This is a genomic window from Paraburkholderia sediminicola, assembly GCF_046026855.1.
Taxonomy (GTDB): domain Bacteria; phylum Pseudomonadota; class Gammaproteobacteria; order Burkholderiales; family Burkholderiaceae; genus Paraburkholderia; species Paraburkholderia sediminicola_A.
In genome coordinates, this window is record NZ_JAQQET010000013.1 from 1 (window position 1) to 220,685 (window position 220,685).

The following is a 220,685-nucleotide window of genomic DNA, read 5'->3' on the forward strand; positions in this document are numbered from 1 at the left end:
GGTCGGCACGTCGTCAATCCCTCTTGTGCAATTATTTTCAAAAAGTTGAGAAGCACCGAAACAGCCTTTGCCCGGGCATCGCAAAAAATACTTAGTTATCCGAGTTAATCTTCACGCAATACCAGTGATTGCATCTTTTTGCAAGCGAGAGACGCTAACTCGATTGAATGATCACGCGCCACTGGAGACACTGGAGACACTGGAGACACTGGAGACACTGGAGACACTGGAGACACTGGAGACACTGGAGACACTGGAGACTCTCGGGACTCTCGGGACTCTCGGGACTCTCGGAGCACTCGGAGCACTCGGAGCACTCGGAGCACTCGGAGCACTCCGGACACGGGGATACGGGGATACGGGGACACTCAGACGCACGCCCCCAAGGGGACACAAGGACGAAGAGGAAGCAGCGGGAACGGGCGAATCGAGGACGCGCAATAGAAACTACGCGCAAGCTACGAAGACAAAACGAGGACAAACAAGAACAACCAGGAAGCAGGAACGCGGAGAGTGGTTTTGTGAAGTACGCTTCGGCGCGCGCAGCGCCGCCGGAAGTAAGACGCCCTTGTCACTCACGCCGAATGTGCGGGAGCACAGATTCCAGATGCACCACTACCCTCTCCAGGCTAGGGGACCCGCTTAAGAATTAGCGGGGTGAGCCGCTTTCTTTGCTTATCTTTCTTTGCGGCGGCAAAGAAAGTAAGTGCCTGCCCCGCACAGGGGCGAACGCTAATAGACCGCGAAGAAAACAAGGAAAGGCCAAAGTAGCCAGATCAAGGACAGCCCCACCCCTAGGGGCAAACAAAACCAGCAAAAAACAAAAAAACCAAAACAAACAAAAAAACCAAAAGCACTAAAGCCCCCATCCGGCGCAGCCGTAAACAAGTAATTCAGCCACACATTTATCCGCCGATCATGGAAAACCCAGTAGGGACCCAAGCAGAGCCCCAAGCGGACACCCAGGCAAACGCCCAAACAGACCCCCCATCACCCCACCTGCTTCTGGAAGCAGTCCCAACAGGCACGCCCCTCGACTGGCCAATCGCCGACTCCGACGGCACACTCCTCTTCGCCAGCGGCGCCATCCTGGCCACCACAGACGAGCGCAAATTCCTCTTCGACAACTTCCACCCGCACCGCGGCGACTTACTGAACGCGGCCACGCAACCAGAACCAGAACCCCAACCCGACCACTCCACCGGCAAACTCACAATAAAGGACATGCACCTGACGATAGGTGCATTAATAGGCGTGCGCTCCCAACTCGGTAGCGGCGCTCCGATGCATCCATGCCGCATCATCGGCTTCGCGCCCAACCACGCGCTCTTCGTGACACCGCCATTGCAAAATGGCCGCATCCTCCCACTACGTCTCGGCGAAAACATCGAGATCGTCGCCATAGCGAGCCACGCCGTGTTTCGTTTCGTCTGCACGGTCGAGTCAGTTTGCCGCGCCCCGTTCGACTACGTGGTGCTATCGAAACCCGGCGTGATCCGCCGCCTGCGCGAACGCAAGTCGATCCGCGTCCACGCGCACTTCGCGGTGCGCTTCGGCATCGGCGAAACTGGCGATTCATATGAAGGTCTGGGCGTGGCCAACAGCATCAGCACACTCGGCATGTCGCTGAGCGCCTCATGGACGCTCGGTGCAGTCGGCGAACGATTGCGCGTCGCCTTCTGCCTCAAATCGGCGGAACTGCAAACCATGATCGAAACCACGGCAATCATCCGCAACGTGCAGAAAGGCAGCGCGCCGGGCGAGCCGTCGATCCACGGTCTCGAACTCGATCAACTCGATGCAGCACAGCAGATGGCGATGAAAGTCTTCGTATTCGACCGCCAGGACGACGTGCAATACTGGTCTAACGGTTTGAAATAAGCGCACGAAAACGCGCGGCATGGCGCGCGTGCGGCTCAGGCAATCAGTTCTTCCGGTGTAAAAAGCGCCGCGCCCCATGCGTCGGCAAGCGTCCTGCAACGGCCCAGCCGAATCGCCTCCCGCTCAAAATCGACGAATATCACTTCGTCCGCGTGAAGCGGCCGCGCCGGCTGATGGCCGCTGCGGCCGTCGGTCAGGATCCACAGCCAGCGCTGCTGCGTGGGCTTGCGTCGGGCGCTGCGCACCAGCACCTGCGCGGCCTGACGCACGCCGGACGCGAGCGGCGTCCCGCCACCTCCACCCACCGGCCTTAGCCATCGCTCGTTCCACCAGCGCGGCACAGCGGGACCGAAACGTAGATCGGCGCCAGCACCGCCAAAACACACCAGCGCCGCCTCGGCGCGCGACGTACTGGCGCGATCGAACAACGCGCTCAGCAAACCCTTTGCGAGTGCGAGGCGCTGCCCGCCAAGCATGGAACCGGAACAATCGAGCACGAAGCAGTGCAGTACACCGCCCCGCGGCGCCTCACGCACGAAGCGCAGATGCTCGGCGCACAAGGCGTCCTGACGCATTGCGGTGAGCGTCGGCAGCCATGCGATGCGCTTGCCCGGCGTCCCTTGCAAACGGCTACGCGAACCTGCACCGGCACCTTGCCGCCATCGAAAACCGCTGCGCGAGTCAGCGGCGGCACCCTTCCGATGGCTCAGCGTTTTTTTGCGTTGAGCGGAATAACGCCTTTGACTTGCGCGACGCCCGCGGGCTGCGGTGGTAAATAACCCCAATCGCTATCGTCGGCAGCCGCGCCTGGCGCTGTATCGTGCGAAGACTGCGAAGACGCGGCATTCGCATCGTCAGTGGCCTGCCGCGGCGCGTCGTTCCCGCGTACGTCGCCCTCTGCCCGCGTCTCGCGATCGTGGCGCCGATGCATCAGCACCGCCTCGGCGACCCGCTCGACATGCTCAGTCGTGACCGCAACCGCCTGCTCCAAGGCAGCCAACGCCCGCGCCGCGCGCAACATCACCAGATCGGCACGCAAGCCGTCGACTGCCGCGTCGATGCACAGCGCACTAACGTGCGCATGCACGGCGTCGTCGAAATCGAGTTGCGGCAGCGCTTCACGCGCCGCACGAATCCGTTGAACATACGTTTCCTGTTGCTGCGCGAATCCAGCACGAAAACCGCGCGGATCGAGATCGAACGCGAGACGCGCCCTAACGATCTGCTGACGCACCTGCGGATCAAAACAGTTTTCCAACTCGACCATCAAACCGAAGCGGTCGATCAGTTGCGGCCGCAACTCGCCTTCTTCCGGATTCATCGTGCCGATCAGCACGAAGCTCGCATCGTGACTATGCGAAACACCATCGCGCTCGACAGTATTCACACCGCTGGCAGCTGCATCGAGTAGTGCATCGACGAGCGTATCAGGCAGCAGATTCACTTCATCGACATACAGCACGCCGCGATGCGCTTTCGCGAGCAAACCCGGCGAAAAACGCACCGAGCCATCGCGCAACACGGTTTCGATATCGAGCGTGCCGATCAGACGATCTTCACTCGCGCCGAGCGGCAAATTCACCAATTGCCCTTCCGGCAACAACTCAGCGAGTGCGCGCGCCGCGGTCGATTTCGCCGTGCCGCGCGGCCCACTCACCAGCACGCCGCCCAGACCCGGGTCGATTGCAGCGAGCAGGAGCGCCTGCTGCAATGGTGTCTGGCCGATCAGCGCGGCAAAGGGAAAAGCGGGCCGCTGGGTCGCTGCGTTCATGTTTGCATTCCTTCGATCTGCTGCTCGCTCGCGAGCAGATGTTGTTCGACTTGCGCGCGATAATCGCCGGGCGCTTGCCACAGACCGCGCTGCATCGCTTCGAGCAGACGCTCGCAGATCGAATGCATGGCGTGCGGATTGTGCCGCTGCAAGAACGCGCGCGTATCGGCATCGTTCAGATAGGCGTCGGTGACGAGCGCATATTGATGATCGGCGACCACCCGTGCGGTCGCGTCGTAACCGTAGAGATAATCGACCGTCGCTGCGATTTCAGCGGCACCCTTGTAGCCGTGGCGCTTCACGCCATCAAGCCATTTAGGATTGACCACGCGTGAGCGGACCACGCGCGCGATCTCTTCATGCAACGTGCGAACGCGTGGCGCGGCCGGGTTGCTGTGGTCCGCGTGATAGACCTGTGGCTGATTGCCCGCCAGATGCCGCACTGCCGCGACCATGCCGCCCTGAAACTGGTAGTAATCGTTCGAATCAAGCAGGTCGTGCTCGCGGTTGTCCTGATTCTGCAGCACCACATCCATCGCGGCGAGACATGCGCCGAATGCGTGGTGAGCCTCTTCGCCGGCGCTTTTCTGCGTGTAGGCGTAACCGCCCCACGCTTGATAGGCAGTCGCAAGGTCCGCGTCGGTTTGCCATTGCTGCGCGTCGATCATATCCTGCAAACCCGCACCATACGCGCCAGGCCGCGCGCTGAAGACACGCCAGCCGGCACGCTTGCGCGCCTCGGTGGCATCCATGCCGCGCGCAATCAGCGCGTCGCGTTCGCGCAGCACGCGCGTGCGAATCGGGTTCAGGTCTTCGGGTTCGTCGAGTTCGGCCACGGCCTGCACGGCGGCGTCGAACAGATGCATCACGTTCGCAAAGGCATCGCGGAAAAAACCGGACACGCGCAAAGTGACGTCGATACGCGGCCGGTCGAACACCTCGATCGGCATGATCTCGAAGTCAGTCACGCGATGACTGCCTGGCGCCCACTTCGGCCGCACACCGAGCAAAGCAAGCGCCTGAGCGATGTCGTCGCCACCGGTGCGCATGGTCGCGGTGCCCCACACCGAGAGGCCAATCGCACGCGGGTAATCGCCTTTTTCCTGCAGATGCCGTTCGATCAACTGCTGCGCGGATTTCAAACCAAGCGACCATGCCGCTTGAGTCGGCACTGCTCGCGTATCGACAGAATAGAAGTTGCGACCGGTGGGCAGCACATCGGGCCGTCCACGCGAAGGCGAACCGCTCGGCCCCGGCGGCACGAAACGCCCTTCAAGCCCGCGCTTCAGATGCCGCATTTCCTGCGGACCGCAGGCGTCGAGCCGCGGCAGTACATCGTTGCGCAGTCGCTCGATCACTCGTTCCGCTTGAGGCAAGGTGCCGCTCACGGACACAAAGTCGGACGCTCCATCACCACACACTTCACGCAACATCTCGGCCGCCAGCAGCTCCAGACGCTCGCGTGTATCGCCGCAGTGCCGCCACGGCGCGTCGCTCACCTGTTGCAACACGTCAGGACGTGGACCGTCCCACGCCGCCGACCAATCCACCGACAGCGGATCGAACAGATGATCCATCTGCAGATCGCGCGCCAATGCGTCGATCAAACCAGCCTTGCTGCCTTGACCATCACCGACCGGAAAGCGCCCTAAAGCCAACAATGTATCGCGCCGCTGCACCCCGCCAGGCGATTGCCCGAACGTATGCAAACCATCGCGAATCTGCGCCTCTTTCAACTCGCACAGCCATGCATCGACGCGCGTCAGCAGCGCGTCCTCGGCGTCCTGCCCGTTCGGCTCCGCGAGACTCAATTCGTCATGCAGCTTATGCTCGACGATGGTCGCGAGAATGGTGCGCCTCAACAGCTTCGAACGGCGCGGATCGACCATCAGCGCTTCATAGTATTCGTCGACCTGGCGTTCGAGGTCTTGCAACGGCCCGTAAGTTTCGGCGCGCGTAAGCGGTGGCATCAGGTGATCGATAATGACGGCCTGCGCACGACGCTTCGCCTGGCTGCCCTCGCCCGGATCATTGACGATGAACGGATACAGATGCGGCATCGGGCCGAGAATCAGATCGGGCCAGCATGAATCGCTCAACGCGACGCTCTTGCCGGGCAGCCATTCGAGATTGCCGTGCTTGCCGACATGCACGACGGCGTCGACGCCGAACTGATGACGCAGCCAGAAATAGAACGCCAGATACGCATGCGGCGGCACGAGTTCAGCGTCGTGATAGCTCGCGTAATCGCCCTGCTCACGCGAACGCGACGGCTGAATGCCGACGAACACCTGCCTGCAGCGCCAGCCCGCGATCATGAAACGGCCATGCCGCAACGTCGGATCCTGTTCGGGCGATCCCCAGCGCGCGTTCAGCGCATTGCGGGCTTCGGCGGGTAACGCATTGAAATTCACCAGATAGTCGTCGAGCGCGAGGCTTTGCAATGCGGGCCGCAAATCACGCACGACCGGATCGTTGGTCACGCCTTCGGTCAACGCCTTCAGCAAGGCGTCGCCGTCGGCGGGCAATGCTGCGAGGCGGTACCCCTCGTCGCGCAACATGGAGAGAATGCCGACCACCGAGGCCGGCGTATCGAGCCCCACGCCATTGCCGATACGCCCTTCGCTCATTGGATAATTGGCGAGAATCAGCGCGAGTTTCTTGTCCGCGTTATCGAGTGTGCGCAGACGGCACCAGCGGCGGCTCAGCTCGGCCAGAAAGCCGACGCGTTCGAGGTCCGGTTGATAGCGGACCACATCGACTTCGGTGTGCGGACAACGATAGGCGAGCCCCTTGAAACTGATCGCCCGCGTGATGATACGGCCGTCCACTTCCGGCAACGCGATATGCATGGCGATATCGCGCGAGTTGAGGCCTTGATTGTCCTTGACCCAATCCTCGCGGTTACCGCCGCTCAGAATCACCTGCATCACCGGAGCGTCGCCAGCGAGCGCAAGCGGTTCGGGGTCGTCGATAGCAGACGCGGCGAATGCCGTCGTATTCAGCACCAAGGCGACATCGTGTTGCGCACACAACCGCTGCACGACTTCGCGGCTCATCGCATCTTTCAGCGAAGTAATCGCGATCGGCAGCGGATTCAGGCCTTGTGCTTCGAGCGCGGCAATCAGCGCATCGAACACGGCCGTGTTGGCCGCCTGCAGATGCGCCTTGTAGAACAGAATCGCAGCGACCGGCGCGCCCTTAACCCAGCGCGCCTGCCAGTCGGCCATGGTCGGGGTATCGCGTTCGGGATAATAGAGCGTCGCGGCAGGCAAGGCGCGCGGCGGCGCAGGCTCGTGCCCCCAGCCAAGCGAGCGGTACGCGATAGCGCGCAGGAACGCCTCGGCATTCTGCGGCCCGCCTTCACGCAGATAGCGCCATAACTGATGACACAGATCGGCGCCGGCGGTGCTGCGCGCGAGCAGGTTCGGATCTTCCTGCAGATCGCCGGAGAACATCGCGAGCGTTTGCTGCTTGCGCTCGGCGAGCGCGACCACCTGTTCGATTCCGTACGGCCAGTACGCCTCACCGCCGAGGTGATCGACCACCACGACACGCGCATGCTGCAACACGTCTTCGACATAGAAATCGACTGAAGCCGGTTGCCGCAAATACGTGACGTTCGCGAGCCGCACGCTCGGGAAACCGTTGCCCAGACGAGGAACCACGCTTGCGAGCAGCGACAGCGTGGTATCGGCGGAGCTGAGCACCACGATATCGGCGGGCTGCTGATCGATACGGATCACGCCTTGCGTATCGTCGACAAAACCGCCCGGCGTAGTGCGCAGCAGATGCATGACCGGTTACGCCTGTTGCGGCTGGGCGCTCGCTACGGCGCCCAACGCGGCGTCGAATGCTTTTTGCAGCGCGGCCTGGTCGAGGTCTGCGCCGATCAGCACAAAGCGGCTTTGTTGTTCTGTGCCCGTTTCACCCGCTTGCCAGCGCCGGTCGAAGTAACTATCGAAACGACGGCCCACGCCCTGGATCACCAGACGCATCGCCGCGCCCGGCAACGCCGCGAACCCTTTCACGCGGTAAATCGTGTTCGTTTCGACAAGGCCCTGCAACGCGGCGATCACAGCTTCGCGCGACGAAACATTCGCGTGCACCACCACCGAATCGAACTCGTCGTGGTGGTGATCGGCGTCTTCGGCCGAACCGTGATGGTCGTGGCGCAGATGGATCGTTTCTTCCGACGCCGCTTCGAGACCCAGCAGCGTATGGATGTCGAGTTGACCCATCTGCGCGCGCACGATCTTCACTTGCGGGGGAATTTCTTCGCGAATGACGACCTCGACAGAAGCCTGCTGCGCTTCATCGAGCAAATCGGTTTTGTTCAGAATCACCAGATCGGCCGCCGATAATTGATCTTCGAACAATTCGTGCAATGGCGATTCATGATCGAGATTCGGATCGGCCTTGCGTTGCGCATCCACGGCGATCGGGTTGTCGGCGAACTGGCCGCTCGCTGCGGCCGGGCCGTCAACCACGGTGACGACCGCGTCGACGGTGAAGCTATTCTTGATCTGCGGCCAGTTGAACGCCTGCACCAGCGGCTTCGGCAAGGCGAGACCGGAGGTCTCGATCAGCACGTGATCAATCTGCTCGCGGCGCTCGACCAGCTTTTCCATCACCGGGAAAAACTCTTCCTGCACGGTGCAGCAGAGGCAGCCGTTCGCGAGTTCGTACAGTTGCCCTTCGGTCTCGACGCCGTTTTCATCGCAGCCGACGCCGCAACCCTTGAGGATTTCCCCGTCGATGCCGAGTTCGCCGAACTCGTTGACGATCACCGCGATGCGCTTGCCGCCCGCATGCTGAAGAATGTGCCGCAGCAGCGTGGTCTTGCCGCTGCCGAGAAAGCCCGTGACGATGGTGACGGGAATCTTGCGCATTTGAGTTTGCATCGTGAGGTCCATCCGTAGGAGCTGCTCGTGCACGCCGGGGCGTTTTGTCTTTATAGGTCATGCGAACGGGGTTCAAGCCCTGCCGGCAACAACAATAACAAAACACGGGGACGAACAACGGCGTTGCCGAGGCAACCGAAAATCAGAAAACGGGAATGAGGTCATGAACGCGCCACCGCATCCCCGCGATGGTCGTTCTTCGTAGTCTGGCCGGTATCCGGGCTGGCGAAAGCGCCGCTTCCCCTTCCCGGACGAGTGGTTTCTCGCCCAGTGGTTATATGCCGACGCGGCCTTGCGCGTGGACATCGAAGCCGGCTCCGCGGCGCTCTTGAGCGCACCGCTTTTCGCTTACCGTTGCGGGGGCAGCACAGGTTGACCCGGTCCATTGCAGGTGGGCACCCTGTTTCCCGTTTAACTGCATGCGCACGAGCGCGCACACGAGCACCAAAGTGCGTGCGAGTTTAGGCCGAGCGCCCCGTGCCGTCAAGGAAACGCGGGCTTCGGCAAGGCCTTTCCACAGTGCCGGCGCGGCCTGCCGTGTGCTATCGTATGCGCGCGTTTGGTGCCCGCATATGCGCTCGCATGTGCAGTTAAACGGGAAACAGGCCGCGCTCGCTGCGCTCAACCTGTGCTGTCCCCGCAACGGTAAGCGACCTGCGGTGCTTTCGCATCGCGCATGCGTTTTTGATGCCACTGTCCGACGAATCCGGACGGGAAGGCAAAACGCATGAGGCCGTCAGCCCGGATACCGGCCAGACGCGGAGGCAGTGAACGTCACGCTGCCGGCCGCTGGAATCCGCGAGGGACGGATGTGAAGGCGCTGAAGCACGACGTGGCGCGGCCGTTGGCGTTTTCCTGTGGGAAACGCGGCGAGCAGCGTTTTTTGTCGCGCGTACCCTGTCGCACCGCATGACCTCAATTTCCGCCGCCCCGGGCCTCTTCGCGTCTCATCCGTTCCCGCTTGTCTTGACATGGCGCACGCCATGCGCGCCGCGATGAGCCGCGCCTGGCTGATCGGCGCAGGCCCCGGTGACGTCGAACTGATGACGCTCAAGGCAACGCGCGCCCTGGCGCAAGCCGACGTGGTGCTGGTCGACGATCTGGTGAATCCCGACGTGCTGCAATTCGCGCGCGCCGACGCGCAGATCGTGTACGTCGGCAAACGTGGCGGGCATCCGTCGACACCGCAGGCCGGCATCGTCGCGCAGATGCTCGAACATGTGCAGGCCGGGCGCAGCGTCGCGCGTTTGAAAGGGGGCGATCCGTTCGTGTTCGGCCGCGGCGGCGAAGAACAGCAGGCGCTGCATGCCGCAGGCATCAGCGTGGACGTGATCAACGGCATCACCGCCGGGATTGCAGCGCCCGCGGCAATCGGTATTCCTGTGACGCATCGCGATTACGCGCAAGGCGTGGTGTTCGTCACCGGACACGGCGCCGGCAGTGGCGAGCCGGACTGGGCCGCGCTCGTCGCCACGCGGATGACGCTGGTGATTTACATGGGCATGCGTCGCCTGAACGATATTGCCGCCGCGTTGCTCGCGGCCGGCATGAGCGCCGATACGCCGTCCGCGGCGATCGAATCGGCGACGCGTCCTGAGCAACGGCACGTGCTCGCGCGGCTCGGCGAGTTCGCGGATACGGTCTCGCGTGCCGGACTCGGATCGCCGGCGATCGTGGTGATCGGCGGAGTGGCTTCGCTGGCTTTGGCGCGGGATGCTGTGAATGCCAGTACGGTGGGCGGGTTGGACGCGCAATGAAAACGCTCACTGTCGGCATCGGTTGCCGCCTGCACAGCCCGGCTGAGCAAATTGAAGCGGCCGTGCGCGCCACACTCGGCTCGCACACATTCGATGAAATCAGCACGGTTGCCTCGATCGACACCAAAGCCCACGAAGCCGGCTTGCTCGAATTCTGTGCACGTCATGCCCTGCCGCTGATGCTGTTCAGCCGCGAGCAGATTGCGCCGATAGCCATGGACGATCCGTCGGCGGCTGCACGCGAGCATCTGGGCATAGACGGCGTCTGCGAACCGTGCGCGTTGCTCGCCGCAGCGGCCGAATCTGAGGCGGCCAGCGCACCAGGCGCCGCCCATGCGTCGACATTTGCGTCAGTTGCATCGGCTGAATCGGCTGCCCCAATCGCCCCACCTGCGTCGATTACACCCAATGCCGCGAACGCACGGCTACTCGTGCGCAAAACCATTCACAACGGCGTCACGGTAGCGATAGCCTCAACCACCGCCCACGCCGCCGGCGAACCGACAAACAACGACACCCAAAAACAGGACCTTTCATGAAGACCGACCCCGAATCGCATCAACGCATGACCGAGCGCCGGCGCGAAGGCCACGAGAAAAAGCAGGCCAGCGCCACCGTCGAAAAAGGTCTGCTGATCGTCAACACCGGCACCGGCAAAGGCAAAACCACGGCAGCGTTTGGTATGGCCGTGCGCGTGCTTGGGCATGGCATGCGCCTCGGCGTCGTGCAATTCATCAAAGGCGCGTTGCATACCTCGGAGCGCGACTTCCTCGGTGCGATCGCCAATTGCGACTTCGTCACGATGGGCGACGGCTACACCTGGAACACGCAGAATCGCGACGCCGACATCGCCACCGCGCGCAAAGGCTGGGACGAAGCGCGCCGCATGATCGAGAGCGGCGACTATCACATGGTGATCCTCGACGAACTGAACACCGTGCTGAAGTACGAATACCTGCCGCTCGACGAAGTGCTGTCGGTCCTGAACGCCCGTGCTCACATGCTGCACGTGGTGGTGACCGGCCGCCACGCGCCGGACGCGTTGATCGAAGCCGCCGACCTCGTCACCGAAATGCGCATCGTCAAGCACCCGTATCGCGAGCAAGGCGTGAAAGCGCAGCGCGGCGTGGAGTTCTAAGCAATGTCCGCGTCCTCCAATCCCCCAAGGGGACTTCCTTCGGGGCGGGGGGCTTCGTTCGAAACGTCCTTCAAGGACACTTCCTTCGGTGCATGCCCCGCCCTGTTCATTAGCGCGCCCGCGTCGGGCCAAGGCAAGACCACGATTACCGCAGGTCTGGCGCGCTACCATCGACGGCTCGGACGACGCGTACGCGTCTTCAAGACGGGCCCTGACTTTCTCGATCCGATGATTCTGGCGCGTGCCAGCGGCGCGCCGGTACTGTCGCTCGATCTGTGGATGGTGGGCGAATCGGCCTGCCGAAACCTGCTCGCGCAAGCGGCGGCTGAAGTGGATCTGATCCTGATCGAAGGCGTGATGGGTCTGTTCGACGGCACGCCGAGCAGCGCCGATCTGGCAACCACGTTTGGCGTGCCGGTGCTCGCAGTGATTTCAGCAAAAGCGATGGCGCAGACCTTCGGCGCGGTCGCCTTCGGCCTTGCGCAATTCAGACCTCAAGTGCCGTTTTACGGCGTGCTCGCCAATCGCGTCGGCTCGCCAAGGCACGCGCAAATGCTCCAAGAGGCGTTACCGCCGAACCTGCGCTGGTGTGGGCACATCACCGGCAACGACGAAATCCAGTTGCCCGATCGCCACCTCGGGCTGCATCAAGCCGCAGAGATCGACGACCTGGAAGCGCGCCTGGATCGCGCCGCCGATGCACTCGCGCAAACCGCATTGGCTGAACTCCCGCCACCGGTCGAATTCGGGGCGCCCGCGCCGGAATCCCTGCCGCGCCTTCTGGAAGGTAAGCGGGTCGCGATAGCGCGCGATGCCGCGTTCTCGTTCATCTATCCGGCCAACGTCACGCTGCTGGAGACACTCGGCGCGCACATCGACTATTTCTCACCCCTCGCCGATGAAGCACTGCCGGAGCGCGCCGACGCCCTGTACCTCCCAGGCGGCTATCCCGAACTCCATGCGGCAGTGCTCGCAGGCAACACGCAAAGCGCCACGACGATTCGCGCGCACGCGGCCGCGGGCAAACCGGTCGTCGCCGAATGCGGCGGCATGCTCTATCTGCTTGAACAGCTGACCGACACGAGCGGCGCCACAACGCCGATGCTCGGCCTGCTGCCCGGCCACGCAACGATGCAAACGCGCTTCACCGCGCTCGGCATGCAACAGATCGACAGCCTGCATGGTCCAATGACCGGCCACACCTTCCACTACTCTAAACTGACGACATCGCTCACCCCGCTGCGTTCAGCCACCCGGCCGCACGGCGATGCGCCCGGCGAGAACGTGTTCCGCGCCGGATCGATTGTGGCAACCTATATGCACGCTTATTGGCCCTCCAACCCGGCCTTCACGGCCGCCCTGTTCCATGGCGAAGCCTTTTAACGATTCCGAGCGCGAAGCCGTCTACCGCGCGATTTACGAACGGCGCGACATGCGCCATTTCGTGCGCGAGCCGGTCGACCCTGCCGTGTTGCAACGCCTGCTCGACGCGGCGCATCACGCGCCGAGCGTCGGCTTCATGCAACCCTGGCGCATCGCGCGCATCACCGATCCGGCTTTGCGCACGGCGTTGCACGCGACGGTCGAAAGCGAACGCCTCGCCACCGCCGACGCCCTCGGCAAGCGGCGCGAAGAATTCATGAAGCTGAAAGTGGAAGGCATGCTGGACTGCGGCGAACTGCTGGTGATGGCGCTGATGGACGGCCGCGAGCGGCACATCTTCGGACGCCGCACCTTGCCGGAGATGGACCTTGCGTCAGTGGCGTGCGCGATCCAGAACATGTGGCTCGCCGCGCGCGCGGAAGGTTTGGGAATGGGCTGGGTGTCGTTATTCGACGTCGACACGGTCCGTACGCTGCTGCATATGCCCGAGGGCGCACGGCCGGTGGCGATCCTGTGTCTCGGCCACGTCGATCAGTTCTACAGCGAGCCGATGCTGGAAACCGAGCGCTGGGCAAGCCGCATGCCGCTCGCCGATTGCGTGTTCGAAAACCGCTGGCCGGAAGACGGCAAAACGCCGGAATAGCGCGGATGTTTTAAGGCTGCACCGGCTTAACCGAAACCACATTCGGCATGCCGCTCGCCTGATCGGTGCGCAGTTTCACGCGCCAGTCGGGCGGCGCATCGAAAGGGAATTTTGCCAGGGCGCTTTTCACGAGCGCCGGCATCGCATGCAGGGGATCAGCATCGCGATCGCTGCTGGCCGCGTTCACGCTGTAGACCTCCTGTCCGCTCGACTGCTCGAAAAACCGCAGCGTCAACGAATGCTGATAAGCGCGTCCGCCGAATAGCGCAAACGGCGGTTCGGGCGCGCGTTCGCATGCGCCTGGCGCGCAATCCTTCACGCTTACGCCAACCGTGGCCGGCCGCGTGTCATACGCAATCGACAGTAAATAATGCGCGGACTTGCCCGCCGTATCGATGAAACCGTTCTTCGCCAGCTCATCGCGCAGCATGGTTTCAAATTGCGGATGATCGGTACTGGCATCCTGCGACGGCATGCGCGAAATCGTATAGGTGCGCGCCCCCTGCAGCGCAGCCGAAGGATTCGCCGTGTGCACGTCGGCGCTCAAACCCGCGCATCCGGTCAGACTCGCCGCGGCCAGCGCGGCACAGATCAATATCGCTTTCACCAGCTTCTCGCTTCAATAAGGTGAGTGTTCATAAGTCATAAGTCGTCAGCGCGCGGCTGCGGCGGCATCGGACTGCGCCTCGTCGAGTGCCGGCAGGGAAATCGTGAACGCCGTTCCCTTGCCAGGCGCACTGACCACGTCGACGTCGCCGCCATGGCGCGTCACGACCGTCTTGACGAACGCCATGCCCAATCCCGCGCCGCCCACTTCCGGGCGCTCCGTCTCGTGAAAGCGCCGGAAGCGCTCGAACAGACCCGCCTGCTGCTCCATGGGAATACCGTAGCCTTCGTCGAGAATCGTGCACGACACGCGTTTTGCCGCGCCGGGCACGCCCGTCTGCGCAAGGCTGCCAATGCTCTTCAGGCTGCACGTGATCTGCGTGTCCGGCGGACTGTACTTGACCGCATTATTCAGAATGTTGACGAGCGCGCGCGTCATCAGCGAACGGTCCGCGCAGATCCAGTGGCCCTCCTCCCCGGCGTCGGCGTCGGCTTCGTCTTCCGTATTCGTTTGCAGCGTGATGCGTTTGGCGTGGGCCTGTGGCCAAACCTCGTCGCTGGCGTCGATCATCAGTTCGGTCATGCTCACCGGTTCGAGCATATAGGTTTGCGATTCAGCACGCGCGAGTTGCACGAAGTCGTCAGCAAGCGTCAGCGCACGTTGCGCATAACGCTCGATGCGCTCCAGCAGGCCACGCGCGAGCACCGGCTCGCTGCGCGCCCGCTCGATCTCCACCAGCGCCAGAATCGAAGCCTGCGGCGAACGCATATCGTGCGACAGCAGCCGCAACGCGTCTTCCCGTTGGCGCTCCGCCGCATGCAGGGCCGATACATCGACCAGGCCCGCGATCCAGCCCGTCGTCTCACCTTGCTCGTTCGTGCAATTCGCGTAGCGCAGCAGATGATCGCGCTCGTGGGCGTCGCGCACCTCCACGCCCTGCGCCATCAGCGCGGCGAACTCGCGGCGCGCGGGATCGAGCAGCGCGGGCCACTGAGCATGCGCGAGCAGATTGTTTTCGGCGTCCGACGGCGCGCCGCTGTCAATCGTCTTGACCAGCGTCAGGCCGCCCAGCACCGCCCGCATCGGCCGGCCTTCCGGCAGCGGCGCGCCAAGGCGCGCGAAATGCGCCTTGGCCGCATGGTTCGCGATCAGCACGATGCCTTCCACGTCGCTCACCAGGATCGGCTCGGGCATGCTGTCGAGGCTGTCCCACACGAAGCGCTTCATGTCCTGCACGCGCTGCGCGGCCTGCGCCATCAGCGCCATATGCTGCTCCAGCACGTCGCCGCCGAACTCGCGGCGGCGCTGCGGTGTTTCCGGCAGGAGGTGGGGCTCGTCGGCCAGCCGTTGCAGCTCTTCGCGCAGATAGGCCATCGTCATTTCGAGGCGCCGCCAGTTCCAGATCGGATACACCACGATCAAGCCGAAGATCGCCGGCACCGGCGACATCCAGAGCCGCGCGCCGTACAGCAAGGCCGCGCTGCCAGCCGTGGCGAGCACGCCCAACGCCACGGTCAGCAGCAACGAGCGGCGTGGCGACAGCACCAGAAAACCGGCGAGCAGCGCAGCAAGCGGCGCCAGCGACGCGATGAACAGCACCCATGGCTCCGCGGGTTCGAGTTCGCGACCGGTCAGCAGCGTATCGAGCACGTTCGCATGAATATAGACACCGGGCAGCGGCCCCAGCTCGCCGGACACCGGTGTAGCAAAGCGATCGTACAAGCCGGACGCAGTCACGCCAATCAGCACGATACGCCCGCGCAGTTTGTCCGCCGGGACATCACCCGCGAGCACACTGGCGAAACTCAGTTTCGTGTAGTTCTGCGCATTCAGGCCGAAGGGGATCAGGAAGCGGTCTTCGCCCTCATCATTGTCATTGGATTGCGTCACCGCGTCGCCGGAAGGCTGCCTGTGCGGCCGCCCGTTCAATTGCAGCGCGCCACGCTCGACGGCCTGGGCGACCGGCACCATCAATTGCGGCCAGCGCGAATCCGCGTCGCCTTCGAACCGCGCGACGCTGCGCACAATGCCGTCGCTGTCGACTTCGAGATTGATATGCCCAAGTCCGGCCGCGGCACGCGCGAGCGGCGCCACCGGTTCGACCGCGACGCGCTGACCGGCGCTGTCCGGCGGAGTCAGCAGCATCGGCAGATAGGTGGGACTCAGGGCGATCGCACGGGCGAGCTGGGCGTCTTCCGGATTGGCTTCGGTAAAGAGCACGTCGTAGATCACCGCGGCCGGCTTCGCCTTCGCAATCTGTTCGAGCAACCTGGCATGGACGCTGCGCGGCCACGGCCAGCGGCCGAGCTGCGCAACGCTGGCATTGTCGATTTCGAGCACCACGATGTCGTGCAGCAACGGCGGCGTGCGCAGGCTCAGAAAGCGGTCATAGACGAGGTGGTCGACGCTTGCGGTCATCCGGCCGAGCGAACTGAGCAGAATCACCACAATGCCGAGACAGCCGATCGCCACCCATTCGAGCAGGAAGCGGCGGCCCGCGCGCCGGCCGAGGCGGGCGCGCGGGTCGAGGCTCAGGCGCGTGTGTGTGGTCGGCAAGGCGTGGCGTGGTCGAGAGCTAAGGAGCGGGCCGCTTGGTGGCTCGGCACCGTGAATCTACCAGCGTCAGCGTGCAAGCGTAAACGAGCGGACCGCGCTGCTCTTCTCATAGAAACGGCCATTTTCGAACTGCTCGGCGACGATCGTCCAATAGTAGACCCCGCCCGGCAGGTCGCTCACCACGAGTTGGCCGCCCGTCAGATCGGTCCGATCGACAAGCGGATGGCTCAGGTCGGCGGTCGTGGCCAGCACGAAGCGAAAGCGCGTCTCGACCGTGGAGCGGCTGACGAACCAACGGAACTCGTAGTCGCGGCTGCCGGCGCGCGGCCCCGCCGACGCGGCCAGCCCAAGTTGGCGCCGCTCGAAACCGTACACCTGGGGCAGGCCTTCGAGCCCGTTCGCGTCGATCGCGGCGATGCGCACGAAATACGTGCCGTCGGCCAGATCGCCGAAGTCCGCATGCGGCGCGCTCACGCGCAGATCGCGGATCAGGTCGAGCTGATCGGCGTCGCGTGCAATCTGCACGCGATAGGCCACAGCGCGCTCGGCCGGCACGAGGTCGAAAGCGACGGTTTTGCCGTCCTGCACTTTTGCCGGTTCGGTGAGCGACGGCGCGGCCAGCAACTCCACCGGACTGCCGATCGCGCTGCCCGCCCGCGTAATACTGCCAAAGCTTGCCTTGATGAGTTGCGCCGAGGCCTGCAACGGCACGCCGGGTGGTGGCGCAGAGGCCTGGCCGCCGACCGCTGCCGGGTCGACGCCAACGGCGCCGTCCAGCACTTCCACCGCCGTGGTTCGCTCTTCGCCGTCGTAAGCAACCTTGAAGCGCGTACCGCGCACGCCCGCTACAACCGACGGAGAACGGATCTGGAAGCGGTCGTCCTTTTTTGTGGCGTGCGTGACCTGGCTCTCCACTTCGCCATGCTGCAGATCGAGTACGCGATCGCCCGCGCCGGTCAGCACGGTGCGCCGCAGCTTGCCGATGTCGAGCTGGCCGTCCTGCGACACCGTGACGTGCGAGCCGTCCGGCAACTCTAGTGTCACGAAGCCGTTATGGCCGGTGCGGATGCGGTCGCCCTCGCCGAGCGTCGTGCCCGCCGAGAGCGGCGTGTAAGGATTCGTGCCGAAAGCGTGCTCGGCCGGACCGCTCGTCGCGATCACATGCGCCGACTCAGCGTCCTGTCTGAGCCTGTCGGCCGGCAGACGCAGCGCGATTCCAGCCGGCATGCGGCGTGGCGCGGGCACATGATTCAGGCGGCTCAACATGGCCCAGTCGCCGGAGTCGCGCAGATAGCGGCCGGCGATTTCATACAACGTGTCGCCTTCGTGGGTCACGTAGGACACATAGACTGGCGCAGCCGTCCTGGCGCGTTGCTTCGGCGCGCGGGACGTTTGCGCATCCGCCGATACCGGCGCGAAGCACGTCATCGCGATCAGGCCGGCCATCGCCAGCACTGCGCCGGCGCGGCGGCCCGGTGAACCTGTGCAGCCGGGTGCGACCACAGCGAAAGAAACCGTCACGCGCCCCCCGCTTCGGGGCGGTTTTCGGCCGCCGCTGGCGGCGTATCGGATTCGATCCGCTCGAGCCGGTATCCATAGCCGTAGATCGGCGTCAGACGATAGCCCTTCTCCGGGCGCAAGCCGAGCTTGCTGCGCAGCATCGATACGTGGGTGTCCATCGTCCGCGACGGGATGTCCGTTGCCTGCTTCCAGATCACGTCCAGAATATGCGCACGCGACAGCGGCCGGCTCAGGTGCTGGAACAACAGCAGCGCGAGCTCGAACTCCTTCTGCGTCACGGCGACCGTCGCGCCGCGCACCACCACATGCTTCGCGCCCAGATCGAATTCGAAATCGCCGAAAACTTCCTTGGCCGCAGGCGGTTTCAGGTGATACGCCCGGCGCAGTAACGAGCCGACGCGCGCCAGCAGGACCGCCGCGGAGACCGGCTTGACGACGTAATCGTCCGCGCCCGTGTTGAGGATCGAGGTGATATCGGTTTCGCGGCCGCGGCTCGTCATGAACAGGACCGGCAAGCGCTCGGAAAGGCTTCCGCGCACCCAGTGCAGCACCTCTTCGCCCGACATGTCGGGTACGTTCCAGTCGAGCACGAGCAGGTCGAAGGTCTGGCGCCGCAGCTGCCGCACCAACTCGCGGCCCGCGCCATAAGCGTGACAGACGTGGCCGGCCGCCGAGAGCGTTTGGCAAACAAGGTCGGCCTGAGCCGAATCGTCATCCAGGACTGCAATTCTCATAAAACCCCGCAACGCGGCAACGTCCTTCGTAATTGATGGCCGGTGAGCCGGCAGATGGCCGGGATGACGGCGCTAGCACCGACGATCCAGCTTCCTGTTTTCGTATTCGGCTGCACTCTTTTTCGATTAAAGGTCCCTCGCCTCGCGCCCCGTTCCGCCGCCCCACTATCTCGAAATTGGCGCGTATTTTGGCATTAGCGCGCTGATTACCGAGGGGGCAGATCATCATAATCGAAAATGGCCCTTCTCTTTCCCGGATGCGATTATGCGGCTATCCGGCCCGGCTCGGCCACTGGGGGCCGTTCTATCGATTTTCTACAACGTCTCTCAGGCTCTGCCTGTTATTGAAATCGACCTCTACGGGTCGTTATCTGGATCGGTTGGTCTCGCACGCACGGTGATTGGCCCCGTCTACCTTTGTCATAGGTGGCCGTGCCCCGCTATCGGGTAACAGCGATTTGACAATTGCGACTCAGTATAGGAACAGTCTCAAAATAAATCGTTTAAATATTGTCAAACCGATTTGAGGATGCGATCGCAGATATACATCAAAACACACAGACACCAAAAAACAGCTTAAAAAAACAAAGACTTGGAACAACTATCGAATCAATCAACGTAGTAGCAACGTGCGCTATTGCGTTGCAAAACTTCGCGGCCAGCGTAACATTTAGCGTAGGTTTTTTTGCAACTGAAAGTAGTCCGAGAAACCGACATCAGACCGAAGATGAAATTCGACGCCAGACGGGCCAAGCTCCTCCAGCCGCAACAACATAGAGCGTTCGACGACTTCCCCGGCTTACGGCTTGAGGCTACGGCGACGCGACGCGACGCACTTGGACGTACCGATACCGATCGCCTCTCGACGGCAACATGCGACAAATCAAGCTCGGGGATTGGCCAGCAATGCCTCTCACTGCGGCAGTCGTTGAATGGGAAGCAAAACGAGGCATCCGCGATACTGGCGAAGATCCCGCCCTCGCGCGACGTCGAGCCAAGGCGCACGTGGCCGCACCGGACGCCGAACATGGTCCCGGTGCATATACCGTCCGGTGCCTCGTCGCCGATTATCTGGCTGGACACGTCGAGCACAACGCCGGCCCCGCGGTGCAGACAAATACTCGATACGCACACGGCAGTCCCATCGAACCGATCCTGGACAAGCTTCCTGAAACCGTCACTCGCAAGATAGCCTTTGATCTGCTGGAAAGGTTACGAGATCGCCCAACCTATGCGAACCGCATCAAGATGGAACTTAGCGCAGCGTGGGACTACGCGCTCGATGCCGGGCGGCTGCCCGAAAATACCCCGAACTGGTGGCGCCAGATCATGCGCGGGCGGCTACGCAGTAAGGGCCGCAGTCGCAACGGTGAGCGTGTCACGGACAAGCGTGTACTGACAGGCCCCGAGATCACAGTTCTCGTTCCGTGGGTGCAGATTCTGGAAGAGGATGTAGCGGATGTGGCGCAACTCTACCTGTGGACAGGACAACGTAGCAATGAGATTGTCGCCATGCAGGGCGTCGAGTTGAGTGAAGAGGTGGATGGTCTCTGGTGGACTATTCCGAAGGCCAAGACGAAAAACAGGCGCATAGAACGCGCGACCGCGCATCGCGTAGTGAGCAATCCCGCAAACGCAGCGCCTGCCAGACTCAAGCGGCCGTACCGGCAGACTTGATCGGGTAGCTCTACAGATTGCTTACGCCCACACCACAAACTGGCAAACGTGAGCTAGTCGACATATGGCGGGAACCCGTCAGACTGAAGCGACACGCCAGTGCGACCTGCAGTATTACACTGTGTAAATTCGCCCGGATGATCTCGGGAACTGCGAGCTCAAAGCCATCAGACTGCCACTGTCAATCCCTCGACCTCGGTAGATATAGTGATCCGAATCGGTTGGACACGCTAACAGACTGCTGGCACAGAACCAACGGAATCGCGCGGGTGACCTCTCAGACTCAGCAGATCAACGAGAATATGGCGAACTTTAATCGTGGCCGGCGGAATAGGCCGCCGTCTGCAGCGGAGTTGAGAGGCTGAGAAGTCTTCACCGTTCTGCCATTTTGGGATTTTGCATAAAAGAAATTGAGCGATCGTTCGTTTTTGTGTTTACCAGACCCACATCGACGCGACAGTCATCGTCAGCCAACGGTCGGTTACCGGGCCACAAAGTCGTTGACGGTCAGCCTCAGCGGTTCGTCGGGCCGTGCAAGTAACTTTCTTTGGGCGACCGCGACGATGCGGTTGCGACCGTTTTGAAATGTTTTGAGCATGCGCGTCGCGTCGGCGCTACGCGGTAGCCAGAAATGCTCTTCGAGTGCGTCACGCGCAATTGCGCCTTCAACCTCGCGGCCGCGGATCGACAGCATGAAAACCACGGCGCGTCCGTCCGGCGAGACGGCGGGCACGCGATCAAGAACTTCCATGACTTACCTCGACAATATCATTCGCGGTCTTTGTCTTTGTATTTGTACTGCGCCGCGTAGCGATAAATCTACCAGAAGTTGAAAGCAGCGCAATCGTCAATGACGCAACGGCCCAGCCTCACCAGGTCTCCGTTATCGATAATCGCCAAGCGACGTACGTGCTCGTTATTTTTCAGGCAGCCGTCGTGTTGTAGGCGGTTTTATTGTTTGCGCTATACGCAGTCGGTATAGGCGGTTACTTGCGCATTGGGAATCAACATTCCTCGGTATAGTGAGCTTTTCGGGAACAAGTGTGTGCCACCATCTGGCGAGTGTTCCGGCACTACAGCGTGAAAACACCAATAAGGCTGACTTTACCAGCGAGAACGCAATAGTCGTTTCTGAAGAGGCGTTCGTAGATCACGGCGCGTATCGGTGATGACGTGAATGTAAATCGTGTCGTCGCGCACCTCATATATAACCCGATTCTGGCCGCTCAACGCTTCCCGGAAATTCAGACCGCCGAAATCTGAAAGCTCCACCGGAATATAACCGCTCTGCGGGAACTGCCTGATATTGCCAAACGTGACGGCCAATTCCGCCGACGTTTGTTTCCACGTCTGAGCACCGAAGCTTTTGAGGATGTAGCGACGCAAATCCTTCGTATCCTCCTGCGCCTCGTCAAGAACCAGGAGCTTGAACTTCGTCTGCCCCATCAGCGGATTTGCTCTTTCCGATCAAGGTCGTCGAGTTCGGTGAGAAACTCGTCGGCATCCTTGAATTTCCCCTGTTCGATGCCCTTCCGGCCTAAGGCCAGAATTTTGAGTAGCGCCAGCGTTTGCTGGGTGTCCTCATAGCTTTGCACGTCCTGAACGACGAGCTTCGCTTCTCCATTCTGCGTGATAAGCAGCGGCTCGCCAGAAGCCGTCAAATCCTTGACGATCTGCGCTGCGTCGCTTTTCAGGTAGCTGATTGGCTTTACGTGGTCTGCCAGGCGCATGTCCGATCCCCTGTTTGCTGCCTCATTTAGACCGAATATAGACTAAATTCAGTTTTATGCAAAGTCCTGGATTCATTGGTCGCCATGAATGCGCCGCCCTATCCTGCTTCGTCCGCCCCACGGGCCACGCGCGATCCAGCGCGCTGGTCGGCCCTACTGGTCAAGTGGCGGACTACAGACAAGTGGGTTGCAGCCGACACGGGCAATTTGAACTAAAAAGTTCGCGGTGTTCCCGCCACCGCACGGGGCATCCTCAGCGCCCTCATCGATATTCAATTCGGCGCTGCACTTGAGGCCTGCCGGAAAAGCCACAAGATCGCCTCAAGCGTTGGTCTGAGGAACAACTTTCTGCAAAACCTCTTGAAGCAGACTTGTTCCCGACATGTCTGCCAGCCGCGATTCGACTGGCCGACGCAAGCAAACTTGAACCGAACTGCCAAGTAATCTTGGCCACTTCGCACCTGTTCTTCGACCTTTGGCTAACTTCGGACCGGTATTCGTCGCTAAAGTCCTGCGCTTCGTCCACGATTAACGTTCACCGTGTGCTGTCACTCTCTCTACGACTCGAATAGCCTGAAACGAACGCCTTGCCCGCCCCCGTATGTGGATCGAACACATGACGCGAGATACACCCGATATCTCCGCCGTAGACATGAACGCTAATCGAGACGCGGTCATCGTACAGGTTTGAGACGCGGTGAATATCACCGATTGTCGGAGAAACTTCGTCCACTTCGCCAGGGTGCAGCGTCTCTTCGCCGACATAGCGCATAGACTGTCCGTCTCCGCGGAACTCGAATCGCTCCGAGCGCTCGCCGCCGCGCAGCATTCCGATAAGGCCCCACACGGTATGGTTGTGCACTGGCGTATTCTGTCCGGGGCCCCAGACGAAGCTCACGACCGAAAATCGGCCTTGAGGATCGACATGCAGCGGGTATTGCTGGTAGTACTTTGCATCGGGCTGAGCGAAGGCATCCGGCAACCAGTCATCATGCGCGATCAGCGTCTCCAGCAGCCGATGTCCGTCGCGGCGCAGAGGCGCTTCATTGTCGCAGCCGTCTATCAGGCGCGTCAACGCCTCCACGAATTTTTCGAAGCGAATGGAGCCTTTCATCAATGCAACTCCTCCCGTACGTCTAATAAAAGGCGCTGACTCGCAAGATCGAGCGACATAACAGCCCTCAGACTTGAGTTCGCGATACGTCACGACGCGGCTCGTGAACCCGTGCGGAGATAGCTGCGAAGCCGCTCCTTGAGACCCGGACGGGCGGCAGATCGCACAAGGTTGGACAGATCAGTTTCGGACTGGCCCGAACTCAGTACTCGATAGAGGTCGTCGCGCGCCACATCGTCAAGCGCCTGAGTCTTTTCTCGGACGCTTGCCGTGATCCACTCCCACTCATCCGGAGAAGTTAGCTTGTGTGCGAGGTGCATCTCAAGGGCTTCCTCCGCGGTGAAGGCGTTCGTTTCCTCCAGAATCTGTCGAGCCTTCTCTGCGCCCACGACAGAGGCGAACCGGCGCGTGCCCAGTACAAGGCCAAACTTAAGGCCCGGCATGCGAAAGACGCTGCCGGGTGCGGCGATACGATGGCGACACACCGAGAAAAGGTCGACGCCAGCGCCGAATACCTTGCCATGGACGAGTGCCAACGTCGGCGCGGAGGACTTCGCGATCGCCTGGAGCAACATTTCGATGCGGATAAAGCGCAACACCAGATCGCCTTCGCTTTGAGCATCGATCTCACTCAGATCGAATCCCGCACAAAAGGACTTACCGGCTCCCCGAAACACGAGCAACCTGGCCTTTTGCGCGTTCGCCTGTTCAACGGCATTCAGCACGCGCTCCACAAGAGCCGCATTGAGTGCATTGAGCTTGTCGGGCCGATTGAGCGTGAATGTCCACGTTCCGTCCCGGGCTTCAACTTCGAGCGAGTCGATCACGGCTGTACCTGCTGAGTTTCGGCCGCACGAAGAGGCGCGAGAACCTCAGCGTTGTGCTCGCCCAAAGCCGGTGGGCGCATGCGGATCGGCAGACTTTGCGAGTCGATCCGTACAGGAGAGGCAAAAGTCAGTGTCTTGACTCCGTTCGGCAATTCCAGAGGCTGCACCCAACCCATGTGATTCACCTGCGGATCAGCCAGCACCTCGGAAAAGGTGTTGATCGGCGCGCAAGGCACGCCGGCCGCCCGAAATCGTTCGAGCCACTCTGCCGTATTGCCAGCGGCGAATTCCGACTCCAGAATCGACAGAAGTGCATCCTGGTGCTGTGCTCGCGTACTCGGAGTCGCGAAACGCTCGTCCGACATTAAATCGTGTCGGCCAAGGACGTCGCAAACCGAGCTCCACAACGCGTTGTTGCCGGCAGCCATGCCAAAGTAGCCGTCCTTGCTGCGAAACACCCGGTACGGTGCATTGCGGGGATGGGCAGACCCCAAGGGTTTAGGGTTTCGACCGCTACCAAAGTATTCGGACGTCTGCAGCGCTGCGATCCCCAAGGTGGCACCCAGCAACGGGATGTCCAGATGTGCGCCTTTTCCGCTCATCGCAGCCGAACGAAGGGCCGCAGAAATGGCGAATGCACCGTAAAGGCCAGCAGAGAAATCGGCCAACGGAACACCACACTTCACCGGCGCGCCGTCGGGCTCCCCCGTGATGCTCATGATGCCGCTCATTGCCTGAACGGTAAGGTCGAAACCACCTTCAGTAGAACGCGGCCCCGATTGTCCGTACGCTGAGATCGAGCAATACACCAGTTTCGGATTGAGCGTAGAGAGGGCTTCGTAGCCCACCCCGAGCCGATTCATCACCCCCGGCCGGTTGTTTTCGATCAGCGCATCCGCACTTTGCGCCAGATCGCGCAAGAGCTGCAGGCCGTCCGGTTTCTTGAGGTCAAGCGTGACCGAGCGTTTGTTCCGGTTGAGCGACGCAAAATTCTCACTGTAGCCATCCGAAATTGGCGGCCAACTGCGCAGTGTGTCGCCCCCGTCCGGGTTTTCGACCTTGATCACGTCGGCCCCCATGTCGGCCAGCAGCATCCCGCAGTACGGACCGGCGGCGACATTGCACACCTCGATCACTCTGATGCCTTCTAGCGGCAATTGACTCGTCATTGAAATTCCTTCTCCACAGGGGTCTTCCCTGTTATGTATGTTTCCGTCCGCCTTTTAGACGTGAGTCAGAAGCGATGACGGAGGCCGATCGTGAAGGCGATTTGATGTGAATTCGACGAAGGCGCATCGAGTGTCACTTGCGCGACATTCCCCTTACCTGAAGCGATCTCATACGCGAGCGCCACATAGATATCGGTTCGCTTGGACAGCAGATAGTCGTTTCCAACGCCAAACGTCCACCAGTGCATGGGTATCACGCCGGAGCCCGTATGCAGACTCGCGTCGGAATACTTTCCCATCGCGCCCACGATGTAGCTCGGCGTCACGTAAACGCTTGCGCTAACTTCGGCCGAGTCGATGTCGAAGCGTCCGTTGGCGGTGTTGAAGCCAGGCGTGCTGGCGCCGGAGATCGCCAGCTTGCCAATCAGCGTACGCGAAATGACCGAGCCAAACTCGAACTTGCCAATCTGGTAGAGACCACCAGCGGCGATAATCTGCTCGCTGCCAATGGCGAGCGCGGCATTTGACGTTTTCCCGGACAAGTTGGTGTCGACCCGTTTGAACCAGAGCGGAAATGCACCCGGATAATCGCCGTAAGTGGCTCCGTTCGTATTGGATGCTGCGTTCGGTCCATCGAGACGGGCGTAACCCACCGCCGCACGCAGGCCTCCGTGCAGATATTTGATGGCAGCACCGAACTCGCGGTTGTTGGCGAAGCCAAGGCCGCCAGGTGCGGCAGCCTGATTACTGAATGCATACTGCACGCTGTAGGTCAGCCCGCGATAATCGGGACTCTCGTAAGTGACTGCGTTGTTGAATCGTACCGATCCGCCGAGCATGTTCAGATCGAACGGGTCAGTCATCAACGACGTGCCGAAGCGGATTCCCGCCGACAGGTAGCCGACGTAGAGTTCAAATGGACTGTACTGACGGCCCAGCATGAGCTTGCCTAACGAGTCTTGCCCGACGCCAACATACGCCTGCCGGCCAAATAGACGGGATCCCTGCTGCTGCGCACCTGTATTGGCGGAAAAGCCGTTCTCCAGCACGAAAAACGCTTTGAACCCTCCGCCCAGATCTTCATTCCCTCTCAACCCAAAACGGCTCCCAGACAACTTACCCGTGGTCGTTTCGAAATTGTGATCCCCATTCTGATTGTTCACGTAAAGCAGTCCAGAATCGATGATCCCGTAGAGGGTGACCGAGTTCTCGGCGTGGGCAGCAACCGAAGTCAGCATGAATACCGCAATCGCGGCGGACGCCGTAAGGCGGTGCAGCTTTCGCATCAGGTGCAGATTCGTCATTTTCATTTTGAAATTTTATCTAATTAATTCGCAATACTTATCATATTGGATATGGTAGTTCTCACGATGCATTGCATGCCATGCGTTAGTTAGGCAAGTGGCCGTTTCCCGAAGATACTGGCGGGAATCAATCCAATCACAATGCAGGCCGCCATCGCGAGCAACGCCGCCACCAGAAACAGCGCGGCCGAAAAGCTGCCAGTCGCGAGCTTTATGTGACCGATGGCAATGGGTGCGAGAAAGCCGCCGATCTGCCCACAAGCGCTCACCAATGCCAGGCCACCTGCAGCGGCGGTGCCGGACAGGAATGCGGTCGGAATCGTGAAGAACAGCGCGGCAATACACAGGTAGCCGATATTCAGCACACACAGGGTAATCATCATGGCGACGAGGTTCTGGCCGACCATCGTGAGGGTCATCGCAGCGCACGCCGTCAGTGCTGCGCTGATCGCCCAATGCCAGCGCCTCTCGAGTTTTTTGTCCGAATGATGGCACACGATCAACATCCCGATTGCACCGGTGATCGAAGGGATTGCAAGCAACAGGCCGATATTCAGCACGTTTCCGCCCGTCAGATGCCGTATCAACGAAGGTGCCCAGTAGTTGAGCACGTTGCCAACCCAGGCAACAGGGAAGTAAGCGAGCGCTACGATATAGATCCGTGACGACCTGAACGCAGCAGAAAAGCGGCTCGTTTTTTCATCATGCCCTTTCGCGTTCAGTTCTGCCTGAATTGCTCCCGCCACGATTTCGCGCTCCTCCGAAGTCAACCATCGCGCGTGCCTGGGATCGTCGGTAAGCAGAAAATACATGAACACGCCAACAATAACGGGAAGGAGGCCTTCGATCAGGAAGATCCACTGCCAGTCCTTCAGATTTCCGACGCCGTTGAACGTTTGCATGATCCAGCCGGACAGCGGGCTTCCAATCATTCCGGCGAGAGGTACTGCAAGCGAAAACAGCGCGATCACGCGTGCCCGTTTCTGTGCCGGATACCAGTAGGTGAGAATGAGCATCGCGCCGGGAAAGAAACCGGCTTCGGCGACACCCAGCGCGAGGCGCGCGATATAGAACTGCGTGGGAGTTTGCACGAACATGGTCGCGGAGGATACGAGCCCCCACAGGATCATGATCCGCGAAATCGTCTTCTTTGCGCCGATGCGCGTCAGCAACAGATTGCTCGGCACTTCGAACAACGTGTAGCTGATAAAGAACAAACCCACGCCGATGCCGAATGCGGCCTCATCCAGCCCCACATCGGCCTTCATATGCAGATACGCAAAACCCACGTTGATACGATCGATAAACGCGAGCATGAAGCAAAGACCTAGCGGAATCAGGATCCGCAGATTCACCTTCGCATAGGCAGATTTCTCAGCAGATACCGCAACCGCGCTGATGTCGCGTGCAGTTGGCAACATTCCTTGTCTCCTCCTTTTCGATCTCGATTCCGCGCGCACCCCATTGTCGTGATACGCCCATTAAGGCTCGACTGGTGAGCGTCGCGAACGTCTCCTTCCTGCCAGCGCGTTGTAGTGTTCGTACGTTTAGCGCTGCCGGCGAGATCCAATGTAGTGCGGCGATCCCTAATATACAATCAAGGAATATCGCTCCATTATTATGGCTTAGGTTAACAGTGCAGCAATGCAAGGTAGCGAGCCATGAGCCTCACCAATCTCCGGCATCTACGGGTCTTCGAGGCAGTCGCCCGTCTGAACAGCTTTGTCGAGGCATCCAAGGCTCTGCACATGACGCCGGCTGCTGTCAGTCTCGCGATCCGAGATCTGGAAATGAGCCTCGAGTTCCGGGTATTCGATCGCACTACGCGCTACGTGCGTCTCACCGAGGCCGGAAAACAGTATTTTGAACGCGTCGTGCGCGTGCTGATCGAAGTGCGCGCGGCGGAAAGCTGTGCGGCATCGCTGCGAAAGGGCTCGTACGAAACCGTCCGTATCGCTACCACGCCGACGGTCATCACGTCACTGCTGGGCGTGGCCTTCGAACGGGCGCCCAAGCTGTGGCCCGACGTCAAGATTATTTGTGTCGAAGTGATGTCGCATCAGCTTCAGGAAGTCGTCGACGCTGGCATCGCGGATATTGCCATCGGCGTTCGCCTGCCCGATAACGAAAACAACGAAAGTCAGGTGCTTTTCGCTTCCCGATGGACGGCATTGATACCGCGCGATCACAAGCTCGCGCACAAAGATCCTCTTACCTGGCGGGATGTGGTGGACGAAACCGTGGTGGTGACGAACCAGTCTTCGCGCCTCGCGATCCAGAAGGCGTTACCCGAAGACCTGACGATCGATCTCGCACATGAGGTGAGCACCGCAATGTCCGCTATGGCGTACGCGGCAAGTGGTCAGGGCATCGCAGTCGTGCCAGGCTATATGCGGCTGCTTGCAAGAGCGCATAAGCTGCTTGCCGTACCCATTGTCGACCCGGAGGTCCTGCACGTTCTGGAAATCGGCGTCGCGCGTCGTCCCAGACCAGAGGCGCACATACTACAAATGCGCGATTTTCTGGTAAGCGAAGTGCCCACTGTTTATCGGCGTCTGATGTAAGCGCAACGGAAAGCAATCAGATGATCCCGGCAATCAGACTGGATTGATTGGCACCTTCAGATAGTGCATCCCGTTACTTTCTGCCGACGGCAAACGCCCGCCGCGCATATTGACCTGAACGGCGAAGAAGAGCAGACGTGGCATCGCCAGCGTGCGATCGCGGCTTTCACGCATGTGTACAAAGTCGTCTTCGCTGATTTCTTGCCGTACATGGATGTTCTCGCGCTTCTGCACACCGACGGTGGTTTCCCAGACATATTCGGTGCGTCCGGCAGGCAGATAGTCGTGGCAGAAATAGAGCCGCGTCGGATCGGGGAGCGAAAGCAATCGTCGAATAGAACGATAAAGCTGGCGTGCATCGCCACCCGGGAAATCGCAGCGAGCCGTGCCGTAGTCCGGCATGAAGAGGGTATCGCCCGGAAACACGACGTCGCCAATGACATAGGCAAGGCACGCGGCCGTATGCCCCGGCACGTGAAGCACAGTCGCTTCGAGGTTGCCAATGCGGAACGCGTCTCCGTCGACAAAGAGCCGGTCAAATGGAGGATTGTCCGCGTGTGGATCTGTCATTAAGTTCAGCATGTGCCCGAAATACCGCTGGGTATCGACCACATGCTCGCCAATCGCTGTCTTGCCGCCGCAACGCCGCTGCACGTAGGGTGCCGCGCAAAGATGGTCCGCGTGAACGTGAGTTTCCAACACCCATTTCACGTCGAGCTTTTCCTGTTCGATGAAGCGCACGAGCTCATGCGCCGTCGACGTTGACGCGCGGGCCGCCGCCGGATCGAAATCGAGTACGGAATCGATCACTGCACACGCCTGACTGCCGGGATCGCGGATCACGTAGCTAATCGTGCAGCTGACCGGCTCGAAGAAAGCATGAACGACCGGCTGCTGACGTGGGTCGGCAAATGCGCGCTCAACCTGGTCGCAGGCGCGCTGGAGTACGGGGTCGAGGGCAGAAGTCATGATGAAATCACCATGAAGTGAAGGAAAGGGCAACCACGCCACGGCCAGTCCACGGCGGGTTGCCCGGCACGATGATGACACTATTCAAGTTTGCTGAAAGGCCTTGTGTGCATCCATCGCTTTGAGCGAGTAAACATACGCTGCCCCGGCGTTCAAAGCAATTGCCGTTGACATTGCCTCGGCAAGTTCCGCCTCGGTGACGCCCGCGCTCCTCGCCGCCTGTGCGTGTGATGCGATGCAACCCTCGCAGCGTGTCGTGACAGCGACGGCCAGCGCGATCAACTCGCGTGTTTTCGCGTCGAGAGTTCCGGTGCCTCCCTGCGACTCGTTCAGACCACGAAATCCGGCGAGCAGCTTGGGGTGGTGTTCGAGCAGCGCACCGGATGCCGCGCGGTTTTTCTTCAGCATTTCAATCCAGTCATTCAACATCGCAATTCTCTCCGTAGAAAAAGCACAGATTTCGCGGTTAATTGCCGCAATTCATGAAGATGCCAGGTGAGTTTCAACAGGACGCAGCGGGTCGCTGCACCACTCGCTCCAGGACCCCGGATAAAGGCGCGCAGAACGCATACCGGCGATCTCCATTGCCATGAGGTTGTGACAGGCCGTGACGCCGGAGCCGCATTGCGCGATCACCTCGTCGCTGGGCCGTCCATTCAGCGTGTGCGCCCATTCACTCGCCAACGTTGCTGAAGATTTGAAGCGACCGCGTTCGTCGAGGTTGTCGGTGTAGGGACGATTGATCGCGCCGGGAATGTGGCCTGCACGCGGATCAATGGGTTCCGTTGCCCCCGTGTACCGGCTCGCACCCCGCGCGTCGACGATCAGAGCTTCACGACTAGTCAGATTGCGCATGACAAATGCGGTGTCCACGCCAAGTTCGTCTGCGACTTCGGGGGCCGCGTAAGACACCGCCGGTGCCGTCACCGTGCCCTCGTGCGCAGGAAGGCCCGCCTCGACCCACGCTTGCCAGCCCCCATCAAGTACGCGCACGTCACGATGACCGATCCATCGCAACAACCACCACAGTCGCGCGGCATAAGCGCCTCCAGAGCGGTCGTAGGCGACCACGGGCATCGTCGAATCAATACCTGATTGGCCGAGCCAGCGAATCAACGCATCGGGCGCGGGCAGCGGATGCCGCCCGTTCATCCCGGTTTTCTTACCCGACAGATCGCGATCGAGATGAGCGTGCACGGCGCCTGGAATGTGTCCGGCGCGATAGGCGTTGACGCCCGCCTCGGTGCGCTCCAGATCATGGCTGCAATCGACCACCCGTACAGATTGCAATTGGCTCGACAGCGTGTCCACGTCGATCAGAACATTCGACCCGGCCATCAGATGACTCCCGCAGCACGAAGTTCAGCGATCTGGGAAGACGACAAGCCGAGCACTTGTTCGAGCACGGGTAACGTATCCGCGCCGAGTTGCGGCGGTGCCTTCAATTCAACCGGCGTCCGGGAAAAGCGGAATGGACTTCGCAAGACGGGAATGACTCCGTGTGTCGGATGCTCCACTTCCGCGCGGAGTCCGCGGTGAATCACCTGCTCATGATTGAACGCTTCTTCGATCGTATTGACTGGACCACAAGGCACACCCACCGCATTGAGCGACGCAGCGAGACTGTGGCGCTCAAGCCGCGATGTCACGCCCGTGATCTCGGCATCCAGTTCTGCAACGTGTTCGAGGCGCGCGCCATTGCTCGCGAAACGCGGATCCTTCATCCATGCCTCACGGTCCAGCGCCTTGCACAACTTGGCCCACTGGCCGTCATTGCCGATCTGTATCAGAAGCGGACCATCGGCGCAGGAGTAGCAGTTCGACGGTGCGAACAGGCGGCTTCCGTTACCGATACGTGCCGCCACATGCCCGGTCGACAGAAAGGTCTGCGACATGTAGGTGGTCGCCGCTACCGCGACGTCCAGCAGCGCGACGTCGACGTACTGCCCTTCACCCGTTGCGCGTTGGTGATACAGCGCCGCCAGCACCGACGAGGTGGAAATCATGCCTGTCATTACGTCGACGAGCGGCACCATCGAACGAACCGGGCCTGCGCCAGGCTGACCGTCCGGGATACCACAGGTACTCATGATGCCGGAGACGGCCTGAAGCACGGGGTCATAGCCGGGAAAGCGCGACATCGGACCATCCTGGCCGTAGCCTGTCACCGAGCAATAGACGATCCGGGGATTGATGGCTCGAACGGCTTCGTAGTCGAGGCCATAACGCTTCAGATCCCCGACCTTGAAGTTTTCGATGAACACGTCGCACTGAGCGGCAAGATCCAGCACGATTTTCTGACCGGCTTCCTTGGTGAAGTCGATGGTCAGCGAACGCTTTCCCCGATTCACACTGAAATACGCGGGGGTATCGTTGGTGGCCTCGCCATCGAGATTCTTCAGGAACGGCGGGGACTGACGCATTTCATCGCCAACACCGGGACGCTCGATCTTGAATACCTGCGCGCCCATATCGGCCAGCGCCTGAGTACACCATGGACCTGCCAGCACGCGCGTCAGGTCGAGTACCTTGACGCCTGAGAGAATCATATCGTTCATAGTGAAGAACTTCCTGTCGTTCGATAGCCTGTAGTCGTCGGCACCAGGGCCGAGCGCCGGTCGCTGGCGTGCGACACGTTCCTTAGAAAATCTTGTCGGGATTGAGGATGCCGTTTGGGTCGAGCGCGATCTTGATGCGTTGCATGAGTTGCACGGCAGCGTCGCCGGCCTCCCGCCGCAAGAACGCTTTCTTGTGAAACCCAATTCCGTGCTCGCCCGTGCAGGTCCCACCCAGTGAGAGAGCGAGCTCGACGATCGATTCGTTGAGCCTCTCCGCCTCTTCGCGCTCGGCTTCACTGTCGGGATCGATCACCATAAGCACGTGAAAATTGCCGTCGCCGACATGGCCGAACGTCATGTGCGGAAAGCTTGCCTGCGCCATGATGCGCGTCGCGCCTTCGATAGATTCGGCCAGTCTGGAACGCGGAACGCAGGTGTCCGTCGCAATGATCATCGAGCCAACCCGCGAGAGCTGACAGCTAAAATAGGCATGATGACGCGCGTGCCACAACCGGCTGCGATCTTCCGGTCGATCGGCCCATTGAAAGTCTTCACCGTGATGCTGCGAAGCAATCTCTCGCAGCAATTCGGTCTGTTCCTGCAGCGAGCTGGGAGATCCGTGAAACTCCATGAAAAGCGTCGGCCGCTCGCGTAGCACGAGTTCACGCGAGTTCGCGTTGATCGCCTTGATCGAATTCGCACACAGGTACTCACTGCGAGCGATGGGCAAGCCCGCCTGTATCGCCTCGATGACGGTTGTCACCGCAGCGTCCGCATCCACGAATGTCACGACGGCGGCGGACATTGCTTCAGGAAACGGAAACAGCTTCAGCGTGACTTCAGTCACGACGCCGAGGGTACCCTCCGAACCAACGAACAGCCGCGTCAAATCGTAGCCAGCCGACGACTTCACCGCTCGCGTTCCGGTATGGACGACCGTGCCGTCGGCAGTCACCACCGTGAGCGCCAGCACGTTCTCGCGCATCGATCCATAGCGAACTGTGTTGGTGCCGGAGGCACGCGTCGCGACCATGCCGCCGAGCGTTGCATGTGCGCCGGGATCGACTGGGAAAAACAGGCCGTCGCCGCGCAGCGCTGCATTGAGCGCTTCCTTTGTCACACCGGCTTGAACCGTCGCGGTGAAATCACCCGGGTCCACGCTGATAATGCTGTCCATTCGCGACAGGTCGATACATACGCCGCCCTGTGTTGCAAGCAGATGACCTTCGAGCGACGAGCCCGCGCCAAACGCGATCGCAGGCACGCGATGCACATTGCATATTTTCAGAACCTCGCACACTTCTTCGGTGGATTCCACGAACACCACAGCATCTGGCGGCATGGCGCGGAACGGAGACTCGCCACGCCCGTGCTGTTCGCGCACTGCTGCCGCAGTGGACAGTCGTTCGCCAAAAGTCGCGCGCAGGGTCGTGAGCACGCTGTCGTCGATGCCTGACAACGACTTATCGCAAAAGGCGTTCATCTCAGATCCCCTTGAAGTTCGGTTGCCGCTTTTCGTGGAATGAGCGCACTCCTTCCCGAGCATCGTCACTTCTCGTCACGCGCTCGACGAGCGCACTGGTCCTGTACATCGTTTCGGCCGGACTCACAGGCAAGGTCGCATCCACTAGTGTCTTTAACTGCGCAAGTACGAGAGGCGCCGACGCGGCAAGCGCGCGTGCCATCTCCTGCGCTACCGCCAGTTGCTGGCCGGCTGGCGTGACGCGATTGACGAAGCCGACGTCAAACGCTCGCGCCGCAGAGATCGGGCCACCGAGTAGCATCATTTCCATCGCGAACTTGTGCGGTACGCGCGCGCCCAGAGCGGAAATCAGTCCTTTGGACAGGCCGATCTTTGCCTCCGGATAGATGAAGCGAGTGTCTTCCGATGCAACGCACAAATCGCAGAAGGCCATGATCGCCACTGCCATTCCGACCACGGGACCTTGCACCACGGCGATCAGCGGCTTGGTCAGCGTGACGCCGACGCCCGGCACGCAACGCCAGAAATGTTCGGGCGGCGAAGTGAGGTCAGCGCCCGCACAAAACGTCTCGCCTTCCGCGCACAGCAGGCCAACGCGCTCGTCACCCGATTCCAGACGCGCCAGCGCGTCTGCAAGCTGATCGCACATGGCGGCGCTCAGTGCGTTACGCTTCTCGGGCCGCGCGATGGTAATGATTGCAACCCCATCCTCTGCTCGATACGTGATGGCTCCCTCTTGCATTACCGTGTCTCCTTGTGGGTCGTGCTTCTACCGTATGGTGTTACTGTAGACAGGCACGGCACAGTGGAGAAGCAAGTTATTTCGAGGGTTTGTTAACGAAAACTGAATCAATCGCACCGGTGCGCGCAGTGCAGACGGCAGATTGGGTCACCACCCGGATCATGCCTACCCGCTAGTCTTCGAGGGCCACCGGAAAAGCGTGGCCGCTTCCCGCGTGTCGATCTGGCGTAACCGTAGTTCCTTCACGAGGCGGCCCTGCAGTGTCAGGTTCGCGCGTTCAACACGGCCCTTCGCCTGGCTTGAATTTGCGCACAACCCGTCAATGTTCAGCTCGAACATCGCCCGGCCAAAGTGCGTCACGCCTTTGCCTCCCGTGGTCGCCGTCTGCGTCGAGCGGAATACGCTCGCCTTGTCACTGTAGAACGCGACCGGCTTGCCGTGCAGTTCCAGATACGCCCGTGTCGCCTCGAAGTAGCTGAAGGTCGATTCGGTCGCCGTGAAGTGCAGCGCCATGATCCGGCTGGTTGCGTCGTCCACATAGACCAGCAGCGTGCACGCCGGCGCCCGCGCCTCAAACCAGCGATGATCGCTGCCATCGATCTGGATCAGCTCGCCCAGGCACGATCGCCGCGCCCGTGGCTGGTAGATCTTCGGTGGCCGCTGCCGGCGTGGAATCCACAGCCCGGCCCCCGTCATCAGGTGACGCACCGTTTCCTTCGACAGCACCAGGCCATGACATTCGCGCAGCTTCTCGCACGCCAGCGTTGGCCCAAAATCCGCATAACTGTCCCGGATCAGATTCAACGCGCGTTGCGCCGTGCCATCCGCCAGCTGGTAGTTGCTCGGGTGCCCCCGATGCCGTGACAGCAGTCCCGAGGCACCCTGGCTGCGATAGCGCACCGTCAGCCGCTCAACCTGACGCCGGCTCAGATGGAGCCGTTCTGCGGCCTGCCACGTCATCAGCATACCGTCGACCACCGACTGGATCGTCCTGAGCCGGTCTACCACGCGCATCGTCATGGTGATCGTTCCGGATGTCGTCATGCGAGCCTCCCATCAAAGGTCAGCCAGCATGGCATGCGACGTTTCAGCTTTGCCCAGGTACGACATTACAGCTTTGCTGTAACACAAGCTGTAGGGCTCTGTCGCAATATGATGGCCTGCTATGCTTCCGGCGACAAAACGAACGATGTGATCGATGAAGCAGACCATGAATCCAGCTGTAGCGCGCGCTTAAACGCTTGCATTACCCGCTCGATGTCATTCTGATGTGCATACGCTGGTACGTGGCGTATCCGCTGAGCCTGCGTCAGTTGGAGGAAATGATGGCTGAGCGTGGCATTGCGGTCGACCATTCGACCGTGCACCGCTGGGCAATCAAGCCGTTGCCGGTACTGGAGAAGTCGTTCCGCCACCACAAGCGACCCGTTGGAAAGAGCTGGAAAATGGACGAGACATACATCTGGGTCAAGGGTGAATGGAGGTATCTCTATCGCGCCGTCGATAAGGACGGCAACACCATTGATTTTCTGCTGCGCGCCAAGCGAGACAAGGTTGCAGCACGGCGCTTCTTTGAGAAATCGATCGATAAGAACGGCGTCCCCGAGACGGTAACCATCGACAAGAGCGGCGCCAATCTGGCCGCACTGCACGTGATAAACGCAGAGCGCGAAACGCCCATCAAGATCCGCCAATCGAAATATCTCAACAACCTCGTCGAGCAGGACCATCGGGCGATCAAGCGACGCACGCGCCCCATGCTGGGGTTCAAGAATTTCCGCTGCGCGCGCATCCTTCTGGGCGGCATTGAATGCATGCACATGATCGCTAAAGGGCAGATGAAGCGTGCTCGTGGAACCCATCAGTCCATTGCTGACTAACTCTACTCGTTGGCAACATAAGCAGTACTCTCTATATAGTTCTCGTGCGCTCCTCGATCCTTACCGCGACAAAACCTCTCAAGGTCCAATGCTGCTGATACCCGCAAGAGCAACGGCCAGTGAATCCCTCGTTTGCTCCGTGCACACAACTCAGATCCGACGGGCTTGCAAAGCGCGCGCCGCGATCCTTGCCTCCACAGCGGCGAAGCAGTCGCGAACGATCTCGAACGCCCGCTGTGCTACAGGCGCGAGCGTGCGGTCGGCGTGATGCACGATACCCAGCGTCATGTCCATCACCAATGGTGGGTTCACATCGAGCGCCACCACCTCACCGCTTTCTGCTTTCGCGATCATTGAAAGGTCGGTAGCGGGGACTACCGCATCACTGCCTTCCAGAATCGAGTGAACGGTACCGACGTCATCCGTCGTAAAGGCGAAATGGTCAATCACCGGTACCGCCAATCCGTAGAGTTCACCGAAACGGCGCGCAAGTGAGGGCTCGTAATATCCCGCCGCCAGCAGTGGATAGGGACGAATATCGTCAATTGTCACTTGCCGCTGACCAGCGAGCGGATGGCCACGCCGGACATACCACCCGAAGGTGCATGGATAGACCACCTCCGCACTCAGATCGGCATGGTCCTGGGCCACACGGATATCGCCGACAAAAAAATCCAGGCGCTCAGCAAGCAGGGCTGCCACCAGGCGCTCAGAGGTTTCGATCACGCTGCGCAACTGCACGCGCGGCGCATTCTGCATCAGGTCCAGCGCGAGCGGGCTGAGCAGCACCGGCGCTAGCGACGATCCCATCCCGAGCGCCAGCGATCCGGCCTCGCCCGATTGCATCAGCGCCAGCAAGCGCGCACCTTCTTTCTCGTCCAGCACCATCCGGCGTGCCCGCAGCTCGTAGGCGCGCGCATAAAGCGTTGGGCGCAGCCGGCGATCGTTTCTATCGAAGAGCGGCACCCCGAGCTCATCTTCCAATGAGCGAATGCTGCGCGACAGCGCCGGCTGGCTCAGGTGTACCACTTCAGCCGCAGCACTAAGCGAGCCGTTGTCGAGCATGGCGAGGAAGTGCCGAATCTGACGGATATTCATGTGGAGGCGTCCACTTGCAGGATGCGCATTATATCTAATCAATAAATGCAATTTACACAACTTATCGGTCTGCCTAGACTCTGTCGGCACCTCGCGATACGGCCGGGCGCAACCAGACCCGCGCAAAACTCAGACGAAACCGATACTTCATGCCTGTTTTTCAGACCAGATCACCGCGCCGTCCAGTTGTCGGCATCATTGCCGACTCCATCGAATTTCATGGGCATCGCGGCCATTCCGTACTCCACGGCTACGTGCGCGCTGTCAGCGAGATCGCACGGGCCATGCCGGTGATGCTTCCAGCCGCCGCCGAGGCACTCGATGGCGCTACGTTGCTCGGTACTTTGGACGGCATTGTGCTGACCGGCAGCCCCTCCAATGTCGCCGCCGAGCGCTACGGTGCTTCTCCGCTGCCTGCTTCCACGCGACAGGACACGTATCGTGACGCCGCTGTGCTCGGAATGCTACCCACGCTAATCCGGGGCGGTCTGCCCATACTCGGTATCTGCCGCGGCTTACAGGAACTCAACGTGATCCACAAGGGCACGCTCGAAGCCGCCGTCCACGAACAACCGGGGCGTCTCGATCATCGCGAAGGCGATCACGACAGACCGATCGAGCGCTGGTACGACAACAGTCACCCAATCCAGGTTATCCCTGGTGGCGTGCTGGAGGGTCTCGCTAGCGAGGCTGTCATTCAGGTGAACTCATTGCATCACCAAGGCATCGACCGGCTTGGCGATGGTTTGCGTCCGGAAGCCACGGCGCCCGACGGCCTTGTCGAGGCATTTTCGATTGCCGACGCGCCTCAATTCACCCTCGCGATCCAGTGGCATCCGGAAATGAGGATTGACGACTGCCGGCTATCTCGCGCGATTTTTACCGCCTTCGGCAATGCATGCCGTATGCGCAAGCGCGAACGCGAACAAGCCATCCGCCCATGATGCGCGGCCATCCGGCCGGCCAGCTAAAAGAATCCCATCACACCATGTTCATCAACGAAAGCCGCACTCTGTTCAGCCGCGACTATGCGGAAGCCCGTGAAAAGTTCTGTCGCGCCGCCACCCTGCGCGGGCTGGCGATCGATTCAACCATTTTGCCCCTCAGCGGTGCCTCTGGAGAAACGCTCGCGACGGACGTCGTGTTCGATGGTCCGCGTGACGCCACTCGCCTGGTTATCCTGATCAGTGGTGTGCACGGGGTCGAAGGATATTGCGGGTCCGCGATCCAGACCGGCGTGCTGGGTCTGGGTCCGGTCACCGCGCCCGATACCGCCGTATTGCATATCCACGCAATCAATCCGTATGGCTTCTCGCACTCGCGCCGTGCGACGCAGGAGAATATCGACCTGAACCGCAACTTCGTCGACTTCTCCGTACCGTTACCGGTTAATGACCGGTACGCCGACATCCACGACCTGCTGCTTCCTCCCGAGTGGCCGCCGACCGACGAAAACGAATCGACACTCGACATCCTGCGCCGGCAGTGGGGGATGCGTGGCTATCAACGAGCGGTCGGTCTTGGGCAGTACGCATTTGAGGATGGCATTCACTACGGTGGTCGTGAGCCAGCCTGGAGCAACCTCACGTTTCGCCAGATCCTGCGCAAATATGCTCAGCAGTGTAGGCGGATCGGCTCGATCGATGTGCATACCGGCCTTGGCCCGTATGCCTACGGCGAACGGATCTTCGCCTGTCCCGACGAGGCGCAGACGCTCGCACGCGCCAGGCGGTGGTGGGGTGACTGTGTCACGTCGGTCAATCTCGGTACGTCGACCAGCATCCCGATGACTGGGCCGATTCAGTTCGGTCAGTTCGAGGAATGTGGGCAGTCCGAGCAAACAAATATCTGCCTGGAGTTCGGCACACACCCGCTTTCAGTAGTGCTGCCCGCCATGCGCGCCGAGCACTGGCTGCATCGCCACGGCAGCGCGGACACGCGCCAGGCAGCCGCGATTCGCCAGACGTTCAAGGACGCGTTCTACCCGCAGGACGACAACTGGCAGTCCGCCATTTGGGAACAAGGCCGCGACGTTTTTCTGCAGACCGTGGACGGCTTGCAGGACGACACCACCCGGGCCCAGACCGTCTGAGCGGCTACGACAGAACAGCAGAACGATAAACACGGAGACACACGGAGACATTATGCGCACTACCATCATCGACGCATCCAATGCGGGGCCGGGCGCCTGTGACACAGGAGAGACCAACCCGGTCCGTGCCGCCCGCACGGCCATCAGCCGCAAAGCCGTGGCTGCCGCCGTCGCTGGAAACGCGCTCGAATTCTACGACTTCGTCATCTATGCCTACTTTGCGGTCTATATCGGGCGCGCTTTCTTCCCCGTTAGCGGCCAGTTCGGCAGCCTGCTGCTGTCGGCTGCGACGTTCGGCGTGGGGTTCTTCACCCGTCCTCTTGGCGCGGTACTGATTGGCGCTTTCGCGGATCGTGCAGGTCGCAAGCCCGCCATGATCCTGACGGTTGGACTGATCACGGTCGGTACGCTAGGTATGGCGGTGACACCGGCCTATGCCAGCATCGGCATCGCTGCTCCGGCCATCGTAGTGGCCTGTCGGCTAATACAGGGGCTGGCGCTAGGTGGTGAAGTCGGCCCTGCAACGGCGCTCCTGATCGAAGCCGCGCCGCCCAACCGGCGCGCGCTATACGCGAGCTGGCAACTGGCGAGCCAGGGCATCGCCGTAGCCGTGGGCGGAATGCTTGGTGTCGCGGTATCGATGTCACTGAGCGCCGACCAACTGGCTGCGTGGGGCTGGCGCATTCCATTCCTGGTAAGCCTTGCGCTCGTGCCGGTTGCCCTCTATATCCGCCGCAGCCTGCCTGAGACCCTGGAGGGTAACGACGCGCGGACCACTTCCGAAATCGTTGGTGGCGTAGTTCGAAAACACCGGCGCTACCTGGTGCTGGGGGTGTTGATCACGCTGTCGGGCGCGGTTTCGTCCCAGATTGGTAACTACATGACGACCTATGCGATCCATACGCTGAAACTGCCTCCGACGATCGCCCAGACAGCTCCTCTGGTCGGCGGCGTGCTGACATTCGCTTTTGCGTTGCTTGGCGGCTTGCTGTCCGACATGCGCGGTCGCAAGCTCGTGCTGGTTGTGCCGTGCGTGCTGCTGATGCTGTTGATCGTGCCGATGTTCCTTTGGCTGGACGCGGCGCCAGGCATAGGCCGTTTCTTGACGGTGATCGTCACACTGGCCGGACTGACTGCGATGAGCGCCACGGCTGCGATGGTGGTTATACCGGAACTCCTGCCTACCGCCTTCCGCAGCACTGGCGTATCCCTCGTCTATGCGATTGGCACCACGCTGTTCGGTGGCACCACGCAGTTTGCCGTCACCGCACTCATCGCCTGGACTGGAAGCCCGATGGCTCCGGCCTGGTACCTGGCTGCTGCCAGCGCGCTCAGCCTCGCCGCGATGGCGATGGTTCCAGAAACACGCGACGTAGACGTATTGAGATAGGTCCGGCCGTTGGCGCCGCGTGCGCCGCCGAATTCCCAATCTACGCTCCTTGCATGCCGCACATGCGCCCGGCAGGGACGCGTGCGTACAAAAACATCGACCAAAAACAGACGGAGAGAGACATGAAACCTTTGACCATCGCCGGCCTCGTGCTGGCCAGCCTGACTACCGCTGCGTACGCGCAGTCGAGTGTGACTATGTTCGGCAGCCTCGACGCCGGCGTCACATACGTGACGAACGTTCGCGGAAATTCGTCCGTCGCCATGGCCGACGGCATCAACAAGAACAACTCCTTAGGCTTTTCTGGCACTGAGGACCTTGGCGGCGGAATGCGCGCCATCTTCAAGCTCGAAAACGGCTACTCGGTGGACACCGGCATGGCGGGGCAAGGTGGACTGCTGTTCGGCAAGCAGGCTTATATCGGACTCAGCGACGCGACCATAGGGGATTTGACGCTCGGGCGCCAGTACGACTTCGGCATCACCATGCTCCGCTTCCTTCCGTGTTTGTCCTGTGGCATTTACAGCGTCGAGAACGCCGACCTCGACCGCGTTTCGGGTGAGCGCCTGAATAACACCGTGCAATTCATGACACGCAGCTTCGGCGGGCTGTCGGCGGGCATGCAGTACAGTTTCGCATCTAATACCGGTAACACCACGACCAACGCCGGTCGGGCGTTCAGTGCCACAGTGCAATATGCCAGAGAGGGCTTTTCCGCTGGCGCCTACTACACCGACATCAACAGCGCGCCCGTCTATGCCGGCTTAACGGGGGCGCCAGCCATGTTCGGGCGACCGATCGCTGCCTCCACCACTTTACTCGTTGATAACCAGCGTATCCTCGGCGCCGGTGCGGCGTACGCTTTTGGCTCGTGGCGCGCGTCAGCGCTCTATACCAATACCCGTCTTAAACTTGGGAACAACACTGCACAGGACCAGGTACTCCACGTCGGCGGTGAATACCGTCCATTGCCGGACCTCGTGCTTGCTACAAAGCTTAGCTATGACAAGCTCGACGCGTCGCGTTGGGTGACGTGGTCAGGCGGCATTGACTATCTGTTGTCCAGGAGCACAGACATTTACCTTGACCTTCAAGCGCAGCGCGCCTTTGGTACCGGCACTGTGGCGTCGATCGCGCTGGCGGGGACATCGTCATCCAACGAGCAATTCCTGTCCCGGGTCGGTATCAAGCACCTGTTCTAACAACTCGTAGGGGGCGGTGCGCCCACTGTCATCGACGCGACGCAGATCCGGTCTGCTGCGCCGATAGCTTGACCGCAGGCCCCCGTACCGCTCATGGGCCGTATGACAAACAGGCAAACTTCCGCGGCGGAATCCGGCATTGAGATACTGCGCGTCAGACCACCCCGCGCACCGGATATCGCCGCGAAGTCGGCGAATGGTGGTTGTCCGCAGTCGATGCCAGCCAAGGTATCAGTGCACTGCGCCAGCGCATGATCGACAACATGCGCATGCGCAAGCTCGCACCCGGAACCCGATCCGGTTATATCCGCGTGGTCCGTCAGTTCACTGCATTCCTCGGGCGCCCGCTCGACAGCGCCAACGTCGAGGACCTGCGGCGCTACCAGTTGCATCTGGTCGACCACGGCATCTCGCCCGTGTCGCTCAATGCCGCGATCACCGGACTGAAGTTCTTCTTCGAGGTCACGCTCAATCAGGCCGAACGGCTTTGTCAACTTGTCGAGCTGAGGAGGACAGACGGCAGGAAAGAGCATCCTCAGAAGACGTCGGACGGATTTTGGGCGACTGTGGTGATGTCGCACCACGACACGAATCGTGCCGCGAGTAGTTTGCGATAGAGTGAAGCGCACAGCAGATGCCGCTTGAGCGCGAAATGTTGCCGGATCGGTCCGAAGCAGCGGAGAAATGCCTAGGTGTGTTTCGGTTCGCGGAATCCACGCATGCGGCGCTCACGTTCGCGCGTGGGCTGGTGACTGTTTTCTGCCCGATTATTGACGCGCGCAGCGGCCTTGACGAACATGTGTTTGACGTTCATCAGATCGGGGATTTCGGCTTTTGCGGCGGATAGCTACGTAATTGATCGGTGACGATCTTGCGCGGTACAGCGCCGCATGAGGCCAGTACTCACTAGAAGAAGCGCTTGGCTGCCGTCTTGTCGCGGTGCTTCTGCAACAGGAGGTCGAGTTCGACACCATGCTCATCAACCGCACGCCATAGCAGGTAAGGCTCGCAGCGAAGCGTCACAAACATCTCGTCAAGATGCCATGTGGTGCCTGACCTCCGGCGATTCGCCTGGACGCGATGGGCGAAGCCCGCGCCAAACTTCTCGCACCAGCGGCGCACCGTCTCGTAGCTTACGACAACGCCACGTTCAAACAGCAGCTCTTCGATATCGCGCAGGCTCAACTGAAACCTGAAGTACCAGCGCGCGGCGCAACTGATGACGACTGCCGGAAAGCGATGCCCGTGGTAGAGCGATTTCGTCTTTTTCATCAACACATCTTACGCGCTCGGCCCACCAACGTGACAATGCCGCGACGGCATCTTTACGGCGGATGAATGTCGCGCGCGATCAGGGAGCCGTCCCGCACTGCCCTGCCCTACGCTCCGCGATGTTCAACATCGAGCAGACCACCAACTTTAGTGGCGGCGTAGTGTGCAACCGCAGCCTGGAATTCCGCACCATCCACTTGGTTAGATATCCTCTATAAAATAAAAATTTCGTCCCAGCCGCCTATTTGCACCACACAGTCCCCCTGCCAGACCGTGTTTGCAGTGAGCTCATCCTAGGGTAAATACTGATTTTACCGCTTGTGTATCGATATACTATATCGATACACAAAATAAACGTGCGCTACTCATGGCGCACCAGGAGACATACATGGTTTCTATTTCCAGGCGAAGGTTTCTCCAATCCGCCTCTGCTGCGTCCGTCGTCGCTCTCGCTACGTTTCCTGCCGCAGCGCACGCCCAGCAGCCGGTCACGCTGCGGCTTTCGTCGTCAATGCCGGTGAACAAAAACGCCTCGCTCCACGTGTGGTACGAACAGTTCGCGGCAAACCTGAAGGCTCGCGTTGGCGACAATATCCAGATCGCCTACTTTCCGAACAGCCAACTCGGTCAGGAACGGGACGTGGTCCAGCAGGTGAAAATTGGATCGGTCGACATGATGGTCTCCGGGTCGTCCATATGGGCAACGATTTTCCCGGAGATAGGCATGCTCGATCTGGGCTTTCTGTTCGACAGCTACGCGCATGCCGCTCGCACGCTGGACGGCCCCGTGGGCGCAAAACTGACTCAACTGTTACAGGAGCGTTCTGGCTGCCAGATCCTGACGTGGGCGTCTCAGTTTGGCGCACGCAACGTCTTCACGAGAAAGCCCCTTCAATCACTTGCTGAGTTTAAGGGGACCAAGCTCAGAGTATTGCCGACGCCGGTGTTCGTCGACACGTTCAAAGCGATGGGCGCGGTCCCCACACCCATCCCGTTCGGGGAGCTCTACATGGCTTTGCAGACCGGCGTCGTTGACGGTCTCGAACACGATGCCCCGACAGTGCTGTCCAGCAAGTTCAACGACGTTACCCATTCGTGCTGGCAAACCCGGCATGTATTCAGCCCGCTCGTCGTCGTGATGGGAAAGCGCACTCTGGACAAGATTCCGCTCAACCTGCGCCCCGCATTTCTTCAGGCAGTCAAGGAGACGAGTATCAAACAGAACACGATTGCGCTCGGCAAAGCCTCGGAAGCGGAACAGGCACTCGCGCAACGCGGGATGGCATTTTTCCCGATGGCGCAGGCCGAGCGTGATGCCATCCGGCGCCAGCTCCAGGATAATTTGTATCAGACCTTCGCGAAGCAATATCCGGTGACGGCGCCGCTTCTCTCCTCCATTACTGCCGCGAAAGGGTGAGCCGTGACTGCTCTGACAGCCTCTACATCGGAAGCACCAGCCGCCGTGCCGGAGTACGGTCGGAACACAGTCTTCGGTCGCTGGCTCAACCGCTTGCTCAGCTCCACCGAATGGCTCTCCGGGATCGTGCTAGCCGTGGATGTGTGTGTGGTCTTCGTATCGGTTATCTACCGGTACTTTCTCCACGACCCGGTTGACTGGGCGGAGGAAGCTGCAAGTGCCCTCATGGTCTTGCTGGTCTTCTTTGGCGCTGCATCGCTGCTTGGACGCAGCCAGCACCTGGGCGTCGACGTGTTACGGGGCCTCCTACCCAGGCGATGGCAGCCACTGCTGATTCACATGGGACACTGGATCGTCGCCAGTGTCTCCGCCAGCCTGTGCATCTCGTCCTTCCTGTTGCTTGCCGATTCCTACAGTCAAACAACACCAAGCGGTCTACCCGGGTGGATCAATGTGTACCCGATTGTGATCGGCAGCCTGTTCATGACGCTGTTTGCTATCGCAAACGCGTTGAACGGGGCGACTTGCCTGGTGGTGGGAAGTTTCCTGACAAGCGCCGCCATGGTTGCCGGGGGTTTCGCCTGGAACACATTCCTGCCGGAGTACAGCCTCACCCCTGGCCTTCTGCTCTGCGTTGGCTTCGTGGGCGGGCTAGCGCTCGGCATGCCGATCTGCTTTGTGTTAGCCCTGTCGTCACTGCTCTTCTTTCTCGCAGAGCCAAGCTTGCCAATGCTCGTCTACTCTCAGCAGGTCCTGGCGGGAACGGGGCACTTTGTCTTGCTGTCGATCCCGTTCTTTGTAGTGGCAGGCCTGTTGATGGAATCAAACGGCATGTCTTCACGTCTGATCGAACTGCTACTGCGCCTGTTTGGGCGTGTGCGTGGTGGCCTCGGACTCATCACGATTTTGGCAACCGCATTCTTTTCCGGGGTGTCAGGCTCGAAACTCGCTGACATTGCGGCGGTGGGTGGTGTCCTGATGCCAGCCGTGCGAAAAACCGGTGAAGACCCGAACGAGACGGCGGCGTTACTCGCCTGCAGCGCGGTGATGGCGGAGACGATTCCACCTTGCGTCAACATGATCATCATGGGGTTCGTGGCGAATATCTCGATCGCCGGACTCTTTCTCGCAGGGATCGTCCCGGCCATCGTACTGGCGCTATCGCTGGGTATCGTGGCCGTGATCTACGGCCGCAAGATCGATTCTGCTCGCGCCTTCGCGCAGCGCAGACGTTGGCTGCCGCTGCTGGGGGGCGCGCTCGTAGCGTTGATCATGGTCGGCATGATCGGCAAAGGCGTGACTTCCGGGGTCGCAACGTCAACTGAAGTATCGGCATTCGCTGTCGTCTATGCGCTCGTGGTCGGCTGGCTTGCATTCCGGGAGTTGACGGTGCGATCCGTCGCGCGGCTGTTCGTGCAGGCGGCGTCCATGTCGGGCGGCATCCTGTTCATCGTGGCGTGCGCTTCCAGCGTGTCCTACGCCTTGAGTCTTGAACAGATCCCGGACTTGCTATCGGGTACGATGCTGGCAATTGCGAATCACTATGGCGCCACGCTGTTCCTGCTGGTCTCCGTACTGATCATGACCGTATTTGGAGCGGTACTCGAAGGTGCGCCTGCCTTGATCATTTTTGGTCCGTTGCTGGTTCCTGTCGCGCAGCAACTCGGCATCAACCCGCTACACTTTGGCACAGTCATGGTAGTTGCAATGGGGTTAGGTCTGTTTGCGCCTCCGGTCGGCCTGGGTTTATTTGCCACATGCGCCATCACGGGTACGCAACTCCGGGAAGTCGCGCCTGCCATGCTGAAATATCTGCTGGTCCTGTGCATCGCACTCATCGTGCTTGTGCTGGTTCCATCTTTCTCCCTATGGTTACCAAACCATTACGGCTTGTAACTACTTTAAAGAGGATCCTGTGAGTACGATACAGGACGTGGCCCGTCAGGCCGCTGTCTCAGTGAGCACAGTGTCCAACGTGCTGAATGGCCGCACGGACAGAATGCGGCCCGAAACCCTGCTGCGCGTCGAGGCGGTAATCGCCGAGCTCCAGTTTCGCCCTAATTCGCTGGCGCGGCGGCTCAAAACCGGCCAGACCCCATTGCTCGGACTTCTGGTGCCTTCCATTGCCAATCCGATGTACGGCATGATCGCGCGAGCCGTCGAAACTTTCGCGCAGGAGCAATACGGTTATCGGGTCATCGTCGGCAATACCTACCGCGAGAGGGACAAAGAAGCCGCGTTCCTCGAGGACTTGCTGGCGCACGGCGTGCGACGTGTCGTTGTGATCTCATCGCTGGCTGACGAGCATCATCTGACGCAAGCGGTCGAGCGCGGCATGGTGGTGGTGAGCTTCGATCGTCGGGCGACGCCAGGGGAAGTGTCGGGCATCGATCACGTTACCCCCGATAACTTTGAGGCAGGCCGTCTCGCGACTCGGCATCTGATCGCCTACGGACACACACGACTTGCGTTCGCAACCGTTGCGGGACTGACCGTGGGCCGTAACGACAAGATCCGCGGCTTTCTTGCGGCAGCGGCGGAAGCCGGACTGCAACAGCATGCCCGCATTCTGGAGGGCGGCCCGATGAACGAGTACGGAGACGCGGCGATCGGTGAAGTGGGTCGCGAGCTTGCTAAATTGGCCGCCAGGGATCCTCATCGGCCCACTGGCGTGGTGGCCGTCAATGACATGATGGCACTGGGATTTATGGCCGGTTTGCGTGACGCGGGGCTGCTGGTGCCGCACGACATGTCGGTCGTTGGCATGGACGGCCTGTTTCTTGCCGAGATTGCCAATCCTGCGTTGACTACCTTGCAACTCCCCGTGACCGAGATGGCTCGCGCCATGGTCCAACGCGCCATGAGCCGCCAATCCCATCTGGAACCAGCGGCAGACGAGCAGGTTTTTCCGTTTAGCCGTTTGATCGAGCGCGAATCAGTGGGGCCACCTCCGGTGAGCGAAACGAAGGCGCCGATAACGCGACGGAAGACCCGGCAATAAGTGCTGCTTTCGCCGGCCACGCGTCGTGGCAGCATTTGAAAAATGAAACAGTCCCATCCGGCCTGCAAATTTCCGGAGGGCCGCTTGCGCCTCTTTACGTAAAAGAAGCACCAAGGTTAACCAATGAAGAACGTTTTCGTTTCTCATCCCCGCCATTTGCTGCAACAGTACTACGGCGACAAGGCGATCGTTGCATTGCAATCCGTCGCCAGCGTCACGTTTAATTGCGAGTGCCGCGAACTCACGATCAAAGAGCTTTCTGCCGCCGCTTGCGATTCAGACATCATCGTCGCGTATCGGCAAACCCCGGCGCCAGAGTCGCTGTTTAGCGCGTTGCCAAAGTTGTCCGCATTCGTGCGCTGCGCGGTCGATATCCGCACAATCGATGTCGATAGCGCGAGCCGGCATGGCGTACTCGTCACACACGCCAGTGCGGGTTTTATCCCGGCGGTCTCCGAATGGGTACTAGGGTGCATGATCGATATGGCCCGCAACATCAGCACGTACGCCGAGTCTTATCGCCGTGGCGAACCGCCTGCGTCTGTGATGGGCCGGGAGTTACGGGGCGCGACGGCGGGGATCATCGGCTATGGGCAAATATCCCGTTACCTGTGCGATCTGCTTGTGGCGCTCGGCATGCGGGTGCTTATCGCGGACCCACATGCCTACATCGAACATCCGTCACGGCAACAGGTTCCGTTGACCGAGCTTTTGGGCAATGCCGATTTCGTGATTTGCCTCGCTGCGCTCAATACGGAGACAGAGAACCTGCTTGACCGGAAAGCATTTGCTTCGATGAAACAAGGCGCATGGTTCATCAATGCGGCGCGCGGCGAACTGGCGGATGAAGTGGCGTTGCTCGACGCACTGGACTCCGGTCGTCTGGCCGGGTGCGCGCTCGATGTGGGCCTGGCGCCCGACCAGATGCCGTCACCGATTGTGGCCCGACATCCGCGGGTGATCGCGACACCGCACGTGGGCGGGCTGACTTCAGCGGGCATCGAGCACCAGGCGCTCGAAACCGTCGAGCAGGTTAAAGCCATTCTCCTGGGGCAGATTCCAATCGGGGCCGTCAACGCTACGCATGCGACCCGGATGAACACATTCAGGCAGCAGATAGCGCATCGCACGACAACGACGGCCATCTGACCAATCATCTTCCTACATTGAACAGCTATGGATGCTCACCCTTTTGACGGCGCGTGCGATTGCCATATCCACATCTACGAGGACAGTTACCCACTCGCCCCCAGCGCCACTTTTCGTCCCCCTCCCGCACCGGTCGCGTCGTACCGCCTGGTACAGGCATCGCTCGGTCTGAAACGGGTAATCGTCGTGCAACCTACGGGTTACGGTTTCGACAATCGATGCACGCTATCGGCGCTCGCGGAGTTTGGAAACACAGCGCGCGGTATCGTCGCTGTACCGCCCACCGTAACCGACGCGGAGCTTGAGCGGTTACATGAGGCCGGTGTGCGAGGTATCCGGTACATGATGATACCTGGTGGTGGTGGCCTCATGCAGTGGGATAGCATTGAGGAAATGGCCGCGCGTATCGCCCCATTGAACTGGACCATCAATCTGCAACTCGACGGACGTGATATCCCTCAGCACGAGGCTGCCCTTCGGCGATTGCCTGGCAGACTGGTAATCGACCATACCGGCAAGTTTCTCGAACCGGTACGAACCGACAGCGAGGCCTTCATGGCGTTGCGCCGCGTTCTGGAGCGCAATCAGTGCTGGATCAAACTTTCTGCGCCGTACGAAACATCGCGCTCCGGTCCGCCGTATTACGAAGACGTGTCGATCCTGGCGCGTGCCCTGACCCGCCACTATCCGGAGCGTTGCCTCTGGGCCAGCAACTGGCCACATCCCAATGCCAACCCGGCGCCGTCAAACACCCGTCTGCTCGATTGGCTCGCAGATTGCTCCGGCAGTGATTCCGTGAGACGAAAGATCCTGATCGACAACCCCGCCGCGTTATATGGGTTTTAAGGCAGTGGTGAAAATTGAGGGACGTTAGCTATACGCATGTCGGCCACCGTCTACCGTCGACACGCGCCGGACTATCGTGCGATCACGGTCGTGAGACGGCAAATGGATAGGGTTAGATATCTATGATCGGCCGAAGCAAAGCTTGTCCTTCATACAGATACCGCAGATACCGCTCACGGATATCCGTCGGCGTCATCGATGACACCTGCATCGTGATCGTCAGGCTCGCCCGCATCTCACCGTCCCGGTTAGTCAGCGGCACCCCGAGAATTCTCATGCCCACTTCGTATTCCTGATCCAATTCCACGTAGCCCTGTGCGCGGACTTTGGCGATGACGGTCTTGATGTCGTCGATCGACTTGAGAGTAAACGGCGTTAGCGGCTGCAGATCGACTCGACTCAGATACGCGTCGATCTCGTCGTCCGGCATCGACGCCAGCCATAGACGGCCGCTGCCGGTGCAGTACATGGGCAGCCGAAATCCCTGACGGATCGACAGCGACGATACGTTTGCGACGAGGCTACGGACGATATGCACAACCTCGTCGCCATCGCGCACTGCGACTGACACGTGTTCGCGTGTTTCGGCCGCCACCTTCTCCACAATCGGTCGGAGCATTCGCGGCAGCCGCGCGGAATCGACATACGCCTGTCCGAGGCGCAGCGTCCTGGCCGTCAACCAGTAATGCCGGCCATCGGTTTGCGCATACCCGTCGTGCACCAGCGTCAACAAGAAACGCCGCGCGGCGCTCTTTGTCACCCCCCCTAGCCGGGCCGCGTCGGGCACGCTGAGCCGGGGTGTTTCGTCGGTAAAAAGTTGAATCAACGCCAAGCCCTTCTGAAGGCCGACGATCAGATCGCGTTCATGGATCAGCGGGGCTTTCATCAATTTCGACCGTTAAACCATAAGAATGATGCGATTATCGCATTGAAGTTGCGATAATCGGGCTATCTGCCCGATTCCGGCGTTGCCCGGACTCGCTCCTGGTCGCATCATCGGCGCTCGCTTACAACGTTATCCGGTGCAATTCATGATCAGCGGCACGACCGAACTATTGGCCATCGTAGGGTCTCCTATCGCGCAGGTGAAATCGCCGCATAACTTCAATGTCTGGTTCGAACGGCATGGGAAGGACGCTTCGATGATTCCGATTGATCTCGAATGCGGGTCGCTGGATCAGTTCATCGAGGCGATGCGCGCATGGCGCAATCTGCGCGGCTGCGTTGTCACCGTGCCGTACAAGCAGGACATGGCCACGCGCATTGACCTGCTGAGTGATCGGGCCCATGCGCTCGGCTGCGTGAATGTTATTCGCCGCGAAGCTGACGGCACGCTGATTGGCGACATGGTCGATGGCGATGGCTTCATGAACGCCGCACACGGTCACGGCTTCGAGCCGAAAGGCACGCACGCGCTGGTGATCGGCGCCGGCGGCGCCGGCAGCGCGATCGCGTGGTCACTCTGCGAACATGGCGCCACGGCGATCACGTTGACGGACCTGAACGCCTCGCGCACGCAGCGGTTGCGCGCCTTATTGGCGACGCACTACCCGGGCGTCGCGACCGGCTCGGATTTCGAATCGCTGGCGTCATTCGATCTCGTCGTCAATGCCTCGCCTGTCGGCATGACCGGCAATGAAACATTGCCACTGCCGTCAGAACAGATGGCGACGCTGAGTGCCGGCATCCTTGTCGCGGACGTCGTCACCTCGCCCGATATCACGCGGTTTCTCGAGGTCGCGCGCGACGCAGGCTGCCGGATCCAGACCGGTGCCGAGATGGCGTTGGCGCAATTCGGCAACCTCGGCGCGTTCATGAACATGATGCCGCTGGAAGCCTGATCGTCGACGGCTCACTCACATCGCACGACGCATGCACGATTCGGCGCCAGGACCGAATGGCACTTCGCAATGCAGCGGCAACGCGCGGGAGGCCGCCACGGCGGTTCTGTTCGCCATAGCAGCACATCAAGACCAATCAGGAGACACAACGATGCCAACTCACAACGAAGCACAGAATCCGTCTGCACAGCAGACCCGGCGCGCAACTGCCAGCGGCTGGATCGGCTCGGCACTCGAGTACTACGATTTCTTCATCTACGCGCAGGCAGCGGCGATGGTTTTTCCGCAGCTGTTCTTCCCGGCTGGCAACCCGAAGCTGGCGATTGTCGCGTCTCTTGCGACCTATGGTGTCGGTTACGTCGCCCGGCCGATCGGCGGCTTCGTGCTTGGGCGACGCGGCGACACGCACGGGCGCAAGCATCTGCTATTGCTGTGTATGTTCCTGATGGGCGTCTCGACGTTCGTTGTCGGGCTATTGCCGACATACCATCAGGTCGGCGTTCTCGCACCGATCGCCCTCGTCGTGCTACGCCTGATCCAGGGCTTTGCGGTGGCCGGCGAAATCTCCGGTGCCAGCTCGATGATTCTCGAACAGGCGCCGTTCGGCCGGCGCGGGTTTTACGCCAGCTTTGCGTTGCAGGGCACGCAAGCCGGTCAAATCTTCGCCGCTGCGATTTTCATGCCACTCGCCTATTACATGCCGGCTGACCAGTTCGCGTCATGGGGCTGGCGTATTCCGTTCCTGCTTAGCGCGCTCGTGCTCGCTGCCGGCTTCGTGATTCGCCGCAAGGTGTCAGAATCGCCGGCATTCATCCAGGCGGATTCGAACGGCGGCGTGCCCGCATCGCCGATCGCAGTCGCGCTGCGCGAGAACTGGCGAGATATCGTGCGGATCGCAATCATGGCGCTTGCCGCGGTGATCGCGATGGTGGCAACGATCTTCGGTGCCGCGTACGCGGTGCAACCGTCGTACGGGATCGGCTTTCACGCGAACACGTATCTCGTGATTCCGCTCGTCGGCAACCTCGTTGCCGTGCTCGTGATTCCGTTTGTCGGCAAACTGTCCGACCGGATCGGACGGCGGATTCCAGTGATCGTCGGCTCGGTCGGCGCAGGGTTGCTGTCGTACGTGTATCTGTACGCAATCAGTGCGAGAAATGCACCGGTTGCGATTGTCACGTCGGTTCTGATGTGGGGTGTGATCTATCAAGGATTCAATGCGGTGTTTCCGAGTTTCATGCCCGAATTGTTCCCCACGCGTACACGAGTGTCGGCTATGTCGATCGGACAGAACATCGGGATGGCGTTAACGGCGCTGCTGCCCTCGCTGTTCGCCGCGATCGCTCCGCCCGGATCGAAAGATATCCCGCTTGTGATCGGTACCGCGACGCTCGCGATTACTGGCCTCGCGGCGCTCGCTGCCTGGACTGCGCGAGAGACGTATCGTACGCCACTGGATGAACTCGGTGCACCAGGGGTCTCCGCGAATACGCAGTCGACGAGTTCGGCGCTGCGCGGAAACTCCGGTCAGCACACGGCCGCTGTCAGCCGTCCACGCTGACGCCCGGAAAAGCTTCGAGTTTGTTGCGGACGATTTCGGACAGGTGATCAAAGTTGCGCCCTCTGAGAATCACGAAACTGTTCGACTGGCTGCTAATGGCACTGACCGGTCCGATCTCGTTCCGGGCGACAAGGTAGTTCGCACGAAGGACTCACCGTCACCCGGCGCCAATGTTAAAGGCGTCGTCCACGCGGAAGACTGAAGCCGCGCGTTGCAGACGGTTTTGTCGCGATAAGGTCGACGAGGCGAACAAATTCTGCAATGGTAAAGACTACTTATTCATCATGATTCGGCCCGATCCGACAGCACTTCGCGTTACCCAGACATCAGATGAACGTGGCATATCATCGTGCGGTACTCCAGGAACGCTTCGCCACATGGCATGGTTGGACTGTCACTGCCGAAGCCGAAAAAGTTATCTAATAAGGATCACTATTCTTGAGCCACACAGGCAGCCTACGCCCTTCAACTTGACAGAGCCCTGGATGCCTGTCTGCGCCGCCTCCGTCAATTGGTGATTCAGCCTCGCTCTGGCGTCCTGAGAATGTTCTTCGTGCCAGTGAATCGTGCGAGCGCATCGCGAGCCGCCTCGTAGCTGCCATCCGTCAGCAACAGCCGTATAAATTGGTCGTGATCACAAGCGCAATAGGCTTCGAGTAAGTATCAAGTAAGAGTCAAGGCCTAAGGTTAGTATGTCCCCGCTGCCACAGCACCGACAGCGCGTCATTTCATTGAATTCTCTCAACACACGAGACGAATGAGGCAGACATGACCTATCCGTCGACTCCAGGCCCTTTGCATACAATAGGCCCCGGCGGCCGCCGCGATATCTGGCTCCCCCCTGCGGAGTGGAAGAAACGCCCAATCGGCCCCACGGGCGTAGCGGTCACCATCGAACACTACATCGCCTGCGCGTCGGAGGTCACCGATCTGGAGACTACATGCGTCTCCCTCGCCATGTTTCTGCAGCCACCGAAGGCGCTCCAGGTTCGGCTGGATGGCACGGGATGGGTCTCGAAATCGCTACGGGGGCCGCTGTCGTACACCTCACCCGACTTCCTGTTCTCGATCAGATGGTCAGAGGACATCGAGTGGCTGACGATTTACTTCGACCCTTCGTGGCTCGATAAGTGTGGCCTGAAGGAAAGCCTCGCGGCCACATCGATTGCGCCGCGCTTCGGTATATGCGACGACCTGCTCATGCAGATCGTCAGAAGCATTCATCAGGACGCCGTCACGGGTACCCCTTTGGGACCGACATACGCAGAAGCGCTCGGCGCTGCCGCCGTTCACCGGATGCAGTTTCTCGAGTCGGGGCGCCAGCCTAGACAATATGTTCAGTCGACACTGATGGAAAAAGCGGTCGAGTATATTCAAGACAACTTCCGTGAACGGTTGACACTACAGACGCTCGTCGATGCGATCGACTACCCTGGCGATCTTTGCTCGTTCATCCGAAGCTTCAAGAAGTGCAAAGGACTATCGCCTCATCAGTACATTGTCGAGAAACGCTTGCACGTCGCGCGCGACCTTATCACGCAAGGTCGACGTGGCGTCACGGAGGTCGCGCTCGACTGCGGCTTTTCGAGTGTCAGTCATTTCTCGGCCGCCTTCCGCAAACGCTGGGACGTGTCACCTTCCGAACTGAAACCGCGTCCGGCAATCGCTACGCGAGAGGAAGAGACAATATCCATAGACCGCTGATCGTCAAACCGATTGTCAACACGAGCAACGGCAATTGATTGATCATCACGGTTCTTGCCAGGTCGCGGTTCCGCAGGGCGATCGCATGGGCAATGTATACACTCAGCAAATGGCCCAGCAGAATGAAGAACACCTGTGCGTGCCAGACGAGGCTCATGTTGACGGGCGGCTGTGTTCCCGGGTACGCAGCCGGCGGCACCTGAAACAGATGCCAGCCTCGCCCGAGCGGATCGGATGCCAGCAGGAGCACCTGCCGGCCCTGATTCAGAAAGAGCGTGAAGTAATGACAGACGTTATAGAAGAATGCGATCGGCAATAGCGCCAGACAAAACTGGCGCGCAAGCGATGCGCCATCGAGCGAGGTTCGCGAGACCGCTGCGCTGAGCCAGCAAAATCCCATAAACACCAGATAGTAAACCGCGCCCGTTACCACAAACATCGTCCATTGCCAGCCGAGGAAAAGATTCGCGGACAGCGCGTAATCCTTCGCGAGCGCCGGCCAGTGATCGACGATGTGCGTATAGATATGGCGCCAGAAAAATGCGCTCCACGGTGCCGTGTCGCGTAAGCCATCGAACGCCGTCGACGAAAGCATGAAGGAGAGAAAGACCACGACGCTCGCAGGACGGGTTGCGCCCGACGCGATTTCCGCGAGCGGTCTTCTGAATCGGATCCCAACCGTTCTATCCGATCGCGTGGTCCACGCCAAAGCCGAAAGCATCGCGCAAAGCCGGCACAACATACCGAGAGTATCAAAGTACTCGCTCCACACGGCTCGCCCGAAGCACAGCGATCCGATCAACGCGTATGCCAGGTAGGCGCCTAGAAAGAGACTGACATCGCTTGGGGTGCCAGAGCCGAATAACTCCAACGCAATCAGTACGACGTACCCGATGAGCGCGGGATAGTAGGCAACACGTAGGGGGTAGCGAAACCAGCCGGTATCAATGCTCGGGCAATATCGCGCGACGATCCGCAAAACCATCTCAAACGGATTGACGAACGCGTAGAAGTCCCCCAGTACCGCACTGAGGTAGAGAGAACCCAGATAGAACCAGATCCAGAACCCAGTCATGCCGATATTTTGAAACGGGTTTTGCGCCCCCGCGATACCGGAAATCGCAAGGAAAACGAGAAAGAGGCTGCACACGACCTGGATCGCGCTGAAAATCGCTATTGGTATGCGCCATTCTCGGTGAGGCCCCTCTACTCGCGAGGCTCGCAGAGAAAACGATTGCCCCGACGCCAGCGAGAGAATCGCAAACGAAAGGATCAGCGTGCCTGCGGACGCATAGGCATAGAGCCACAACGGAACTGGAAGGTAATACGGAATGTTCCAGGCGTGTGCGCCAGCCCCACCCGGCCAACACACGCCGGTCACCATGAACAGGGTGGTCCACGATTTTCTTGCACAATACATCCGGAATGAAACGCGGTGTGTGCGATCGCCCTGCGCGTGCGTCACGTATCCGGTAATTTTCGGGTTTTTCATGTTCCCGATCAGTAATCGGCCGACGAGATAAGCGCCGTAACTTTCCAGCCCGCTTCGTCGCGCTACTCGGCGACGATGCCAACTGTGTCGTACGGAGAGTCGAGTAATTTGACGAGTGCGATAGCACGCCTGTGTCCGTCCTTCGAGGTGGATAGCCGGAACACGATGAACGGCAGGATCGGAGACGGTTTGTCACCTTCCACGATAAGCGGCAGTACGGCATCGTTCAACGAACTGAATACCGCGAACGACTTGCGTTCATGAGAAGCCTTGAGCGCCTGTTTGATTGGCACTCCGCTATTCCTCTCGATAGACAGATACTCGCCGTGATCTCTCAACCGCCATCCAAGGAGCTGGCTGACGAGTGAATCGCGAGAATCAGCGCTTCCTCCTGCGGCAACCACCGATAGCCAGCACTTGTCGACGGGTGACGTCGTGAGCCAGTCGGTGAAGAAACGAGTGTAAAAATCGCTGAGGCCCCTGTCGATGCCTGACTGCATCGCCGGGCTGACAGGAGCCGGAATATCTCGTCGTCCTTTCCATCGGACGTCTTTCCACGCAGGACCGTTGGGCAGACTCGTTCCGTCAAGAAACGACGTATCGTCGATGCCATTCTCGGCAAACCAGCGCGACTTCTCACTCTTCGTACGAGCGCCGACGAAACCGGGCAGCGCCTGTTGCACCGCTTCCCAAGGTACTGCGTTCCTCGCCCGTCCGTTGATGCCCGGATAGCGTTGAAGCTGCGCATACGTCGACTTCGCCATATCTAAGGCATCGGCGGGCCACAGCGCGGTCAGTTCGGCATCGTGACTCGACGGTGTTGCTCGATCCACTGGCGCGGCCATTGCCAGCCTGGAATCGCATGCGATTCCGTAGCGGCTCCAGTCGGGAACCGAAGGAATACCGCGATGCGCCCACGAGTCTTGTAGCGAATGAAGCGACCGCCCGAACGCGCCGAGCATGAACGCCGCGTGGCTCCCGCCTGCCTGATGCAACGCGGCCTCGATCGCGGAAACTGCGGCTTCCCCCTCCGGAACAACCGGCCTGCTTCGTGCGTCGACGGGAACGCTGCCCGCGCTCGGATAATGCGCGACCTGGCTGTCTACGGCATCGGGTGGGAAGCGCGACAGACACGCAAACTGCAACGGTGAAGTCATGTATTCGATCGATCCTGCGTCCATCCGTTGATCTGCGAGCGCAATCGCTTCGGCCTCGCCGGGCTCGTAACCAGCTTCTTTCGCGAGCCAGAGCGTGAGCCCGAAGTGAACGTCGGATTCGTAACACATACCGGCGACCGGATGGGCCAAGCTGACCAGCAACACCCCCATCCCGAGGAATCGATTTCGACGCCTGTTGCTCTGCATATCCGTCCTGTTGATGGGCGACCCGTTGCGTGATGACGCGATCGATCCGGATCGCCCGCTTCTCAATTGCCGATTTCCGTCGCCTTCGTGCTTTCGGGAAACGGCCATGCACCGTTCTCGAACGACATGACTAGCAGACCATTGTCCTGGCAAGCCGTCGTCAACAGATGACGGTCGAAGTCGAAATCCAGGCGCGAGCTACACCAGTCGGGACCACCTGGCCGGTACTGGGCGAACATGAGATGCCCTGAGCCCGCACCCGGTGACTTCGCGGCGGGCGGATTGTAGTAGGCGATCTCCTTAGGCTTCGACGGGTCGCGAATGTCGAAAACACGCAGCCCGGAATTGAAGTAACTGCAGGCCAGCGCGGTCGCATTTTCCCTGTTGTCGACGCTGCAGTAATGGCTACCGTATGTGAAAGTCGAAAGACTCGTGATATCGGGGATCACCTTACTGCAGTTCGAAACCGCGTGCGTTTCGAGCCGCAACTCCGAGATAAGAGTAGGTGCAGCTTCATTGGAGATGTCGTAGATATGTGCCAGCGGAAATGGTGTCATCCCTGCACTGCAGGCGGCCTTCACGCCAGCTGCGCCTGGATCCTGCAAGCCGCCGGAGCCGCCTTCGTCTACTTCGACCACGTATGGCCTACCCTTCACGAGGAAAGGGATCGTATGCTGTGCCGCGCTACCGTTGCGGATCGGTACCGTCGAGATCGAACGCATCTGTGCATTTGGACGCCGCTCCTGTACCTCACTGGTATCGATCACGAAGAACCCGTTGTCTCCTGTCGAGTTCGCATTGTTCAGCGGTGGCGCAGTGGAACCCAGAGCCGTCCCAAAGTTTCCGGCAGCGACGAAGTACGCACGCGTTCCGTCTTTGCTCACCGACAGGCCATGAGGGCTGGTGCCGAATCCCAGTTCAGCCATGCTAATCGCGGAGATCACCTTCGGCCTTGTCGGCACGGTCAGGTCGACTGCATAGTAGGACCTTGAAGTCGGGCTGCCGATGTAATATGTAAAGCCGTCTGGAGAGAATCCACCTTCGTGACCTATCGGTTTATTCTCAGGGGTGATGCCGCCATCTGTGCCGGTGCCGACGGCCACGCTCGCCAGCAACTGGGGACGCGTGCAGTCCGTGGAAACGTCATACAGGTCAACCTCCGGCCCTCCTCCGGTCCCGACTCCGTTATCCGCCGCAAGGATACCTCGCGCGTCGTTCACACGAAGCGACTCCCAAGGGTCGATCATCGCGATGGACGTCAACGAACTGACCCGGACCGGCTTGGCGGGGTCGGTGATGTTGATCACCGGTACGCCTGGATTCACGCGAGGCGGCGCATCGGGATTATTGAAAATCTGGGTTGCGCCCATCGTAGAGTGATAGAAGCATGTCTGCCCCTGCCTGTCGGTGTAGGTTGCGGAGGACCACGATGCGCCCTCGCCCTGAAGCTGGCTCACGAGCTTCAGGTTGCAGTTAAAGCCACCGAATCCGGTCTGACGCAGTGCGGCAGGAACCTGGCCTTGCAGAGCCGTCTCTGGCGTATCGCCTGTACTGCAATTGGGAACCCGCGGGACAATGTAGTCCGACACGGAAACAGCTGGCGGGGTACTCGTCGACGTCTCGTCTACCCCGCCGCTGCAGCCGGAAAGGACGAGCGCGGCAAGCGACATGGCCGTCGCTACCAAAGCTGGCAATCGCATCTTCGTCTCCTGTTTATTTTTTAGTCCGTTCCGGCGAGTTCGCGTTGCGATCACGGTTCCGGATATATCTCGATCGTTGCAACTTTGACTTCCGCGCCGCTCAGGCGATGAAAATGAAGGGAAAAGCGTCCGGTGATACCGAGGGGAAAAATGTCCAACGACTGACGGGTACCAGAAGCGCATGCCGCCGCGGCGCCCGGTATCTCGTCAACCATGAGAATGCCGGCTTCTTTCGAGCGAACTTCGATATGCAGCGGCGTGCCTTCCCGGATTGCGATCACGGGGTGTTCACGATACGTATCTCCCGGGTCTACCTCGACAGAAAAATGACGTCGATCCAAGATATCTGAGGTTGCCGCTGCCCAGTGTTTCGCAAGACCGTACGCAAGCATCATCATCAAAATCGTTGCGCCCACTGAAACGCATCGACTCCAGCGTCGCGCCCCCCTCTCTTCCGTGATCGGGCTGTGAGCCATCGAGTCTCCAGTCGCACCATTCGATTCCGCAACCCGACCCGTTACCCGAGCCGGCACGAAGTGGATGCATACTAGCGACGTGTGCCGCGCCGAGATATCGGTTTCTTGCAGATTGTCGAAAAATTGTCTACGGAATAACCCGGTGTGTGGGAAAACCAGCTTGACCAGGCAGCTGGGCATGGTCAGGTTATTGGGCGGGCCGGGTAAGATGCCGCGATGAAGAACTCGAGATCGATGTATCACGGTCAACGTTTCCCGGCTGAAACTATCAGTTGAGCTTTCGCGTCCCGAAACGCACGCAGAAATTCCGCTCGTGCTTTGGGCCGATCCGGCAACATCTCGCGCTCAAGCGGCATCTGCCGCGCGCTTCACTCCAATGCCGGCTTGTCGTAGACACATACGGCATAGGGTGATCAGACATACGTCGCGCAAACCCAGGTAGGTGAGAAGGCTTAGCGTAAGAAGTAGGTAAGCGTATGCCCTTATCTTAAGTACCTGCGCACCGGTCACACGGCTGATCACTTTGCAGGGCTCTGTCAAGTTGACGGGCGTAGGCTGCCTGTGTGGCTCAAGCATAGTGATCCTTATTAGATAACTTTTTCGGCTTTGGCAGTGACAGTCCAACCATGCCATGTGGCGAAGCGTTCCTGGAGTACCGCACGATGATATGCCACGTTCATCTGACGTCTGGGCAACGCGAAATGCTGCCGGATCGGGCCGAAGCATGAGAGAAACGCCTGCGTGCGGCGGGCATCGCGAAAGCCTCACATCTGGCGTTCGCGCCTGCGGGTTGGCCGGTGATTATTCTCGGCGTGGTTGTTCACGCGAGCAGCCGCTTTGACGAAGACGTGCTTTACCTGAGCGAGTTCAGGAATATCGGCCTTCGCCGCCGGATAACTGCGCAACTGGTCGGTAACGATCTTACGTGGCACCGGATTGGATCGCAGCCTTGCGCGCCGCTGACCAGCCAGACGCCGCAAGCCGCCGGGCCTGCACCCTACATGCATAGCTCCGTTCTCTAATGCGCGGCGGCGATGTTTGCCTTGGCGCGCGTAGGTTCGCTTTTCGTTTCAGCAGGGGCCAGTCGCAACAAACCTCGTGGATTTGCCCCCGCACCGGATACGTGTCACGCTTTACCGTCGCTGTCTACCAGGATGTTGTCCAATGAAGAAACACTTCGCCATACTCGCCGGATTGTCAATTTCGGCCGCTGCGTACGCTGAACTCCCGATGCTTAACTATGTGTGTCCTGGAAATTTTGAGGTGCACGCTGATCGGGGTGGGCCGGTCTATATCAACGGCAAACAGGCCAGGCTCAAGAAATTCAGCGAATCATATTTTGAGGCCTGGCGCCCAGGAATTACCGTATCCCTGTTGGTCAACCCCGACAAATCGTTGAGTGTTAGCTATACCGGAACGAAACGGACTCACGGGATCTGTAGCGCTGCATCTTCCGGCCAGGTCACGGCCGCCCCAGTCGGGCCGGGCACGCACTTCGCGTCCGGCATAGTTGCCTAGAATTTTGGTCCTGAGTTTGTATCGACCTTGGTGCAGGCGCCGTCGAAATCCTCGAACCCACTAGCCAGGATCAGTTGCCCCGTCATTCGATCAATCCGGACTTTAGCCCTGTTGACCGTATTCAGTTTGAGCGTTCCGGTAATCTCCCTCTCCCCGACAAAGACATCATTGAGCGTGAACCATCCGTCACGCGCGCTGTTGATCCCCGGCATGATCTCGTGCGGCAACCGCATCCTCACGCTATTGCCTGCGATTTCGACGTTCACCGCACCATTGAAAGGCCGACGCCCCGTGGTTGAGCTATTCGTGCTCTTGTTATAGCTGTGCGTCTTGTTGTCGTATTCCATGCCGTTCGATACCTGCGATTCAAGCACCGATCCGGACCCTTGGCACAGCAGTGCTGTGGTGCTCTGGGCGTAGGCAACAGTGGCTCCGCCGAACACCAAAGCGATCACGACAGCAATCGATCGTACTACCGTCATCGGATTCTCCTGTAAGAGGTATTTCCACTATTCTGACTCAACGCCTGAATCGGATGGGTAACTTGCAAGATTACATGGTTTTGTAGATGGTTTCTGCCGACACAGCGGCAATAGGTGTGTAGCCGAAGGCAAACTGCGGGGAGCACACGCCATTTTTCAATATTTCGAGCGGCCGTTAGTCAAAGGTCCAGGGTCGTTCGGTTGCATTAGCCGGGTGTCCCTTGATGGGCTTTGTCAAGTTGACGGCTGTAGACTACCTGTTTGGCTCAAGCGTGGTTATCCTTATTAGATAACTTTCTGAGATTCGAAAGTGACAGTCCAACCATGCCATGTGGCGAAGCGTTCCCGGAGTACGGCACGATGACATGCTGCGTTCATCTGATGTCTGGGCAACGCAAAGTACTGCCGGATCGGGCCAAAACATGAGAGAAACGCTTGCGTGCGACGCGCGTCGCGAAAGCCACTCATCTGGCGTTCGCGCCTGCGGGTCGGCTGGTGGCTGTTCTCGGCACGGTTGTTCACACGTGCAGCCGCCTTGACGAAAACGTGCTTCACATGAGCGAGCTCAGGAATGTCAGCCTTCCCCGCCGGATAGCTGCGCAACTGGTCGGTCACGATCTTGCGCGGCACCGGGTTTGAACGCAGCACCTTTCGGAAGAAGCGCTTTGCCGCGGCCTTATCGCGCCGCTTTTGCACCAGCACATCGAGCTCAGCACCGTGCTCGTCGACCGCTCGCCACAACAGATACGGCCCGCCGCGCAACGTCACGAACATCTCGTCCAGATGCCATATGCTGCCCGGCCTGGGCATCGCCGCTTTGGCGCACCGGGCAAATTCAGCGCCGAACTTGTTGCACCAGCAACGGATCGTTTCGTACGTGACCACGACACCGCGCTCGAGCAACAATTCTTCGACGTCGCGCAGGCTCAGGCTGAACCGGAAATACCACCGAACCGCGCAGCTGATGACGACGGCAGGGAAGTGGTGACCGTGATAAAGCGATTTCGTTTTCTTCATCACTTCATTCTACCGCCGCCTCCCCATCAACCTGACAGTGCCCTCCTCATGCAAGCATCAAGGAGTATTCGCGGAAGGCGGGCCCTAGATTTTGGTTCTGCCCTGCGTCGGTTCTAGCGTAGCTTTCTCTCAACATCCTTACTGAAAAAGGCGCAACACAATCGTTTAAATACTGTCAAACCGATTTGAGGATGCGATCGCAGATAGACATCGAACCGATCCTGGACAAGCTTTCTGAAACTGTCACCCCGCAAGATGGCCTTCGATCTGCTGGAAAGCTTACGTGATCGCCCCACCTATGCGAACCGCATCAAGATGGACCTTAGGTCAGCGTGGGACTACGCGCTCGACGCCGCCCGGCTTCCCGAAAATACGCCAGGCTGGTGGCGCCAGATCATGCGTGGTCGGTTGCGCAGCAAGGGCCGCAGTCGCAACGGTGCGCGTGTCACGGACAAGCGTTTACTGACGGGCCCCGAGGTCGCTGCACTCGTTCATGAGTGCAGGTACTCGAGGAGGATGTAGCCCGCCATGACTCGTCACGCTAACTGGCTGTAGCGGCCACATTGGCCCGCGCCGTATGCAATTTTTTATAGCTGTCGATCAGGCGGTGGTGCCTATCGAGACCCTCCAGCTTCATACTCGTTGGCGTTAAGCCATAGAAGCGCACGCTGCCGTCTACCGATCCCATTACGGCGTCCATCCGGGCGTTGCCAAACATCCGACGGAAGTTGACCACGTAGTCGTCCAGTTCCAGGTCGTCATCGAGCAGCACCTCCAGCACCACATTCAAGGCCTGGTAAAACAATCCGCGCTCGACCGTGTTGTCGTTGTACTGCAGGAAGGCTCCCACCAGTTCTTGTGCCTCCTCAAATTGCTGCAAGGCGAGATGAATCAGCAGCTTCAACTCGAGAACTGTTAGCTGCCCCCAGTCCGTGTTCTCGTCAAATTCGATGCCGATCAAAGTGGCAATATCGGAGTGCTCGTCCAGCTCGCTGTTCTCCAACCGCTCAAGCAGTGCTGCCAAGGCGGCATCGTCCAGGCGATGCAAGTTCAAAATATCGGCGCGGAACAACAGTGCCTTGTTTGTGTTATCCCAGATCAAATCCTCTACCGGGTAAACTTCCGAATAACCTGGCACTAGAATCCGGCAAGCTACGGCACCCAGTTGGTCATACACCGCCGTGTAAACCTCTTTGCCCATGTCTTCGAGAATGCCGAACAAGCTTGCGGCTTCATCGGCATTGGAGTTTTCGCCATGGCCGGAAAAATCCCACTCAACAAACTCGAAATTCGCTTTGGCGCTGAAAAAGCGCCACGACACCACACCGCTGGAATCAATGAAGTGCTCAACAAAGTTATTCGGTTCAGTCACCGCGTTGCTGACAAAGGTAGGCTGAGGTAGATCATTCAGGCCTTCAAAACTGCGCCCCTGTAGCAATTCCGTCAGGCTCCGTTCCAACGCCACCTCGAAGCTCGGGTGTGCGCCGAACGAGGCAAAGACACCGCCTGTGCGCGGGTTCATCAATGTGACGCACATCACCGGGTAGGTCCCACCCAGCGACGCATCCTTTACCAGCACCGGGAAGCCCTGCTCTTCCAATCCCTGAATCCCGGCCAGAATGCCAGGGTATTTCGCCAGCACTTCGTGCGGCACATCGGGCAATGCGATTTCACCTTCCAGAATTTCGCGCTTTACCGCCCGTTCGAAAATCTCGGACAGACATTGCACCTGCGCTTCGACCAGCGTATTACCGGCACTCATGCCATTGCTGACGAACAGGTTTTCGATCAGGTTGGACGGAAAATACACCTCTTCGCCGTCCGACTGCCGCACAAATGGCAGCGAACAGATGCCGCGCTGCACATTGCCGGAGTTGGTGTCGTACAGATGCGAGCCATGCAACTCGCCATCGGGATTATAAATTTCCAGGCAGTACGCATCCAGAATTTCAGCCGGCAGCGCATCCTTGCGGCCAGGCTTGAACCAGCGCTCGTTCGGGTAATGTACGAACGCCGCATTGGCGATGTCTTCGCCCCAGAATGCGCCGCCATAGAAATGGTTGCAATTCAGGCGCTCGATAAACTCTCCCAACGCCGACGCCAACGCGCTTTCTTTGGTCGCTCCCTTGCCATTGGTAAAACACATCGGCGAGTGCGCATCGCGGATATGAAGCGACCACACATTTGGAACGATATTGCGCCACGAAGCGATCTCAATCTTCATGCCCAAGGCCGCCAGAACGCCCGACATATTGGCAATGGTTTGCTCCAACGGCAAATCTTTACCCACAATATAGGTGCTGGTATCAGAAGCCGGCTTCGACATCAGCAAGGACTGAGCATCGGCATCCAGGTTTTCGACCTCTTCAATGACAAACTCGGGTCCGGCTTGCACCACTTTTTTTACCGTACAACGGTCGATGGAGCGCAAAATACCCTGGCGGTCTTTGGCAGAGATATCCGGCGGCAACTCAACCTGAATCTTGAAAATCTGTTGGTAGCGGTTTTCCGGATCAACAATATTATTCTGCGACAGGCGGATATTTTCGGTAGGAATATTGCGAGTTACGCAGTACAACTTCACAAAGTAAGCTGCACACAAGGCCGATGAGGCCAGAAAATAATCGAAGGGACCAGGCGCCGAGCCATCGCCTTTATAACGGATAGGCTGGTCGGCCACTACCGTGAAGTCATCGAACCTGGCTTCAAGACGTAGTTTATCGAGAAAGTTGACTTTAATTTCCATGGGGAAATTCCAAAAATAGTGCTCAAAAAAAATATGAAGCCCTGTAAAAAAAACAGGGCTTTAATAGTCAGTCAACTAGCGAATGATGTTTCCTGGCGGGAATTCTACTCCCACCCGATCGTCAATCGCGGGGCCGGATCCTTGTGGCGACGGCGTTTTCGCCCCGCACAGCGTCTGAGGCGCAGTGCCCGCCTCAGACGTACATTGAGATTGAGAGGGTCCTTTCGAATCCGCGTTGCGCAACTGGCTTATCTGCCGCTCTCAATCTCGGGCATCGGAGCGAATAGCGCGTCGAGATCGTCGTCCGAGAACTTGGCGGCGCCGGCGGCGTCTTCGGAGAGAATGCTGTCGGCGAGACCCGCTTTCCGCTCCTGCAACTCCACGATCTTTTCCTCGATGCTGCCCGCGGCAATCAGTTTGTAGACGAACACCGGCTTGTCCTGCCCCAGCCGATGCGCGCGGTCGGTCGCCTGATTCTCGGCGGCGGGGTTCCACCACGGGTCGTAGTGAATCACGGTATCCGCCGCGGTCAGATTCAGGCCCACGCCGCCGGCCTTCAGACTGATCAGGAACAACGGCACTTCGCCCTGCTGGAAGCGCTCGACCGGCGTGACGCGGTCCGTCGTGTCGCCGGTCAGAATCACATAGGGGATCGCAGCTTCCTCGATCGCTTCGGCGATCAGCGACAACATGCCGGTGAACTGCGAGAACAACAGCACGCGCCGTCCTTCCTCGATCAATTCAGGCAGCATCGACAGGAGCAAATCGAGCTTGGCCGAACGCATGACGCGCGCGCCCTTTTCGGCTCGTTCCGTTTTTTCCGCTTTGTAGCGCTTCTCGCCCGGTTCACCCTGATTCTCGTCAACCTTGATTTTTCGCACGAGGCGCGGATCGCAGCAGACCTGTCGCAGTTTCAACAGGGCATCGAGCACGATAATGTGGCTGCGCGCGAGACCCTGCGCGCTGACCGCCGCGCGCACCCTCTCCTGCATCGCCGTACGCACGGTTTCGTATAGATCGCGCTGTGCACCTTCCAGATCGACTGAACATACGATCGTGGTCTTGGCCGGCAACTCCTTCGCGACCTCGTCCTTACGACGGCGCAGCATGAACGGCCGGATGCGGCGCGCCAGCAGCGCGCGGCGCACGCCGTCACCGTTTTTCTCGATTGGATTGCGCCAGCGTTTGGTGAAGTCTTTCTGACTGCCGAGAAAGCCCGGCAACAGAAAGTCGAACTGCGACCACAGCTCACCGAGGTGATTTTCCAGCGGTGTGCCCGTCAAACACAGCCGATGCCGCGCGCGCAATCCGCGAATCGCCTGCGCCGCTTTGGTAGAGGCATTCTTGACGTACTGCGCCTCGTCGAGGATCAGCAGATGATAGTCGTGCTCGGCGAGCACCTTCTGATCGCGCCACAGCAGCGCGTAAGTCGTGAGAATCAGTTCGTGCTGGCCGATCTGCTCGAAACGCTCCTTACGCTGCGGGCCGTTCAATATCAGCACCTTCAGTTCGGGGGCGAAGCGGCGCGCTTCCTCCCGCCAGTTGTGCACGAGCGTGGTCGGCACGACGATCAGCGCGGGACGGTCGAGCCGTCCGGCTTCTTTCTCCGCGAGGATGTGCGCGAGCGTCTGCACGGTCTTGCCGAGACCCATATCGTCGGCGAGCACGCCGGCCAGATCGTGTTCGCGCAGGAACTGCATCCAGTTCAGGCCTTGCTGCTGATACACGCGCAGTTCCGCCTTCAGGCCACGCGGCACCGGCACCTCGTGCAAGCCCGGGCCGGCCTGTAGACGCCGCGCCAACTGGCGAATCGAGTCGTCGCCCTGAAATTGCCAGCGGCCGGTGCTGTTCAATGCTTCGAGCCGGCCCGCATCGACGGACGGCACGCGCAGCGGCGCGCCGTCGGCTAGCGCACCGCCGAGTGCGTCGAACAGGTCGACCAGCACGCGCACTACCGGCTTCAACCGGTCGGCGCGCAGACGCAGACGCTTGTTTTCGTCGGTCTTCAGCTCGATCGGTTCGTCGTCGGCGATGGTTTCGAGCGCGCCGCCAAGCCAGCGCCGGTCGCGCCGGAACAGATCGGCGAGTAGCGGCTCGAGCCGCACATTGCGCTCGCCGATGCGGATGCCCATTTCCAGATCGAACCAGCCGTCGCCTGCCTGATGCGCGGTGCCGTCGATCGCGTCGATCTCGATGACGTTGTAGCGGAACGTCGGCGTCATCGTCACGCGCCAGCCTTTACTCACGAGATCAGGCACCGCGTCGTTGACGAAGGCGGACCAGGATTCGGCATCGGGCAGACCGAGCATCGTGTCGGGCAGAAGCCGCGATGCATACACGCGGCTGGTCGGGACTTTCTGCAATCCGGTCTTGCGCAGTTCGAGCAGGCGCTTCTTTTCGGCTTCGTAGCGCCGGCGGATATGAATGACGTCACCGCCCGGCATCGGCACGAGCGTGACGCTGCTGTCGACGTTGATGCTGACGCCGTCGTAATCGAAGCTGACGCCGGCCAGTTCAACGGCCTCTGACTTGCGCGGCCCCGTCTTACCGGCCGAAGGCAGCGCATGGCTGTTGAGCGTAAGCACCGGCACCGGATCGACGTCGATCACGCGGATCGAAGACGCATCTTGCGTGGGCGGCAGCGGCAGATCGGGCGCGATCTCGCGCAGCACCGCGGCGACGAGCGGCGCTTCGGCGAGCGAGATCGGCGGCATGGCGAGGTAATCGGGCAACTGCTGGAACGGCAACGACGACTCGACGATGCCCGCTTCATTCGCGACACCGTCTACATACCAGACCGGCTCGGTGGGCAACACCATGGTGGCGCGCGGCTCGGTGCACAGCACGGGCCGCAGGCGTTCGTCCGCCAGCGGTTCCCATTCGATCCGCCCGGGCCGCTCGGCGCCGCGCGACAGCGGAGTCGGCCCCTCGTGACCCGGCGCCGGTTTGAACTCGAAGAACAGGCGCCCCGTGGCAATCAGCTTTTGCAGCATCTCCGCACCGCTCGTACCGCGCAGAATGAACTGGCCGAAGTCCTCGCGCGAGCGCCCCAGCCACAGGCCGCGCAGAATCGACAGGTCTTCGTCGGAGACGAATCTGGGTTGCTTGAGCAGGGCCGCTTCCACATTGCCCCAGGGCTCGTCGATGTCGACAATCGTGCCGTCCGGTTTGCAGCGCGCCCGGTACAACACCACCTCATGGCGCATGTGGAACCTGGACCAGTTCAGGAGATAGGCCAGCGTTTGGGTGCGCGCTGCGTCCGCCTTCTGGGCGACCGCATCGGCGGCTTCGGCGCGCGCGCGAAAACGCTCGAGCCAGCTAACCAGCTCGGGGCGCACGCCGGACTGCGCCTGCACTGCCGTTCCGGACGGTGTCTGCGGGTAGCCGGCGGACGAGTGCTCGTCGGCGCCGATGTCGACGTTGGTGATGTGGTCCATCTCGTCGTGATACGCGAGCTCGGCGAGCAGCAGCGCGGCGACATGCTTGCAGTTGCGGCCGACCGGGCAGCTGCAGTCGCCCTGCGCCCACGGTGAACCGCCATCGGTACGAAATCGCACTCGCGTGCGGTAGGGTTGGCGTTGCGTGCCTTGTACATTGCCGCTGAGCGTGTCGCCGCGCCACTCCACCTTCGTGACTGCGCCGACTGAGCGTGCCTTGGCGACGGTGTGGTCACCCAGCCATTCTGTAATCCGTTCCCGATCGAAGAAAACTGACGACATCAGGGTCCATTCCTTTTCAAGCCGGCGAAGGCGACTATGCGCGGACGCAGAAGCGACGCGGCAGGCGATGAATGGCGACTGCCCGCGCAACTCGGTCCTGCATAGATTGCCCGTGGTAACCCGCCATTTTACGCGTTGGACGCAATTGGCTGTGGAGGCGGCGTTGAAGGCTGCATAAGACGCCGAAAACGCGGCCCGGGCTAGCGCGTAGCGGCAGCCGCCGGGTCGACGCGACTACCGTCTCCAGCATCTGACCCGGAGCCGCCTTGCGCAGGCGCCCCGACGCTGACTTCCAGACCCGTTGCAGCAAACACCTGAGCAAGTGCCGGAGCCGGCGCCTGGTCGGTGACCAGCAGATCGACCGCATCCGGGCCGAAGGCGTGGACGAGCGCGCTATGGCCGAATTTCATGTGATCCGCCGCGACCACACGCCGCTCGGCCTGCGCAAAGGCCGCGAGCGAAAACGCCACGTCGGCGGGCAGTGCGTCCATGAAACGGCCCTGCATGTCGATCGCGGTGACCGAAACGATCGCGTAGCGCACATGGAACTGCCGCAGGAAGGCAAGCACGCTGTCGCCAACGGCGGCGGAGTCGTCGGCGCGCAGTTCGCCCCCCGCGATGAACACCCGATTGCCGTTGCGCGGCGCCAGCACGCGGGCGACTTCGATCGAGTTGGTCACTACCGTGAGCCGCGAGCGCGCGGTCAGCGCCTGCGCGATGTGCAGGCAGGTCGTACCGCCTTCGAGGATCAACGAGTCACCATCCCGCACGAGCTCGCTGATGCGCGCGCCAATGGCCTGCTTGCCTGCGCGGCTTGCCACCATGCGCCGCTGGAACGGCGGCTCGTCGAGCCGCTCGGGCAGCATGATCCCGCCGTGGACCTTGATGAGCAGGCCATCGGCAATTAGCGGCTTGATATTGCGGCGGATGGTCTCGTCGGAAACCTCGAAGCGGCCGGCGAGATCAGTGATCGTGCACGTGCGCTGCTCGTGCACGAGTCGCAGAATTTCGGCTTGGCGTTGGGTGGAGAACATAGGGCTCGTGCGATAACTGATGGACAGAGTCTAGCAAAACACACACTTAAATGGAGGAGATACCCACACATTACCAAGCAAAACCATATCTAAAATTGACGCTAAGCGAATCTCGATCGAGGCGGTTGTGCACTGGAAGCGACCATTCGCACAGGCTAATAGCGTTTCACTATGGCTATCTTGTGACGCCAGCACTCACGCAACAATTCCAGACAGATGTTGCACTCCGTGTTTTTTTACGGCAATCTGTGCACAGTCATTCAACCAATTCCCACACATGTCCACATCCATTCCTGCCCACGCACGCGTCGTCATCATTGGTGGCGGCATCATCGGCTGCTCCGTCGCCTATCACCTCACGAAACTGGGTTGGACCGATGTGGTTCTGCTCGAACAGGGCCAACTGTCGTGCGGCACGACCTGGCACGCGGCTGGCCTCGTCGGTCAGTTGCGCGCGCAGGAAAGCATGACCAAATTGATCCGTTACTCGACCGCCCTCTACGCCGAACTCGAAGCCGACACCGGCCTCGCGACCGGCTGGAAACAATGCGGCTCGCTCTCGGTGGCCCGTACGGCCGAGCGGATGACGCAACTCAAGCGCACCGCCGCCGTCGCGCGTGCCTACGGCGTGGCGTGCGACGTGATCAGCCCGCAGGAAGCCGGCGATCTATGGCCGGTGATGCGCACCGACGACCTGCTCGGCGCCGTCTGGCTGCCGGGCGACGGCAAAGCGAATCCCACCGATCTGACTCAAGCCCTCGCCCGCGGCGCCCGCACACGCGGTGCGCGCATCGTCGAGAACACCCGTGTCACGGCAATTCACACGCGCACCGCGCTCGAAGACAGGACAAACGGCACGACAGGCGCACGCGAAGTCAGCGGCCTCGCCTGGCGCAACAAGGACGGCGAAGAAGGCACGATCGGCGCGGACATCGTCGTGAATTGCGCGGGCCAGTGGGCCAAGGCGGTTGGCCGTCTGTGCGACGTGACCGTGCCGCTGCACTCGGCCGAGCACTACTACATCGTCACCGAACGCATTGCCGGCGTGCATCCGGACCTGCCGGTGATGCGCGATCCGGACGGCTTCATCTACTTCAAGGAGGAAGTCGGCGGCCTCGTGATGGGCGGCTTCGAGCCGAACGCGAAACCGTGGGGCATGAACGGCATCCCGGACAATTTCGAATTCCAGTTGCTGCCGGACGATTGGGATCAGTTCGAAATCCTGATGGAAAATGCGCTTCAGCGTGTGCCCGCACTCGAAACAGCGCAAGTGAAGCAGTTCTACAACGGCCCGGAGTCGTTCACGCCGGACAACAACTTCATGCTCGGCGAAGCGCCAGAGTTGCGGCGCTTTTTTGTCGGCGCGGGCTTCAATTCGATGGGCATCGCGTCGGCCGGCGGCGCCGGCATGGCGCTCGCCGAATGGATCGTTGCCGGCACGCCGACCATGGACCTGTGGCCGGTCGACATTCGCCGCTTCGCGCGCTTTAACGGCAACGACACCTGGCTGCACGACCGTGTGAAGGAAACGCTTGGTCTGCACTACGCCATGCCCTGGCCGAACCGCGAACTCGATACCGCGCGACCGTTCCGCCGCTCGCCGCTCTACCCGATGTTGCGTGACCAGGGCGCGAGCTTTGGCAGCAAGATGGGCTGGGAACGTCCGAATTTCTTTGCGCCAAGCGTGGCTGAAGCGAAGATCGACTACGCCTTCGGCCAGCAGAACTGGCTGCCGTGGAGCGGCGCCGAGCATCGTGCCTGCCGCGAAGGCGTGGCGCTGTTCGACATGACCTCGTTTTCGAAATTTCTCGTGAAGGGGCGTGACGCGCAAAGCGTGCTGCAAGGCATCGTCACCAACGATGTTGCGGTGCCGGCCGGCACCACCGTCTACACCGGCATGCTCAACGAGCGCGGCACCTACGAGTCCGACTTCACGTTGACCCGTCTCGCCGACGATCAATACCTCATCGTCTCCGGCTCGGCGCAGACCACCCGCGATTTCGACTACATCGAGAAATCGATCCCGCACGACAAACACTGCACGCTGGTCGACGTCACTGGCCAATACGCGGTGCTGGCGGTGATGGGCCCGCGCTCGCGCGAGCTGCTGCAGAGCATCTCGAAGGCAGACTGGAGCAATGCGGCATTTCCTTTCGGCCAGAGCCGTGAAGTGGATATCGGCTATGCAACGGTGCGCGCCACGCGGCTCACCTACGTCGGCGAACTAGGCTGGGAACTGTACGTGCCGGTCGAGTTCGCGGCGGGCGTCTACGAGACGCTGCAAGCGGCGGGCCAACCGTTCGGCCTCGCCAATGCGGGCTATTACGCCATCGATTCGCTGCGCATCGAGAAAGGCTATCGCGCATGGGGCCGCGAGCTGACGCCGGACTCGAACCCGTTCGAAGCGGGTCTCTCGTTCGCCTGCAAGCTCAATAAAGACATTCCGTTCCGTGGCCGCGAGGCCTTGCTGAAACTGCGCGCGGAACCGCTGCGCCGACGCATGGTCGTGCTCACCGCCGACGGCGCGGCCGATCGCATGCTGTGGGGCGGCGAGGCGATCCTGCGCGACGGCAAGCCAGTCGGCTTCGTCAGCTCGGCGGCCTTCGGCCATACGTTCGGCTGCCCGGTGGCGATGGGCTACATCAACAATCCGGACGGTGTCGCGGACGCAGCGTATCTGAACAGCGGCCGCTACGAGTTCGACGTGGCCGGCGACCTTCTGCCTGCCACCGTGCATCTCAAAGCACCCTACGACCCGCGCTCAGAACGCGTCAAAAGCTGATCGAACCGGAACCGCTCATGCCACACCTTGATAACAGCTACATCCTGAAGCTGTCGTGTCCCGATCAGCCGGGTATCGTGCACGCGGTCTCGGCCGCCTTGCTCGAAAGCGGCGCGAATATCGTTGACTCCGCGCAATTCGGCGACCGCCGTACCGAGCGCTTTTTCATGCGCACGTATTTTCAGTTGCAAACCGGCGGCAGCGCTTGCTGCGACGACCTGCGCAAGCACTTCGAACCGCTCGCGCAACGCCTGAACATGCAATGGCAGATCGCCGATGCGTCTCACAAGCCACGCGTTCTGCTGATGGTATCGAAGATCGGGCATTGTCTGAACGATCTGCTGTTCCGCTATCGCACCGGACAACTGAACATCGAGATTCCTGCGATTGTGTCGAACCACAAGGATTTCTACCAGTTAGCCGCGAGCTATAACATTCCGTTCCATCACTTCCCGCTCCTGCAGTCGACACCTGCGGCGAAGGCTGCGCAGGAAGCGAAGATCTGGGAGGTGGTAGAGGACCATGCAATTGATCTGGTCGTACTCGCGCGCTATATGCAGGTACTGTCAGCGGACCTGTGCGAGAAGCTGGCCGGCCGCGCCATCAATATTCACCATTCGTTTTTGCCCAGCTTCAAGGGCGCTAAACCCTACTACCAGGCTTACGACCGCGGCGTGAAACTGATCGGCGCAACGGCGCATTACGTGACGACCGATCTCGACGAAGGACCGATCATCGAACAGGCGGTTGAACGTGTGGATCATGCGATGGATCCCGACGAGCTGACGATGATCGGACGCGACGTGGAATGTGTCGCACTGTCGCGGGCGGTTAAGTGGCATCTCGAGCATCGAGTGCTTCTCAACGGACATCGAACCGTGGTGTTCCGATAACGCCTGCCAGATTGATCAGCCGGCTCGCCCGCAGCCCTACGACACAGCGCGGCCCTCGCCTGAAAGACCTGGGCGGCGCTTCCCTCATGCCCGGCGCCCGCCGCGCGCCATACTCGAAAACACCCCATCGCGGCGGATCAAACCATGAAACAGCGCCGCCGCGAGATGCAACAGCACCGTGGCGAACAGAGCGAATGCGAACCATGTGTGCAGTGCACGCAGTACCGCGAACAGTTCGATGTTATGCGGTGCGATCGGCGGCAAATGCAGCGGGCCGTATAGCGTGAGCGGATATCCCGCTGCGGATAGCATCGCCCAACCGATCAAAGGCATCGCGGCCATCAGCGCATAGAGAACCAGATGCGAGGCTTTGGCCGCGATGCGCTGCGGCGCCGGCATGTCTGCCGGCAACGGCGGACTGCCGCGCCTGATACGCACGCTCGCACGCAATATCACCAGCAACAGCAACGCAATGCCGAGCGGCTTGTGAAGCGCGACCAGCGTGCCATGCGCATGCGACACCGTCGCGACCATTCCTACGCCAATGAACAGCATCGCGATGATCAGCGGCGCCATCGTCCAATGCAGGAGCCGCGCGAGCGGACTGAAATGTGCATGTGCCGGCTTCATGACCGACCTCCGTTTGTCTGCGTTTGATGAATCCCGGGATGCAGCGTTTCTTCACGCGTACGGCGCTTGTACGACAGCGCGTACGCCGCCGAGCGCGCGGCGAGCAAGGGATCGTCCGACGGTTTGATACCGTTCGGCAAAATGGTGGGATCGAAATTGACGTCGCGGCAGGCACCGTTTTCCTGCGATGTCGTGTGATCGATCACCAGCGTGCCCGCGTCGATCTGCTGACGATCGTCGGGCCATTGCATCGTTGCGTCGTCGGTGGCGTCGCCCGGCCGCGCGACCGTCAGGATCAGATGCCAGCGCAACGGTCCGCTTTGCAGGCGCTGGTCGAGATCGGCCGCGAGGAAATTCTTTTCGGCCTTTTGCGCATCGGTAATCGGCGCGTACGGCGTTTCAGGCACCATCGCCCAACGCACCGCGCGGCTATTGCCGGCGGTGTCAGTAAAACGGAATGCGTTGATGCTGTAGTACACGGCATTCGCCAGACTCGATGACGGCGGGTGCGCTTTCACCCAAGCCTGAAACGGTTTGGTTTCCGGATTCGCGGCGTAAAACGCTTTCAGCTTCGCAGGGTCCGGTTTACCGGTCGCGGCATCAGGTTTCGCCGCAACCAGTTGCTGATAAAACTGCTCGGGTGTATGTACGGCAAAAACGGGCGTCGAATTCATCCCCGTGCGCCACTGCTCGCCGTTCTGCAACTGGAACAGCAAGGCCATGCTGCGTACCGGAGAGCTGATATCGGGCGCCGACGGGTTGCCGCCCGGCACAGCAAAACGGCCCGTGACCGGTGTACGGCCAACAACCAACACTGCGGCGCGCGACAGCACGGCACCGTCGCCATTACTGTCGAAATAGCCCTCCACGCATAGGCCCTTTGCATGGTTGCGGCGGTAGCCGGGATGCGGCTGACCGGCCACCGCTTCGAACGTATTGATGAAACGCGGCGCTGTGAGCCGCCCCGGTGTCAGCCAGCCCGCCGTATAGGCAAAGCCGCCGGCAAGGACTGCAACGACCGCGCCGATCGCGGCGAGCCGGCATGGCACGCATATAGGCTCAGTATTGAGAACGGATGGTTTTGTCACGACGGCTCCTCGACTCTCGGATAGATGCACTCATCGGCTAACACCGCATTCGGCGATCTATTCCATCCGAGGTCCGGCGCGTCCGTTCACTATGCGCGCCGGATATCGATCGCTTCAATTGACGTCACCCGCCGACGCGCTGCCGCTCGCGACATGGCTTGCGGCGGCCGCCTGTGCGGCGAGCGCTTCCTTGTGCTGCTCGACTTGCCGTGCGAAAACGGGATTGACATCCGGATACGATGCGTCGGTCACGTAATCGAGGCCGTTCTGTTGAGCTTCAATCAATTCCTGGTACACCTGAGCACGTGTCTTACCTTCTGCAAAAGCGCTCGACGAAGCGGCGAAAGCGACAAAAGCGACGGCGGACAATGCGGCAAAAGTAATCTTCTTCATGATGAACTCCAGTGAGTTTTGTGCGGGCTTGCATGAGGGAGAACCACGAGTTCGTGGTTTTTATTCCTGCATTGGCGATTCGCAAAAAACAAACTTCGAACCCGGAATAAACTCACACTTGCGCGTGTTCGCCACTCGATAGCTGAAATCTGACAACCGCCAAAACCATGACCTCAACCGACGCCCCCTCCGACTCACCGCTTTCCGAAGCCGACATTCAGGCCTATGCCGATGGCACGCTGACGCCGGAACGCGCCGCGTTTCTGCAGGACTATCTCGGCAAGGATCCGGCGGAGGCGCGCCGAGTGGCGTTCTACGGCAGGCTGAACGCGCAGATGCAGCAGGCCTTCCAGACAACTGAAGAACCCGTTTCGAGCCGCGCCGAAGGATGGCGCCGCGCACTAGACCCGCTGAAGGCCGCGAAGCGTCCGGGCAAAGCGGTGAAGGCGTTCGGGGCGCTCGTGCTGACGCTGGCGGCCGCGAGCGGCTGGCTGGCCGCCACTCAGGTGTCCCGCCAGGCACTCGACAATGCCGCCGTGATGGCGCTGGCAGAAACCGCCGACACACAGTTTTCCGCCGCATCGCCCACGCGAACCGACGTGTCCGCGCCCAACCTCGCTGCAATCGGATTGCGACTGGTTGATCAAAGGGTCCTATCGCTCGGCCCATTCCAACGTGCCAGCGAGTTCATTTATCTGAACGGAGACAACCGTCCGGTGGTGCTGATTTCGACGCTGGCACTGCTGGCGCCGGCTCAGCCGCAGTGGGCCGCCCACCGCATCGGCGAGATCCGCCTGCTGACCTGGACAGCCCGGCGGCAGCGCTTCGTGGTCGCCGGCGACGCCCGCACCCACGGCCTGATGCGTGCCGCCGACGTGATGACCATGCGCTAAGCCCTGTCCGGATTTTCGCAACGCAGCCAAACACAACGGAATAAAATGCGCCCACGCGTGTTTGCACCTCGAATGCGCGTGGTGATTCAATCGACGGCCGCCCACCCGGCGCCCGCGAGAAGCCCCACGATTGGGATAAACAATGGATGTCCGTGACGAGTTGATGGAGCATGTGCCGCGCTTGCGGCGCTATGCGCGAGCGCTGATCAACAATCGCGATCTCGCCGACGATCTGGTGCAGGACACGCTCGAACGCGCGCTCGGCCGCACCGGCATGTTCCAGCCTGGCACCGATCTACGTGCGTGGCTGTTCACGATCATGCATAACGTGTTCGCCAACCAGGCGCGCAAAGCCTCGGCGCGCGCCGTCCACGTGGCGGTCGACGACGACAGCGTTCACGAAAGCGAATTTGCCGTACCGTCCGATCAGACCCGTTCGCTGGAAATGCGCGACCTCGACTACGCGTTGCAGCGTCTGCCCATGGAGCAGCGTGAAGTCGTGCTGCTGGTCGGTCTCGAGGAAATGAGCTACGCCGACGTGGCCCTTGCGCTGAACATTCCGATCGGCACGGTGATGTCGCGCCTTTCGCGCGGGCGCGAGCGGCTTCGGGCATTGATGGCGGGCACGCAGCCCGGTGCAAAATTACAGGTGGTGCGATGAGCGACCAAAACACGCCGATCGGCGAAGAAGACCTGCACGCGTACGTGGACGGCACGCTGTCCGACGAACGACGCGTCGAGGTAGAACGCGCGCTCGAACAGAATCCCGAGTTGGCCACGCGCGTCAGCGATTATTTTTCGCTGAACAACATGTTCCATGAACGCTATGACCGCGTGCTGAGCGAGCCCGTGCCGAAACGTCTGCAGGCGCCTGCACCGCGGCGCTGGCGCATTGCCGCCAACTGGCCGCAGTTCGCCGGGATGGCTGCGGCGCTGGTGATGGGCGTGGGCATCGGCGTGGGCACGCATATGGGGCAGGACGTGATTGCGCCGGTCGCCGGCCATTCCTCGGACACGCGGCCCGTTAGCGCGGATAGTTCCGAGGGTTTCGCACGGCAAGCCGCGGTGGCGCATGTGGTTTATATGCCCGCTGTCGACCGTCCGGCGGACATGAATGCCGATCACGAGCAGGATTTCGTACAGTGGCTGTCCAACCGGCTCGGCACCAACGTGCACCCGCCGATTCTTTCGAAGAGCGGTTTCAATTTGTCAGGCGGCCGCCTCTTGCCGGGTGCCGATGGGCCGACCGCGCAATTCATGTATCGCGGGCCAAACGGCGAACGCGTGACGCTGTGTATTTCGCATCGTCAGGTGAACGCGAATACCACCGCGTTCAAGCTGTATCAGGACGGACCGGTGAACGTGTTCTACTGGGTGGACGGCGACTTCGGCTACGCGGTGTCAGGCGGCATCGATCGCAAGGCGTTGTTGCAACTGTCGCATGACGTGTATTCGCAGTTGACCGGGGTCGCTCCGGGTTGAGGATGCCGCATCGCGGCACGATAGTGGGTTCAGTTTGCTGAACCGCTACCGCGGTCGAGCGACGCTGCACGCATTGCGTCGCTCGGATTGGTGAAGAACTGCTGGCGCAACTGCGTGATCTGCGCATCGCGTTGCTGAGGCGGCAAATCCTGCTTGTCGATCTGCGCGCGCTGGCTCGAATAGTCCGCGTAGCGGGCTTGCCAGGCATCTTCGGCCTGCTGCATCTGCACGACGCGTTGCGCCGCTTCAGGCCCAAGTGTCTGCGTAATCTGCGCACGCATCGTATCGAGCGAAGCGCCCTGCTTCTGCGCGTGGCCGATTGCGTCAAGTGCGGCCTGCTGCTGGCGTGCACGCTCGTGGGCCGCGCGGGTTTCCGGCGGCAGTGCCGCGTCTAGCGCGGCGAGACGCGCCGCTTTTTGCGCCGAGCTCAACGAGCCATCAGATGCGATACGCAAGCGCGCCAAATCCGTGTGTTGCTGCTGTGATTCAGCGCCGAAGAACGGTTCGTTCCACTCGCCCATCAGCCGGGCGCCTAACGCGTCGCGCTGGTCGAGTGAGAGTTGCAACGCGTCGAGGTCCGGCTTTGCGCCGCTCTGACTTTGGTTTTGGCTTTGAGTCGCGGAGTTTTGCGGCACTTGTGCGAGCGCCGTGAGATATGCGTTGTAGCGCTGCCAGACAGTCACCGCTTCATCGGCGACCGGTGTGCCGTCGAGTTGCGCGGCGATCTGGCGACGCACCAATGCATCGAGCGTCGCGGCGGAGATTTCGTTTTGCGTCGTCAGGAAGTAATCGAAGAAATCGCGGACCGCACGCGTGCGCGCGAGGTGGCCGTGGCCATCGGTTAGCAGATGCGGCGGAGACGAACCGTCGAGCGAAGCGGGCAATGCATCAGCCATCGACGCGCCGGTGGCCATGCCCTTGCTCGAAGCGAGCGCGGTTTGCACGGAACTCGCTGCATTCGCCGCCTGCGGCGCTGATGCATCACCCGCCGCCGGCGGGCGGTTCAGCCACAACGCAGCCCCGGCAGACACCACGCCCACCGCCACGAAAACCAGCCACTGGCTCCGCGCACTGCCCCGTTGCCGATCCAATCGCCGCATCCGCTCAAACGCCTTGTGTCTTCAGCCGGTTTGCCTGCGTACGAATCACTGCCACCGGGTCCGCCGCATTCGCGCCACGCACGCCGAGCAACTGGTTGATTTCGTCGAGATGGTTCCACTTGTAACTGGTGCCGAGCACTTTGCCATAGAGTGCGCTGCACACCGAGACAAGTCCGTCGTTCTGTCCCGACTGGCGGCTCAGCATGAGCGCACCGGTGCCGTACAGAACGAGTGTCGACGGATCGAGAACGTTCGCTGAATCGAGTAGCGCGACGCTGGTGTCGGTCGCGCCCGGAATGCCGAGTACCGAAGTCGGCTGGATCGCACTGCCCGCCCACGAGTACAACAGATGCGTGTTGCCGTTGACGGTTTCAGTCGCCGCACCGGTTTGACACGAACCCGGCGCACCAAGACCGGCGCTCGGATAGCGCAAATTGTATGCCGCGGCGTTCGCCGTGGTCAGCGTTTGCAGCGCGGCGACTGCATTCTGGTTGGTGTTGTGATTGCTACTCGTCAGGATGCCGAATATATTCGCAAAGGCGCCGATGATCGGTGTTGAAAGACCTGTCGGATCCTTTTGCAACGCACCCTCCACGAAGTCGGCGAACTCCGAGCCGCGATGCGGCGTGCCGATCGTGGTGACCGAAGCAACGAGTTCCGGCGCGACCGCCGCGACGTAGCGCGAGGTCAAACCGCCCTGGCTGTGGCCGATCAGGTTCACTTTCTGCGCGCCGGTTGCGGCCAGGACCTGCTTCACATAAGCGAGTAACTGTTCGCCGCGGCCGTTCGGACCATCGTCGCTTTGAAAGCCTGACAGGTTCGCCACGTACACGGTTGCGCCGTGCTGCTGGAGGTCAGACTGAATGCCGTACCAGTAGTCGAGCACACCGAGGTATTTGTCGGTCCCTGTGAGGCCATGTACGAGGATGATTGGATAGCGGGTTGCCGCGTAATCGTCGGTGCTGGTGTTCGACGTCGCGGCGACGGCGCGATCTATACCGGCTGGTGCTGCGAGCGTCAGAAGAACGGCAAGCGGAGCATTGGCGACAACAGCAGCGATCGCCCAGGCGACGATACGAGAACCCTTCGATTTCGACATGTGACGGCCTCCGGTTGCGAAGTCCGCGTATTTAGCTATACAAATCGAGTGAGGGCAATAGAGCGGGAACTCCAAACTGGCTATGGAACGGTGCGAGTTGAGGGTTTAGCGCCGTGTTGCGATGCGGTGAGCATCGAAGGTATCGAGTTCGATAATGCTGCCTGGATTCGGGCTTGACTTGACCAGCTCCCGCGGCGTAACCCCCAGCAACCGCCCCATCCAATGCGCCATATGACTCTGATGCGCGAAGCCCGTCTCCAGCGCAATCTGACTCGCGCTCAGCCTGCCTTGAAGCAACAGCGCTCTCGCCTGCTCCACTCGCCGCTGCACCACATACTGATGCACCGGCATACCGAGCGTCTCGCGAAACAGCACCTTGAAATGCGGCACACTCAACTCGGCGTGCGCAGCCAGTTCGCCAAGCGTGAGGCGCTGATCGAGATGCGCTTCGATAAACTCGATCACGCGAGCAGCGGTCTTCGGCGCCAGCGTACGGCGCTTGTTCTCGAGCTCGTCGAGCACCGGCGCGCTGCCAATCAGCCGCACAACCATGGCCGTACACAGACTCTCTGCATACAGCGGATCAGACGCATCGTCCGCTTCGAGTTCGGCACGTAACGCCCAGGCCAGATGCTGAAAACGCGGATCGCGCATCTGAAATTGCGGGCGAAGCTGCGCATCGCTCGTCTTCAATTCCAATTGTTCGACAGTCCTCTGCGCAAACTCTTCAGCGATCCAGACGCTGAAAATCGTGCACGCGGATTCATCGGTCCACTGCCCGTCGACGCCCGCCGGAATCACATCCGCATCGCCATGCGCCTGAATCCGCGAGTAGCGGCGCTCGTTGCACATGCAACGCGCCTTGACCGGCGCGCCGACATGCACGCCCACGCGATGATGCTTGAGTGCTGGAATCCGGTGCAATCCGGCTGACACGTTGACCAGCTCCGCGCCGAAGCCTCGCCAGCCGAGTGCCTTGCTTGAGCGCAATGCAATGCGGGAACCACTGTGCGGCTGCGGTATCGGTGTCACGGCATTCATTGCTTCCCCTCGTGGATGGCGGCCAACGTGTGTGCATTGTGCTGCGTTTTTCCTGGCTTTGCTTGACCCGCACCGCCTCAACCCGCATGTTGCGCCGCCACAAAACAAAACAATCATCCGAATCTGCGCACGACAATCCGCGCCCGCGCGTTTCTCTATCCCTACCTCCCTAAGATGACGACACACCGATACGGCAAGGAGCCCAACGTGTTCGTCATCTTTGGAGCAGCAGGCAATGTAGGCAGAGTGAGCGCCGCGGCATTGCGCCGGGCCGGCCGTGAGGTGCGCGCGGTCGTGCGTGACGGCAAGCAAGGTGAAGTGTTAGCAGAAATCGGCTGTGAAATCGCCCTTGCCGATCTGCTCGACCCGGCTTCGGTAGCGCGTGCTATCGAAGGCGCGTACGCGGTACAGATACTGTGCCCGGTGCCGCGTGCAGATGCCGACCCCGCGAACACGATGCGGCGCATGATCGACGTGAGCGCCGACGCATTACGCGCCAACCCGGCGCAACGCCTGCTTGCGCTCTCGGACTACGGCGCGGAACACGCGAGCGGCACCGGCATCACGACACTGTTTCACACCCTCGAAACGCAACTCGCGCCTATCGACTCACAGTTGACGTTTCTGCGCGCAGCGGAACACATGCACAACTGGGCTCGCGTATTACCCATCGCGCTCGCGAGGGGCGTGCTGCCGAGTCTGCATCATCCCTTGAGCAAGCTGTTTCCGACGGTTGCCGCCGAGGATGTCGGCCTACTGGCCGCCGAACTATTGCTCGACGACAGACCGGCCAGGCTATCGCCACGGGTGGTCAGTATCGAAGGTGAGGCGCGCGTCAGCGCGTTAGACGTCGCACGCACGCTCAGTGAATTGACACACCGTCCGATCGCGGCCCATGAAGTGCCACGTGGCGAATGGGCCACCATGCTCCAGGGCGCGGGACTCGGCGAGAACCACGCGCGACTCATCACGGATCTGTACGACGCGCACAACGCGGGCCGCATCGACGTCGAAACGGAGATCAGCGAACGGCGCTTCGGCGCGACCGCGCTAGCGGGCGTGTTTGCGTCGATCCTGGCGCGCGTCGCGGTAACGTCAACTGCAAGTGCAACTTCAGCAGCGCGCTAGACAGCACTCGCGATAGGAGAAACAGCATGCATACCTGCCCTTTGCTGCGCGCAACGGTGAAACCGCGGAAAATCGCCGCGCATCGAACGCCGCAAACGCGCGCGACCATGAACGCCCGCTACTGGACGGCAATCTCAGCAAGTCTTGCGGGACTGGCAGGCTGGCGAGCTCTTCGGGATGTACTCAACGCGATTCCCGACAGCAACGACGACTTTGGTTTGTTCTGATTCGCCGCGGCTCAACTCGACTTGACTTGACTCGATGCGTCATAGATTCGCCGTACATATCTACGGCGAATCTCACCAGCATAACAACGCAATAAGTTGACAAAATCGACGCTTCAACACAGGCCGCCGTTTGCAAAAGGCGGCCTGTACCCATGCGCTAGTTACTCGTTCTCGTCGAAGTAATGCCCGAACTTCACCTGCTTGGTGCGAATATAGCGCTCGTTTTCCTCGCGCATCGGAATCGCCAGCGCGACCCGCTCGCACACCGGAATGCCGTGCTTCGACAGCGTATCGAACTTCTCCGGATTGTTGCTCATCAGGCGCACCGAGGTGACCTTCAGCGTGCGCAAAATGCCCGCCGCCGAATCGTATTCGCGCGAGTCGTCAGGCAAGCCGAGATCGAGATTGGCCTCGACGGTGTCGCGGCCCTGCTCCTGCAGCGCATACGCGCGAATCTTGTTCGACAGGCCAATGCCGCGCCCTTCGTGGCCACGCAGATACAACAGCACGCCGCAGCCTTCGGCCGCGATATAGCGCAGCGCCAGATCGAGTTGCTCGCCGCAATCGCAGCGATATGAGCCGAGCACGTCGCCCGTCAGGCACTCGGAGTGCAGGCGCGTCAACACGGACGACTTGTTTGCGACATCGCCCATCACGAGCGCGAGATGCTCGGCGCCGCTTTCGGCCACGCGAAACACGTAAGAAGTGAACGTGCCGTAGCGCGTGGGGAGCGTGGCGGTAGCGTCGAGGACGACGCATTCGCCGTTGATTGCGCCGTCTGCTGCTTGCGACGGATCGTGAGACGTGAGCATGGCTTTAGACAATGGTGCTGACATGAACCCGATCAATCCGGGAATAAGGTACGGACTGGGAGTTTACCGCTAATCGGCGCGATGCACCCGGATGTCCATACGCCGCGCACGGAACCGCTGCGGCGGCGCCCGACATCCGGACTAAACGTGCCGCGCGCCACAGGTATTCCCGAGGTACCCCGGCCGCGCGTCGCGCCTATACTGGAACAGCCTGTCCCTCACGACAGCGCGCCGCATCGGCGTGCTGCACTGCGAAACGGAGCCGCTCCATGACAAGCGTTGCACAACTTCTTAAAACGAAACCGGACAACACCATCGTCTTCACGGTCGGGGCCGACGATTCTGTCTACGAGGCAATCAAGCTGATGGCCGAAAAGGGCATCGGCGCACTGGTCGTGACGGACGGCGACAGCATCGCCGGAATCATTACGGAGCGCGACTATGCGCGCAAGGTCGTCCTGATGGACCGTTCGTCGAAGGCGACACCGGTGCGCGACATCATGAGCAAAGCCGTGCGCTTCGTCCGTCCCGACCAGACCACGGACGACTGCATGGCCCTGATGACAGAACGGCGCATGCGCCACTTGCCGGTGATCGAAAACGACCGCCTGGTGGGCATGGTATCGATTGGCGACCTGGTGAAGAACATCATCGCCGAGCAGCAGTTCACGATTCAGCAACTGGAGTTCTATATTCACGGCGAACGACCCTGAGGTTCGCCGCCTTTCGCACGCCGCGCGGCACTTCGGGCGTCATACGCTGCGCAACACAGGGCGCAAAAAAAGCCCAATCCTTGAAAGAGGTTGGGCGAAGCTACCTTGCGGCAGCGGAGGTTCCTGAATTGTGAACCGCAACCAGACGCGGCACTGCGAATTCGTTTGACGGACGGTACAAGCTGCCGAAGCTGCCGAACGCCGCCATCGGCAAAACACAAAGTTCTTCAATGCGCGCCGCATAAGGCGCGCATTTCCGTGCTTCCATAAACTGCTGGATGATCGCGGGACGTGCGCCGGAATATTCCTCGCGCGCCCCGCTTCGATCAACGACCGGCAAAACGTGCCGGCCATCGTCGAAATCAGTTACCGAAATAAACCGACTTCGGGCCGGACATCTGCTGGACCACACCACCCGCCTGCGACGAACCGTTCACCGCGCCACCGTAACCACTGGTATTCGCGACCGGTTCCTGCGTCTGAGCGACGGCCGGGTTTTGCGCCTGTACACGGCTTTCGGCGGCTTGAACGTCAGCCGGATAATTCGGGTCGTTGCTCGTGCTCGGGTTGTAGCCGGCTTGCTCCAACTGGATCAATTGATTGCGGACGTCCGCGCGGGTCACGGGCTGGTCACTCGATTGAGCAAACGAAGCGACCGGGGCGGCGAGAATAGCTGCAATGGCGATTGCCTTGATAATCGATTTCATGATGACTTACCTCCAGACTTGGTTTTTTTGGTTCGCTAACCACACAACGTGAGAAGCGACTGGTTTCAGTCTAGTCACCCGATTGTCGAGGGAAAACCCTTGATTACGAGATACATAATTGTTGAAAACGCAAGAATGCGTCGGAAGTTGCTGTTTGCATATATTGAAGGGATAGCTTTACCGTAATAATTGTCGGGATCGTAACCCTTTGTGTCTGACGTTTCAAAAATGCGTGTCCACTAGGCGTTTTTTACCGTATTGCTTCGCGTTGCCTCGCGTTGCTTTACTACCGCTAGTTAAATTTGCGCGCCGCCAAAGCGCCAGCATGCGGCGGAAGCAGCAGTTTTCGCGGCCCGCTGACGAACGCACTACCCGGTTCAAAAAATCGCAACGGCTGATGCATCTCGCGCGACAAGCCAATGCGCGTCGTCACGCCTATCAGCACGTCCCCAGTCTCTATCGCGCCGATCCAAAGATCGCGCCCGGTGCAAAGATCGCGGCCGTCGAATGACTGGCCGATGCCTAAGGCCATGGTGAGCCGGCCCGGGCCGCGCGCGAGGTCGCGCAGCGGCACGCCAGGCCGCCGCGCCTCCATCAGGGGCAAGCCTTCCAGTGGCTCGATGGCGCGAAGCAGAATGCCGGCGCCAATTCCCTCCGCTTCGGCGGACATGTTCAGCATGTACGAAAGCCCGTACGTAAGCCGGACATAGGCATAGCCGGGGGCGAGAAACATCGCGCCGTTATAGGGGCGGCGGCCTAAAAACGCGTGGCTGGTCGAATCGCCGAGCGGATAGGCTTCGGTTTCGACAATCCGGCCGCTGATGCGGCCTTCGGGGAGATCGTGCACCAGGTATTTGCCGATCATGAAGCGCGCCAGCGCGACCGTATCGAGCGGCAATTCGTCACGAAGCAATGAGAGGATGGGCAGCGGCTGAGTCGGCATGCGGTTCGGACTGGATGTGAAGCGCAAAGCGCAGGGTTCGAGGGATGCGCCGCAGACGCATGAACAGGCATGCAGCCCGCACGGCAGCAAGCGACACGCGCCATCGGTCTGCATTCCTCGGCCCATTCGTTGTACCTGAACCTCATTTCCGAGCAGGGTCGCATTCACCATGGCACTAATTGGAGTATCGTGTGTTTCCGGCCTGCAGGACAGCCTTTGCCGGTATGGTGTTCAGGTCCGCCCCATCATCTTACAGACTGAAAGAAGTTGCACGACCCGCAGCAGTGTTCCATTCAGATTTGATCCCGAAGTACCCGCAGGTGCAGTACACCGGCCCATCCGGGGCCGTCGTATTCATGACAATAGGAGAGAGTTGAATGAAAGCATTCCAGGCAATCAAGATGGTCGGCGGCGCGCTGATCGTTCTGGCGTCCGTCAATGCGTATGCGCAAAGCAGCGATGCGGCAGCTCCGGCTGCGCCCATGGCAGCTTCGTCGGCACCTGGCGCGAAGTCGGTCAAGAAAGCCGACCGTGCATTGGGACGCAAAGTGCGCACCGCACTGGCGAAGACCAAGGGCCTGAGCGTGGCCAACATCACCGTACGCTCGCGTAGCGGCGCAGTGACGCTGGCCGGCACGGTGCCTGAGCAACCGCAAGTCGACCTGGCAACCCAGACCGCGCAAGGCGTGGCAGGCGTGACATCGGTCAAGAACGCCCTGACGATCCGTCCGGTCGGACAGTAAACGCGTCAGTCAGTTTTAGCGCTATATCCGGGCGCAACGCTTCGTCAGAAGGCCGCGCGTCCGGACCGGAACATCCTGTTTCTTTCATTTGATTTGTTAGCCCGGCAGTTCCGTACCACCGATGGGTGTTTCAACCATCGCAACCGCGCCGCGTTTTTCCGCGCAATCCTGCGTAGCTCACGCCTTCAGAACGCAGAACGGCAGCCGGTTACCTTACCGCCTTCGCCACTACGTCGACACACGCTGTCCCGCGGACTGACAAAACCTCGTTCGTTGAAAATTATCCTTTATAATTTAATGTGTTAGAACGCGTTGTTGACAGGATGGATTAGCATTCGCGCTCGCGGCCGGGTTTCACCGGCGCCCGTCTGCGCGCGTCGCGCCAGTCCCAAGCAAACAGAACAAGCACCGAAAGGAAGCCCTGAATGACTACGCCCGCGACCGTTTTGCCCCGCTGGACCATAGCCGCGCCCTTCATCGCCTGGATCGTGCTGGGTGTGGCGTATGCCCTGCCGGGCAACGGGCTGCTGCTCGCGTTAATCGGCGTAGCGCTGTGCGCAGCCGTGTTTACAGCGGTGCACCATGCGGAAGTGGTCGCGCATCGGGTCGGCGAGCCGTTCGGTACCCTGGTGCTGGCGGTGGCCGTGACGGTGATCGAGGTTGCGCTGATCGTTTCAGTGATGTTGACATCCGGTCCCGAGAAGGCCGGCCTCGCGCGCGACACCGTGTTCGCTGCGGTGATGATCGTCTGCAATGGGATCGTGGGCATCTGCCTGCTGGTGGGCGGCATCCGGCATCGCGAGCAGGACTTTCAGAGTCGGGGCGCCGCGGCGGCACTGGCGGTGCTCGCGTCGTTGTCAGTATTGACGCTGGTCATGCCGAACTACACGACGACCAGCGCCGGCCCGCTTTTGTCGTCGTCGCAACTGGCATTCGCCGGGGTGTCGTCGCTGGTGTTGTATGGGGTGTTCGTGTTTGTCCAGACCGTGCGGCATCGCGATTACTTTCTCGCCGACGTCCCCGACGAGGACGTTCATGCCGCTCCGCCGAGTATCGGCGTCGCGCTGACAAGCGGCAGCTTGCTGGTGGTGTGCCTGGTTGCCGTCGTGTTGCTGGCGAAGGTGCTCTCGCCGGTGGTCGAAACCGCGGTGAAGAACGCGGGCGCGCCGCCGGCGGTGGTCGGCATTATCATCGCCGCGCTGGTGCTGCTGCCCGAAGGACTCGCTGCTGTTCGCGCGGCGCGCGCCGATCGCTTGCAGAACAGCCTGAATCTCGCGCTCGGCTCGGCGCTGGCGAGTATCGGGCTGACCATTCCAACGGTTGCCGCGGTGTTTTTGTGGACTGCCCAGCCGCTCATACTCGGTATCGACGGCAAGGAAACCGTGCTGTTGATGCTCACGCTGGTCGTCGGCACCCTGACGCTCAGCAGCGGACGCACGACGATTCTGCAAGGCGCCGTGCATCTGTCGCTGTTCGCAGCGTATCTGTTTCTGTCCTTCGCGCCCTGACGACAGGCTGGGGCCCGCGCTCTACCGGAACAACGGGCTCCTTCTTACTCCTCCCAATGCTCCGCGATCCAGTCGCGAAACAGATTCAGCTTCTGCTGATGCGCGACTGAATCCGGATACACGAAGTAATAACGCCAGCCGGTCTTAAGCACCGTATCGAACGGCCGCACGAGGCGCTTGGCCGCGACGTCTTCATCGATCAAGGCAAGGTCGCTGATGGCGACACCGAAGCCCTGCAACGCGGCGTTGGTCGCCATGTCGAGCGTGTCGAAGCTCGGGCCGTGGCCGGCGTCGATACCGTGTGTATTGGCGGCATCGACCTCGCTCACCTTGGCGAGCCACATCTTCCAGTCACGATGATCGCGCGTGGGATGCAGCAACGTGTGGCGCGTCAGATCCGCCACCTCGTCCAGCGGTTTGTCTTTCAGCAGATCCGGCGCGCACACCGGCGTCAGACGCTCCTCGAATAACGGCACCGCCTGCACGTCCGCCCCAGGCGACGAGCCATAGATGATCGCCGCATCGAACGGCTCGAGCTGAAAGTCGACGTCGTGCTGCCAGGTCGTGGTGATCTGAACGTGCAACTCGGGGTACTCGGCCTGGAAGCGCATGATCTTCGGCAGCATCCAGCGCATTACGCAAGTTGGCACTTTCAGTGCGAGATCGGTGCGCTGACGCGTGAGGCGCAGCGATATCTCTTCGATACGCGCAAAGCTCTCCTTCACGGCCGGCAGCAGCAATTCGCCTTCGGCGGTCAGCGTCAGACCTTTTGCATGGCGTTTGAAGAGCGGAAACTTGTAGTAATCCTCGAGCGCGATGATCTGCCGGCTCACCGCGCCTTGTGTCAGGCATAGATGGTCAGCGGCGCGCGTGAAGCTGCGATGCCGCGCGACGGTTTCGAAAATCTGCAGCGCGTTGAGCGGCGGGAGACGTCGCATCTGGGTAGTCCGGTCCGGGATCAGAAAAAGTCATTGCTCGGATAGGCGGCGTTGCGCGCCGTCATACCCATTGAGCCCACAGGATACGCGATCAGATTGTCCCGTACGCGTTGCGCGCGGGCAAACGCGCATGCATTTGGCTCATGACGCGACCATCCGGTCCAGCCCAAGCGTACCCGCCCGCACCGATTCAGGGCAAATCCCACCTGACACCGCACCAGAACCGAGCTTTCCTCATACCTCCTCCACGTTCGTCCGCGCAAAAAAATCATGGACGTTAACCCCGATACGCCACTGTTCCGGCGTTCCAACGGATCACAGCAAAGCCGCCGCTAGCGTCGCGCAACAGCCAGCCCATGAGATTCTGTCATGCGCTCCATGCGCATATTTCGTTTGTTGGGGGATTTTGGCAAACCTAGAGTGCATCCACACGCAACGCATCCGGCATTGCGTGCGGTTGGGCTCCACAGGCAGCGCACATGGGCGATGCAGCGGCAGCGGTCAGAGCGAAACTCACCAGGCAACAGGCGTTCAACACAGGAGACCGCCATGCAAGAGATCAAACGGGGTAGAAGGCAGGCCATCAAGACGATCGGCGCAGCGCTCGCGGCATCCACCTTGCCGATGCCGTTCATCAATCTGCGAGCACAGGAGCACAACTTCTCCGGCAAAACGCTACGCTTGCTGACCTGGTCGGACGACACCGGCGCGGCCGCCTTGCGCAACATCGCCGCCACGTTCATGGCGAAGACCGGCGCGAAGGTCATCGCCGACCGCGCCGACGGGACCTCCGGCATGGTCGCCAAGGTCAAGGCCGCAGGCGATCGCCCCACTTACGACGTCATCACGCTAGCCGGCGTCGGCGCGGCGGGTCTCGGTGACGCGGGTCTGCTGATGAAGCCCGATCTCGACAAACTGCCGAACCTGAAGGACGTCGCGCCGCAATACCGCACGGGGGCGAATGGTTTCGGCGTCGGTTACCTGCTGTGGTCGGACGGCCTGATCTACAACACGTCGACGGTCAAGACTGCACCGACCACGTACGAAACATTGTGGGACCCGAAGTACGCCGGACGCCTGTTCCTGCCGCCGCCGGAATGGGCCGAAGCTGTGGACCTCGCGATCATCGCCGCGAAGATGAACGGCGGCTCGCAACAGAACATCGAGCCGGGTTTCAAGAAGCTCATGCAGTTGAAAGACCGCGTGATGACACTCGGCGAGAACCCGAATCAGGTGGCCGATCTGTTCCGCACCGGTTCGCTCGATATCGGCGGCATCTATTCGCCGGCTTTTTTCCCGGACCAGATCCGCAAGCCCGAGTACAAGATGGGCGTGACCTACGGCATGAAGGAAGGCTTCGCCACGCAGTTGATGTTCACGGTGATTCCAAAGTCGCACCCGGCCGACAGCGATCTGATCCACGCCTTCATCAACCATTCTCTCGACGCCGGCGTGCAAGGTCGCATGGCTGCCGACGTGCTGAATGGCCCGGTCAATTCGAAAGCCGTGATTTCCGCCGAAAGCCGCGCGTTCGTGCCGAGTCCGCAGCAGATCGCCGAGAAAGCGATCCTGCATGACGACAAGGCGCTCGCCGTCGTGCAGCCGGCGTGGATCAAGCGCTACACCGAAATTTTCTCGGCATGACCGCGATGCTCGCGCGCTTTTCGCGGCGGGTCTCATCGACGTCGGACGCTGCGGCGGGTGCGGCGGGTGCGGCTTCCGGCTCGCCCGGCGCCGCATCCGGCGCACCTGACGAGCAGGCGTCCACGGCACTCGCGAAAGCGCGCCCCTGGCTTCTGCTCACGCCGATCCTGCTATTTCTCGCCATACTCGGCGCGGCGGCGCTCGTCGTGCTGCGTATGAGTTTCGGCACCCAGGGCAGCGAATGGCACGGCTTCACGCTGCAGAACTACGCTGATCTCATCGACGGCTATTTCATGAAGTCGCTATGGCTCACGTTGAAGCTCGCGCTCCAAAGCATGATCTGCGCGGTGCTGCTGGCCATTCCCGTCGCGTTGGCAATGGCGCGCACCAAATCGCGGCTCGCGCGGCGGCTGTTGCTTGCGGGCGTGCTGCTGCCCCTGCTCGTCAATCTGCTGCTGCAAGGCTATGGCTGGTTGATCATTCTCGGCCCGGCCGGCCTGCTCAATCACGCGCTGCTTGGCAGCGGCCTTGTCGACCGCCCGGTGATGTGGCTGTATCGCGAACACGGCGTATTGCTCGGTTTGATTCAGACGGCGTTTCCTCTGGCCGTGCTGCCGTTGTCGAGTGCGATGCGCGCGGTATCGAGTTCGTATGAAGAAGCCGCGGCCACGCTTGGCGCGACGCGCTGGCAAACGCTGCGTCACGTGTTGCTGCCGCTCGCCATGCCGGGTCTCGTGTCCGGCGCCCTGCTCGTGTTCGCCTACAACGCCAGCGCATTTGCCGTGCCGCTGTTGCTCGGCGGACGCCGTGTGCCGATGCTCGCCGTGCTGGTCCACGACCAGGTCGCGCCCTTGCTGAACTGGCCCGCCGCGTCCGCATCGGGCGTCGTCTTGATGATCGCGACGCTTACGGTGATGGCGCTTTCGCAGCGCCTCGTGCGCCGTACGCAACATCTCGCCGAGGAGCCCCACGCATGAGCACGCCGGTTCACACTCCACGCCTGACGCGTCCACCGCGTTCACCGCGCCTGCCGCGTTTGCCGATGACCATGCCCGGCCAGCTCGGCAAGGCCACCGCACTGCTCGCTGCCGTCGTGCTGTTTCTCGCCGCGCTGCCCATCCTGACGATGATCACGATGTCGTTCAGCGCGGCCGACACGCTCGAATTCCCGCCGCACGCTTATGGTTTGCATTGGTACCGCGCGGCGTGGCAGAGCTTCGTCTCACCGGATGCGAGCGACGCGCTCTCGATGGGCGCCGCGCTCAGCACAAGCCTGATCGTCGCGCTCTCGACGATGGTCATCGCCACGCTCGTCTCGGTGCCCGCCGCCTACGCATTGAGCCGCTACCGTTTTCGCGGCAAACCCGCGGTCGAACAACTGGTGGCGTTGCCGCTCGTCTATCCGCTGGTGATGCTCGGCTTGTCGTTGCTGCTGGTGTTCAACGTGCTGCCGGTCGAACTTGGCGTGTTCCGGCTGATCATCGCGCATGTGATTCTGGCGCTGCCGTTCACCGTGAAAAATTGCGCGGCGTCGGTGGCCTCGATCGGCCCCGAATTCGAGGAAGCGGCCTGCGTGATGGGCGCGAGCCCGAGCCGCGCGCTGATCGACGTAATCCTGCCACTCATGCGCCCCGGTATTCTCGCCGGCATGCTGTTCGCGTTCATCATCTCGTTCAACGAATTCACGGTGACCTTCTTCCTGTACGGCATCGACACGATGACGCTGCCGGTGTGGCTTTACAGCCGCACGGTGTCGTCGCTCGATCCGACCGTGTTCTGTTTCGCCGTATTCATCGTCGCGATCGACTTCGCGCTGATCTGGCTGCTCGAAAAGCTGATCGGCGACGAAGGGGTGGCGCTTTGACCATCCTTTCGATTCGCGCGGTGCTGATGCCTTTTGCTGGAGCATTCGATGACCCATCTGACCTTGCAGGCCGTGACCAAGCGCTTCAACGCGGCCTATGCCGTCGACAGCGTCGATCTGAGCGTGCCCGACGGCAAGCTGGTGTGCTTCCTCGGGCCGTCCGGCTGCGGCAAGACCACCCTGTTGCGCATGATCGCCGGGCTGGAAACGCCGGGCTCGGGCAGCATCAATTTTGCCGGTCGTGACATCACGCGCCTGCCCGCCAACCAGCGCGACTTCGGCATGGTGTTTCAGTCGCTCGCACTGTTTCCGCATATGACGGTCGCGCAGAACGTCGCGTATCCGCTCAAGCTGCGCAAGACCTCGAAAGACGCGCAAACGCGCCGCGTCACCGAATTGCTGGAACTGATCCAGTTGCCGCATATGGCGAACCGGCCGGTCACGCAACTCTCCGGTGGCCAGCGGCAACGCGTAGCGATTGCCCGCGCAATCGCATCGCAACCGAAACTGCTTCTGCTCGACGAACCACTCTCCGCACTCGACGCCAAACTGCGTGAAGCGATGCAGGTCGAAATCCGCCTGCTGCAACAGCGTCTCGGCATCACAACGATCATGGTCACGCACGACCAGCGCGAAGCGATGACGATGGCCGACGAAATCGTGGTGATGGAGAAAGGCCGGATTGCGCAAGTCGGCAAACCGCTCGATATTTATCGCGACCCGGTCAGCGAATTCGTCGCTGACTTTATTGGGCTCGGCAACATCCTGCCGGTTACCTATGACGGCGCGGGCGGCGTCAGTCTGCCGGGCGGCAGGCGCATTGCCGTTGCGCAACCGGCGCGGGTGCCGGAGTCCAGCAGCGATATCCGTCTGCTGATCCGGCCGGAGGACGTGTGCGTCAAATCCGCGTCCGATGCTGCGGGACAGAACCGCCTCGCCGGCACGGTGACGTTTATCCGCGACGTGGGGGCGTCGCTCGAAGCGACGATCGATTGCGCGGGTTTCACCCTGACCGCCGCGACCACGCCACGCGAAACACCGGGGCTGACGCTCGGCATGCCGGTGTTCGCGGAATTGCCACCGCACGCGTGCAAACTGATCGCGGCCCGCGCGGCGCATTGAAACGCGTCACTCAAGAACGCCACTGAGGCATGGCACTGAAACACGCCACCGAGGCACGCCACTGAAGCGTTCACAGAAACCCATTCCAATACCGAGTTTTCGACAGAGGAAAGACCATGAATCAGCCCCAAGTTGCTCCATCGAATGCGCGCCGCGTCTTAGCCACCCTCGCCGCGACGCTCGCCTTCACTGGCCTCGGCGCACTGTGCGCGTTTTCGTCCGCCGCGCATGCCGACGCGCTCGACAGTATCGCCAAGTCCGGCACGGTACGAATCGGTGTATTCGAAGACTACCCGCCGTTCGGCTCGATCGGCCCGGACATGAAGCCGATGGGCTACGACATCGACGTCGCCAATCTGATCGGCAAGTCGCTCAACGCGAAGGTCGAGCTCGTGCAGGTGACCGGCGACAACCGCATGGCCTACCTCGCCGATCACAAGGCTGACATGCTGCTTTCAGTCGGTCAGACGCCGGAACGCGAAAAGGTGATCGACTTCTCGCAGCCTTACGCGCCCTACTACCTCGCCGTCTTCGGTCCGAAAACGCTACCGGTGAAGAACGCCGCCGACCTCGCCGGCAAGTCGATTTCGGTCGCGCGCGGCACGCTGGAAGACCTGAGCGTGACCAAGATCGCACCGCCCAGCGCGAACATCAAACGTTTCGACGATCCTAACGGCGCTATTTCGGCGTTTCTTTCTGGTCAGGTACAGTTGATGGTAGTCGGCAACGACGTCGGCGCAACCATTCTCGCGCGTCATCCGGCGAACGATCCGGAGCAGAAATTCGCGCTGTTCAGCTCGCCGGACCATGTCGGTTTGAACAAGAATGAGCCGCGTCTGAAGCAGAAAGTCGACGACACAATTGCCAAGGCCCGCAAGGACGGCACCATGAACGCGATTTCGCAGAAATGGCTGCGCACGCCGCTGCCGGCCGACCTCTGAACCTTTATTGCGCGGACCGGCCAGGCCGGCCCGCGCCGGAGTTTGACCTCACGATGAGCGCCAAGTCATGACCTATGCGTTCGATTTCAGCGGCTTCGGCCTGTATGCGGGGCTGCTCGCGCGCGGCGTCGCCGTCACGCTGGGGCTGACAGCCGTATCCACCGTGCTCGGCGGCGTTGTCGGCATTGGCGGCGCGAGCATCGCGGTGGCCGGGCCGAAGTGGGCGCGCTGGGTGGTCGCGACTTACGTCGAGTTGATCCGCAATACGCCGTTCATCGTGCAGTTGTTCTTCATCTTCTTCGGCTTGCCCAGCCTCGGTATTCATATCGACGAAGTGCAGGCCGCGATTCTGGCGATGACCGTCAATCTTGGCGCGTACGCGATCGAAATCGTGCGCGCCGGTATCGATTCGATTCCGCGCGGCCAGGTGCAGGCGGCGCAAGCGCTCGGCCTGCACGGGCGGCAAGTGTTTCGTTACGTCGTGTTGCCCCAGGCGGTCGCCAACGTGTTTCCCGCGCTGCTGAGCCAGGTGCTGATCGTGATGCTCGGTTCGGCGGTGGTCTCGCAGATCTCGGTGCCCGATCTGACCTATGCGGCCAACTTCATCCAGTCGCGCAACTTCCGCTCGTTCGAGAGCTACGTGATCATCACCGCGACGTATCTGGTGTTGTCGATCGTATTGCGGCAACTCATGAACCGGCTCGGCCGCAGCCTCTTCGCGGGCCGCGTGGCTCGCGGCGGCAGCAGCGACAGCGCGCCGCGTAACTGGCGCACCCGCCTCATGTGGCGCGGCGCCCGCACCCTGCCGACGGAGCGTTGATCATGGTCGAATTCACCCTCTGGGACATCGCCCGCAACCTGTTGCTCGCCGCCCGCTGGACGGTGTTGTTATCGCTGATCGCGTTTGTGGGCGGCGGCATTGTCGGGCTGATTCTGCTCGCGATGCGCGTATCGCCGTTGCCGTGGCTGCGGCGGATCGTCGTCGTGTATGTGGAAATATTTCAGGGCACGCCGTTGCTGATGCAGTTGTTTCTGGCGTTCTTTGGCCTGCCGCTGCTAGGTGTCGACGTGTCGCCGTGGGTTGCGGCAGCCGTCACGCTGACGCTTTATACCAGCGCGTATCTGGTCGATATCTGGCGCGGTTGCGTGGAAGCCGTGCCACGTGGCCAGTGGGCCGCCGGGGCGAGTCTCGGCATGACGTTCAGCCAGCAACTGCGCTACATCATCTGGCCGCAGGCGCTGAAGATCGCCGTGGCGCCGACCGTCGGCTTCCTGGTGCAGGTGGTGAAAAGCACCGCGCTCGCGTCGATCATCGGCTTCACGGAATTGACCAAGACCGGCACGATGATCACGAACGCGGCCTTCCGTCCGTTCCCAATCTACGGCATGGTCGCGATGATTTACTTCGCGATGTGTTTCCCGTTGACGTGGTATGCGCGCGTGCTGGAGAAGCGGCAGAAGATCGGACAGCACCGGTAACTTGCCGTGGGCTGTTCTTTGCTGCGCTCGATTAGCGCGTTGCCGCGCTGGACTGCCCTCGAAAAGCTCCGCCGTTCCCGCACGCATTCACGAAAAAAGCGGCAACCGTATTGCACGGTTGCCGCTTTTTTGTTGCCACAGCGATTTGACTACTTCGCCGCCTGCGTCGACTTCCGCAACTTCGCCACGTCACCTGGCGTGACTGCCGGGCCGCCGTTATTCCAACCGGCCCGCACGAAGGTCAGTACATCGGCGATCTGCTGATCGTTGAGCACCGGCGCGTACTTCGGCATCGGATACGGCGCGGGAATGCCGCCGATCACCAGATCTTCCGTGCCGTTCAGCGTCACGTTGATCAGCGACGACGGATCCTTCTCCAGCACGTTCGGATTGCCGGCCAGCGGCGCCAGCATCGGCGCAAAACCGCGCCCGTCGACGCCGTGGCAGTGCATGCAATACGCCGTATAAACGCGCGCACCGGCATCGTTCGCAGGACGGTTCAACGATACCTTCGTCGCCTGGCTGTCGTACGTATAGGGCGGCGCACCATTGCCGCCCGCCGGTGGTAGCGACTTCAGGTACGTGGACATCGCCGCGACGTCGGTGTCGTTCATGGCCTGCGTGCTGTTGTTGATCACGCTGGTCATCGAACCGAACGCCGATGCGTGGCGATTGGCGCCGGTCTTCAGGAACGCCTGCAGATCCTGATCGTTCCATCGACCCAGCCCGACGTTGTGTTCGCCGGTCAGATTCGCCGCAAACCAGCCGTCGAGCACACCGCCGGTCAGAAACGCGCTACCGCTTTCATCGAGCGCCTTCTCCTGGAACGCGACGCCACGCGGTGTATGACACGAGCCGCAGTGCCCCAGGCCCTGAATGAGGTACGCGCCACGATTCCACGCGATATCCTTGCCCGGCTTGTCCTGATAGACACCCTTCGCCAGGAACACCATGTTCCAGAACTTCAGCGGCCAGCGCATGTTCAACGGCCATTTGATGTCCGGCTCGCGATTCGCCTGCTGCACCGGCGCCACGCCGCTCATGAAGTACGCATACAGCGCTTTCATGTCGTCGTCGTTGACCTTCGCATACGACGGATACGGCATTGCCGGATACAGGTTGTGACCGTCTTTCGCGACGCCTTCACGCATCGCTTTCGCAAAGTCCTCCTCCGTGTAACTGCCAATGCCGGTTTGCTGATCCGGCGTGATGTTGGTGGTGTAGATCCGGCCCATTGGCGTGGTCATCGGCAGGCCGCCCGCGAACGGTTTGCCCTTCGGCCCCGTATGACAGGCGACGCAATCGCCGACCTTCGCCAGATAGGCGCCGCGCTGCACCAGCGCCTGATCGGCTGCTTGCGCCGTTTGCGTCAGGAACGGCAACGCCACGCACAGCGCCGCACCGAAACCCTTGAGTGTGTTTTTCATGTTGGGCTCCCGTCAGGCGGTTTGCAGTTGGCTACCGACCGGCAATTGCCGCAGCCGCTTGCCGGTGGCCGCGTAAATCGCGTTCGTCAAAGCGGGCGCGAGCGCCGCCGTGCCCGGTTCGCCAATGCCGCCCGGCGCCTCGCTGCTCTTCACGATATGCACCTCGATAGGCGGCGTTTGATCGATCCGCAGCATCCGGTAGTCGGTGAAGTTGTTCTGCTCGACGCGACCGTCCTTGATCGTGATCTCGCTGTAGAGCGCGGCCGTGATGCCGAAAATGATGCCGCCCTGCACCTGCGCTTCGATCGTGTTCGGATTCACGACCATCCCGCAATCGACCGCGCACACCACACGCTTGACGGCCACCTCGCCCTGATCGACCGCGACATCGACGACGATCGCGAAGAAGCTGCCGAACGCATGCATCACCGAGACACCGCGCCCCTGACCCTTCGGTACCGCGCTGCCCCAGTTCGCCGCCTGCGTGGCGGTATTGAGCACGTTCAGCGCACGCGGCGTTTTGCCGAGCAGATCCTGACGGTATTTGACCGGATCGACTTTCGCCTGGGCGGCGAGTTCGTCGATGAAACTCTCGACCACGAAGGTGCCGCGCGTCGGTCCCACGCCGCGCCAGAATGCGGTGGGAACAGCATGTGGTTCCTGGCGCACGTAGTCGATCAGTTGATTCGGCAGGTCGTACGGCAGGTCCGAGGCGACTTCCACCGCGTCCGGATCGAGACCGTTCTTGAACGCCGGCGGTGCGAAACGCGCCATCACCGACGAGCCGACAATCCGATGCTGCCACGCGATTGGCTTGCCGTTTGCGTCGAGTCCGGCGGAGATCTTATCGTAGTAGTACGGCCGGTACATGTCGTGCTGAATGTCCTCCTCGCGCGTCCACAGTACCTTCACCGGCGTCGACACCTGTTTGCCGATCTTGACCGCCTGCGTGACCATGTCGAACTCGAGCCGCCGGCCAAAGCCGCCACCGATCAGATGGTTGTGCACGACGATCTTGTCAGCGGGCAAACCGGTGACGGCAACCGCGGCGTCCACTACCCGCGTCGGCACTTGCGAGCCGAGCCAGACGTCGCAGCCGTCTGGCCGCACGTGCACCGTGCAGTTGATCGGTTCCATCGTGGCATGGGCGAGGAACGGCTGCTGATACACGGCGTCGACGCGTGTCCTGGCGTTTGAAAACGCGTTGTTCACGTCGCCGTCTTTGCGCGCTACCGCACCATTACGCTGCGACGCATTGGCGAGATCGTCGACGATCTGTTTCATGCCAATCTTCGCGCCCGCGCCTTCGTTCCATTCGATAACGAGCGCCTGCAAACCGCGTTTGGCGGCCCACGTGTGATCGCCGATCACGGCGACCGCATTGTCGAGCTTCACGACCTGGCGCACGCCGGGGATTTTCTTTGCGTTGGTATCGTCGACGCTCGCGAGCGTGCCGCCGAACACCGGGCAATTCGCGATGGCCGCGTAGACCATGTCGGGCACGCGCACGTCCAGTCCGAACAGCGCCGTGCCGTCCACCTTCTCAGGCGAATCGAGACGCTTGACCGGGGTACCGATCAGCTTGAAATCCTTCGGGTCTTTCAACGGCACGTTCTGCGGCGCGGGCAGTTTGGCCGCGGCGTTCACCAACTGTCCGTAACCGATGCTGCGGTTGCTGGCCGCATGAATCACCTGCCCGGCTTGCGCATGACAGCTTGCCGGATCGACTTGCCATTGCTGCGCGGCAGCGCTGATCAGTACGGTGCGTGCGGCCGCACCGGCACGGCGCATCGGTTCCCACGCAAAGCGGATCGACGTCGAACCGCCGGTGAGCTGGCCGCCGAGCAGTGGGTCCATGAAGAGCTTTTCGTTCGGCGGCGCGTGGTCGAGCGTGACCGAGTCGAGCGGCACTTCGAGCTCTTCGGCAATCAGCATCGGGATCGACGTGTAGACCCCTTGCCCCATTTCGACCTTCGGAATCACCAGGGTGACTTTGCCCGCCGTGTCGATCTGGATAAAGGCGTTCGGCGCGAACACGCCGGTTTGAGGCGCTTCATCCGCGTCGCCACCGATCACCGATTTGCCGGCCTTCTGGTCCTGACTCGCGGCCGGCATGCTGAAGCCGAGCAGCAAGCCGCCGCCCGTGGCCGCGCCTACCGTGACGCTGAACTTAAGGAACGTGCGGCGGGTGATACCACCGTTGCCACCCTTCGACGGCTGCGCGCCGTTTTGTGCATCGAGCAATCCCTGGGACATGTCAGGCTCCCTTCGCGGCTTGCTTGATCGCCGCACGGATGCGGTTGTACGTCCCACAGCGGCAGATGTTGCCGGCCATGGCGGCGTCGATATCCGCGTCGGTTGGATCGGGGTTGCTCGCGATCAGCGACGCCGCCGACATCACCTGCCCCGACTGACAGTAGCCGCACTGCACGACGTCAAGCTGACGCCACGCCTGCTGCACCTTCTGCCCGGCCGGCGTGCCGCCGACCGCTTCGATGGTGGTGATTTTCTTGTCGCCGACAGCCGCGGCCGGCAGCACGCACGAGCGCACCGCGACGCCATCGAGATGCACCGTGCACGCGCCGCATTGCGCAATGCCGCAACCGAACTTGGTGCCGGTCAAGCCGACGAGGTCGCGTAAGACCCACAGCAGGGGCATGTCGGGCGGTGCGTCGACGGTATGAGTCTGGCCGTTGATGTTGAACGTTGTCATGGGCGGCTCCGGGTGGGGTTTATTGTTTGTCAGGCTGTTTAGACAGAGACGTTGAACCAAAACGCAAAGACTTGCGGTGTTTATTCAGCAAGTCGTGCTAATACGCAACGCGGCTACCGTTCAATGAAGACAATAGATGATGCGCAGCGCGAGCGCGCTGGAAGCGGACCTGGAAATTGTAGTCGCGGATAAAGAAGTTCGCCGACAACGCGTGCATCTCCACGGCGTCCACGCCCCGAAAGAGAGGCGGCCGCAGTCCTTTCTGGAAGTGAAACCAGATTCAAATCAATGCGTTACCATTGCCACATTGGCTTGATCTGAGGCGCTTCGCGTACGCGCATCATTCTTATTGGTGCATCCTCGAGCGATTTTGTTAGCATGGATCTGGCTTGACCCGATCGCCCGGCCTGATCCGGCATGACTATCCGAAGGAGCGGCAAGATGAACGACCAGCAATGCACTCAATTCCTCTCGGAGATTCGCAGACCGCTACTGGCGCTGCATAAGTCGATTCTCGATCACGAGCGTGCATCGTACGAAAAGGAATTCGGCCCCGTGACACCGGCAGCGTTCCTGCAAGTGCTCATCAACGGCTCGGGGTTCCGCTGGCTCACGCCGCTCTCCACGGTGATCGCGAATGTCGACGAAATTCTCGACGACAAGGAAGCGGATGCTGCCGATCGGCTCGCCGCAGCCGAAGCAATCACCGGCCTCTTTTCTCCCGACCAGCCCGACAACGCGTTCCTGCCGCGCTACCTGCCGCTCCTGCAAGCCGACCCGGCGATCCTGCATCATCACGGACAGGTTTCGCAACTGCTGCGCGGCACTGAATCGAAGTAGCCGGCGGCGCGTTACTTCGTCGGGGGATTCGCTGGCATTAGCCCAAGCGTCGTCGCTGTGGTTGAGCGCGGCAGCACGACGTCTGGTGATGCTTGCACCTTTGGCTCCCGAATTCACTCACCATTGCCAGGCGTGCATTTCGGTCGATCACGCGTCGTCTTGTTGAATACAGGATCGACGCATTCGCGACGATTACCAGGCTTTCCGCATCCAGCCAGCACAACGCCCCCTTATTTCAAGGTGATTTATGCTCGATTCGTAATAGTGGGCCGTACCTGCGCCGCTCACCGCTCAATCCAGTGCAGCCGTCAATCACAATCTTTTGAATTTGCCTGGCTTTGCTGAATAAAACAAAGGTGAGCTTTTGCGGGATGCCTTCAGCGGACGCTACGAAATGCCTTTCAGCGCGCTTTGGAACACCCTGCTAAGGTAAGCAGGCTTTCTCACGACACTCACCGTTATGCAAAACTGGCCGCTTCCCGAACGCTATACGTTCCGCGATCAAACCGTGCGCTTTAACGTGGCCGGCAACGGTCCGCCGCTGGTGCTGGTTCATGGCACACCGTTCTCTTCGTATGTGTGGCATCGCATCGCTCCGCATCTCGCACACATTCGCACCGTCTATTACTACGATCTGCCTGGCTACGGCCAATCCGAACAGCGCGACGCTCAGGATGTCTCGCTCGGTGTGCAGAACGTGCTGCTGGCGGAATTGCTCGCACATTGGCAACTGAAGAGTCCGGACGTCATCGCGCACGATTTCGGTGGCGCAACTTCTTTGCGCGCACATCTCATTGAGGGATGCGACTACCGCAGCCTCACACTGATCGATCCGGTTGCCGTCGCGCCATGGGGTTCGCCGTTCGTGCGGCACGTGCGCGAACACGGCGCGGCGTTCGCCGGGCTGCCGCCCTATATTCATGAAGCGGTGGTGAAGGCATATGTGCGTGGCGCCATCGCTCGCGACATTCCGGACGAGGAACTCGCGCCTTATGTGACACCGTGGCTCGGCGCAACCGGACAAGCCGCGTTCTATCGCCAGATCGCCCAAATGGATCAGCGCTATACCGACGAGGTCGAAGCACGCTATTCGCAGATACGTTGCCCGACGCAAATCCTGTGGGGTGTGGAAGACCAGTGGATTCCGCTCGAACGCGGCCGGCACCTGGCGGCAGCCATACCGGAGGCACGCTTTCAGGCGGTGCCCAAGGCCGGGCATCTGATGCAGGAAGATGCGCCCGAAGCGATCGTCGCGGCGGCGCTGCGCTGGTTCGGTTGAAGACGTGGGCCGTTACCGGCGCGATTCAGTACCGGATACGGATGCGTGGATGTGGAAAAACAGCGGCCCCGGCAAATGATTTACCGGGATCGCTGCTTGTGCCGATGCGACGGAAACGCCCGCTGATATACCGCTAGCCGCGGCCTTGCGGCAAATACGGCATCGGATCGATCGGCTTGCCGTCGCGGCGCAACTCGAAGCCCACGGAAACGCGCGAGTTATTTTCATCGCCCATCTCGGCAATCTGCTGACCTTGCCGCACGACGTCACCGATTTTGACCAGCAGCTTGCGGTTATGCGAGTACGCGGTCAGAAAGTCCTTGTTGTGCTGGACGATGATCAGACTGCCGTAGCTATTCAGACCGGTGCCGGCGTACATCACCTTGCCGTCGGCCGCGGCCCTTACCGGATCGCCCGCCTTGCCGCCGATTTCGATGCCGCGCGTTTCACCCGGCTGGAAAGCTTCGACTACACGGCCACCCGCAGGCCATGCCAGCGACACGCCGTTCGCGTGCCGCGAAGTCTCTTGCGCGACTTCGCGCACCTCGGCGGCGCTAGGCGCGGATGCGGGTGTGGCGGACTGTGCCGCTGCCTGCGACGTGGTTGCCGCCGACGCCTGCTGCGCTGCAAGCGGAACAGCGGACGCCGCCGCAGCCGCTGCAGCGTTGGCCGCATTGACTGCCCGCACCGTTTCCGGCGAGGCGACGTGCAGCACCTGCCCCTGCTTCAACCGCGAGGAAGGCTTGAGATCATTCCACGCCTGCAACTGCCTGACACTGCAATGATGACGCTGCGCAACGCGCGCCAACGTGTCGCCACGCTTGACGCGATACACCAACGGCGGCGCCTTTTTTAGCGGCGTGCCGTCGTCCGCGGCTGGCAGAACCGACGTGCCTGCGACGACATTGGAAGCTGGCGCCGCAGCCGCCGCCGGCACAGCGGACGCGGCCGATGTACCCGATGCGCCCACTGCCGCGCCGGTCTGCGCGCCCTGCTGCCCCACATTCGCACAACCGCTGACCGCCAGCGCGACCCACGCGCCAGCCAGACTGGCCATCATTGTCCTGTCGAAACGCTTTCCCAACATGTTCGACTCCTGCTTTTTATTGGCGGGATGGGTGCCGCCCTGTCGCGTACGACGCGCGCATTCTGACGAAGCGCTGCCTTCTTTCGCGACACAGCGAGGCCGCCTCGTGCGACGCCCACCCATGCCCTGCCGTCCAACCCAACCCCTTTCGCCCTGCTGATGTCCGATGCCGATAAGAGGCGATCTTCCGCGAAAAGGGCCAGATTGCCGATTAAAATTCACGCGGAATTGTAAAGTGCGTTTTGCAAAAAACGTCCCGTCTCACACGTTTTGATACAAACCTTACGCACGGTGTTGCAGACACGGTTGCGCGTGCAACCAGTCCGGCGCGGCATGCTCTCGAGCAGCCGCTGCTCCGTGCAGGTCCGGTTACCACTGCCCTAGTGTTGTATTAGCCGGCGTTCCAGATCCGTTCGCGCCGCATGCATAGTGGTAGCTTGAAGCGCCCACACGCACCGTCGCAAAACCCGTAAACGGCTGCGCCGCCGGACGACCGGACGATAACGTTTGCTTTAACGGCAAAACGCCGCCAAAACTTGAATCGCCGGTCGCCGCAACGCTAAGCGTGGAGGGAAAAATGTGTTGGCGAGCACACGAGCCTCTGCCCATCCTGCTCGATAAGACAGCGGCCGACTAGCTGTAGGTTTGGCCTTGATACTTCACGTAGCCGACCGGATGATGCGTGAAGTGCAGCACCGGCAGAACAGGGTTGCTGTTATCGGCGGTGGGATAGGCGCTGGCTTCGGAAATGTATTCGCCTTGCACCTCGATCGGTTGCCCCACCTGCAAGCCGGGGATTTGCTGCGCGAGCCCCTCGCTGTCGCCGAAGCGCACGGCAACGAATACCTCCGTGCCGACAAGGTTCTGCGTGCCGCCCTCGAACTTCACGACCGTGTCGATCTTGATGACGAATTGCTGATGATCGGCGGCATGGTGAAACTCGGGGCTGAGGAACACTTTGCTGATCGTGGCTTGCACACAGGCGAGCGGCGCACCCAGCGAATTAGGGGAACTATGATGAGGAAGAGTCTGCGTCGCGAGATTATTCATGAAGTCTCCGTGAAGGGAACCCGATTGGTCTACGGCGAAACGTAGGCCGTGCCGCTGGGCGGTAGCGGCGCGATACCATTTGAGCAGACCCATGCGCGCGAGTTCATTACGCGCCATTCACAGGAGACACAATGACCTTGCCTTCACAAGCGCAAATCATCAGCGCCCATATCGCACGCGACTGGCGCGATGTCTACGCTTTCACTTCGCCACCGGAAGCGTTTCCGATCTGGGCATCGGGGCTTGGCAAACCGCTGAGCCACGAAGGTACGAAGTGGATATTCGAAGGCAGCGAAGGCCCGGTAACCGTGCGCTTCTCCGTCATCAACGACTACGGTGTGCTCGACCACTATGTGCTCTTGCCCGACGGCAACGAGATCTACATCCCGCTGCGGGTGATCGCCAATGGCAGCGGCAGCGACGTGCAGTTCACCCTGTTTCGCGTGCCTGGCATGACAGATGAGAAATTCGCCGCCGACGCGCAGTGGGTCGAGCGCGATCTCGCTAAACTGAAGGCGTTGCTGGAAGAGCAAGGTTGACGTGTTTGCCGGAAGCTGCTGCGTGTTGATATTGCGCATCGCAGCCCACGCATAAAAAAAGCCGGCGCCTTTAACGGCACCGGCTATTCCTTAAATCACGCTCGACGCCAGACTTGCAGCACCCAACGCGTGACACACTTTATCGCAGTGCTTTCACCGCATCGGCCGTCACGTCAGCAGGTTGGCCGCCATACGTCGCGCGCAGGTAATTCGCGAGCTGCGCGAGTTCCGTGTCGCTGAGTTGCGTAGCGAATCCCGGCATGTCCTGCATCCGTTCAAGGCCCGGAAAATCCTGCGCGCCAATGCCGTCCAGCATCGCCACAATCAGGTTATGTGCATCGCTTTGGCGCACGGTCGAGTTGGCATGCATCGGCACGGCGACGTGCGGCTTGCCCTCACCGCCAAGCCCGTGACAGCCGGCACACACCGCGAGATATACATTGCGCCCCGCCTCGAGTTGCGCGGCATCGGCGGAGACCGACTGCAACGGTTGCGGCGCCGGAGCCTGGTCGCCGAGCAGATACGTCGACATCGCGCGCAGATCGTCGTGCGTCATGTACTGAGTGCTCAAATGCACAACCGGATACATCTCGCCGAAAGCCGAGCCTTGCGGCGCGATACCGGTGGCGAAGAACGCCTGCAGGTCGGCGGCCGTCCAGCCACGCGCCGCCAAACCATGCGGCGTGATGTCCGGTGCGGCGATCCGGCCGAGCGCCGCGCCCGTCAGCGGCTTCGCGCCGTCGAGCTGGCCGAACTTGCCGCGCGGCGTATGGCATTCGGCGCAATGGCCAAGCGCGCTCGCCAGATAGCGCCCGCGATTCCAGTCCGCGGATGCTCCTGAGGAAGTCCCGGTGGGGGCTTGCCCTTTCGATGCGTCCGGCAATGTGTCCGTCAGGAAGACCCAGTCCCAGAAGCGCACGCCAAAACGCATGTTGAACGGGAACGACAGTTCGGGTTCGTGGTTTGGCACGGCTGCCGGCTTCTGCGCCATCAGATACGCGTAGATGGCATCGCTATCCGCACGCGACAGTTGACGGTAAGACGTATACGGCATGGCCGGATACAACTGCCCGGTCGGCGTAACGCCGTCGTGCAGCGCCTTGTACAGATCGTCCGCACTCCAGTTGCCGATACCGTGATCCTTGTCCGGCGTGATGTTGGTGCCGTAGAAGGTGCCGAACGGCGAGGCCAGCTTCACGCCGCCGGCGAAGGTCGCGCCATCTGCCGTGGTGTGGCAGGCGGCGCAGTCGGCGGCTTTGACGAGATAGCGGCCGCGCGCGAGCGGATCGGCGGCGGTGGATTGCGGCCCCAACGCGGCGGCTGCCTGCATCGCAGCAGCGGAGTCGTCGTGTTTGCCGCAAGCACTTAGCAAAGCAGCCGTGGCGAGCAACAGCAGCGCACGACGCAGATTCATCGAGGGGCTCATCATGCGGCGTCCTTTACGAGGCCGGGCGTGGTCATCACGACTTCCTTCACGGCTTCGTAGTAACGCACGTAGCCCGTGCACCGGCAGATGTGATCGTTCAGCCCTTCGGTGATGGTTTGCTCGACCTGGTCTTTGGTGATCGGCTGACGCTTCAGACGTTCGATCAGCACGGTCGCCGCATTGACGAAACCGGGCGTACAGTAGCCGCACTGAAAACTGAAGTGCTCGAGAAACTTCTGCTGGATCGGCGACAGTTCGATCACCTCGCCTGCTTCGTTGCGCTTCGCGTGGCCTTCGATCGTGCGGATGGTTTTGCCGTGGAAAAAGTTCGCGCCCGTGATGCAGGTGCGCACTTCTTCGCTGGTGCCGTCCGGCTTGTCGACGATCACGACGCACGCGTGGCAGATGCCCTGGCCGCAGCCGAGGCGCGAGCCGGTCAGGTGCAGATACTCGTGCAGAAAATCGATCATCATCAGACCGGCAGGCACGTCGGTCGGGCCGACAATCTCGCCGTTCACCTTGACCGACACCGGCAGCGTGCGGAAATGCGTCAACGGACGCTCGACCACGGTAGCGGCCGGTGCGCCTGTGGCAGCACCCGAGGCGCCGGCAGCGGTATTGGCGACAGCAATGCCCGAGCCAACGGAAAAACCTGAAGCAGCGGAAGCAGCGCCTGAAGCAGCAAGAGCACCGGCCGCGCTGGCGCCGCTTGCAGCATTCACGGGGGTTTGAGTGGGGGCCGTCATGCGAGCACCTCCTGAATACGTTGCGGGGTGACCGGCAGGTCGGTAAAGCGATGGCCGATCGCGTGCGCGATACCGTTTACGATGGCGCCGACCACCGGAATCATCACCACTTCGGCGATGCCCTTCGGTGGATCCGTTTCGGTGAGCGGCGGCAACACTTCACCGGTCTGGGCCCAGACGGCGACGTCAGTCGCGCGCGGCAAGTGATACCGGTTGAAGTTCCACGTGCCATTGCCCGGACCGTCTTCGTATAGCGGCAGGTACTCGTGCAATGCATGACCGATGCCCATGGCGAGACCGCCTTGCAGCTGGCCCGACACCAGTTGCGGCGAGAGCTGATTGCCGCATTCCATGATCGAGTGATGCGCGAGCAGGTCGACCTTGCCGCTCGCCTCATGCACTGACAGCTCGACCAGGGTGCCGACCGCGCTGTAGTACGTCACAGCCGCGTTGTTGCGCTGAACCGGTGGAATAAACACGCGCTGACGGTCGAGCACGCGGTAGTGGTTCGCGGTAGTTTGCAGTTTCTTTTTATCGGCAGAAGCGTTGTCGCCGTATCGAAGCGCGAGCCCGTCGAGCGGCAGACGCTCGACGCTGCCGTCGATCTCGAAGTCCGACTCGGTCCATTGCCAGCGATTGAACACGTGCACGGTCGCGCCGGTTACGAGACCCAACTCGTGTGCCTTCTTCGCGAGCTGTTCGAACGGCAGCGCCTCGAGCCCGGCCGCGGACAGCTTACCGTCAACCCAACGCGCGTCTTCGATGCGAACCATCAGCGGCGCGGCTTGACCACCGCCGCCGCCCTGACTCCAGATCGCCATCGCAGCCGGCCACAAGCCGTGCGCGAAAACGACGCGCGCCGCTTCGCGCGTGCTGTGCGTGAAATAGAACGCGGAGTTCGTCGCGCTCGAAGGCGACGCATAACCCGGCGACCAGCGCGGATTCGCGGCCAGCTTGTCCTGGTCCGCTTGCGACATCATGTACGGATCGCCGCTCGTGACGACCGGCAGGTCGGGCCAATCGGTGATCGCGACATGTACGTCGGTGGCCGGCTTGCCGAGCCACTTCGCGACGGCGATCGCCTGCGAGGTCGACACGCCCGTGCCGATTTCAGCAGCCGTGTGCTGCAGGCTGACCTTCCCGTCAGCGCTGAACTCGACCTTCGCGAACGAGGTTTCCGCGCCGGTGCCGAAGTCCTTCTGCACACATGCAAAGCCGACGCCATAACGCTTGCCCGGATGCGCGGCTTCGAATTCGGCTTTACGCTTCGCGCGATTCACCCACAGCGGATGGACCTTCGCCTTCTGCAACACATCGTCGACCCGAATCGCGCCGGCCGGCACCGCGCCCTGCGTGTTCTTCATGCCCGAACGCAGCCCGTTCTTCAGGCGGAAGTCGATCGGATCGACATTCAGTTGCGCGGCGATTTCGTCGACCATCATCTCGGTCGCGGCCATGCTTTGCAGCGTGCCGTAGCCGCGTGCGGAACCGGCGTCGATTGCGCGCGAGGCGACGGCAACCGCTGACAGATCGTTCTTCGGGAAGTAGTAGATCGACTGCGCAGCAGTCGCGCCGACCATCGCCACCGAGGGCGAAAAGTTACACCGCCCGCCGCCGTTTGCTTCCATCTCGGCCTTGAACGACTGCAACAGACCCGTGTTTTTATCGACCGCGATCCGGTAGTTCATCTTGAACGCATGGCGTTTCAACGACGTCTGGAACTGCTCGTAGCGATCGTTGGCAAGACGCACCGGGCGCCCATCCGCATACATCGCGCAGACGAGGCCGTAGAACGGCACGTTGAAGTGATCTTTCGAACCGTAGCCCACTGTGTAGCACGGGTGAACGAACAGGTTCTTCACTGGGAACGCGCACTTCGCAACCATGCCGACCGCACTGTCGACGACCTCGGACGGCGCCTGAGTCGGCACGACCATGTGCAGCGATTGCGTTGCCGCGTCGTACCAGCAGTTTGCGTTGTCGGGTTCGAGCGCGGCCGTGTCGATCGACTGCGTGTTGTACTCGCGCTCCATCACCAGCCAGTCCGCCGACGGATGATCCAGCTCCTGCTGGATCTGAGCGGCATGGAACATGCCCTGCTCGTCGAGCTTGCCGTGTTCGACGCCGTCCGGCCACACCGGCTGGTGCTTGCGCATCATGCTCGGGAACACCGGCGCGTCTTTCAGACTGGAGAAGATGTCGTCGTCATACGGCGTCTTGCCGCCGACGCGCACGAAGCGGAACATGCCCCACGGATCGCGTTCGAGCGGGCCGGTTTGCGCGCCGTAACGGATGACCTGATCCTGAAACTTCAGTTTGTCTTTTGCAAAGCGAAAGCGCGCGAAGTCGTGATAGATCAGGATCGCGACCGCCTGGCCGAGATACGCAGGCGTCTTGCCCGGCGGCAGCAACATGTCGTCGCCGTAGAAAGCCGGAAAGATCAGGCCGTCGCGCGTCAGATCGTCCGCCGTAACTACGCGATCGGGCTTCAGTTCGTCACCAAGCAACGACAGGTCGAAGCCTTCATAGCTGCGGTCGGCTTGCGTCGTGCGCAGGATGAACGCGTGCGACTGCTGCTGCGGCCAGTGCGGCATGTCGGTCGCGCGGATGTCGCGCGCGAACACTTTCGAGCCCGTCACTTTGGCGATACCGTCGATGCGGAATTTCGCCTGCCCGTTGGCGGCGTCCCACTGAACTGGTGTCAGAATTTTTTCTTCGAACAACGCAGCGAATGCGCGGCTGCCCATCGGCGCGATATACACCGACACACCCGCCAACACGCTGGCCTTCAGAAAACTACGACGTGAAAGGTCGAGTTTCCCCATGGACTTCTCCTTTAGTGAACACAGCGGCAACCCAATAGCAGGACAAACGCGGAACACAGGCCGGCGCGGCGCGGCCACATGCCAGCTTACACGCGGCGGACCTGCGCTGAACGGCTGTAAACCACGAGGGAGGTGTTCGAACCGCGGACGCTAGTGTGCGCCCGGGCGTACCGGCGACGTGCAGCAGCCATCACTTCGGCAATGCCGCAGTCGATCTGATTTACCTGGAGCTACCGTGAGTTGCCTTTTCCCTGCCCTACAGAGGGCAAGGGCCGGGATTATCTCGCTGTTTAGACGCACGGTGCGTCAATTTTTGTCAGCTATCTCGCAAATAACGGATTGAGTATGAACCGCTATAGCGTTCGGTTTACGACGTTTTTTGTATTGGTCTCGCAGCGGTCCCGGTCGCCCGGTTTTCGACTTGCAAGCATGCTTGACTAAGCCCGCAGGATCGTGATGCCCAATGCCTCGAACGGCGCGGTAAGCACCGCTGGCGTATTCCGCTCGACGACGATCGTACTGGCCGCCGTCACATCCGCAATCTTGTACGCCGACGCCGCATTGAGTTTTTCCGCCGACGCCAGCACCACCGTTTCCGCCGCATGTTCCGCGAGCGCACGCTTAACGTAGGCCTCCTCCATATCGCCGGTGCTCAGACCCGCTTGCGGATGCACACCGGTCGCGCCCATGAAATAGAGGTCGGCGCGAATGTGGCTGAGGGCTTCAATAGCGGCTGCGCCCACGTTGACCATTGAATGGCGGAACAGACGGCCGCCGATCATGAGGACTTCGAGTTCCGTATGCTCCGCCAGTTCGACCGCGATGCTCGGGCTGTGCGTGACGATCGTCGCGCGCAACTGGCGCGGCAAATGACGCGCCAGTTGCACGGCCGTCGTACCGCCGTCGATGAACGCGATCTGGCCGTGCCCGATCAGGCCCGCCGCCGCCCGGCCGATCGCCGCTTTCGACGCCGATTCAATGCGCTCGCGCCCGGCGAAATCCACCGCCGCCGGCGAGGCCGGCAACGCGCCGCCATGCACGCGCTGAAGCTGCCCCTCGGCGGCAAGTTCGCGCAAATCGCGCCGAATGGTGTCTTCGGAAACGTCGAATTCGACGCTCAACGTCTTGGCGATCACCTGACCGTCACGCTTGAGCGCTTCGAGGATCAACTGTTTTCTTTGCGATGTGAGCATGGCGGCCATCCTGGAAGCATTTTGGCAGATTGCACGAACTTTCTTGTTTTTGCATGAAATTGCACGATACCATGAATTGCATGCGGTGCAGACCGCGTTTCCCAGCAGGATTCCCACAGGACAGGATGCGAGTCATGAACGAAATCGCCGGGCGGGTACGAATTGTCGATGTGAAAGTGCTATCGGACGACTGGTACGTACTGAAAAAAACCACCTTTGATTACCAACGCGCGGACGGCAGCTGGCAACGCCAGAGCCGCGAAACCTATGATCGTGGCAACGGCGCGACGCTGCTGCTGTACGACGCGCGCCGCCGCATGGTGGTGTTGACACGGCAATTCCGCCTGCCGGCGTTCGTCAACGGCCATCACGGCATGCTGATCGAGACGCCGGCAGGTCTGCTGGAGGCGGCCTCGCCTGAAGAACGGATCCGCGCGGAAGTCGAAGAGGAAACCGGCTACCGGGTGCATGAGGTACGCAAGGTGTTCGAAGCCTTCATGAGCCCGGGTTCGGTAACGGAAAAGCTGCACTTTTTCGTCGCCGAATACAATGCGGTGGCAAAGGTCGGCGCAGGCGGCGGTATTGCCGACGAAGGCGAAGATATCGAGGTGTTGGAACTGCCGGTGGACGAAGCGCTGGCGATGGTCGAGCGTGGCGAGATTGTCGACGGAAAGACGATTATGTTGTTGCAGTATGCAAAGTTGAATCTGTTCGGCGTGTAAACGGCGACTTGCAGGCCGTGCCACCAAATCGCCTTGACGGGCATAGGCGCGTGGGCGGAGTGTGACGAGCACTCTGCCGCCGCTGCGGCTGTTCAGCCAGCAATCTGGCCGCGCGCCCAATTTTTCGGACTGATCTCACACAAGGTTGGGAAAGGGACGATATGTTGACGAACGTCAAAAAAATATCCTTACGGGTCCCTTTGGAGTCTGCCTGCCTCTCTGTCAGCGCGTTGCACGTCTTCAACCGGAAAGGCCATTTCCGTTAGTATATTTTTTACTTCGCCAGCTCGATAAAGCCGGCGAACGATTTGAGGTTTAAGTGGATTCTCTTAATTCAGCGAACAGATTCATGGGCGGCTTCTTTTTCGGCACCCTCGTCGCTGCAGTCGTGATGGTATTGCTATGCAACGCCGGTGATTTTTCGCCGTTTATAGCGAAGCTGCATGCTTTGGCACAGGTCATCCTGACCGCGCTCATTTCCCTCGTTATCGTCGATGCAAAACCATTGGCCTATAAAACCGTCTGGCGTGATCGCCGCTGCAGCTTCGTACTCGATGAAGATCTGACCGCGACCCTTCGCGGCAGAACCTTTGGCATTCCCGCCGGCGTGGTAATCGGGATTCTGATTCAGAATTACGTGATGAACTAATTTCCCGTCGCACGGGAAAGCGGCATTTATTGCACCTGGCGTTGCCGTCGTCATTCAATACACGACCGGCGCCCCTAGAACTTATGCCGTATCGCCGCGCGCACCACGACCTGCTTCGAAGTCGATGACGGCGATTGGGTGCCAGGCGTAAAGGCATCGTCCAGAATCGAATAGGTGGCGTCGCCGGTCACCTGCTGATACTCGCCCTGAATGTACACATCGGTACGCTTGGACAGGTTGTAGTCCGCCATCAAGCCGAACGAATGAATCTTCGGCTTCACGCCACCGCTCGAAGCGTCGTAGGTTTCCATCGTATAGACGTACTGCGCGCCGACGAACAGCATCGGCGAAATCTGATACTTGCCGTTCACCTCGAAGTTCTGATACTTCAACGAGTTCAACAGCACCCCCGGCGGCACAAGCGGCGTCACGCCGAGATAGCCGTTGCCGGTCGGGTCCAGGTAGTTCGAGTTGGTGTACACGAAGCCGGCCGTGGCCGGCCCGAAGGTGTAGGTGATGCCGCCGCCGAACACGCGCATGCGGGCGGCGATAAAACTGGCGTCGTTCGCAGTAATCGCACCGTTTGAACCGTTGCCGGGGTTGTCAGCCTGCAGATATGCCGCGGCAACCAGCAGTCCGCCGTAGGTGTACTGGCCGCCGAAACTGTACGCGCGGTTATTGGCGAAGCCGGTGTCGTTGCTGAAGCTGTAGACGCCGCCGAACTGGAAGCCCGAAATCGACGGGCTGGCATATTTGACGCTGTTGTCGAGACGGAATGAGTTGTCGGTGTTGTCGTTATCGTACGGGTGCGAGAACAACGCACCGGCCCAGTCGCCGTTGGCCGTGGTCTGCGCCAGATAGTCGACCACCGAGTCGTACTGACGGCCGAACGTCAATGTGCCGTAGGACTCCGAACTCAAGCCGACGAACGCCTGGCGGCCAAACATCCGGCCGCCCTGGTCAAGCTGCCCGGAGCTGACGTCGAAACCGTTTTCCAGCTGGAAGATCGCTTTCAGGCCGCCACCGAGTTCCTCGGCGCCTTTCAGGCCCCAGCGGCTGCCTTGCGCATCGCCGCTGGCGAGTTCATAGACATGGCCGCGGCCGACATTGTTGGTGTAGTTGATGCCCTCATCGAGCACGCCGTACAGCGTCACGCTCGTCTGGGCAAAAGCAGGCGCGGAGAAAATGGCTAACGAGGTGGCGGACAAAGCGGTGGAGACAGCCAGCGCGAACACTTGCTTGTTCATGAAGATCTCCCAGAACTCGAGTAATGGGACAACTCGATCCGACCGCTTTCTTTTGACGCTTCTTGAGGCGTTTATCGACCCCGACGCGCTTTCAGGAAATCCTCACACGCCGTTACGCCGCCGTCTATCAGGTGTCGCGTCCATATCTCAAAACGTTGCGAAATCTCCACTGCATCGGGCGCCCCTTTTTTCGCGGCGCTTATTCAGGTAAACGGCGCCGCGTTGTCCGGACTTAAGCCGGCTGTCGCATTGGACGCGGCAGCCCGGCACGTCCCGTAGCGTGTTTGTCATCGAAAGAAATATAATCGAAAGCTTTTTTGCGGCGGCGCAGCGGAACTCCGCGCCGTCAAACGGGTCATTTTTACTGGCCTCGACAACCGCACTTCGCGTGGCCGATTCAAGCGGTGACACGGATGGCCGCCCCGCAGGTCGGCTATCTGCGGGGCGGCTATCTGCGGGGCGGCCATCCGCCGCTGCACCCGATCCAATTTCAAAAAGCTTTGTGAGACGTCTGCCGCGCTGAACTAGCGCGCCGTCGCACGGGGCTGCTTCAGGCACCACACAATGCAAAAGTCGCAATCCCGTTTGATCGAGCTCGATTTTTTTCGCGGGCTGGTTCTCCTGATCATCGTCGTCGATCACATCGGCGGCAGCATTCTGTCGCGCGTCACGCTGCATGCCTATGCGTTGTGCGATGCCGCCGAGGTCTTCGTGTTCCTCGGCGGTTTCGCCACCGCTACGGCCTACGCCGCGCTCGCCGAACGGCGTAACGAGGCGACCGCGCGCAGCCGTTTCCTGCGGCGCTCGCTGGAAATCTATCGCGCCTTCCTCATCACGGCCGGCTTGATGCTGCTGGTCAGCGCGGTGCTGACCGCGTTCAGTATCGACGGCCCGAATCTCGCCACCACCGATCTCGACGATCTGATGGACGCCCCCGTGGCCGCCCTGCGCGACATCCTGCTATTCCGCCGTCAGCCGTATCTCGCTTCCGTGTTGCCGATGTACGCGTTGTTCGCGCTGCTGGTGCCGATGATCCTGCCGCTCGCGCGCAGCAAGCCGTGGTTGCTACTGGCCGGCAGCGTCGCGCTGTGGGCGGGCGCACCGGCTATCGACGCCTACCTGCCCGCCGCGCCGGACATGCACTGGGATTTCAACCCGTTTGCCTGGCAGTTGCTGTTCGTGCTCGGCGCGCTGGCACGTTGCCAGCCGGTTTATCAGCGGATCAGCGCGCACCGTCTGGGCTGGCTGGTCAGCTTACTGGCGTTCGCCGTGGTCGCTGCCGCGGCCTACTACAAGCTGTTTATCGAACGTGAGCCGCTCGACGGCAGCCTCAAGCAAAACCTCTCCTATCTGCGCGCGGTCAATTTCCTTGCGATTGCGTGGCTCGTCGCGAACCTGATCCAGCTCGGCTGGGCAAGAAAGCTCGCTCAATGGATGCCGTGGGTTGGCATGATCGGCCGCAAAGGGCTGCTGTGTTTTATCGCGGGCGCTGTGATTTCGCTGGTCGTCGATTCGGTGCTGTATGCCGCGACCGACGGCTATCTGAACTATCCGCTCGGGTTGGTAGCGGATGCCTTTGCGGTCGGCGCACTGTTCGCCGTCGCCAGGGCGTCGGAGCCGCTCAAGCGCATCACGGCGCGCCTCTGGAGCTTGCGCCTCAGAACGTCGCCCTGAATGAGCAGCGTGCGCATGCACGCGCGAGCGTTGGCTGGGTCGCCGCATGCCGGGTTGTCGCTTGCGTGCCCACCGGGTTTCCGGGTTCTCGCTCACTCCGCTTACCGCTTGCCGCTTGCCGATTTCCACTGCCGATACTGATAGCATGACGACCGCGCGCGACCTGCGCGGCCGCCTCTTACCCTGACATGCGTCTATTCCTACATTCCGCACTCTTCGCGCTGTGTGCTGCTGTCGGTGCGCCGGCAAGCGCCAGCACCGTCATCAGCCGAAGCTTCCATTCCGAAGCGCTCGGCCGCGATTGGGCCTACACGATCTATCTGCCCACCGGCTATCGCCACGACGCCGCACGCATTCCCGTGCTCTACCTCCTGCACGGCAATAACGGCGACGCCAACGACTGGCTCACGCAAGGCCACCTTCAAGCCACCGCCGATGCACTGATCGAGCGCAGGGAGACGCCGCCGGTTGTGATCGTCATGCCGCAAGGCGGTACGGACTGGTATGTCGATCGCAAGGAGAAGATGGAGACCGCATTCTTCAGCGATCTGCTGCCGGAGATCGAAACGCGCTACGCAGTCGCGACGCAGCGCGGCGGGCGGATGATCGGCGGCGTTTCGATGGGCGGTTTCGGCGCATTGCGCTACGCCATGACGCAACCGGAGCTCTTTTGCGGCGCGCTGCTACTAAGCCCCGCGATCTATGCCAATGAGCCGCCGCTCGCTTCAGCTGCGCGCCGCGTCGGCGTGTTCGGCGACCGGCAGTTCGATCCGCATGTCTGGCACGCGCTCAACTATCCGGCGCAATGGGAACGGTACATGAGCCAGCCTTATCGCCTGCCGATGTTCATCGCCGCCGGCGACGACGACCTCGCGATCCAGGCCGATGCGTCATTGCTTTACACCCATCTCCGGATGGCGGGAAATCCGGCGGCGCTGCGCATCATCGACGGCGGTCATACGTGGGATGTCTGGAGCGCGCTATTGCCCGCCGCGCTGAAATACACGCTGGGCTGCGTCAAACAGTCAGCGCGCGAGCAGGAAAAGTAACCCGGCGAATCAGCAGTCCTGATTGCGCCGGGACATTGCGTGCAACTATTGCACGAGATCGGTCCACAGCACCATCAGCACGGTCATGAGCGCGGGCCCAATGAAGAGGCCGAGCAAACCGAACGTCTCCGCCCCGCCGAGAATGCCGAATAGCACCAGCAGGAAAGGCAATCGCGTCGAGTTGCCGATCAGCACCGGCCGCACGAAATGCTCGGCGACAAACACCACGATCGAGCCGAACACCGCAAGCCCGATGGCCCCGGCAACCGAGCCTTGTGAAAACAGCCATAAGGCCGCAAGGCCGAACGTGATCGGCGCACAGAACGGCAGCATCGCGGCGATCGCCGTGATGAATGCGAGCAGCGCGACGTGCGGCAAGCCGGTCACGAAATAGGCAACGCCCATCAAGGCGCCCTCGCCGAGCCCGACCACCACCAGCCCCGACACCGTACCGCGCACTGCCGCGGCCATGCGCTCGAGCAACTGCGCGCCGTCATCGCCGAAGCCCCGCCGCACGCCTTTCATCAGCGAGCCAGACAGACGCGGCCCCGCCTGAAAGATCACGAACAGCGTGACCAGCATGAAAGCGAACACCATCAAGCCATGTGCCGCGCGCGCGCCGAAGTGGCGGCCGAGCGTCATCACCGTGGTGCTGTGCAGCCCCTTCATTGCCGCCGAGTCGCGCAGCGGCTGAGCGAGATTGGCCTGCCACCAGGCTGAAATCTGTTGCACGCCAAACGGCAAGCGCTCGAGGATGTCCGGCATCGGAATACCGTTTTCCTGCACCGTCTTGAACCACTCATTCATGTCGTGGGCTTCGCGCAGCGCCTGTGTAATGCCGATCCCGACCGGCAGCACCACGAGCAACGCGATAGCGAGTGTCAGCACGGCGGCGATCAACGTCGTGCGGCCGGTGAACCAGCGGCTGCCTTCCACCTTTTTCAAAAACGGCCACAGCGCGATTGCAATGACGCCGGCCCATGCCACCGCCGCAATGAAATCGCGCACGACCCACAGCGCCAGCAGCACGAGCGCGATATACAGGACGAGTAAAGCCGCTTTCTGCTTTTTCGGGCGATCAGGCGGTGTCGGCGATTCTGGCGGCGCTACTGGGGGGCGTGAAATCATGTGGGCTCTTAAAGTCTTGTGGACATGCGCGCGAGCCGACCGGAAAAATGCAAACCCGCTACACTTGCATCGCACGGTCGCTCAACAATAACGACATCTTAAAGGAAGCGCCGAAGCCCTTTGCAGCCGGCATTTTCGTCGCGCTGCGTACAACACTGCGTTGCAAAAATCCACGCTATCGCAAATTCACAACGCATATGGCCCGCAAAGCCCCGTCGTTTCGTGTAAGCGTGGATGTCAAGTTTCATTGTTGCTAATTCGAGAACAGTGTTTCAACGCCGGCACAATGGCTATCCAGGGCGCACGGGACTACATTCGGCACACCACAATACGGAGCCGACGATGATGACCTTAGAGTCCATCCCCCTTGACGGTACCAATGGCGTACGCATCGAAATTCTCGAGCGCTCCGACACCACGCTGGTGATCCGCTGGGTCGAACCGGGGCGCTGTCATTATGGCGAGCAGCGGTGGCGGCGGCGGTCGGCGCATACCTCAGGAACGTGCGCGGTAACGCGGCGCAAGATTCGCCGTGGCGATGCGGTGTTCAAACCGGCTGAGCGGCCGGCGCCTTCGAATGCTTCTGCAATGATTTGTGCTGAGGTGCTGGGCGAACTTGTTGAGGCCTGAGGTTTTTGCCTGGACGGCAATTTGCTGATCTGCGCTTAGGGCGTTTGCCGTCGTTGATCCCTCTCGTGATCTATTTGCGCTGATTCCCCTCGTGATCTATTTGCGTTGATCCCTCCCGTGATCTATTTGCGTTGATTCCCTGCGCGCCGACTCCTTCCCGGCCGCACTCACACACGCCTGGCGCCGCTTGTCAACTTTCTGCCTGAAAAGCCACGGCAAAAGGCCACTGCGGCTGCCGAACAGCCGATTGGTATCCCTGCCCCAAAAGCCTGATTGCGGCCCTTCGCCACGTGCGTTAAGGTGATCTCCGTTGCGCCAGGTCACCACACCTGCCAGACGCGCATCGTTAAATGAATGTCCTCCATCCCATTCGAACGCGCCGCAGCCCGTCTGGCGGCAAACGAGAGGCGACACCATGGCAGAAGACACCCCCGAAACCCGCGCCGCAGCGGTTCCTCCCGCCCAGCTAGTTGCACCGCAACAATTCTCGCTGGACGTCCTGCTCGAGAAATACGCGAAAGGCGGCGAGCAATCGGCCGACGACGTATTCCAGCGCGTCGCCCGCGGCGTCGCTCAGGCGGAGCCGGAAGCGTTGCGTGAATCGGTGGAAGCGCTTTTTGTCGACAATCTGCGGCACGGCGCACTCGGCGCCGGGCGCATCATGAGCGCGGCCGGCACGGGCATCGCCGCCACGCTCATTAATTGCTTCGTGCAGCCGGTCGGCGACGCGATTCAGGGTGTCGACGATCAAGGCCTTCCCGGCATCTACGTGGCGCTGCTGCAAGCCGCCGAAACGATGCGCCGCGGCGGTGGTGTCGGCTACAACTTCTCCGCGATCCGGCCCAAGGGTGCCCGCGTTCATACCACCAGCTCGTCGGCGTCCGGCCCGTGCAGTTATATGGACGTATTCGACGCCTCCTGCAGGACCGTCGAAAGCGCCGGCTCGCGGCGCGGCGCGCAAATGGCCGTGCTCGACTGCAATCACCCCGATCTGATCGAGTTCATCGAGGCGAAACATTCGAAAGGCCGCTGGAACAATTTCAACGTGTCGGTAGGCGTCACCGACGAATTCATGCGCGCCGTCGAAGACGATCAGCCCTGGCCGCTCGTGCACCGCGCCGAGCCGTCGCCGGCGATGCGCGCGGCAGGCGATGTGCGGCAACGCGAAGACGGCCTCTGGGTATACAGCGAACGACCCGCTCGCGAGATCTGGGATCGCATCATGCGCTCCACCTACGACGTCGCCGAACCCGGCATCGTGTTCATCTCGCGCATGAACGAGGACAACAATCTACGCGCGGTCGAAATTATCCGCGCCACCAATCCATGCGGCGAACAACCGCTGCCCGCTTACGGCTGCTGCAACCTCGGACCGTTGAACCTCACGCGTTTCGTGCTCGATCCGTTCGCGCAAATGAAAGGCCGCAAGCCTTCGTTCGACTGGGACGGTCTTGCCAAACGCACCCGCACCCAGGTGCGTTTTCTCGACGACGTGCTCGACGTCACGCTATGGCCGCTGCAGCAACAATACGACGAGTCGCGCGCCAAGCGGCGCATCGGCGTGGGCTTCACCGGCTTGGGCGATACGCTGGTGATGCTCGGCCTGCGCTACAACTCGCAGGAAGGCCGCGACTTCGCAGTCCGCATCGCCCGTCTGATGCGCGACGAAGCCTATCGGGCATCGGTGGAACTGGCGCGCGAGCGTGGCGCGTTCGAATTGTTCGACGCCGGGCGTTATCTGGAAGCGGGCACCTTCGCCTCACGCCTGCCCGACGACATCAAGGATGCGATACGTGAGGACGGCATCCGCAACAGTCACTTGCTGTCGATCGCGCCGACCGGCACCGTCAGTCTCGCGTTCGCCGATAACGCGTCAAACGGCATCGAGCCGGCCTTCTCGTGGACCTACACGCGCATGAAGGTGATGGCCGACGGCGGCCGCGAATCGTTCGACGTCGAAGACTACGCGTATCGCCTCTACCGCGAGCTCGGCGGCGATGTGAAAAACCTGCCCGATTACTTCGTCAGCGCACTCGAAATGTCGGCACGCGACCACCTCGACATGATGGCCGCCGTGCAACCTTTCGTAGACACGTCGATCTCGAAGACCGTGAACGTACCGGCGGACTATCCGTTCGAAGCGTTCGAGAGCCTCTACTTCGACGCGTGGAAAAATGGCCTCAAGGGTCTCGCCACGTACCGCCCGAATGAAACGCTCGGCGCGGTGCTGAGCGTGAGCCCGCCGCAAGCGGATGACACGCTGGCCGAAACCGATCAGGATCCGCTGCGGATCGCGATCGATCATCGCCCCAAGGGCGAGTTGCCGGCGATCATCGAAAAGGTCGAATACCTGACGCAAGCCGGCAAGAAGTCGCTTTACGTGGCGGTGTCGTTCATCGAAGTAACGGGACGCCTCGGTGGTGAAGATGTCACGATCGAGCGCCCCATCGAGTTCTTCATTCCGACCGGTCAGCGCGACGAATCGCAGCAATGGATCACGGCGACAATGCGTTCGCTGTCGCTCGCGGCACGCGGTGGATTTGTCGCGCGTAACTTGCAGGATATGCGCAAGGTGTCGTGGGATCGCGGGCAGGTGCGGCTCGGCGAGGTGCAACGTCTTGACGGTCATCGCACGCCACGCTGGCACGATTCCGAAGTGGCGGCGCTCGCTTTTGCGATCCAGCAGATTCTGCATCGGCGCGGTTTTCTCGACGCCGAGGGCAATCAGGTGCCGTCGCGTATGTTGGCGCGTCTACCGCGCGGGCAGATGAACGCTGAAACGGCGTTGCCCGCAGATTTCGGCATCCGTCCGCATCCCGGTGACGCTAACGACGAGTCGACGCTGGCGCAACCCGGTGGCGTGCAAGGGCTGCACACCATGCTCGGACGCAAGTGCGGCTCGTGCGGTGCGAACGCGGTAATCCGCAAGGACGGTTGCGATTTTTGCACCGCCTGTGGCGAGGTCGGCGCGTGTGGGTGAGTAGCATCACCCCACTCTCGCGTAATACAGGTTTTGCGGATGCTTTGCCTCGGCGAAGAAAAACCACCGCTCAGCCACCAAACCCGCGTATTGCACGAGACACGCGGCCGCCAGCAAGCTGAGCGAGACGCCAATCGAATGCAGGCTTGCGCCCAGCACCATCAACACGACAGGCGCAACAAACGCGGCCCCGAGGAATCCCCATTTGACCCCGCGCAGCGTCCCCGCCGATTTGCCGTGAAAGAACTCGCGCAGATTGAACGCACCGGCGGTAAAGCCGCGTGAGACCTGCACGAGTTTGGGGTTCCTGATGCCGGTTGCGCTCTGCACGGTGGACTTCGGCCGCAATCGCGCATTGCGCACGAGCGATGCCGAACGGCTCCCGCAGCCCGCCAGCGTCAGCACGCAGGCACAGATAGCCAGGCCCGCTGTCAGACCCGGCGCGAACCACGCGGTCATCGCCGTCGCCAACGTGAACCCGGACGCGCAACCTAGCAGCACGAAGTTGACCAGCGTCAGCGGCGTGGCCCATTCCTGCAGAAAACGCAGGCACGCGTAGATCATCGCCGAGCAGACGAACAACAGAGCGCTCGCCACCACGCCGAGCCAGCCTATCGCGAGCGACCACGGCGAGCCAAACCAGTGCGCGACACCATAGAAAAAAGCACAGGCGAGAAACGCCGGCAGGCACAGACATTCACGCGACAACCATGAAGTCCGCCACATCGCAACCGCACGCCATGCGCGCTCCGGATGCCCGAGATGGAAAAACGAGGCAATCAGTCCGAGGCCGCCCAACACGACCGACAAGCCCGCGGCGGTGACATAGAACGCATCCGCGGGCGCCGTGACGAGTCCCAGATGCGCGGCCGTCTCCACGCCGACGAGCGCGATCAGCAGACCTTGCGCCGCGCCGCTCAACGTAGTGAGAAAAACCACTGAAAAAGCCGGATTCATCGCGAAGTCCTTTAGATACGCGTCGCCATCGACGCAAGATGCAGTTCACCGCGCTCGAGCTGCGCATCGACCGATTCGGGCATCTTCAGCGCCGTATCCGCGTCTTTGCACGAGCAGGCACTGCTGCCGCAACCCGATGCCGACGTCGTGACGCGCGGCAAATAGTGGTTCGCCGGCCGCGTATTCCACTCGGGCATCAACTGATAGCCGCCGCGCTCCTCAATCGCCTTCGACACCACCGACTCCGGATCGTGGATATCGCCGAACAGTCGCGCGGAGGTCGGGCACGCGAGCACGCATGCCGGCTGGCGATCGCGCTCGGAGAGGTTTTCATCGTGAATACGATCGGCGCACAGGGTGCACTTGGTCATCTCCTTGCGCGCTTCATCGAGTTCGCGCGCGCCGTACGGACACGCCCACGCACAGTATTTGCAACCAATGCATTTGTCGAAATCGACCAGCACGAGGCCATCTTCCTTGCGCTTGTAGCTGGCGCCGGTTGGACACACCGGCACGCACGGCGGGTCCTCGCAGTGCAGGCACGACTTCGGGAAGTGGATCGTCTCAGCGTTCGGGTAGCTGCCGGCTTCAAAACTCTGCACGCGATTGAAGAACGTCCCGGACGGATCGGCGTCGTACGGATTCAGGTCGGCGAGACTGCCCGACTCGCCCGACGTATTCCACTCCTTGCAACTCGTGACGCAAGCCTGACATCCCACGCACACGTTCAGGTCGATCACCAACGCCATCTGAGTCATGAATCGCTCCTTGCTGCTTTCCTTGCGTGACTTACGCGCTACCTATATCCAATGCTGGTGGGCTACTTGCGCCCCGCCGCGCCACGCAACCGTGCCGCGAATTCGCCTCGTCCCGCGAAATAGGTCTGCACGATCCGTGATATCACCCCGTTCGACCCCGGCAATGCGGGCATCGCGTCGAACTGCGGCAGCGTATGACGCGCGTCCGCTTCCGCCGGATAGATGCGCACGCGTACGTCGTACCACGCGGCCTGCCCTGTCACCGGGTCCGAATTCGAGAGACGCGCGGCCGCTTCGTCACGACCGGGTAACTCGTCGGTGATGAGGTGGTTGAGCAGGAAGCCGCGCTGCGATTCGTTCGCACCCGCGCCGAGATTCCACGCGCCCGAGGCCTTGCCGATCGCGTTCCAGGTCCATACCGTGCCGGGTTCAACGGTCTCGCTAAAGCGCGCCATGCAGCGCACGCGGCCCCATTGCGATTCGGCATAGATCCAGCTACCGTCGGCGATACCGTTTTCGGCCGCCATCAACGGATTCATGTAGAGATAGTTCTCGCCATGAATCTGCCGCAGCCACGCGTTCTGCGAATCCCACGAGTGATACATCGCCATGGGCCGTTGCGTCACGGCGGCGAGCGGAAAACGCGCGAGATCGGTGGAGTCGCTTTCGAGCGGTGCATACCAGAAGGGCAGCGGATCGAAATACTTTTCGACCCGCGCCCGCAAGTGCTCCGGCGGTTGCCTGCCGCTTGTGCGTCCTTGTGCGGCGAGCCTGAACTTCTGCATGACGTCGGAGTACAGCTGGATCAGGATCGGCTCCTTGAATTTACGGAAGCCTTTTTCCACCGCCCAGTCGAGATACGGCCCGTTGCAGTTGCGCATGTACTGGAGCGTCTCCGGCAAGCGGTAATGGAACACGCAGTTGTTCTTTGCGTACTGTTCCCACTGTTGCGGATTCGGCTCGCCCACCAGCGCCTTGTCGCCGTCCTTGCCGCGCCAGCCGATCAGAAAACCCACGCCGGAATCAGGCGTCGTCGTGTGATTGACGATGAAGTCGGGATAGTCGCGAAAGCGGCGCGTGCCGTCGGCCGCCGTGAAAGCAGGAAATTTGAGGCGCGAAGCCAGCTCGATCAGCACCTCCTGAAACGGCTTGCACTCGCCCGTTGGCGGCACGACCGGCACACGCACGGAATCCACCGGACCGTCGAATTCGGAAATCGGCCGGTCGAGCATCGACATGGCATCGTGCCGCTCGAGATAAGTCGTGTCCGGCAGGATCAGATCGGCGAACGCCGTCATCTCCGACTGGAACGCATCGCACACAACGAGAAACGGAATCTTGTACTCGCCGTTCGCATGCTTGTCGACGAGCATTTCGCGCACCTTCACCGTATTCATCGACGAATTCCAGGCCATGTTGGCCATGAAAATCAGCAGCGTGTCGATGGGATAGGGGTCGCCGCGCCAGGCATTGGTGATCACGCTATGCATCAGGCCGTGCACGGCGAGCGGATATTCCCAGGAGAAGGCTTTGTCGATCCGAACCGGACCGCCGTTTTCGTCGATGAACAGATCTTCAGGCGCGGCCGGCCAGCCGAGCGGCCCGGTTGCGAGCGGCGTGTTCGGCTTGACGGCGTCGGGGCTGTTTGGCGGTTTAGCCGACGGCGGCACCGCGCGGGGAAACGGCGATTTATGACGAAAGCCGCCGGGGCAGTCGATCGTGCCCAGCAGCGACATCAGCACCGCAAGCGCGCGGATCGACTGGAAACCGTTGGAATGGGCGGCCAGCCCGCGCATCGCGTGAAAAGCGACCGGGTTGCCGGTGACGGTCTCATGCGTCTCGCCCCACGCATCGGTCCAGCGGATCGGCAGCGTGATCCGGTGATCGCGGCTGGTCTGGATCATTTCACCGGCGAGGCGGCGAATCGTATCCGCCGCAATACCGGTAATGCCGGCGGCCCACTCAGGCGTGCAGTCGGCCACGCGCTCGCGCAGCAACGCGAACGATGGCGTGACCGGCGTGCCGTCGTCGAGCGTATAGCGTCCGTCGAGTGCGGGCGTTACGCCGGGGGCATGATGCGGTACGGCGCGTGCGGCCGTGGCGTCCCACCAGAGATGATTTTGCGGAAAGAGCGGATTGCCGACAGGCCGGTCCGGACCGCGCACGAAAAGGCCGAAGTTTTCGCTGGCTTCGTCCAGATCGACGAGTTCCGCCGCGTTCGTATAGCGCTGCACGAACTCGTGATCCCAGGCATCGGCCGCGATCAGTTCGTGCAGAAACGCCATGAATAGCGCGCCGTCGGTGCCCGGCTTGATGGGCACCCATTCGTCCGCAATCGCGGCGTAACCGGTGCGAATCGGATTGATCGCAATGAAGCGTCCACCCGCGCGCTTGAATTTGGAAATAGCGATCTTGAGCGGATTCGAATGATGATCTTCCGCCGTGCCGATCATGAAGAAGAGTTTGGCGCTGTCCAGATCCGGGCCGCCAAATTCCCAGAATGAGCCGCCGATCGTATAGATCATGCCCGCCGCCATGTTGGCCGAGCAGAAGCCGCCATGCGCCGCGTAATTAGGCGTGCCGAACTGTTTGGCGAAAAGGCCGGTAAGCGCCTGCATCTGGTCGCGCCCCGTGAAAAGCGCGAATTTCTTCGGATCGGTGGCGCGAATCGTGGCAAGACGCTTTTCGAGCACGTCGAACGCGACCTCCCACGACACCGGCTCGAACTGCGCGCTGCCCCGCTCCGCGCCCGCCTTGCGCATCAACGGCTGGGTCAGACGCGCAGGCGAGTACTGCTTCATGATGCCCGAGGCGCCCTTCGCACAGATCACGCCCTGGTTCAGCGGATGCTCTGGGTTCCCGTCGATATAACGCACCTCGCCTTCACGCAGATGCACGCGAATGCCGCAGCGGCAGGCGCACATGTAGCAGGTGGTCGTCTTGATCTCGAGCCGTTCGTCCTGCGTGCGGGCGTGGTGTTCCATGCGGGATCTCCGTCGCGGCTCCGGCTGTGTCGAAGCGATGTGGGTTCAATATCGACCATCCTATGCGCCGTGAGTCCACAAGGGAAATCGCGATTTATGACAGAAACTATCCGCTGAACTGATGATTTCAGTTTGCCTTCAAATTTCAGAGCGGCGTCAACACCGCCTCGCCCGCAAAATGGCGCCGGGCGTTGCCCAGAAAATTGTCAACGGAGGCGGTAATTGCCTCCGGCGAGCGGCCGCCCACATGCGGCGTCAAAACCACGTTGCGCAGCGTCAGCAAGGCTTCAGGCGGATCCGGCTCGCCCTCGTAGACGTCGAGGCCCGCACCGGCGATCGTGCCGGCAGCGAGCGCTTCGGCCAACGCGGCTGTGTCCACCACACTGCCGCGAGAGACATTGATCACGAAACCGTCCGGCCCGAGTGCGTCCAGGACCGCCTTGCCGATCAGATGACGCGTACCGGCGCCGCCGGGCGTCGCCACCACCAGGAAATCGCACCACTGCGCGAGACCCTGCAAACTGTCGAAATAGCGTAGCGCCGAGCCTTCCCGCGGCTTGCGGTTGTGATAACCGATGTCCATATCGAACCCGGCGCCACGCCGCGCGACTTTCTCGCCGATATTGCCGAGCCCAACAATGCCAAGCCGCTTGCCGGAAACGTTCGGGCGCATTGGCAACATGTCGCGCAAGACGCCCTCGCGGGTGGCCTGGTCGAGTTGCGGCACGTCGCGCACCGCCGCGAGCAGTAAGGCGAACGCATGATCCGCCACGCAATGGTCGTTGGTGCCTGCGCCATTGGCGAGCACGATGCCACGTGAGCGGGCGTGGTCGATGGCCAGGTTTTCATAGCCCGCGCCGAGTGCGCTGACAAACTCGAGCTGCGGCATCTGGTCGATTTCAGCGGCCATCAGCCCGTTCGTGCCGTTGGTCAGCACGGCGCGGATCGTCTCGCCATGTTCGGCAATCGCGGCGGTCCGCTGGGTGACATCGGGTGCATAGACGACGTCGAAAGCAGCCTCGACCTTGGCGCGGCTTGCGTCGTTCAAGGAGATCAGAACCAGCAGGGATGGCTTCATAGCGAGTGTTTTTTCTTGGGGCGGTGACGGATGGGAGACACGACGAGTCAGTGTAACAAGCCTCCCGCTGCCCCGCTGGTCACCGGTCACAAGCTGTCAGACGTGCCCACAAATGCTCGCAAGCAGGCGTGCCCTGCTGCGGCCCGCGGCCGTCCATACGCCTAAAGTCGATTCGAACCATGCCGTTATCTTATTGAATGGACCGGACGCAAACAGGCCCCGTCACGCGTCTTTCTTCCTCGCCAAACCCAAGCCGTCTTAGAATAGCCGGAACTCCGACCACGGGAATCTCATGCAGGACAGCCTCCCGCGCGGCTCAGCGCCCGCCAACCATGCCCCGCTGGAAGTCCTCCGCCCCGAAGGAAGTCCCCTTGGGGGATTGCGGGACGATTCCGAAATGTTCGAACTGGCGCCCGTCTCGCTCTGGCTTGAAGACTTCAGCGGCGTGCGCACGCTATTCGACGCATGGCGGGAACAAGGTGTGACGGATCTGCGCGCCCATTTCGCTGGGAATCCGAGCCTCGTCGCCGACTGCGCGCACAGCATCCGCGTCATCAAGGTGAATCAGAAGACGCTGACGCAATTCGAGGCCGCCGATTTCGACGCGCTCACGGGCAATCTCGCCTCGGTGTTCCGCGACGACATGCTCAAGACGCACCTCGAAGAGCTATGCCAATTGTGGGCCGGACAAGCCCAGTTCACCAGCCAGACGGTCAACTACACGCTCGGTGGACGCCGGCTCGACGTGCTGCTCAAGGGCGCCGTACTGCCCGGCCATGAAGCACGCTGGGACCGCGTGCTCGTCTCCGTCGAAGACATCACCGAACTGGAAGGCGCGCGGCATCGCATGACGCTGGCCGAACAGTATGTGCGCGGCCTGTTTGAATATTCACCGGTGTCCTTGTGGGTGGAAGATTTCAGCGCGGTCAGGCGTTTGCTCGACGACGCGCGTGCGGCCGGCATCAGCGATTTTCGCGTGTTCACCGACGTGCATCCCGAGTTTGTCGAGCGCTGCATGCAGGAAATTCACGTGCTCGACGTGAACCAGCACACGCTGGACATGTTCGCGGCGAAAGATAAGAGAACGCTGCTGGCGCGACTGCCCGACGTGTTCCGTGACGACATGCGAGCGCATTTCCGCGAGCAGTTGATCGATCTATGGGACGGCAAGCTATTCCAGCAACGCGAAGTGCTCAACTATTCGCTCGACGGCAGCGAGGTGCACGTGCACCTGCAGTTCTCAGTCCTGCCCGGCCACGAACGCAATTGGGATCTGGTGCTGGTGGCCCTCACCGACATCACGGCGCGCAAGAAGGCCGAAGCTTACCTGGAGTTCCTGGGCAAGCATGACGTGCTGACCAAGCTGCGCAACCGCTCGTTCTATGTCGACGAACTGAACCGGCTGGAGCGCAAGGGTCCGTGGCCGGTGACGATCATCATGGCCGATCTGAATGGCCTGAAACGCGTGAACGACCAGCTCGGCCACGCGGCCGGCGACGCCTTGCTACGGCGGGCCGGCGAAGTCCTTGCCAAGGCGACGGATGCGCCTTTTCATGCGGCGCGCATTGGCGGCGACGAGTTCGCGATCCTGCTCCCAAACACCGACGAGCGAGGCGGCGCCGCGATGGTCGATGCGATCCGCCAGTTGGTCGATCTGAACAACCAGTTTTATCCGGGCTCGCTGCTGAGTCTTTCGATGGGTGCGGCGACGTGCCAGCGCGGCGACCGGCTTGAAGCCGGCGTGCAACGCGCCGATCTGCTGATGTATGAGGAAAAGCACGCGCACTATGCGAACCGTCCGGCTGCGGACGCGCCGGGCGAGTGACGCCCGGGCGTCTCGCGCGCTGGACGAATGCCGCCCGGTCAACGTCCGCTATACTCGCCGGCCCTGAAGTTATCCGCGCCGAGCCGCGGTCTGGAAAAAAATGATGTCGACGATTCCCGCCTGCCCACAATGCGCGATGGAAAACACTTACCCGGACGGCGAAAATTACGTCTGCCCGGATTGCGCTCACGAGTGGCCAATGACCGCTGCCGCGAGCGCTGACGAATCCGACGATCGTGTCGTCAAGGACGCCAACGGCAACCCGCTGGCCGACGGCGACGCCGTGGTGCTGATCAAGGACCTGAAAGTGAAAGGCTCGTCGATTACGCTGAAAATGGGCACCAAGGTCAAAAGCATTCGCCTCGTCGGCGGCGATCACGAAGTGGACTGCAAGATGGAGGCAGGCAACTTCATGCTGAAGGCCGAGTATCTGAAGAAGGTTTGATGCATCTGGCCCGGCTTGGGCCCGCCTGCAGCGCAAACGAGGAGCGATACTAATGTTTTCCCACGTATTCGTCGGCATTACGGATTTCGCGCGCGCATTCGGCTTTTATAGCGTGCTGATGGACACGTTAGGGCTGCGGCTCAAGTTCCGCGACAACGATGCGTGCTGGGCTGGCTGGATGACCGCAGACGCGCCACGGCCGCTGTTCGTGATCAGCAAGCCCCACGACGGTCGTCCTGCCACCGTAGGCAACGGCCAGATGTTGGCCCTCCTTGCCCCGGACCGCGCCACAGTCGATCGCGCGCATGCTGCGGCGCTCGCCCACGGCGGCGCCTGCGAAGGTCCGCCGGGTTTGCGTCCGCACTATCACGCGGACTACTACGGCGCGTACTTTCGCGATCCCGACGGCAATAAACTCTGTGTGTGCTGCCATACGCCGGAGACGACCTTAGCCAGGCAAACAGCCGGTTAAGTGCCCGGAAAGCGCAATTCGAAGCGCACCACGCCCGGCACCGGACACACCACGCGCGCCGTGCCACCGTGCAGATGCATGATCGCCTTGACGATCGCGAGCCCCAGTCCGCTTGATTCGGTGAATTCGCTGCGTGCGGCATCTCCACGGTAGAAGCGATCGAACAGACGGTCCAGTTGCTCGCCAGGAATCGGCGCGCCGTCGTTTTCCACCATCACGGTCGCGCCCTGTTCGTCCTGTGTGCCGCGCAACCGCACGACCGTACCGCCCGCGCCGTATCGCACCGCATTGACGACGAGATTATTGATCGCCCGCCGGCACAGCATTGGATTGACCGACGCCACGCCTTGAGCCTCGACGATAAAGCGCATGCCGCGTTCGTCGGCGGGGCCTTCGAAATAATCGGCGATCCTGACGAGTTCGTCGCGCAGATCGACCGGCTCACGGTCGATGGACAGCGCCGCATGATCCGCATGCGCGAGAAACAGAATGTTCTCCGCGATGTGGCTCAAACGGCTCAGTTCCTCGAGATTCGATTCGAGCAGTTGCTGATATTCATCGGTATCGCGCGGTTTGGCGAGCGTCACCTGGGTCTGGCCGATCAAGGCGCCCACCGGTGTGCGAATTTCATGCGCCAGATCAGCGGAAAACTGCGAGAGGCGCTGATAGCCATCGGCAAGACGGTCGAGCATGGCGTTGAACGCGTCCGTAAGCTGGCGCAATTCGACCGGCGCCGCCTCGCTGTCGAGCCGTACCGACAAACTCGCCGGACTGATCTGCGCCGCCCGGGTGGCGATCTCGCGCACTGGCCGCAATGCGCGGCGCAGCACGTAGTAGGCGAGCAACGTAGCCGCGAGCATACCGATCAGCGTGGCCAGCACGATGCGATTACGGTACGCGGCGAGCATCCGCACTTCCTGTGTCATCGGATGCGCGGCAATCACCTCGACCTCGCTACCGTCCTCGCGCGCTTTGACGGTGGCGATCGCCCAATGAACCGGCACACCGTCCGGCAGCATGGTCTGGCGAATGTCCGAGAGTGTCGGCAAGCGGTCCTCTGTCCCGGTCTGCAGGGCAGGCACCGCGACGTTGCCAGGATTCACGTCGATGAACGGCGCTTCGCCCGGACGGCGAAACAGCAGCACGTCTTCCTCCGCGCCGAGCATGCTCTCGAACAGCAAAGGCCGGTTCTTCAATTCGCTGACCGAGTAGAGATCGCGCACGATGCGGCTGAAATGCTCGACACGGCCGGTGAGCACCAGGTCCGCGCGGCGTTGCAACGACAACTCGGCGGAATGATAGAAATACGCGCCCAGCGTGCCGATCACCACGCACGCAATCGAGGCGAACAGCACCGTGGTGCGGGCCGTCAACGAACGTTCGGTCCACAGCTTCACGAGCCGTCGCCGAACGTATAGCCGATGCTGCGCACCGTATGAATCAGCTTCTTTTCAAATGGATGATCGACCTTGGCGCGCAGGCGTTTGACGGCCACGTCCACCACGTTGGTGTCGCTGTCGAAGTTCATGTCCCACACTTCCGAGGCGATCTGCGTGCGCGACAGCGCTTCGCCCTGCCGGCGCACCAGCAGGTGCAGCAGCATGAATTCCTTGTTGGTCAACGGAATCTCGACACCCTCGCGCGTGACCTTGCGGCGCAGGACGTCGAGTTTGAGGTCGGCAATCTCGAACACATCGCTCTCGCGGATCACGCCACGACGCAGCAGCGTGCGGATACGCAGCACCAGCTCGGTGAAGGAGAACGGTTTGACGAGGTAATCGTCGGCGCCGAGTTCGAGGCCGCGGATGCGGTCGCTGACGTGATCGCGCGCGGTCAGAAAAATCACCGGCAGATCACGCCGCGCGCGCAGCGCACGCATGATTTCCCAACCGTCGATGCCCGGCAGCATCACATCCAGCACCACGAGGTCATACGCGTGTTCGAGCGCCATGTGCAGGCCATCCGTGCCGGTGCGCGCGAGATCGACCGCATAGCCGCTCTCGCGCAGCCCCTTCTTCAGGTAGTCGCCGGTTTTCGGGTCGTCTTCAATGACGAGGATGCTCATGGTGCCTGGGGTTCCAATCCCGCGCCGCTTCGGGCGTGGGTCATGGATGGGGACGTGGATATGTCGGTCATTCTACGTGGCCTCGCTGCGCCGTTCATGACGTTTTTGTCATCCGTCTGTCACTCGCCGGAGCCGCTCGCACGCCTAATCTGCCCCTATCCTTCACCCACCCAGAGCAGACTCATGAAGATTGTTTCCGCTAATGCGATACGCACCTTCGTCACCCCCGCGCTCGTCGCCGCGTCATTATTTGCCGCAGGATCCGCCGTGCAAGCCCAAACCGCCGCGCCCACCGGCGTGCGCGGCACCGTGACCTCGCTCTCGGGCGATCTGCTCAAGGTCCACACGCGCGACGGCAAAGACGTCGACGTAAAGCTCAGCAAGGACACGCCGATTCGCGGTGTCACGATCGCCAACGTCAACGACATCAAGCCGGACAGCTATGTCGGCACGGCTGCGATCCCGCAGGCCGACGGCACGCTGAAAGCGCTCGAAGTACACGTGTTCCCCGCCAGCATGCGTGGCTCGGGCGAAGGCCATCGTCCCTGGGATCTGGGCTCGAACAGCACGATGACCAACGGCACGGTCGGCTCGCTCGTGGTCAGCAACGGCCGCACGATTACCGTCAAGTACAAGGACGGCGAGAAGAAGATCGTGATTCCGCAAGACGTGCCTATCGTCGCCCTGGAAGCGGGTGACCGTTCACTGCTGGTGCCGGGTGCGAAGGTCGTGCTGTTCGCCCACAAGGAAGCCGACGGCTCGATGGCGGCGAACTTTATCTCGGCAGGCGAGCATGGTGTAACGCCACCGATGTAATACGGCGTTTTTTCAGCTGTTCGAACAGCCGCGTGCCTCGATGACGCGGCTTTCAGATTTTCTTTGGTTCAACTCCGCTCACCATGCCCGAACCGCAAGCGCGCTTCATCGTCCACCCACTCGTCGTACGAATCACGCACTGGATCAACGCGTTTGCGATGGTCTGCATGGTGATGAGCGGCTGGGCGATCTATAACGCGTCGCCCTTCTTTCCGTTCAGGTTTCCGCTGTGGGCGACCGTCGGCGGCTGGCTGGGCGGCTCTATTGCATGGCATTTCGCGGCGATGTGGCTGCTGTGCGCGAACGGCCTGCTGTATCTGGCGTATGGCATCGGGCGTGGGCATTTTCGTCGCAAGCTATTGCCAGTCTCTCCGCGCGACGTCGTACACGATGCCAGATTAGCCATGCAGTTCAAGCTGCCGCACGATAACGGCAAATACAACGCAGTGCAGCGCGCGCTCTATCTCTTCGTCTTGCTCCTTGGAGTGCTGCTGGTCGCGTCGGGGCTATCGATCTGGAAGCCGGTGCAACTTTCGTGGCTTACCGCGCTATTCGGCGGCTTCGATTTCGCGCGCCGCGTGCATTTTGTCGCAATGGCCGGCGTGGTGGGGTTTGTCGTCGTGCATCTGGCGTTGGTGCTACTGGTGCCGCGCACGCTGCTGCCCATGTTGACCGGCCGCGCCCGGCACGCCACGCACGAAAGGAGCGAGGCATGAGCGATTCAGAACGCAAGGACTCGCGCGGCACGCGCATTGTCCTCGCCGACCATAAACCGCAAATCGAACGCCTGCAGCGGCGCCTGTTCCTGCGCTCATCGCTTTCGATCGGCGCGTTGGCGATGCTCTCAGGTTGCAACATGCAGGACGGCGATTCGGTCGACAAGGTGTTGTGGGCCATGTCGCGCTGGAACGATCGTGTGCAGGGCTGGCTGTTCGATCGCAACAAGCTCGCGCCGACCTATGCGGCGAGCGAGATCACCGACCCGTTCCCGTTCAACGCGTTCTATCCGGAGTTCGACGCGCCGGATATCGACGGTTCGACGTATCAACTGGAAGTGTCAGGTTTAGTATCGAACAAGCGCACGTGGAATCTCGATCAACTACGCGCCTTGCCGCAGGCTTCGCAGATTACGCGGCATATCTGCATCGAAGGGTGGAGCGCGATCGGGCAATGGCGAGGCGTACCGTTCCGGACGTTCCTCGAGCGCATCGGCGCCGATCTGAACGCACGCTATGTCGGCTTCAAATGCGCGGACCGTTATTACTCGAGCCTCGACATGGCGACGGCCTTGCATCCGCAAACTCAATTGACGCTCGACTTCCGCGACGCGCCCCTGCCGGCTAAATACGGCTACCCGCTGAAGCTGCGTGTGCCGACCAAACTCGGCTTCAAGAATCCGAAGCACATCGCGGCGATCTTCGTGACCAACACGAACCCCGGCGGCTATTGGGAAGACCAGGGATACAACTGGTTTAGCGGTCTATAACGCCTCCAGCAAACGCACTCATACCGCGGTCACATAACGCGCTGCCGGCTTGACCACGCGCGGCGGCGGTGCGTCGTACGCGGCGCGCATCCGCTTGACTTCATCGACCGGGCTCAGGCCGAACAGGCGCTTGAACTCGCGGCTGAATTGCGACGCGCTTTCGTAGCCGACGCGTGCCGCGGCCGCGCCTGCGTTCAAACCATCCTGCACCATCAACAAGCGCGCGTGATGCAAACGCGTGGTCTTCACGTATTGCATCGGCGAGGTCGACGTCACGGCCTTGAATTGCGCATGAAAAACGGCGAGACTCATGCCCGCTTCGGAGGCGAGCGTATCGACGTCGAGTTGCCCGTGGTAGTCGGCATGGATGCGCCGTAGCGCTTTGGCGATGCGGCCGAAATGATTCTGATGCGTGAGCGCCGCGCGAATCGCATCGCCCTGCTCGCCCGTCAACACGCGATAGCAGATTTCGCGCACTACACCTGGCGCGAGAATGCGCGCGTCGAGCGGCGAGGCTAACGCTTCCAGCAAACGCTGCACGGCATTGCTCAGGGCGGGATCGAGCGGCGTCGAATAGATGCCTAGCGGCTCGTTGTGCGTGGCGCCTTGCGTTTCGTTCAGCGCCATCAGCAACTCGGCCACCATGGTCAAATCGACACGCACTGAGATGGCGAGGAACGGCTCTTCCAGGCTCGCCTCGGTTTCACATTCGAACGGCAGCGGCACCGACAGCACCAGATATTGCTGCGCGTCGTACTGGAACACCTGATCGCCGAGAAAACCGCGCTTGCGGCCCTGGCACACAATCACGATGCTCGGCTCGTACATCACGGGCATACGCGGCATCGGCTGGTTGGCCCGCATCAGGCTGACACCTTCCAGGCTCGAGCGCGTAAAGCCCGGATTGGGCGCGAGTGCGTCGAACAATTCGACCAGACGTTGCTGGGCAGCATCGGCCGGGCCGCGCTCGGCCGGGTTGTGCTCGGCCGGGTTGTGCTCGGCCGAGCGCGGCCCGGCCGATACGGGTTCAACAGAACGGGTTGACATGACGGTATAGTGACGCACAAGAGAATAATGCTTGAAATTTAGCATCAAACGGACTACTGCGCTCATCGCCAGGAGTTTTAGGCAAACCTTCAAGATATTCAGGTATTCCCCGATTCGCTCCCGGCTTCTACTATGGGAATCCTTCCGGATCATCTTTTTCCGCGCTGCGCCGGGCCTGGTTGCCAGTTCACCATTTCGGTGAATACGTCGACCACCGCCTGCGCCGTGATCCCGGTTCACAACAAGGTTTGACCGCATCGGCAACGCGCGTTGCCAATCGCCGGCGCCTTGTGACATCACCCTCTTTGCTGGAGCTATCCATGAGCACGACTTATGCCTATGCAGCGAACGACGCTACCACGCCGCTCGCCCCGTTCGAAATCCAGCGCCGCGAACTGCGCGCCCATGACGTGCAGATGGAAGTCCTGTTTTGCGGCGTGTGCCATTCCGATTTGCATCAGGCACGCAACGAATGGAAGAACACGGTTTTTCCGGTAGTGCCCGGCCACGAAATTGTCGGCCGCGTGACCGCAGTCGGTCCGGACGTAACGAAGTACAAGGCAGGCGACCTGGTGGGCGTGGGATGTCTGGTCGATTCGTGCCGTACGTGTGCGAGTTGCGAGGAAGGTCTCGAGCAGTATTGCGAAAACGGTTTTGTCGGCACGTATAACGGTGTGGACCGGGTTGACGGTCAGATCACCTACGGCGGTTATTCGACGCAACTGGTAGTAGACGAGGAATTCACCCTGCGGGTGCCGGAGAATCTCGACCCCGCGGGTGTGGCGCCGTTGCTGTGCGCGGGTATCACGACGTATTCGCCGCTGCGCACGTGGGGCGCCGGTCCTGGCAAGAAGGTCGGGATTGTCGGCCTTGGCGGCCTGGGGCACATGGGCGTGAAATTGGCCCGTGCAATGGGCGCGCACGTGGTGTTGTTTACGACGTCGCCGTCGAAGATTGAAGATGCCAAGCGACTTGGTGCGCATGAGGTTGTCATCTCGAAGAATGCTGAAGAGATGGGCGCGCATGCCAATAGCTTCGATTTCATTCTGAATACCGTTGCGGCTCAGCACGATTTGAATCCGTTTTTGAGTCTGCTGAAGCTCGATGGCACGATGACGCTGGTCGGTGCGCCGGAGCATGATCATCCGTCGCCGCAGGTGTTCAATCTGATTTTCAAGCGTCGCCGCCTGGCTGGGTCGTTGATTGGCGGGATCGCCGAGACGCAGGAGATGCTCGATTTTTGCGGCGAGCACGGGATTACTTCGGATATTGAAGTGATTCCTATGCAGGGGATTAATGAGGCTTATGAACGGATGCTTAAGAGTGATGTTAAGTATCGGTTTGTTGTTGATCTGGATTCCATGCGGAAGTAATTGGTTTTTTTGCCTGTGAGGCGCCAGGTGGGGTTTTTGGTGCCTTGCAGGCGGGGCTTTTCTGGTTTGACTGGTTGACTCCGTGGCGCTTTCTTGTTTGCTTGCCTACGGCGTTGGCCTTTGCTTGATTTGGTTGCCTGCGCGGCGCTTGTCTGTGTTTTTATGGTGTTGGCCTTTCCTTGTTTTCTTATTGGTGTATTAGCGTCGCCCCTGTGCGGGGCAGGCACCTACTTTTCTTTGCCTGCTGCAAAGAAAAGTAGGCAAAAGAAAGCAGCTCACACCGCCAGCTCATAAGTGGATCCCCCGCACAGTTGCGGTAGTGGTGCATCTGGAATCTGTGCTCTCGCACATTCGGCGTGAGTGACAAAGCAATCATGCTTCCCGCCTCGCACTACGTGCTCGCCGGAAGGGTTCATCGTGCAAACCCATGGCTCCGTTCAGGTGTGGTGCGGCCATCGGCTCCGCCTCGGCGAAATGCCAATGGGCTCAGTGTTTTGGATCGCCATTTTAGCTTCTTGATTCGATAGCATTGAACCGCTCCTTCGACGCAAAACATAGCTCGCAGCATACAAAATGCGGCTGAACTCTGAAACGGCAACCTGCCTTTTGAAGTGTCGAGAATATCAAGTACGACAGGAAATCTGATGAAATGCCACAGGCGTCGAGTACAGCGGGCAGCTTTATGAAGTGCTGCTGAGCGTAAAAACGGCGGGCGCCTTAATGAAGTACCGCTGAGTGCAAAACGGTGGACGCCTAAATGAAGTACCACAGAGCGTAAAAACGGCAGGCGCGTTAATGAAGTACCGCGTCGGCGCGCGCAGCGCCGCCGGAAGTATGACGGCCTTGTCACCAGGGCGGAATGTGCGAGAGCACGGATTCCAGATGCACCACTATCGCGACTGTGCGAGGGACCCGCTTACGAGCTAGCGGTGTGAGCTGCTTTCTTTTGCCTACTTTTCTTTGCAGCAGGCAAAGAAAAGTAGGTGCCTGCCCCGCACAGGGGCGACGCTAATAATCCAATATCAATTCAAGGAAAGGCCAACACTATAGGCAACCAGACAAGAAAGCGCCGCACAAGCAAACGAGCCCCAAAAAACGCCAACACCGCAGGCAAACAAACCCAAGCGTGAGCAATACAAAAAAAACCACCACAGACAAACAAAAAACAACGCCGCCGCCAAAGGCAAAAAGACCAACCCTAATTTCACTAACTGGAGTTTGAATCGTGATTGACAGAATAACTGCAATGCGGACATTCATCCGAATCGTGGACACCAACAGCTTCACCCGCGCAGCGGAATCACTCAACATCCCCCGCGCGACAGCGACAACAATCGTCCAGAATCTGGAAGCCCTGCTCGGCACCGCCCTCCTAACCCGCACGACACGGCGCCTAAGCATCACCCCGGAAGGCGCAGCCTACTACGAACGCTGCGCGCAAATACTCGCCGACATCGACGAAATGGAAGCCAGTCTCCGTCATTCAACGGATAACCTGACCGGCCGCCTGCGTATTGAAATGCCCGGTGCAGTAGCGAGCACCATCGTCTTGCCGGCACTTGACGATTTCCACGCCCGCTACCCGAATCTCGATCTGGCCATCGGCATCAGCAACCGGACAGTCGACATGATCTCGGAAGCGATCGACTGCAGTATCCAGCTAGGCGAGTTGCCAGACTCGAATCTGGTTGCGCGGCAACTGGGCACTCTCGAGCACGTAACATGCGCAAGCCCGGCCTACCTGGGCCGCCACGGCACGCCCGCCGACCTCGACGATCTGCGCGGACACGTCGCCGTCAATTGCATGTCGCCGCATAACGGCCGCGAAGTCGATTTCGACTTCGAAGTGGACGGCGAAGCGCAAAACATCAAGGTAAAAGGCTTCGTCAAAGTCAGCGACGAGCAGGCTTATCTCACCTGCGGATTGCAAGGCCTGGGGCTGATTCAACCGGCGCGGATCGCCGCACAGCCCTACCTCGATTCAGGACTGCTGCGTGAAGTACTGCCGCAATGGAAACCCGTGCCGATGGCGGTCTCGGTCGCATATGTGAAAAACCGCCGGGTGTCGCCACGCGTGCGCGCCTTTGTCGACTGGCTCGCGGAATTGTTCGAGCAAACCGAACACGTCGACCAGGACCTGTCGCGAGTCCGTCAGTTGTTGCGTGGCCTGCATCCCGCCTGAAGTGGGTTTCATGCAGGCTCGCAACACCACGGAGGCGTTAGTTCGGTAGTGTCACCGGCACCGGACGCGTCAGCAGATCAACGTAGAAATTGAAAAAGCCCGGATTGTCGAACCGTTTGACGACCGTCATCTTCTGTAAGCCCGCCGGCGGCGAACTGGTGTAACCGGTCGATTTGCCGTCATTGGCGCCAAAGCTCATATCCACGTCCACCCATTCATCCACCGTCTGCGTTGCAAACGAAGGGTGCATCAGATAGGCCAGCGTCAGCGTGTCCCAGATGTTCGTGGTGTAGTTCGGATTCGTTTCAAAGCCGTTCTTGCCATCGAAACCATAGCCATTCAGCGTCTTGAACAGTTGCGTGATGATGGTCTGTTTGCTCGGATCATGCGCAACACGGTCGTACAGCGTTTTGTCCATCTTCACGGTGTCGGTCACGTCGAGCGGAATTACCACCTGTTTGATCGGCAAACGCAACACGGCCTTCGCCGCTTCAGGATCGAACCACCAGTTGAATTCGGCTGTCGGCGTCGTGTTGCCAGGCACATCGATCGCACCGCCCATGTAGATGATCTGTTTGATCAGCGGCACGATCTCGGGATGCTGGCGCGTGGCGAGCGCGATGTTGGTCAGCGGGCCGATCGCGAGAATCGTCACCTCACCGGGATATTGCTTCACCGAATCGACGATGAAATCCACCGCGCTCCTGCTCTGCACCTTGGTGTGCGTGGCGAAACCGTCCGGCGGTGCAACGAGGTCGCTGTCCGACTTCGGTTCGGGCGTATTCCACGCGCCGAGATAGCCGTCGCCACCCGGGAATTGCTTCTGCTCGGCCTGAATGGTGGCGAAATCATGCGACAACGCATAATTGGCGCCCGCATATACGCCGATCTGTTTTTCAACGCCAAGACGCTCAACCGATTTCAATGCGTCCGATACGCCCTGCTTCAACCATTGATTACCGGAGACGACCGTAATACCCAATACTTTCAGCGAGCCTTGCGCCTGCAATTGCGTGGCCATTACGCCGAGCTGGCCGTCATCGCTCAGCGTGTTGTAGTCGCTGTCGATAATCACTTTGGGCGGGTTCGTCTGCGCATTGAGATCGCTGCCGCCGCACGCCGACAGGGCCGAGACAGCCACCACGCTTGCTACGCATGTCAATACCATGAAGAGCCTCTTCACCGATGTCTCCTTTTTATGCAGTCGTGCTGCTCGAATAAGGAGGCTCATCATAGACGTAAACCTAACGAAATAAAATCGTCAGGTTTAATGCGTAATTCATGGAATGATCTTTCTGCGCCGTAGATCGCCGAAAATGCCGATAAACATCGCCGCTGTATCGGTAAATTCATGAAAGCCGCAGCGCCGCGCTTTCGAGTCATCGCGAAACAGTTGCCCGACTTTTCCGGTGGAGCGGATGCGCGTCGAGTGACGCGCATCGCCAGCAACGAGGGCTGCCGCGTTACGAACGCCGCCGCGGCGTATTCTGCCCCACGGGTACGTTCAAACGCCGGTCACGCACCACCTGCCACGGCCGCAGCAGATACGCGAGCGAGGCAAAGCCACTCCAGATATGCACGAGGCGCGTGAACGGAAACACCAGAAACAGTGTCATGCCGAGGAACATGTGTGCCTTGAACACCCAGCTCGCTTCAGCGATGAGCGTGGCGGCACCGCCCTGGAATGTGACGATGTGCTGTGCCCAGCCGGCGAGCTTCATCATCATGCTGCCGTCCAGGTGCTGCGCCGACATCGGAATCGTGCCCAGACCCAACACCAGTTGCACCCACAGCAACACCAGCAGCACGATATCGCTGGTCTTCGAATGAGCGCGGATGCGCGGGTCGCCGAGCCGGCGGATCAGCAGCATGGTCACGCCGATAAACGCGAGCGTGCCCGCAACACCGCCCGACACCATCGCCACGACCTGCTTCACGCCGGCGCTGATAAACGATTCATAGACAACATGCGGCGTCAGCATGCCGAAGAAGTGGCCGAACATCAGGAACAGCACGCCGACGTGGAACAGATTGCTCCCCCAACGCAGCGTGCCGGTGCGCAGCATCTGCGACGAATCGCTTTTCCACGTGTACTGATCGCGGTCGTAGCGCAGCAGACTGCCGATCAGAAACACCGCCAGACAAATGTACGGATAGATGCCGAATAAGAGCGTATCGAGGTAATTCATACAATGGCTTCCTTGGACCGGCGTGGCGACGCAGCATCACGCCGAACGATCTGGATGGGCTGTACACGAGGCCCGGCATTCTGCCCGGCCACGGAACAGCCGTCGAAGACAGCGGGTTCGGCCCATTGCTCGTCGAGCGGAGCCTCGGCGGGAGCTTCCGGCACGGTCTCGGGCTGTTGCACCGGTTCGCCCGCGAGATCGAGCGCGGCGGCAACGGCTGCCGCATAGGGGCTCTGCTGACGCGCCAGCGCAGCATGAATCGACTGCAGCAGATGCGCCATTTCCGCGAGGAATTCACGCGCGACGCCATAAGGCTGCGTCGACGCAAACTCCAGCACCACCGGCAAGTAGTCGGGCAACTCGCCGGGCGTGAGCAACAACCCCTCCTGCGCATAGGTTTGCTGAAGATCGATCATTGCCGGGCCGCGATCACGCGAATCGCCATGCACGTGCTCGAACAGATGGAGCGACGTGCGGCGGCCTCGGTCGAATGTGTCGAGATAGCGCGCCTCCGCTTCGAGCGGCTCGCTTTGTTGCAAGTCGGCGGTAAGCGCAAAGACCGCATCGCGACGCTCAGCCGACAGCACCGTGTCGCGCGACAAAACAATGGTCAGCTCGGGCAGCAACGCACGCAACTGAGCATCCGGATAGCTCAGCAAAGCGGCAAGCACTCGTGCTGCCGCGCAGTGGGGTTCATAAATGGGCTTGTTGATCATCACTGCACCTCTCACACCTTTGCCTTGATCGGAATCGTGCGTCTCTTCTTACCGCCGAACAGACTCGTTTCGCTTGCGCCATCCGAGCAACCGTTGCCGAACGAAAAACCGCAGCCGCCCTTCAGGTCGTACAGGTTCTCCGCATATTCGCGGTGTGCGCCCGGCACCACGAAGCGGTCTTCATAGCTTGCGAGTGCCATCACGCGGTACATGTCCTCCACTTCATGCTGACTCAAACCCACTTGCGCGAGCACTGCCGCATTTTCACGGCCGTCCACGTGCTTTTCACGCTGATAGGTGCGCATTGCCCGCATCCGTTCGAGCGCGCGAATCACCGGCGCTTCGTCGCCGGCAGTGAGCAGATTCGCCAGATATTTGACGGGGATACGTAACTGCGTGACGTCAGGGATTTCGCCATTCAAGCTCATATGCCCTGCGCTTGCCGCTGCGGTGATCGGCGAAAGCGGCGGCACGTACCACACCATCGGCAGCGTGCGGTACTCCGGGTGCAACGGCAAGGCAACGCGCCATTCCATCGCCATCTTGTACACAGGACTCTGCTTCGCCGCATCGAGCCATGTTTGCGGCACGCCGTCGGCACGGGCCTGCTCGATCACCTTCGGGTCGTTCGGATCCAGGAACACATTGAGCTGCGCCTGATACAGATCGGTCTCACGTTCAACGGATGCGGCTTCCTCGATACGATCCGCGTCGTACAGCAGCACGCCCAGATAGCGAATCCGGCCCACGCAGGTTTCCGAACACACGGTCGGCTGACCGCTTTCGATACGCGGGTAACAGAAAATGCACTTCTCCGCCTTTCCGGCCTGCCAGTTGTAGTAAATCTTTTTATACGGGCAGCCTGAGACGCACATGCGCCAGCCGCGGCACTTGTCCTGATCGATCAGCACGATGCCGTCTTCCTCGCGCTTGTAAATCGAGCCCGATGGACAACTCGCGACACAGGCCGGATTCAGGCAGTGCTCGCAAAGCCGCGGCAAGTACATCATGAAGGTGTTTTCGAACTGACCGTAGATATCCTTTTGCACGTCGTCGAAATTCTTGTCCTTGCTGCGCTTTTCGAACTCGCCGCCCAGAATTTCTTCCCAGTTCGGGCCCCACTCGATCTTCTCCATCCGCTTGCCGGTCAGGAGGCTGCGTGGCCTTGCAACCGGCGGCGCCTTGCTTTCCGGCGCAGCCTGCAAATGCTCGTAGTCGAATGTGAACGGCTCGTAGTAGTCGTCGATCTGCGGCAGATTCGGATTCGCAAAAATGCGTGAGAGTACTTTCAGCCTGCTGCCCTGGCGTGGCTCGATCGAGCCATCCGCGTTACGCTTCCAGCCCCCGTTCCATTTGTCCTGGTTCTCCCATTGCTTCGGATAGCCGATGCCGGGCTTGGTCTCTACATTGTTGAACCATGCATATTCGACGCCTTCCCGATTGGTCCAGACGTTCTTGCACGTCACCGAACAGGTATGACAGCCGATGCACTTATCCAGATTGAGCACCATGCCGATCTGTGCGCGAATTTTCATTGCCGACCTCCGTTTGCTGCGAGGACCGGTTCGTTGTCGAGCCAGTCCACCTTCGCCATCTTGCGCACGAGGACGAATTCGTCGCGATTGGTGCCGATGGTTCCGTAGTAGTTAAAACCGTAGCTAAGCTGCGCATAGCCACCGATCATATGGGTGGGTTTGAGCACGATGCGTGTCACCGAGTTATGAATACCGCCGCGCGTGCCGGTGATTTCCGAGCCTGGCACGTTCACGATCTTTTCCTGCGCGTGATACATCATCACCATGCCGGGATTGACGCGCTGGCTGACCACCGCACGCGCCGCAATCGCACCGTTGATATTGAAGAGTTCGACCCAGTCGTTGTCTTCGATGCCCGCATTTTTCGCGTCGTCTTCGCTCAGCCAGATCACCGGACCGCCGCGGTTAAGCGTGAGCATGATCAGGTTGTCGGTATACGTGCTGTGAATGCCCCACTTCTGGTGCGGCGTAATGAAGTTCAGCGCGATTTCCTTATGGCCGTTCGGCTTGCGATCGTGCATGGGCGAGGCGGCCTTCAGATCGACCGGCGGCCGATAGCTGACGAGGCCTTCACCGAAGTCGCGCATCCACGGATGGTCCTGATAAAACTGCTGACGACCTGTCAGCGTGCGCCATGGAATCAGTTCGTGCACATTGGTGTAGCCGGCGTTGTACGACACCTTTTCGCTTTCCAGACCGCTCCACGTGGGCGACGAGATGATCTTGCGCGGTTGCGCCTGCACGTCGCGATAGCGGATTTTCTCGTCCTCTCGATGCATTGCCAGATGGGTATGCTCACGACCAGTGATTTTCGACAAGGCGTCCCACGCTTTTACCGCGACGTGACCGTTGGTTTCAGGCGCGAGCATCAACAGCACTTCGCAGGCGTCGATATCGCTGTCGATCTTCACCATGCCCTGCGTCGCGCCTGCGTCGCGCACCGTGCCGTTCAGTTCGGCCAGTTGCCCGACTTCGGTCTGGGTGTTCCATGCAATACCCTTGCCGCCGTTGCCGACCTTATCCATCAGCGGCCCCAACGCCGTGAAGCGCCGGTACACATTCGGATAGTCTCGCTCGACCACATTGACTTGCGGTGCGGTCCTGCCGGGAATCAATTCGCACTCGCCGCGCTTCCAGTCACGCACATCGTAGGGTTGCGCCAGTTCGGCCGCAGTGTCATGCATCAACGGCGTCAGCACCACTTCCTTCTCGACGCCCAGATGGCCAACACAGACTTCGCTGAACTTTTTCGCGAAACCTTTGTAGATATCCCAGTCGCTGCGTGCCTGCCACGCCGGATCGACCGCGCTCGAGAGCGGATGGATGAACGGGTGCATATCGCTCGTGTTCAGGTCGTTCTTCTCGTACCAGGTCGCCGTCGGCAATACGATGTCGGAATACAGACAGGTGGTGCTCATACGGAAGTCGAGCGTCACCAGCAGATCGAGTTTGCCTTCGGGCGCCTTGTCATGCCACGTCACTTCTTCCGGCCTGGCATCGTCGTCGCCGAGGTCGCGGCCTTGCACGCCGTGACTGGCGCCGAGCAGATGCTTGAGGAAATACTCGTGACCTTTACCCGATGAACCAAGCAGGTTCGAGCGCCACACGAACATGTTGCGCGGCCAGTTGTCCGGATGATCGGGGTCCTCACAACTCATTTTCAGGGAGCCGTCTTTCAGCGTGCGCGCGACGTAGTCCTTCGCATCGAGTCCGGCAGCTTGCGCGTCGGCGGCAACCTGCAAAGGATTGGTTTGCAACTGCGGTGCTGAAGGCAGCCATCCCATGCGCTCGGCGCGTACATTGAAATCGATCAGCGAGCCGCTGTATTGCTGTTTATCAGCGAGCGGCGACAAAATCTCGTCGACACCCAATTTTTCGTAGCGCCACTGATCGGTGTGCGCATAGAAGAAACTGGTCGAATTCATCTGCCGTGGCGGACGAATCCAGTCGAGTGCAAACGCCAGCGGGGTCCAGCCGGTTTGCGGCCGCAGCTTTTCCTGGCCCACGTAGTGCGCCCAGCCGCCTCCGCTTTGGCCGATACAGCCGCACAGCATCAGCATGTTGATCACACCGCGGTAGTTCATGTCGGCGTGATACCAATGGTTCATCGCCGCGCCGATGATCACCATCGACTTGCCGTGCGTCTTGTCGGCGTTCTCCGCAAATTCACGCGCGACGGTGATCACCTGCTCGCGCGAGACGCCCGTGATTTTTTCCTGCCATGCTGGCGTGTACGGCACGTCGTCGTTATAGTCCACGGCACCACCGAAGCCGCGGTCCACGCCATAGTTCGCGGCCATCAGATCGAATACGGTGGCAACCAGCACCTGACGCTCCTCGCCTGCCTTGCCCAACGAAATGCGTACTGCGGGCACTGAGCGCGCCAGGACATCGCCCTGCTTGCTGGCGGTGAAATGTGGCGTATCGATACCGCCGAAATACGGGAAGCCGACCGGCACGATTTCATGCTGCTGCGCGCCATCTTCCAGCACGGAGAGCTTGAGTTTCACCGCGTCGCCGTGGCGTGCTTCTTTCGCTTCGAGGTTCCAGCGGCCGGCGTCGGCTCGGCCGTCTGGCCCCCAACGGAAACCGATCGAACCGTGCGGCAAAACGACCTTGCCCTGCTCGTCGAAGGCCACCGTTTTCCAGTCGGGGTTGTTGTCCTGCCCGAGTTTGCCGTTGAAGTCGTCGGCGCGAACATAGCGATCCGGCACCATCATCTCGCGGCCATCCGGCAGCGTGTGCGGCTTCAGTTGCACGAGCAATGGGAGATCGGTGTAACGGCGTGCGTAGTCGTCGAAATACGCACTGCGTTTGTTGAAATAGAACTCGCGCAGAATCACATGACCCATCGCCATCGCAAGCGCCGCATCGGTACCCTGACGCGGATGCATCCATAGATCGGCGAGTTTCGCGACCTCTGAATAGTCCGGGGTGACCGCAACGGTCTTGGTGCCGCGATAACGCACCTCGGTAAAGAAATGCGCGTCGGGCGTGCGCGTTTGCGGCACATTCGAGCCCCACGCGATGATGTAACTCGAGTTGTACCAGTCCGCCGATTCCGGCACGTCCGTTTGCTCTCCCCACACTTGCGGGCTCGACGGCGGCAAATCGCAATACCAGTCGTAAAAACTCATGCAAACGCCGCCGATCAGGCTCAGATAGCGGCTGCCCGCTGCATAGCTGACCATCGACATCGCCGGAATCGGCGAGAAGCCGACGATGCGGTCGGGCCCATGCTTCTTGATCGTATAGACGTTGGCTGCGGCTACGATTTCGTTGATCTCGTTCCAGTCAGCCCGCACGAAACCACCCAAACCGCGCTGACTTTGGTAGTCGCGGCGCTGCGCGTCGTTCTCGACGATGCTGGCCCACGCGTCGACCGGGGTCGCAGCGACTGCGCGCGCGGCGCGCCAATGCTTGAGCAGGCGCGCGCGTACCAACGGGTACTTGACGCGATTCGCGCTATACAGATACCAGCTATAGCTTGCGCCGCGCGCGCAACCGCGCGGCTCATGATTCGGCAGATCGGCGCGCGTGCGCGGATAGTCAGTCTGCTGCGTCTCCCACGTGACAATTCCGCCCTTCACATGAATCTTCCATGAGCACGAACCCGTGCAATTCACGCCATGGGTCGAACGCACAATCTTGTCGTGCTGCCAACGCGCACGGTATGCGTCTTCCCACGTGCGATCTTCTCCCGTGGTCACGCCGTGATTTTTGGAAAAACGCTCCCGCGGCTGCGCGAAGTATTTCAGTCTGTCCAGAAAGTGGCTCATGATTCAATTCCTTTTTGAATGCTTTGCAATGCCGCGTTCAACACGGCATACCGGCGTGGCGCCGCGCGTAAAACCACCAGGTCAGTCCGACACACAACACGTAAAACGCGATGAAGCCGTACAGCGCCAGTTCAGGACCGCCGCTGGCGAGAATCGAACTGCCGTAGCTCTTCGGAATGAAGAAACCGCCGTACGCGCCGATCGCACCGGCAAAACCAATTGCGGCCGCGCCTTCTGTATTCCCTTCACGGTTCGCATGAGCGAGTGCTTCCTGGTCGTTGGACGGCACGCCATGCAGGCGCAGATTCAGAAAAATCACCGGAATCATGCGAAACGTGGAGCCGTTGCCGACACCTGTGCTAAAAAAAAGCAACATGAACATCGCGAAGAAGCCACCGAATGCGCCTGCTTGCGGGCCCCACGGAAATGCGGCGCTGCCGGTTTTCGGCAGGAAGTACAGGACACCCACCACCGCCAGCACCATCACAACGAAATTCCAGAACGTGACGCGCGCACCACCGAGCTTGTCGGCAAGCCAGCCGCCTACCGGACGGATCGCCGCGCCGACGAACGGTCCGACCCACGCATAAGTCAACGGGTTGATGTCAGGGAACTGGCTTTTGATGAGCAGCGGAAAACCGGCCGAGTAGCCGATGAACGAACCGAACGTACCGAGATACAACGTGCACATCAGCCAGTTGTGACGACTACGGAAGATGGTCGCTTGCGCGCCGAATGACGCCTTGGCAGTGGCCAGATCGTTCATGCCGAACCATGCGGTGAGCGCGGAAATCGCGATCCAGGGCACCCAGATGAACGCGGCGTTCTGCATCCACACCTGCGACGCATGACCGGCTTTCGTCATCAGTTGCGGCTCGCCGCCGAAGATGCCGAACACGCCGGCCGTGATCACCAGTGGCGACAAAAACTGCACCGCGGATACACCGAGATTGCCGAATCCGCCATTCACGCCTAGTGCCGAACCCTTGCGCTCCTTCGGAAAGAAGAAGCTGATATTGGCCATGCTCGAACTGAAATTGCCGCCGCCGAAGCCGCACAACAGCGCAAGCAACAGCATGGTCGGATAGCTCGTGGTGTTGTCCTGCACCGCGAAGCCGATACCGATCGCGGGAATCAGCAGGGACGCGGTAGAAAGTGCCGTCCAGCGGCGACCGCCGAAAATCGGCACCATGAACGAATAGAAAATGCGTAGCGTTGCGCCCGAGAGTGCCGGCGCTGCGGCCAACCAGAACAACTGATTGGTCGAATAGCGAAAACCGAGAGACGGCAAGGTAACCGCCACCACGCTCCACACCTGCCAGACCGCGAATGCCAGGAAAAGCGCGGGCACGGAGATCCACAGATTGAGTTTGGCGACGGATTCGCCCTCCTGCTGCCAGAAAGCCTTGTCCTCCGGCGTCCAGAGAGTCAGCGTGCGGCCGGCTCGCGCGCGTGCTGTCGAGATATTCATGATGGGGTTCCTGCTTGAGAAGAAGGCTGATTTGAAGCCTGCGTTGGGGCCTGCGTTGAGGCCTGACCTGATGCGATGCCGGCGGCGGCGGTTGCGCCTGGCCTCATCACATTGGTGCGGCGCACTTCGGTGAGATACATCCAGATCAGCGAGACCCACACGACGCCGTAAAGCAGCATGAAGGCGCTCGATCGAATGCCAGTTAGATCGACCAGCAGTCCGAACAGAATGGGCAGCGCGAAGCCGCCGAGGCCGCCCGCGAGTCCGACGATGCCGGAGATCGCCCCGATGTTGTGCGGGAATTCGTCGCCGATGTACTTGAAGGTGCTGGCCTTGCCGAACGCAAAGGCGATCCCCAGCACGAACATCAGCACCGTGAACCACACTACGTTGAGGCCGAGGTGGAAGACCTTGGGACCATCGACGGTGGCGATAGTGAAAACGGTTTGCGGATAGCTGAGCAGGAACAGACAGATCCAGCTCACCCACATCACCCACCACGTCACACAGTGCGCGCCATAGCGGTCCGAGAGCCAGCCGCCCACGGCACGCAGCACGCCGCCAGGCAGCGAGAAACACGCGGCGAGCAAAGCCGCAACACGAATGTCGAGCCCGTATTCGCCAACGTAGTACTGCACCATCCACAACGAGAGCCCGACATATCCTCCGAACACGATGCTGTAGTACTGGCAATACTTGAGTACGCGCGGATCCTTGAGCGCCTTGAGTTGATCGACAAAGCGTTGGTTGGTCGGCACGCGATGCGAGGGATCAGTGGCGGTAAAGAGCCAGAACAGCGCGACCGCGGCGAGCATGGCGACGGCATAGGTTTTAGCGACCATGCCCCAGCCGAAGGCGACGAGGATGGCCGGCGCGACGAACTTATTGACGGCCGCACCGGAATTGCCCGCGCCGAAGATGCCCATCGCAAAGCCGCGGCGTTCCTGCGGAAACCAGCGGGCCACATACGGCGTGCCGACCGAGAACGCGCCGCCTGCCAGGCCGACGAACAGGCCGATGACGAGGAACTGCCAATAAGTGGTGGCGTAGCTCATGAGCCAGATTGCCGGCACCGTGGCAAGCATCAGACAGGCCATGACGACTCGGCCACCATAGCGATCGGTCCAGATGCCGAGTGGCACACGCACGAGTGAGCCGGTCAGGACTGGCAACGCGGCCAGCATGCCAAACTCTGTTTCGTTCAGATGGAGAGATTGTCGAATCGGAATGCCGATCACGCCGAACATCATCCACACCATGAAGCACACGGTGAACGCGAAGGTGCTCGCGATCAGAACCGACCATGCCTTGGGTTGCGCTGCGGCGCTGCTGCCGGCCGCGGTCTTTGTCATGGGATTGACTCCTTGTTCCATGACTCTGACTTTGCCGTTTTGGGCGAGGCGTGAATATCCTTCTGATGGAGGTCAGGTTTGGTGCAGAAGGAGTAGGAGGATTCTTAGAGCGTAGTTCTTTGGGAGTATTGCTAATCTATTACGATTGAATTCACCGTCGCATAAACAGCGGCTTGCACTCTCGATCCCAACTTAAGTTTGCGCAAAATATGCTGGACGTGAATCTTGACGGTGGTCTCCGCGATCGCCAGCGCGCGAGCGATCTCCTTGTTGCTCGCGCCGCGAGCGATATGCGCGAGAATCTCCTGCTCCCGGGCCGATAGCGCGACGTCAGTCACAAGGTGTGCCTGGGCAGCATCGACCACGGCCGGTCGCACCGCCGCCATCTCAGCCGCGGCTCCCGTACTCGTCGAAAAATTATTCGCCGCTGCGGCGCGATATGCCGACACGAGCTTGCCCGTCATCTCGGGACTCACAACTGCCTCGTCACGCATTGTCCGCATAATCGACTCGGCAAGCATGTCTGCGTCGACAGTCTTCAACAGGTAGCCCTGCGCGCCACAGCGCAAGGCAGCACCCAGATCGCGTTCGTCCTCGCTCACGGTCAGCATCAGCACTCGAGCCTGTGGTGCGGCCTCGCGTAAATCCTTGAGCGCGTCGATCCCGCTTACGCCAGGCAGATGGTTGTCCAGCAGGATCAGATCGGGCTGCAAATCACTGGCACGCCGTTGCGCTTCGCCGGCATCGGCCGCTTCGCCAACCACCTGAAATCGTGCGTCTTCGCGCAGCAATGCAATCAGCCCGCGCCGGAACAACGTGTGGTCATCGACCACCAGCAAACGAATTGGAATCATCATCGACTACCTGTTTTGGGCTGGTGCCTAAGCGGCCTCAGCCCGATCTTCATGAACCGCTTCCGGCGCGCCGCGCTGGGATGGCGCCAACGTCAAGGTGACACACGTTCCCGCGCCAGCCACTGAGTCGACCACCACCGTCGCACCGATACGCGCCGCGCGCTCCCGCATGATGCGCATTCCCACGTGGGTCTCGCCGGGCTTGTGCTGTTGTATGTCAAACCCCTCGCCGTCGTCGCGAACCTCGAAACTCCATACCGGGCTTTGCTGCACTTCCAGCCAGACCTCACGCGCATGCGCATGTTTGCGCACGTTCGACAGCGCTTCCTGCAATACATGCAACACCTGCACCTGCACGTCCGCACCGAGCGGCAGACCGTGGCCTTCGATCGACAGGTTCGTGGCGAGTCCAGTCTGGTGCTCGAACTTGCGCAGCGTGGTGCGCAGCGCAGGTTCGATATCCTCGATGTTGCCGCGCGTGCGGAAATGCATCAGCAATTCGCGCACGTCGCCGGTGCTTTCGCGCACACCCGCATCCAGCTCATCGACGATACGCGCGACAGATGAATCGGCAGGGACCGGCAACGCGTCGCGCAGCAACTGCACCTGTATTTTTAGAAACGCCAGCGACTGCGCAATCGAATCATGCAGTTCGCTCGCGAGCAAAGCGCGTTCATCAGACACGGCCGTTTCCCGTTCTAGCGCACTCACACGCACATTCTCCATGGCGCCCGCCAGATGACTCGCGAGTGTGTCGAGCAGATCGCGATCCTGGGCAGACAACTGAATCGTCTCGCGAAAGAACAGGTCGATCTCGCCGAGCGTGCGCTGATGCAGAATCACAGGAACTGACACGAGCGTCGCGTAGCCGGCGCGCGCGCAATGTCCGAGCGTCGCCGCGCCGGGACCCGCGGTCAGCACTGGAATGACCCGTGCGCCAGGCACGCTCTGCGGATGACCGCACAGGCACCTGCGCGACGCGAGGCATTGCTCGTCTTCAACCATGAAGCGCGGCAGACTGTCTCCGGCCAGCAGCAGATAACGTTCGTTGCCCTCTCCCGACCAGCGGATCGCCACCGAATCGGCCCCGGCGATGCGGCGAATACGTTGCGCGAACCCCTGCGCAAGGGCATCCAGCGTATTGGCATCCGCAAGAAATGCGCTCACGTCATAGAGTGCGGCCAGACGCGCGCGCTCCGTCTCGAGGCTGGCGGTTTTTTCGCTAACCTTCTGTTCGAGACCGGCATAAAGCTGTTGCAGGTTCTGCGCCATCCGGTTGAAACCGCTGGACAGCTCACCGAATTCATCCTGCGTCGTCACTTCGACACGCGTGTCAAAGTCGCCGCGTTCGATCCGCGCGAGACCACCAGTAAGCCTGAAGACCGGTGCGAGTACGCTCAAATGGCCGACGTACAGCAACGCCAGCGCACTGCCGATCGCCAGCACGAGCAGCGCGAGCTGCAACGCGTTGAGGATCGAGGTCCAGCGCGCAAGTTGTGCTTCGATCGAACTGTCGAATGAATCGATCAGTAAAACAAACTGGTCGGCTTGCCGATCGATCTCGGCAGCGGGAGGGGGATTGGTACGGGTCCAGACCGGACGCAGTACCTGCCACTGCGATTGCACGCGGGCAAAGCGCTGGCGCGCCTCGTCATTCCATGGAACGAACAGCGGACGAGCTGGATCGCCCTGCTCAAGCAGCGTGAGACTGTCGTCGAATTGCCGTGCGAACGCATCGACCCGAGACGGGGTATCGCGCAGCATCAGCGCAACGCGGTAGGTTTGCATCCGCATGCGCCCGGCCTCGTTGATTGCGGCTGCACCGCCGTCGAGTTGCCAGGTAATCCAGAGTGTCAGGCCAATCGACGCCAACGCCAACGCCAGCAACGTAGAGACAAGAGCGGCGAGTTTGGTGGCGAGAGGCCAGGAGGAGACGGGACGCATCCAAAGATTCTATGCGCCGCCTCCAGATAAGACACGACGCCGGATTGACTCAAATCAACCCAGCGTCGTGTCTGATGCGGTAGTGCGTCACCAGGACGCACATTACCCGAACTTAAGGCTGGTGTGCCTGTGGCGCCGAACCCGGACAGGCCGGGTCTTTACCCCAATGTCCGTCGCATACGCGCCAGCGGCACAACTGGTCTTCGAAGAAGCCGCGTTGTCCACATTCCTTCACGCGTTCGGCCAGCTTGGCGTTCCCTGGGGTAGCCGGGGCACTGACCTTGGTAGCCGTGTTGCCGTCTGCCGCTTTCGCGTCAGCCGGTTTGGTCCGTGCCACGAGCGCGGCTAATAGATCGGCATCCGAATCATCTTTCGAAGCATTACCGGCCGCACGCGGTTTCTTCGTTTGAGCGACCGCGGTCGGTGCGCTCGCGTGATGATTGCTTGCGATCGTGCTTTCCTTCTTGCTGTGGGCCGCCGTATCGCGCTTGGCATTGCTGGCGACAGCCGTCGAGCTTTTGCCATGCTTTGCCGCCGGCACCGCTACCGCCGACGCAGCCGTTGCCGACGCAACCGGCGCAGCGGCATTGCTCGGCTCGGCGCCGTCGGCGAGCGCACGCGACAAGCGGCTGTCATCGCCGCTTGCGGGGGTACTCGCGGATGCCGCGGGCGTCTTGCTGTCACTGTCGTCAGCAACGATCGTAGCCGCCTGTGACGACGCTGCAGCCGGGGCATCCGCTTTCGCGGTGACCTGCGGCGCACCGCTGGCGGCGGACGCCGGCACAGCAGCTTTCTCAGCGTTGGCCGGCGTGGCTGACGCTAACGACTCTGTCTTCACACGCTGCTGCATATGCCACGCGCCCCAACCTCCCGCGGCGATCACCAGCAAGGCGACCAGCACAAGCGGCGTTTTCGACCGGCGTGGTTTATCGGCAGGCGGCTCGACGCGGCCTTCCAGGTTCGCGAGAATTCGCGAACCATTGCCATCGGCGCCCTTAGCCTTATCGGATAACAGGCTAGGCGGGGCTTTGGAATTCGAATTTTCCGGCGCACTCATTCACTGTCTCATTGAATCCTGGATTATTTCGCCGTGATAATACCGTTCCGGCTCCTCTCCGAGCAGGCCTGATTCTAAGAGCAAGCATTACAAAATACAATTGTTTCCAATTTTCCGGGGTCGACTTTGATTGCCGTAGTACTTCTTGCCTATTTCGCCATCGCCGTTGTGATCGCCGCAATGCTGCTATTGCCGGCGGTACGCGCCTCTTTATTAGGCGCCGCACTCGCTATTCATGGCCGCGTTATGCGCGGGGCATCGCAAGGCGCTTCTCGTGCTCGCGGTCAATTAGCACGTTCGGCAAAAATTTCGCAATCGACTGCAGTCGATATGCAAAAGTTACTGGCAAAGCGGCGCTTGCTGATTTTTACCACCACAGGTATTCTTGCGACGCCGCCATTGGTGGCATTGGCTTTACGCGGCCGGCAATTATTCCAATTCGATGACACTGCACGGGTACCGGACGAGAAAATTGCCGCGTTATTGAATGGCGAACAGCTCGTGCCCCCGCCGCCGCTGCCGCCCGAGGTATTTGCAACGCAGGAAGTGGAGCAGATTCGGCCCGCACTGAAAGACGCGAGCCGCGACTGGAATTTGCTCGACGCCGATTTCAGAACGCGTTTATTGCTCGTTTACAAAATCATGCACGAGCAATACGGGTATGAGATGGCATTGCTGGAAGGTTATCGCAGTCCGGAGCGGCAAAACCGGCTTGCGCAAATGGGGGGTAACGTCACCAATGCCGCTGCGTTTCAGAGCTATCACCAATACGGTCTTGCCGCGGATAACGCGTTTTTGCGCGACGGCAAGCTCGTCATTTCAGAAAAAGATCCCTGGGCCATGCGAGGTTATCAGCTATACGGACAGACGGCCGAACAGGTCGGCCTGACGTGGGGTGGCCGCTGGAAAATGATGGATCTCGGGCACGTTGAATATCACAAACCGGGCTTCGTCCTGGGGCGCGGTCATTAAGACGAAGTGGGCAATAAAGAGGTTGCAATGGGGCGTTCAATCAAATTTTCTGGCAAAAGTCGGCAATGTCGCATGCATAACGACATTCGTCCAATCGCCATTGGCGGGCCATCCCATGGCGGATTTAACAATCCAGCCGCATTCACCTCCACTTGAATATGCTTTCGTTTTGTTTCAAACGCGGCGCAGACAGACTTTGTCCGCGCTCGCGTCATGCTGTTTGCCACACACGCGCCACAACACACATCACCAAGACCTGAACGGCTTATGCGACGCATTCTTAACGTGTTGACCCATACACGCACGCTCTCGATCATCGGCTTGCTCGCGCTCGCTGCTGTTTTGTTCATCGGCGCCGATACCCTGCAGATCGATCCGATGTGGCCTGCCATCGTGCTCGGCGCGGTGATCGCGCTCTGGCTGCTGGTCTGGGTGGTGCGCCGACTGCGCGCACGGCGCGCGAACAACAAGCTCGGCGAAATGCTCGAGCAACAGGCTGAAAAGCAGACCGAAACCGGCCCCGCCCCGACGCCCGCGCGCCAAGCCGAACTCGACGTGCTGCGCACGCGCCTCGTCGACGCAGTGAAAACGATCAAGACTTCGAAGATCGGCCAGATGTCCGGCGGCTCGGCGCTGTATGAAATGCCCTGGTACATCGTGATCGGCAACCCTGCTGCGGGCAAGAGCAGCGCCGTGCTGAATTCAGGCCTGCAATTTCCTTTCGCCGACAAGAACAATGCGGTGATTCATGGCATCGGCGGCACGCGGAATTGCGACTGGTTCTTTACGACCGAAGGCATTCTGCTCGACACCGCCGGCCGCTATTCGGTGCACGAAGAAGACCGCACCGAATGGCTCGGCTTCCTCGGCCTGCTCAAGCGTTTCCGGCCGAAGGCACCGATCAACGGCATTATCGTGACGGCGAGCATTGCCGAGTTGACCAGCAGCAAGCCCGAATTCGCGATCAATCTTGCGAAAAACCTGCGCCAACGGGTTCAGGAGCTGACCGAGAAGCTCGAAGTGTTCGCGCCGGTGTACGTGATGTTCACCAAGGCAGATCTGATCACGGGCTTCACCGAATTCTTCAGCGGCAATGACCGTCACGAATACGACCGCGTATGGGGCGCCACCCTGCCCTACCAGCCGGACGAGAAGCGCGACGTAGTGGGCCTCTTTGACGAGCACTTTGAAGAGCTCTACGACGGCCTGAAAGAAATCAGCGTCGCGCAGATGTCGATCAACCGCGGCAACAAGCTCTCGCCGGGTCAGTTGAGCTTCCCGCTCGAATTCTCGGCGATCAAGCCCGCGTTGCGCGCGTTTCTCGCCACGCTGTTCGAAACCAATCCGTTCCAGCATAAGCCGATTTTCCGCGGCTTCTACTTCACCAGCGCATTGCAGGAAGGCGAAACCAACAGCGCCGCTGCGACACGCATCGCCAACCGTTTCGGCCTTTCCGCTGACAGCCTGCCCAAGCCGCATAGCGCGTTCTCGAAGAACGGCTTCTTCCTGCGCGATCTGTTCTCCAAGGTGATTTTCGCCGACCGGCAGACCGTCAAGCAGTTCGCCAGCCCCGCCAAGACACGCATGCGCTATGCAACGTTCTTCGGCTTCGTCGCAGTGCTCGCGTTGGCGCTCGGCGGCTGGACGTGGTCGACGATCGGCAATCAGCAGCTCGCCGACAATGTAAAGGCGGACCTCGATAACGTGGTGCGCCTGCAGCAGAACCGCAACGACCTGCAATCGCGTTTGCAGGCTATGGACATTCTGGAAGACCGCATCGACCAGCTTGAGCAGTTCCGCCGCGACAAGCCGCTGGCGGTGTCGCTCGGGCTGTATCAGGGCGACCGTCTCGAGCAGCACTTGCTGACCGAGTATTACAACGGCGTGCGCCAGATCCTGCTCGACCCGGTCTCGCAGAATCTCGCCTCGTTCCTGAAAGACGTCAACGCGCACCCCGATCAGCTCGCGCCGCTGAACCGCACGCCGGACGCCGCCGCGATTCCGGTGTCCGCACACGCGGCGATGGCGGCGAACAGCCAGGGCGGCCTGTATAGCGACGCGTCGCCAACCAACGTCGAAGACGCGTACAACGCGCTCAAGACCTACCTGATGCTCAGTGACAAGCGTCACGTGGAAACGGCTCACCTGACCGATCAGGTCGCCCGCTTCTGGCGCGGCTGGCTCGAGACGAATCGCGGCAACATGCCCCGCGACGAGATGATCCGCAGCGCCGAGCGCATGATCACGTTCTATCTGTCGCGCGTGTCCGACAATGACTGGCCGATGATCGACGAAAACCTCGGTCTCGTCGACCAGACGCGTGAAAACCTGCGCCGCGTGGTGCGCGGCATGCCGGCCCGTCAGCGCGTCTACGAGGAAATCAAGGCGCGTGCGTCGACCCGCTTCGCGCCGATGACGATCGCGCGCATCGTCGGCGAAAACAATACGGCGCTGGTGGCCGGCAGCTATGCGATCCCCGGCACCTTCACGCGTGAGGCGTGGTTCCAGTACGTGCAACCGGCAATTCGTGACGCCGCCACCAAGGAATTACAGGCAAAAGACTGGGTGCTCAACACCTCCGCGCATGACGACCTGACGCTGGAAGGCAGCCCTGAGCAGATCCAGAAAGCGCTGGTGGCAATGTACAAGACCGAGTACGCGATGCACTGGCAGAAGTTCATGCAAGGCATTGCCGTGCAGAGCTTCGGCAGCTTCGGCCAGGCGGTGGACGCGATGAACCGTCTTGGCGATCCGCAAGACTCGCCGATCCGCAAGGTGCTTGAAACCGCGTATGACCAGACCTCGTGGGACAACCCGTCGCTCTTCAACGCGAACCTGAAACGCGCGCAATCCGGCATGACCAGCTGGTTCAAGAACTGGTTCTCGCGTGCGCCGACCGGCCAGCTGAACGCCAACATCGACATCAACGGCAATCCGGTCGAAGTACCGATGGGCCCGATCGGCCAGGAGTTCTCGGCATTGGGCCGCATCGTCGTCTCCGGCGACAACGGCTCGATGTTGAAGGGCTACATGGACACGCTCTCGAAGGTCCGTACCCGCTTTAACGTGATCAAGAACCAGGGCGATCCGGGACCGGGCGCGCGTCAGCTGATGCAACAGACGCTCGACGGCAGTGGCTCCGAGTTGGCCGATTCGCTGAAGTACGTCGACGAACAGATGCTGACGGGCCTCACCGATTCGCAACGCAAGGCGCTGCGCCCGCTGCTGGTGCGTCCGCTGATGGCGGCCTATGCGGTGGTGATCCAGCCGGCCAGCGTCGAAGTCAACAAGGTGTGGAACGCGCAGGTCTATCAGACCTTCCAGAGCTCGCTCGCGAACAAGTATCCGTTTGCAGGCGACGCGAAGGTCGAAGCCGGCGCCGGCGAAATCGCCCAGGTGTTCGGGCCGGACGGTGCGATCGCCAAGTTTGTCGGCACCACGCTCGGGCCGCTTGCGGTGCGTCGCGGCGACACGCTGACCTCGCGCACATGGGGCGATATGGGTCTCGCGCTGACGCCTGACTTCACCAGCGGTTTCGCGCGCTGGGTAGCGCCGTTGGCCGGGGGAGCCGCGAGCTCGTCGGGTCAAAGCTCGGCCGAGCCGCAGACCGTGTTCCAGATCCTGCCGCAGCCAAGCAGCGGCACCACGGAATACACGCTCGCGATCGACGGCCAGCAAATGCGTTACCGCAACACGCCGCCGCAATGGACCAACTTCGTCTGGCCGAATCCGTCGGGCTCGCCTGGCGCGACGCTGAATGCCACGACCTTCGACGGCCGCACGCTGCAACTGGTCAACGAGCCGGGCCGCTACGGTCTGGAAAAGCTGATCAACTCGGCGCAACGCAAGCGCCGCCCGGACGGCACCTTCGATCTGTCCTGGACGCAAGGCAACGTGACCGTGGCGGTCAGCATGCGCATCATCAGCACGTCGCAGGCTTCGGGCAGCGCCACCAGCGACGCGCCGCAACAACAGAGCCTGCGCGGCTTGCGGCTGCCGTCTTCGGTGGCGGATGTGAGCGCGGCGGCGAATTCAGTCAATGCGACGGCCGCGGGTGGTGCACCGGGCGTCGCGCCCGCTGCCACGCCGACGTCGCAAGCGGCACGGCCGGCAACGGCCGCCGCGGTTTCGAACACAGGGGGTGCGCAATGACACAAACCGTGCAGGCGCAGATCGCCTACTTCGGCAAGATTCCGTCGCGCGGCGACTTCGTCAAAAGCCCGCATAACCCGCAATTGCTGGCCACGCTCGACCGCTGGATCGCCGAGGCGATGGAACTGCTCACCGACGACCCACGCTGGAAGATCGTCTACGAAAGCGCCCAGCCCATGCACTTCGCGTTCCTCGGTTCGCGCAGCAAACTGGCGATCGCGGGGCATATGGTGGCGAGTCAGGATCAGTCGTCGCGGCGCTTTCCGTTTCTTGCCGCGACCGCGCTGGAAGTCGAAAAGCCGCTGACGTTCCTCGCGCGCAGTCCGCTCGCCTTCGCGCGCCTGTGGTCGCGTGTCGCCTCGCAGATGAAGCCGCTGCTCGGTGTGAGCGAGCCGGCCGGCGCGCTCCAGGCGCTGGGCGAAACACAAGTGCAGATCGAAATCGGCGGTGGGCCGGGCAATCCGCACGACGGCACCTTCAACGACTTCGTCGAGCATCAGACACTCGCCGGCCTCGAACAGATGCTGCTCGCGAGCGGTCATCCGGTGCGCTTGCGCGGCGCGATGCTGGCGCTCGGTTCGCTGCTGCGCCCGGTGATGCAAAGCGGTTCGTCGCATCTCGAGCGTGGGCTGACCTTGCCGCTGCCGAACGATCCGTTCTATCGCTCGCTAGTCGCGGCATTCTGGCTCGAACTGATCGCGCCGTTCGTCTCGCAGGCCGATTTCGAACTGGCGATTTTTATCGGCACGATTGCCGAGCGCGAGCGGCTCATCATCGGCTTTAACGGCGCCTCGGCCAAAACGCTGCATAGCGTGGTCGATCCGCAGGCGTACGCGGCACATAACATCGATATCGACGATCCCGAGTGGATCGACGAGCACGCACAAAACGACCATGGCATCAGCAAGCTCGTCAGCTACCTCGACCAACCGCAACTGTCGTTGCGTGTCAGCATCGACACGTTCCGCGAAGCATTCACGGGAGCGTGACACGATGTTGAGCAAACACACGCGCATTGCCTCGCTGCTGGCCGGCCTTCTGATCAGCACGCTCGCCCATGCCGACAACGACGGCCCGGCACGCGTCACGCCGGTCGACAACAGCGGCACTGCGATTCGCACGACGATTCTGCCCGCGGCTTCGGCGCAGCCGGGCAATGCAGGCCCTGCCGTCACCACGGCCGGGCTCGCCAGCGGCACCACCGGCGCCGGCACCGGTGCGATCAGCGCATCGCCGCCGCCCGCCAATGCCATGCCGGGCCAGGTCGTCGTGGGCGGCAAAGTGCCGGATGAAGCGACCAAGGCCGCCGTGCTGGCACGTCTGCGCGACACCTACGGCGCGTCCAACGTAGTCGATCAGATCGAAGTCGCGGACGTCGCGACGCCGCCGAACTGGTCCGCCAACGTGCAAAAGCTGATCGGCCCGCAATTGAAGCAGATCAGCAAAGGCCAGTTGAAGATCGACGGCACGCAGATCGACATGAAAGGTGAAGTGCACAACGAATCGCAGCGTCAGCAGCTCGCAAGCGATATGGCGAACGCACTGAATCCGACCTACACGATCAAGAACGGTCTACGCGTGAGCGCATCTGAACAGGGCGTGCTCGATCAGACTCTGGCGAATCGCACCATCGAGTTCGAGACGGGCAGCGCGACGCTCACGCCGCAAGGCCGCGCGATTCTCGATCAGATGGCGGCCGTGTTGTCGAAGATGCAGACGAAGACGGTGGCGATCATCGGCCATACCGACAACTCGGGGAATCGCACCTCGAACATCGCGCTGAGCCAGGCGCGTGCGGACGCGGTGAAGGGTTATCTGGTCGCCAAGGGCATCCCGCCCGAGCAGATGACGACCACAGGCGTGGGTCCGGATCAGCCGATTGCATCGAACGACACGACCGATGGACGGGCGCGTAACAGACGCATTGAGTTTCGCGCGGGGTCTTGAGTTGTTGCTTGCCTGAGCGCGTGATCAAAAAAAAGCCTGGCACACCGATGTTCGATGCCAGGCTTTTTTGTTTGCACTATGGAAGTCTTAGCTGTTGTCCTCGGGCTTCACGCCCAGCAGCTCGCGAATATGCGCGAGCGACCCACCGTCCTTCACTACCGAGGAAAGCCACTGATGCAAAGGCATATCCGCGCACTCCGCCGCCTTGTCGGCGAGGTAAGCAGCCGGATTATGCGGCTCGGTGCTGCGAAAGAATTTAGCCACGGCACGCAACTGCGCGACGGCTTGTGCACGGCTCTGGATTCCTGCAATCGGGCCGCTCGGGATAGTCTGGCTGGTCGTCAACACGGGTTCCTCGCGTTGCGGTGAAGTCTTGAAGGTAGGCTCGGCGCGTTCGTGCTCGTCCGGGTTCGGCGTTTTTGGCGGCGACGCTTCGGCGCTTACGCCCAACTCGCGTGCGAAGCGTTCCGCCAACCGGTAGACGCTTTCATACGCATCTTTCGCCTGACGGAAGCTCGGCGCCGAATCGGGAGCGCGCTGGTCCAGTTCCTGTTCGAGCGCGAGTATCGCCGCTTCGAACGCTTTCAGATCGACCAGCAGCGTTGAGTAGAACGCCGGTGGCGTGGCACGTTTCGACGCCTCGATCTGCTCGATGGAAGGCTTGCCGCGCGCGATATCGTCGGCGTGATCCGGATCGCGCTTGACCGCTTGCGCAACATGCGTGGCCACGTCCCAATCGATCGTGCTGTACGAATTGCCTTGCGACGATGTGAGCGGCGTCGCCCGCAGCAGATCGCCGGTGCGGCCGACCAGCCACGCGACGTTGCCGAGTCGATACTCGGTATCATCGCCTTCCGGCAGCGGATGCACGTGATCCCAGTACTTTTCGCACAACCCCGTCAGCAGCGCATACCCTTGCGTGAGACCGGTCACGCCCTCTTCGATGGCAAGCGCCTCGGTGAGCCAGACAGCGAGACGCAAATCCTTGGTCTGCGTCTGCAGCAGGCTGCTGGAACGTTCGACCACCAATGGCCAGTCGGCCTCTTTGATATCCGTGACCCATTCGCCTTGATCCAGCGACGGGTCTTCGAATCGGCGCGCGTGCTGGATCGCGTCGAAATCCGCTGAAAACAGCAGGTCTTCGCCACAAGGCGAGGCTTCGCTGATCGGGGCCAGCAGCGTGTTCAGATTAGTCGGCATGACAGAAAGCAATAAGTATCCGGTACGGCATTAAAACAGATTGGCAGGCAGGCGGGGCATGCCCGCTCACACAACCGTGTATTCGAACTCGCCCGCGTCGCTCGCGCGTACCGCGATGCGTTCGATCGCGGTGCCGTTGGCAATGCGCTCCAGCACCTGCTGTGCGACTTCCGGCAATAGCGTGCCATTCAGAATATGGTCGACATTGCGCGCGCCGGAGTCCACTTCGGTGCAGCGTGCGAGCACCGCATCGACCAGCGACTCGTCCCACTCGAACACCGCCTTGTGATTCGACTCGATGCGGCGGCGAATCCGCTCCAGCTTCAAAGCGATGATTTCGGCGAGCACGTCATCGGAGATCGGGTAGTACGGCACCACTTTCATACGGCCGAGAAACGCCGGCTTGAACGCCTTGTACAGTTGCGGGCGCAATGTCTCCGCGAGTTCGTCCGTATCCGGCAGTTCTTCGGCACTCTTGTTCAGGCATGCCTGCATCACCGCCTGCGAGCCGACGTTCGAGGTCAGGATGATCAGCGTGTTGCGGAAATCGATCTCGCGCCCTTCGGCGTCGTCCATGGTGCCTTTGTCGAACACCTGGAAAAACATTTCCAGCACGTCAGGGTGCGCCTTTTCCACTTCATCGAGCAGCACCACCGAATACGGATTGCGACGCACCGCCTCGGTCAGCACACCGCCCTCACCATAGCCGACGTAGCCCGGTGGCGAACCCTTCAGGCCCGACACGCTGTGCGCCTCCTGATACTCGCTCATGTTGATCGTGACCATCTTGCGTTCGCCGCCGTACAGCACGTCGGCGAGCGCCAGCGCGGTTTCGGTCTTGCCGACACCCGACGGTCCGACGAACATGAAGACGCCACGCGGTTTGTTCGGGTCTTCGAGACTCGCACTGGCCGTGCGCACGCGTTGCGCGATCGCATCGAGTGCGTGGTCCTGTCCGATCACGCGAGAGGCCAGCAGCGGCTGCAGATTCAGCACGGTCTGGATTTCGTCCTTGATCATGCGGCCGAGCGGAATGCCGGTCCATGAAGCGACGATTTCGGCGACCACGTGGCCATCAACCTGCAATGGAACCATTGGTTGGCCGCCCTGCAATGCATGCAATTCCGCCACGCGCGTGGCAAGCGTTTCGCGCGCCTGCGGCGCCTTGTCGGCCTGGCCGGCGTCCGCGCTGCTCACGCGCGCGGCGTCGATTTCCGCACGCAAGCCGACGATCTCCGTCACCAGTGCACGCTCCTTGTCATAGCGCGCCTCGTCAACGGCCAGGTCTTTCACGTCTTCTTCGCGCAGGCTGCGCAATTCCGCAAGCCGCTCGTCGTGCAACGCCCCGCTCGCCACCTCGCGTTCCAGCGCGGCGATTTCGGTGTCGATACGTTCGAGCCGTTTCTTCGTGTCGTCGATCGCGGCAGGTGTCGAGCTATGGGCGAGCGCGACTTTGGCACAAGCGGTGTCGAGCACGCTGATCGCCTTGTCCGGCAGTTGGCGGCCACTGATGTAGCGATGCGACAAACGCACCGCTTCGGTGATCGCATCGTCCAGTACGCGGACGTTGAAGTGCTTTTCCATCAACGCGGCCATGCCGCGCAACATTGCCGCCGCGAGGGTCTCGCTCGGCTCTTCGATCTTGACGACCTGGAAACGCCGCGCCAGCGCCGCGTCTTTTTCGAAGTACTTCTTGTATTCGCTCCACGTGGTCGCCGCGATGGTGCGCAATTCGCCGCGCGCCAAGGCCGGCTTCAGCAGATTCGCTGCGTCGTTCTGCCCGGCCTGACCACCGGCGCCGATGATCGTATGCGCTTCGTCGATAAACAGAATGATCGGATGCGGGCTCTTCTTCACCTCGTCGATCACGTTTTTCAGGCGGTTCTCGAACTCGCCTTTCACGCTGGCGCCTGCCTGCAACAGACCCATATCGAGCACATGCAAGGCGACGCCTTTTAGCGGCGCGGGCACATCGTCAGCCGCAATGCGCAGCGCGAGACCTTCGACCACGGCTGTTTTACCAACGCCCGCCTCGCCCGTCATGATCGGATTATTCTGCCGACGGCGCATCAGGATGTCGATGGTCTGGCGAATCTCGGCTTCGCGACCGATCACCGGGTCGATCTTGCCTTCACGTGCACGCTGCGTGAGATTGCTGGTGTACGTATCGAGCGCGGGAGTTCTGGAAGGCGCGCCGGGTGCCAATTCGGCCGCAGCCGTATCGCTCGCGCCTTCCGCCGCGTTCTCCGCAGCGTTACTGCGTTCGACTTCACGCGAACCGGCGGTCAATTCGTCGAACTTGTGCTTCAGATCCGTCACCCGCACGTCGCGCAGCAGCGGCGACATGCGCTCAGCGAACTGCGCGAGATCCGGCGCCGTCAACAATGCCAGCAGTAAATGCCCCGAACGTATCCGTCCAATCTGCGAATCGAGCGATGCAATCAGCCACGCCTGTTCGAGCAAGTCGATCAAATGCTTTGAAAACACCGGCGTGCGCGTATTGCCAGTCTTCAAACGTTGCAATTCGCGCTCGATATCCGCGCGCAAAGCATGCGCGTCGACCCGGCTCGCACGCAGTGCCAGCGTGACATCGCTCGCCGGTTCATCCAGCAGCGCCAGCAACAGATGCTCGAGGTCGACCTCATAGTGACCGCGCGCGAGACAGTTGTTCGCCGCGAGCAAAGCCGCCTGCCGGCAGGTCGGATTCAGTTTGGCGATCAGGGTATTGAGGGACGTACTCATGTCGTGCGATCCGGGTCCAGGTTCTATTGTTGTGGTCAGTGAATCACGTGCAATTCGTAGCGGGCATCCGCGCGGTCACGGTCGGCTGCCTTGGTGCACAGGAAGGCGTCCCAGCCGAGGCGTGCGCCGCCGCTCAACATGCTTGGCCCCACTTCCGCGCGGCGCAGCACTAGCGAAATCTCGTATTCGAGCGTCACGCCGGCGAGCAGCGTCAGCATGCGTTCGAGCGCCACGGCGCGGTCGGCACCCGGTAAAAATGCTTCGTAGTCGGCTTTGTTGAGCGGACCGATCACGAGCCGCGCGCGCATGTCGCGCTGCCAGACGCGCTCGCCCGCCAGCGCGGTGGCGCCGAGCGTCGCGTTGACACCGCCGAGCACGGTCAATTGATCGCGCGGCACGTCGTACCATTTTCCGACGAACTGCTCGACGCGTACCCGCACCTTGAAGTATTCGGACAGCGTACGCTGCAAATAGGCCGCGGAAACCGGCCGATGCCGTGCGGCCAGCGCGTAACCGGCAATCGCTTCGTCGAATAGCGCACCGTCGCCGCTTTGCAGACTGTTGCGCGTGTCGTCGTCGGCAACGCCTGCCAGCGCGAGCAATAGCGGCAGATAGCGCTCGTCGCGATCCAGTTCGTAATGAAACGGCAGCCTGTACTTCTTCCATGCCGCGTAGAACAGCGCGGTCGCGCGATTCGAGAACACGTCGAAGAATTCGCGCGCGGCCCGGTCGCGCTGAATCTGCTCGCGCGCGATGATCTGCTCGGTGTAATGCAGCGGCAACGCGCCCTGGCCGCCGAGCAAACCGAAAAACGCCGGCGTGATATCGACCTTGTGGAGCGAACCCGCCGCAAGCGCGGCGGTGCGCTGCGGCTTCTCTTTCAGCGCCGTACCTGCATCGTCGTACGACTGCGCGCTGTGAATTTCGCTAGGCGGAAACGACATCGACAGCGAATTGCGAAAAGCAATCCGCTGCGCGACGATTTCGCCGGGGCGTCTATTACTCGACGGCGTTTGCTGCGCGAACCACTTCTCGAGAATCCGCACCGCCTGAAAAAATTCGAAGCGATGCGGTTCGTCGAGAAGTTGTTCGACTACGCCAGGATCGATTCGCCGCTGCGCGGTTTGCATCGCAGAATCTCCTCGCCGGTGCGCTTCGACACGACGACCAGTTGCACAAAGCTGTTCAGATGCACGTACAGCCCGAAAAACGTATCGATCACCCGCACGAACGAGGCGAGACTCGTGCCGACGAAATGCTCTTCGTCGATCGTCAAACGAATCTCGATGCCGCGCACGAAGGTCGCAAACGGCTTGCCCGGCAGCCATTGCACCGCTGCGCGCTGCTCGATGCCGACCAATCCGTCGATATGCCGCGCCGACACCGCCGTGCGCCGCAAATCGTAAAGCACCAGCATTTCCTTGAGCGCTGACAGGCCGCTATTGGCGAGCGACACATGATTCAACGCCAGATGCGAAATCAGCCGCCAGTGCGAGGCGCGCCCGCGCTCGAAGCGCACGCTAGGCGTCGGCCTGCGCAGCATCGCGATGCTGCCGGTCAGCGAACCGCCTTCCAGAAACAGGTCGCCGCCTTCGAGCCCCACGGCGAGGCCGGCCGGCAAATCGCGATTGGTACACGTCAGATCGAGACTCAGCGTATCGGTTTGCGGGGCCGCCGGTTCGAAGTCGATATCGACGATCGAGATTTCGGTCTCGTAACCGGGGCTTTTCTGCGCAACCCAATCGTTACGCCGCGCGAACCAGTAGTGCCCCGCACGCGCCGCTTCGCCGTGATGCAGTGAATAGAACGGCCGGAATTCGATCACCGATTCTTCGTGCGCCTTCTGCCGGACGAGTTTCACCGAATCGATCGAATAGACCTCGTACGCGAACGCGCGACGCGCCTCAGCGATCACCGGGTATGAAACCGCCTGGTGGCTGACGCGGATCGGCTCGCCATGCTGTTCGAACAGGTTCACCACCGGCGTGCAGAACAAGCGGAAATGATGCGCGGACAACGAATCCAGCAGACGCGCGATGTGCGAATCGCTGCGCACTTCCTTGAGCACGACGTGCAGCGTCAGACGCTGGCAGCGACCGCTCGCGCGCGTCATGGCCGCCAGATCGAAATCGGTGAAATTGAATTTTTCGGGAAACGCGAAGTATTCGGTCAGCAGCCGGTAGGCCGGGTGCGATTTGGCCGGGTAATCGATCAGTGCATCGTCTTCATCGAAACCGGCTTGTACGACGGGCGATTCACGCAGTTGCTTCCACACGCCGCGGCGGTCCGCTTCGACATACGTGGCCATTGCGTTGACGAACAGGCAGTCCGCCAGCGCCGCGATAAACGATTGCTCGCCGTGCAGGTGGGCGCGCAACGTGCCGACTTTCAATGCGGAGAGATCGAGCTGCGCGGCCGTGGATTCGAACGTGATCGACACGATTGCCGTAGCGTTTCCCGGCAAGACCGTCGCGCTCGGCGCCATCGCCACCGACGTGTACTTCGCCTCCGAGATGCGGATCGGCGCCAGCGTCACGTCGTAGGCGGTTCGGAAACGGCACTGCACACCGCGAATCGGGCGCGACTTGAGTTCAGTGCCGCGCTCGACCAGGACCGGTTCGGTCAGGTGACTGAGCGCGGCCGAGGTGCCCAACTGCGCGATCGAGCACGACGGAAACGGCCGCAGGTAGTGCGGATACAGCACTTCCAGCAGCGCTTCGGTGAATTCGGGGTAATCGTCGTCGAGCTTCTTGTTGATGCGCGCGCCCAACAGCGCGAACGACTCGATCATCCGCTCGACGTGCGGATCTTCGCAGTGCTCGCCGGACATTGCCAGACGCGCTGCGATCTTCGGATAGCGCTCGGCGAAATCGCGCGAATAGCGCCGCAGAAATGATAATTCGCGCTCGTAATACGGCAGCAATTCTTCCATCGATATCCCCGGACCTGAATCCTCTCCGCCCAATCCATGCCACCGTTGCGCGTTAACGGCAGCAAAGCGGTACTAAAAACACCAAAACGCAGGTACTAAAACTCAGCCGCCAAAATCAGGTACTAAAGCTTGGCGCGTGCGCGCGTCACCGAATATTGCAGCGTAGAAGGCTGCAGCATTGCATCGAAACTCACCGGTTCTTCTGCCGGGTGCACGACCAGCAGCGCCTGAATCGCAAAATTCAACGCGTTGGTGGATTGTTCGTTTAATTCGAGCGTGACCGCCACCTGCTGCAAGCGCGGCTCATGCCGTGCGATTGCCTGTTGAATCGATTTGCAGATAAACGTGCGGTCATAGTGACTCGCGAGGCTCAAGCCCGCAAAATCGTTCAGACCGTATGTGAGCACCGAGCGCTGACATTCCGGCAGCGCCGCCAGCTCGTGCTCGGTCAGAGCGATCCGGGTGTTCAGGATCGCCTCGACGTCGCGCGCGACGGTGGCCTTCAACTCGTCCAACGACAATTGCCGCATCGCCGGGGAAGCCGGCAAATGCGGTTCGTCGTCGAACAGCTTGTCGAGAAAGCTGGGTTCGAAGCGTTTCATCAGCGTCCGAAGAAGCGGTTCGACGCGAGGTGCACGCGGCGGACGTCAGCCTTTTCAGGTCGCACGCCGCGCGCACCCCGGCATCAAACCGCGTACGTCTTGTCGTTCTTCGTCAGGCTCCACGCGCCTTGCGCGTTGCCGCCCTGGTTGCCGCCGATCTTCTGCTGCGTGTACTTCCACTGCACGGCAGCGTACTTCAGCGAGAACTGTTCGGTCGGCAGGCCTTCGCCCACCACGCTCGGCGTGGCGCTCGAGATGATCACGTACTTGAGTTTCACTTCCAGGTACTTGATGCGGTTGCCTTCGCCGTCCGAACGCATGAAGTCGATCGTCACTTCGTCGAACGTCGTACCGCCCGATGCGTGTTGATAGATCAGCGGGCTGACCACGTCGATATCTTTCGTGAACTGCATGTCGGCGTGCTCGCAACGCTCGGACGTGTGACCACCCGCCGTCGAAGCCGTTGCCGAACGCGGTTGCGTAATCGAGTGGCTCCACGAATCGATTTCGATCCAGCCAGCATGATCTTTATCGGCGGATTCGCCTTTGATCGCCGGATTGCCGAATTTTAAATAGATGTCCTTCATAACTCATCGACTCCCCAAAGAGGTGGTTTTAACAGCCAACCCGTGCGGCCGGCACGGGCTTTCTGACTTCGTTTATGAATTTGCCGGTTTCGGCAGGTCAGCGACAAGCCGCAAAGAGATCGAAAGCTCGTCCAGTTGAAAGTGCGGGCGCAGGAACGCGACCGAACGATACACACCAGGTTTGCCCGGAATCTCCGAGACCTGTATCGATGCCTCGCGCAGCGGAAACTGCGCTTTCTGCTCCTGGGTCGCGTTGTCGTCCAGCAGCACGTACTGCGAAATCCAACGGTTCAGGAATACTTCAACGTTCTGCGCCGATGCGAAGCTACCGATCTTGTCGCGCATCATCGCCTTCAGGTAGTGCGCCACGCGCGACACCGAGAAGATGTATTGCAGTTGCGCGGACAGCACAGCGTTAGCATTCGCGCTATCGGTGCTGTACTTCTTGGGTTTCTGCACCGATTGCGCGGCGAAGAACGCGGCGTAATCCGAGTTCTTGCAGTGCACGAGCGGAATGAAACCGAGGTCGCTCAATTCCTTTTCGCGGCGATCGGTAATCGCGATTTCGGTCGGGCATTTCAGCGCGACTTCGCCGTCGTCCGTCTTGAACGTGTGGGTGGGCAGATCTTCCACCAGACCACCGCCTTCCACGCCGCGAATCGCCGCGCACCAGCCGAAATCGTCGAATGCGGCCGTCAGGCGCGCCGCGAAGGCCCACGCTGCGTTACACCACAGATACTTGCTGTGATCGGTGCCGTCTACGTCTTCGACAAAGTTGAAGCCTTCCGCAGTCGCGCCGTCTTTCGGATTGAAAGGCAGGCGGCCGAGAAAACGCGGCAAAGTCAGCCCGACATAGCGCGAGTCTTCGGAGTCGCGGAACGACTTCCACTTCGCGTATTCAACCGTATCGAACACCTTGCCGAGATCGCGCGGTTTGCCGAGATCGGCAAACGTTTCGAGACCCATCAGTTCAGGCGACGCCGATGCGATGAACGGTGCGTGCGCCGCGGCCGCGACGTGCGCCATCTGTTCGATGAAATACACGTCTTCAGGCTGACGCGTCACTTCGAAGTCGCCAATGATCGTGCCGAACGGTGCGCCACCGAAGGTGCCGAACTCTTCTTCATAAACCTTCTTGAAGAGTGCGCTTTGATCGAATTCAATGGCGTTCTTGAAGTCGCGCACGAGGTCGCGCTTCGGCGCGTGCAGCGCCTTGATCTTGACCGTCGAGCCGGTATTGCTTTCCTTGCACAGGTAATCCAGACCGCGCCACGTGCTTTCCATGCGCTGGAATTCCGGCGCATGCATCACCGCGCTGAGTTGCGCGGAGATCAGGCGGTCGAGTTCCGCGACGCGCGCGTCGATAGTGGCCGACAGGTTGTCGGACATCACCACCGTGCCGTCGAGCACCTGGTGGACGAGTTCGCCGATCAGGTCTTTCGCGCGCGCATGTTCTGACTCGGACTTCGCCACGCGGCTTTTCTCGACGATTTCGTCGAGCAGCGTGGATTCCGCGCCACTTTGCGCCGCGGCGAGTTGGGCTGCTGCCGTTTGCTGGTTCATCTCACACCCCGTGCGTACTTATTCGCCCTGCTTGTCGTGATCCGGCGCGCCGGCGTGCTGGTCTGCTGCGTTGCCCTGATCTTTCGCCAGCGTCTGCAACTGCTGCGTGTTGTTGAGCACTTCGCTCAACAGGTCTTCGAGCTTGTCGTTGCCGGCCAGCTTGTTGCGCAGGTCGGCGAGCTTCGAACGCGCATCGAGCAGACGGCGCAGCGGCTCGATCTGTGCAACCACCTCATCCGGACTGAAATCGGCCATCGACTTGAAACGCAGATCGACAGCGAATTTGCCACCTGCCTCGCTCAGACGGTTTTCCACCTGAAACGCGGCGCGCGGCTCGATCGCTTTCATCACGTCGTCAAAATTGTCACGGTCGATGCTGACGAACTTGCGATCGCGCAGCTTCGGCTGCTCGACTTCGGACTGCCCTGCCAGATCGGCAACCACACCGACGACGAAAGGCAGTTCCTTGATTTCGATCGCATCGCCACGCTCAACTTCGTACGTCAGTTGAACGCGTGGCGGTCGCACTTTTTGCAAACGTTTTTGAATACTTTCTTTCTTCGCCATCGTCGGCTCCCGGATGCAGATGAATCAGGCCTGAATTAGCGCAGCGCGCTGAACGGATCGGACGCGCCGCCGCTTTGTGCGGCTTTGGCGGGTGCTGCAGGCGCCGGCGCGGGTGCTGCGAGAGCAGCAGCCGGCGTAGCCGCCGGAGCCGCGGCGCTGGGACTTGCGTCCGGCGTTTCCGCAGCCTTGCCCTTGGCGACATGGCGAATAATGCGCTTCTTCTTCACGACGGGCTTGTCGTTCGGATCAGGCGGGAACAACGTGGCTTCGCCGAGCGTGTCGCGCAACTGCTTGGCGAGCGCTTGCGCGTCTGATTTCGCGTCACCCGCGAGCGACGCATCCTGACGCAGTTCGCCGAGCGATTGCGTGGCCACGCGCAGGCCGGCTACAGCCAGCACGCTCTTTGCCTGACGATCCGTCTGGTCGCGCTGCAACGCTTCTTGCGCGGCGACAATAGCCTGACCGTAATGACCTTGCGTGAACTGGATCTGCGCAATACGCGACCACGGTTCTTCACGGGTCGGATCCGATTTTGACAATTGCTGATAAAGCGCGATGGCGCGATCCTGATCTCCGCCCTTGGCGACGGTATCCGCGTCCGCGAGTTGCTTATTAAAAGCCTCCGGTGTGGTCGCTGTGTTGTTGCCCTGTGTCGCGCAACCGGCAATCACGCCGCATGCCAACACTACCCCAGATAGTTTTACTAACAGACGCTCATTCATCGTTTTTCACCGACGTGCGATTTTTTTAATTCAAGGGAAAACCGGAGTTTTGCTTTGCTTCAACTGCGCGGGTATAGTACAGGCCAATTTTCGATAATTCAACTTTCGTGTGAAGAAGGATTGCACAAAAAAAATGCATGTGGATGATTTAAACGAAACATGCAGAAATTGTTTCCTGGTGCAATAGCCACAATGCGGAGAACGGAAAAAATTTCCGCATGCCAGGCAGCAAACAGGTAAGTGTCGGAGAGCAATGCGCTTTGCATAAAGCGGCATTACGCGGCATAGCGTTGCTGAAAATTTGCCTGATTGATTTCGTTATTGATGTTTTGACGGGGGACGGCGCCGAGCCGGTCGATGTATATGAATTCGCGTCTTGTTCGCTATGCATCGCTATTGATTGCCAGCGCCGCCGTGTGTGCGCTGCTGGACGGCTGCGCGGCCGCCGTGCCGGTGCTGGGAGCCGCTGCCAACGCGGTTTTGCAGGCGAGCGGCCTCGGCAAGCCCGACCTGCCGGACGCGCAAAAGCCACCGCGTAATGTCGGCCTCACGCTATACGCCGCACAGAATCTCAATGCCGCCAATGACCAGCGCCCATTGGCACTCGTCGTACGGCTTTACGTGCTGAAAGACCCCACTTCATTCCAGCAGGCGCCATTCGACGCCTTTACCGATCCAGCCAAGGAAAAGACCATACTGGGCGGCGATCTGCTGGGTGTGCGCGAAGTGACGCTGATCCCCGGTCAGCGTTACGTCGTTACCGAAAAAGTCTCGCGTGAAGCTCAGGCATTCGGTATCGTCGCTCTATTCCGCGACCCGGCCATGCAGCGTTGGAAATTCGCCTTTGACCCGGCGAAGTCGGAGAAATCCGGCATAATGATCGGCCTGCATAACTGCGCAATGACGGTGACCAACGGCACTGTGATCCCGCCTGAACAGGGATTGCCCGCCCAGCCGCTGAATATGCTTTCTTCAGTAAGCTGCGGTTAAAGATGCCGGTCAAATACGATTTAACAGTTTTTATAGAATTAACAATACGGCGTTCGAATCGGTTATCTCCGGGCGCGCCACACGCTGAACGTATATAACAGGTTTGAGATGAGTTATTCGGCAAAAGTGCTCTGGGGGGAAGGCCTGTTTTTGAGGCCACAGCATTTTCAGCGTCAGGACGCCTATCATGAGGCGCGCCTGTTCGAATCGATCCAGGCGATCCAGCCATACAACTGGGGCGTGCGTTCGGCGCGTTTCGACCGCGACGCGCTCGGCAGCAATGTGCTGCGCGTGAGCGAACTCTCGCTGGTGTTTCCGGATGGCGCGCTCTACTCCGCGCCGCAAGCCGACGACCTGCCGCCGCCGATCGCGCTCGACACGCTGCCCGACGGTATCAATGAGTTCACGTTTTATCTGGCGCTGCATCCGCTGCGCGAAGCCGGCGCGAACTATTCGCAAGACAGCAACGCGGGCTTCGTGTCGCGTTATGTCAGCGAGCAGACGCCGGTGGCCGATCATTTCACCGACGCCGCCGAAGCCGACATCACCTTCCTGAAGACCAGCGTCAAACTCATTGCGCATAGCGAGCCGCGTGACCAGTTGCTGTCGGTGCCGCTCGTGCGCGTGCGCCGCACCGCCACGTCGGGTTTCGAAATCGACGACACGTTCGTGCCGCCCTGCCTCGCGATCGACGCCTCGCCGATCCTGCATCAACGGCTGCGTCAACTGATCGACGCGCTGCAGGCCAAGGTCAACGCGCTGTATGGTTTTCACCGCGAGCCGACCAAGAACATCATCGAATTCCGTTCGGGCGACATCGCGTCGTTCTGGCTGCTGCACACCGCCAGTGCCGCGTTTGCCTCGCTTGCGCATCTGTATCAGCATTCGGCGCTGCATCCGGAACGTCTGTTTCAGGAATTGCTGCGTCTCGCCGGCCAGTTAATGACGTTTTCGAAGGGCTATGCGCTGTCCGACCTGCCGGCTTACCGGCATGACGATCCGGGCCCCGGTTTTGCGCGCCTCGACACGATCCTGCGCGATCTGCTCGAAACTGTCATCTCGACGCGCTACTTCGCGATCGCGCTCGAAGAAGTGCGTCCGTCGTTCCATGCGGGCCGTCTCGACTCGGGCAAGATCGACGACAAGACCATGTTCTACATCGCCGTCTCCGCAGACATGCCGACCGCGGAACTCGTCGAAGCCGTACCCGCCCGCTTCAAGGTCGGCGCGCCGGACGACGTCGACAAGCTGGTGCTCTCGGCCATGCCGGGCGTGCGCCTCGTTTACACGCCGCAAGTACCGCCCGCCATTCCAGTACGGCCGGGCGCGTGCTACTTCTCCTGCGAATCGCGCGGCGCATTGTATGACCGTATGTTGCAGGCCCAATCGGCAATGATCTACGCGCCGTCGGGCATCAACGATCTTCAACTCGAACTGATCGCCGTCACATCATGAGCTACGCGCCTTCCCTGTTTGGCGGCAACACACCTGCCGCGACGCCCGCCCCTATGAGCGAGCCGAGCTACCAGGTCCGCTCGCTGCTCGATCTGCTATACGACGGCTTCTTCATGCTGTTTTTGTTGAAGAACGGCCGCGAACCCGGCGACGCGAACGAGTTCAGCCAGCGTATCCAGCAGTTTCTCGGCGACTTCGAGCGCGGTGCGAAAAAACTCAATGCATCGGCGGAAGATGTCTACGCGTCGAAGTTTGCGTTCTGCGCGGCCATTGACGAATCGGTGTTGTCGTCAACGTTCAGGATTCGCACTGAATGGGAGCGCCGGCCGCTCCAGCTGGTGCTGTTCGGCGAGCAACTGGCAGGTGAGAAGTTCTTTCAGTATCTGGAGGAATGCCGCGCCCAGGGCGCCGCGCGTCTGCAGTCGCTCGAAGTGTTCCACATGTGCCTGCTGCTCGGCTTCCAGGGCAAGTATCTGCTCGAGGGTCCAGAGAAGCTTGCGTATTTGACTGCGCGGATCGGCGACGAAATCGCGCATATGAAAGGCAAGCGTGCACCGTTCGCCCCACATTGGCCGCTGCCGGACCAGGTCGCTCACCGGCTCAAGCGCGAGGTGCCGTTGTGGTCGATCGGTGCGGTGTTCGCGCTGGTCGGGCTGCTCGCTTATCTCGGTCTGAACACCTATCTGCGCGATCAGACGTTGCGCACACTCGCGCCGTATTCGCAGGTGGTCAAGCTCGGACCGCAATCGGCCACGCTGACGATTTCGTTGCCGTAGAGCAGCACGGCTCACACGTAATAAAAAAGGCGGCCCGCAAAAACGGGCCGCCTTTTTTAATGCCAGACGAACACTTCAAAGCGTCGACCTACAGCCGACGCCCGGCTGCCGGCTGACTTACTGCGATTCTTCCGCCCATACGGCGTTTTCCCGCGCCATCAGCGCGGTCGACGCAGCCGGCCCAAACGTACCTGACGTATAGCCACGCGGCTTGTCGCCCGACTTGCCCCAGCCTTCAAGAATCGGTTCGGCCCATGCCCACGCGGCTTCGAGTTCATCGCGGCGCATGAAGTGCGTGAGGCGTCCGCGAATCACGTCGATCAGCAGACGCTCATACGCTTCCGCGCGACGCTCGGTGAACGCCTGCTGCAAGTCGAGGTTCAAATTCACCGGCAGCATATGCATGCCGCTGCCCGGTTCTTTCGCCAGCACCTGCAACTGGATCGACTCTTCAGGCTGCAACTGGATCACGAGCCGGTTGCCATAGTTGCGCCCGCTATTGCCGTTCGGAATGATCGAGAAAGGCAACTCGGAAAACTCGATGACGATCTCCGACACTTTCTTCTGCATCCGCTTGCCGGTGCGCAGGAAAAACGGCACGTGGGCCCAGCGCCAGTTGTTGATATGCGCGCGCAACGCGACGAAAGTCTCGGCACGGCTACCCGGCGGCACGTTGTCTTCCTCCTGATAGCCCTTCACTGCCTCGCCGTCCACGGCGCCCGCGGTGTACTGGCCGCGCACCGTATCGCGCGCGATGTCCTCGGGCGTCATGGGCCGCAGCGAACGCAGCACCTTGAGCTTTTCGTCGCGCACCGCATCCGGGTCGAGCGACACCGGCGGCTCCATCGCAACGATGCACAGCAATTGCAGCAAGTGGTTCTGCACCATGTCGCGCAGCGCGCCGGTTTTGTCGTAGAAGCCCGCGCGGCTGCCTACGCCGACCGTTTCCGCCACCGTAATCTGCACGCTCTTGATATACGGTGCCTGCCACAGCGGGCCGAAAATCGGATTGCCGAAGCGCAGCACCATCAGGTTCTGCACGGTTTCCTTGCCGAGGTAGTGGTCGATCCGGTAGATCTGCGCTTCGCTGAAATGTTTGCCGACCGCCGTGTTGATCTCTTGCGCGGACGCCAGATCGTGGCCCAGCGGTTTCTCGAGGACGACCCGCGAATTCTCGTCGACCAGTCCCGCCGCCGACAGGTTGTCGCAAATGTTCGTGAACAGATCCGGCGAGGTCGCGAGATAGAACACGCGCCGCACACCGTCACGCGACGCCTCCTTCAGACGCTGGTAGTCCTCGACCGAATCGACGTCCATGCGCACGTACTCGAACAGCGCCAGGAATTTGTCCCAGGCGGCGGCATCGAACGCCTTCTTTTCGATGAAGGGCTTCGCCTTCGTTTCCATGAATTCGTTGATGTACTCCTCACGTGACCAAGGCTTGCGGCCGATCGTGAGAATGCGGGTATCCGGCGGCAGATTGCAGTGCAGATGCGCCATATAGAGCGCGGGCAGCAGCTTGCGAAACGACAGGTCGCCGGTGCCGCCGAAGATGATCATGTCGAGCGGCAGGTCGGGAGTGGCAGAAGCGTGGTGGGTCGTCATAGCGCGGTCGCAGCGTCGTGATAGGCGTTCAAAGGACAAAGGGCAAAAAACGCCGGCGGACCGGCGCTTTTTTCTGGCAAACGCCTATGGTGCAACGTTTTGAGATTGTTTGCACGGCAACATGTGCCGCAGGTTGGCGCAAGATGCCAACCAGGGCCTGCGAACCGCCCTGCGCCGGGCGCTGCAAACGATCCGCGATCAGCCGCCGGACAAGGCTTCGCGCGCCACGCGGCAGGCCGCCAGATCCCAGGCCGCGCAACCGACGCTTTTAAAAACAATCGCTTTCCCCTGCGGCAACAAAGCAGCGTTTTCCACCACTGTGGCAATTCCGCCGACTTGCGCCCAATCGACGCCGGCCTGGATGAAATCACCGGCTTCATGCCTCGCTCCGGCTTCGTCGTCGACGAACAGCGCACTGCCTGCGATCGTGTGCGCGCCGATTTCGACCATGGCCGGCGTGAACGCACCGACGCCGATCACGAGCCGGTCCGCGCGCGCCGCTTCGTTGTAGACGGCCTGCTTGCTGGTGGTCAGTGCGATCACCACGTCGATCGAATCGGGAAGCGCGTTGTCAGGATGCGGCAGCGGTTGCAGGTCATACGCCTTGCCGCGATGCGTAGCGCAAAACGCTTCGGCCCGCGCGGGCGCACGGCCCTTCACCCACACACGTGCGTCGGGAAACAGTTCGCCGATTGCTTCCAGATGGTTCACTGCCTGCGTGCCCGCGCCGATCAGCAGAAATTCGTGCGGCCGGGTCCGCGCGAAAGTGTGTACGCCGAGCATCGACATCGCCGCCGTGCGCCGACCGGTCACCGTCGGGCCGTCGAGGATGAAGAGCGTCTCGCCGGTGTCGGCATCGAAGGCCATTACCTTGCCGTGGATCGTCGGAATGCCGCGCGGTCTATTACTCGCGCACACGTTGACCAGTTTGTGAATCGCAAGATCGGGCGCGGTGGCCGGCATCGACAGCATGATGCCGCCTTCGTTGAGCGGCACGACAAGCCGTTCAGGACTCTTAATGCGTTGCTGCGCGTAGTCGATGCTTGCGCGCTTCAAAGCGTCGACGAGCGTCGCGTACGGAATCAGCCGCGCGGTGGCGGCGTCGTCGAAGATCTGCGTGGTCGGGTGAGTCATAAGCGGGCTTTTCCTGTCCTTGCAAGATGATGCGTTCGATTCAGCGCACCTGAAAACCGTAAGTCAATGTCAATGAATCGCGTTCGTCGGCGAGCTAGTTTACAAAAACATAAACATGCGCATCGTCGTCAATCTGCAGGGGCCTCTCCTTGAAGCGGCCGAGCCCGGCCGCGCGCCTGGCGGTGTGCACTAGCCGCCGGACGCGTCGCCCGCATGGCGCGACGACTGGATCACCATCAGCAGATCGTCCGGCTCAATCGGACACGGCTCGTCTTCATAGAAGGACAGCATGCGCCCCGCGCGTATCAGCCCGACCACCACCGCGCCCGGCAGCGCATTGCTCCAGCGACCGACTTCCAGCGCCGTAGCAGGACGTTCCACCAGATTGACACGGCCGCGCGCCGACAACAGATCGTTGATGAACGGCACGATGTAGTTGCTGTCCACCGCGTCGGCGAGCAACAGCCCGCCAATCTTGGTCGACGAAACGATCACGTCCGCGCCGGCCTGGCGCAACTGGCGCTGATAGGTCTGCTCCTGAATCCGCACGACGATTTTCGTGTCCGGCGCGACGCTGCGTACGGTCAGCGTGAGCAGGATCGCGATGGCGTCGTCGCTGACGGCAATGATCACTGCTTTGGCGATGCGCACCTGCGCCTGCTGCAACAGGTCCTCACGCGAGGGATCGCCGAGCAACCCCGCCACACCTAACGCCGTGGCCGCTTCAAGTGCCTCCTGCTGCGAATCGATGACGACGATCGACTCCGCGGCAAAGCCGCTTTCGAGCAGCTCGCGCACCGCGACCGAACCGCTTAATCCGTAGCCGCACACCACGACGTGATCGCGCAGTTGTTTTTGCAGGCGTTTCATGCGGAATTCCTCGATGACGCGTTGAATGACGAACTGATAAGCAGTGCCCAGAAACACGAACCAGATGACGATACGAATCGGCACAATGAAGAAGGCGTCGATGAGCCGCGCGCGGGCGGTGACCGGCACGATGTCGCCATAACCGACCGTGGCGACGGTGACCATCGTGAAGTACATCAGGTCGACGATGCCGAGCACCTTGCGGTTGGCGTCGCGCAGACCGTCGCGGTCGAGATAGAGCACGGCGAAGGCGAGCACGCACAGGCCGAGCACGAGATAGATCCGCTGCAGCAACACACGCTGCGGCGACGCCGCGGGGCGCGTGAACAATGTGCGGGCGCGCGGCGCCTGCCAGGGCGTGCGGGCACGGCGCGGCAGACGAAAGCGTGGTGGGCGTGGCTGGGGGTGTGGCTGGTCAGACACGCGGCTACTCCGGGAATCGGGAACAAGCGATTCTACGACGTGCGGCGCGCCCTGGGGCCGGATCGCGGGAACGCGACTGCAACGCAGGGGTTAGCGTGGTTCACCGAAGTGGTCCACCGAAGCACTTCACCGAAACGCAGCGGCGCGCTGCCGCCACGTTCACTGCGAAGCGGCTTTGGCGTCGCCCTTCTTGCCGCCCTTGAACATCGCGCGGCACGCCGGACTGAGTTCGTCGAGGTGCTGCTTCATGCAGGCGGTGATTTTTTCCTTGTTCGGAATCTCGGCGGAGCAGAAATGCATCGCGTCGCCGCGGCAGGCCTTGGCCTGGTCGTCCTCGGCGGCTGCATTCGCTGCGGTCACGGCGCTGAGCGCGACAAGGCCCGCGGCAAGCAAGGCATAGGTTCGATTCATGTCGGGTTTCCGGTATCGCAAAGGACGGTGGGAAACTTTCCAGCAGAAAACGGGCCCGATCATCGCGCTCGCCGTACGGCGTGCCTGCTGCCGCCCCTAGCCGACGATGCGGGTGAGCGTCATGCCACGCCCCGCGTAGAAACGCGCCATCGTTGCGAACGGCAGGTACACATCCGCCTGGTGAGGCGCAATGCCCGACGGATTATGGAACCATACGCCATCGCGATCGCGCCCGTGCAGCAGGATCAGATGGCCGCCCTGGCGCTGATTCGGCCGCTCCGGATAACGGATTTCGGGACTCACGGAAACGATCGCAAGCGTGTCGCCGTCAATGCGCACGGCGATCTCTTCGAGCGGCGCCTGCGGCAGCACCTCGACCTGAATGCCGAACGCCTCGTCAACCCAATCGGCGAACGGCCGGTAGATCAACCCATCGACGCCGCCGTCGTCGCGCAACCGGTACACGCCGTGACGCAACGCTTCATCGAGCAGCACGGCGCGCGGCGCGTGTTCGATGCGCCAGTAGTCAAGCGCGGATTCGAGGCAGGTCAGACCGCACAGGCGTTTGGCCCAGAAACGGTAACGCTCCGGGTCGGCAAAACCACTGCGCTGCCAGCATGGATCGTCACACGGATCGCCCTGTTGTTCGACGATGTGGCGCACCCAGTCGGGGCTGCCCCATTGTGTGTAGTACGGCACGTCGGTGTGGCGTAGCGTCGGCGGGTTCATGAGTCGAATGGAGTCGGTAGAAAATGTTTTCACAGCATGCTACACGGCCATCCTCTGCCAGGAATGCAGACAGACCAATTTTATTCGCAATACAGATATTTTCCGTTTATGCGCCAGACAGATATTTGAAAAATATGCGTCATATGAATATTTGACAAATATCTGTCTGACGCATAAAGTGCATTTATTCGTTTCACGGATAATTTGCCATGATCCACCTTGTCTCCACGCAGGACCAGATGGCCCAGCTACTTGCTGCCGGCCGGCGCCAGGCCGGTCTCACCCAGGCCGAAGCCGCCTCGCGCATCGGCGTCAGCCAGAGCCGCATCTCGGCGCTGGAAACCGACGCCACCAGTCTCACCCTCGCACAATTGCTTGCGCTGTGCGGCGCCTACGGCCTGCAATTGCAGGTACGCGACAAGAACCAGCCGGCGCCTGAGCCAGCGCCTTTGATCGAGTGGTAAGCATGGGCCGTCAAACTCATTCGCGGGCGCTTTCGGTGTGGGCCAACGGCGAGCGTGTCGGCGTCTGGCGCCTGCCCACCCGCGGTCCCATGGAGTTCGCTTACGATCCCGCGTGGGTCGCCTCGCCCGCGGGCCGGCCGCTTTCGCTCTCGTTGCCGTTCGCGCCTGGCAACGTGGTGCACAAAGGGCCACGGGTGCTCAACTATTTCGACAATCTGCTGCCCGACAGCGAGGCGATCAGAAAACGCATCGCGCAGCGCTACCAGACCGATACGCTCGATGCGTTCGACCTGCTGCAAGCCATTGGCCGCGATTGCGTGGGCGCCGTCCAGTTGCTGGCCGTTGACGACGCGCCGGCCGGCGTCGAACGTATCGACGGCACGCCGCTCTCCGACATTGAGATCGAAGCCATGCTGGCGCGCACCGTCAGCAGCCCCGCCCTGGGCGCGCGCGACGAAGCGGACGATTTCCGCATCTCGCTCGCCGGCGCGCAGGAGAAAACCGCTCTGCTGTGGCACGACGGCAAGTGGCAGCGTCCGCATGGCGCCACGCCGACCACGCACATTTTCAAGCTGCCGCTCGGGCTGGTCGGCAACAAGCTTGCCGACCTCAGCACCTCGGTCGAAAACGAATGGCTGTGTCTGCAAATCCTGCGCGCCTACGGCCTGCCGGTGGCCAACGCCGAGATCATGACGTTCGGCAAGCAGCGGGTGCTGAGCGTCGAACGCTTCGACCGGCAACTGCATTCAAGCGGGCAATGGCTGCTGCGCCTGCCGCAGGAAGACTTCTGCCAGGTGTACGGCGTGCCGTCGCATCGCAAGTACGAAAACGAAGGCGGCCCGGGCGTGCTGGACCTCGCGCGGATTCTTCAGCAATCGGTGTCGGCGCAGCAGGACATCGAGACACTGCTGGCAAGCCAGATCCTGTTCTGGATGCTGGCGGCGCCGGACGGCCACGCCAAGAACTTCAGCATTCGCCTGCTGGCGGGCGGCCAGTACCGTCTCACGCCGCTTTACGACGTGATGTCGATCTGGCCGGTGGAAGGAAACGGCCCGAATCAGTGGTCGTGGTTCAAGGCCAAGCTTGCCATGGCAATGTGGTCGCGCAGCAAACACGACGCCTTCCGCGACGTGCAGCGGCGCCACTTCAACACCATGGCGCTGAAATGTTCGTACGGCGCGAACGCCGAGCCATTGATCCAGCGGCTGATCGAACAGACGCCGGAGGTCATCGCGCGGGTCTCGGCCGAATTGCCCGAGCGGTTTCCGGGTAAGGTCGCCGAGCGGATTTTCAAAGGCCTGAAAAGCTCGGCAGCCACGCTCGGCAAGATGCCGGCGGCGTAACGGCGGATGAGGAAAAATTCAATCGGAATTACTTACAGATTCCAACCGGTTTAATCGGTAAAATGCTGACAATGCTAAAAGCATAAATAGATCGCCGAGTTTGTCGGTTTGCGTCTCGCACCCACAGGCTCAGCGGCAGTCATACCAAAATACAGACCGTGAGACTTTTTACGGTACATTTGCTGTCCCCCGCGTAGTGGCGTCAATGCGCATTCAATGTGCATGGTCGCGCTGCGCGTGCCGTATCGCATGCCCCAGCCACCCTTCAAGAAGGCAGATCCTCACGCAGTATGACCAACGAAACACACTCACCTGACTCCATCGCTGTCGCCGAGCGCGTGCGCGAGTTGATGAGCCGGCATGGAATTGGCAAACGCCAGCAAACCACTGAGTTGTGCCGCATCCTCGATCTGAGTTTTTCGCAGGGGCACCGCAAGCTGCGCGGCAACAGCCCGTGGACCCTCTCGCAGATCAAGAAGGTCGCCGAGGTGTTCGGCGAACCTGCCGCTCAGCTATTCGGCGCGCAGTCGCTCGATCCGGGCATGGTCGGCGCAATTGCCCAGGAGGCGGTGTTCAGCATCGGCGCGATCGAGTTGAGCTGCACCGCCTGGGTCGGCGCCGCGCTTGAACCTGGCAGCCGCCCTGAATTCGTCGCGTACTCGAAGCTCGGTCAATGGCGCGTTACGCGTCACGACGGTACGCTTTACCAAAGCGCGTACGAAGTCCACAAGATCGAGATCTATCCGCGCCGCGCTGAAACCGACAAGCCGACCATCGCCGTGGTCGACGACGATCAGGCCTCAGCCGACAATCTGCGCGACTATCTCGAGCGCAGCGGTTTCGCGGCGGTGGCGATCTACGGCCTCGCGGCGTTCACCGAACAACTGCAAACGCAGATCTTCGACGGCGTCGTGATCGACTGGCTGTTCGGCTCGCAGACCTCGGCGGCGGCGATCCGCGCGGTACGGGCGTCGGAAAATCCGGACGCGCCGATTTTCGTGCTGACCGGCGAATTGCTGACCGGCAAGGCTAGCGAATCGGAGATCAGCCAGGTCATCCGCAATTACGACGTCGCGTGCTATGAAAAGCCCGCGCGTATGGCGATCCTGGTCGCCGATCTGTCCAAGCGCCTCAACCGGCCCTGACGAGCCGGCAAGCGGTTGAAGGTGTGTGCTCAGGCTGAGCCCTCCTCCATCTGCGTCTTCCAGGCGTCACATCACACCGTATGCCGCGAAGTCAAAGCACGCTGCAAGGCGCTACGCAGTTCCTCGTAATGTACCGGCTTTAATAACGCTTCAAAAAACGGCTGCAAGCCGGCTTCTCCCTCTTCCCCCGCCGCACCGCCCCCACTCGCCGTCTCCGGCGCATACGCACTCACCACGATCACCGGGACACCCGACGACGGCCCCCCGCGTGCCGCGAAATCCGCGAGGAACGTATAACCGTCGCGATCCGGCATATGCAGATCGAGCAACATCACGTCACAGTGATGCGCGTCTAGCCACGCGAGCGCATCGTCGGCATTGGAGACGGCGTGCGCGTCGAAATCCATGTGCGCGACCATTTCGCTGAGCGACTCGCGAATCAACCGGTTGTCGTCGACAATCAGGACACACGGGCGCGCGCCGCCCGGTTCGGCATGTGCCGCGACGCCGGCCGGCGCGGTTGCCGCGACCGGCTTGACCGGGATCGTCACCGTAAAGGTCGTCCCCTCACCCACCGTGCTCGCCACCTCGACGGTGCCGCCGAACAGCTTGAGCAGCCCCTGCACGATTGTGAGACCCATGCCCGCACCCTCGAAGCGGCGCGTGCGCGACGCATCCAGCTGTGTGAACTCCTGGAAGATCAGCGGAATCTGCGCATGCGGCACGCCCGGCCCCGTATCGCTGACGACGAAGATCAGCACCGCCGGCCGCTGCCTCAATTGCACGCGCACGGTGCCGGTTTCGGTATAACGGATCGCGTTGGTGACCAGGTTGTTGACGATCTGGCGGATGCGGTGAGGATCGGAATCGACGAGACCGTTCATACCGCTCGCCTCGCTTTCCAGCTTGAGACCGCGCGCGGCGGCTGACATCGCGTGTTCATCGACGATCGACGCCAGCAGTTCGCGCGGCTCGAAATGCTCATGACGCAGTTCGAGCTTGCCGGCGCCGAGGCGCGCATAGTCGGTCAGGTCTTTCATCTGCGCTTCCAGATGCCGCCCCGCGGTTTCGAGCCGCTGGATGACCTTGCGGTCGGCCTCCGAGTGATAGTTAAAGCCCAGCAATTCGATCGATGACACGATCGCGTGCAAGGGCGTGCGCAGTTCGTGGCTGATCATGCCGAGAAACGCGTCTTTCGCGAGACTCGACTCGCGCGCGGCGCGGCTCGCCTGATGCTCCGCTTCGAGCGCCGCGTGCTGTTGATGCATCAGGCGCGTGCGGCGCCGGCCGTTGAGCACGAGCAGCGTGGTCGCGGCCGCCGACAGCAACAGCAGCAACAGGCCGCCCGCGAACAGCATGCGGCGCTTGTCGATGAAATCGCGGTTCATCGCCTCACGGTCGGCTACGTCGGCAAACCGGCGGCTCAATGCGAGATCGTTGACCTCATTCCAATGCTGGCGCAACTCTCCGACGATCTGACTGGCGCGGCTGCGGTCCTTCTGCAAGGCATTGACCTCGGGCTCAATCCCGTCCAGCAGATGATCGATCGACTGGATTTCGTCCAGTTGCCGCTGCAACAGCGCGAGCTGCGTAGTCAGCCGGCGTGTCGAACCGGCCATCACATGCAGCTTCGATTGCAGCAACTGGTAGCGCAACATGAGCCGCGGATAGTCGTCGTCGACGCCGGATTGATACAGCAATAACTGGTTCTCGAAGCGCGCGTAGGCAATCTGCAGTTGCGCGGCGTCCCAATAGAAGCCGTCGTACGAACCGGTCAACTGCTCGGTGGCGCGCGGATTGAGCAGGTTCGCGTACAACAGATAGCCGATTGCGCCGGCCGGCGCCGCGAGCGCGGTCAGCCAGATCAGCACATAGAGGACACGACGCAAGGGGCGGCGCGTTATTTGACGATGAGTGCCTTGATCTGCCATACGAATTTCGAGTCGCCCGCCGCGCCCATGAGTTCATCGGGGAACGCGTCGCGCGGATAAATAAGAAACAGCGGCCCGAAGTCGCTGATCTTCAGGCGCCGGCCGTTCATGCTGTATGCAACGACCACGCCGTAGCGATCGCAGTCCGACACCGGAATGGTGTAGGTATAGTCGTCGAGCGTATGGATCTCGACTGCGCTGCCAGATGCGCCGACTGCCTTCAGGATATCCGCGAGCAGTGGTCCTGTGAAGGTGGAACGTGGAGTCCAGGTGGTGGCAGTCGTAATCGAATGGACCGGCAGCGCGAGCAGTTGTGCCTCGGTGAAGTGATACAGATGGTGTGCCGCGTCGTTGGTCTTGCTGATTTTGCCCTTCACGTCGAGCGACAACGGCAACGACTCTGCCTGCGCCTGGGCGTGCATGCTCCACGCGGCGAGCGCGAGGATCAGACCCAGCCCCCACCATGCGCCCCTGCACACACCTTTCCTGCCATCCACCGCTGCGCTCAACTTGGTCATTTGCCTGGCTTTTCCATCGTTTGTTATTTTTTTGGGCGGCTCCACGCTGCGCCGGCTCAACCCGCCAGCGAACCTGCAGCGCCCTTTCCCCGCCGGCGGCGCCGGTCTTTGCGACGCGCCCCGTCCGGCGACGCGCGTCACCCCGACGCGCGATCTTTGAACCGCATGCATAATATCGCCAAAAATCTTTGTCTCAAAAACGAGGACCTGCCGCCGCGCTGCGCCGCGCGCCGCTCTCCGCCTACGGGACACCTGCCCTGCGTACTCCACGCGACGCCCAAAGAGTCATGAACAAGCCCGTTTTGCCCCTGACGTACGAACAACTCGATCACTGGATCGAATCGTTGCAACCCGCGTTGCTGGCGGAGCGTTTCACGTTGGCGATCGGCATTCTGCGCGGCGGCGCGCCGCTTGCGCTGATGGTTTCGCATGCGGCTGGCACGCCGGTCGCCTTCCTGCGTTACGACCGCCAGTCGCGCACGGTTGCCTGGGATTCGACTCTGCCCATTCCACCTGCGGGCTCGAAGGTATTGCTGTGCGAGGACATCGCGGGGCGCGGCTTTACGCTGACTGACTGCATCGCATTCCTCCAGCAGCATGGCCTCGACGTCAGGACGCTGACCGCCGCGGTCGACGACCTGAGCCGCATGCAACCCGACTACGCGATCGACGCCCGCGGCTACTTCGCGCTGTTTCCGTGGGAGCGCCAGGCCTACACCGCGCGCTATCGTGAGGACTGGGAGCGCGTGCAAGCGGGCACCGCGCCCGCCATGGCCGACGATCACGAATACGCCACCTATGCGATCGACCTCGACGGCATTCTGCTGCCCGACGTGCCGCTCGCACGCTACGACGAGGATCTGGCCGCGGCGCTCGCCGAACGCGACGCGCTGCTGCCGTTCGAGATGCTGCCGGACCTCGATCTGCAACGCGTTCGTACCATCATTACCGGCCGGCCGGAACTGGATCGCGCGCGCACCGAAGCGTGGCTCGCGCGGCACGGCTTCGGTCATATGCAACTGGTGATGCGCACGCCCGGCACGCACGATGAAAGTCCCGCCGGCGCCGCCGCTCACAAGGCTGCTGCGGCATTGCGCGGCGGCGTCACGCATTTTGTCGAGAGCGATCCGGTGCAGGCACTGCTGATCGCGCAGCAGGCGCCGCTGCTGCGCGTGATCTGGTGGGACGCCTCTACGCAAACCGGAATGCTGGTGGGCGCGCGCGCGTGGACTTGAGGGCGTGGGCCTGTGTGCGTGAAACCGGGCGCGAACCCAGGCGCGCAGGTTCTGGCGCGCACATCGGCCCAGACGGACGCTAAGCTTCTTTCGCCTCTCTGATCTCTTTGGTTTCCCTGACCTCTTTACCATCACGCAAGCGCAGATGCCCCGCCGCCCGCTGCGAAGCAACGATGATCAGCTTCATCGTCGCACGCGTGGCGCCGACCAACAGCTTGCGCGCAATGCGTTCATCGAACGTATCGAAGTCGACTTCAGTGAGAATCACGCACGGCGCCGCCTGCCCCTTGAAGCGATAGATCGATTCGAACAGCACATCACCTTCGCGATACTCCGGGTTGCCGAACAGATCGTACTTACCCGTGAAACTGCGCAGCCGATGCGGGCCGAGATGATCCTGCGCGGTCATCGCCGAGCCTTCGCGGCCGCGAAACGAGAGCACTGCGATGTCCTGTTTGCGAAAGCCGAGCGACAACGCCTGCGTGATCGCCCGCTTGGTCGCCTCGATGCTGCCTTCAGCGGCATTCACTTCGTCGTAGACGGAGAGCGAAATATCGGAACCGTCGAACGGGCTGCCCGACGCCAGATCCGCCGCGACCGGCACCGAGGCGCCAATCACGTCGCGCACATAATCGAGAATGTCGCGCGGACTGCGATAGTTGGTGGTCTCTTTCAGCGTGGTCCAGCCGGGCAGTTCGACCGGCTCGCGCATATACAGATTCTGCAGCGGGTCTTCGAGCCACCACCACGCGGCGTCCGGCCTCAAAAGACGCTCGAGTGCCGCCACCCATGGCTGCTGGAAATCCTGCCCTTCGTCGACGATCAGCACGTCGAATTGCCAGCGCGCGTCGATCGGCGCGCCCGCGAAAGTCGTTTCAAGCTGATTGAACACGTCGCCGGACTGGAAATCCGGCTCGCGGCCCGCGTCGCGTGCAATCCAGTCGCATAGCTGGTGATAGTTCGCCACCTTCGCCTCAGGTGGCGCCACCCGCGCGATGTGATCCGCGAGCGGCCGGTTGAAACACACATACAGCGGCCGCTGTCCGCGCGCTACCGCGTCGCTCATCACCTGCACCGCCAGTTGAGTTTTACCTGAGCCGGCCGTGCCAATCACGCGCAGCCGGAACGGCGAAAATTCGAGCCGCCGCGCCCAGGTTGCGAGGCCGCCCGCGAGGCGCGTGACGAGCGTGCCGGCCTGGCCGACCAGCGCGCTGGCGTCGGGCGTGAGCGCAAGTTCGTCGGCAAAGAAGTGGTGAATTTTCGGCGCGCAGGCGAGACGCGATTCGTCGGCCGGCAAGGCTTCACGAATAATCGCGGCAAGCCGGTCTTTACGCGTCGCGTCGACGATCCGCGCAGGATTCACGCCGGCAATCGCCGCGTCCTTGACAACGTGGTCCGGGCAATACAGCAGTTCTTCGATGAAATACGTGCCCGCGCCGAACGCCGCGGTAAAGCGCCGGTGCAGCGTTTCGACAGTGTGCGCGAGCGCGATTGCCACATTGCGCTCCGTCTGAAGATAGACCTTGACGAGCCCCTTCGGCGTTTCGCGCAGGAAACCGGTTTTCTGTTCGACGATCATCACGCGCCCGGCCGGGCTGACGATCACGAAGTCGGCCTCGCCGAACACCGAAAAGTTCTGATTCAGGCGGGTCCAGTGCACGCCGTGATAGACGGTGTAGCCATCGGGAAGGGCGTCTTCCAGCAACGCGAGGGTTTCGCGTTCGCGTGCCGCCGCGCCGGTGGCGGCGAGGCTCTTCCAGTCGTCGGGGACAATGCGGGCCATGCGGTGCCTCATCGTATTCGGGTGCGCCCATTGTACGCAACGCCCGCGTGTTGCCGGCATGGTGGTTGGGCCGGTATTCGGGCCCCGGATGGGCGGTGCTTTGACCACACTTCGGCCACTTTTCGGCAACGCCTTGAGCCGCGTTCAGACCACACGTCGGCCAGCACTACACGCGGCCAATTGCCGGCCGGCGGCGCGCAAACCCATGTGCATCGTGTATCGTTGCTGGCTGAACGCCGCGTGCCTTACGCGGCTTGCCAACTGTAAGCATAAAGAAAAGGATTTGCCGGATGATTACGATCTGGGGACGCGCCAACTCGGTCAATGTACAGAAAGTCTTGTGGTGTTGCGACGAACTGGTGCTGCCGTACGAACGCATCGATGCAGGCCTGCAATTCGGGCGCAACAACGAGCCCGATTACCTCGCGATGAACCCGACGGCCAAGATTCCGACGCTGGTCGACGACGACTTCGTGCTGTGGGAATCGAACTCGATCCTGCGCTATCTGGTGCTGCAATACGGCGAATCGAGCCTCCTGTATCCCGCCGAGCCGAAACTGCGCTCCAGCATCGACCGCTGGCTCGACTGGTCGCTCACCACGCTGCAACCCGCGGAGAAACCTGTGTTCTGGGCACTGGTGCGCACGCCGGCCGCCGAGCGCGACGCCGCCAAACTCGCCACCGACTTCGCCGCGGTCACGCTGCTGTGGCGCCTGCTGGACAATCATCTGCAAGGCCGTTTTTTCCTTGAAGGCGAGAATTTCACGCTAGCCGATATCGTGATTGGCTCGTACGCGAAACGCTGGTTCGGGCTGGATGGCGTGGAACGTCCCCCGCTGCCGAATCTGGAACGCTGGTATTCGCGGATTGCGACGCGCCCGGGTTTCAAGAAATACGTCGATTTCCCGCTGACTTAAGCCTGACTTGATTAAACCTGACTTGAGCCATCCGGCAGCCTCATGCCTCATCGCGACGCCCGGCCGCGACGGGCCGGCGCGACGCACACCGGCACAGCGAAGCACGATGGCCTTTATAATCGACGCATGAAGACCGCCAAGCCAACCGCGACCGCCGACAAAGCCACCCCCGCCGACTCCGCTCATCATCATGCGCCGGGGCACACGCACGATGGGCACGGTGAATCGCAGGAAGCCGCACTGACTCTCGCGGAAGAATATTGCCGCGAACGCGGCGAAAAACTCACGCCGATCCGCCGCAAAGTGCTCGAATTGCTGCTGAATTCAGGGCGCGCCACCAAAGCTTATTCGTTGCTCGACGACATGCGCCAGATCCATCCCGGCTCGGCGCCGCCCACGGTTTACCGGGCGCTCGACTTTCTGCTCACGGCCGGGCTCGTGCACCGGATCGAATCAATTAACGCATTCACCGTCTGCCACGACCTGACGCAATGCCAACATGGCATTCTGGTGGTCTGCCAGCAATGCGGCAACGTTACCGAGTTGCATCAGCCCAAGCTGCGTCAGGCTCTCGTCGCGCAAATCGAAGACGCGGGCTACCGCCTCGCCAGCGACGAAATCGAATTGAAGGGATTGTGTTCCGCCTGTCAGACAGCGGAAGCAGCCAGCGCCAGTGCCGCAACACCGGTCGCCGTTGCCAAATAACAGCCTCACCCGCGAGTGAGGCAGATCAGCCCGCCGCGCGGGCTTCGATCGCGTCGCGCAATAACGTCACGAGATCTTCCGGCAATGCCGGCTTGATCATGAAATGCTGGAAGCCTTCGCCGATGCTGCGCAGGCGGTAAGCGTCGTCGGTATGGCCTGTGAGCGCCACGGCCACCGAAGGCGCGTGATCGCCGCGAATCTCGTGATCACGCAGCCGCTGGATCAGATAAAAGCCGTCCATGGCCGGTAATTCGAGGTCACACACCACGGCGTCAGGCAATAGCCGCAGCGCCGCTTCGACGCCTTCTTCCGCATCCGCCACAGCGACGACATGCGCCCCTTCTGCCTCGAGTAACAAAGCCAGTGATTCCCGGCTATCCGGGTCGTCTTCGACGAGCACGATTGTGGCCTGATCGAGTCTCAATGCTCCGTTCATGTTCCGTTGTTGCTCTAAAAAACCGGTTGGGCCGTCAGACGCGGCCAACGTATCGCTCTGCTGTTTGCCGCCGATTTGCGCGGCTGCTGTCTTGCTGTTCATGGTCCGACTCGATTTCATGCGTTGAGTTGCATGCAGGCCCGCGATTGTAAAACACGGCCTGAGCGCAACGCGTGCGCACAGTAACGCGCCAAAATTGCACGCCAATGAAAAACCGGCCTCGACGCCAATGCCCCGGCAGACAGATGCCGACACCCGATTCGCCGTGGCAGCCGCTGCAAACCCGTGTGCATCGCCCTGCCAGCGCGGCGTCTTCCCTGACATCCCTGTTCTTTTGCGACGCCAACGCTGTTGCGTCTCTCGCGCGGCATTCGCATCCACCCCTCAGGTAGCATGTTGCGTGCCTCGGTGCTTTCGATCGGCGGGGGTGGCAGAAATGTAATCTTGAGTGAGTCAGTGGTGGGTCAGCCCGCTTTGCTGGGACCGATGCCCTGCACCAGCAAGGCCACCACGTGCCGGGCGATCTCCTCGCCGCCGATATTGCGCCGCACGGGATCGTTTCGCCACAGCTTCGAGGTGGCCAGCGGCAGAATTGTCAGGCCTAGCAGCGTGACGAACACCAGCGACGGCTCCAGCCCCGCATTCAGGCGCCCTTCCTTTTGCCAGCGTGCAATGGCTGACAGTGACGCCTTCTGATGCGCGTTGCCGAAGCGTTCATGCATGCGCTGGCGCAGCAGACCACCGTCGCTAATCACTTCGCGCACCCATAGCGACGGAAACCACGGGTTGTCGCTCGCCACCTGCACCAAACGCCGGGCGAGTTGGGTGATGGCTGCCACCGGATCGTCGGGATGTTCCTGAAACGGCACGCCGAGCGCCGCGCGTAGCGGACCGAAGCGCTCGTCGATCAGCACGTCGAGCAGTTGATCGCGCGTCCTGAAGTAGTAATGCATCATCGCCGGCGTGAAACCTGCCTCGCGGGCAATCTCCCCAAGCGTGGTATCGACGATGCCCTGCCGCGCGAACAAGGCAAGTGCCGCATCCAGCAGGCGGCTGCGCTGCTCTGGGCCGCGCGCCGAACCCGTAGGCCTGCCGGGGCGGCGTGCGGGGGCCGGCGTTGCAACGTCCGCAGAATCTCCGACCGCCGCTGACGCCGGCTTCGAAAGCTTTCGCGCCTTCACGGCGGACGCGCTGCGCGGCGCGCGCTTCACTTCCTGTTCATCTGACGGAATCCTTGCCATTGCATTCAATTTGACGAGTGACGCGATGTCGCATATATTAATCCCTGAATTAATTAATTTCAACACCCTGGTGCCATGGACCAATCGACAACGACTCAACCCACCGGGCTGATGCAGCCAGACGCGCAGCCCGGCACGCAGGCAGCCGACCACCCGCCGATCCGCCTGCTGTTCCCGGCGTTGCTGCTGGTCATGCTGCTCGCCGCGCTCGATCAGACAATCGTCTCGACCGCGCTGCCGACCATCGTCGGCGAACTTGGCGGGCTTAATAACCTGTCATGGGTGGTGACCGCGTATCTGCTCAGCTCGACCATCGTCGTGCCGCTGTACGGCAAATTCGGCGATCTGTTCGGCCGCAAGATCGTGCTGCAGACAGCGATCGTCGTGTTCCTCGTCGGCTCGGCGCTGTGCGGCGTCGCGCAGAACATGACCCAGTTGATCGTGCTGCGCGCGTTGCAAGGGCTCGGCGGCGGCGGTCTGCTGGTCGTGACAATGGCCGCTATCGCGGACGTGATTCCGCCGGCCGAACGCGGCCGCTATCAGGGTGTATTCGGCGGCGTGTTCGGTCTCGCGACCGTGGTCGGGCCGCTGCTCGGCGGGTTTCTCGTCGAGCACCTGTCATGGCGCTGGATTTTCTATATCAACCTGCCGCTCGGCATCATCTCGCTGGCCGTAATCGGCGCGGTCTTCAAACCGCACGTGCGGCATGTGAAGCACACCATCGACTACATGGGCGCCGCATTTCTGGCCGGCGCCCTCACCTGCATCATCCTGTTCACGAGCCAGGGCGGCACGATTCTGCCGTGGTCGTCGCCGCAGTTGTGGTTCACGCTGGGGATGGGACTGGTGGCGATCTGGGGTTTCATCCATGAAGAACGTACTGCCGTCGAACCGATCATGCCGCTCGAGCTCTTCAAACAGCGCACGTTTTTGCTGAGCAGTCTGATCGGCTTCATCATCGGCGTATCGCTGTTCGGCTCGGTCACTTTCCTGCCGCTTTATTTGCAGGTGGTCAAAGGCTCGACACCTACGGAAGCCGGCATGCAGATGTTGCCGATGATGAGCGGCCTGTTCGTGATGTCGATGGTAACCGGCCGCCTGATCAGCAGGATCGGCAAGTACCGCATGTTCCCGATCGCCGGCACGTTCCTCGTGGCCGTGGCGATGGTGTTGCTCGCTCGCCTGCAGATCAGCACGCCGATTCATGTGATGTATATCGACATGGGCATTCTCGGCTGCGGTCTCGGTATGGTGATGCAGGTGCTGATTCTCGCCGTCCAGAATACGGTCGAATTCAAGCACATGGGCGTCGCCACTTCCGGCGCGACGCTATTCCGTTCGATTGGCGGCTCGATCGGCGTGGCCGCTTTTGGTGCGGTGTTTTCGAACGGCCTCGCCGCGCGCCTGGAAAAGCTGATTCCGCCCGACACCGAATTGCCGCACGCGCTCGGACCTGCTGCCATTCACCAGTTGCCTGAAGCGTTGCGTAGCGATTATCTGCAGGCGTTTGCCGGTGCGTTGCACCTGGTGTATCTATCGGCGGCCTGCGTGGTGGTGCTGGCCTTCGCACTCGCGTGGCTACTGAAGGATCATCCGCTGCGCAAGCACTAATCCCGCATCACGTTTTCTATGAGCGTTTCCTGCAAACGCCTGATAACGAGGTCGAACGCCACGCGCTTCGACCTCGTTTCTTTTCATCGCCGCCATGCCGTTCTGCCGATTCCGCCATCGAATCATCACGTGCGCATCGTGACTACGCATGCGGTGTGAAAAAAACCATCCGTCTGTTCGTTCTGCCGACATATGCAGTGTTTCGTCGTACCTGCAAATGTGTTCTACCGCACATAAAGTAGGTAAGAACGTCGATTGACGTTCTCATCGAAACGCCACATATTGCAAGCAGCAGCACCGCAAGCGAGGACTTGCGCCTCAAGGCTCTCCAGTGCATGTGGATCGTGATTTCCGCGGACAATTACTCCTGCCTCAACACGATCTGGAGCATGCCGTAACGGCATTGTTTTCCACAGGTGGGTCCACAGTATGTCCACCCAGACAATACTCGGCCATAGTTTCCCCACGCCCTGCAAACGCTGTGGCGGTGCCCTGTACCGGCAAGTCGACTATTGCCCGTATTGCGGCGCGGTGCACCCGCTCGACGCCGGCCCACACAAGCGCGTTGTGATTCCCGGCAGCCGCGCCAGCGCCATGAGCAAGACGGCGCAGAAAAACGACATCGATCCGGTACAGCCGGGCGAAACCGAGCTCGCCGCGCAGGTTGCGTTAACCGACGAAGCTTCCCCTGCCGGGACGCCAATACAAGCACAAGCGCCGATACTCGCGTCTCCGGATGCACCTATTCCCCCGCTCGCCGATCTGCCACGTTCTGGCGGTCTCCACGCGCTCCCAGTGCGCCGCGTGTTGCTCGCGATCGTAGCCATTGGCGCAATCGGACTAGCCTATGTCGCCTATGAACTATTCAGCGACAACCACGAATCGCAGAACGGCAACACCGAACAGAACGCCGACAACGTTCAGGATGCCAGAACGGCGACCGGCACAATTGCGCTGTACGCACCGGCTCAATCGACGAACCAGGCTGCCGCCGTTAAGCCTGTTGCCCCCACCAATTCTGCCAGGGCTGCGCCAGCGATGCAGACCGCGCCCATCGTGCCGCAGGTGGTCACAACACCTGTCAAACCTGCTGCGCCGCAGTTCCACGATGCCGCGCAAGCACTGCAGGCAGCACATACGGCCTTCCGCGCCAACGATCTATCCGCGGCACAAGCGGCGCTTGGCGCGGCGCAAACACTGCAACCAGGCAACACAGACGCGCAAAGTCTGCTGACCGAATTGAGGCCGCTCGCCGCGCATCGCGACGCCGCGTTGCAGGCAGCGCAAGTGTGTGTTTCGCAGCAGTCGTGGAACTGCGCGCGCCAGCACGCCAACGAAGCGCTCACCATCGACACCGGCAACGAGACCGCGAAGACAATCCTTGAACGCGTGATTCGCGAGACAGGTTGGGCGCCACTCAACCCGCATGCAGCGATAGACAACCCGGTTATCAACAAATCGTTTGGATACCGAATTTCATAGCCGCTTGTGCGACAGACAGCCTGATTCACGGCATGCCCGATCGCACTGGCGATCACGTGCCCTCTGAGCGGCAACAGACGGACAAGACGCACGCAACGCATTGAACATGAGACGGCAAGCCGGCTCACCGATGTGTCGCGCGCGCCGACGCGAGCGGCCGTTCAACCCTGACCGATAGGTAGATAGACCATGCTGAAGAAACTTCTGGCGGGATGGCTGGGGCTGACGCTGATGGTCATGTCTTCGTTTGCTTGCGCGGAGCCTGCGCACTACAAGATCGTCACTGGTCCGGAACGGGGCACCTATATTCAGTTCGGCCAGGATCTTTCGAAATGGGTCGCGCAGCCGGCGGGCATCGACCTGGAAGTAATGGCGTCGAAGGGTTCCGCTGAAAACGTGCAGCGCATGCGCTTCGAGCCGGGTGTGAAGCTCGCTCTGGTGCAATCCGACGTGTACCAGGCCTACATCGATATGGCCAACGCGGGCAATGCCGATGCAGGCACGGCGATCCGGCCGCTACGGCTCATCATGCCGCTCTACGACGAGGAAATTAACGTCGTGGTGCGCGCGGACTCGCCGATGAAAACCTTCGCCGACATCAAGGACAAGAGCATCAGCGTGGGTCTGATCGGCAGCGGCACAGCTCAGTCCGCCACGACCCTCTATCACCTGATGTTCGGACAGGCGATTCCCGAGCAGAACATCCAGCATCTGAGTAACGAAGACGCGCTGGCCGCGTTGATCGTCAAGAAGGTGGACGTTGCGATCATCGTGGTCGGGCAGCCGGCGAAACTGTTCAACGACATGAACCCAGAACTGTTGCAACAGATCCGCCCTCTGAGGGTCGATCCCAACGCACCCGAAACCGCCCGCGCGAAACAGACATATTTTCCCGCGACGCTCCGCGCGACCAGCTACCCGAACTGGTTGAAAGAAGACGTTCCCACGTTGACCGTGAAGGCCTTTCTCGTCACCTACGATTACGGCCTGCGCGATACCGTCGGCAATCTGAATCATTTTGCCGACTCACTGTGCGCCAACTTCGACAATCTGCAGGAGCACGGGCATCCGAAGTGGAAGCAGGTGAAACTCGAATTGCCGACGCTCGTGCACGGATGGAAATACTACGGCCCGGTGGAGAAACATTTGCGCGCGTGCCTCGCGAACAAGAGTGCGGCGATCAGCGCGACGGCGGCGCAAGCCGCGCAAAAACCGCGCTCCACCTGCACGGATCAGGAGCGCCTGCTTCTGCTGTGCAAGTAAGCTTGCGCGCACGGTGAGAAGCGCGCGCTCAGGCGTGCTCCTTCGATGCGGCCGACACGTCCATTGCCCGTTGCAGCGCCTCGTACACCTTCGGCCGATTGCATTGCGACACGTTAAAGCGCAGGAAGCCGGTTGCCGACTGCGACGCACTGAACACATTGCCCGGCGCGAACACCACACTCTCGGCTAACGCGTGACGCGCGATATCGGCGGCATCGAGCGCATCCGGCAGGCGCGCCCACACAAAAATTCCGGCGCGTGGCCGCGTCCACACTTCAAGACCGGCATAGCCCAGCCGCCTGATCGTCTCGCCCATGGCGTCCGCGAGTTTCGCGCGCATCGATTCCAGATGCCGCCGGTACGTGCCGTCCACCAGCAGGCGATGCACCACGCTCGCCGCGAGCTGGCCATTGCCGAACGAGGTGGCCAGCTTCAGATCGACCAGCGGCTCGATCCATTCGCTGCGCGCCGCGATGTAGCCGCAGCGTACCGCCGCGGATAAGGTTTTCGAAAAGCTGCCGATCGAGACCACCCGCGCGAGACCGTCGAACGCCGCAAGACGCGGCGCGGGTTCGTCTTCGAAGTCGGCGAAGATATCGTCCTCGACAATCAGCAGATTGTGCTCGCCCGCTAGTTTCAGCAGCCGGTGCGCAATGGCCGGCGCAAGCGTGGCGCCGGTCGGATTGTGGATCGCGGAATTGGTCACGTAGAGCCGCGGGCGGTGCTCGATCAGCGCCCGCTCGAATGCCGCCAGATCGGGCCCGGACGGCGTATAAGGCACACCGACAATGCGGGCGCGATGCGCGCGCAGCAGCGCCTGAAAGTTGAAATAGCACGGATCGTCGATCAGAACCGTGTCACCAGGTTCGAGCAGGAACCGGCAGACGAGATCGAGCGCGTGCGTGCCACCGTCGGTCAGCACGATCTGCTCGGGCGGCGCTTCCACACCGTGCTGCGCGAGCCGCCACGCGAGTTGCTGTCGCAGCGCGGGCAGACCGCGCGGACTAGCGTATTCAGCAAGCGGCGCCTCCGGATCGCGCGCCACGGCACGCAACGCGCGGCGCACGCCGTCTTCCGGCAGCCATGAGGGCGGCATCCAGCCGCAGCCGGGTTTGAACACCTTCGCACCGGCCTCAAGCGACTGCCGTGTGAGCCACAACGGATCGACCTCGCGATCCAGCCGCGGCCCGAGATCGGCGAGCGCGAGCGGCGGCGCATGGCCGGACACGAAAAAGCCGGAACCGCGCCGCGCCACGATCACGCCTTCCGCAACCAGCCGGTCGTACGCTTCCACCACGGTCGACTTCGACACGCCGAGCGTCTCGGTCATCATGCGGATCGACGGCACGCGCGCGCCCGGCGTCAGCGAACGGCGCGCGATGCGTTCGCGCAAACTGTCCATTACCGTGCCGACACGTGTGCCGGTTTGCATGCCTGGGGCCACCCGATTGCTATCGCTCTCCGCCATCTGTACTGCTCCATGTTCGGCACAGTTTGTACGAATTGTACTGATTCATAGCTTACCCTTTGCGGCCTGAAAGCGCATGCTGTGGGTTCCATTTTCAATGCGCATGGACTCTTTCGATGGATAAGACAACAAACGGCTGGGTGAGCGGCATGGTGGGTGTGTTGATTTTCAGCGGCTCGCTACCCGCCACGCGTATCGCCGTACAAGGTCTCGATCCGGTGTTCCTGACGGTGGCCCGCGCGACCATCGCGGGCACGCTGGGTCTGCTGCTTCTGCTCGTATTCCGCCAGGCGCGGCCCGCCAGGCGCGACCTCATCCCGCTGGTGGTGGTCGCGCTCGGCGTAGTGGTCGGCTTTCCGCTCCTGACCGCCCTCGCGCTGCGCCACGTCAACGCCGCGCACGCCGTGGTGTTCGTCGGACTCCTGCCGCTGGCCACCGCGATCTTCGGCGTGCTGCGCGGCGGCGAGCGCCCACAGCCGGCGTTCTGGCTGTTCTCGGCGCTCGGCAGCGGCGCGGTGGTCGCGTTCGCCTTGCGCCACGGCATCGACGCGTCACCGGTCGGCGATGCGCTGATGCTGGCGGCGATTGTCGTCTGCGGCCTGGGTTATGCCGAAGGCGCGCGGCTGTCACGCCATCTCGGCGGCTGGCAGGTGATTTCGTGGGCGCTGGTGCTGTCGTTGCCGGTGATGCTGCCGCTCGCCTGGTGGACGCGGCCCGCATCGTTTGAAGGCGTGAGCCACGCCGCGCTGTGGGGGCTCGCGTACGTGTCGCTCTTCAGCATGCTGATCGGTTTCGTGTTCTGGTATCGCGGGTTGGCGCTCGGCGGCATCGCCGGTGTCGGGCAGTTGCAGTTGCTGCAGCCGTTCTTCGGCCTGCTGCTCGCCGGTTTGCTGCTGCACGAAGAGGTGCCCCCCGCGATGATCCTGGTGACCGTCGTGGTGGTGGCGTGCGTGGCGGGCGCGCGACACTTTTCGCGAACGGCGTCGGCCCGGCCGGCAGCCTGACCAGGCCCTCACCCGCACGGGCGCGCCCTGATTTTTAGGATCGTGCGGGGTCGGCTCGCGGTCGACTATGTCATCATCCTGGTGATCGACCCACCACCCGCTCCGCGCCGCAACTACGATGCCGACCGCTTTTGCACAAACCGTCGAAGCCCGCTTTGCCGAACTCACGCCCACCTCCAAGCGTGTCGCCAGCTACATGCTGGCGAATCTCGACCGGCTCGGCCTCGAAAACGCCGATCAGATCGCCCAGCAAGCCGGCACCAGCGGCATCTCGGTGGGCCGCTTCTTGCGCAGCATCGGCTACCAGAATCTCGATGACCTGAAGCGCGAACTGCGCGGCGCGCAGGAACGCCCGTGGCTGATCACCGACCGCCTCGACGCATTTCGCCGCGCCTCCGGCCAACACGACGAAGCCGCACCCACCGCAAGCGGACCCAACGCTTCCAGTTCCGCCCCCAACCCGGCTCTCACCCACTCGCTCGAACTCGAAATCGGTGCGATCCAGCATGTCTACCAGCTTGCGCAATCGCCGGTGTTCGCCCGTGTGGCCGAACGCATCTCGAATGCTGACGCCGTCTATATCCTCGGCATTCAGTCCACGCGCGGCATCAGCAACGCGTTTTACAGCTACCTTGAATACATCCGCCCGCGCGTGTTCTATTCCGACGGCATGTCGGGCTCATATGTCGATTCGCTGAACTCCGAGTTCAAGTCACCGTATCTGATCATCACCGATACGCGCGCCTACTCGTCGGTTGCGCGCCGTTATTGCGAAGCCGCCACGCGCCGTGGCCTGCCCTTCGCGCTCGTCACCGATATTTACTGTCCTTGGGCGCGCGAATTCGACGGCGATCTTTTACAGGTGAAAACCGATGTCGGTCAGTTCTGGGATTCGCTGGCGCCGCTCACGTGCCTGTTCAACCTGCTGATGTCGGCGATTGTCGAACGGCTCGGCCCGGGCATCGACGAACGCGTTGCACGCAATCGCGAACTGCAAAGCGAATTCGACCAGTTCGACCTTTGAAGCCGCTTTCCCGATAGGCCACGTGATTGACGATCGGCTCCCCGGGGCGCGCCACGCCACGCATGGCAAGCGCATGCTGCTACGCGGCGCAATGCACAGGTGATCCCGCATAAACCGCTCGCCGCGCTCGATGCCGTGCGTTGATCGCGTCAGGATGCTGTCGTCGCAGCCGCCTCGCCGCCAAGATAAGCGTCGCGGATCCGCTCATCGCCGAGCAGCGATTCTGCCGTGCCTTCAAGCACGACGCGCCCGGTCTGCAACACGTAGCCATAATGCGCGATCTCCAGCGCAAGGCTGGCGTTCTGCTCGACCATGAAGAACGTCACGCCTTGCCGGTTGATCGTGTCGATCAGCTCCAGCACTTTATCGACGTACAGCGGCGACAAACCCATGGTGGGTTCGTCCATGCAGATCAGTTTCGGCCGGCTCATCAGCGCACGCGCCATGGCCAGCATCTGCTGCTCGCCGCCGGAGAGCGTGCCGGCCTTTTGCGTCAGGCGCTCCTTCACGCGTGGGAAAAGGCCCAACACGCGCTCGTAGTCTTCGTCGATGGAAACACGGTCGCGCCGCGTATAGGCGCCCATCAGCAGATTTTCACGCACTGTCATGTCGCCGAACAGCCTTCGCGCTTCAGGCACCGAACCGACGCCGCGCCGCACGATCTGCGGCGTGCTGAGGCCCGTGATCGCCTCGCCTTCGAACGTTATGCTGCCGGCACGCGGCTTGTGCAGACCGAGAATCAGCTTCATCGTGGTCGATTTGCCGCTCGCGTTACCGCCGAGCAAACTCACGATCTGCCCGTGCCGTACCTGGAAGTTGACATCGAAATGCACCTGGACGGGGCCGTAAAACGTTTCGATATGTTCGAGTTTCAGTAGAGCGTCACTCATTGTCGAGGTTCCAGAAGTTCAGGCCGCGACGCGCACGGTCGCCGCGCCGCCGACATTGCGATGACCCAGATATGCCTCGATCACACGTGGATCGTTGCGCACGTCACGCGGCAACCCTTCGGCAATTTTCCCGCCGTTGTCGAGCACGATCACGCGATCCGATAGCCGCATCACCATGTCGAGCTTGTGTTCGATCAGCAGGATGGTCAGCCCGCGCGCTTTCAGTTGCTGAATCAGCACCAGCATTTCGGCGGTTTCGGACTCGTTCATGCCAGCCGTCGGCTCGTCGAGCAACAGGATGCGCGGATGCAAGGCGAGCGCGCGAGCAATCTCGACGCGCCGCCGGTTCGCATACGAAAGGCTATGCGCCGGATGATCGATGCGCGGCGTCAGGCGCTCGCCAAACCCCGCGATGATCTCGCGCACTTCGTCGCGCAACGCCGCGTCTTCACGACGGATCGAAGCCGGCCCGATGAGCGCGCGCGCCACTTCGGCAACCGCGCCGACAATCGGCCAACCCGTGCGAGTGGCGCGCAAACGCGCGTGAGCACCGATCAACACGTTGTCGAGCACGCTCAGGTTGCCAAACACCCGGCCATGTTGAAACGTGCGCGCCAGCCCGAGCGCGGCGAGTTTTTCCGGCCGCACGCCGGTAATGTCGCGGCCATCGAATTGCACACGGCCCGCGTCTGGCGTATCGAGCCCGGTGATCAGGTTGAACAGCGTCGACTTGCCCGCGCCGTTCGGCCCGATCACACTCACGAGTTCGCCTTCCGGGATCGAAAGATCGACCCCGTTCACCGCGGTCAGTCCGCCGAAGCGCCGCGTCACGCCGCGCACCTCGAGAAGAATCTGTGTCATGTGCGCTCCGTCATACCGTGCCCAGCAAACCCTGCGGCCGGAATCGCACCAGCAGCAGCAACACCAGGCCGTAGATCAGCATCCGATAATCGGCGGCCCAGCGGAAAATCTCCGGCAAGCCGATCAGCGCCACCGCGCCGACGATGCCGCCCAGCACGTTGCCGAGGCCACCGAGAATCACCATCGTCAAGGCGAGGATGGACACTTGCGAGTCGAAGGTCTGGTTGTTGATGTAGCTATACAGATGCGCCGCGATCCCGCCGCTGATGCCGGCGGCCAGCCCACCGAACGCGAACGCGATCGCCTTGTAGCGGTTCGGGCGGATGCCGTGCGAGCGCGCAGCGACCTCGTCTTCGCGAATCGCGCGCAAAGTGCGGCCCAGATGCGAGCCCAGCAGCCGCGTTTGCAGCAACGCCAGCACGATCAGCACGCCCAGCGCAAACCAGTAGATCGCACGAGCACTGTCCGGCGTCCAGCCGAACACCGACAGCGGCGCAATGCCCGCGATGCCGAGCGGGCCACGCGTCAGGCTGTCCCAGTTGAGGATCACGAGGCTCACTACTTCGCCGATACCGAGCGTCGCAATCGACACATAGTGCCCGCGCAAACGGAATGCCGGATAGACCAGCAGCGTGCCAAGTGCGGCGGTGATCAGACCGGCGCAAAAAATCGTCACGACCGGTGACCAGCCGAGATTCGTCGACAGTAACGCAGATGCGTACGCGCCGATCACCAGCAGCGCGGCATGGCCGAGCGAAATCTGTCCCACGGTGCCCGCCACCAGCGTCAGGCTCAACGCCAGCATTCCGTACAGCCAGGCATTGGTGAGTGTTTGCAGGAGATAGGACGAACTGGCAACGAACGGCAGCGCAATCGCAGCCAGCGTCAGTGCAATCACCACGGCGCGCGGCACCTTCACCGCCTTGCCGGCGGACAGGAACGTGCCGGTCATCGGCTCGGGCGGCAAACGGCGGCTGCCGCTAAAGAGTCCGTTGGGACGCCACACCAGAAACAGCAATAGCAGGACGAACGCGAACAGATCGCGGTAACTGGTGCCGAAGATCGCCACCCCATAGCTCTCGACCAGACCCAGCAGCAGGCTGCCGACAATCGCGCCCGGCACATTGCCCAATCCGCCGATCAGCAACGCCACCACGCCCTTGAGCGTGGCCTGAAAGCCCATCGCCGGATCGATGCTGTTGTAGTACATGCCGACCAGCAAGCCGCTCACGCCGCCAAGCGCGCACGCGATCGCAAACACCGCCTGATTCACACCGTTGACGTTCACGCCCATCTGCTGCGCCGCGTCCCGGTCCTGCGCCGTTGCGCGTACCGCCCAACCGAGCCGCGTGAAACGCAAAAACACATAGAGCACGGCAGCAGCCGTCACGCCGATGCCGGCAATCAGCAGATCCAGCGAGCCGATCGTCGCGCCGCCAAGACGGAAGTGCCAATCGGGCAGCGTGCTCGGCACGGCTCGCGGATCGGCGCCGAATAGCAACTGCGCGCATTGATCGAGCACGAAGCTGATACCGATCGTCGCGAGCAACGGCGCGATGCGCGCCGCGCCCTGCAGCGGCCGCAAGCCGATACGCTCGATCGCGATGCCCAGCAGCCCGCAGCCGAGCACCACCGCCAGCAAGGCCAGCGGCAACGGCAAACCGAGCCGCGTCAGACACAACCAGCCGATGAAGCTGCCGATCATGTACACCGAGCCGTGCGCGAAGTTGATCAGATGCGACACGCCGAAGATCAGCGCGAGGCCGACCGCCAGCAATGCATAGATATTGCCGACGATCAGTCCGTTGATCGTGTAGTCGAGCCATGAGGCCATAGCAATCAGATCCGGTGAGAAGCAGACACGTGAGCGTTGCTTTTGCGTTGCGCAGGTGTTATTTCGAAGCGACCAGCGGCTTCGCACCGTCCCATTGTGTGAACTGGTTGTCCTTGACGACCAGGTACACGCTGCGCGCGCCGGCCACGCGGCGCGTCTGCGGGTCGAACTGCACCTTGCCGAAGATCAGGCTCGGCACATCCTTGATCTGCTTCAGACCGTCATGTACCGCCTGACGGGTCACGCCATAGCGACGCATGACCTCCGCCGAGACGATCATCGCGTCATAAGCACGCGCGGCGAACGTATCGGGCTCGCCGCTGTACTTCGCGCGATAACGCTGCACGAAGTCCTGCACTTCAGGCCGCTTGTCGCCGGGGAAGAAATTCGATTCGGTGAATACGCCGTTCACGGCCTCGCCGCCCAGTTCGAGAAACTTCGGCGAATAGATGGAGCCCACTGCCGCAATCGGTTGCGTCAATCCTGACGAGCGCGCCTGGCGCACGATCTGCGCGCCGTCCGCGTAGTACGAGATCAGCACGAGCGAGTCGGGCTTCGCTTCGTTCACGCGCACCAGCGTCGCGCGGAAGTCTTTCTCCGTCGGCTGATAGCCTTCCGCCGCGACGACCTGCGCGCCATCCTGCGCGGCGGCTTTCGAGAAAATGTCCTTGCTGGTGCGGCCCCAGTCGGTATTCAGATAAAGCACGGCAATGCGCTTGAAGCCGAGTTCTTTCGCCGCGTAATGCGCGAGCAGCGGTTGTTCTTCGGCCTGGCTGAGCGCCGTGCTCCACATGTAGTCGCCGCCCTTGGTGAAATCAGGGTGCGAATTGGTGAAGCCGAATTGCACGAGTTGTCCGCGTTGATAAATCGGCGAGGCCGCCATTGAGGTCGTGCTCGACAGGTCACCCAACTCCAGCAGAATGCGCGGATCGCCGACGAACTTCTGCGCGATCGACACGGCCTGGCGTGGATCACCACGGCTGTCCTCGAAGTCGTAGGCAAGCGGACGGCCCTTGATGCCGCCCTGGCTGTTGATCTGCTCCAACGCGAGATCGAAGCCGCGCTTCCACTGCGTGCCGTATTGCGCGTCCTGTCCAGTAAGCGGCCCACTCACGCCGATCAGATACGGCTCGCCCGCCGCGGCGCCGGCATAGGCCGGCGAGGTTACTGCGATGCCCACCACGGCGGCGAGCACCGGCAGCGTTTTTAGCCAGCGTGACCAGCTGGTCCGCGATGATTTCGATACGTGCTTCATGTTTGCCCCGACTCTCATCTTCAAAGTGGGGCCATGTAACCACGGTGAATTCCGGCGAACCAACGAAGTTTTGGGAATATGGTTATCACGTTGGAGCGCATGCCTCTGCTTGCGCAAGACGAAGCCATGCGCCCATGTTCACCCTCATCCGCAAACACGCTGAAGCATCTCATTGATGCAATTGATTTTTTTCTCTTTCGAAACGCACCGCATGGAACAGAACCTGAGACGCCACGCGCTCGTCCGCCGATCCGCTTCGCATTTTTTCGGCTGTCGATATCGGAATTGATTATATAAATCCCGTATTCAGACGACCCTACAATGCGCAGACCGAATTGCCAGGGCCAGCCATGGAGCTGCATCAACTCGAAGCGTTTTCGGCGGTCATGTCCGCCGGCAGCATCACCGGTGCGGGGCGTTTACTCGAGCGCTCGCAGCCCGCCGTCACGCGTCAGATTCAGGAGCTCGAAGCGGATCTCGGCTATGCCCTCTTCAATCGCAATGGTCCGCGTGTCACGCCGACGCATCGCGCGTTTCTGCTTTACGAAGAAGTCGAGCGTTCGCTAATCGGACTGAAGACCATCGAGCAACGGGCGCGCGCCATCGGTCTCGGCGAAGCGGAACCGCTGCGCGTGGCGGCCACGCCCGCGCTGGCGGCGTCAATCGTGCCGCCAGCCATCGCCGCGCTGCCGCCGCTCGGCCATGCATCGCAATTCCAGTTACGCAGTTTGTCGGCCGAACACGTCGTGCATGAAGTACTGACCCGTTCCGCGGATATCGGCCTGGTCACGCTGCCGATCGGCCATGCGGGACTCGACATTCACTGGATAGCTGAGGCGCCCTGCGTGGCGCTCGTGCAAAGCGGCGATCCGCTCGCCTCGCAGCCGTACATCGCGCTGCGCGATCTGGCGACCCGGCGCATCGTTACCGTGGCGAACCGGTTTCGACTGCGGCATCGGATCGACGCGGCGTTCGCGGCCGCGCGTATTTCCGCTGATGTGTTCCTCGAAACCAACGCATCGTTAAATGCGGTGATGGCCGCCCGGGCGGGTGCCGGAGTCGCGATCGTGGATCCGGCAACGGGTCTCGGCCTGTCGATCGAAGGCGTAACGGCGCGGCCACTCGACTGTGCGATTCCGTTCTTCTTCGGCGTTGTGACGCCGGCGGGCAAACCGCGCCGCGCCGCCGTCGACGCGTTGCTGCAAGCCATCGAACACGCGACGCGCGAACTGCTCGAAGGCGTGGTGCTGCATCCCGCCCAGCAACACGATGCGCTACTACAGCGCGAAACGCGCGTCCCCCGTGCACGCACCAAACATCTGGAACACACCGCATGAATCGCCTTGCCGCACTCGAAGCCCGCTTGCGTGAAGATCTGCGCTGGCTGGAATTGCCCGCGCCCTCATGGGTCCCGCCGCGTTTCGCCGATGCTGAACGCGTGCTCGATGTCGCGGTGATCGGCGGCGGCATGGCGGGGCTCGCCGCGGCGGCAGAACTGCGCTGGCTCGGCATCGACAATCTGCGGGTGTTTGACCGCGCGCCATCCGGACACGAAGGTCCGTGGGTATCGTTCGCGCGCATGGAAACGCTGCGCTCGCCCAAGCAGCTCACGGGGCCCGCCTTGCGCATGCCGGCCCTCACGTTCCGCGCGTGGTACGAAGCGCAATTCGGCAGCGCCGCATGGGATGCGCTCTACAAGATTCCGCGAACACAGTGGATGGACTATTTGCGCTGGTATCGCCACGTGCTCGATCTGCCGGTGCATAACGACACCACGCTGACCTCGCTTCGGCCGCACGACGACGGCCTGCTAGCGCTCGATCTCGCTGAAGCAGGCGCGCAGCGCACGGTGCTCGCGCGGCATGTCGTGCTCGCCACCGGACGCGACGGTTTGGGCGGTCCCTTTGTACCGGCTATCGCCAACACGGTTGCGCCCCGCTACTGGGCGCACTCCGCGGATGCAATCGACTTCGCCGCATTGGCCGGCAAGCGCGTCGGTGTCGTCGGCGCGGGTGCGTCTGCCTTCGACAATGCCGCGACCGCACTCGAAGCAGGTGCGGCCAGTGTCGATCTGTTTATCCGCCGCGACGATATTCCGCGTGTGAACAAGCTGACGGGCATCGGCAATCCGGGCCTCGTGCACGGTTTCGCCGATCTCGACGATGCTTCCAGATGGCGCTTCCTGCACTACGCGCAGACTGAACAAACACCCCCGCCGCGCGACAGCGTGCTGCGAGTTTCCCGCCATAACGGTGCATGCTTTCACGTCGGCAGCCCGATCGTTGCGCTCGACGAACTCCACGGTTCGCTCGCGGTGACAACGCCGAAAGGCCGTTACGCGGTGGACTTTCTGATCTTCGCGACCGGCTTTCATTCGGATCTCTCCACGCGTTCCGAATTCGCGCCGTTCGCGCGCTACGTGCGGCGCTGGAAAGATCGCTATCAAGCAGACCCGTCGCTGCCTTCACACGAACTGGCCGAATCACCGGATCTCGGTGCCGCATTCGCGTTTCAGGAACGCGAACGCGGCACATGTGCGGCGCTGACGCAGATCCATTGCTTCAATCATGCAGCGAGCCTCAGTCATGGAAAGCTGTCCGGCGACATCCCGGCGATCAGCGACGGCGCACAGCGTCTTGCGCGTGGCATCGCGAGCCGTCTGTTCGACGCGGATCGTGAGCGGCACTACGAGGCACTCCTCGCCTTCAATACGGCGGAGCTGCAAGGCAATGAATGGACCGATGCGGATGCGTCGTCCGGCACTTCGCGCGCTCACCTGCAAGCAGAAAACACCGCTGAAAACACTGATTAACCCGCCGGAGCAGACATGACCGACCTCGCATCACCCAACCAGCCGTCCGCGCCCTCAGACGCGAATGGCGCAGACATCATCGACACCGTCGACGCTCTCGCCGGCCTGCAAACCGGCAGCCCGCTCGCCGCGATCCGTCATGCCCGCGACAAAGTCGCGCTGCACACACAGCGCAGCGAAGATGCATTGTTCGATCCCGCGTTGCCCGATCTCTCCTTGCAGGAGCGTTTGTCTGCAGCGTGGTATGCCGCGCGCCTTTCGCGGGCCGACGATCTCGCCGACGCCTACACCGCCAGGCTCATCGCCGCCGGCGCACAACCGGTTACGCTCGATTCAATCGAAGCGGGCACGCTCGACCCCGCCACCGACGCGCGCCTGATCGCGATCCTCTCGCACGTCAAGCTGCTGACACTCGCGCCTGTCGATGCACGCCCCGAACATCTGCTGACGCTGCAGCAGGCCGGTATCACGACGCGCGGTATCGTCGCGTTGTCGCAACTGATTGCGTTCGTCACCTATCAGTTGCGTGTCGTAGTGGGCCTGAAGGCACTGCGCGCCGCCCAGGAGGCAGCATGAGTCATGTGAATACCAGTGCGTTGCCGGTTGACCGGTTCAACGGCTTCACCTTCGATACGCTCGGCTGGCGCGCATGGCTCGACACGGTCAGCCTCGGCGGCGCCACACTCGAGCAGATCGCCGTGCTCGAAGAGAGCCATCCTAAAGCCAAGACCTCCGACTACTATCTGCTGCTGGTCCAGCAGGCGGAAATCCTGCGGCAGCGCTCCGGGGTTTTCAACGCGATCATGTATGCGCCAGGCGGCCTGCCGCGCGCCGAACGCGAGCTCGCCAGCACCGTGGTGTCGCGTGTGAACGGCTGCGTGTATTGCGCTTCGGTGCACGCGCAACGATTCGGCCAGCTCGCGAAGCGGACCGACGCGATCGAGCAGGTGTTCGAAGACCCCTTGACCGCAGGCACCACGGAGCACGAGCGAGCGATCATCCGGTACGCGATCGAACTGACCGAACGCCCTGAAAATGTCGACGCAGCCGCCATCAAACGGCTCGAAGCACATGGCCTGACGCACGCGGAAATCCTCGACCTGACTCACGCTATTGCGATCTTCGCGTGGGCCAATCGGCTGATGCTCACGCTTGGCGAACCCGTGTTTCCTGCCGCGGACGCCTGATCCTGAAGCACGCCAGTCAATGTGTCCGGCAGCCCCCTGGTATTCGAGCTTGACGAATCAGTGCTTGCGGCCATGCCCGTCTGAGCGCGCCGGGGGAACAGCAAGCCGCATTGCGGTATTCTCACCGGCTCGTTAAGAAGGAGGATGGATTCATGAAGTTTTCGATTTGCCTCGCAGTTGCCGCCCTAACGCTGTCCGCCGGTGCTTACGCGCAAACCTCGCAGACCTTCCGTTTCGGCGAAGGCCAAAGCTCGCTGCCGTCCGGCAATGCCCATCCGGCACCCGCGCCGGGCGCACAGGCCCAGCCGCAGCAGTCGCCGCAAGCCCAGCCTGCCGAGCACGCGCCGGCCAAGGCCAAACCGAAGCACAAGAGCAAGCATCACCGGCATTACCGCGGACACGTGACACAGCCTGATACGTACTCGCATAACTGATCCCCGGAACGCATGCCGCGCGGATGCGTGCTGGCGACGAAAATCCGTAGCGCCCGGCCCAGCCGCATGGCCGGGCGTTCCACGCCAGGCCGGGCGTTCCACGCCAGGTCTGGCGTACGCCAGTCACCTGTAGATACGCTGATACCGCCTATAGAACGTAGCGATTTTTGACTCGCTTCAAATTCGCGCGCGCGGCGGGCATAGTAAAACGTATTCTCAGACCTACCGGCCACGACAGGAACACGTATGAGCACCACCCGTCCCGCACCCTCCACGGCCCATTCAGCCGACTCAGCCGCCACGCTGCCGCCCACCGCGCCCGTCATCCGCGACGCCGCCGAAGCCGATCTGCCCGCGATTCAGGCGATCTACGCGCACCACGTGCTGACCGGGGTCGCTTCGTTCGAAGAAATTCCGCCTTCCGTCGACGACCTGCGCACGCGCCTCGCATCGGTGCGCAGCCACGGGCTGCCGTACATGGTGGCGGAGATCGACGGCGAGGTCGCCGGCTATTGTTACGCCACGCCCTACCGGCCGCGCGTCGCCTATCGCCATACGATCGAGGATTCGATCTACATCGGCGACGCGTATCGCGGGCGAGGCCTGGGACGCGCGCTATTGCAGGCGCTGATCGAACGCTGCGAAACCGGCCCCTGGCGGCAGATGGTCGCCGTCATCGCCGACGGCGGCAGCGGCGGTTCACTGTCGCTGCATACGCAACTGGGTTTCGAATTGACCGGCACGTTGAAGGCGGTCGGCTTCAAGCATGGCCGGTGGCTCGACACCACGCTGATGCAGCGGACCTTGGGCGCAGGCGATTCATCCTTACCGGACGATGTGGCGCAGGGACACGACTGAAGCGCTGCGCGGCGCGTTAAAATCCCCCCATGCCCAAACCGCCGCCCTCCTTTTCGCCCGCGCCCGACGACTCGAACGTCCCGGCAAGCGCCGTGCCGCGCAATGAATACACCGTCGACGAACTCGCGCGGGTCACTGACACCACCGTGCGCAACGTACGCGCGTATCAGGATCGCGGCCTGCTCGAGCCGCCGGAAAAGCGCGGCCGCGTGGGCGTGTATGACGACACGCACGTGTCGCGCCTCAAGCTGATCAACCACCTGCTGACGCGCGGCTACACGCTCGCGAACATCCAGGACCTGATCATGGCCGTCGATGAAGGCCACGATCTGCGTTCGATCCTCGGCCTTGAAACCGCAATCGGCGGCCGCTGGTCGCGCGAACGGCCGAAAAAATACTCGCTGATCGAACTGCTGCAATTGTTCGGCAATAAAGCATCCCCGAGCGCGCTCGGCAAAGCCGTCGATCTCGGTTTGCTGGAGCGCGACGGCCTTTCGTTCGTGTCGGGCAACCCTACGGCGCTGACCGCCGGCGCCGCCCTGGCGAAGGAAGGCATTCCACTCACCGACCTGCTCGATGCCGTGGGTACCGCGAGGCCGCACTTCAATGCGGTCGCCAAGGCGCTGGTCGATCTGGTGGTGCGTCAACTGGACCGCTACGACGCCGACGCGCTGCCACCGCCTGCCGACGTGCCCGCCCTGGTCGAAGCGATCTGGCGTGTGCGGCCGCTGGCAATGGTGCTGGTTGAAAGTGAAATGAACCGCGCGCTTGAAGAAGCTTCCGGCGATTATCTCGGCGACCGCGTTGCGGCGATCATGGAAAAGAAGCTGGGCCATCCGCCTGAAGGCACAACGGCGGAGCGCGCTGCCGCAAAGAAAGAAAAACCTAAAAAATAGCGCCGCGCGCGTCATATTCAAATCTGCATTGCTTCGTTTGCCCGGCGGGACGTCCATGCGACGATCTTCGACCAATCGAACGCAATGGAGATTCGCCGGATGGCCCGTCATACCCGTTTTTTGCTTTCAATCGCCGCCGCATTGCTGGCGGCATTCACGACATTGGGCGCAAGCGCGCAAAGCAGCGGCACCGGCGCCGCCCAGGAGCCTGCCAAGGTACTGCGCATCGGCTATCAGAAATCAGGCTTGCTCGCGATCCTGAAAGCGCAAGGCTCGCTCGACGACAAGCTCAAACCGCTTGGCTACAGCATCAAATGGTTCGAATTTCCGGCCGGCCCGCAACTGCTTGAAGCACTGAATGCGAACAGCGTCGACTTCGGCTACACCGGCGCGCCGCCGCCGGTGTTCGCGCAGGCCGGTGGCGTACGCTTCGTGTACGTCGGCGCGGAGCCGTCCGGACGTCATGCCGAAGCCATTCTGGTCCGAAGCGATTCGACGCTGCATAGCGTGGCGGAATTGAAAGGCAAGCGTGTCGCGCTGCAGAAGGGTTCGAGCTCGAACTATCTGCTGCTTGAAGCGCTGAAAAAAGCCGGCGTGCGTTACGAAGACATTCAGCCGGTGTATCTGGCGCCCGCCGATGCGCGCGCCGCCTTCGAAAGCGGCACCGTCGACGCCTGGGTGATCTGGGATCCGTATTACGCCGCCGCGCAACAGGCGCTGAAGGCTCGCACGCTGGTCGATTATTCGGACCTCAACGCCCCCTATAACTTCTACGAGGCCACACGCGACTTCGCGCAGCAGCATCCGGACGTGATCGGCGCGATTCTCGGCCAGTTGCGCACCGCCGGCCTGTGGGTCAACGACCATCCGGCAGAAACCGCCGCGCTGATCGCGCCGAAGGTCGGTCTGGATCAGAAGCTGGTCGAAACCTGGGTGCGCCGCTATCCGTACGGCACCAGCACCGTGACCGACGAGATCGTGCGCTCGCAGCAGGTGGTCGCCGACGCGTTTTACGGCGCCCATCTGATTCCGCAGAAAGTGACCGTGAAGGACAACGTCTGGCAAAACCGCGCGGTTACAGCGGCGCTGGCGGCGAAATGAAGCGGCACTGAGTATCCAGTGAGGCGAAAAACGGCGGACCTGCGGGTCCGCTTTTTTATGCCTGACGCCGGCAGTCTTTTTTCACATAGTGAAAAATCATGCAGCCATTCTTAGAGCGGAGGGTCTAACAGCCCGCTTGCGTCATCCGTTGACAGCCTCTATTGTTACATCAACCAATGTAACAGTCAAAAGCGAACAAAACGGAGACGGATCGGATGAACGCACGCATGATGCCCCTCGACGACGCGGCGCCCGACGCACCGGCGCCCGACGCATCCACGCCCATCGATACCGATATCGCCATCATCGGCTCCGGCTTTGCCGGCCTTGGGATGGCGATCCGGCTGCGGCAAGCCGGCATGACCGACTTCATCATTGCCGAAAAGGCTGAGTCGGTGGGCGGCACCTGGCGCGACAACCACTATCCCGGTTGTGCCTGCGACGTGCAATCGCACGTCTATTCGTTCTCCTTCGCCCCAAATCCGCGCTGGACCCGCATGTTCGCGCGCCAGCCGGAAATTCGCGCTTATCTGGAAGCGTGCACGCAACGCTTCGGCGTTCAGCGTCATCTGCGCTTCGGCCATGAGCTGGCGAGCGCGATCTACGACGAAACCCGCCACCGCTGGCAACTGACGTTCGCGAACGGTCAGCAATGGTCGGCGCGCGTGCTGATCTCGGGGATGGGCGGGCTGTCGCGCGCGGCCATGCCGAACATTCCCGGCATCGAGAAATTCAAGGGTAAAGCGTTCCACTCACAGCACTGGGACCATACCTATTCGTTCGAAGGCAAACGCGTCGCGGTGATCGGCACCGGTGCGAGCGCGATTCAGTTCGTGCCGCAGATCGCGCCGCGCGTCTCGCATCTGAACCTGTTCCAGCGCACGCCGCCGTGGATCATGCCGAAGGCCGACCGCGCGGTGAAGCCGTTCGAACAGTGGCTGTTCAGGCATCTGCCGTTCACGCAGAAGATCATGCGTTCGGCACTCTACTGCATGCTCGAATCACGCGCCCTCGGTTTCGCGGTTCATCCTTCGCTCATGAAGACCGCGCAGAAAGTCGCGGAGCGTCATCTGCGCCGCCAGGTGCCCGATCCGCAGCTGCGCGCCACGCTCACGCCGAACTACACGATGGGCTGCAAGCGCATTCTGATCTCGAACGACTACTTCCCCGCGCTGTCGCGCCAGAACGTGTCGGTGACGACCACCGGCATCGCTCGCGTGGAAGAAGACGCGGTGATCACGACCGACGGCGCGCGCCATCCGGCCGACTGCCTGATCTTCGGCACCGGCTTCCAGGTGGCCGACCCGTTTCCGGCGGGCGTGGTGCGCGGGCGTGGCGGCGTCGATATCGTCGATACGTGGCGCAATGGCGCGCATGCGTATCTCGGCACGACACTGCCCGGTTATCCGAACTTCTTCATGATCGTCGGCCCGAACACCGGTCTCGGTCATAACTCGATGGTGTTCATGATCGAATCGCAAGTCGAATACGTCCTGCGCGCATTGAAGACGATGAAGACCGAACGCGCCGATGCGATCGAAGTGCGCCCGCAGGTGGAGCGTGCCTACAACGAACAGATCCAGCAGAAACTCGGCCGTGCGATCTGGTCGACGGGCGGCTGCAAGAGCTGGTATCTCGATCCGAAGACCGGCAAGAACACAACGCTGTGGCCAGGATTCGCCTACAAATTCCGCCAGGCCACCAGCACCTTCAGCATGGACGATTACCTCGCGTATTCGCCCGCCGTGCAGCCGCTGAGCGGGCATGCCGACACGCAGCCGCCTGTCCATGCTCACGGCAACGCGGCCACGACATCCGCGGAAGCAACCTGAAAAAGCACAACCAAAAAGAGCGCAACGACAAGGCACCGTTCAGAGAGGACAGGAGATAAGCCATGAAAAACTTCACCGACAGAGTGGCCGCGATTACCGGCGCAGGCTCAGGCATGGGCCGTTCACTCGCGATCCGGCTGGCACGCGAAGGCTGCCACCTCGCGCTCGCCGACCGCAACGCCACGAGCCTCGAAGAAACCGCGCAACTCGCGCAGGCGGCCGCGCCGCATATCGTGGGCTCGCCGCTGCGCATCACCACGCGTGTGCTCGACGTGTCGGACCGCGCCGCGATGTTCGACTGGGCCGCCGAAACGGCCGCGCAGCATCAACGGGTGAACCTCGTGTTCAACAACGCGGGCGTCGCACTGTCCAGCACCATCGAAGGAATGGAGTACGCCGATCTGGAGTGGATCGTCGGCATCAATTTCTGGGGCGTGGTGCACGGCACGAAGGCGTTTCTGCCGTATATCAAGGCCTCCGGTGCGGGACACATCATCAATACGTCGAGCGTGTTCGGCCTGTTCTCGCAGCCCGGCATGAGCGGCTACAACGCGACCAAATTCGCCGTGCGCGGCTTTACCGAAGCGTTGCGCCAGGAACTCGATCTGATGAAGTGCGGCGTGTCGGCGACTTGCGTGCACCCGGGCGGCATTCGCACAGGCATCGCACAGTCGAGCCGCATCTCGTCGAACATGGTCGGCTTCATGCTGGAAACCGAACAGCAAGGCAAGGACGACTTCGAGAAGTTTTTCATCACCACCGCCGACGAAGCCGCACGCGTGATTCTCGACGGCGTGCGCAAGAACAAACGGCGTGTGTTGATCGGCCGTGATGCGCGCGCCGCCGACTGGATGGCGCGTACGTTGCCGGCGGCGTATCAGGCGCTGGTCGTGATGCAGACGCGCCGCATGAAACGCATTGCGGAAAAGCGCGCGCGCCGTGCCGCGCAAATGGACGGCCGTCGCGCGTGATGCGCGGACCGACACGTAACGCGATGCATAACACCCGATCAGCACAATCAGCAGCACATAAAAGATCACAAGGAGCAAGGCCATGATGCCGGTTCGCCGCGACCTCCGTTTCAACTTACCGCCCGAACGTGCCTCCGATTGGCACGTGCAGGGCTCGCATGTGACACACTTCTTCAACGCGCTTTCGCTGCTATTCCCAGCCGGCGAGCGTTTCTTCATGGATAGCGTGCGCAACTACCGCGACCAGATCGACGACCCTGTGCTGAAGAAGCAGGTGCTCGGCTTTATCGGCCAGGAAGCGATGCATACGCGCGAGCACATCGAATACAACGATCTGCTGCAGGAAGCCGGTTTGCCCGCGCACAAGCTCGACAAGCGGCTGTGGGCGATTCTCAACTTCGGCCGCAAGATCCTGCCGCATTCGTATCAACTCGCGGTGACGGTCTGCCTCGAGCATTACACGGCGATGCTGGCGGGTTTGCTGCTGGAGGACGCATCGCGTATCGAAGGTTCGGTTGAAGGCTATGCGCAGATGTGGACCTGGCATGCGCTCGAAGAAACCGAACACAAGTCGGTTTCGTACGACGTGTGGAATGCGGTGGTTAAACCCGGCCTCGGACGCTATCTGCTGCGCACCAGCACGATGCTCGCCACTACCCTGACCTTCTGGCTGATCGTGTTCGACTTCCACGTGCGTCTGCTAATCGCTGATCGCAAACGCGGCGGCCATATCCGCGGCATGTGGCGCGTCGTGAAGTATCTGTACAGCCCGCGTCACGGCGTGTTTCCGCGTATCGCCGGCGAATGGCTGAGCTTTTTCCGCCCGGGCTTCCATCCGTGGGATCACGACAATCGCGCGCAACTGTCGCGTATCGACGGCCTCGTCGCCGCAGTCGACGCCTCCAACGCGGCCACGCCGAGCGCACGCAAAGCCGCGCGACGCGGCGTGCAGGCGGCCGCGTGATACGCGACACGCTGTCGGTCGAGGCCGGCGACGTGCGGCTCGCGGTCTACGTGAGTGGGCCGCGCGACGCGCCACCGATCGTGCTGGTGCACGGTTATCCGGATTCGGCGGCAGTGTGGGAACCGGTGCGCGCGCAACTCGACGCGCGCTATCGCGTGATCAGCTATGACGTGCGCGGCGCGGGGGCATCCGGCGCGCCGGCGGCGCGCGCGGCTTACCGGCTCGAACGGTTGGCCGCCGATCTCGCGGCCGTCGCCGATGCAACGTGCGGCGCGCGGCCGTTTCACCTTGTTGGCCACGACTGGGGTTCGATTCAAAGCTGGGAAGCAGTCACCGATCCTGCCTTCAAAGGCCGCATTGCCTCGTACACGTCGATCTCCGGGCCGTGCCTCGATCACGCGTCGTTCGGCTTACGCGGCGGCGCTGGCGCCGATCCTGCGGAACAATCCAGAGCGCCTCAGGCAGCAAAGCGCCCATTCGGCAGCGGTCTGCGGCAGACACTCAAATCCTGGTACATCTTCTTCTTTCACCTGCCATTGCTGCCGGAACTGGTGTGGCGCGCGGGCGGCGCACGCATGTGGCCGTTATGGCTGCGCCTGACCGAAAGCGTGCGCCCTGAACGCGATCCTGCGCAAACGCGCAACGCGATCAACGGCCTGAATCTCTACCGCGCCAATTTCATCGACAAGTTGCTGCACCCGCGCGCGCGCCATGCGCAGGCACCGGTGCAATTCATCGTGCCACTGCGCGATCGCTACGTCGGGCCCGAGCTTTCCCTTGGGCTCGAAGGCTGGCTCGGCGCATATGATCGCACCGAAATCGATGCCGGCCATTGGGTCATATTGCGCGAACCCGAGCGCATCGCGGCAGGCATCGAACGCTTTGTCGAACAGCATCGGGCTGGCGGCCCCGGCATCCCGACGATCAACGCCCGCGCGGCAGGCGTGTGAACAGCGTCGGATAGTCGATCACGAGGCCGTCTTCATCCACTGTCAGGTCCGCAGTGAAATTGCGAAAGATGCCCTCGTAGCGATACACGCGATTCAACTCGATGCACGAATACGCCTGCTCGGCGCGCGTGACCTGCAAATCCGGCGTCGAAATATAGGCTACGGAAATCGGCTCGCGCGCGCCCTCGGCCAGTTGCAAACGGCGGATCGGCAGCGTGTTCGTATAGGGCGTGGCGGCGATATCGATATCGATGCAGCCTTCAATCGCGCTCAGTACGCGCCCGTGGCCATCGTGCCAATGGCCGGCGCCGTCGCCGTGCAATTCCAGCTCCCCGCCGCCGACGATCTTCAGCCACGCATACGTGGTGCGCCATTGCGCGTCGCAGCGCACCTGATAGTGCAGGCCATACGCTTTGCCGTAGCGCTGCCCGACCAGGGCGCTCTCCACCGCAAAGCCGTCCGCGCGCGCCTCGAACACCAGATGTTCAATGCCGTCGTCCTCTTCCGATGCCCATCGTAATTCACGCATCCGCCTGTCTCCTTGTGAAACGGCACAGCCAGCGTGCCGGGTTCCTATCGTAGCGCGAAAGCTTTCGGTTCGCCGACAGGTTGTTTTTCGGCCTTTCGGTCAGGGGCGCTATGGTGCGCGTGTGTCGCAAATAGCCACTATCAACGCCCGGCAATGCCTGGCGGGGGGCAAGTGGCCTATGCTCGCGGGTCACACTCAACCTGACCCGCCGCGCACGCCTGGCTTGCACGCGGCAAAGTCGCGCCGTATCGAATTCACCGTCCCCAAACCATGCCCGCAGCCGCAACCGAAGCACAATCCGCCGCCTTGCGCACCTTGTTGCGCAGCCTCGGCCAGATCGTGCTGCAACCGAACGCTTTCACCGGCGCGTGCCTGCTCGCCGCATGGCTGCTATGCGATCCGCGCCTCGCATGCGCGGCGCTGATGGGCGCGATCGCAGCCAACGTAAGCGCAGTGCTGGCCGGCTATCGCGAGGATGCGACCCGCGCCGGCCTGCATGGCTTTAACGGCGCGCTGGCCGGTCTCGCTGCGTTCAGCTTCATCGCCGACAATGCAACAGCCGCCGCCGTGGCGATTCTGGCCGCGACGGGCGCCGCGTGGCTGCTGGAACCGTGGTCGCGCTGGTTACGTGCACGGGATCTCGGGTTTTTCTCGAGCCCCTGCCTGATCGTTACGTGGTTTTGGTTACCGCTGGTGACACGAGTTTCCCAGCAAACAGCTTTCACCGCTGAGCACACGCTCGACGCCACGCAATTGAGCAGCGGCTTACTCGCCGGGTTCGCACAAACCGGCTTTGCGTCCGGCGCGTTACCGGGTTTGCTCGTCCTGATCGGAATCGCCGCGGCGTCACGCCGGCACGCGCTGTGGGCGTTGGTCGGCGCAAGCCTCGCGAGCGCCGTGCACCTGCAGTTCGGCGCAAGTGCAAGCTCGTTCGAAGCAGGCCTGTTAGGATTCAACGGTGCGCTGAGCGCGATCGCGCTGGCCGATTGCGGCATCGCGGTGACGCTCGGCGGTGTTGCACTTTCGGTCGCGTTGCAAACGGCGGCCACTTACTATGCGCTGCCGGCTATGACGGCACCGTTCGTACTCGCGACGTGGAGCATGCAGTGGTTCACTCGACGGTTTATGCGTGACGCAGCAGTGTCCGAAGCGGCGGAATGCATCGAAGCCCGGGGGCCCGTCACGTCACCGGCATCGATTACGTCAGCGGCTTCGGTCAGGCGCGCGGGTTAGCGCCATGGGTTTGGCGCCGCAGGTTCAAGCCGCAGGTTTATCCCCCAGACCCCGGCCGCCGTCACGGCCCACCAGACAATTTCAGGAGACAGACATGTCGTTCACCCACACGCCCGCCGGCCGCGTCGCCGAGGCGGGGCCGATGTCCGACGCCGAACAACAGACCCGCATCGACCTGGCCGCCGCCTATCGCCTCGCGGCACTCAATGGCTGGGACGACCTGATCTACACGCATATCTCAGCCAGTGTTCCCGGTGAACCCGGCCACTTTCTGATCAATCCGTTTGGTCTCGCGTTCGATGAAGTGTGTGCGTCGAATCTGGTGAAGATCGATATCGAAGGCAACATCGTCGGCACGAGCGAGCATCCCGTCAACGCGACGGGCTTCGCACTGCACGCCGCCGTGCACGCGGCACGCCCCGATGCCTTCTGCGTGATGCATTTGCACAATACGGCGGGCGTGGCGGTTTCCGCTCAACCGGCCGGCTTGCTGCCGGCGTCGCAACATGCGCTGCGCTTTTACGGCCACCTCGCCTATCACGATTACGAAGGCCTCGCCTTTACGCCGACTGAGGGCGAACGCCTCGTCGCGCATCTCGCCGGCAAACCGGCCATGCTGTTGCGCAACCACGGCACACTGACTGCCGGCCGCACTGTCGCCGAGGCCTATGTGCTCATGGCAACGCTGATCAAGGCCTGCGAAATCCAGTTGCAGGCGCAAGCATGCGGCAGCGAGCTCGTCGTGCCAGGCAATGCAATCGCCGCACGCACCGCCGACCAACTATACGACGGCGGTGCGATCGAAGGCACACTGGAATGGCCGGCGTTGCTGCGCAAGCTCGACCGGTTCGATCGCACGTACCGCGATTAAATTTATTTCCCAATGTCACCCATCACGGAGTCATGCAATGCCCACGTTTCATATCGAACTCTTCGAAGGCCGCTCGCTGGAACAGAAACGCCAGTTCGTCGAAGCCATCACCAAAGCGACCTGCGAATCGCTCGGCGTCGAACCGAACTCGGTGGACATTATCCTCACCGACGTCAAACGCGAAAACTGGGCAACGGGTGGGCGTTTATGGTCTGAAGCGTAGGCTTGAACGCCGGCGCGTGCGCTGCGCGCATTGCGCGCGCAGCCGGTACTTCTGAGTAGACGCGTATCGGATACGCGTCGCCGTGGGCGGGGGGGCCGGCGCCCGGCCCCGCCGGCAAGCGCCGGGAATGGGGGGGGTGGCCCCACCCCCCCCCCCCCGGGGGCGGGGGGGGGGGGGGGGTTTTTTTATTTTTCCGTTTTTTTCCCACCCCCGGGTGGGGGGGGCGCCCCCAACCCCCCCCCC

At 61.4% G+C, this 220,685-nt stretch carries 184 protein-coding genes, 7 pseudogenes and 2 riboswitches; of the genes and pseudogenes, 92 read left to right on the plus strand and 99 right to left on the minus strand.

Annotated elements, in window-relative coordinates:
• Nucleotides 1-918 precede the first annotated feature (918 nt).
• Nucleotides 919-1,881, plus strand: coding sequence for a flagellar brake protein (locus PQR40_RS15905; RefSeq protein ID WP_408509367.1), 963 nt, complete (start codon nucleotides 919-921; stop codon nucleotides 1,879-1,881).
• 35 nt (nucleotides 1,882-1,916) lie between these two features.
• On the opposite strand, the gene PQR40_RS15910 is transcribed toward PQR40_RS15905, so the two are convergent.
• The 4 genes from PQR40_RS15910 to cobW all read right to left on the minus strand — a co-directional run bounded on the left by PQR40_RS15910 (nucleotide 1,917) and on the right by cobW (nucleotide 8,556).
• Complete coding sequence (locus tag PQR40_RS15910; protein ID WP_408394083.1) at nucleotides 1,917-2,456, minus strand: vWA domain-containing protein; 540 nt, start codon at nucleotides 2,454-2,456, stop codon at nucleotides 1,917-1,919.
• A 131-nt stretch (nucleotides 2,457-2,587) separates the two neighbouring features.
• Nucleotides 2,588-3,652: a magnesium chelatase ATPase subunit I gene (locus PQR40_RS15915; RefSeq protein WP_408509368.1), complete on the minus strand. Its 1,065-nt coding sequence runs from the start codon at nucleotides 3,650-3,652 to the stop codon at nucleotides 2,588-2,590.
• Nucleotides 3,649-7,449, minus strand: coding sequence for a cobaltochelatase subunit CobN (cobN, locus tag PQR40_RS15920; RefSeq protein ID WP_408509369.1), 3,801 nt, complete (start codon nucleotides 7,447-7,449; stop codon nucleotides 3,649-3,651). The genes PQR40_RS15915 and cobN overlap by 4 nt, the downstream gene beginning before the upstream one ends.
• A gap of 6 nt (nucleotides 7,450-7,455) precedes the next feature.
• Entirely contained in the window at nucleotides 7,456-8,556 is a 1,101-nt protein-coding gene (cobW, locus tag PQR40_RS15925; RefSeq protein WP_408509370.1) for a cobalamin biosynthesis protein CobW, read from the minus strand.
• A 191-nt stretch (nucleotides 8,557-8,747) separates the two neighbouring features.
• Nucleotides 8,748-9,020, minus strand: a riboswitch (cobalamin riboswitch).
• A gap of 79 nt (nucleotides 9,021-9,099) precedes the next feature.
• Nucleotides 9,100-9,327, plus strand: a riboswitch (cobalamin riboswitch).
• A 224-nt stretch (nucleotides 9,328-9,551) separates the two neighbouring features.
• Here cobW and cobA point away from each other — a divergent pair.
• From cobA to bluB, 5 genes are read left to right on the plus strand one after another with little or no spacing between them, the layout of a single operon-like run.
• Nucleotides 9,552-10,313: a uroporphyrinogen-III C-methyltransferase gene (gene cobA / locus PQR40_RS15930; protein ID WP_408394080.1), complete on the plus strand. Its 762-nt coding sequence runs from the start codon at nucleotides 9,552-9,554 to the stop codon at nucleotides 10,311-10,313.
• Nucleotides 10,310-10,852: a cobalamin biosynthesis protein gene (locus tag PQR40_RS15935; protein WP_408509371.1), complete on the plus strand. Its 543-nt coding sequence runs from the start codon at nucleotides 10,310-10,312 to the stop codon at nucleotides 10,850-10,852. Before cobA ends, PQR40_RS15935 begins: the two co-directional genes overlap by 4 nt.
• Complete coding sequence (gene cobO / locus PQR40_RS15940; RefSeq protein WP_408236416.1) at nucleotides 10,849-11,451, plus strand: cob(I)yrinic acid a,c-diamide adenosyltransferase; 603 nt, start codon at nucleotides 10,849-10,851, stop codon at nucleotides 11,449-11,451. Before PQR40_RS15935 ends, cobO begins: the two co-directional genes overlap by 4 nt.
• Nucleotides 11,452-11,454: 3 nt before the next feature.
• Complete coding sequence (locus PQR40_RS15945; protein ID WP_408509372.1) at nucleotides 11,455-12,834, plus strand: cobyrinic acid a,c-diamide synthase CobB; 1,380 nt, start codon at nucleotides 11,455-11,457, stop codon at nucleotides 12,832-12,834.
• Nucleotides 12,818-13,477, plus strand: a complete 660-nt coding sequence (gene bluB / locus PQR40_RS15950) for a 5,6-dimethylbenzimidazole synthase (protein WP_408394049.1) — start codon at nucleotides 12,818-12,820, stop codon at nucleotides 13,475-13,477. Before PQR40_RS15945 ends, bluB begins: the two co-directional genes overlap by 17 nt.
• Nucleotides 13,478-13,487: 10 nt before the next feature.
• Here the strand turns inward: bluB and PQR40_RS15955 are convergent, their stop codons facing one another.
• The 4 genes from PQR40_RS15955 to PQR40_RS15970 form a co-directional block, all read right to left on the minus strand.
• Nucleotides 13,488-14,087, minus strand: a complete 600-nt coding sequence (locus tag PQR40_RS15955; RefSeq protein ID WP_408394077.1) for a DUF4136 domain-containing protein — start codon at nucleotides 14,085-14,087, stop codon at nucleotides 13,488-13,490.
• A 42-nt stretch (nucleotides 14,088-14,129) separates the two neighbouring features.
• The gene (locus PQR40_RS15960) at nucleotides 14,130-16,640 is read right to left on the minus strand and encodes a CHASE2 domain-containing protein (protein ID WP_408509373.1); all 2,511 of its coding nucleotides are present in this window, start codon (nucleotides 16,638-16,640) and stop codon (nucleotides 14,130-14,132) included.
• Between the two features lie 66 nt (nucleotides 16,641-16,706).
• Nucleotides 16,707-18,086, minus strand: coding sequence for a FecR domain-containing protein (locus PQR40_RS15965; protein ID WP_408236443.1), 1,380 nt, complete (start codon nucleotides 18,084-18,086; stop codon nucleotides 16,707-16,709).
• A gap of 71 nt (nucleotides 18,087-18,157) precedes the next feature.
• The gene (locus PQR40_RS15970) at nucleotides 18,158-18,895 is read right to left on the minus strand and encodes a response regulator transcription factor (RefSeq protein ID WP_408509374.1); all 738 of its coding nucleotides are present in this window, start codon (nucleotides 18,893-18,895) and stop codon (nucleotides 18,158-18,160) included.
• An 840-nt stretch (nucleotides 18,896-19,735) separates the two neighbouring features.
• Between PQR40_RS15970 and PQR40_RS15975 the strand changes: the two are divergent.
• Nucleotides 19,736-20,572, plus strand: a pseudogene (locus PQR40_RS15975) (tyrosine-type recombinase/integrase); the annotation flags it as partial.
• Nucleotides 20,573-21,053: 481 nt separating this feature from the next.
• Here PQR40_RS15975 and PQR40_RS15980 read toward each other — a convergent pair.
• The 8 genes from PQR40_RS15980 to PQR40_RS16015 form a co-directional block, all read right to left on the minus strand.
• Entirely contained in the window at nucleotides 21,054-21,323 is a 270-nt protein-coding gene (locus tag PQR40_RS15980; RefSeq protein ID WP_408509375.1) for a DUF1488 family protein, read from the minus strand.
• Nucleotides 21,324-21,676: 353 nt separating this feature from the next.
• On the minus strand, nucleotides 21,677-22,018 hold the full coding sequence (locus PQR40_RS15985; protein ID WP_408509376.1) for a type II toxin-antitoxin system RelE/ParE family toxin: 342 nt from the start codon (nucleotides 22,016-22,018) through the stop codon (nucleotides 21,677-21,679).
• Complete coding sequence (locus PQR40_RS15990) at nucleotides 22,018-22,302, minus strand: type II toxin-antitoxin system Phd/YefM family antitoxin (RefSeq protein ID WP_408236395.1); 285 nt, start codon at nucleotides 22,300-22,302, stop codon at nucleotides 22,018-22,020. The genes PQR40_RS15985 and PQR40_RS15990 overlap by 1 nt, the downstream gene beginning before the upstream one ends.
• 535 nt (nucleotides 22,303-22,837) lie before the next feature.
• Nucleotides 22,838-23,416 carry a cysteine dioxygenase family protein gene (locus PQR40_RS15995; protein WP_408509377.1) on the minus strand — a complete coding sequence of 193 codons (579 nt, stop codon included), beginning with the start codon at nucleotides 23,414-23,416 and terminating at the stop codon, nucleotides 22,838-22,840.
• A gap of 89 nt (nucleotides 23,417-23,505) precedes the next feature.
• Nucleotides 23,506-24,243, minus strand: coding sequence for an enoyl-CoA hydratase/isomerase family protein (locus PQR40_RS16000; protein WP_408509378.1), 738 nt, complete (start codon nucleotides 24,241-24,243; stop codon nucleotides 23,506-23,508).
• Nucleotides 24,240-25,412, minus strand: coding sequence for a CaiB/BaiF CoA transferase family protein (locus tag PQR40_RS16005; RefSeq protein WP_408236387.1), 1,173 nt, complete (start codon nucleotides 25,410-25,412; stop codon nucleotides 24,240-24,242). The genes PQR40_RS16000 and PQR40_RS16005 overlap by 4 nt, the downstream gene beginning before the upstream one ends.
• A gap of 65 nt (nucleotides 25,413-25,477) precedes the next feature.
• Entirely contained in the window at nucleotides 25,478-26,698 is a 1,221-nt protein-coding gene (locus PQR40_RS16010; RefSeq protein WP_408509379.1) for a porin, read from the minus strand.
• 107 nt (nucleotides 26,699-26,805) lie between these two features.
• The gene (locus tag PQR40_RS16015) at nucleotides 26,806-28,137 is read right to left on the minus strand and encodes an MFS transporter (RefSeq protein WP_408509380.1); all 1,332 of its coding nucleotides are present in this window, start codon (nucleotides 28,135-28,137) and stop codon (nucleotides 26,806-26,808) included.
• A 240-nt stretch (nucleotides 28,138-28,377) separates the two neighbouring features.
• Here PQR40_RS16015 and PQR40_RS16020 point away from each other — a divergent pair, with 240 nt between their 5' ends.
• Nucleotides 28,378-29,280: a LysR family transcriptional regulator gene (locus PQR40_RS16020; RefSeq protein WP_408509381.1), complete on the plus strand. Its 903-nt coding sequence runs from the start codon at nucleotides 28,378-28,380 to the stop codon at nucleotides 29,278-29,280.
• A 33-nt stretch (nucleotides 29,281-29,313) separates the two neighbouring features.
• Here the strand turns inward: PQR40_RS16020 and PQR40_RS16025 are convergent, their stop codons facing one another.
• The 7 genes and pseudogenes from PQR40_RS16025 to PQR40_RS16055 form a co-directional block, all read right to left on the minus strand.
• Nucleotides 29,314-30,291: an MBL fold metallo-hydrolase gene (locus PQR40_RS16025; RefSeq protein WP_408509382.1), complete on the minus strand. Its 978-nt coding sequence runs from the start codon at nucleotides 30,289-30,291 to the stop codon at nucleotides 29,314-29,316.
• A gap of 42 nt (nucleotides 30,292-30,333) precedes the next feature.
• Complete coding sequence (locus PQR40_RS16030) at nucleotides 30,334-30,678, minus strand: carboxymuconolactone decarboxylase family protein (RefSeq protein WP_408509383.1); 345 nt, start codon at nucleotides 30,676-30,678, stop codon at nucleotides 30,334-30,336.
• 51 nt (nucleotides 30,679-30,729) lie between these two features.
• Nucleotides 30,730-31,587, minus strand: a complete 858-nt coding sequence (locus PQR40_RS16035) for a sulfurtransferase (RefSeq protein WP_408509384.1) — start codon at nucleotides 31,585-31,587, stop codon at nucleotides 30,730-30,732.
• A complete protein-coding gene (locus PQR40_RS16040; RefSeq protein ID WP_408509385.1) occupies nucleotides 31,587-32,807 on the minus strand; it encodes a CaiB/BaiF CoA transferase family protein in 1,221 nt (406 codons plus the stop codon). Before PQR40_RS16040 ends, PQR40_RS16035 begins: the two co-directional genes overlap by 1 nt.
• Before the next feature lie 82 nt (nucleotides 32,808-32,889).
• On the minus strand, nucleotides 32,890-34,290 hold the full coding sequence (locus PQR40_RS16045; RefSeq protein ID WP_408509386.1) for an FAD-binding oxidoreductase: 1,401 nt from the start codon (nucleotides 34,288-34,290) through the stop codon (nucleotides 32,890-32,892).
• Nucleotide 34,291: 1 nt separating this feature from the next.
• Nucleotides 34,292-35,032: an enoyl-CoA hydratase/isomerase family protein gene (locus PQR40_RS16050; RefSeq protein WP_408509387.1), complete on the minus strand. Its 741-nt coding sequence runs from the start codon at nucleotides 35,030-35,032 to the stop codon at nucleotides 34,292-34,294.
• Nucleotides 35,033-35,224: 192 nt separating this feature from the next.
• Nucleotides 35,225-36,076: pseudogene (locus PQR40_RS16055) on the minus strand (ISNCY family transposase); the annotation flags it as partial.
• Nucleotides 36,077-36,300: 224 nt separating this feature from the next.
• Here PQR40_RS16055 and PQR40_RS16060 point away from each other — a divergent pair.
• Nucleotides 36,301-36,912, plus strand: coding sequence for an IS6 family transposase (locus tag PQR40_RS16060; protein ID WP_408509434.1), 612 nt, complete (start codon nucleotides 36,301-36,303; stop codon nucleotides 36,910-36,912).
• A gap of 150 nt (nucleotides 36,913-37,062) precedes the next feature.
• Here the strand turns inward: PQR40_RS16060 and PQR40_RS16065 are convergent, their stop codons facing one another.
• Complete coding sequence (locus PQR40_RS16065; RefSeq protein ID WP_408509388.1) at nucleotides 37,063-38,010, minus strand: LysR family transcriptional regulator; 948 nt, start codon at nucleotides 38,008-38,010, stop codon at nucleotides 37,063-37,065.
• A gap of 149 nt (nucleotides 38,011-38,159) precedes the next feature.
• On the opposite strand from PQR40_RS16065, the gene PQR40_RS16070 reads away from it, so the two are divergent.
• The 5 genes and pseudogenes from PQR40_RS16070 to PQR40_RS16090 form a co-directional block, all read left to right on the plus strand.
• Nucleotides 38,160-38,954, plus strand: a complete 795-nt coding sequence (locus PQR40_RS16070; protein WP_408340215.1) for a gamma-glutamyl-gamma-aminobutyrate hydrolase family protein — start codon at nucleotides 38,160-38,162, stop codon at nucleotides 38,952-38,954.
• Entirely contained in the window at nucleotides 38,951-40,102 is a 1,152-nt protein-coding gene (locus tag PQR40_RS16075) for a M14 family metallopeptidase (RefSeq protein ID WP_408340214.1), read from the plus strand. Before PQR40_RS16070 ends, PQR40_RS16075 begins: the two co-directional genes overlap by 4 nt.
• Before the next feature lie 52 nt (nucleotides 40,103-40,154).
• Entirely contained in the window at nucleotides 40,155-41,492 is a 1,338-nt protein-coding gene (locus tag PQR40_RS16080; protein ID WP_408340212.1) for an MFS transporter, read from the plus strand.
• 122 nt (nucleotides 41,493-41,614) lie between these two features.
• Nucleotides 41,615-42,694 (plus strand): porin, encoded by a 1,080-nt coding sequence (locus PQR40_RS16085; protein ID WP_408509389.1) that lies wholly within the window; start codon nucleotides 41,615-41,617, stop codon nucleotides 42,692-42,694.
• Nucleotides 42,695-42,945: 251 nt separating this feature from the next.
• A pseudogene (locus tag PQR40_RS16090) lies at nucleotides 42,946-43,203 on the plus strand (phage integrase N-terminal SAM-like domain-containing protein); the annotation flags it as partial.
• Between the two features lie 26 nt (nucleotides 43,204-43,229).
• Here PQR40_RS16090 and PQR40_RS16095 read toward each other — a convergent pair.
• Nucleotides 43,230-43,966 (minus strand): annotated as a pseudogene (locus PQR40_RS16095) (IS6 family transposase).
• Between the two features lie 388 nt (nucleotides 43,967-44,354).
• Here PQR40_RS16095 and PQR40_RS16100 point away from each other — a divergent pair.
• The 5 genes from PQR40_RS16100 to PQR40_RS16120 all read left to right on the plus strand — a co-directional run bounded on the left by PQR40_RS16100 (nucleotide 44,355) and on the right by PQR40_RS16120 (nucleotide 50,379).
• Nucleotides 44,355-45,383, plus strand: coding sequence for a TRAP transporter substrate-binding protein (locus tag PQR40_RS16100; RefSeq protein ID WP_408340208.1), 1,029 nt, complete (start codon nucleotides 44,355-44,357; stop codon nucleotides 45,381-45,383).
• Between the two features lie 3 nt (nucleotides 45,384-45,386).
• Nucleotides 45,387-47,279, plus strand: a complete 1,893-nt coding sequence (locus PQR40_RS16105) for a TRAP transporter large permease (protein ID WP_408236360.1) — start codon at nucleotides 45,387-45,389, stop codon at nucleotides 47,277-47,279.
• A gap of 19 nt (nucleotides 47,280-47,298) precedes the next feature.
• Complete coding sequence (locus PQR40_RS16110; RefSeq protein ID WP_408509390.1) at nucleotides 47,299-48,384, plus strand: LacI family DNA-binding transcriptional regulator; 1,086 nt, start codon at nucleotides 47,299-47,301, stop codon at nucleotides 48,382-48,384.
• Between the two features lie 123 nt (nucleotides 48,385-48,507).
• Nucleotides 48,508-49,533, plus strand: a complete 1,026-nt coding sequence (locus PQR40_RS16115; protein WP_408236355.1) for a hydroxyacid dehydrogenase — start codon at nucleotides 48,508-48,510, stop codon at nucleotides 49,531-49,533.
• Nucleotides 49,534-49,560: 27 nt separating this feature from the next.
• Nucleotides 49,561-50,379: an amidohydrolase family protein gene (locus PQR40_RS16120; RefSeq protein ID WP_408509391.1), complete on the plus strand. Its 819-nt coding sequence runs from the start codon at nucleotides 49,561-49,563 to the stop codon at nucleotides 50,377-50,379.
• Nucleotides 50,380-50,491: 112 nt separating this feature from the next.
• Here PQR40_RS16120 and PQR40_RS16125 read toward each other — a convergent pair whose 3' ends face one another.
• Nucleotides 50,492-51,265, minus strand: a complete 774-nt coding sequence (locus PQR40_RS16125) for an IclR family transcriptional regulator domain-containing protein (RefSeq protein WP_408509392.1) — start codon at nucleotides 51,263-51,265, stop codon at nucleotides 50,492-50,494.
• Nucleotides 51,266-51,410: 145 nt separating this feature from the next.
• On the opposite strand from PQR40_RS16125, the gene PQR40_RS16130 reads away from it, so the two are divergent.
• The 4 genes and pseudogenes from PQR40_RS16130 to PQR40_RS16140 all read left to right on the plus strand — a co-directional run bounded on the left by PQR40_RS16130 (nucleotide 51,411) and on the right by PQR40_RS16140 (nucleotide 55,485).
• Nucleotides 51,411-52,220 carry a shikimate dehydrogenase family protein gene (locus PQR40_RS16130; RefSeq protein ID WP_408236346.1) on the plus strand — a complete coding sequence of 270 codons (810 nt, stop codon included), beginning with the start codon at nucleotides 51,411-51,413 and terminating at the stop codon, nucleotides 52,218-52,220.
• A gap of 151 nt (nucleotides 52,221-52,371) precedes the next feature.
• On the plus strand, nucleotides 52,372-53,781 hold the full coding sequence (locus PQR40_RS16135; RefSeq protein WP_408509393.1) for an MFS transporter: 1,410 nt from the start codon (nucleotides 52,372-52,374) through the stop codon (nucleotides 53,779-53,781).
• Between the two features lie 288 nt (nucleotides 53,782-54,069).
• A pseudogene (locus tag PQR40_RS39075) lies at nucleotides 54,070-54,204 on the plus strand (IS6 family transposase); the annotation flags it as partial.
• A 345-nt stretch (nucleotides 54,205-54,549) separates the two neighbouring features.
• Entirely contained in the window at nucleotides 54,550-55,485 is a 936-nt protein-coding gene (locus tag PQR40_RS16140) for a helix-turn-helix domain-containing protein (protein ID WP_408236340.1), read from the plus strand.
• On the opposite strand, the gene PQR40_RS16145 is transcribed toward PQR40_RS16140, so the two are convergent.
• The 4 genes from PQR40_RS16145 to PQR40_RS16160 all read right to left on the minus strand — a co-directional run bounded on the left by PQR40_RS16145 (nucleotide 55,448) and on the right by PQR40_RS16160 (nucleotide 60,517).
• Entirely contained in the window at nucleotides 55,448-56,977 is a 1,530-nt protein-coding gene (locus PQR40_RS16145) for a hypothetical protein (protein ID WP_408236337.1), read from the minus strand. The two genes, PQR40_RS16140 and PQR40_RS16145, sit on opposite strands and share 38 nt — an antisense overlap.
• A gap of 62 nt (nucleotides 56,978-57,039) precedes the next feature.
• On the minus strand, nucleotides 57,040-58,494 hold the full coding sequence (locus PQR40_RS16150) for a hypothetical protein (protein WP_408509394.1): 1,455 nt from the start codon (nucleotides 58,492-58,494) through the stop codon (nucleotides 57,040-57,042).
• Nucleotides 58,404-60,041: an LVIVD repeat-containing protein gene (locus PQR40_RS16155; RefSeq protein WP_408236332.1), complete on the minus strand. Its 1,638-nt coding sequence runs from the start codon at nucleotides 60,039-60,041 to the stop codon at nucleotides 58,404-58,406. The genes PQR40_RS16150 and PQR40_RS16155 overlap by 91 nt, the downstream gene beginning before the upstream one ends.
• A 50-nt stretch (nucleotides 60,042-60,091) precedes the next feature.
• Nucleotides 60,092-60,517: a hypothetical protein gene (locus PQR40_RS16160; RefSeq protein WP_408509395.1), complete on the minus strand. Its 426-nt coding sequence runs from the start codon at nucleotides 60,515-60,517 to the stop codon at nucleotides 60,092-60,094.
• A gap of 278 nt (nucleotides 60,518-60,795) precedes the next feature.
• Between PQR40_RS16160 and PQR40_RS16165 the strand changes: the two are divergent.
• Nucleotides 60,796-60,930: pseudogene (locus PQR40_RS16165) on the plus strand (IS6 family transposase); the annotation flags it as partial.
• A 174-nt stretch (nucleotides 60,931-61,104) separates the two neighbouring features.
• Here the strand turns inward: PQR40_RS16165 and PQR40_RS16170 are convergent.
• Nucleotides 61,105-61,464 (minus strand): annotated as a pseudogene (locus tag PQR40_RS16170) (DDE-type integrase/transposase/recombinase); the annotation flags it as partial.
• Nucleotides 61,465-61,681: 217 nt separating this feature from the next.
• On the opposite strand from PQR40_RS16170, the gene PQR40_RS16175 reads away from it, so the two are divergent.
• The gene (locus PQR40_RS16175) at nucleotides 61,682-62,035 is read left to right on the plus strand and encodes a hypothetical protein (RefSeq protein WP_408236326.1); all 354 of its coding nucleotides are present in this window, start codon (nucleotides 61,682-61,684) and stop codon (nucleotides 62,033-62,035) included.
• Here PQR40_RS16175 and PQR40_RS16180 read toward each other — a convergent pair.
• The 5 genes from PQR40_RS16180 to PQR40_RS16200 all read right to left on the minus strand — a co-directional run bounded on the left by PQR40_RS16180 (nucleotide 62,032) and on the right by PQR40_RS16200 (nucleotide 71,033).
• A complete protein-coding gene (locus PQR40_RS16180; protein ID WP_408340194.1) occupies nucleotides 62,032-62,517 on the minus strand; it encodes a hypothetical protein in 486 nt (161 codons plus the stop codon). The two genes, PQR40_RS16175 and PQR40_RS16180, sit on opposite strands and share 4 nt — an antisense overlap.
• A 285-nt stretch (nucleotides 62,518-62,802) precedes the next feature.
• Nucleotides 62,803-63,534 (minus strand): IS6 family transposase, encoded by a 732-nt coding sequence (locus PQR40_RS16185; protein ID WP_408509396.1) that lies wholly within the window; start codon nucleotides 63,532-63,534, stop codon nucleotides 62,803-62,805.
• Between the two features lie 541 nt (nucleotides 63,535-64,075).
• Entirely contained in the window at nucleotides 64,076-66,280 is a 2,205-nt protein-coding gene (locus PQR40_RS16190) for an OsmC domain/YcaO domain-containing protein (RefSeq protein ID WP_408338574.1), read from the minus strand.
• 248 nt (nucleotides 66,281-66,528) lie between these two features.
• Nucleotides 66,529-69,999: a DEAD/DEAH box helicase gene (locus tag PQR40_RS16195; RefSeq protein ID WP_408338576.1), complete on the minus strand. Its 3,471-nt coding sequence runs from the start codon at nucleotides 69,997-69,999 to the stop codon at nucleotides 66,529-66,531.
• Nucleotides 70,000-70,199: 200 nt separating this feature from the next.
• A complete protein-coding gene (locus tag PQR40_RS16200; protein ID WP_408236311.1) occupies nucleotides 70,200-71,033 on the minus strand; it encodes a DeoR/GlpR family DNA-binding transcription regulator in 834 nt (277 codons plus the stop codon).
• Between the two features lie 277 nt (nucleotides 71,034-71,310).
• On the opposite strand from PQR40_RS16200, the gene PQR40_RS16205 reads away from it, so the two are divergent.
• Nucleotides 71,311-73,815 (plus strand): GcvT family protein, encoded by a 2,505-nt coding sequence (locus PQR40_RS16205; RefSeq protein ID WP_408236308.1) that lies wholly within the window; start codon nucleotides 71,311-71,313, stop codon nucleotides 73,813-73,815.
• 17 nt (nucleotides 73,816-73,832) lie between these two features.
• Nucleotides 73,833-74,708, plus strand: coding sequence for a formyltetrahydrofolate deformylase (purU, locus tag PQR40_RS16210; protein ID WP_408236305.1), 876 nt, complete (start codon nucleotides 73,833-73,835; stop codon nucleotides 74,706-74,708).
• Nucleotides 74,709-74,792: 84 nt separating this feature from the next.
• Here the strand turns inward: purU and PQR40_RS16215 are convergent, their stop codons facing one another.
• The 3 genes from PQR40_RS16215 to PQR40_RS16225 form a co-directional block, all read right to left on the minus strand.
• Nucleotides 74,793-75,338, minus strand: coding sequence for a cytochrome b (locus PQR40_RS16215; RefSeq protein WP_408236302.1), 546 nt, complete (start codon nucleotides 75,336-75,338; stop codon nucleotides 74,793-74,795).
• Nucleotides 75,335-76,426 carry a catalase family peroxidase gene (locus PQR40_RS16220; protein ID WP_408338580.1) on the minus strand — a complete coding sequence of 364 codons (1,092 nt, stop codon included), beginning with the start codon at nucleotides 76,424-76,426 and terminating at the stop codon, nucleotides 75,335-75,337. The genes PQR40_RS16215 and PQR40_RS16220 overlap by 4 nt, the downstream gene beginning before the upstream one ends.
• Before the next feature lie 114 nt (nucleotides 76,427-76,540).
• Complete coding sequence (locus PQR40_RS16225; protein WP_408236296.1) at nucleotides 76,541-76,819, minus strand: DUF4148 domain-containing protein; 279 nt, start codon at nucleotides 76,817-76,819, stop codon at nucleotides 76,541-76,543.
• A 167-nt stretch (nucleotides 76,820-76,986) separates the two neighbouring features.
• On the opposite strand from PQR40_RS16225, the gene PQR40_RS16230 reads away from it, so the two are divergent.
• The 3 genes from PQR40_RS16230 to PQR40_RS16240 all read left to right on the plus strand — a co-directional run bounded on the left by PQR40_RS16230 (nucleotide 76,987) and on the right by PQR40_RS16240 (nucleotide 79,194).
• A complete protein-coding gene (locus PQR40_RS16230; RefSeq protein ID WP_408509397.1) occupies nucleotides 76,987-77,712 on the plus strand; it encodes an anti-sigma factor family protein in 726 nt (241 codons plus the stop codon).
• Between the two features lie 142 nt (nucleotides 77,713-77,854).
• Nucleotides 77,855-78,373 carry a sigma-70 family RNA polymerase sigma factor gene (locus PQR40_RS16235; protein ID WP_054036380.1) on the plus strand — a complete coding sequence of 173 codons (519 nt, stop codon included), beginning with the start codon at nucleotides 77,855-77,857 and terminating at the stop codon, nucleotides 78,371-78,373.
• Complete coding sequence (locus PQR40_RS16240; protein WP_408236290.1) at nucleotides 78,370-79,194, plus strand: anti-sigma factor family protein; 825 nt, start codon at nucleotides 78,370-78,372, stop codon at nucleotides 79,192-79,194. The genes PQR40_RS16235 and PQR40_RS16240 overlap by 4 nt, the downstream gene beginning before the upstream one ends.
• Nucleotides 79,195-79,223: 29 nt before the next feature.
• On the opposite strand, the gene PQR40_RS16245 is transcribed toward PQR40_RS16240, so the two are convergent.
• The 3 genes from PQR40_RS16245 to PQR40_RS16255 form a co-directional block, all read right to left on the minus strand.
• Nucleotides 79,224-80,294 carry a lipase secretion chaperone gene (locus tag PQR40_RS16245; RefSeq protein WP_408509398.1) on the minus strand — a complete coding sequence of 357 codons (1,071 nt, stop codon included), beginning with the start codon at nucleotides 80,292-80,294 and terminating at the stop codon, nucleotides 79,224-79,226.
• A gap of 4 nt (nucleotides 80,295-80,298) precedes the next feature.
• The gene (locus PQR40_RS16250) at nucleotides 80,299-81,393 is read right to left on the minus strand and encodes a triacylglycerol lipase (protein ID WP_408509399.1); all 1,095 of its coding nucleotides are present in this window, start codon (nucleotides 81,391-81,393) and stop codon (nucleotides 80,299-80,301) included.
• A gap of 105 nt (nucleotides 81,394-81,498) precedes the next feature.
• Complete coding sequence (locus tag PQR40_RS16255) at nucleotides 81,499-82,434, minus strand: AraC family transcriptional regulator (protein WP_408236281.1); 936 nt, start codon at nucleotides 82,432-82,434, stop codon at nucleotides 81,499-81,501.
• Nucleotides 82,435-82,641: 207 nt separating this feature from the next.
• On the opposite strand from PQR40_RS16255, the gene PQR40_RS16260 reads away from it, so the two are divergent.
• A complete protein-coding gene (locus PQR40_RS16260) occupies nucleotides 82,642-83,562 on the plus strand; it encodes an NmrA family NAD(P)-binding protein (protein ID WP_408236278.1) in 921 nt (306 codons plus the stop codon).
• Between the two features lie 26 nt (nucleotides 83,563-83,588).
• Nucleotides 83,589-83,789 carry a hypothetical protein gene (locus PQR40_RS16265; RefSeq protein ID WP_408236275.1) on the plus strand — a complete coding sequence of 67 codons (201 nt, stop codon included), beginning with the start codon at nucleotides 83,589-83,591 and terminating at the stop codon, nucleotides 83,787-83,789.
• Nucleotides 83,790-83,950: 161 nt separating this feature from the next.
• Here PQR40_RS16265 and ribA read toward each other — a convergent pair whose 3' ends face one another.
• Complete coding sequence (ribA, locus tag PQR40_RS16270; RefSeq protein WP_408236440.1) at nucleotides 83,951-84,601, minus strand: GTP cyclohydrolase II; 651 nt, start codon at nucleotides 84,599-84,601, stop codon at nucleotides 83,951-83,953.
• A 269-nt stretch (nucleotides 84,602-84,870) separates the two neighbouring features.
• Between ribA and PQR40_RS16275 the strand changes: the two genes are divergently transcribed.
• Nucleotides 84,871-85,314, plus strand: coding sequence for a CBS domain-containing protein (locus PQR40_RS16275; RefSeq protein ID WP_408212913.1), 444 nt, complete (start codon nucleotides 84,871-84,873; stop codon nucleotides 85,312-85,314).
• 362 nt (nucleotides 85,315-85,676) lie between these two features.
• Here PQR40_RS16275 and PQR40_RS16280 read toward each other — a convergent pair whose 3' ends face one another.
• Together PQR40_RS16280 and PQR40_RS16285 are read right to left on the minus strand one after the other, a co-directional pair.
• Nucleotides 85,677-86,021 (minus strand): DUF4148 domain-containing protein, encoded by a 345-nt coding sequence (locus PQR40_RS16280; protein WP_408236272.1) that lies wholly within the window; start codon nucleotides 86,019-86,021, stop codon nucleotides 85,677-85,679.
• A gap of 292 nt (nucleotides 86,022-86,313) precedes the next feature.
• Nucleotides 86,314-86,964 (minus strand): DNA-3-methyladenine glycosylase, encoded by a 651-nt coding sequence (locus PQR40_RS16285; protein WP_408236269.1) that lies wholly within the window; start codon nucleotides 86,962-86,964, stop codon nucleotides 86,314-86,316.
• Nucleotides 86,965-87,341: 377 nt separating this feature from the next.
• Here PQR40_RS16285 and PQR40_RS16290 point away from each other — a divergent pair, with 377 nt between their 5' ends.
• Nucleotides 87,342-87,707 carry a BON domain-containing protein gene (locus PQR40_RS16290; RefSeq protein ID WP_408236266.1) on the plus strand — a complete coding sequence of 122 codons (366 nt, stop codon included), beginning with the start codon at nucleotides 87,342-87,344 and terminating at the stop codon, nucleotides 87,705-87,707.
• A 425-nt stretch (nucleotides 87,708-88,132) separates the two neighbouring features.
• Nucleotides 88,133-89,215: a calcium:cation antiporter gene (locus tag PQR40_RS16295; protein WP_408388861.1), complete on the plus strand. Its 1,083-nt coding sequence runs from the start codon at nucleotides 88,133-88,135 to the stop codon at nucleotides 89,213-89,215.
• A gap of 44 nt (nucleotides 89,216-89,259) precedes the next feature.
• Here PQR40_RS16295 and PQR40_RS16300 read toward each other — a convergent pair whose 3' ends face one another.
• Nucleotides 89,260-90,153: a LysR substrate-binding domain-containing protein gene (locus PQR40_RS16300; RefSeq protein WP_408509400.1), complete on the minus strand. Its 894-nt coding sequence runs from the start codon at nucleotides 90,151-90,153 to the stop codon at nucleotides 89,260-89,262.
• Between the two features lie 549 nt (nucleotides 90,154-90,702).
• Here PQR40_RS16300 and PQR40_RS16305 point away from each other — a divergent pair.
• The 7 genes from PQR40_RS16305 to PQR40_RS16335 all read left to right on the plus strand — a co-directional run bounded on the left by PQR40_RS16305 (nucleotide 90,703) and on the right by PQR40_RS16335 (nucleotide 97,203).
• Nucleotides 90,703-91,797 carry an ABC transporter substrate-binding protein gene (locus PQR40_RS16305; protein ID WP_408338595.1) on the plus strand — a complete coding sequence of 365 codons (1,095 nt, stop codon included), beginning with the start codon at nucleotides 90,703-90,705 and terminating at the stop codon, nucleotides 91,795-91,797.
• A complete protein-coding gene (locus PQR40_RS16310; RefSeq protein WP_408388865.1) occupies nucleotides 91,794-92,774 on the plus strand; it encodes an ABC transporter permease in 981 nt (326 codons plus the stop codon). Before PQR40_RS16305 ends, PQR40_RS16310 begins: the two co-directional genes overlap by 4 nt.
• Nucleotides 92,771-93,661 (plus strand): ABC transporter permease, encoded by an 891-nt coding sequence (locus PQR40_RS16315; protein ID WP_408236254.1) that lies wholly within the window; start codon nucleotides 92,771-92,773, stop codon nucleotides 93,659-93,661. The genes PQR40_RS16310 and PQR40_RS16315 overlap by 4 nt, the downstream gene beginning before the upstream one ends.
• 48 nt (nucleotides 93,662-93,709) lie before the next feature.
• On the plus strand, nucleotides 93,710-94,783 hold the full coding sequence (locus tag PQR40_RS16320) for an ABC transporter ATP-binding protein (protein WP_408509401.1): 1,074 nt from the start codon (nucleotides 93,710-93,712) through the stop codon (nucleotides 94,781-94,783).
• Between the two features lie 116 nt (nucleotides 94,784-94,899).
• Nucleotides 94,900-95,724: a transporter substrate-binding domain-containing protein gene (locus PQR40_RS16325; RefSeq protein WP_408509402.1), complete on the plus strand. Its 825-nt coding sequence runs from the start codon at nucleotides 94,900-94,902 to the stop codon at nucleotides 95,722-95,724.
• 67 nt (nucleotides 95,725-95,791) lie between these two features.
• The gene (locus tag PQR40_RS16330; RefSeq protein WP_408236245.1) at nucleotides 95,792-96,544 is read left to right on the plus strand and encodes an amino acid ABC transporter permease; all 753 of its coding nucleotides are present in this window, start codon (nucleotides 95,792-95,794) and stop codon (nucleotides 96,542-96,544) included.
• A 2-nt stretch (nucleotides 96,545-96,546) separates the two neighbouring features.
• The gene (locus PQR40_RS16335; RefSeq protein WP_408236242.1) at nucleotides 96,547-97,203 is read left to right on the plus strand and encodes an amino acid ABC transporter permease; all 657 of its coding nucleotides are present in this window, start codon (nucleotides 96,547-96,549) and stop codon (nucleotides 97,201-97,203) included.
• 149 nt (nucleotides 97,204-97,352) lie between these two features.
• On the opposite strand, the gene PQR40_RS16340 is transcribed toward PQR40_RS16335, so the two are convergent.
• Genes PQR40_RS16340 through PQR40_RS16350 form a run of 3 tightly spaced genes read right to left on the minus strand, consistent with a single transcriptional unit; the run spans nucleotide 97,353 to nucleotide 101,343 of the window.
• Nucleotides 97,353-98,630, minus strand: coding sequence for a cytochrome c (locus PQR40_RS16340; RefSeq protein WP_408338603.1), 1,278 nt, complete (start codon nucleotides 98,628-98,630; stop codon nucleotides 97,353-97,355).
• A 12-nt stretch (nucleotides 98,631-98,642) separates the two neighbouring features.
• Nucleotides 98,643-100,886 (minus strand): xanthine dehydrogenase family protein molybdopterin-binding subunit, encoded by a 2,244-nt coding sequence (locus PQR40_RS16345; protein ID WP_408509403.1) that lies wholly within the window; start codon nucleotides 100,884-100,886, stop codon nucleotides 98,643-98,645.
• 1 nt (nucleotide 100,887) lies between these two features.
• Nucleotides 100,888-101,343 carry a (2Fe-2S)-binding protein gene (locus tag PQR40_RS16350; protein WP_408509404.1) on the minus strand — a complete coding sequence of 152 codons (456 nt, stop codon included), beginning with the start codon at nucleotides 101,341-101,343 and terminating at the stop codon, nucleotides 100,888-100,890.
• 441 nt (nucleotides 101,344-101,784) lie between these two features.
• On the opposite strand from PQR40_RS16350, the gene PQR40_RS16355 reads away from it, so the two are divergent.
• Both PQR40_RS16355 and PQR40_RS16360 read left to right on the plus strand, forming a co-directional pair.
• On the plus strand, nucleotides 101,785-102,183 hold the full coding sequence (locus tag PQR40_RS16355) for a hypothetical protein (protein ID WP_325042634.1): 399 nt from the start codon (nucleotides 101,785-101,787) through the stop codon (nucleotides 102,181-102,183).
• A gap of 460 nt (nucleotides 102,184-102,643) precedes the next feature.
• Nucleotides 102,644-103,462, plus strand: coding sequence for an alpha/beta fold hydrolase (locus PQR40_RS16360; protein WP_408338605.1), 819 nt, complete (start codon nucleotides 102,644-102,646; stop codon nucleotides 103,460-103,462).
• 133 nt (nucleotides 103,463-103,595) lie between these two features.
• On the opposite strand, the gene PQR40_RS16365 is transcribed toward PQR40_RS16360, so the two are convergent.
• Together PQR40_RS16365 and PQR40_RS16370 are read right to left on the minus strand one after the other, a co-directional pair.
• Nucleotides 103,596-104,546, minus strand: coding sequence for a peptidoglycan DD-metalloendopeptidase family protein (locus tag PQR40_RS16365; protein ID WP_408236434.1), 951 nt, complete (start codon nucleotides 104,544-104,546; stop codon nucleotides 103,596-103,598).
• 636 nt (nucleotides 104,547-105,182) lie between these two features.
• Nucleotides 105,183-105,599: a hypothetical protein gene (locus tag PQR40_RS16370; RefSeq protein WP_408236227.1), complete on the minus strand. Its 417-nt coding sequence runs from the start codon at nucleotides 105,597-105,599 to the stop codon at nucleotides 105,183-105,185.
• A 131-nt stretch (nucleotides 105,600-105,730) separates the two neighbouring features.
• Here PQR40_RS16370 and PQR40_RS16375 point away from each other — a divergent pair, with 131 nt between their 5' ends.
• Nucleotides 105,731-106,138, plus strand: a complete 408-nt coding sequence (locus PQR40_RS16375) for an SRPBCC family protein (RefSeq protein ID WP_408509405.1) — start codon at nucleotides 105,731-105,733, stop codon at nucleotides 106,136-106,138.
• Between the two features lie 139 nt (nucleotides 106,139-106,277).
• On the opposite strand, the gene PQR40_RS16380 is transcribed toward PQR40_RS16375, so the two are convergent.
• The 4 genes from PQR40_RS16380 to PQR40_RS16395 all read right to left on the minus strand — a co-directional run bounded on the left by PQR40_RS16380 (nucleotide 106,278) and on the right by PQR40_RS16395 (nucleotide 112,328).
• Nucleotides 106,278-107,552: a c-type cytochrome gene (locus tag PQR40_RS16380; protein WP_408509406.1), complete on the minus strand. Its 1,275-nt coding sequence runs from the start codon at nucleotides 107,550-107,552 to the stop codon at nucleotides 106,278-106,280.
• A gap of 11 nt (nucleotides 107,553-107,563) precedes the next feature.
• The gene (locus PQR40_RS16385) at nucleotides 107,564-108,310 is read right to left on the minus strand and encodes a (2Fe-2S)-binding protein (protein ID WP_408338608.1); all 747 of its coding nucleotides are present in this window, start codon (nucleotides 108,308-108,310) and stop codon (nucleotides 107,564-107,566) included.
• Complete coding sequence (locus PQR40_RS16390) at nucleotides 108,307-111,135, minus strand: xanthine dehydrogenase family protein molybdopterin-binding subunit (protein WP_408509407.1); 2,829 nt, start codon at nucleotides 111,133-111,135, stop codon at nucleotides 108,307-108,309. The genes PQR40_RS16385 and PQR40_RS16390 overlap by 4 nt, the downstream gene beginning before the upstream one ends.
• A gap of 437 nt (nucleotides 111,136-111,572) precedes the next feature.
• Nucleotides 111,573-112,328, minus strand: coding sequence for a DeoR/GlpR family DNA-binding transcription regulator (locus PQR40_RS16395; protein ID WP_408509408.1), 756 nt, complete (start codon nucleotides 112,326-112,328; stop codon nucleotides 111,573-111,575).
• A gap of 134 nt (nucleotides 112,329-112,462) precedes the next feature.
• Between PQR40_RS16395 and PQR40_RS16400 the strand changes: the two genes are divergently transcribed.
• On the plus strand, nucleotides 112,463-113,050 hold the full coding sequence (locus tag PQR40_RS16400) for an NUDIX domain-containing protein (RefSeq protein WP_408509409.1): 588 nt from the start codon (nucleotides 112,463-112,465) through the stop codon (nucleotides 113,048-113,050).
• Nucleotides 113,051-113,399: 349 nt separating this feature from the next.
• Nucleotides 113,400-113,699 (plus strand): hypothetical protein, encoded by a 300-nt coding sequence (locus tag PQR40_RS16405; protein WP_408236206.1) that lies wholly within the window; start codon nucleotides 113,400-113,402, stop codon nucleotides 113,697-113,699.
• A 74-nt stretch (nucleotides 113,700-113,773) separates the two neighbouring features.
• Here the strand turns inward: PQR40_RS16405 and PQR40_RS16410 are convergent, their stop codons facing one another.
• Nucleotides 113,774-114,946 (minus strand): porin, encoded by a 1,173-nt coding sequence (locus PQR40_RS16410; RefSeq protein ID WP_408509410.1) that lies wholly within the window; start codon nucleotides 114,944-114,946, stop codon nucleotides 113,774-113,776.
• A 564-nt stretch (nucleotides 114,947-115,510) separates the two neighbouring features.
• On the opposite strand from PQR40_RS16410, the gene PQR40_RS16415 reads away from it, so the two are divergent.
• A complete protein-coding gene (locus PQR40_RS16415) occupies nucleotides 115,511-116,620 on the plus strand; it encodes an OpgC domain-containing protein (protein ID WP_408388885.1) in 1,110 nt (369 codons plus the stop codon).
• Between the two features lie 188 nt (nucleotides 116,621-116,808).
• Nucleotides 116,809-117,669 carry an alpha/beta hydrolase gene (locus PQR40_RS16420; RefSeq protein WP_408509411.1) on the plus strand — a complete coding sequence of 287 codons (861 nt, stop codon included), beginning with the start codon at nucleotides 116,809-116,811 and terminating at the stop codon, nucleotides 117,667-117,669.
• A 45-nt stretch (nucleotides 117,670-117,714) separates the two neighbouring features.
• On the opposite strand, the gene PQR40_RS16425 is transcribed toward PQR40_RS16420, so the two are convergent.
• Nucleotides 117,715-118,797, minus strand: coding sequence for an AI-2E family transporter (locus tag PQR40_RS16425; protein WP_408236194.1), 1,083 nt, complete (start codon nucleotides 118,795-118,797; stop codon nucleotides 117,715-117,717).
• 345 nt (nucleotides 118,798-119,142) lie between these two features.
• On the opposite strand from PQR40_RS16425, the gene PQR40_RS16430 reads away from it, so the two are divergent.
• Nucleotides 119,143-119,427 (plus strand): DUF3331 domain-containing protein, encoded by a 285-nt coding sequence (locus tag PQR40_RS16430; RefSeq protein WP_028197253.1) that lies wholly within the window; start codon nucleotides 119,143-119,145, stop codon nucleotides 119,425-119,427.
• A gap of 415 nt (nucleotides 119,428-119,842) precedes the next feature.
• Nucleotides 119,843-122,407, plus strand: coding sequence for an adenosylcobalamin-dependent ribonucleoside-diphosphate reductase (locus PQR40_RS16435; RefSeq protein WP_408236191.1), 2,565 nt, complete (start codon nucleotides 119,843-119,845; stop codon nucleotides 122,405-122,407).
• A gap of 6 nt (nucleotides 122,408-122,413) precedes the next feature.
• Here the strand turns inward: PQR40_RS16435 and PQR40_RS16440 are convergent, their stop codons facing one another.
• From PQR40_RS16440 to PQR40_RS16455, 4 genes are all read right to left on the minus strand, one after another.
• Nucleotides 122,414-123,364, minus strand: coding sequence for a dimethyl sulfoxide reductase anchor subunit family protein (locus tag PQR40_RS16440; protein ID WP_408236188.1), 951 nt, complete (start codon nucleotides 123,362-123,364; stop codon nucleotides 122,414-122,416).
• 11 nt (nucleotides 123,365-123,375) lie between these two features.
• On the minus strand, nucleotides 123,376-124,122 hold the full coding sequence (locus tag PQR40_RS16445) for a 4Fe-4S dicluster domain-containing protein (protein ID WP_408236185.1): 747 nt from the start codon (nucleotides 124,120-124,122) through the stop codon (nucleotides 123,376-123,378).
• Between the two features lie 62 nt (nucleotides 124,123-124,184).
• The gene (locus PQR40_RS16450; protein WP_408236182.1) at nucleotides 124,185-127,106 is read right to left on the minus strand and encodes a molybdopterin-dependent oxidoreductase; all 2,922 of its coding nucleotides are present in this window, start codon (nucleotides 127,104-127,106) and stop codon (nucleotides 124,185-124,187) included.
• Between the two features lie 145 nt (nucleotides 127,107-127,251).
• A complete protein-coding gene (locus tag PQR40_RS16455; protein ID WP_408236179.1) occupies nucleotides 127,252-128,184 on the minus strand; it encodes a 2-hydroxyacid dehydrogenase in 933 nt (310 codons plus the stop codon).
• A gap of 292 nt (nucleotides 128,185-128,476) precedes the next feature.
• Between PQR40_RS16455 and PQR40_RS16460 the strand changes: the two genes are divergently transcribed.
• The 3 genes from PQR40_RS16460 (at nucleotide 128,477) to PQR40_RS16470 (ending at nucleotide 130,926) form a co-directional block, all read left to right on the plus strand.
• The gene (locus tag PQR40_RS16460; protein ID WP_408388889.1) at nucleotides 128,477-130,009 is read left to right on the plus strand and encodes a sensor domain-containing diguanylate cyclase; all 1,533 of its coding nucleotides are present in this window, start codon (nucleotides 128,477-128,479) and stop codon (nucleotides 130,007-130,009) included.
• 103 nt (nucleotides 130,010-130,112) lie between these two features.
• Nucleotides 130,113-130,454, plus strand: a complete 342-nt coding sequence (locus PQR40_RS16465; protein ID WP_408236431.1) for a zinc ribbon domain-containing protein YjdM — start codon at nucleotides 130,113-130,115, stop codon at nucleotides 130,452-130,454.
• Nucleotides 130,455-130,506: 52 nt separating this feature from the next.
• On the plus strand, nucleotides 130,507-130,926 hold the full coding sequence (locus PQR40_RS16470; protein WP_408338630.1) for a VOC family protein: 420 nt from the start codon (nucleotides 130,507-130,509) through the stop codon (nucleotides 130,924-130,926).
• Here the strand turns inward: PQR40_RS16470 and PQR40_RS16475 are convergent.
• Both PQR40_RS16475 and PQR40_RS16480 read right to left on the minus strand, forming a co-directional pair.
• Entirely contained in the window at nucleotides 130,923-132,323 is a 1,401-nt protein-coding gene (locus tag PQR40_RS16475) for a heavy metal sensor histidine kinase (RefSeq protein WP_408509412.1), read from the minus strand. The genes PQR40_RS16470 and PQR40_RS16475 overlap by 4 nt on opposite strands.
• Nucleotides 132,320-132,991, minus strand: coding sequence for a heavy metal response regulator transcription factor (locus PQR40_RS16480; protein ID WP_408236167.1), 672 nt, complete (start codon nucleotides 132,989-132,991; stop codon nucleotides 132,320-132,322). The genes PQR40_RS16475 and PQR40_RS16480 overlap by 4 nt, the downstream gene beginning before the upstream one ends.
• A gap of 183 nt (nucleotides 132,992-133,174) precedes the next feature.
• Here PQR40_RS16480 and PQR40_RS16485 point away from each other — a divergent pair, with 183 nt between their 5' ends.
• The 3 genes from PQR40_RS16485 (at nucleotide 133,175) to PQR40_RS16495 (ending at nucleotide 135,293) form a co-directional block, all read left to right on the plus strand.
• A complete protein-coding gene (locus tag PQR40_RS16485) occupies nucleotides 133,175-133,807 on the plus strand; it encodes a hypothetical protein (protein WP_408236164.1) in 633 nt (210 codons plus the stop codon).
• An 83-nt stretch (nucleotides 133,808-133,890) separates the two neighbouring features.
• Nucleotides 133,891-134,523 carry a cytochrome b/b6 domain-containing protein gene (locus tag PQR40_RS16490; RefSeq protein ID WP_408509413.1) on the plus strand — a complete coding sequence of 211 codons (633 nt, stop codon included), beginning with the start codon at nucleotides 133,891-133,893 and terminating at the stop codon, nucleotides 134,521-134,523.
• On the plus strand, nucleotides 134,520-135,293 hold the full coding sequence (locus tag PQR40_RS16495; protein ID WP_408509414.1) for a molybdopterin-dependent oxidoreductase: 774 nt from the start codon (nucleotides 134,520-134,522) through the stop codon (nucleotides 135,291-135,293). The genes PQR40_RS16490 and PQR40_RS16495 overlap by 4 nt, the downstream gene beginning before the upstream one ends.
• 18 nt (nucleotides 135,294-135,311) lie before the next feature.
• Here PQR40_RS16495 and PQR40_RS16500 read toward each other — a convergent pair whose 3' ends face one another.
• Nucleotides 135,312-136,340: an AraC family transcriptional regulator gene (locus PQR40_RS16500; protein ID WP_408509415.1), complete on the minus strand. Its 1,029-nt coding sequence runs from the start codon at nucleotides 136,338-136,340 to the stop codon at nucleotides 135,312-135,314.
• 320 nt (nucleotides 136,341-136,660) lie between these two features.
• Here PQR40_RS16500 and PQR40_RS16505 point away from each other — a divergent pair, with 320 nt between their 5' ends.
• Nucleotides 136,661-137,713, plus strand: a complete 1,053-nt coding sequence (locus PQR40_RS16505; RefSeq protein ID WP_408338638.1) for an NAD(P)-dependent alcohol dehydrogenase — start codon at nucleotides 136,661-136,663, stop codon at nucleotides 137,711-137,713.
• Between the two features lie 1,225 nt (nucleotides 137,714-138,938).
• Entirely contained in the window at nucleotides 138,939-139,895 is a 957-nt protein-coding gene (locus PQR40_RS16510) for a LysR family transcriptional regulator (protein WP_408230318.1), read from the plus strand.
• 37 nt (nucleotides 139,896-139,932) lie between these two features.
• Here the strand turns inward: PQR40_RS16510 and PQR40_RS16515 are convergent, their stop codons facing one another.
• The 10 genes from PQR40_RS16515 to PQR40_RS16560 all read right to left on the minus strand — a co-directional run bounded on the left by PQR40_RS16515 (nucleotide 139,933) and on the right by PQR40_RS16560 (nucleotide 154,792).
• A complete protein-coding gene (locus PQR40_RS16515; RefSeq protein WP_408388995.1) occupies nucleotides 139,933-141,063 on the minus strand; it encodes a nucleoside hydrolase in 1,131 nt (376 codons plus the stop codon).
• A 295-nt stretch (nucleotides 141,064-141,358) separates the two neighbouring features.
• Nucleotides 141,359-142,084: a respiratory nitrate reductase subunit gamma gene (gene narI, locus PQR40_RS16520; protein ID WP_408388899.1), complete on the minus strand. Its 726-nt coding sequence runs from the start codon at nucleotides 142,082-142,084 to the stop codon at nucleotides 141,359-141,361.
• Nucleotides 142,081-142,800 (minus strand): nitrate reductase molybdenum cofactor assembly chaperone, encoded by a 720-nt coding sequence (gene narJ, locus PQR40_RS16525; RefSeq protein ID WP_408388901.1) that lies wholly within the window; start codon nucleotides 142,798-142,800, stop codon nucleotides 142,081-142,083. The genes narI and narJ overlap by 4 nt, the downstream gene beginning before the upstream one ends.
• Before the next feature lie 11 nt (nucleotides 142,801-142,811).
• Nucleotides 142,812-144,335, minus strand: coding sequence for a nitrate reductase subunit beta (gene narH, locus PQR40_RS16530; RefSeq protein ID WP_408509416.1), 1,524 nt, complete (start codon nucleotides 144,333-144,335; stop codon nucleotides 142,812-142,814).
• Complete coding sequence (locus PQR40_RS16535; protein WP_408509417.1) at nucleotides 144,332-148,114, minus strand: nitrate reductase subunit alpha; 3,783 nt, start codon at nucleotides 148,112-148,114, stop codon at nucleotides 144,332-144,334. The genes narH and PQR40_RS16535 overlap by 4 nt, the downstream gene beginning before the upstream one ends.
• Before the next feature lie 37 nt (nucleotides 148,115-148,151).
• Nucleotides 148,152-149,585, minus strand: coding sequence for a NarK family nitrate/nitrite MFS transporter (locus PQR40_RS16540; RefSeq protein WP_408388907.1), 1,434 nt, complete (start codon nucleotides 149,583-149,585; stop codon nucleotides 148,152-148,154).
• Nucleotides 149,582-150,937, minus strand: a complete 1,356-nt coding sequence (locus PQR40_RS16545; protein ID WP_408230299.1) for an MFS transporter — start codon at nucleotides 150,935-150,937, stop codon at nucleotides 149,582-149,584. The genes PQR40_RS16540 and PQR40_RS16545 overlap by 4 nt, the downstream gene beginning before the upstream one ends.
• A gap of 131 nt (nucleotides 150,938-151,068) precedes the next feature.
• The gene (locus tag PQR40_RS16550) at nucleotides 151,069-151,791 is read right to left on the minus strand and encodes a response regulator (RefSeq protein WP_408230346.1); all 723 of its coding nucleotides are present in this window, start codon (nucleotides 151,789-151,791) and stop codon (nucleotides 151,069-151,071) included.
• Nucleotides 151,792-151,818: 27 nt separating this feature from the next.
• Nucleotides 151,819-153,735 (minus strand): type IV pili methyl-accepting chemotaxis transducer N-terminal domain-containing protein, encoded by a 1,917-nt coding sequence (locus PQR40_RS16555; RefSeq protein ID WP_408509418.1) that lies wholly within the window; start codon nucleotides 153,733-153,735, stop codon nucleotides 151,819-151,821.
• A gap of 112 nt (nucleotides 153,736-153,847) precedes the next feature.
• Nucleotides 153,848-154,792 (minus strand): hypothetical protein, encoded by a 945-nt coding sequence (locus PQR40_RS16560; RefSeq protein ID WP_408509419.1) that lies wholly within the window; start codon nucleotides 154,790-154,792, stop codon nucleotides 153,848-153,850.
• 126 nt (nucleotides 154,793-154,918) lie between these two features.
• Here PQR40_RS16560 and PQR40_RS16565 point away from each other — a divergent pair, with 126 nt between their 5' ends.
• The 4 genes from PQR40_RS16565 (at nucleotide 154,919) to PQR40_RS16580 (ending at nucleotide 161,863) form a co-directional block, all read left to right on the plus strand.
• Nucleotides 154,919-155,764 (plus strand): M15 family metallopeptidase, encoded by an 846-nt coding sequence (locus tag PQR40_RS16565; protein ID WP_325043007.1) that lies wholly within the window; start codon nucleotides 154,919-154,921, stop codon nucleotides 155,762-155,764.
• A 267-nt stretch (nucleotides 155,765-156,031) separates the two neighbouring features.
• On the plus strand, nucleotides 156,032-159,916 hold the full coding sequence (tssM, locus tag PQR40_RS16570; RefSeq protein WP_408338660.1) for a type VI secretion system membrane subunit TssM: 3,885 nt from the start codon (nucleotides 156,032-156,034) through the stop codon (nucleotides 159,914-159,916).
• Nucleotides 159,913-160,905, plus strand: a complete 993-nt coding sequence (tagF, locus tag PQR40_RS16575; protein WP_408338662.1) for a type VI secretion system-associated protein TagF — start codon at nucleotides 159,913-159,915, stop codon at nucleotides 160,903-160,905. Before tssM ends, tagF begins: the two co-directional genes overlap by 4 nt.
• A 4-nt stretch (nucleotides 160,906-160,909) precedes the next feature.
• Complete coding sequence (locus tag PQR40_RS16580) at nucleotides 160,910-161,863, plus strand: OmpA family protein (RefSeq protein WP_408509420.1); 954 nt, start codon at nucleotides 160,910-160,912, stop codon at nucleotides 161,861-161,863.
• Between the two features lie 87 nt (nucleotides 161,864-161,950).
• On the opposite strand, the gene tssA is transcribed toward PQR40_RS16580, so the two are convergent.
• The 9 genes from tssA to PQR40_RS16625 all read right to left on the minus strand — a co-directional run bounded on the left by tssA (nucleotide 161,951) and on the right by PQR40_RS16625 (nucleotide 172,778).
• Nucleotides 161,951-163,063: a type VI secretion system protein TssA gene (gene tssA, locus PQR40_RS16585; protein WP_408230281.1), complete on the minus strand. Its 1,113-nt coding sequence runs from the start codon at nucleotides 163,061-163,063 to the stop codon at nucleotides 161,951-161,953.
• Nucleotides 163,064-163,129: 66 nt separating this feature from the next.
• Complete coding sequence (gene tssH / locus PQR40_RS16590) at nucleotides 163,130-165,805, minus strand: type VI secretion system ATPase TssH (protein ID WP_408230278.1); 2,676 nt, start codon at nucleotides 165,803-165,805, stop codon at nucleotides 163,130-163,132.
• Between the two features lie 35 nt (nucleotides 165,806-165,840).
• Nucleotides 165,841-166,935, minus strand: a complete 1,095-nt coding sequence (gene tssG / locus PQR40_RS16595) for a type VI secretion system baseplate subunit TssG (RefSeq protein WP_408230275.1) — start codon at nucleotides 166,933-166,935, stop codon at nucleotides 165,841-165,843.
• The gene (tssF, locus tag PQR40_RS16600) at nucleotides 166,899-168,737 is read right to left on the minus strand and encodes a type VI secretion system baseplate subunit TssF (protein WP_408338666.1); all 1,839 of its coding nucleotides are present in this window, start codon (nucleotides 168,735-168,737) and stop codon (nucleotides 166,899-166,901) included. The genes tssG and tssF overlap by 37 nt, the downstream gene beginning before the upstream one ends.
• A gap of 122 nt (nucleotides 168,738-168,859) precedes the next feature.
• Entirely contained in the window at nucleotides 168,860-169,339 is a 480-nt protein-coding gene (tssE, locus tag PQR40_RS16605) for a type VI secretion system baseplate subunit TssE (RefSeq protein ID WP_054036473.1), read from the minus strand.
• An 83-nt stretch (nucleotides 169,340-169,422) separates the two neighbouring features.
• A complete protein-coding gene (gene tssD, locus PQR40_RS16610) occupies nucleotides 169,423-169,926 on the minus strand; it encodes an Hcp family type VI secretion system effector (RefSeq protein WP_054036475.1) in 504 nt (167 codons plus the stop codon).
• A 72-nt stretch (nucleotides 169,927-169,998) separates the two neighbouring features.
• The gene (gene tssC, locus PQR40_RS16615; protein WP_408213065.1) at nucleotides 169,999-171,489 is read right to left on the minus strand and encodes a type VI secretion system contractile sheath large subunit; all 1,491 of its coding nucleotides are present in this window, start codon (nucleotides 171,487-171,489) and stop codon (nucleotides 169,999-170,001) included.
• An 18-nt stretch (nucleotides 171,490-171,507) separates the two neighbouring features.
• A complete protein-coding gene (gene tssB / locus PQR40_RS16620) occupies nucleotides 171,508-172,056 on the minus strand; it encodes a type VI secretion system contractile sheath small subunit (protein WP_408230269.1) in 549 nt (182 codons plus the stop codon).
• Nucleotides 172,057-172,091: 35 nt separating this feature from the next.
• The gene (locus PQR40_RS16625; RefSeq protein ID WP_408230266.1) at nucleotides 172,092-172,778 is read right to left on the minus strand and encodes a tetratricopeptide repeat protein; all 687 of its coding nucleotides are present in this window, start codon (nucleotides 172,776-172,778) and stop codon (nucleotides 172,092-172,094) included.
• Nucleotides 172,779-173,141: 363 nt separating this feature from the next.
• Here PQR40_RS16625 and tssJ point away from each other — a divergent pair, with 363 nt between their 5' ends.
• From tssJ to icmH, 3 genes are all read left to right on the plus strand, one after another.
• The gene (tssJ, locus tag PQR40_RS16630; RefSeq protein WP_408230343.1) at nucleotides 173,142-173,768 is read left to right on the plus strand and encodes a type VI secretion system lipoprotein TssJ; all 627 of its coding nucleotides are present in this window, start codon (nucleotides 173,142-173,144) and stop codon (nucleotides 173,766-173,768) included.
• Nucleotides 173,769-173,876: 108 nt separating this feature from the next.
• Nucleotides 173,877-175,223 (plus strand): type VI secretion system baseplate subunit TssK, encoded by a 1,347-nt coding sequence (tssK, locus tag PQR40_RS16635; RefSeq protein ID WP_408230263.1) that lies wholly within the window; start codon nucleotides 173,877-173,879, stop codon nucleotides 175,221-175,223.
• Nucleotides 175,220-175,999, plus strand: a complete 780-nt coding sequence (icmH, locus tag PQR40_RS16640) for a type IVB secretion system protein IcmH/DotU (protein ID WP_408230260.1) — start codon at nucleotides 175,220-175,222, stop codon at nucleotides 175,997-175,999. The genes tssK and icmH overlap by 4 nt, the downstream gene beginning before the upstream one ends.
• 117 nt (nucleotides 176,000-176,116) lie before the next feature.
• Here the strand turns inward: icmH and zwf are convergent, their stop codons facing one another.
• From zwf to PQR40_RS16665, 5 genes are all read right to left on the minus strand, one after another.
• Complete coding sequence (gene zwf / locus PQR40_RS16645) at nucleotides 176,117-177,604, minus strand: glucose-6-phosphate dehydrogenase (RefSeq protein ID WP_408388917.1); 1,488 nt, start codon at nucleotides 177,602-177,604, stop codon at nucleotides 176,117-176,119.
• A 198-nt stretch (nucleotides 177,605-177,802) separates the two neighbouring features.
• Complete coding sequence (gene lhpI, locus PQR40_RS16650; protein ID WP_408509421.1) at nucleotides 177,803-178,738, minus strand: bifunctional Delta(1)-pyrroline-2-carboxylate/Delta(1)-piperideine-2-carboxylate reductase; 936 nt, start codon at nucleotides 178,736-178,738, stop codon at nucleotides 177,803-177,805.
• A 189-nt stretch (nucleotides 178,739-178,927) separates the two neighbouring features.
• A complete protein-coding gene (locus PQR40_RS16655; protein WP_408230251.1) occupies nucleotides 178,928-180,031 on the minus strand; it encodes a potassium channel family protein in 1,104 nt (367 codons plus the stop codon).
• 159 nt (nucleotides 180,032-180,190) lie between these two features.
• The gene (locus PQR40_RS16660) at nucleotides 180,191-180,442 is read right to left on the minus strand and encodes a hypothetical protein (protein WP_408230248.1); all 252 of its coding nucleotides are present in this window, start codon (nucleotides 180,440-180,442) and stop codon (nucleotides 180,191-180,193) included.
• A gap of 96 nt (nucleotides 180,443-180,538) precedes the next feature.
• Complete coding sequence (locus PQR40_RS16665; RefSeq protein ID WP_408230245.1) at nucleotides 180,539-181,171, minus strand: C39 family peptidase; 633 nt, start codon at nucleotides 181,169-181,171, stop codon at nucleotides 180,539-180,541.
• 209 nt (nucleotides 181,172-181,380) lie between these two features.
• Between PQR40_RS16665 and relB the strand changes: the two genes are divergently transcribed.
• The 3 genes from relB (at nucleotide 181,381) to PQR40_RS16680 (ending at nucleotide 184,123) form a co-directional block, all read left to right on the plus strand.
• Nucleotides 181,381-181,635, plus strand: a complete 255-nt coding sequence (relB, locus tag PQR40_RS16670) for a type II toxin-antitoxin system RelB family anti-toxin (RefSeq protein ID WP_408230242.1) — start codon at nucleotides 181,381-181,383, stop codon at nucleotides 181,633-181,635.
• Nucleotides 181,636-181,637: 2 nt separating this feature from the next.
• Nucleotides 181,638-182,978 (plus strand): type II toxin-antitoxin system HipA family toxin, encoded by a 1,341-nt coding sequence (locus PQR40_RS16675; protein WP_408509422.1) that lies wholly within the window; start codon nucleotides 181,638-181,640, stop codon nucleotides 182,976-182,978.
• A 290-nt stretch (nucleotides 182,979-183,268) separates the two neighbouring features.
• Nucleotides 183,269-184,123 (plus strand): helix-turn-helix domain-containing protein, encoded by an 855-nt coding sequence (locus PQR40_RS16680; protein WP_408230236.1) that lies wholly within the window; start codon nucleotides 183,269-183,271, stop codon nucleotides 184,121-184,123.
• Between the two features lie 71 nt (nucleotides 184,124-184,194).
• Here PQR40_RS16680 and PQR40_RS16685 read toward each other — a convergent pair whose 3' ends face one another.
• Together PQR40_RS16685 and PQR40_RS16690 are read right to left on the minus strand one after the other, a co-directional pair.
• Complete coding sequence (locus PQR40_RS16685) at nucleotides 184,195-186,054, minus strand: ATP-binding response regulator (protein WP_408509423.1); 1,860 nt, start codon at nucleotides 186,052-186,054, stop codon at nucleotides 184,195-184,197.
• Nucleotides 186,024-186,572, minus strand: a complete 549-nt coding sequence (locus tag PQR40_RS16690; RefSeq protein ID WP_408388925.1) for a putative pterin-binding protein — start codon at nucleotides 186,570-186,572, stop codon at nucleotides 186,024-186,026. Before PQR40_RS16690 ends, PQR40_RS16685 begins: the two co-directional genes overlap by 31 nt.
• Nucleotides 186,573-186,859: 287 nt before the next feature.
• Here PQR40_RS16690 and PQR40_RS16695 point away from each other — a divergent pair, with 287 nt between their 5' ends.
• The gene (locus tag PQR40_RS16695) at nucleotides 186,860-187,807 is read left to right on the plus strand and encodes a phosphoribosyltransferase (protein WP_408388927.1); all 948 of its coding nucleotides are present in this window, start codon (nucleotides 186,860-186,862) and stop codon (nucleotides 187,805-187,807) included.
• 79 nt (nucleotides 187,808-187,886) lie between these two features.
• Here the strand turns inward: PQR40_RS16695 and PQR40_RS16700 are convergent, their stop codons facing one another.
• Complete coding sequence (locus PQR40_RS16700; protein WP_408388929.1) at nucleotides 187,887-189,590, minus strand: ATP-binding domain-containing protein; 1,704 nt, start codon at nucleotides 189,588-189,590, stop codon at nucleotides 187,887-187,889.
• Between the two features lie 290 nt (nucleotides 189,591-189,880).
• Between PQR40_RS16700 and PQR40_RS16705 the strand changes: the two genes are divergently transcribed.
• Both PQR40_RS16705 and PQR40_RS16710 read left to right on the plus strand, forming a co-directional pair.
• On the plus strand, nucleotides 189,881-190,507 hold the full coding sequence (locus PQR40_RS16705; RefSeq protein ID WP_408338681.1) for a glutathione S-transferase family protein: 627 nt from the start codon (nucleotides 189,881-189,883) through the stop codon (nucleotides 190,505-190,507).
• A gap of 126 nt (nucleotides 190,508-190,633) precedes the next feature.
• Nucleotides 190,634-191,212, plus strand: coding sequence for a Fur family transcriptional regulator (locus tag PQR40_RS16710; protein ID WP_408509424.1), 579 nt, complete (start codon nucleotides 190,634-190,636; stop codon nucleotides 191,210-191,212).
• Between the two features lie 25 nt (nucleotides 191,213-191,237).
• Here the strand turns inward: PQR40_RS16710 and PQR40_RS16715 are convergent, their stop codons facing one another.
• A complete protein-coding gene (locus PQR40_RS16715) occupies nucleotides 191,238-191,750 on the minus strand; it encodes a response regulator (RefSeq protein ID WP_408230215.1) in 513 nt (170 codons plus the stop codon).
• 362 nt (nucleotides 191,751-192,112) lie between these two features.
• Entirely contained in the window at nucleotides 192,113-192,889 is a 777-nt protein-coding gene (locus PQR40_RS16720) for a TetR/AcrR family transcriptional regulator (RefSeq protein ID WP_408388931.1), read from the minus strand.
• Between the two features lie 111 nt (nucleotides 192,890-193,000).
• Here PQR40_RS16720 and PQR40_RS16725 point away from each other — a divergent pair, with 111 nt between their 5' ends.
• The 3 genes from PQR40_RS16725 (at nucleotide 193,001) to PQR40_RS16735 (ending at nucleotide 197,245) form a co-directional block, all read left to right on the plus strand.
• Nucleotides 193,001-194,500: an MDR family MFS transporter gene (locus PQR40_RS16725; RefSeq protein ID WP_408230340.1), complete on the plus strand. Its 1,500-nt coding sequence runs from the start codon at nucleotides 193,001-193,003 to the stop codon at nucleotides 194,498-194,500.
• A gap of 429 nt (nucleotides 194,501-194,929) precedes the next feature.
• Nucleotides 194,930-195,982, plus strand: coding sequence for a hypothetical protein (locus tag PQR40_RS16730; RefSeq protein ID WP_408230209.1), 1,053 nt, complete (start codon nucleotides 194,930-194,932; stop codon nucleotides 195,980-195,982).
• Between the two features lie 189 nt (nucleotides 195,983-196,171).
• On the plus strand, nucleotides 196,172-197,245 hold the full coding sequence (locus PQR40_RS16735) for a TAXI family TRAP transporter solute-binding subunit (RefSeq protein ID WP_408509425.1): 1,074 nt from the start codon (nucleotides 196,172-196,174) through the stop codon (nucleotides 197,243-197,245).
• Between the two features lie 28 nt (nucleotides 197,246-197,273).
• Here the strand turns inward: PQR40_RS16735 and PQR40_RS16740 are convergent, their stop codons facing one another.
• Nucleotides 197,274-198,713: an aminotransferase-like domain-containing protein gene (locus tag PQR40_RS16740; RefSeq protein ID WP_408230203.1), complete on the minus strand. Its 1,440-nt coding sequence runs from the start codon at nucleotides 198,711-198,713 to the stop codon at nucleotides 197,274-197,276.
• A gap of 116 nt (nucleotides 198,714-198,829) precedes the next feature.
• On the opposite strand from PQR40_RS16740, the gene PQR40_RS16745 reads away from it, so the two are divergent.
• On the plus strand, nucleotides 198,830-199,717 hold the full coding sequence (locus PQR40_RS16745) for a DMT family transporter (protein ID WP_408338689.1): 888 nt from the start codon (nucleotides 198,830-198,832) through the stop codon (nucleotides 199,715-199,717).
• Between the two features lie 118 nt (nucleotides 199,718-199,835).
• Nucleotides 199,836-200,741, plus strand: coding sequence for a sap1 transcriptional regulator SapR (gene sapR, locus PQR40_RS16750; RefSeq protein WP_408230197.1), 906 nt, complete (start codon nucleotides 199,836-199,838; stop codon nucleotides 200,739-200,741).
• Nucleotides 200,742-200,890: 149 nt separating this feature from the next.
• Here sapR and PQR40_RS16755 read toward each other — a convergent pair whose 3' ends face one another.
• The 4 genes from PQR40_RS16755 to PQR40_RS16770 are packed head-to-tail and all read right to left on the minus strand — an operon-like array spanning nucleotide 200,891 to nucleotide 205,581.
• On the minus strand, nucleotides 200,891-201,631 hold the full coding sequence (locus tag PQR40_RS16755; RefSeq protein WP_408230194.1) for an ABC transporter ATP-binding protein: 741 nt from the start codon (nucleotides 201,629-201,631) through the stop codon (nucleotides 200,891-200,893).
• 18 nt (nucleotides 201,632-201,649) lie between these two features.
• Complete coding sequence (locus PQR40_RS16760) at nucleotides 201,650-202,492, minus strand: ABC transporter ATP-binding protein (protein ID WP_408230191.1); 843 nt, start codon at nucleotides 202,490-202,492, stop codon at nucleotides 201,650-201,652.
• 10 nt (nucleotides 202,493-202,502) lie between these two features.
• Complete coding sequence (locus PQR40_RS16765) at nucleotides 202,503-204,326, minus strand: ABC transporter permease (RefSeq protein WP_408509426.1); 1,824 nt, start codon at nucleotides 204,324-204,326, stop codon at nucleotides 202,503-202,505.
• 58 nt (nucleotides 204,327-204,384) lie between these two features.
• Nucleotides 204,385-205,581, minus strand: coding sequence for an ABC transporter substrate-binding protein (locus PQR40_RS16770; RefSeq protein ID WP_408230185.1), 1,197 nt, complete (start codon nucleotides 205,579-205,581; stop codon nucleotides 204,385-204,387).
• 350 nt (nucleotides 205,582-205,931) lie between these two features.
• Here PQR40_RS16770 and PQR40_RS16775 point away from each other — a divergent pair, with 350 nt between their 5' ends.
• From PQR40_RS16775 to PQR40_RS16830, 12 genes are all read left to right on the plus strand, one after another.
• On the plus strand, nucleotides 205,932-206,918 hold the full coding sequence (locus PQR40_RS16775) for a LysR family transcriptional regulator (RefSeq protein WP_408230182.1): 987 nt from the start codon (nucleotides 205,932-205,934) through the stop codon (nucleotides 206,916-206,918).
• Entirely contained in the window at nucleotides 206,915-208,393 is a 1,479-nt protein-coding gene (locus PQR40_RS16780) for an NAD(P)-binding domain-containing protein (protein WP_408509427.1), read from the plus strand. Before PQR40_RS16775 ends, PQR40_RS16780 begins: the two co-directional genes overlap by 4 nt.
• A gap of 15 nt (nucleotides 208,394-208,408) precedes the next feature.
• Nucleotides 208,409-208,969 carry a CMD domain protein gene (locus PQR40_RS16785; protein ID WP_408509428.1) on the plus strand — a complete coding sequence of 187 codons (561 nt, stop codon included), beginning with the start codon at nucleotides 208,409-208,411 and terminating at the stop codon, nucleotides 208,967-208,969.
• A complete protein-coding gene (locus PQR40_RS16790; RefSeq protein WP_408230173.1) occupies nucleotides 208,966-209,580 on the plus strand; it encodes a peroxidase-related enzyme in 615 nt (204 codons plus the stop codon). Before PQR40_RS16785 ends, PQR40_RS16790 begins: the two co-directional genes overlap by 4 nt.
• A gap of 152 nt (nucleotides 209,581-209,732) precedes the next feature.
• Entirely contained in the window at nucleotides 209,733-210,014 is a 282-nt protein-coding gene (locus tag PQR40_RS16795; RefSeq protein ID WP_408230170.1) for a hypothetical protein, read from the plus strand.
• A gap of 246 nt (nucleotides 210,015-210,260) precedes the next feature.
• The gene (locus PQR40_RS16800; RefSeq protein WP_408230167.1) at nucleotides 210,261-210,872 is read left to right on the plus strand and encodes a GNAT family N-acetyltransferase; all 612 of its coding nucleotides are present in this window, start codon (nucleotides 210,261-210,263) and stop codon (nucleotides 210,870-210,872) included.
• Nucleotides 210,873-210,901: 29 nt separating this feature from the next.
• The gene (locus PQR40_RS16805) at nucleotides 210,902-211,768 is read left to right on the plus strand and encodes a MerR family transcriptional regulator (RefSeq protein ID WP_408338703.1); all 867 of its coding nucleotides are present in this window, start codon (nucleotides 210,902-210,904) and stop codon (nucleotides 211,766-211,768) included.
• Between the two features lie 99 nt (nucleotides 211,769-211,867).
• Complete coding sequence (locus PQR40_RS16810) at nucleotides 211,868-212,869, plus strand: sulfonate ABC transporter substrate-binding protein (protein WP_408338705.1); 1,002 nt, start codon at nucleotides 211,868-211,870, stop codon at nucleotides 212,867-212,869.
• 215 nt (nucleotides 212,870-213,084) lie between these two features.
• Nucleotides 213,085-214,701, plus strand: a complete 1,617-nt coding sequence (locus PQR40_RS16815; protein ID WP_408509429.1) for a flavin-containing monooxygenase — start codon at nucleotides 213,085-213,087, stop codon at nucleotides 214,699-214,701.
• 62 nt (nucleotides 214,702-214,763) lie between these two features.
• Nucleotides 214,764-215,672 (plus strand): SDR family NAD(P)-dependent oxidoreductase, encoded by a 909-nt coding sequence (locus PQR40_RS16820; RefSeq protein WP_408230156.1) that lies wholly within the window; start codon nucleotides 214,764-214,766, stop codon nucleotides 215,670-215,672.
• An 82-nt stretch (nucleotides 215,673-215,754) separates the two neighbouring features.
• On the plus strand, nucleotides 215,755-216,636 hold the full coding sequence (locus PQR40_RS16825) for a metal-dependent hydrolase (RefSeq protein ID WP_408509430.1): 882 nt from the start codon (nucleotides 215,755-215,757) through the stop codon (nucleotides 216,634-216,636).
• Nucleotides 216,633-217,586, plus strand: a complete 954-nt coding sequence (locus tag PQR40_RS16830) for an alpha/beta fold hydrolase (protein ID WP_408509431.1) — start codon at nucleotides 216,633-216,635, stop codon at nucleotides 217,584-217,586. Before PQR40_RS16825 ends, PQR40_RS16830 begins: the two co-directional genes overlap by 4 nt.
• Here the strand turns inward: PQR40_RS16830 and PQR40_RS16835 are convergent.
• Nucleotides 217,561-218,115 (minus strand): putative glycolipid-binding domain-containing protein, encoded by a 555-nt coding sequence (locus PQR40_RS16835; RefSeq protein WP_408230147.1) that lies wholly within the window; start codon nucleotides 218,113-218,115, stop codon nucleotides 217,561-217,563. The genes PQR40_RS16830 and PQR40_RS16835 overlap by 26 nt on opposite strands.
• A gap of 270 nt (nucleotides 218,116-218,385) precedes the next feature.
• Here PQR40_RS16835 and PQR40_RS16840 point away from each other — a divergent pair, with 270 nt between their 5' ends.
• The 3 genes from PQR40_RS16840 to PQR40_RS16850 all read left to right on the plus strand — a co-directional run bounded on the left by PQR40_RS16840 (nucleotide 218,386) and on the right by PQR40_RS16850 (nucleotide 220,442).
• Nucleotides 218,386-219,348: an urea transporter gene (locus PQR40_RS16840; protein WP_408509432.1), complete on the plus strand. Its 963-nt coding sequence runs from the start codon at nucleotides 218,386-218,388 to the stop codon at nucleotides 219,346-219,348.
• A 94-nt stretch (nucleotides 219,349-219,442) separates the two neighbouring features.
• Entirely contained in the window at nucleotides 219,443-220,219 is a 777-nt protein-coding gene (locus PQR40_RS16845; RefSeq protein WP_408388949.1) for a class II aldolase/adducin family protein, read from the plus strand.
• Nucleotides 220,101-220,442: a 4-oxalocrotonate tautomerase gene (locus PQR40_RS16850; protein ID WP_408509433.1), complete on the plus strand. Its 342-nt coding sequence runs from the start codon at nucleotides 220,101-220,103 to the stop codon at nucleotides 220,440-220,442. The genes PQR40_RS16845 and PQR40_RS16850 overlap by 119 nt, the downstream gene beginning before the upstream one ends.
• Nucleotides 220,443-220,685 lie beyond the last annotated feature (243 nt).

Bases quoted from the DNA above. Each gene is read 5' to 3' on its own strand.
- PQR40_RS15905 (WP_408509367.1), top strand. From the start codon at position 919: ATGGAAAACCCAGTAGGGACCCAAGCAGAGCCCCAAGCGGACACCCAG.
- PQR40_RS15910 (WP_408394083.1), bottom strand. From the start codon at position 2,456: ATGCGTCAGGACGCCTTGTGCGCCGAGCATCTGCGCTTCGTGCGTGAG.
- PQR40_RS15915 (WP_408509368.1), bottom strand. From the start codon at position 3,652: ATGAACGCAGCGACCCAGCGGCCCGCTTTTCCCTTTGCCGCGCTGATC.
- cobN (WP_408509369.1), bottom strand. From the start codon at position 7,449: ATGCATCTGCTGCGCACTACGCCGGGCGGTTTTGTCGACGATACGCAA.
- cobW (WP_408509370.1), bottom strand. From the start codon at position 8,556: ATGCAAACTCAAATGCGCAAGATTCCCGTCACCATCGTCACGGGCTTT.
- cobA (WP_408394080.1), top strand. From the start codon at position 9,552: ATGAGCCGCGCCTGGCTGATCGGCGCAGGCCCCGGTGACGTCGAACTG.
- PQR40_RS15935 (WP_408509371.1), top strand. From the start codon at position 10,310: ATGAAAACGCTCACTGTCGGCATCGGTTGCCGCCTGCACAGCCCGGCT.
- cobO (WP_408236416.1), top strand. From the start codon at position 10,849: ATGAAGACCGACCCCGAATCGCATCAACGCATGACCGAGCGCCGGCGC.
- PQR40_RS15945 (WP_408509372.1), top strand. From the start codon at position 11,455: ATGTCCGCGTCCTCCAATCCCCCAAGGGGACTTCCTTCGGGGCGGGGG.
- bluB (WP_408394049.1), top strand. From the start codon at position 12,818: ATGGCGAAGCCTTTTAACGATTCCGAGCGCGAAGCCGTCTACCGCGCG.
- PQR40_RS15965 (WP_408236443.1), bottom strand. From the start codon at position 18,086: ATGGCCGGCCTGATCGCGATGACGTGCTTCGCGCCGGTATCGGCGGAT.
- PQR40_RS15970 (WP_408509374.1), bottom strand. From the start codon at position 18,895: ATGAGAATTGCAGTCCTGGATGACGATTCGGCTCAGGCCGACCTTGTT.
- PQR40_RS15980 (WP_408509375.1), bottom strand. From the start codon at position 21,323: ATGGAAGTTCTTGATCGCGTGCCCGCCGTCTCGCCGGACGGACGCGCC.
- PQR40_RS15985 (WP_408509376.1), bottom strand. From the start codon at position 22,018: ATGGGGCAGACGAAGTTCAAGCTCCTGGTTCTTGACGAGGCGCAGGAG.
- PQR40_RS15990 (WP_408236395.1), bottom strand. From the start codon at position 22,302: ATGCGCCTGGCAGACCACGTAAAGCCAATCAGCTACCTGAAAAGCGAC.
- PQR40_RS15995 (WP_408509377.1), bottom strand. From the start codon at position 23,416: ATGAAAGGCTCCATTCGCTTCGAAAAATTCGTGGAGGCGTTGACGCGC.
- PQR40_RS16005 (WP_408236387.1), bottom strand. From the start codon at position 25,412: ATGACGAGTCAATTGCCGCTAGAAGGCATCAGAGTGATCGAGGTGTGC.
- PQR40_RS16010 (WP_408509379.1), bottom strand. From the start codon at position 26,698: ATGCGAAAGCTGCACCGCCTTACGGCGTCCGCCGCGATTGCGGTATTC.
- PQR40_RS16015 (WP_408509380.1), bottom strand. From the start codon at position 28,137: ATGTTGCCAACTGCACGCGACATCAGCGCGGTTGCGGTATCTGCTGAG.
- PQR40_RS16020 (WP_408509381.1), top strand. From the start codon at position 28,378: ATGAGCCTCACCAATCTCCGGCATCTACGGGTCTTCGAGGCAGTCGCC.
- PQR40_RS16030 (WP_408509383.1), bottom strand. From the start codon at position 30,678: ATGTTGAATGACTGGATTGAAATGCTGAAGAAAAACCGCGCGGCATCC.
- PQR40_RS16035 (WP_408509384.1), bottom strand. From the start codon at position 31,587: ATGGCCGGGTCGAATGTTCTGATCGACGTGGACACGCTGTCGAGCCAA.
- PQR40_RS16040 (WP_408509385.1), bottom strand. From the start codon at position 32,807: ATGAACGATATGATTCTCTCAGGCGTCAAGGTACTCGACCTGACGCGC.
- PQR40_RS16045 (WP_408509386.1), bottom strand. From the start codon at position 34,290: ATGAACGCCTTTTGCGATAAGTCGTTGTCAGGCATCGACGACAGCGTG.
- PQR40_RS16050 (WP_408509387.1), bottom strand. From the start codon at position 35,032: ATGCAAGAGGGAGCCATCACGTATCGAGCAGAGGATGGGGTTGCAATC.
- PQR40_RS16060 (WP_408509434.1), top strand. From the start codon at position 36,301: ATGTGCATACGCTGGTACGTGGCGTATCCGCTGAGCCTGCGTCAGTTG.
- PQR40_RS16065 (WP_408509388.1), bottom strand. From the start codon at position 38,010: ATGAATATCCGTCAGATTCGGCACTTCCTCGCCATGCTCGACAACGGC.
- PQR40_RS16070 (WP_408340215.1), top strand. From the start codon at position 38,160: ATGCCTGTTTTTCAGACCAGATCACCGCGCCGTCCAGTTGTCGGCATC.
- PQR40_RS16075 (WP_408340214.1), top strand. From the start codon at position 38,951: ATGATGCGCGGCCATCCGGCCGGCCAGCTAAAAGAATCCCATCACACC.
- PQR40_RS16080 (WP_408340212.1), top strand. From the start codon at position 40,155: ATGCGCACTACCATCATCGACGCATCCAATGCGGGGCCGGGCGCCTGT.
- PQR40_RS16085 (WP_408509389.1), top strand. From the start codon at position 41,615: ATGAAACCTTTGACCATCGCCGGCCTCGTGCTGGCCAGCCTGACTACC.
- PQR40_RS16100 (WP_408340208.1), top strand. From the start codon at position 44,355: ATGGTTTCTATTTCCAGGCGAAGGTTTCTCCAATCCGCCTCTGCTGCG.
- PQR40_RS16115 (WP_408236355.1), top strand. From the start codon at position 48,508: ATGAAGAACGTTTTCGTTTCTCATCCCCGCCATTTGCTGCAACAGTAC.
- PQR40_RS16120 (WP_408509391.1), top strand. From the start codon at position 49,561: ATGGATGCTCACCCTTTTGACGGCGCGTGCGATTGCCATATCCACATC.
- PQR40_RS16125 (WP_408509392.1), bottom strand. From the start codon at position 51,265: ATGAAAGCCCCGCTGATCCATGAACGCGATCTGATCGTCGGCCTTCAG.
- PQR40_RS16130 (WP_408236346.1), top strand. From the start codon at position 51,411: ATGATCAGCGGCACGACCGAACTATTGGCCATCGTAGGGTCTCCTATC.
- PQR40_RS16135 (WP_408509393.1), top strand. From the start codon at position 52,372: ATGCCAACTCACAACGAAGCACAGAATCCGTCTGCACAGCAGACCCGG.
- PQR40_RS16140 (WP_408236340.1), top strand. From the start codon at position 54,550: ATGACCTATCCGTCGACTCCAGGCCCTTTGCATACAATAGGCCCCGGC.
- PQR40_RS16145 (WP_408236337.1), bottom strand. From the start codon at position 56,977: ATGAAAAACCCGAAAATTACCGGATACGTGACGCACGCGCAGGGCGAT.
- PQR40_RS16155 (WP_408236332.1), bottom strand. From the start codon at position 60,041: ATGCGATTGCCAGCTTTGGTAGCGACGGCCATGTCGCTTGCCGCGCTC.
- PQR40_RS16160 (WP_408509395.1), bottom strand. From the start codon at position 60,517: ATGGCTCACAGCCCGATCACGGAAGAGAGGGGGGCGCGACGCTGGAGT.
- PQR40_RS16175 (WP_408236326.1), top strand. From the start codon at position 61,682: ATGAAGAAACACTTCGCCATACTCGCCGGATTGTCAATTTCGGCCGCT.
- PQR40_RS16180 (WP_408340194.1), bottom strand. From the start codon at position 62,517: ATGACGGTAGTACGATCGATTGCTGTCGTGATCGCTTTGGTGTTCGGC.
- PQR40_RS16185 (WP_408509396.1), bottom strand. From the start codon at position 63,534: ATGAAGAAAACGAAATCGCTTTATCACGGTCACCACTTCCCTGCCGTC.
- PQR40_RS16190 (WP_408338574.1), bottom strand. From the start codon at position 66,280: ATGGAAATTAAAGTCAACTTTCTCGATAAACTACGTCTTGAAGCCAGG.
- PQR40_RS16195 (WP_408338576.1), bottom strand. From the start codon at position 69,999: ATGTCGTCAGTTTTCTTCGATCGGGAACGGATTACAGAATGGCTGGGT.
- PQR40_RS16200 (WP_408236311.1), bottom strand. From the start codon at position 71,033: ATGTTCTCCACCCAACGCCAAGCCGAAATTCTGCGACTCGTGCACGAG.
- PQR40_RS16205 (WP_408236308.1), top strand. From the start codon at position 71,311: ATGTCCACATCCATTCCTGCCCACGCACGCGTCGTCATCATTGGTGGC.
- purU (WP_408236305.1), top strand. From the start codon at position 73,833: ATGCCACACCTTGATAACAGCTACATCCTGAAGCTGTCGTGTCCCGAT.
- PQR40_RS16215 (WP_408236302.1), bottom strand. From the start codon at position 75,338: ATGAAGCCGGCACATGCACATTTCAGTCCGCTCGCGCGGCTCCTGCAT.
- PQR40_RS16225 (WP_408236296.1), bottom strand. From the start codon at position 76,819: ATGAAGAAGATTACTTTTGCCGCATTGTCCGCCGTCGCTTTTGTCGCT.
- PQR40_RS16230 (WP_408509397.1), top strand. From the start codon at position 76,987: ATGACCTCAACCGACGCCCCCTCCGACTCACCGCTTTCCGAAGCCGAC.
- PQR40_RS16235 (WP_054036380.1), top strand. From the start codon at position 77,855: ATGGATGTCCGTGACGAGTTGATGGAGCATGTGCCGCGCTTGCGGCGC.
- PQR40_RS16240 (WP_408236290.1), top strand. From the start codon at position 78,370: ATGAGCGACCAAAACACGCCGATCGGCGAAGAAGACCTGCACGCGTAC.
- PQR40_RS16245 (WP_408509398.1), bottom strand. From the start codon at position 80,294: ATGCGGCGATTGGATCGGCAACGGGGCAGTGCGCGGAGCCAGTGGCTG.
- PQR40_RS16250 (WP_408509399.1), bottom strand. From the start codon at position 81,393: ATGTCGAAATCGAAGGGTTCTCGTATCGTCGCCTGGGCGATCGCTGCT.
- PQR40_RS16255 (WP_408236281.1), bottom strand. From the start codon at position 82,434: ATGAATGCCGTGACACCGATACCGCAGCCGCACAGTGGTTCCCGCATT.
- PQR40_RS16265 (WP_408236275.1), top strand. From the start codon at position 83,589: ATGCATACCTGCCCTTTGCTGCGCGCAACGGTGAAACCGCGGAAAATC.
- ribA (WP_408236440.1), bottom strand. From the start codon at position 84,601: ATGCTCACGTCTCACGATCCGTCGCAAGCAGCAGACGGCGCAATCAAC.
- PQR40_RS16275 (WP_408212913.1), top strand. From the start codon at position 84,871: ATGACAAGCGTTGCACAACTTCTTAAAACGAAACCGGACAACACCATC.
- PQR40_RS16280 (WP_408236272.1), bottom strand. From the start codon at position 86,021: ATGAAATCGATTATCAAGGCAATCGCCATTGCAGCTATTCTCGCCGCC.
- PQR40_RS16285 (WP_408236269.1), bottom strand. From the start codon at position 86,964: ATGCCGACTCAGCCGCTGCCCATCCTCTCATTGCTTCGTGACGAATTG.
- PQR40_RS16290 (WP_408236266.1), top strand. From the start codon at position 87,342: ATGAAAGCATTCCAGGCAATCAAGATGGTCGGCGGCGCGCTGATCGTT.
- PQR40_RS16295 (WP_408388861.1), top strand. From the start codon at position 88,133: ATGACTACGCCCGCGACCGTTTTGCCCCGCTGGACCATAGCCGCGCCC.
- PQR40_RS16300 (WP_408509400.1), bottom strand. From the start codon at position 90,153: ATGCGACGTCTCCCGCCGCTCAACGCGCTGCAGATTTTCGAAACCGTC.
- PQR40_RS16305 (WP_408338595.1), top strand. From the start codon at position 90,703: ATGCAAGAGATCAAACGGGGTAGAAGGCAGGCCATCAAGACGATCGGC.
- PQR40_RS16310 (WP_408388865.1), top strand. From the start codon at position 91,794: ATGACCGCGATGCTCGCGCGCTTTTCGCGGCGGGTCTCATCGACGTCG.
- PQR40_RS16315 (WP_408236254.1), top strand. From the start codon at position 92,771: ATGAGCACGCCGGTTCACACTCCACGCCTGACGCGTCCACCGCGTTCA.
- PQR40_RS16320 (WP_408509401.1), top strand. From the start codon at position 93,710: ATGACCCATCTGACCTTGCAGGCCGTGACCAAGCGCTTCAACGCGGCC.
- PQR40_RS16325 (WP_408509402.1), top strand. From the start codon at position 94,900: ATGAATCAGCCCCAAGTTGCTCCATCGAATGCGCGCCGCGTCTTAGCC.
- PQR40_RS16330 (WP_408236245.1), top strand. From the start codon at position 95,792: ATGACCTATGCGTTCGATTTCAGCGGCTTCGGCCTGTATGCGGGGCTG.
- PQR40_RS16335 (WP_408236242.1), top strand. From the start codon at position 96,547: ATGGTCGAATTCACCCTCTGGGACATCGCCCGCAACCTGTTGCTCGCC.
- PQR40_RS16340 (WP_408338603.1), bottom strand. From the start codon at position 98,630: ATGAAAAACACACTCAAGGGTTTCGGTGCGGCGCTGTGCGTGGCGTTG.
- PQR40_RS16345 (WP_408509403.1), bottom strand. From the start codon at position 100,886: ATGTCCCAGGGATTGCTCGATGCACAAAACGGCGCGCAGCCGTCGAAG.
- PQR40_RS16350 (WP_408509404.1), bottom strand. From the start codon at position 101,343: ATGACAACGTTCAACATCAACGGCCAGACTCATACCGTCGACGCACCG.
- PQR40_RS16355 (WP_325042634.1), top strand. From the start codon at position 101,785: ATGAACGACCAGCAATGCACTCAATTCCTCTCGGAGATTCGCAGACCG.
- PQR40_RS16360 (WP_408338605.1), top strand. From the start codon at position 102,644: ATGCAAAACTGGCCGCTTCCCGAACGCTATACGTTCCGCGATCAAACC.
- PQR40_RS16370 (WP_408236227.1), bottom strand. From the start codon at position 105,599: ATGAATAATCTCGCGACGCAGACTCTTCCTCATCATAGTTCCCCTAAT.
- PQR40_RS16375 (WP_408509405.1), top strand. From the start codon at position 105,731: ATGACCTTGCCTTCACAAGCGCAAATCATCAGCGCCCATATCGCACGC.
- PQR40_RS16380 (WP_408509406.1), bottom strand. From the start codon at position 107,552: ATGAATCTGCGTCGTGCGCTGCTGTTGCTCGCCACGGCTGCTTTGCTA.
- PQR40_RS16385 (WP_408338608.1), bottom strand. From the start codon at position 108,310: ATGACGGCCCCCACTCAAACCCCCGTGAATGCTGCAAGCGGCGCCAGC.
- PQR40_RS16390 (WP_408509407.1), bottom strand. From the start codon at position 111,135: ATGGGGAAACTCGACCTTTCACGTCGTAGTTTTCTGAAGGCCAGCGTG.
- PQR40_RS16395 (WP_408509408.1), bottom strand. From the start codon at position 112,328: ATGCTCACATCGCAAAGAAAACAGTTGATCCTCGAAGCGCTCAAGCGT.
- PQR40_RS16400 (WP_408509409.1), top strand. From the start codon at position 112,463: ATGAACGAAATCGCCGGGCGGGTACGAATTGTCGATGTGAAAGTGCTA.
- PQR40_RS16405 (WP_408236206.1), top strand. From the start codon at position 113,400: ATGGGCGGCTTCTTTTTCGGCACCCTCGTCGCTGCAGTCGTGATGGTA.
- PQR40_RS16410 (WP_408509410.1), bottom strand. From the start codon at position 114,946: ATGAACAAGCAAGTGTTCGCGCTGGCTGTCTCCACCGCTTTGTCCGCC.
- PQR40_RS16415 (WP_408388885.1), top strand. From the start codon at position 115,511: ATGCAAAAGTCGCAATCCCGTTTGATCGAGCTCGATTTTTTTCGCGGG.
- PQR40_RS16420 (WP_408509411.1), top strand. From the start codon at position 116,809: ATGCGTCTATTCCTACATTCCGCACTCTTCGCGCTGTGTGCTGCTGTC.
- PQR40_RS16425 (WP_408236194.1), bottom strand. From the start codon at position 118,797: ATGATTTCACGCCCCCCAGTAGCGCCGCCAGAATCGCCGACACCGCCT.
- PQR40_RS16430 (WP_028197253.1), top strand. From the start codon at position 119,143: ATGACCTTAGAGTCCATCCCCCTTGACGGTACCAATGGCGTACGCATC.
- PQR40_RS16435 (WP_408236191.1), top strand. From the start codon at position 119,843: ATGGCAGAAGACACCCCCGAAACCCGCGCCGCAGCGGTTCCTCCCGCC.
- PQR40_RS16440 (WP_408236188.1), bottom strand. From the start codon at position 123,364: ATGAATCCGGCTTTTTCAGTGGTTTTTCTCACTACGTTGAGCGGCGCG.
- PQR40_RS16445 (WP_408236185.1), bottom strand. From the start codon at position 124,122: ATGACTCAGATGGCGTTGGTGATCGACCTGAACGTGTGCGTGGGATGT.
- PQR40_RS16450 (WP_408236182.1), bottom strand. From the start codon at position 127,106: ATGGAACACCACGCCCGCACGCAGGACGAACGGCTCGAGATCAAGACG.
- PQR40_RS16455 (WP_408236179.1), bottom strand. From the start codon at position 128,184: ATGAAGCCATCCCTGCTGGTTCTGATCTCCTTGAACGACGCAAGCCGC.
- PQR40_RS16460 (WP_408388889.1), top strand. From the start codon at position 128,477: ATGCAGGACAGCCTCCCGCGCGGCTCAGCGCCCGCCAACCATGCCCCG.
- PQR40_RS16465 (WP_408236431.1), top strand. From the start codon at position 130,113: ATGTCGACGATTCCCGCCTGCCCACAATGCGCGATGGAAAACACTTAC.
- PQR40_RS16470 (WP_408338630.1), top strand. From the start codon at position 130,507: ATGTTTTCCCACGTATTCGTCGGCATTACGGATTTCGCGCGCGCATTC.
- PQR40_RS16480 (WP_408236167.1), bottom strand. From the start codon at position 132,991: ATGAGCATCCTCGTCATTGAAGACGACCCGAAAACCGGCGACTACCTG.
- PQR40_RS16485 (WP_408236164.1), top strand. From the start codon at position 133,175: ATGAAGATTGTTTCCGCTAATGCGATACGCACCTTCGTCACCCCCGCG.
- PQR40_RS16490 (WP_408509413.1), top strand. From the start codon at position 133,891: ATGCCCGAACCGCAAGCGCGCTTCATCGTCCACCCACTCGTCGTACGA.
- PQR40_RS16495 (WP_408509414.1), top strand. From the start codon at position 134,520: ATGAGCGATTCAGAACGCAAGGACTCGCGCGGCACGCGCATTGTCCTC.
- PQR40_RS16500 (WP_408509415.1), bottom strand. From the start codon at position 136,340: ATGTCAACCCGTTCTGTTGAACCCGTATCGGCCGGGCCGCGCTCGGCC.
- PQR40_RS16505 (WP_408338638.1), top strand. From the start codon at position 136,661: ATGAGCACGACTTATGCCTATGCAGCGAACGACGCTACCACGCCGCTC.
- PQR40_RS16515 (WP_408388995.1), bottom strand. From the start codon at position 141,063: ATGGTATTGACATGCGTAGCAAGCGTGGTGGCTGTCTCGGCCCTGTCG.
- narI (WP_408388899.1), bottom strand. From the start codon at position 142,084: ATGAATTACCTCGATACGCTCTTATTCGGCATCTATCCGTACATTTGT.
- narJ (WP_408388901.1), bottom strand. From the start codon at position 142,800: ATGATCAACAAGCCCATTTATGAACCCCACTGCGCGGCAGCACGAGTG.
- narH (WP_408509416.1), bottom strand. From the start codon at position 144,335: ATGAAAATTCGCGCACAGATCGGCATGGTGCTCAATCTGGATAAGTGC.
- PQR40_RS16535 (WP_408509417.1), bottom strand. From the start codon at position 148,114: ATGAGCCACTTTCTGGACAGACTGAAATACTTCGCGCAGCCGCGGGAG.
- PQR40_RS16540 (WP_408388907.1), bottom strand. From the start codon at position 149,585: ATGAATATCTCGACAGCACGCGCGCGAGCCGGCCGCACGCTGACTCTC.
- PQR40_RS16545 (WP_408230299.1), bottom strand. From the start codon at position 150,937: ATGACAAAGACCGCGGCCGGCAGCAGCGCCGCAGCGCAACCCAAGGCA.
- PQR40_RS16550 (WP_408230346.1), bottom strand. From the start codon at position 151,791: ATGATTCCAATTCGTTTGCTGGTGGTCGATGACCACACGTTGTTCCGG.
- PQR40_RS16555 (WP_408509418.1), bottom strand. From the start codon at position 153,735: ATGCGTCCCGTCTCCTCCTGGCCTCTCGCCACCAAACTCGCCGCTCTT.
- PQR40_RS16560 (WP_408509419.1), bottom strand. From the start codon at position 154,792: ATGAGTGCGCCGGAAAATTCGAATTCCAAAGCCCCGCCTAGCCTGTTA.
- tssM (WP_408338660.1), top strand. From the start codon at position 156,032: ATGCGACGCATTCTTAACGTGTTGACCCATACACGCACGCTCTCGATC.
- tagF (WP_408338662.1), top strand. From the start codon at position 159,913: ATGACACAAACCGTGCAGGCGCAGATCGCCTACTTCGGCAAGATTCCG.
- PQR40_RS16580 (WP_408509420.1), top strand. From the start codon at position 160,910: ATGTTGAGCAAACACACGCGCATTGCCTCGCTGCTGGCCGGCCTTCTG.
- tssA (WP_408230281.1), bottom strand. From the start codon at position 163,063: ATGCCGACTAATCTGAACACGCTGCTGGCCCCGATCAGCGAAGCCTCG.
- tssH (WP_408230278.1), bottom strand. From the start codon at position 165,805: ATGAGTACGTCCCTCAATACCCTGATCGCCAAACTGAATCCGACCTGC.
- tssG (WP_408230275.1), bottom strand. From the start codon at position 166,935: ATGCAAACCGCGCAGCGGCGAATCGATCCTGGCGTAGTCGAACAACTT.
- tssF (WP_408338666.1), bottom strand. From the start codon at position 168,737: ATGGAAGAATTGCTGCCGTATTACGAGCGCGAATTATCATTTCTGCGG.
- tssE (WP_054036473.1), bottom strand. From the start codon at position 169,339: ATGAAACGCTTCGAACCCAGCTTTCTCGACAAGCTGTTCGACGACGAA.
- tssD (WP_054036475.1), bottom strand. From the start codon at position 169,926: ATGAAGGACATCTATTTAAAATTCGGCAATCCGGCGATCAAAGGCGAA.
- tssC (WP_408213065.1), bottom strand. From the start codon at position 171,489: ATGAACCAGCAAACGGCAGCAGCCCAACTCGCCGCGGCGCAAAGTGGC.
- tssB (WP_408230269.1), bottom strand. From the start codon at position 172,056: ATGGCGAAGAAAGAAAGTATTCAAAAACGTTTGCAAAAAGTGCGACCG.
- PQR40_RS16625 (WP_408230266.1), bottom strand. From the start codon at position 172,778: ATGAATGAGCGTCTGTTAGTAAAACTATCTGGGGTAGTGTTGGCATGC.
- tssJ (WP_408230343.1), top strand. From the start codon at position 173,142: ATGAATTCGCGTCTTGTTCGCTATGCATCGCTATTGATTGCCAGCGCC.
- tssK (WP_408230263.1), top strand. From the start codon at position 173,877: ATGAGTTATTCGGCAAAAGTGCTCTGGGGGGAAGGCCTGTTTTTGAGG.
- icmH (WP_408230260.1), top strand. From the start codon at position 175,220: ATGAGCTACGCGCCTTCCCTGTTTGGCGGCAACACACCTGCCGCGACG.
- zwf (WP_408388917.1), bottom strand. From the start codon at position 177,604: ATGACGACCCACCACGCTTCTGCCACTCCCGACCTGCCGCTCGACATG.
- lhpI (WP_408509421.1), bottom strand. From the start codon at position 178,738: ATGACTCACCCGACCACGCAGATCTTCGACGACGCCGCCACCGCGCGG.
- PQR40_RS16660 (WP_408230248.1), bottom strand. From the start codon at position 180,442: ATGAATCGAACCTATGCCTTGCTTGCCGCGGGCCTTGTCGCGCTCAGC.
- PQR40_RS16665 (WP_408230245.1), bottom strand. From the start codon at position 181,171: ATGAACCCGCCGACGCTACGCCACACCGACGTGCCGTACTACACACAA.
- relB (WP_408230242.1), top strand. From the start codon at position 181,381: ATGATCCACCTTGTCTCCACGCAGGACCAGATGGCCCAGCTACTTGCT.
- PQR40_RS16675 (WP_408509422.1), top strand. From the start codon at position 181,638: ATGGGCCGTCAAACTCATTCGCGGGCGCTTTCGGTGTGGGCCAACGGC.
- PQR40_RS16680 (WP_408230236.1), top strand. From the start codon at position 183,269: ATGACCAACGAAACACACTCACCTGACTCCATCGCTGTCGCCGAGCGC.
- PQR40_RS16685 (WP_408509423.1), bottom strand. From the start codon at position 186,054: ATGGCAGATCAAGGCACTCATCGTCAAATAACGCGCCGCCCCTTGCGT.
- PQR40_RS16690 (WP_408388925.1), bottom strand. From the start codon at position 186,572: ATGACCAAGTTGAGCGCAGCGGTGGATGGCAGGAAAGGTGTGTGCAGG.
- PQR40_RS16695 (WP_408388927.1), top strand. From the start codon at position 186,860: ATGAACAAGCCCGTTTTGCCCCTGACGTACGAACAACTCGATCACTGG.
- PQR40_RS16700 (WP_408388929.1), bottom strand. From the start codon at position 189,590: ATGGCCCGCATTGTCCCCGACGACTGGAAGAGCCTCGCCGCCACCGGC.
- PQR40_RS16705 (WP_408338681.1), top strand. From the start codon at position 189,881: ATGATTACGATCTGGGGACGCGCCAACTCGGTCAATGTACAGAAAGTC.
- PQR40_RS16710 (WP_408509424.1), top strand. From the start codon at position 190,634: ATGAAGACCGCCAAGCCAACCGCGACCGCCGACAAAGCCACCCCCGCC.
- PQR40_RS16715 (WP_408230215.1), bottom strand. From the start codon at position 191,750: ATGAACAGCAAGACAGCAGCCGCGCAAATCGGCGGCAAACAGCAGAGC.
- PQR40_RS16720 (WP_408388931.1), bottom strand. From the start codon at position 192,889: ATGGCAAGGATTCCGTCAGATGAACAGGAAGTGAAGCGCGCGCCGCGC.
- PQR40_RS16725 (WP_408230340.1), top strand. From the start codon at position 193,001: ATGCAGCCAGACGCGCAGCCCGGCACGCAGGCAGCCGACCACCCGCCG.
- PQR40_RS16730 (WP_408230209.1), top strand. From the start codon at position 194,930: ATGTCCACCCAGACAATACTCGGCCATAGTTTCCCCACGCCCTGCAAA.
- PQR40_RS16735 (WP_408509425.1), top strand. From the start codon at position 196,172: ATGCTGAAGAAACTTCTGGCGGGATGGCTGGGGCTGACGCTGATGGTC.
- PQR40_RS16740 (WP_408230203.1), bottom strand. From the start codon at position 198,713: ATGGCGGAGAGCGATAGCAATCGGGTGGCCCCAGGCATGCAAACCGGC.
- PQR40_RS16745 (WP_408338689.1), top strand. From the start codon at position 198,830: ATGGATAAGACAACAAACGGCTGGGTGAGCGGCATGGTGGGTGTGTTG.
- sapR (WP_408230197.1), top strand. From the start codon at position 199,836: ATGCCGACCGCTTTTGCACAAACCGTCGAAGCCCGCTTTGCCGAACTC.
- PQR40_RS16755 (WP_408230194.1), bottom strand. From the start codon at position 201,631: ATGAGTGACGCTCTACTGAAACTCGAACATATCGAAACGTTTTACGGC.
- PQR40_RS16760 (WP_408230191.1), bottom strand. From the start codon at position 202,492: ATGACACAGATTCTTCTCGAGGTGCGCGGCGTGACGCGGCGCTTCGGC.
- PQR40_RS16765 (WP_408509426.1), bottom strand. From the start codon at position 204,326: ATGGCCTCATGGCTCGACTACACGATCAACGGACTGATCGTCGGCAAT.
- PQR40_RS16770 (WP_408230185.1), bottom strand. From the start codon at position 205,581: ATGAAGCACGTATCGAAATCATCGCGGACCAGCTGGTCACGCTGGCTA.
- PQR40_RS16775 (WP_408230182.1), top strand. From the start codon at position 205,932: ATGGAGCTGCATCAACTCGAAGCGTTTTCGGCGGTCATGTCCGCCGGC.
- PQR40_RS16780 (WP_408509427.1), top strand. From the start codon at position 206,915: ATGAATCGCCTTGCCGCACTCGAAGCCCGCTTGCGTGAAGATCTGCGC.
- PQR40_RS16785 (WP_408509428.1), top strand. From the start codon at position 208,409: ATGACCGACCTCGCATCACCCAACCAGCCGTCCGCGCCCTCAGACGCG.
- PQR40_RS16790 (WP_408230173.1), top strand. From the start codon at position 208,966: ATGAGTCATGTGAATACCAGTGCGTTGCCGGTTGACCGGTTCAACGGC.
- PQR40_RS16795 (WP_408230170.1), top strand. From the start codon at position 209,733: ATGAAGTTTTCGATTTGCCTCGCAGTTGCCGCCCTAACGCTGTCCGCC.
- PQR40_RS16800 (WP_408230167.1), top strand. From the start codon at position 210,261: ATGAGCACCACCCGTCCCGCACCCTCCACGGCCCATTCAGCCGACTCA.
- PQR40_RS16805 (WP_408338703.1), top strand. From the start codon at position 210,902: ATGCCCAAACCGCCGCCCTCCTTTTCGCCCGCGCCCGACGACTCGAAC.
- PQR40_RS16810 (WP_408338705.1), top strand. From the start codon at position 211,868: ATGGCCCGTCATACCCGTTTTTTGCTTTCAATCGCCGCCGCATTGCTG.
- PQR40_RS16815 (WP_408509429.1), top strand. From the start codon at position 213,085: ATGAACGCACGCATGATGCCCCTCGACGACGCGGCGCCCGACGCACCG.
- PQR40_RS16820 (WP_408230156.1), top strand. From the start codon at position 214,764: ATGAAAAACTTCACCGACAGAGTGGCCGCGATTACCGGCGCAGGCTCA.
- PQR40_RS16825 (WP_408509430.1), top strand. From the start codon at position 215,755: ATGATGCCGGTTCGCCGCGACCTCCGTTTCAACTTACCGCCCGAACGT.
- PQR40_RS16835 (WP_408230147.1), bottom strand. From the start codon at position 218,115: ATGCGTGAATTACGATGGGCATCGGAAGAGGACGACGGCATTGAACAT.
- PQR40_RS16840 (WP_408509432.1), top strand. From the start codon at position 218,386: ATGCCCGCAGCCGCAACCGAAGCACAATCCGCCGCCTTGCGCACCTTG.
- PQR40_RS16845 (WP_408388949.1), top strand. From the start codon at position 219,443: ATGTCGTTCACCCACACGCCCGCCGGCCGCGTCGCCGAGGCGGGGCCG.
- PQR40_RS16850 (WP_408509433.1), top strand. From the start codon at position 220,101: ATGCAATCGCCGCACGCACCGCCGACCAACTATACGACGGCGGTGCGA.